This is a genomic window from Pseudomonas citrullilanati (genome assembly GCF_030580855.1).
GTDB classification, from domain to species: Bacteria; Pseudomonadota; Gammaproteobacteria; order Pseudomonadales; family Pseudomonadaceae; genus Aquipseudomonas; species Aquipseudomonas citrulli.
This window is the reverse complement of sequence record NZ_JAUQOP010000003.1, coordinates 1-226982: the sequence shown is the minus strand read 5'-3', so window position 1 is coordinate 226982 and position 226982 is coordinate 1. Positions and strand designations below refer to the sequence as shown.

General features: G+C 64.1%; 201 protein-coding genes and 3 pseudogenes (1 of these 204 running past the window's edge). 91 read left to right on the top strand and 113 right to left on the bottom strand.

Translation table 11 applies throughout. The features are described 5' to 3' along the window. From Q6A48_RS04045 to Q6A48_RS04025, 5 genes are all read right to left on the bottom strand, one after another. Positions 1–1844, bottom strand: the 5' portion of a protein-coding gene (locus Q6A48_RS04045) for an ATP-binding protein (protein ID WP_304552185.1). Its footprint begins 322 nt before the window's first position; the window shows 1844 of its 2166 coding nt (coding positions 1–1844); its start codon is at positions 1842–1844; its stop codon lies off the left edge, out of view. 146 nt (positions 1845–1990) lie between these two features. Next, positions 1991–2944: an alpha/beta fold hydrolase gene (locus Q6A48_RS04040; protein WP_304552184.1), complete on the bottom strand. Its 954-nt coding sequence runs from the start codon at positions 2942–2944 to the stop codon at positions 1991–1993. Positions 2945–3128: 184 nt separating this feature from the next. Further along, positions 3129–3929 (bottom strand): DUF6630 family protein, encoded by an 801-nt coding sequence (locus Q6A48_RS04035; RefSeq protein ID WP_304552183.1) that lies wholly within the window; start codon positions 3927–3929, stop codon positions 3129–3131. A 64-nt stretch (positions 3930–3993) separates the two neighbouring features. Continuing rightward, entirely contained in the window at positions 3994–4155 is a 162-nt protein-coding gene (locus Q6A48_RS04030) for a DUF2986 domain-containing protein (protein ID WP_304552182.1), read from the bottom strand. 57 nt (positions 4156–4212) lie between these two features. Further along, complete coding sequence (locus Q6A48_RS04025) at positions 4213–5034, bottom strand: AraC family transcriptional regulator (RefSeq protein ID WP_304552180.1); 822 nt, start codon at positions 5032–5034, stop codon at positions 4213–4215. A 96-nt stretch (positions 5035–5130) separates the two neighbouring features. Here Q6A48_RS04025 and Q6A48_RS04020 point away from each other — a divergent pair, with 96 nt between their 5' ends. The 5 genes and pseudogenes from Q6A48_RS04020 to Q6A48_RS04000 all read left to right on the top strand — a co-directional run bounded on the left by Q6A48_RS04020 (position 5131) and on the right by Q6A48_RS04000 (position 8908). After that, a complete protein-coding gene (locus Q6A48_RS04020) occupies positions 5131–6342 on the top strand; it encodes an MFS transporter (protein ID WP_304552179.1) in 1212 nt (403 codons plus the stop codon). 145 nt (positions 6343–6487) lie between these two features. Further along, positions 6488–7270, top strand: a complete 783-nt coding sequence (locus Q6A48_RS04015; protein WP_304552177.1) for a DUF4253 domain-containing protein — start codon at positions 6488–6490, stop codon at positions 7268–7270. Between the two features lie 8 nt (positions 7271–7278). After that, positions 7279–7716 (top strand): DUF6678 family protein, encoded by a 438-nt coding sequence (locus Q6A48_RS04010; RefSeq protein ID WP_304552175.1) that lies wholly within the window; start codon positions 7279–7281, stop codon positions 7714–7716. A gap of 98 nt (positions 7717–7814) precedes the next feature. After that, a pseudogene (locus tag Q6A48_RS04005) lies at positions 7815–8275 on the top strand (NUDIX hydrolase). Between the two features lie 63 nt (positions 8276–8338). Further along, positions 8339–8908 carry a nucleotidyltransferase family protein gene (locus tag Q6A48_RS04000; RefSeq protein WP_304552173.1) on the top strand — a complete coding sequence of 190 codons (570 nt, stop codon included), beginning with the start codon at positions 8339–8341 and terminating at the stop codon, positions 8906–8908. Between the two features lie 27 nt (positions 8909–8935). Here the strand turns inward: Q6A48_RS04000 and Q6A48_RS03995 are convergent, their stop codons facing one another. From Q6A48_RS03995 to Q6A48_RS03985, 3 genes are all read right to left on the bottom strand, one after another. Then, positions 8936–9244 (bottom strand): AzlD family protein, encoded by a 309-nt coding sequence (locus tag Q6A48_RS03995; protein WP_304552172.1) that lies wholly within the window; start codon positions 9242–9244, stop codon positions 8936–8938. Continuing rightward, a complete protein-coding gene (locus tag Q6A48_RS03990; protein WP_304552171.1) occupies positions 9241–9951 on the bottom strand; it encodes an AzlC family ABC transporter permease in 711 nt (236 codons plus the stop codon). The genes Q6A48_RS03995 and Q6A48_RS03990 overlap by 4 nt, the downstream gene beginning before the upstream one ends. Before the next feature lie 196 nt (positions 9952–10147). After that, entirely contained in the window at positions 10148–10639 is a 492-nt protein-coding gene (locus Q6A48_RS03985; protein WP_304552170.1) for a DUF1543 domain-containing protein, read from the bottom strand. Between the two features lie 108 nt (positions 10640–10747). On the opposite strand from Q6A48_RS03985, the gene Q6A48_RS03980 reads away from it, so the two are divergent. From Q6A48_RS03980 to Q6A48_RS03970, 3 genes are read left to right on the top strand one after another with little or no spacing between them, the layout of a single operon-like run. Further along, positions 10748–11287, top strand: coding sequence for a chalcone isomerase family protein (locus Q6A48_RS03980; protein WP_304552169.1), 540 nt, complete (start codon positions 10748–10750; stop codon positions 11285–11287). 2 nt (positions 11288–11289) lie between these two features. Further along, positions 11290–11826, top strand: a complete 537-nt coding sequence (locus tag Q6A48_RS03975; RefSeq protein ID WP_304552333.1) for a DUF3833 domain-containing protein — start codon at positions 11290–11292, stop codon at positions 11824–11826. Then, positions 11823–12128: a DUF6482 family protein gene (locus tag Q6A48_RS03970; protein WP_304552168.1), complete on the top strand. Its 306-nt coding sequence runs from the start codon at positions 11823–11825 to the stop codon at positions 12126–12128. Before Q6A48_RS03975 ends, Q6A48_RS03970 begins: the two co-directional genes overlap by 4 nt. Before the next feature lie 3 nt (positions 12129–12131). On the opposite strand, the gene Q6A48_RS03965 is transcribed toward Q6A48_RS03970, so the two are convergent. From Q6A48_RS03965 to Q6A48_RS03935, 7 genes are all read right to left on the bottom strand, one after another. After that, positions 12132–12620, bottom strand: coding sequence for a DUF2878 domain-containing protein (locus Q6A48_RS03965; protein WP_304552167.1), 489 nt, complete (start codon positions 12618–12620; stop codon positions 12132–12134). Next, complete coding sequence (locus Q6A48_RS03960) at positions 12620–13882, bottom strand: SAM-dependent methyltransferase (RefSeq protein ID WP_304552166.1); 1263 nt, start codon at positions 13880–13882, stop codon at positions 12620–12622. Before Q6A48_RS03960 ends, Q6A48_RS03965 begins: the two co-directional genes overlap by 1 nt. Beyond that, positions 13857–14666 carry a DUF1365 domain-containing protein gene (locus tag Q6A48_RS03955; RefSeq protein WP_304552165.1) on the bottom strand — a complete coding sequence of 270 codons (810 nt, stop codon included), beginning with the start codon at positions 14664–14666 and terminating at the stop codon, positions 13857–13859. Before Q6A48_RS03955 ends, Q6A48_RS03960 begins: the two co-directional genes overlap by 26 nt. Further along, positions 14663–15910, bottom strand: coding sequence for an NAD(P)/FAD-dependent oxidoreductase (locus Q6A48_RS03950; protein WP_304552163.1), 1248 nt, complete (start codon positions 15908–15910; stop codon positions 14663–14665). Before Q6A48_RS03950 ends, Q6A48_RS03955 begins: the two co-directional genes overlap by 4 nt. 3 nt (positions 15911–15913) lie before the next feature. Beyond that, entirely contained in the window at positions 15914–16666 is a 753-nt protein-coding gene (locus tag Q6A48_RS03945) for an SDR family NAD(P)-dependent oxidoreductase (RefSeq protein WP_304552161.1), read from the bottom strand. Continuing rightward, positions 16663–17085 carry a nuclear transport factor 2 family protein gene (locus Q6A48_RS03940; protein ID WP_304552160.1) on the bottom strand — a complete coding sequence of 141 codons (423 nt, stop codon included), beginning with the start codon at positions 17083–17085 and terminating at the stop codon, positions 16663–16665. The genes Q6A48_RS03945 and Q6A48_RS03940 overlap by 4 nt, the downstream gene beginning before the upstream one ends. A 103-nt stretch (positions 17086–17188) precedes the next feature. Further along, positions 17189–17635 (bottom strand): PAS domain-containing protein, encoded by a 447-nt coding sequence (locus Q6A48_RS03935; RefSeq protein ID WP_304552158.1) that lies wholly within the window; start codon positions 17633–17635, stop codon positions 17189–17191. Positions 17636–17782: 147 nt separating this feature from the next. On the opposite strand from Q6A48_RS03935, the gene Q6A48_RS03930 reads away from it, so the two are divergent. Next, on the top strand, positions 17783–18670 hold the full coding sequence (locus Q6A48_RS03930) for a MerR family transcriptional regulator (RefSeq protein WP_304552157.1): 888 nt from the start codon (positions 17783–17785) through the stop codon (positions 18668–18670). Between the two features lie 126 nt (positions 18671–18796). Continuing rightward, the gene (locus Q6A48_RS03925; RefSeq protein ID WP_304552156.1) at positions 18797–19432 is read left to right on the top strand and encodes a hypothetical protein; all 636 of its coding nucleotides are present in this window, start codon (positions 18797–18799) and stop codon (positions 19430–19432) included. Positions 19433–19480: 48 nt separating this feature from the next. Here Q6A48_RS03925 and Q6A48_RS03920 read toward each other — a convergent pair whose 3' ends face one another. Next, the gene (locus Q6A48_RS03920) at positions 19481–20026 is read right to left on the bottom strand and encodes a hypothetical protein (protein WP_304552154.1); all 546 of its coding nucleotides are present in this window, start codon (positions 20024–20026) and stop codon (positions 19481–19483) included. 334 nt (positions 20027–20360) lie between these two features. Here Q6A48_RS03920 and Q6A48_RS03910 point away from each other — a divergent pair, with 334 nt between their 5' ends. From Q6A48_RS03910 to Q6A48_RS03900, 3 genes are all read left to right on the top strand, one after another. Then, the gene (locus tag Q6A48_RS03910) at positions 20361–20822 is read left to right on the top strand and encodes a MerR family transcriptional regulator (RefSeq protein ID WP_304552152.1); all 462 of its coding nucleotides are present in this window, start codon (positions 20361–20363) and stop codon (positions 20820–20822) included. A gap of 75 nt (positions 20823–20897) precedes the next feature. After that, positions 20898–22145: an NADH:flavin oxidoreductase/NADH oxidase family protein gene (locus Q6A48_RS03905; RefSeq protein ID WP_304552150.1), complete on the top strand. Its 1248-nt coding sequence runs from the start codon at positions 20898–20900 to the stop codon at positions 22143–22145. Between the two features lie 757 nt (positions 22146–22902). Next, positions 22903–23613 carry a phytanoyl-CoA dioxygenase family protein gene (locus tag Q6A48_RS03900; protein WP_304552148.1) on the top strand — a complete coding sequence of 237 codons (711 nt, stop codon included), beginning with the start codon at positions 22903–22905 and terminating at the stop codon, positions 23611–23613. Here the strand turns inward: Q6A48_RS03900 and Q6A48_RS03895 are convergent. The 5 genes from Q6A48_RS03895 to Q6A48_RS03875 all read right to left on the bottom strand — a co-directional run bounded on the left by Q6A48_RS03895 (position 23603) and on the right by Q6A48_RS03875 (position 29024). Further along, positions 23603–24142, bottom strand: a complete 540-nt coding sequence (locus Q6A48_RS03895) for a hypothetical protein (protein ID WP_304552147.1) — start codon at positions 24140–24142, stop codon at positions 23603–23605. The genes Q6A48_RS03900 and Q6A48_RS03895 overlap by 11 nt on opposite strands. Before the next feature lie 73 nt (positions 24143–24215). Then, the gene (locus tag Q6A48_RS03890) at positions 24216–24854 is read right to left on the bottom strand and encodes a response regulator transcription factor (protein ID WP_304552145.1); all 639 of its coding nucleotides are present in this window, start codon (positions 24852–24854) and stop codon (positions 24216–24218) included. Then, on the bottom strand, positions 24841–25899 hold the full coding sequence (locus Q6A48_RS03885; protein WP_304552143.1) for a sensor histidine kinase: 1059 nt from the start codon (positions 25897–25899) through the stop codon (positions 24841–24843). The genes Q6A48_RS03890 and Q6A48_RS03885 overlap by 14 nt, the downstream gene beginning before the upstream one ends. A gap of 70 nt (positions 25900–25969) precedes the next feature. Beyond that, positions 25970–27274, bottom strand: a complete 1305-nt coding sequence (locus Q6A48_RS03880) for an ABC transporter ATP-binding protein (RefSeq protein WP_304552141.1) — start codon at positions 27272–27274, stop codon at positions 25970–25972. A gap of 10 nt (positions 27275–27284) precedes the next feature. Next, entirely contained in the window at positions 27285–29024 is a 1740-nt protein-coding gene (locus Q6A48_RS03875) for an ABC transporter permease (protein WP_304552139.1), read from the bottom strand. Positions 29025–29183: 159 nt separating this feature from the next. Here Q6A48_RS03875 and Q6A48_RS03870 point away from each other — a divergent pair, with 159 nt between their 5' ends. Next, positions 29184–29381: a hypothetical protein gene (locus tag Q6A48_RS03870; RefSeq protein ID WP_304552137.1), complete on the top strand. Its 198-nt coding sequence runs from the start codon at positions 29184–29186 to the stop codon at positions 29379–29381. Between the two features lie 79 nt (positions 29382–29460). Here the strand turns inward: Q6A48_RS03870 and Q6A48_RS03865 are convergent, their stop codons facing one another. The 10 genes and pseudogenes from Q6A48_RS03865 to Q6A48_RS03820 all read right to left on the bottom strand — a co-directional run. Further along, positions 29461–29733 (bottom strand): hypothetical protein, encoded by a 273-nt coding sequence (locus Q6A48_RS03865; RefSeq protein WP_304552136.1) that lies wholly within the window; start codon positions 29731–29733, stop codon positions 29461–29463. 570 nt (positions 29734–30303) lie between these two features. Next, the gene (locus tag Q6A48_RS03860; RefSeq protein ID WP_304552134.1) at positions 30304–31377 is read right to left on the bottom strand and encodes a protein-glutamate methylesterase/protein-glutamine glutaminase; all 1074 of its coding nucleotides are present in this window, start codon (positions 31375–31377) and stop codon (positions 30304–30306) included. Between the two features lie 2 nt (positions 31378–31379). Further along, positions 31380–31874 (bottom strand): chemoreceptor glutamine deamidase CheD, encoded by a 495-nt coding sequence (gene cheD, locus Q6A48_RS03855; RefSeq protein ID WP_369811653.1) that lies wholly within the window; start codon positions 31872–31874, stop codon positions 31380–31382. Between the two features lie 5 nt (positions 31875–31879). Next, complete coding sequence (locus Q6A48_RS03850; protein WP_304552132.1) at positions 31880–32716, bottom strand: CheR family methyltransferase; 837 nt, start codon at positions 32714–32716, stop codon at positions 31880–31882. After that, on the bottom strand, positions 32713–33249 hold the full coding sequence (locus Q6A48_RS03845; protein WP_304552130.1) for a chemotaxis protein CheW: 537 nt from the start codon (positions 33247–33249) through the stop codon (positions 32713–32715). Before Q6A48_RS03845 ends, Q6A48_RS03850 begins: the two co-directional genes overlap by 4 nt. 39 nt (positions 33250–33288) lie before the next feature. Next, positions 33289–34947, bottom strand: a complete 1659-nt coding sequence (locus tag Q6A48_RS03840) for a methyl-accepting chemotaxis protein (RefSeq protein ID WP_304552128.1) — start codon at positions 34945–34947, stop codon at positions 33289–33291. 33 nt (positions 34948–34980) lie between these two features. Next, positions 34981–37083 carry a chemotaxis protein CheA gene (locus Q6A48_RS03835; RefSeq protein ID WP_304552126.1) on the bottom strand — a complete coding sequence of 701 codons (2103 nt, stop codon included), beginning with the start codon at positions 37081–37083 and terminating at the stop codon, positions 34981–34983. A gap of 34 nt (positions 37084–37117) precedes the next feature. Next, complete coding sequence (locus tag Q6A48_RS03830; RefSeq protein ID WP_304552124.1) at positions 37118–37402, bottom strand: STAS domain-containing protein; 285 nt, start codon at positions 37400–37402, stop codon at positions 37118–37120. Positions 37403–37417: 15 nt separating this feature from the next. Then, complete coding sequence (locus Q6A48_RS03825) at positions 37418–37786, bottom strand: response regulator (RefSeq protein WP_003203044.1); 369 nt, start codon at positions 37784–37786, stop codon at positions 37418–37420. Positions 37787–37797: 11 nt separating this feature from the next. Continuing rightward, positions 37798–38742 (bottom strand): annotated as a pseudogene (locus Q6A48_RS03820) (methyl-accepting chemotaxis protein); the annotation flags it as partial. Positions 38743–39297: 555 nt separating this feature from the next. Here Q6A48_RS03820 and Q6A48_RS03815 point away from each other — a divergent pair. Together Q6A48_RS03815 and Q6A48_RS03810 are read left to right on the top strand one after the other, a co-directional pair. Further along, a complete protein-coding gene (locus tag Q6A48_RS03815; RefSeq protein WP_304552099.1) occupies positions 39298–40644 on the top strand; it encodes an MATE family efflux transporter in 1347 nt (448 codons plus the stop codon). 64 nt (positions 40645–40708) lie between these two features. Then, entirely contained in the window at positions 40709–41374 is a 666-nt protein-coding gene (locus Q6A48_RS03810; RefSeq protein WP_304552097.1) for an HAD-IA family hydrolase, read from the top strand. A 22-nt stretch (positions 41375–41396) separates the two neighbouring features. Here the strand turns inward: Q6A48_RS03810 and Q6A48_RS03805 are convergent, their stop codons facing one another. Then, a complete protein-coding gene (locus Q6A48_RS03805) occupies positions 41397–42287 on the bottom strand; it encodes a LysR family transcriptional regulator (RefSeq protein ID WP_304552095.1) in 891 nt (296 codons plus the stop codon). Between the two features lie 166 nt (positions 42288–42453). On the opposite strand from Q6A48_RS03805, the gene Q6A48_RS03800 reads away from it, so the two are divergent. From Q6A48_RS03800 to Q6A48_RS03790, 3 genes are all read left to right on the top strand, one after another. Next, positions 42454–43536 (top strand): 4-oxalomesaconate tautomerase, encoded by a 1083-nt coding sequence (locus Q6A48_RS03800; protein WP_304552094.1) that lies wholly within the window; start codon positions 42454–42456, stop codon positions 43534–43536. Positions 43537–43580: 44 nt separating this feature from the next. Next, positions 43581–44906, top strand: a complete 1326-nt coding sequence (gene dctA / locus Q6A48_RS03795) for a C4-dicarboxylate transporter DctA (RefSeq protein WP_304552092.1) — start codon at positions 43581–43583, stop codon at positions 44904–44906. 142 nt (positions 44907–45048) lie between these two features. Beyond that, the gene (locus Q6A48_RS03790) at positions 45049–46353 is read left to right on the top strand and encodes a CitMHS family transporter (RefSeq protein ID WP_304552090.1); all 1305 of its coding nucleotides are present in this window, start codon (positions 45049–45051) and stop codon (positions 46351–46353) included. Between the two features lie 70 nt (positions 46354–46423). On the opposite strand, the gene Q6A48_RS03785 is transcribed toward Q6A48_RS03790, so the two are convergent. Beyond that, a complete protein-coding gene (locus Q6A48_RS03785) occupies positions 46424–47035 on the bottom strand; it encodes a TetR/AcrR family transcriptional regulator (RefSeq protein WP_304552089.1) in 612 nt (203 codons plus the stop codon). A 110-nt stretch (positions 47036–47145) separates the two neighbouring features. On the opposite strand from Q6A48_RS03785, the gene Q6A48_RS03780 reads away from it, so the two are divergent. Both Q6A48_RS03780 and Q6A48_RS03775 read left to right on the top strand, forming a co-directional pair. Continuing rightward, positions 47146–48147, top strand: a complete 1002-nt coding sequence (locus Q6A48_RS03780; protein WP_304552088.1) for an NAD(P)-dependent oxidoreductase — start codon at positions 47146–47148, stop codon at positions 48145–48147. 170 nt (positions 48148–48317) lie between these two features. Continuing rightward, positions 48318–49232, top strand: coding sequence for a hypothetical protein (locus Q6A48_RS03775; protein WP_304552087.1), 915 nt, complete (start codon positions 48318–48320; stop codon positions 49230–49232). Between the two features lie 37 nt (positions 49233–49269). Here Q6A48_RS03775 and Q6A48_RS03770 read toward each other — a convergent pair whose 3' ends face one another. The 6 genes from Q6A48_RS03770 to Q6A48_RS03745 all read right to left on the bottom strand — a co-directional run bounded on the left by Q6A48_RS03770 (position 49270) and on the right by Q6A48_RS03745 (position 55589). Then, entirely contained in the window at positions 49270–49941 is a 672-nt protein-coding gene (locus Q6A48_RS03770) for an HD domain-containing protein (protein WP_304552086.1), read from the bottom strand. Further along, a complete protein-coding gene (locus tag Q6A48_RS03765) occupies positions 49938–50300 on the bottom strand; it encodes a response regulator (protein WP_304552085.1) in 363 nt (120 codons plus the stop codon). The genes Q6A48_RS03770 and Q6A48_RS03765 overlap by 4 nt, the downstream gene beginning before the upstream one ends. A gap of 86 nt (positions 50301–50386) precedes the next feature. Then, on the bottom strand, positions 50387–51775 hold the full coding sequence (locus Q6A48_RS03760) for an ATPase domain-containing protein (protein ID WP_304552084.1): 1389 nt from the start codon (positions 51773–51775) through the stop codon (positions 50387–50389). Positions 51776–52046: 271 nt separating this feature from the next. After that, positions 52047–52631 (bottom strand): anthranilate synthase component II, encoded by a 585-nt coding sequence (locus tag Q6A48_RS03755; RefSeq protein WP_304552083.1) that lies wholly within the window; start codon positions 52629–52631, stop codon positions 52047–52049. After that, positions 52628–54109 carry an anthranilate synthase component I family protein gene (locus tag Q6A48_RS03750; RefSeq protein ID WP_369811657.1) on the bottom strand — a complete coding sequence of 494 codons (1482 nt, stop codon included), beginning with the start codon at positions 54107–54109 and terminating at the stop codon, positions 52628–52630. The genes Q6A48_RS03755 and Q6A48_RS03750 overlap by 4 nt, the downstream gene beginning before the upstream one ends. Positions 54110–54704: 595 nt before the next feature. Then, positions 54705–55589 carry a LysR substrate-binding domain-containing protein gene (locus tag Q6A48_RS03745; RefSeq protein ID WP_304552082.1) on the bottom strand — a complete coding sequence of 295 codons (885 nt, stop codon included), beginning with the start codon at positions 55587–55589 and terminating at the stop codon, positions 54705–54707. Positions 55590–55734: 145 nt separating this feature from the next. Here Q6A48_RS03745 and ydiJ point away from each other — a divergent pair, with 145 nt between their 5' ends. Continuing rightward, positions 55735–58776 (top strand): D-2-hydroxyglutarate dehydrogenase YdiJ, encoded by a 3042-nt coding sequence (gene ydiJ / locus Q6A48_RS03740; protein WP_304552081.1) that lies wholly within the window; start codon positions 55735–55737, stop codon positions 58774–58776. A gap of 121 nt (positions 58777–58897) precedes the next feature. Here ydiJ and Q6A48_RS03735 read toward each other — a convergent pair whose 3' ends face one another. The 8 genes from Q6A48_RS03735 to argH all read right to left on the bottom strand — a co-directional run bounded on the left by Q6A48_RS03735 (position 58898) and on the right by argH (position 67486). Next, positions 58898–60076 carry an MFS transporter gene (locus Q6A48_RS03735; protein WP_304552330.1) on the bottom strand — a complete coding sequence of 393 codons (1179 nt, stop codon included), beginning with the start codon at positions 60074–60076 and terminating at the stop codon, positions 58898–58900. Positions 60077–60140: 64 nt separating this feature from the next. Continuing rightward, complete coding sequence (locus Q6A48_RS03730; protein WP_304552328.1) at positions 60141–61478, bottom strand: MmgE/PrpD family protein; 1338 nt, start codon at positions 61476–61478, stop codon at positions 60141–60143. A gap of 29 nt (positions 61479–61507) precedes the next feature. Beyond that, positions 61508–62395 (bottom strand): polysaccharide deacetylase family protein, encoded by an 888-nt coding sequence (locus Q6A48_RS03725; RefSeq protein WP_304552080.1) that lies wholly within the window; start codon positions 62393–62395, stop codon positions 61508–61510. Further along, positions 62388–63236 carry a polysaccharide deacetylase family protein gene (locus Q6A48_RS03720; protein ID WP_304552079.1) on the bottom strand — a complete coding sequence of 283 codons (849 nt, stop codon included), beginning with the start codon at positions 63234–63236 and terminating at the stop codon, positions 62388–62390. The genes Q6A48_RS03725 and Q6A48_RS03720 overlap by 8 nt, the downstream gene beginning before the upstream one ends. Positions 63237–63466: 230 nt before the next feature. Next, positions 63467–64291, bottom strand: a complete 825-nt coding sequence (locus Q6A48_RS03715; RefSeq protein WP_304552078.1) for an ABC transporter substrate-binding protein — start codon at positions 64289–64291, stop codon at positions 63467–63469. 38 nt (positions 64292–64329) lie between these two features. Continuing rightward, positions 64330–65094: an amino acid ABC transporter ATP-binding protein gene (locus Q6A48_RS03710; protein WP_042729207.1), complete on the bottom strand. Its 765-nt coding sequence runs from the start codon at positions 65092–65094 to the stop codon at positions 64330–64332. Between the two features lie 10 nt (positions 65095–65104). Beyond that, entirely contained in the window at positions 65105–65983 is an 879-nt protein-coding gene (locus tag Q6A48_RS03705) for an amino acid ABC transporter permease (RefSeq protein ID WP_304552073.1), read from the bottom strand. Between the two features lie 75 nt (positions 65984–66058). After that, positions 66059–67486 (bottom strand): argininosuccinate lyase, encoded by a 1428-nt coding sequence (argH, locus tag Q6A48_RS03700; RefSeq protein WP_304552072.1) that lies wholly within the window; start codon positions 67484–67486, stop codon positions 66059–66061. Positions 67487–67799: 313 nt separating this feature from the next. Here argH and Q6A48_RS03695 point away from each other — a divergent pair, with 313 nt between their 5' ends. From Q6A48_RS03695 to treA, 5 genes are all read left to right on the top strand, one after another. Continuing rightward, entirely contained in the window at positions 67800–68771 is a 972-nt protein-coding gene (locus tag Q6A48_RS03695; protein WP_304552070.1) for a LysR family transcriptional regulator, read from the top strand. A 196-nt stretch (positions 68772–68967) separates the two neighbouring features. Then, positions 68968–70713 (top strand): OPT family oligopeptide transporter, encoded by a 1746-nt coding sequence (locus Q6A48_RS03690; RefSeq protein WP_304552068.1) that lies wholly within the window; start codon positions 68968–68970, stop codon positions 70711–70713. 170 nt (positions 70714–70883) lie between these two features. Continuing rightward, positions 70884–72194: an MFS transporter gene (locus Q6A48_RS03685; protein ID WP_369811652.1), complete on the top strand. Its 1311-nt coding sequence runs from the start codon at positions 70884–70886 to the stop codon at positions 72192–72194. 53 nt (positions 72195–72247) lie between these two features. Continuing rightward, the gene (locus Q6A48_RS03680; RefSeq protein ID WP_304552066.1) at positions 72248–72940 is read left to right on the top strand and encodes a type 1 glutamine amidotransferase domain-containing protein; all 693 of its coding nucleotides are present in this window, start codon (positions 72248–72250) and stop codon (positions 72938–72940) included. A gap of 90 nt (positions 72941–73030) precedes the next feature. Continuing rightward, positions 73031–74674, top strand: coding sequence for an alpha,alpha-trehalase TreA (treA, locus tag Q6A48_RS03675; RefSeq protein WP_304552065.1), 1644 nt, complete (start codon positions 73031–73033; stop codon positions 74672–74674). Between the two features lie 66 nt (positions 74675–74740). Here the strand turns inward: treA and Q6A48_RS03670 are convergent, their stop codons facing one another. Beyond that, positions 74741–75961: a zinc-dependent alcohol dehydrogenase gene (locus tag Q6A48_RS03670; protein ID WP_304552064.1), complete on the bottom strand. Its 1221-nt coding sequence runs from the start codon at positions 75959–75961 to the stop codon at positions 74741–74743. Between the two features lie 976 nt (positions 75962–76937). After that, entirely contained in the window at positions 76938–77846 is a 909-nt protein-coding gene (locus tag Q6A48_RS03665) for an MBL fold metallo-hydrolase (protein ID WP_304552325.1), read from the bottom strand. 402 nt (positions 77847–78248) lie between these two features. Between Q6A48_RS03665 and Q6A48_RS03660 the strand changes: the two genes are divergently transcribed. Then, a complete protein-coding gene (locus Q6A48_RS03660) occupies positions 78249–80210 on the top strand; it encodes a methyl-accepting chemotaxis protein (protein ID WP_304552063.1) in 1962 nt (653 codons plus the stop codon). Between the two features lie 229 nt (positions 80211–80439). Further along, complete coding sequence (locus Q6A48_RS03655; protein ID WP_304552062.1) at positions 80440–81531, top strand: hypothetical protein; 1092 nt, start codon at positions 80440–80442, stop codon at positions 81529–81531. Between the two features lie 12 nt (positions 81532–81543). Here the strand turns inward: Q6A48_RS03655 and yghU are convergent, their stop codons facing one another. From yghU to Q6A48_RS03630, 5 genes are all read right to left on the bottom strand, one after another. Next, entirely contained in the window at positions 81544–82383 is an 840-nt protein-coding gene (gene yghU / locus Q6A48_RS03650) for a glutathione-dependent disulfide-bond oxidoreductase (RefSeq protein ID WP_304552061.1), read from the bottom strand. Between the two features lie 52 nt (positions 82384–82435). Beyond that, positions 82436–83167, bottom strand: coding sequence for a substrate-binding periplasmic protein (locus Q6A48_RS03645; protein WP_304552060.1), 732 nt, complete (start codon positions 83165–83167; stop codon positions 82436–82438). Positions 83168–83190: 23 nt separating this feature from the next. Then, positions 83191–84534 carry a GGDEF domain-containing protein gene (locus tag Q6A48_RS03640; RefSeq protein ID WP_304552323.1) on the bottom strand — a complete coding sequence of 448 codons (1344 nt, stop codon included), beginning with the start codon at positions 84532–84534 and terminating at the stop codon, positions 83191–83193. Position 84535: 1 nt separating this feature from the next. Further along, positions 84536–85291, bottom strand: coding sequence for a substrate-binding periplasmic protein (locus Q6A48_RS03635; RefSeq protein WP_304552058.1), 756 nt, complete (start codon positions 85289–85291; stop codon positions 84536–84538). 199 nt (positions 85292–85490) lie between these two features. Next, positions 85491–86486, bottom strand: coding sequence for an aldo/keto reductase (locus Q6A48_RS03630; RefSeq protein WP_304552056.1), 996 nt, complete (start codon positions 86484–86486; stop codon positions 85491–85493). Between the two features lie 113 nt (positions 86487–86599). Here Q6A48_RS03630 and Q6A48_RS03625 point away from each other — a divergent pair, with 113 nt between their 5' ends. Then, the gene (locus Q6A48_RS03625) at positions 86600–87526 is read left to right on the top strand and encodes a LysR family transcriptional regulator (protein WP_304552054.1); all 927 of its coding nucleotides are present in this window, start codon (positions 86600–86602) and stop codon (positions 87524–87526) included. 33 nt (positions 87527–87559) lie between these two features. Here Q6A48_RS03625 and Q6A48_RS03620 read toward each other — a convergent pair whose 3' ends face one another. The 12 genes from Q6A48_RS03620 to Q6A48_RS03565 all read right to left on the bottom strand — a co-directional run bounded on the left by Q6A48_RS03620 (position 87560) and on the right by Q6A48_RS03565 (position 102708). Then, a complete protein-coding gene (locus tag Q6A48_RS03620; RefSeq protein WP_304552052.1) occupies positions 87560–88315 on the bottom strand; it encodes an ABC transporter ATP-binding protein in 756 nt (251 codons plus the stop codon). After that, positions 88309–89370: a FecCD family ABC transporter permease gene (locus tag Q6A48_RS03615; RefSeq protein WP_304552050.1), complete on the bottom strand. Its 1062-nt coding sequence runs from the start codon at positions 89368–89370 to the stop codon at positions 88309–88311. Before Q6A48_RS03615 ends, Q6A48_RS03620 begins: the two co-directional genes overlap by 7 nt. Beyond that, positions 89367–90554, bottom strand: a complete 1188-nt coding sequence (locus tag Q6A48_RS03610; RefSeq protein WP_304552049.1) for an ABC transporter substrate-binding protein — start codon at positions 90552–90554, stop codon at positions 89367–89369. Before Q6A48_RS03610 ends, Q6A48_RS03615 begins: the two co-directional genes overlap by 4 nt. Before the next feature lie 64 nt (positions 90555–90618). Then, positions 90619–93033 (bottom strand): TonB-dependent receptor, encoded by a 2415-nt coding sequence (locus tag Q6A48_RS03605; protein ID WP_304552048.1) that lies wholly within the window; start codon positions 93031–93033, stop codon positions 90619–90621. 111 nt (positions 93034–93144) lie between these two features. After that, positions 93145–94122: a FecR domain-containing protein gene (locus Q6A48_RS03600; protein ID WP_304552047.1), complete on the bottom strand. Its 978-nt coding sequence runs from the start codon at positions 94120–94122 to the stop codon at positions 93145–93147. Continuing rightward, a complete protein-coding gene (locus Q6A48_RS03595) occupies positions 94116–94637 on the bottom strand; it encodes a sigma-70 family RNA polymerase sigma factor (RefSeq protein WP_304552045.1) in 522 nt (173 codons plus the stop codon). The genes Q6A48_RS03600 and Q6A48_RS03595 overlap by 7 nt, the downstream gene beginning before the upstream one ends. Before the next feature lie 89 nt (positions 94638–94726). Beyond that, complete coding sequence (locus tag Q6A48_RS03590) at positions 94727–95911, bottom strand: aminotransferase class V-fold PLP-dependent enzyme (RefSeq protein ID WP_304552043.1); 1185 nt, start codon at positions 95909–95911, stop codon at positions 94727–94729. A 15-nt stretch (positions 95912–95926) separates the two neighbouring features. After that, positions 95927–97171, bottom strand: a complete 1245-nt coding sequence (locus Q6A48_RS03585; RefSeq protein WP_304552041.1) for an MFS transporter — start codon at positions 97169–97171, stop codon at positions 95927–95929. A 15-nt stretch (positions 97172–97186) separates the two neighbouring features. Next, positions 97187–99085: an IucA/IucC family protein gene (locus Q6A48_RS03580; protein WP_304552040.1), complete on the bottom strand. Its 1899-nt coding sequence runs from the start codon at positions 99083–99085 to the stop codon at positions 97187–97189. Next, on the bottom strand, positions 99082–100227 hold the full coding sequence (locus Q6A48_RS03575; RefSeq protein WP_304552039.1) for an NAD/NADP-dependent octopine/nopaline dehydrogenase family protein: 1146 nt from the start codon (positions 100225–100227) through the stop codon (positions 99082–99084). The genes Q6A48_RS03580 and Q6A48_RS03575 overlap by 4 nt, the downstream gene beginning before the upstream one ends. A gap of 27 nt (positions 100228–100254) precedes the next feature. Further along, a complete protein-coding gene (locus Q6A48_RS03570) occupies positions 100255–101298 on the bottom strand; it encodes a PLP-dependent cysteine synthase family protein (protein ID WP_304552037.1) in 1044 nt (347 codons plus the stop codon). 15 nt (positions 101299–101313) lie between these two features. After that, on the bottom strand, positions 101314–102708 hold the full coding sequence (locus tag Q6A48_RS03565; protein ID WP_304552036.1) for a Y4yA family PLP-dependent enzyme: 1395 nt from the start codon (positions 102706–102708) through the stop codon (positions 101314–101316). Between the two features lie 612 nt (positions 102709–103320). Between Q6A48_RS03565 and Q6A48_RS03560 the strand changes: the two genes are divergently transcribed. The 4 genes from Q6A48_RS03560 (at position 103321) to Q6A48_RS03545 (ending at position 107435) form a co-directional block, all read left to right on the top strand. Further along, positions 103321–104211 (top strand): HpcH/HpaI aldolase/citrate lyase family protein, encoded by an 891-nt coding sequence (locus Q6A48_RS03560; protein WP_304552035.1) that lies wholly within the window; start codon positions 103321–103323, stop codon positions 104209–104211. Between the two features lie 26 nt (positions 104212–104237). Beyond that, positions 104238–104639, top strand: a complete 402-nt coding sequence (locus tag Q6A48_RS03555) for a ParB N-terminal domain-containing protein (protein WP_304552033.1) — start codon at positions 104238–104240, stop codon at positions 104637–104639. Between the two features lie 121 nt (positions 104640–104760). After that, a complete protein-coding gene (locus tag Q6A48_RS03550; protein WP_304552031.1) occupies positions 104761–106983 on the top strand; it encodes a TonB-dependent receptor in 2223 nt (740 codons plus the stop codon). Between the two features lie 68 nt (positions 106984–107051). Then, entirely contained in the window at positions 107052–107435 is a 384-nt protein-coding gene (locus Q6A48_RS03545) for a fe2+ zn2+ uptake regulation protein (RefSeq protein WP_304552030.1), read from the top strand. Positions 107436–107504: 69 nt separating this feature from the next. On the opposite strand, the gene Q6A48_RS03540 is transcribed toward Q6A48_RS03545, so the two are convergent. The 3 genes from Q6A48_RS03540 to ppk2 form a co-directional block, all read right to left on the bottom strand. Next, a complete protein-coding gene (locus tag Q6A48_RS03540; RefSeq protein WP_304552028.1) occupies positions 107505–108248 on the bottom strand; it encodes an SDR family NAD(P)-dependent oxidoreductase in 744 nt (247 codons plus the stop codon). Between the two features lie 204 nt (positions 108249–108452). Then, positions 108453–110072, bottom strand: a complete 1620-nt coding sequence (locus Q6A48_RS03535) for an inorganic phosphate transporter (RefSeq protein ID WP_304552026.1) — start codon at positions 110070–110072, stop codon at positions 108453–108455. Positions 110073–110139: 67 nt separating this feature from the next. Next, entirely contained in the window at positions 110140–111057 is a 918-nt protein-coding gene (ppk2, locus tag Q6A48_RS03530; protein ID WP_304552024.1) for a polyphosphate kinase 2, read from the bottom strand. A gap of 254 nt (positions 111058–111311) precedes the next feature. Here ppk2 and Q6A48_RS03525 point away from each other — a divergent pair, with 254 nt between their 5' ends. The 4 genes from Q6A48_RS03525 to Q6A48_RS03510 all read left to right on the top strand — a co-directional run bounded on the left by Q6A48_RS03525 (position 111312) and on the right by Q6A48_RS03510 (position 115494). Beyond that, the gene (locus Q6A48_RS03525; protein ID WP_304552023.1) at positions 111312–112247 is read left to right on the top strand and encodes a Ppx/GppA phosphatase family protein; all 936 of its coding nucleotides are present in this window, start codon (positions 111312–111314) and stop codon (positions 112245–112247) included. Positions 112248–112498: 251 nt separating this feature from the next. Next, positions 112499–113596 carry a carboxynorspermidine decarboxylase gene (locus Q6A48_RS03520; RefSeq protein WP_304552321.1) on the top strand — a complete coding sequence of 366 codons (1098 nt, stop codon included), beginning with the start codon at positions 112499–112501 and terminating at the stop codon, positions 113594–113596. A 25-nt stretch (positions 113597–113621) separates the two neighbouring features. After that, positions 113622–114866 (top strand): saccharopine dehydrogenase family protein, encoded by a 1245-nt coding sequence (locus Q6A48_RS03515; protein WP_304552320.1) that lies wholly within the window; start codon positions 113622–113624, stop codon positions 114864–114866. A gap of 118 nt (positions 114867–114984) precedes the next feature. Beyond that, a complete protein-coding gene (locus Q6A48_RS03510) occupies positions 114985–115494 on the top strand; it encodes a GNAT family N-acetyltransferase (RefSeq protein WP_304552318.1) in 510 nt (169 codons plus the stop codon). 57 nt (positions 115495–115551) lie between these two features. Here Q6A48_RS03510 and Q6A48_RS03505 read toward each other — a convergent pair whose 3' ends face one another. The 9 genes from Q6A48_RS03505 to Q6A48_RS03465 all read right to left on the bottom strand — a co-directional run bounded on the left by Q6A48_RS03505 (position 115552) and on the right by Q6A48_RS03465 (position 128509). Continuing rightward, on the bottom strand, positions 115552–117189 hold the full coding sequence (locus Q6A48_RS03505; protein WP_304552022.1) for a diguanylate cyclase domain-containing protein: 1638 nt from the start codon (positions 117187–117189) through the stop codon (positions 115552–115554). A 332-nt stretch (positions 117190–117521) separates the two neighbouring features. Continuing rightward, on the bottom strand, positions 117522–118220 hold the full coding sequence (locus Q6A48_RS03500) for an outer membrane protein (protein ID WP_304552021.1): 699 nt from the start codon (positions 118218–118220) through the stop codon (positions 117522–117524). A 73-nt stretch (positions 118221–118293) separates the two neighbouring features. After that, entirely contained in the window at positions 118294–118818 is a 525-nt protein-coding gene (locus tag Q6A48_RS03495) for an SRPBCC family protein (RefSeq protein WP_304552019.1), read from the bottom strand. 8 nt (positions 118819–118826) lie between these two features. Further along, positions 118827–122246 carry a polyketide synthase family protein gene (locus Q6A48_RS03490; protein WP_304552017.1) on the bottom strand — a complete coding sequence of 1140 codons (3420 nt, stop codon included), beginning with the start codon at positions 122244–122246 and terminating at the stop codon, positions 118827–118829. Positions 122247–122323: 77 nt separating this feature from the next. Beyond that, the gene (locus tag Q6A48_RS03485; protein ID WP_304552015.1) at positions 122324–123406 is read right to left on the bottom strand and encodes an acyl carrier protein; all 1083 of its coding nucleotides are present in this window, start codon (positions 123404–123406) and stop codon (positions 122324–122326) included. A gap of 120 nt (positions 123407–123526) precedes the next feature. Beyond that, on the bottom strand, positions 123527–125290 hold the full coding sequence (locus Q6A48_RS03480; RefSeq protein WP_304552014.1) for an FAD-dependent monooxygenase: 1764 nt from the start codon (positions 125288–125290) through the stop codon (positions 123527–123529). Positions 125291–125293: 3 nt separating this feature from the next. After that, the gene (locus Q6A48_RS03475; RefSeq protein WP_304552013.1) at positions 125294–125905 is read right to left on the bottom strand and encodes an HAD-IB family hydrolase; all 612 of its coding nucleotides are present in this window, start codon (positions 125903–125905) and stop codon (positions 125294–125296) included. Next, entirely contained in the window at positions 125895–127415 is a 1521-nt protein-coding gene (locus Q6A48_RS03470; protein WP_304552011.1) for a class I adenylate-forming enzyme family protein, read from the bottom strand. Before Q6A48_RS03470 ends, Q6A48_RS03475 begins: the two co-directional genes overlap by 11 nt. A gap of 80 nt (positions 127416–127495) precedes the next feature. Then, entirely contained in the window at positions 127496–128509 is a 1014-nt protein-coding gene (locus Q6A48_RS03465) for an SDR family oxidoreductase (RefSeq protein ID WP_304552010.1), read from the bottom strand. Between the two features lie 492 nt (positions 128510–129001). Here Q6A48_RS03465 and Q6A48_RS03460 point away from each other — a divergent pair, with 492 nt between their 5' ends. Beyond that, positions 129002–129598, top strand: a complete 597-nt coding sequence (locus Q6A48_RS03460; protein WP_304552009.1) for a TetR/AcrR family transcriptional regulator — start codon at positions 129002–129004, stop codon at positions 129596–129598. 102 nt (positions 129599–129700) lie between these two features. Here Q6A48_RS03460 and Q6A48_RS03455 read toward each other — a convergent pair whose 3' ends face one another. After that, positions 129701–130516, bottom strand: a complete 816-nt coding sequence (locus Q6A48_RS03455; RefSeq protein ID WP_304552007.1) for a helix-turn-helix transcriptional regulator — start codon at positions 130514–130516, stop codon at positions 129701–129703. A gap of 94 nt (positions 130517–130610) precedes the next feature. Between Q6A48_RS03455 and Q6A48_RS03450 the strand changes: the two genes are divergently transcribed. The 6 genes and pseudogenes from Q6A48_RS03450 (at position 130611) to Q6A48_RS03425 (ending at position 138055) form a co-directional block, all read left to right on the top strand. After that, positions 130611–131579, top strand: coding sequence for a threonine dehydratase (locus Q6A48_RS03450; RefSeq protein WP_304552006.1), 969 nt, complete (start codon positions 130611–130613; stop codon positions 131577–131579). A gap of 320 nt (positions 131580–131899) precedes the next feature. Further along, the gene (locus Q6A48_RS03445) at positions 131900–133222 is read left to right on the top strand and encodes an APC family permease (protein WP_304552004.1); all 1323 of its coding nucleotides are present in this window, start codon (positions 131900–131902) and stop codon (positions 133220–133222) included. A gap of 127 nt (positions 133223–133349) precedes the next feature. After that, on the top strand, positions 133350–134135 hold the full coding sequence (locus Q6A48_RS03440) for an EAL domain-containing protein (RefSeq protein WP_304552003.1): 786 nt from the start codon (positions 133350–133352) through the stop codon (positions 134133–134135). Positions 134136–134401: 266 nt separating this feature from the next. Then, positions 134402–135169 (top strand): annotated as a pseudogene (locus tag Q6A48_RS25950) (PAS domain-containing protein); the annotation flags it as partial. After that, the gene (locus Q6A48_RS25945; RefSeq protein WP_369811656.1) at positions 135161–135757 is read left to right on the top strand and encodes a methyl-accepting chemotaxis protein; all 597 of its coding nucleotides are present in this window, start codon (positions 135161–135163) and stop codon (positions 135755–135757) included. The pseudogene Q6A48_RS25950 and the gene Q6A48_RS25945, both read left to right, overlap by 9 nt. Positions 135758–136000: 243 nt before the next feature. Continuing rightward, positions 136001–138055 (top strand): 2Fe-2S iron-sulfur cluster-binding protein, encoded by a 2055-nt coding sequence (locus Q6A48_RS03425; RefSeq protein ID WP_304551999.1) that lies wholly within the window; start codon positions 136001–136003, stop codon positions 138053–138055. Positions 138056–138059: 4 nt separating this feature from the next. On the opposite strand, the gene Q6A48_RS03420 is transcribed toward Q6A48_RS03425, so the two are convergent. Further along, a complete protein-coding gene (locus Q6A48_RS03420) occupies positions 138060–138965 on the bottom strand; it encodes an AraC family transcriptional regulator (protein WP_304551997.1) in 906 nt (301 codons plus the stop codon). A gap of 110 nt (positions 138966–139075) precedes the next feature. Between Q6A48_RS03420 and Q6A48_RS03415 the strand changes: the two genes are divergently transcribed. From Q6A48_RS03415 to Q6A48_RS03405, 3 genes are all read left to right on the top strand, one after another. Continuing rightward, a complete protein-coding gene (locus Q6A48_RS03415) occupies positions 139076–139423 on the top strand; it encodes a carboxymuconolactone decarboxylase family protein (protein ID WP_304551995.1) in 348 nt (115 codons plus the stop codon). Between the two features lie 117 nt (positions 139424–139540). Then, positions 139541–140080, top strand: coding sequence for a DUF488 domain-containing protein (locus Q6A48_RS03410; RefSeq protein WP_304551993.1), 540 nt, complete (start codon positions 139541–139543; stop codon positions 140078–140080). Positions 140081–140170: 90 nt separating this feature from the next. Then, positions 140171–140671, top strand: a complete 501-nt coding sequence (locus tag Q6A48_RS03405; RefSeq protein WP_304551991.1) for a GNAT family N-acetyltransferase — start codon at positions 140171–140173, stop codon at positions 140669–140671. A 66-nt stretch (positions 140672–140737) separates the two neighbouring features. Here Q6A48_RS03405 and Q6A48_RS03400 read toward each other — a convergent pair whose 3' ends face one another. Continuing rightward, positions 140738–141673, bottom strand: coding sequence for a DMT family transporter (locus Q6A48_RS03400; protein WP_304551989.1), 936 nt, complete (start codon positions 141671–141673; stop codon positions 140738–140740). A 74-nt stretch (positions 141674–141747) separates the two neighbouring features. Here Q6A48_RS03400 and Q6A48_RS03395 point away from each other — a divergent pair, with 74 nt between their 5' ends. Beyond that, positions 141748–142602 (top strand): LysR substrate-binding domain-containing protein, encoded by an 855-nt coding sequence (locus Q6A48_RS03395; protein WP_304551988.1) that lies wholly within the window; start codon positions 141748–141750, stop codon positions 142600–142602. Between the two features lie 218 nt (positions 142603–142820). Here Q6A48_RS03395 and Q6A48_RS03390 read toward each other — a convergent pair whose 3' ends face one another. Together Q6A48_RS03390 and Q6A48_RS03385 are read right to left on the bottom strand one after the other, a co-directional pair. Then, complete coding sequence (locus tag Q6A48_RS03390) at positions 142821–144158, bottom strand: OprD family porin (protein ID WP_304551986.1); 1338 nt, start codon at positions 144156–144158, stop codon at positions 142821–142823. Positions 144159–144376: 218 nt separating this feature from the next. Next, positions 144377–146089 carry an amidase gene (locus tag Q6A48_RS03385; protein WP_304551984.1) on the bottom strand — a complete coding sequence of 571 codons (1713 nt, stop codon included), beginning with the start codon at positions 146087–146089 and terminating at the stop codon, positions 144377–144379. A 267-nt stretch (positions 146090–146356) separates the two neighbouring features. On the opposite strand from Q6A48_RS03385, the gene Q6A48_RS03380 reads away from it, so the two are divergent. From Q6A48_RS03380 to Q6A48_RS03360, 5 genes are all read left to right on the top strand, one after another. Continuing rightward, the gene (locus tag Q6A48_RS03380; RefSeq protein WP_304551983.1) at positions 146357–147088 is read left to right on the top strand and encodes a GntR family transcriptional regulator; all 732 of its coding nucleotides are present in this window, start codon (positions 146357–146359) and stop codon (positions 147086–147088) included. A 129-nt stretch (positions 147089–147217) separates the two neighbouring features. After that, the gene (locus Q6A48_RS03375) at positions 147218–148504 is read left to right on the top strand and encodes an MFS transporter (protein WP_304551981.1); all 1287 of its coding nucleotides are present in this window, start codon (positions 147218–147220) and stop codon (positions 148502–148504) included. Beyond that, positions 148497–149324 carry an amidohydrolase family protein gene (locus Q6A48_RS03370; protein WP_304551980.1) on the top strand — a complete coding sequence of 276 codons (828 nt, stop codon included), beginning with the start codon at positions 148497–148499 and terminating at the stop codon, positions 149322–149324. The genes Q6A48_RS03375 and Q6A48_RS03370 overlap by 8 nt, the downstream gene beginning before the upstream one ends. Before the next feature lie 108 nt (positions 149325–149432). Further along, a complete protein-coding gene (locus Q6A48_RS03365) occupies positions 149433–151616 on the top strand; it encodes a PAS domain-containing sensor histidine kinase (protein ID WP_304551979.1) in 2184 nt (727 codons plus the stop codon). Continuing rightward, positions 151613–151975, top strand: a complete 363-nt coding sequence (locus tag Q6A48_RS03360) for a response regulator (RefSeq protein ID WP_304551978.1) — start codon at positions 151613–151615, stop codon at positions 151973–151975. The genes Q6A48_RS03365 and Q6A48_RS03360 overlap by 4 nt, the downstream gene beginning before the upstream one ends. Positions 151976–152027: 52 nt before the next feature. Here the strand turns inward: Q6A48_RS03360 and Q6A48_RS03355 are convergent, their stop codons facing one another. Then, positions 152028–152729: a cyclase family protein gene (locus Q6A48_RS03355; RefSeq protein ID WP_304551976.1), complete on the bottom strand. Its 702-nt coding sequence runs from the start codon at positions 152727–152729 to the stop codon at positions 152028–152030. Positions 152730–152869: 140 nt separating this feature from the next. Here Q6A48_RS03355 and Q6A48_RS03350 point away from each other — a divergent pair, with 140 nt between their 5' ends. From Q6A48_RS03350 to Q6A48_RS03315, 8 genes are all read left to right on the top strand, one after another. Then, a complete protein-coding gene (locus tag Q6A48_RS03350; RefSeq protein ID WP_304551974.1) occupies positions 152870–153703 on the top strand; it encodes a gamma-glutamyl-gamma-aminobutyrate hydrolase family protein in 834 nt (277 codons plus the stop codon). A gap of 353 nt (positions 153704–154056) precedes the next feature. After that, positions 154057–154539, top strand: coding sequence for a formate dehydrogenase subunit gamma (locus tag Q6A48_RS03345; protein ID WP_304551973.1), 483 nt, complete (start codon positions 154057–154059; stop codon positions 154537–154539). Further along, positions 154533–156092, top strand: a complete 1560-nt coding sequence (locus Q6A48_RS03340) for a formate dehydrogenase beta subunit (protein ID WP_304551971.1) — start codon at positions 154533–154535, stop codon at positions 156090–156092. The genes Q6A48_RS03345 and Q6A48_RS03340 overlap by 7 nt, the downstream gene beginning before the upstream one ends. Then, positions 156089–158965 carry a formate dehydrogenase subunit alpha gene (gene fdhF / locus Q6A48_RS03335; RefSeq protein ID WP_304551969.1) on the top strand — a complete coding sequence of 959 codons (2877 nt, stop codon included), beginning with the start codon at positions 156089–156091 and terminating at the stop codon, positions 158963–158965. The genes Q6A48_RS03340 and fdhF overlap by 4 nt, the downstream gene beginning before the upstream one ends. Continuing rightward, the gene (locus Q6A48_RS03330) at positions 158962–159186 is read left to right on the top strand and encodes a formate dehydrogenase subunit delta (RefSeq protein WP_304551967.1); all 225 of its coding nucleotides are present in this window, start codon (positions 158962–158964) and stop codon (positions 159184–159186) included. Before fdhF ends, Q6A48_RS03330 begins: the two co-directional genes overlap by 4 nt. Positions 159187–159877: 691 nt before the next feature. Further along, positions 159878–161767, top strand: coding sequence for a sensor histidine kinase (locus Q6A48_RS03325; RefSeq protein ID WP_304551966.1), 1890 nt, complete (start codon positions 159878–159880; stop codon positions 161765–161767). Between the two features lie 192 nt (positions 161768–161959). Next, positions 161960–163198 carry a porin gene (locus Q6A48_RS03320; protein WP_304551965.1) on the top strand — a complete coding sequence of 413 codons (1239 nt, stop codon included), beginning with the start codon at positions 161960–161962 and terminating at the stop codon, positions 163196–163198. An 8-nt stretch (positions 163199–163206) separates the two neighbouring features. Then, entirely contained in the window at positions 163207–163638 is a 432-nt protein-coding gene (locus Q6A48_RS03315) for a type 2 periplasmic-binding domain-containing protein (RefSeq protein WP_304551963.1), read from the top strand. 3 nt (positions 163639–163641) lie between these two features. On the opposite strand, the gene Q6A48_RS03310 is transcribed toward Q6A48_RS03315, so the two are convergent. The 5 genes from Q6A48_RS03310 to xylA form a co-directional block, all read right to left on the bottom strand. Further along, positions 163642–166002, bottom strand: a complete 2361-nt coding sequence (locus tag Q6A48_RS03310; RefSeq protein ID WP_304551961.1) for a putative bifunctional diguanylate cyclase/phosphodiesterase — start codon at positions 166000–166002, stop codon at positions 163642–163644. 192 nt (positions 166003–166194) lie between these two features. After that, complete coding sequence (locus Q6A48_RS03305; protein ID WP_304551960.1) at positions 166195–167331, bottom strand: sugar ABC transporter permease; 1137 nt, start codon at positions 167329–167331, stop codon at positions 166195–166197. After that, positions 167332–168876 (bottom strand): D-xylose ABC transporter ATP-binding protein, encoded by a 1545-nt coding sequence (gene xylG / locus Q6A48_RS03300; RefSeq protein ID WP_304551959.1) that lies wholly within the window; start codon positions 168874–168876, stop codon positions 167332–167334. Positions 168877–169031: 155 nt separating this feature from the next. Further along, on the bottom strand, positions 169032–170033 hold the full coding sequence (gene xylF, locus Q6A48_RS03295) for a D-xylose ABC transporter substrate-binding protein (protein WP_304551958.1): 1002 nt from the start codon (positions 170031–170033) through the stop codon (positions 169032–169034). Between the two features lie 180 nt (positions 170034–170213). After that, positions 170214–171530, bottom strand: a complete 1317-nt coding sequence (gene xylA / locus Q6A48_RS03290) for a xylose isomerase (RefSeq protein WP_304551957.1) — start codon at positions 171528–171530, stop codon at positions 170214–170216. 152 nt (positions 171531–171682) lie between these two features. On the opposite strand from xylA, the gene Q6A48_RS03285 reads away from it, so the two are divergent. Both Q6A48_RS03285 and Q6A48_RS03280 read left to right on the top strand, forming a co-directional pair. Then, the gene (locus tag Q6A48_RS03285) at positions 171683–172864 is read left to right on the top strand and encodes a XylR family transcriptional regulator (RefSeq protein WP_304551956.1); all 1182 of its coding nucleotides are present in this window, start codon (positions 171683–171685) and stop codon (positions 172862–172864) included. A gap of 346 nt (positions 172865–173210) precedes the next feature. Then, positions 173211–174545 (top strand): epoxide hydrolase family protein, encoded by a 1335-nt coding sequence (locus tag Q6A48_RS03280; protein WP_304551955.1) that lies wholly within the window; start codon positions 173211–173213, stop codon positions 174543–174545. 43 nt (positions 174546–174588) lie between these two features. Here Q6A48_RS03280 and Q6A48_RS03275 read toward each other — a convergent pair whose 3' ends face one another. Further along, positions 174589–175743, bottom strand: a complete 1155-nt coding sequence (locus Q6A48_RS03275) for an epoxide hydrolase family protein (RefSeq protein ID WP_304551953.1) — start codon at positions 175741–175743, stop codon at positions 174589–174591. Between the two features lie 183 nt (positions 175744–175926). Here Q6A48_RS03275 and Q6A48_RS03270 point away from each other — a divergent pair, with 183 nt between their 5' ends. Further along, positions 175927–176835, top strand: coding sequence for a hypothetical protein (locus Q6A48_RS03270; protein WP_304551951.1), 909 nt, complete (start codon positions 175927–175929; stop codon positions 176833–176835). A 16-nt stretch (positions 176836–176851) separates the two neighbouring features. Here Q6A48_RS03270 and Q6A48_RS03265 read toward each other — a convergent pair whose 3' ends face one another. Further along, positions 176852–177088 (bottom strand): hypothetical protein, encoded by a 237-nt coding sequence (locus Q6A48_RS03265; protein WP_304551950.1) that lies wholly within the window; start codon positions 177086–177088, stop codon positions 176852–176854. Between the two features lie 180 nt (positions 177089–177268). Between Q6A48_RS03265 and Q6A48_RS03260 the strand changes: the two genes are divergently transcribed. The 3 genes from Q6A48_RS03260 (at position 177269) to Q6A48_RS03250 (ending at position 179608) form a co-directional block, all read left to right on the top strand. Beyond that, complete coding sequence (locus tag Q6A48_RS03260; protein ID WP_304551948.1) at positions 177269–177610, top strand: YajG family lipoprotein; 342 nt, start codon at positions 177269–177271, stop codon at positions 177608–177610. A gap of 188 nt (positions 177611–177798) precedes the next feature. Further along, positions 177799–178587 carry a DeoR/GlpR family DNA-binding transcription regulator gene (locus Q6A48_RS03255; RefSeq protein ID WP_304551946.1) on the top strand — a complete coding sequence of 263 codons (789 nt, stop codon included), beginning with the start codon at positions 177799–177801 and terminating at the stop codon, positions 178585–178587. 94 nt (positions 178588–178681) lie between these two features. Further along, positions 178682–179608, top strand: a complete 927-nt coding sequence (locus Q6A48_RS03250; RefSeq protein WP_304551945.1) for a Gfo/Idh/MocA family protein — start codon at positions 178682–178684, stop codon at positions 179606–179608. Between the two features lie 453 nt (positions 179609–180061). Here Q6A48_RS03250 and Q6A48_RS03245 read toward each other — a convergent pair whose 3' ends face one another. Continuing rightward, the gene (locus Q6A48_RS03245; RefSeq protein ID WP_304552317.1) at positions 180062–180403 is read right to left on the bottom strand and encodes a hypothetical protein; all 342 of its coding nucleotides are present in this window, start codon (positions 180401–180403) and stop codon (positions 180062–180064) included. A gap of 130 nt (positions 180404–180533) precedes the next feature. On the opposite strand from Q6A48_RS03245, the gene Q6A48_RS03240 reads away from it, so the two are divergent. Further along, positions 180534–181661 (top strand): saccharopine dehydrogenase family protein, encoded by a 1128-nt coding sequence (locus Q6A48_RS03240; protein WP_304551944.1) that lies wholly within the window; start codon positions 180534–180536, stop codon positions 181659–181661. Positions 181662–181664: 3 nt separating this feature from the next. After that, a complete protein-coding gene (locus Q6A48_RS03235) occupies positions 181665–182156 on the top strand; it encodes a DUF2269 family protein (protein WP_304551943.1) in 492 nt (163 codons plus the stop codon). Between the two features lie 203 nt (positions 182157–182359). Here the strand turns inward: Q6A48_RS03235 and Q6A48_RS03230 are convergent, their stop codons facing one another. Continuing rightward, positions 182360–183604 (bottom strand): acyl-CoA dehydrogenase family protein, encoded by a 1245-nt coding sequence (locus Q6A48_RS03230; RefSeq protein ID WP_304551942.1) that lies wholly within the window; start codon positions 183602–183604, stop codon positions 182360–182362. Positions 183605–184012: 408 nt separating this feature from the next. Here Q6A48_RS03230 and msuE point away from each other — a divergent pair, with 408 nt between their 5' ends. Genes msuE through Q6A48_RS03215 form a run of 3 tightly spaced genes read left to right on the top strand, consistent with a single transcriptional unit; the run spans position 184013 to position 185983 of the window. Then, on the top strand, positions 184013–184576 hold the full coding sequence (gene msuE / locus Q6A48_RS03225; protein WP_304551940.1) for an FMN reductase: 564 nt from the start codon (positions 184013–184015) through the stop codon (positions 184574–184576). Between the two features lie 37 nt (positions 184577–184613). Continuing rightward, positions 184614–185711 carry a dimethylsulfone monooxygenase SfnG gene (sfnG, locus tag Q6A48_RS03220; protein WP_304551938.1) on the top strand — a complete coding sequence of 366 codons (1098 nt, stop codon included), beginning with the start codon at positions 184614–184616 and terminating at the stop codon, positions 185709–185711. Between the two features lie 14 nt (positions 185712–185725). Further along, the gene (locus tag Q6A48_RS03215) at positions 185726–185983 is read left to right on the top strand and encodes a hypothetical protein (RefSeq protein ID WP_304552336.1); all 258 of its coding nucleotides are present in this window, start codon (positions 185726–185728) and stop codon (positions 185981–185983) included. Here the strand turns inward: Q6A48_RS03215 and Q6A48_RS03210 are convergent. Next, positions 185975–187078, bottom strand: a complete 1104-nt coding sequence (locus tag Q6A48_RS03210; RefSeq protein ID WP_304551937.1) for a sigma-54 interaction domain-containing protein — start codon at positions 187076–187078, stop codon at positions 185975–185977. The genes Q6A48_RS03215 and Q6A48_RS03210 overlap by 9 nt on opposite strands. 352 nt (positions 187079–187430) lie before the next feature. On the opposite strand from Q6A48_RS03210, the gene gabP reads away from it, so the two are divergent. The 4 genes from gabP (at position 187431) to Q6A48_RS03190 (ending at position 193577) form a co-directional block, all read left to right on the top strand. Further along, positions 187431–188831 (top strand): GABA permease, encoded by a 1401-nt coding sequence (gene gabP / locus Q6A48_RS03205; protein ID WP_304551935.1) that lies wholly within the window; start codon positions 187431–187433, stop codon positions 188829–188831. A gap of 309 nt (positions 188832–189140) precedes the next feature. After that, positions 189141–190862, top strand: a complete 1722-nt coding sequence (locus Q6A48_RS03200; RefSeq protein WP_304551934.1) for a type I secretion system permease/ATPase — start codon at positions 189141–189143, stop codon at positions 190860–190862. After that, entirely contained in the window at positions 190855–192225 is a 1371-nt protein-coding gene (locus Q6A48_RS03195) for an HlyD family type I secretion periplasmic adaptor subunit (protein WP_304551932.1), read from the top strand. Before Q6A48_RS03200 ends, Q6A48_RS03195 begins: the two co-directional genes overlap by 8 nt. Positions 192226–192227: 2 nt before the next feature. After that, a complete protein-coding gene (locus tag Q6A48_RS03190) occupies positions 192228–193577 on the top strand; it encodes a TolC family outer membrane protein (protein ID WP_304551930.1) in 1350 nt (449 codons plus the stop codon). Positions 193578–193778: 201 nt separating this feature from the next. On the opposite strand, the gene Q6A48_RS03185 is transcribed toward Q6A48_RS03190, so the two are convergent. Together Q6A48_RS03185 and Q6A48_RS03180 are read right to left on the bottom strand one after the other, a co-directional pair. Then, on the bottom strand, positions 193779–194450 hold the full coding sequence (locus Q6A48_RS03185) for a GntR family transcriptional regulator (RefSeq protein ID WP_304551928.1): 672 nt from the start codon (positions 194448–194450) through the stop codon (positions 193779–193781). After that, the gene (locus Q6A48_RS03180; protein WP_304551926.1) at positions 194447–195673 is read right to left on the bottom strand and encodes an MFS transporter; all 1227 of its coding nucleotides are present in this window, start codon (positions 195671–195673) and stop codon (positions 194447–194449) included. Before Q6A48_RS03180 ends, Q6A48_RS03185 begins: the two co-directional genes overlap by 4 nt. A 142-nt stretch (positions 195674–195815) precedes the next feature. Between Q6A48_RS03180 and Q6A48_RS03175 the strand changes: the two genes are divergently transcribed. Continuing rightward, on the top strand, positions 195816–197204 hold the full coding sequence (locus Q6A48_RS03175) for an aminotransferase-like domain-containing protein (protein ID WP_304551924.1): 1389 nt from the start codon (positions 195816–195818) through the stop codon (positions 197202–197204). Between the two features lie 127 nt (positions 197205–197331). Then, positions 197332–199464, top strand: a complete 2133-nt coding sequence (locus Q6A48_RS03170) for a TonB-dependent siderophore receptor (RefSeq protein ID WP_304551923.1) — start codon at positions 197332–197334, stop codon at positions 199462–199464. A 52-nt stretch (positions 199465–199516) separates the two neighbouring features. Here the strand turns inward: Q6A48_RS03170 and Q6A48_RS03165 are convergent, their stop codons facing one another. Together Q6A48_RS03165 and Q6A48_RS03160 are read right to left on the bottom strand one after the other, a co-directional pair. Further along, positions 199517–200251, bottom strand: coding sequence for an SDR family NAD(P)-dependent oxidoreductase (locus Q6A48_RS03165; RefSeq protein ID WP_304551922.1), 735 nt, complete (start codon positions 200249–200251; stop codon positions 199517–199519). An 818-nt stretch (positions 200252–201069) separates the two neighbouring features. Further along, positions 201070–201276 (bottom strand): tautomerase family protein, encoded by a 207-nt coding sequence (locus tag Q6A48_RS03160; RefSeq protein ID WP_304551921.1) that lies wholly within the window; start codon positions 201274–201276, stop codon positions 201070–201072. Positions 201277–201401: 125 nt separating this feature from the next. On the opposite strand from Q6A48_RS03160, the gene Q6A48_RS03155 reads away from it, so the two are divergent. Then, complete coding sequence (locus tag Q6A48_RS03155; protein WP_304551919.1) at positions 201402–202325, top strand: LysR family transcriptional regulator; 924 nt, start codon at positions 201402–201404, stop codon at positions 202323–202325. A 117-nt stretch (positions 202326–202442) separates the two neighbouring features. Here Q6A48_RS03155 and Q6A48_RS03150 read toward each other — a convergent pair whose 3' ends face one another. Then, positions 202443–202877 carry a nuclear transport factor 2 family protein gene (locus Q6A48_RS03150; RefSeq protein ID WP_304551917.1) on the bottom strand — a complete coding sequence of 145 codons (435 nt, stop codon included), beginning with the start codon at positions 202875–202877 and terminating at the stop codon, positions 202443–202445. A 161-nt stretch (positions 202878–203038) separates the two neighbouring features. After that, positions 203039–203935 carry a LysR family transcriptional regulator gene (locus tag Q6A48_RS03145; RefSeq protein ID WP_304551915.1) on the bottom strand — a complete coding sequence of 299 codons (897 nt, stop codon included), beginning with the start codon at positions 203933–203935 and terminating at the stop codon, positions 203039–203041. 197 nt (positions 203936–204132) lie between these two features. Between Q6A48_RS03145 and Q6A48_RS03140 the strand changes: the two genes are divergently transcribed. The 3 genes from Q6A48_RS03140 (at position 204133) to Q6A48_RS03130 (ending at position 208249) form a co-directional block, all read left to right on the top strand. Then, on the top strand, positions 204133–205440 hold the full coding sequence (locus Q6A48_RS03140; RefSeq protein WP_304552316.1) for an MFS transporter: 1308 nt from the start codon (positions 204133–204135) through the stop codon (positions 205438–205440). Continuing rightward, positions 205437–206711, top strand: a complete 1275-nt coding sequence (locus tag Q6A48_RS03135) for a glucarate dehydratase family protein (RefSeq protein ID WP_304551914.1) — start codon at positions 205437–205439, stop codon at positions 206709–206711. The genes Q6A48_RS03140 and Q6A48_RS03135 overlap by 4 nt, the downstream gene beginning before the upstream one ends. A 353-nt stretch (positions 206712–207064) precedes the next feature. Beyond that, on the top strand, positions 207065–208249 hold the full coding sequence (locus Q6A48_RS03130) for a porin (RefSeq protein WP_304551912.1): 1185 nt from the start codon (positions 207065–207067) through the stop codon (positions 208247–208249). 156 nt (positions 208250–208405) lie between these two features. Here Q6A48_RS03130 and Q6A48_RS03125 read toward each other — a convergent pair whose 3' ends face one another. The 11 genes from Q6A48_RS03125 to nirS all read right to left on the bottom strand — a co-directional run bounded on the left by Q6A48_RS03125 (position 208406) and on the right by nirS (position 217640). Continuing rightward, the gene (locus tag Q6A48_RS03125; RefSeq protein ID WP_304551911.1) at positions 208406–209902 is read right to left on the bottom strand and encodes a nitrite reductase; all 1497 of its coding nucleotides are present in this window, start codon (positions 209900–209902) and stop codon (positions 208406–208408) included. Then, positions 209899–210741: a uroporphyrinogen-III C-methyltransferase gene (gene cobA / locus Q6A48_RS03120; RefSeq protein ID WP_304551909.1), complete on the bottom strand. Its 843-nt coding sequence runs from the start codon at positions 210739–210741 to the stop codon at positions 209899–209901. The genes Q6A48_RS03125 and cobA overlap by 4 nt, the downstream gene beginning before the upstream one ends. Positions 210742–210778: 37 nt before the next feature. After that, positions 210779–211960 carry a heme d1 biosynthesis radical SAM protein NirJ gene (nirJ, locus tag Q6A48_RS03115; RefSeq protein WP_304551908.1) on the bottom strand — a complete coding sequence of 394 codons (1182 nt, stop codon included), beginning with the start codon at positions 211958–211960 and terminating at the stop codon, positions 210779–210781. Between the two features lie 11 nt (positions 211961–211971). Beyond that, entirely contained in the window at positions 211972–212553 is a 582-nt protein-coding gene (gene ahbB, locus Q6A48_RS03110) for a siroheme decarboxylase subunit beta (protein WP_304551907.1), read from the bottom strand. Continuing rightward, positions 212528–212971, bottom strand: coding sequence for an Lrp/AsnC family transcriptional regulator (locus Q6A48_RS03105; RefSeq protein WP_304551906.1), 444 nt, complete (start codon positions 212969–212971; stop codon positions 212528–212530). Before Q6A48_RS03105 ends, ahbB (Q6A48_RS03110) begins: the two co-directional genes overlap by 26 nt. Next, positions 212964–213476 carry a siroheme decarboxylase subunit beta gene (ahbB, locus tag Q6A48_RS03100; RefSeq protein ID WP_304551904.1) on the bottom strand — a complete coding sequence of 171 codons (513 nt, stop codon included), beginning with the start codon at positions 213474–213476 and terminating at the stop codon, positions 212964–212966. The genes Q6A48_RS03105 and ahbB (Q6A48_RS03100) overlap by 8 nt, the downstream gene beginning before the upstream one ends. Then, positions 213457–213930: an Lrp/AsnC family transcriptional regulator gene (locus Q6A48_RS03095; protein ID WP_304551901.1), complete on the bottom strand. Its 474-nt coding sequence runs from the start codon at positions 213928–213930 to the stop codon at positions 213457–213459. Before Q6A48_RS03095 ends, ahbB (Q6A48_RS03100) begins: the two co-directional genes overlap by 20 nt. A gap of 2 nt (positions 213931–213932) precedes the next feature. Continuing rightward, a complete protein-coding gene (locus Q6A48_RS03090; protein ID WP_304551899.1) occupies positions 213933–215111 on the bottom strand; it encodes a cytochrome D1 domain-containing protein in 1179 nt (392 codons plus the stop codon). Continuing rightward, a complete protein-coding gene (locus Q6A48_RS03085) occupies positions 215108–215437 on the bottom strand; it encodes a c-type cytochrome (RefSeq protein WP_304551897.1) in 330 nt (109 codons plus the stop codon). Before Q6A48_RS03085 ends, Q6A48_RS03090 begins: the two co-directional genes overlap by 4 nt. Before the next feature lie 187 nt (positions 215438–215624). Next, positions 215625–215936 carry a c-type cytochrome gene (locus Q6A48_RS03080; protein ID WP_304551896.1) on the bottom strand — a complete coding sequence of 104 codons (312 nt, stop codon included), beginning with the start codon at positions 215934–215936 and terminating at the stop codon, positions 215625–215627. Between the two features lie 24 nt (positions 215937–215960). Next, a complete protein-coding gene (gene nirS, locus Q6A48_RS03075) occupies positions 215961–217640 on the bottom strand; it encodes a nitrite reductase (RefSeq protein ID WP_501991672.1) in 1680 nt (559 codons plus the stop codon). A 269-nt stretch (positions 217641–217909) separates the two neighbouring features. Between nirS and Q6A48_RS03070 the strand changes: the two genes are divergently transcribed. From Q6A48_RS03070 to Q6A48_RS03045, 6 genes are all read left to right on the top strand, one after another. Beyond that, positions 217910–218644: a CbbQ/NirQ/NorQ/GpvN family protein gene (locus tag Q6A48_RS03070; protein WP_369811655.1), complete on the top strand. Its 735-nt coding sequence runs from the start codon at positions 217910–217912 to the stop codon at positions 218642–218644. Next, complete coding sequence (locus Q6A48_RS03065) at positions 218628–219212, top strand: cytochrome c oxidase subunit 3 family protein (RefSeq protein WP_304551892.1); 585 nt, start codon at positions 218628–218630, stop codon at positions 219210–219212. Before Q6A48_RS03070 ends, Q6A48_RS03065 begins: the two co-directional genes overlap by 17 nt. A 12-nt stretch (positions 219213–219224) precedes the next feature. After that, complete coding sequence (locus Q6A48_RS03060; RefSeq protein ID WP_304551890.1) at positions 219225–219482, top strand: cytochrome C oxidase subunit IV family protein; 258 nt, start codon at positions 219225–219227, stop codon at positions 219480–219482. Positions 219483–219737: 255 nt separating this feature from the next. Then, positions 219738–220178 (top strand): c-type cytochrome, encoded by a 441-nt coding sequence (locus tag Q6A48_RS03055; protein ID WP_304551889.1) that lies wholly within the window; start codon positions 219738–219740, stop codon positions 220176–220178. Positions 220179–220181: 3 nt separating this feature from the next. After that, positions 220182–221609, top strand: coding sequence for a cbb3-type cytochrome c oxidase subunit I (locus Q6A48_RS03050; protein ID WP_304551887.1), 1428 nt, complete (start codon positions 220182–220184; stop codon positions 221607–221609). A gap of 177 nt (positions 221610–221786) precedes the next feature. Next, entirely contained in the window at positions 221787–223625 is a 1839-nt protein-coding gene (locus Q6A48_RS03045; RefSeq protein WP_304551886.1) for a nitric oxide reductase activation protein NorD, read from the top strand. A 59-nt stretch (positions 223626–223684) separates the two neighbouring features. Here the strand turns inward: Q6A48_RS03045 and Q6A48_RS03040 are convergent, their stop codons facing one another. Next, the gene (locus Q6A48_RS03040; RefSeq protein WP_304551885.1) at positions 223685–223885 is read right to left on the bottom strand and encodes a protein DnrP; all 201 of its coding nucleotides are present in this window, start codon (positions 223883–223885) and stop codon (positions 223685–223687) included. After that, positions 223882–224565: a Crp/Fnr family transcriptional regulator gene (locus Q6A48_RS03035; RefSeq protein ID WP_304551883.1), complete on the bottom strand. Its 684-nt coding sequence runs from the start codon at positions 224563–224565 to the stop codon at positions 223882–223884. Before Q6A48_RS03035 ends, Q6A48_RS03040 begins: the two co-directional genes overlap by 4 nt. A gap of 591 nt (positions 224566–225156) precedes the next feature. Between Q6A48_RS03035 and Q6A48_RS03030 the strand changes: the two genes are divergently transcribed. Together Q6A48_RS03030 and Q6A48_RS03025 are read left to right on the top strand one after the other, a co-directional pair. Then, on the top strand, positions 225157–226347 hold the full coding sequence (locus Q6A48_RS03030; RefSeq protein ID WP_304551881.1) for an NnrS family protein: 1191 nt from the start codon (positions 225157–225159) through the stop codon (positions 226345–226347). 25 nt (positions 226348–226372) lie between these two features. Next, complete coding sequence (locus Q6A48_RS03025; protein ID WP_304552314.1) at positions 226373–226810, top strand: hypothetical protein; 438 nt, start codon at positions 226373–226375, stop codon at positions 226808–226810. The last annotated feature ends 172 nt before the right edge of the window (positions 226811–226982 follow it).

The following is a 226982-nucleotide window of genomic DNA, read 5'->3' as shown; positions in this document are numbered from 1 at the left end:
ATTTGCCGGATCGCCGCTTCATCATCCACCAGCAAAATGGTTTCGTTGCCGCCGGGCTGGACCTGCGCGGCGCTGTCCTGCCGCACGCTTTTCGCTCGCTGGGAGGCCCGGCGCGCCATCGGGAAGTACATCGTCACCGTCGTGCCTTCACCGACCGTGCTCTGGATCCTGACCTGCCCTCCGGATTGCCGGGCGAACCCGTAGATCATCGACAGGCCCAACCCGGATCCTTCACCCAGGCGCTTCGTCGTGAAGAAGGGGTCGAACACCCGGGACATGATGTCCGCGCTGATGCCCGTGCCCGAGTCCGAGACGGCTATCGCCACGTAAGGACCCGGCGGCAACAGCTTGGCGTCGTCGCTGTGTTCGTCGATCACGCAGCGGTGCACATCGAGCTTGAGCAGGCCGCCGTCGGGCATCGCGTCGCGGGCGTTGATCGCCAGGTTGAGCAGGGCGTTTTCCAGTTCATTCGGGTCGCACTTGATCGGGTCGTTGTTGCGGAACGAACACTCGACAACGATGTTGGGCCCTACGGAGCGGCGGATCATTTCTTCCAGGCCGGCCACCACCTTGCGCGGTTCGAGGACTTCCGGCTGCAGCGATTGCTGCCGGGAAAACGCCAGCAGGCGCTGGGTGAGGGCGGCGGCCCGTGTCGCCGAGGTCAGGGCCACGGCGTTGTAGCGCGACAGTTCGTCGTAGGCCTGGCTGTCGATGCGCCGCTGCATCAGTTCCAGGCTCCCGGTGATGCCCGCCAGCAGGTTGTTGAAGTCGTGGGCAATGCCGCCCGTCAACTGGCCGACCGCTTCCATTTTCTGGCTCTGCCGCAGCTTCGACTCGGCCAGGGCGCGTTCCTGTTGTTCGGCTTCCAGTTGCCCGGTGCGCTGGGCGATGCGTTCTTCGAGCTGGTCGTTCCATTCCCGCAAGGCGGCTTCCAACTGGACCCGTTCGTTGATGTCTTCGAAGGTGCCATACCATTGTTCGCAGTGGCCGCCAGCGTCGAGGCTGCACAGCGCCCGGACCCTGAACCAGCGGTATTCGCCGGTGTGCCTGCGCACGCGAACCTGCGCATCGAAGGGGTGCAGGCTCGTCAAGGATTGTTGCCACAAGCGGGCGATGGTGATCTTGTCGTCGGGGTGCGCGGCGTTCAGCCATTGGCGCCCCAGGGTCTGCTCCGGTGTGCGGGCGGTGAAGTCGTACCAGCGCGAATCCAGCGACAACAGCGCGCCATCGCTGGCGGCCGTCCAGGGCCAGAGCGGGTTGAGTTCGGCCGCGATCCGGTAATGCCTTTCACTGTCACGCAGCTTGGCTTCGGTCTGGCGCATGGCCTGCAAGGTCACGGAGCGCTTCAAGGCCGCCCCGATCAAGTTGGCGTAGCCGCGCAGGAAATCGATGTCGCTCTGGGTGAATTGCCGGGGGTGGCGGCTGTCGACCTCGAAAATCCCGAACGGTCGCGTCTCGCTGGCGCCGTGGACCAGCACGTTGACGAATGCCTGGACGCCGTTCTGTACCTGGAAGTCGTGATAGCGAAAGCGGGTTTCCGTGGCCCTGTCCGTGGAGATCACCGCGCTGCCGGTGTCCAGGGAGTGGCGCTCCGGGGTGTTGTCCAGCGCTTGCACCCGGACCTTGCCCACCACGCCAGGCGCCCAGCCGACGCCGTTGCGCACGGTCAGCGTGAGGTCGTCCTCTTCCAGCAGCATGAATTTCGCCAGGTGGGTTTCCAGTGCGTCGCCCACCAGGCGACAGGCCTCGTCGAGGATGTGTTCAAGGTCGTCCGAAACCAGCGCCAGCTCTCCGAGTTCGGCAAGCACCTTGCGTTGACGCAGTAACGTGTCTTCCATTGCCATTGAGGTCACCCCTGATACGTCTTCAATATCCGAGGGCCGGGCGCTGGCTAGGTTCACACGAATCGATGACCGTGCTTGTCGGGGCGCGGATGGCGTTGGCGGGCATGCCAAGGCCCCTGCGCAGAAGGGCCTTGGCATCGATAGGATTATTCCTGGAGAAACTTCAACAGGTCCTGGTTGAGGCGATCCTTGTGGGTCTCGGTCAAGCCATGGGGAGCACCGGCGTAGACGATCAGTCGTGCGCCCTTGATCAGCGCTGCCGAGGCCTTGCCCGCGGCATCGATGGGTACGATCTGGTCGTCGTCACCGTGGATTACCAGGGTCGGCACGTCGAACTTCTTCAGGTCGGCGCGGAAGTCGGTGGCCGAGAAGGCCGCGATCGACTCATAGGTGTTCTTGCTGCCACCTTGCATGCCCTGGGCCCAGAAGGACTGGATCAGGCCCTGGGACGGCTTGGCGCCCTTGCGGTTGTAGCCATAGAACGGCCCCGAGGCGATGTCCAGGTACAGCTGCGAGCGGTTTTCCAGGGACGCCTTGCGCAAGCCGTCGAACACCTCGATGGGCAGGCCGCCAGGGTTGGTGTCGGTCTTGAGCATCAGCGGCGGCACCGAGGACACCAGCACGGCTTTCTTCACCCGGCCGGTACCGTGGCGACCGATGTAGCGCGCCACTTCACCGCCGCCGGTGGAGAAACCGACCAGGGTCACGTCCTTCAGGTCCAGCGCTTCGATCACGGCCGCCAGGTCATCGGCGTAGTGGTCCATGTCGTTGCCTTCCCAGGGCTGGCTCGAGCGACCGTGGCCGCGCCGGTCGTGGGCGACCACGCGATAGCCCTTGGAGGCGAGGAACATCATCTGCGCTTCCCAGCTGTCCGAATCCAGCGGCCAGCCGTGGCTGAAGGTCACGACCTGGCCGTCCCGCGGGCCCCAGTCCTTGTAGTACAGCTGCACGCCATCGCGGGTGGTGATGTAGCTGGCGGACTGGATCACACTGCCCACGGCGGACACATGGCCGGTGGCCTGGGTGGGCGTGGCGGCTTCTGCGCCGAGGGCGGCGAGGGCCAATGTCGCGATGGCCATGGTGCGGTTCAGTGTGTTCATCGTCTCTCTCTCCTTAGGGGTCGTCGTGACCGGTTGCGACCGCTGTCGATCGCTTGGTGCGCAGATTAGAGAGAGACGCCGATATCGAGAACGGTGCGGATATCGATAGCAACTATAGGTTTGAACGATAGCTGGGCTGCGCTTCGGTCAGCGGGAGCGATGGGCACTCGCCCGTGACCGCCGCTCAATATTTATGGACGATGCCCAGCCGGCCCATGATCTCCAGCGCGTTGACCAGGCCCAAGCCGTTCAGGGGCAGGCAGGCAAAGCACTGGTACTCATCGAAATGCGTGCCGATGGCCAGCAGCTTCAAATCGTGGGCTTCCAGCCGCTGGTTGAAGTACTGGAGCAGCGCTCGCTCCCAATCGCTGGCGCGGTTGACGGCGTCGATGGCTGGGCGATCAGGCGTCGGGATTTCAATGCCCAGTTGCTGCAGCGGGGCCAGGGCATTGACGGCGGCCACTCCGCCGGACGCCCATTCCTTCCATTCGAATTCGGCCAGCTGATGGGTGTCGGTCAACGCCGACGCCAGCTGGTTCCAGGCCCAATCCCATTGCGTCGTCGGAGCGCCAATGCCCTGTATCAGCGCTTGTGCCTGGTCTGGGTCGAACAGGCAGTCGAACAGGTCGGCCAGCGTATCGGCCAGATCGACCTGCGACGCTTGCCCGTCGGGGTCCAGGTCCCGGCGCAGGCGTTGCCACAAGCCGTCCAACTCATCCCAGTCGTCCTCATCCATCGCATCATCGATCACCTGGGCCTTGTGGCCACGATGGTAGTTGTCCAGCCGCGTCTTGCGCACGCGCACCACACCCCCGGCGAGGTCGACGGCGTAGCTGCTGTGGTCCAGGTAGTTGGTCTGGAACACGATGCGATCGGGAAACAGGTCATGGACGATGCTTTCTTCCACATCAAAATACGCCGCCCCCTCGGGCTTGCCATGGGCGGCGATGATGCGTTGCAGCGTCAGGGAATCGATTGGATTCATGTGGGCGTGATCGTCGGGAAGGGAGGGGGTGCCAAAGGTAAAGGGGGCGGTGCATCAGCTTGCATCACGCTTCGGCCGGCGCCTGCGCCGCTTGCTCGGCCTCGGCCGCCAGCTTCAGGCGATCGGCCTTGCTGATGTACTTGGGTTTGTTCTGCGGTGCCAGTTTGGCGCTGGCCTTCTTGGCGTGGGCCTGCAGCAACTGCTTTATTTTCTTGCGACGGTTCATGGCTTGTACTCGGTGTGTAAGCGCCGGGATGATATCAGCCCGCGCGCGGCGCGCCGCTCATTTGAAGAACTTGCTCGGCGTCTTGCCAAATTGCTTGCGGAACATGTTGGTGAACGCACTCGGGCTTTCATAGCCCAGGGCCAGGGCAACGTCGATGATTTTCTCGCCCATTGCCATGCGTTCGACGGCCTGTAACAGACGCACCTGTTGTCGCCATTGGCCGAAGGTAATCCCGGTTTCCTTGCGGAATAGCCGCTGGATGGTTTTCTCGTCGAGGTCGAGGCGGGCGCTCCAGTCCGCCAGCGTCGAACCATCGGCGGGGTCGCCTTGCAGCGTCACGCAAATCTGCTTGATACGCCGGTCCGCCGGTTGCGGCAGGTGCAGCGGCAGGGTGGGCAGCAGGGCGAGTTCATCGAGGATCAGCTGCATCACCCGGGCCGCCCGGGTGTTCGGGGCATAGGGCAGTTGCAGCTGGACGGCGACCTTGATCAACTCACTCAGGAGCGCGGAGATACTCACCGCCTTCGTATCGCTCGGAAGGTCTGCGGCGGCATCGGGCCGGACGAACAGGCTGCGCATTTTCACGTGCCCGACGCAGCGCACCGAGTGCACCTGCCCGCAGGGCATCCACAGTCCCCGATTCGACGGGACCGTCCATTGGCTGGAGGCCGTGTGCACGACCATCACGCCTTCGACGGCGTAGATCAGTTGGTGCTTTTCATGGGAATGGGGGGCGATCCACCAATCGGCGGGGTAGTCGGTCGCCCGGCCGATCATCGTCCAGGCACCTTCATCGATCTCGAGCAGGGCTTCGTTCAACGGTTTGATCATGATGTCCTTTTTGCGACGGTGGGTGCCCTTGTCCAGTGAGACAGACATTTACCTGGATTCTAGGATGATGCCGCGCCTGTCAGATAGTGCCTACAACTTCTGCCCAGGTTTTTTTTGCTGACCTACCGCCTGGAAGCTTTTTTCATGTCCACCACCGCCACAGCCTCGACCACGGCCTCCGTCGTCAACCAAACGAGCCCGCTTGTGATGCGGGTCATCGGTGCCTGCGCCCTCGCGCACCTGATCAATGACCTGATCCAGGCCGTCCTGCCTTCCATCTATCCGATGCTGAAGGCCAACTACGGCCTGACTTTCACCCAGGTGGGTCTGATCACCTTGACCTTCCAGCTGACCGCCTCGCTGCTGCAACCGTGGGTGGGCTACCACACCGACCGTCATCCCAAGCCGTGGCTGTTGCCTGCCGGGATGGTCTGCACCCTGGTCGGCATCCTGATGCTGGCGTTCGTCGGCAGTTTCGGCGCCATCCTCCTGGCCTCCGCGCTGGTGGGCATCGGCTCCTCGACCTTCCACCCTGAAACCTCCCGCGTGGCACGGCTCGCTTCAGGCGGTCGCTATGGCCTGGCGCAGTCGACGTTCCAGGTCGGCGGCAACGCCGGCAGCGCTTTCGGCCCGTTGCTCGCCGCCGCCATCGTGATCCCTTATGGCCAGGGCCATGTGGCCTGGTTCGGCCTGTTCGCGGCCTTCGCCATCCTCGTGCAGTACGGCCTGAGTCGCTGGTACCGCAACCACCTCAACCTGTTCAAGCTCAAGCAGGGCGGCAAGGCGACCCACGGCCTGTCCAAGCGGCGCGTGACCGCTGCCCTGGTGGTCCTGGCGCTGCTGGTGTTCTCCAAGTATTTCTACATGGCCAGTTTCACCAGCTACTTCACCTTCTACCTGATCGAGAAATTCCAACTGTCGGTGACCAGCTCCCAGTTGTACCTGTTCCTGTTCCTGGGATCGGTGGCGGCCGGCACGTTCTTCGGTGGTCCCATCGGCGACAAGATCGGCCGCAAGAAGGTCATCTGGTTCTCGATCCTGGGCGTGGCGCCGTTCACCCTGGCATTGCCCTATGTGGACCTGTTCTGGACCGGCGTGCTCAGCATGATCATCGGTTTCGTCCTGGCCTCGGCGTTCTCCGCCATCGTGGTCTTTGCCCAGGAACTGGTGCCGGGCAATGTCGGCATGATCGCCGGCGTGTTCTTCGGCCTGATGTTCGGCTTCGGCGGGATCGGCGCGGCGCTGCTGGGCTACCTCGCCGACATCCACGGCATCGAGTACGTCTACACCCTGTGCTCCTACTTGCCGTTGCTGGGGATATTGACGGTCCTGCTGCCGTCGACCAAGGGCGTCTGAATCGATTGGACGGGGCCGTGCTTCGGCCCCGCACGCTTACCTGTGGTGCAGGCGTGGGTGCTGATCCAGGTGCAATCGGACAAACCCCTGCGGTACTGTTGCACGCCAGGACTGGATCGGTTCGACAGCAGCAGGTAATCATTCGATGGACATCCAATTTCGCGGTCACGCGATGCCCCATAACCCCGCCGCAGGCACCTGTGACGAATACAGCGTCAGCGCTGTTGCCAGCCTGGACGACCTGCGCGGCGCCTATCGGCACATCGCGTCCCGCCACCCCGGTTGCAAGCCACTGTTCTCCCTGGACGACCTGCACCAGGCCCGCTACACCTGCGGGCATGCGCGGGACAACCTGGGGCTGGACGTCCCGTCCGAACAGGACATCGCCGGGCTGCCGCCCGAGTGCTTCGAGAACGGCGAATACCTGGGGTACCCCACGACCAAGGCCGAATTCGCCTTCTGCTATCGCAACTTCATGAACCTGGTCGCGGCCACTTCATTTCAGGACGCGTGTGCCCACGGCCTGACCCTCGACGAACCCGCCTTGCAAGCGTGGGAGGCGTATCAGCACGACCCGGTTTCACTGCTCGACCAGCCTCTCTCGGCGCTGGTGGTCCCGGTTGAACAGAGCTACCAGGCGCTGGCCGCTTTTCCCAACGGCTACTTCACCTGCGACCTGGACCCCGCGCAAAACTTCGCGGTGGCCCGTCACTTCGCCCTGGCCCATGGTTATGAGCTGATCGGGGTAGGGGCCTCCTATCTCGGCTATCTGCGCGCGGAACCCCCCACTGCGGAACAGGCCCGGGCGGTGGCGGCGGATTTCTGCGCGCTGTACAACACCCGCGAAGAGGACCGGGAAAAGGTGGTTGCCAGGGTCCTGGCGGCTATGGGTGGGTGCACGCATCTCTGGTTGCGGTACGTGGAGTAATGGCAGGCATGAATGAACTACCCACAGCCGGCGTTGGCAACGATGAGGCGATGCGAAAGAAGGTCAACATCGCCGTGGCGGCGAGGAATCTGGCCAGTGCGGCGAACAACACCAAGTGGGACGAACTGATCGACTATTTCCGTGAGCGCGAGGGCTGGTGCCCGTCCTGGCGGTACAAGTCAGTCTCCGGCTATGTCTCGGGCTGGGATGTGGAGTGGTTCTACCATTTGCCGTTTCCATTCGCCTGTGTCGAATGGTTCGACATTGGCTTGATGGAAGAGGGCCCGTTCAGGGGGCGGCTGCTTGCCCGGACAACCATTGACCACACCGACGAGATCTCGGGAGTGGCTGCACGGATTGGATTCGAGTTCGAAGTGCGAGGCGACGTGTTGAGGATCTGGGGGTATTTGCCAAAATCCTACGAGGACTTTCCTCCAACCGGATAAGTGCGATCCTGCGGGCTTTGTTCACGAGCCGCGGGCCGTTAAACCTCAATTGTTTTTGAGGACTTGCCATATTCCATGTTCAAGGAAATACACATCAAATGCGCGAACGACGGTCAGCACGATTGCTGGTTATAAGCCCTCCCGGCAGGTCCTGCTTTTCAACTTTCGCCATAGCGGTGATGCTCTAGCCGGGCAGAGCTATTGGGCAACGCCTGGCGGAGGCCTTGAGGATGGCGAAACATTTCAAGTCGCCGCGATACGTGAGCTGCGCGAAGAGACCGGTATTTCAGTCAACTCAGTTGCGGGACCGATAGCGGACAGGCGATTTCCAATGCTCCTGCCCGGTGGTGAGACGGTGCTATCCGTTGAGCAATATTTTGTTGTGCATACTGCTGTCCAGACTCTTTCCCGGTCCGAGTGTACATTACAGGAGGTCCGGGTCATGGCCGACCATCGTTGGTGGTCCGAACAAGAGCTCAGGACAACTGAAGAGATTGTATGGCCAGAGACGTTAGTTGAGATGCTCGTGAACACAGGTGTCTTCAGCCCCACTGCCTGACCGGCATTCTGCCCATGGCGTAGTGTGTGACCCAGGACTGGCTCGACTTCAAGAGGGATGGCAATGACGCTGACGGACGAAGGGTTGCTCAAGATAGCGATGGCGAACCCGATAAACGCTGAAATCACTGCCCGTTTGCCTGCACTCTGTTTGCCTCAGTGTTTCCTCACAGCAGGCTGCCTCTTCCAATCTGTCTGGAATCATCGGATGCGGCTCGCGCCCGAATGGGGCGTAAAGGATTACGACGTCTTCTACTTTGACGAGAACCTGTCCTGGGAGGCCGAGAATGACGTGATCACCTCGGCGCAGCACCTCTTCGGCGACCTGGCGGTCAACATCGAAATCAAGAACCAGGCGCGTGTTCACCTTTGGTATCACCAGCGGTTTGGCCGGTCTTATCCTCAACTTCAGTCGGCAAGAGATGGTATTGATCGTTATCTGGTTGCGGGTACGTGTATTGGGTTGGAGGTTGCCACGGGTGAGGTCTATGCCCCGTACGGCTTGGCCGATGTAGAGGAGGGTGTCCTGCGTATCAACCCGGGGAATCCTCAGCCGGACCTGTTCGTTCAAAAGGCCAGGAGTTATCAAGCTCGCTGGCCTTGGCTCCGTATCGTAGAGCCGGGTATTGCCTGACGCCTCCAATCAGGGGACAGGACAAACCTAGAACTGCCTGAACAACGCGGCCATCAGGATCCCGGCGGCAATCGCTGGAAGGGGTTTGCGCAGGACCAGCATCACGATGGCGGTCGTCAGCAAGGCCAGCCGCGCGCCGTTGTCGCCGGTGACCGCCAGCGGCGTGAGCACGGCCACCAGGACCGAGCCGGACATGGCATTGATGAACTGCTGCACCCGGTGGCTGATGGGCACGAAGGACATCACGAACACGCCGCCCCAACGCGTGGCGAGGGTCACCACGGCCATGATCAGGATGATGAGGAACGTGCCGTAGCCTGATGTCTCGATGCTCATGCTTTTTTCTCCGTCCACACGGCGCCCAGGACGCCACCGGCCAGGGCCCCGGTGACCACGTGGGCGTTTTCAGGCAGGTATTTGTAGGCCAACAGCGACGCGATGGCTGCCACGCTCCAGATGACCAGTATGCGCAGGTTCTTCTGGCCTCCCAGCACCATCGCGAGCAGGAAACAGCCCATGACCATGTCCAGGCCCAGGCTGACGGGATCCTGGATGACGCCACCGAACTTCAACCCCAGCCAACTGCCGAGCGCCCAAGCCGACCACAGTGCCAGGCCGCCGCCAAACAGCAGGCCCAGGCCTGGCTTGCCGTTATTGAATGCCTGCATCGACATCGCCCAGTTGGCGTCGGAGACCACCATCATCACGCCGTAGCGCCGGGCCAGTGGCAGCTCCCGTAGCCAGGGATACAGCGTGGCCCCCATCAACAGGTGCCGGGCATTGATCGCGAATACCGTCACGACCAGGGGCACTATCGGAACGTGCGGCCCCCACAGGTCAAGCACGGCAAATTGCGCGGCACCGGCGAATACCAGGGTGCTCATCAGCAGGGTTGACGCTGCGTCCAGGCCGGTTTGCGCGGCGGCAAGGCCGAAGGCAACGGCAAAGACGATCACGAACAGGGAGATCGGCAGGAGCTGCTTGAACCCCCTCCATATCAGTTTCCTCTCCAGGCTCACGGAGCCCGCATCGACACTCAACACACCTTCACCTCACGCCTGCCTCAAGTTGGGTCCGTTACCGGGGCGCCATTGTGGAAGCAATCGGTGGCTTCGCAAAAGCGAATAAGTATCATGGGTCCCATTCGAGTTTCGAATGGCTGCGCTGAGACGCGGGAATCATCTCTTGCGCGTCCAGGGTGGGCGAGGCGTCAGTGCGGGTGATCGGGGACCTTGCCCCTCAGATCAGGATGTAATCACTGCAAGGGCGAATGCCCTTGTGGGCACCTGGGACAAGGTGGACGTAGTGGCCGTTGACCCAATCGACCGGCAAGCAGTCATCCACCTCGAGCACCGCGTCGGTGTGCGGCTTGAGCCAGTCCATCGGCAGGCGTCGCTTGCCCAACTGCTTGGCCTGGGCCTTATCCCGGGCCACCACCAGCAGATAGCGGTGCGCCTCGCCAAACACCTCACGTTCGTAGCCGCCCAGGTTGATGAAAAACAGCCTGGGCTCGCCCGGCCCCGGGGCCATGTGGCTGAGTTCGACCCGGTAGGCATCGATGCCATCGACTTCCAGCCAGGAGTCGATGTGCAAACCCTTGGGGCTGCCAAACCAGGCCTCGCGCAATTGCGGGTACGCCTGATCCAGGGAGTCCGCCTGGACGAACACCACGTCGTGCACCTCGATGTTGGCGCGGGGATGACGACCACCGAGCATGACTACGTACAGCATGGAAACTCCTGTCTAAAGGGATTCAGCGGATAAATCCATACATGGTTTGAATTTATCTGTACAAGAATCTAATGTTGTACAGGTATTTTCTCATTCTACAGGTTCTTCATGGCGCATTCCGTTCGCTGGGCCTGCCTCTGCCTGATGTTGGCGACGCTGTCGTCAGTCGCCGCGGACTGGCGTACGGCGCTGCCCCTTGCGCAACGGCTGGGCGAGGGTGATTTCACCTGGTTCGGCCTGCGCCTGTATACCGCCAGGCTCTGGACCGCCGACTCGCGACTGGACTGGAACCAGCCTTTTGCGCTGGAACTGCTTTACCACCGGTCGATGTCCCGGGAGACACTGGTGCAGGCCAGTGTCGAGGAGATGCGGCGACTGGGCTCCGACGGCGTGACGTCCGCATCGCTCGCGGCCTGGACCCAGGCAATGGAGGCCGCATTCGTCGATGTACGCCCCGGCATGCGCATCACTGGCCTGTATCTGCCGGGCAAGGGCTGCCGTTTCTATGTGGATGGCCAGCCCACGCGTGAAATCTTCGACCCGCTGTTCGCCCGGGCGTTCTTCGCCATCTGGCTGGACCCGCGGGCCCGCGACCTGCAATTGCGCCAGCGCTTGCTCGGCCTGGGCGAAAACGACAGAGGGACATGACCATGTACAAAGCGCTTCTACTGGCGGCCTGCCTGTTGCTCGGCAGCTGTGGCAATGTCGGTGTCGAGCACTACGCCGGGGAACAGCCGCCTCTGGACCTGGCGGCGTTTTTCTCGCGACCGGTGCAGGCCTGGGGGATGTTCCAGAAGCGTTCCGGGGAAGTGGTCAAGCGCTTCCATGTGCGCATCGACAGTCGCCGGGAAGGTGAGCGATTGATCCTCGATGAACAATTCCTCTACAGCGACGGCACGCGCCAGCAGCGCACCTGGACGCTGGTGCCGGACGGCCCTGGCCGCTGGCGCGGAACCGCGGGGGACGTGATCGGCGAGGCCCGGGGCGAGGTGGCCGGCAATGCGCTGCGCTGGCGTTATCGTCTGGACCTGCCAGCCGACGGACGGCACTGGGAGGTTGACCTGGACGACTGGATGTACCTGATGGATGACGACACCCTGATCAACCGCTCGAGCATGAGCAAGCTGGGGGTGGAGATCGGCCAGATCACCTTGTTCTTCCGCCGCCTGCCGGAGGGTGCGCAATGAATCTGAATGAGCTCACCGAGCGAGTCGCGGCCGGCGACATCCAGGCGCTGGAACTGCTGTCATTGGAGGGCGGCTTCTACCTCCTGCGCGCCATGACCGGCAGCGGTCCGGTCACCCTCAGCGATGCGCGGGGGCAGCCCGTGCGATTGCGCTCCTCCACCGAGCTGCGCCAGTTGCTGGTCGACCTGCCACCGGTGCCGTGCACGCTGGTGCAGCATGTGGTGCACGATGAGATGTGCGGGCAGCGTGACGGCCCCATCGCGCCCTTACGGCTGCCATTGACGCTGACCCGCCAGTGGTAGCGCTCAGCGCCATGCCGCGAGGCGCATGAGCAGGGGAAAAGCCAACGCCCAGACCGGGGTCAACAACAGGCCCGTTTCCAACCCGCCCAGCGGCAGCTCCACCCCGGCCACCCTGGCGCCGCCCAGATACGCCAATGGACCACCCAACGCGCCCAGCAGTGCCCCGCGCCAGCAGGGCCGGCCGGCCCAGGCCAGGCTGTGGCGCAAGCCGCTGGCCAATACCAGCCACAACAAGGCCAGCCACAGGGGCAGGGGCCAGGTGTCGAAACGGAACACCCCCCATAGTCCCAGCGCACTGTCCAGCACGCAGCCCACCAGCCCGACGCGCAGCACGGCCTTCACTTCGGCAGTGACGTCCGGGCACAGGCGCAGGTGCACGGCCAGGCCGATGGGCACCAGCAGCAACAGCCAGGGACGTTGGGTCCCCAGCACGCAAATCCACCAGCCGGCCTGGAGCCACAGCGCATTGGCGAGCAGCCAGCGCCTGGGCATCAAGCCTGCCCGGGCAACGCCGCCCGCCGGGCCCGGGGCGCGGCCCAGAGCAATTGCGCCACACTGATGGCGCGCTCTTCGAAGCCGCCCTGGCAATAACACAGGTAGAACTCCCACAGGCGCTGGAACGTGTCGTCGTAGCCCAGCGTCGTCAGTTCGGTGCGCGCCTGGCGCAGGTTGTCGTGCCAGTGCTCCAGGGTGCGGGCGTAGTCCAGACCGAAGTCCTCCAGGTGCACCAGGTTGAGTTCGGTGTGACGGCTGGCGGTGTCCAGCATCACGCTCAGCGAGGGCAGGGCGCCGCCGGGGAAAATGTAGCGCTGGATGAAGTCCACCGAGCGCCGTGCCTGGGCATAGCGCTGGTCGCGGATGGTGATCGCCTGCAACAGCAGGAGGCCGTCGGGCTTGAGCAGTGCCGCGCACTGGCGGAAGTACGTTGGCAGGTAACGGTGGCCGACCGCCTCGATCATTTCGATGGAGACGAGTTTATCGAAGGTGCCCTTGAGGTCTCGGTAGTCTTCGCGCAGGACTGTCACCCGCTGCTCCAGCCCCAAGGCCTTTACACGTTGCAGGGTATGGGCGTATTGCGCTTCGGAAAGCGTCGTGGTGGTCACGCGGCAGCCGTGCCGTGTGGCCGCGTGGATCGCCAGGCTGCCCCAGCCGCAACCGATTTCCAGCAGGTGATCGCCAGGGTGCAGTTCCAGCGCCTGGCAGATGCGTTCCAGCTTGTGCAACTGGGCCTGTTCCAAGGTCTGCCCGGGGTGCTCGAACCGCGCGGCGGAATACATCATGGTCGGGTCCAGCAACCGCTCGAACAAGGCATTGCCGAGGTCGTAGTGGGCCAGGATGTTGCGTCGCGAGCCGCGCCGGCTGTTGCGGTTCAGTCGATGCAGCAGCCGCAGGGCCGGTTGGCCCAGGCGCGCCAGGCCACCTTCAAGGGCATCCAGCACGTCGAGGTTGGCGACGAACAGGCGGGTCACCCGCGCCAGGTCCGGGCTGCGCCAGAAACCGTGGATATAGGCCTCGCCCGCGCCGATCGAACCATTGCCGGCGATCATGCTCCAGGTGGCGTCATCGAGGATCTCCACCTCGGCCTGCAACGGGCTGGCGGGATCGCCGAAACTCCATTGCCGCCCGTGGCTGAGCAGCCGTAGATGACCGTGGCGCAGCTTGCCCAGTTGAGCGAGCACGGCGCTGCGCGCCAGCCCGCCGAGCCAAGGTGCCAGGCCTGCGGACTTGCTAACGCTCAGGGTGGAATTGGACATGATCGGGGTTCTCGCAAGGTTGGCCGAGCGCCAGGTCGTCCGGGCGGCTCGTGTGGTCATGGACAGGGGTGCGCTTGAACAACAGGCGCAGGGCTTGCCAGTAAATGGCCGAGACGGTACGCAGGCTCATCCACGGGAATGCCAGCAGGTATCGATGCAACGCTTTTCGATCCAGCGGTTGGCGGCGCAATGCGAGGTCGGCCTCGAAAACCTTGTGGGCGCCTTGCCAGTTCTCCATGTGGATGCGCACCTGCTTCTCGTCCAGGGCGAATCGCAGGCGATAGTCCATGTCCATGGGCATGAACGGCGACACGTGAAAGGCTTGGGCCGCGGTGAACGGTTTCGCCAGGTCGCCGTGGACCGGCAACACGTAATGAAAGCGTTCGCGCCAGGGCGTGTTGCGCACCTCCAGCAGGATCGCCGCCAGATGCCCGTCATGGTCATGGCAGAAATAGAAGCTCACCGGGTTGAACGACAGGCCCCAGCAACGCAGTTGCGTGAGCAGGTGGACCGGGCCTCCGGGCGTCTGCCCGGTGGCCTGCCCGACCAGCGAGCGGGCGGCCTGGGCCAGTGACTCACCCTGGCGGGTCCGAGCAGGCAGGTAGTCGGTTTCGCGCCAGCTCAGCGGTGCCAGGCGCCAGCGCCCCAGCCAGCGCGACAGGCCCAGCAGCCAGGCTTGCTCGTCCAGGTCCAGGTAGAACAGGCCGATCCGATAGCGGAACCCATGGCGTCGTGGCGACAGGCGACGGTGGCTGATCCAGCCCGGGCACAAGCTGCTGTTCACAATGCCTCTCCGAAATGCTCGGCGACCTTCAGCGCACTGACCACGCCGTCCTCGTGGAAACCGTTGCCCCAGTAGGCACCGCAGTAGTAGCTGAACTGCCGGCCCTGCAATTGCGCCTGGCCCGCCTGCGCGGCGGATGCGGCCAGGCTGTACTGCGGATGGGCGTACTGGAAGCGGGCGATGATTCTCGCCGGGTCCACCAGCGCCGTCTGGTTGAGGCTTACGCAAAAAGTGTCCGACGCCTGGAGACCTTGCAGGATATTCATGTTGTAGGTCACGGCGGCCGGGGCCTGGTCGCCGCCGCCCAGGCGATAGTTCCAACTGGCCCAGGCTTTCCTCCGGCGTGGCAACAGGCGGCTGTCGGTGTGCAGCACGACGTCGTTGTCGGCATAGCGGATGGCGCCCAGCACGGCGCGCTCCTGCACGCTGGGCGTTTCCAGCAGGGCCAGGGCCTGGTCGCTGTGGCAGGCGAACACCACGCTGTCGAACCGTTCGGGGCCGGCGGCCGTGGTCAAGGTGACGCCGCCTTCGTCGCGGCCGACCCGGCGCACCTTGCAGTTGAGGCGGATGCGTTCGGCGAACGGCCGGCACAGTGGCGCGATATAACTGCGCGAACCGCCTTCGATGACCCGCCATTGCGGACGCTGGTTCACCGACAGCAAGCCATGGTTGCGACAGAAACCGACGAAGAATTGCAGGGGAAAGTCGAGCATGTCGGCGCGCGACATCGACCAGATCGCCGACCCCATGGGCACGATGTAGTGGTCGATGAAGCGCTGGCCATAACCCTGGGCCCCGAGGTAGGCGCCCAGGGTGGTGTCGGCATCAATACGCCGGTGATCCAGATCGGCAAGCGCCTGGCGATTGAAGCGCAGGATATCGCGCAGCATTCCCCAGAACCCCGGCGATACCAGGTTGCGGCGCTGGGCGAACAGCGTGTTCAGGTCGTGGCCATTGTATTCCAGGCCGGTGAGCGGGTCGTGCACCGAGAAACTCATCTCGGTCGGCCGGGAGGCAACCTTGAGCTGATCGAGCAAGCGTATGAAGTTCGGATAGGTCCAGTCGTTGAAGACGATAAAGCCCGTGTCGATCGCGTGGCGTTGGCCGTGCCAATCCACATCGACGGTATGGGTGTGGCCGCCGATCCACTCGGCGGCCTCGAACACCGTCACTTCATGCTTGCGTGACAGCAGGTGCGCGCAGGTCAGGCCCGCGATGCCGCTGCCGATGATTGCTATGCGCATCGATCAATCCTGTTCATGACGGGCCAGGCGCTGGCCCAGTAGCAGGCGCAGGCGCGCGGGCATTGCCCCGAGCAGGCGCAACGCCAGGGTGAAAAAACCGGGGAAGTTGATTTCCAGGGGACGCCGGGGCAGGCGCTTGGCGATATGCCGGGCGGCCCGTTGCGCCGACCACAGTTGTGGCATGGGGAAGTCGTTGCGCCGGGTCAACGGCGTGTCGACAAAGCCTGGGCTGACCAGGGTGACGTCGATACCCTCGCGTGCCAGGTCGATACGCTGCGACTCCACCAGGTAGCGCACGGCTGCCTTGGACGCGCCATACGCACCGGCGCGGGGCAGCGCCAGCCAGGTCACCGAACTGCCCATCACCACCAGGTGGGGATGCTGGCCGGCGCGCAGCAAGGGCAGGGCGGCCGCCAGGCAATGGCTGACCCCCATGAGGTTGGTGCGGATCACCCGTTCCACCACGGCAGGGTCGAAATGGCCCGGCTCCAGGTACTCGCAGGTGCCGGCATTGAGGATCGCCAGGTCCAGCGCGCCCCAGGCTTGCTGGATCCGAGCCGCGATCGCGGCGATTTGCGCCGGGTCGTCGAGATCGCCGATGGCCAGCAATGCCTGCCCGGGAAAACGTTCCACCAGCGGCGCCAGGCTATCGGCGTGTCGACCGCCCAAGGCCACCTGGTGGCCTTGCTCCAGCAGGCGTTGTGCGAGCGCGGCACCGATACCGCTGCTGGCGCCGGTCAGCCAGCAACGGCTCATGCCAGCCTGCCCTTGAGCCAGCGAATGGCACCGCCCATGACCGGAATGTGTTCATACAGCAGGGCGCCGGCGTCGAAATAATCCTGGTGAAAATGGACCCGCTCGCGCCACTGCAAGTGGCTGCAGCCTTGCAGGGTGATCGGTTGGCCGCTGGCCAGGCGCGGGTGCCGGAACCGCAAGGTCCAGCGCAGGTAGCCTTCCCCGGGCCGTACCTCGTCGGCGCCGGCGAAGGCATAGTGAATGTCGTGGCTGTGGGCATACAGCTCGGTGAAATAGGCCCGGAGGTCCGTCAGGCCCCGGATCTGATGCAGGGGATCGCGGAAGATGACGTCTTCGTTGTACAGCTTTTCCAGTGGCCCAAGGTTGTCCCGAGTAAGGCTGGCGAAGCCTTCGGCGAATTGCTGTAGGTAGGCTGACATGCGGCGCTCCAGGCAATCCTGTACAAAAATCGAATGTTGTACAGGTATAGCGGAAGCGTACGGTTAAATCTGTACAAGTCAATCCTCTTGTACAGTTTTTTGTTCAGCGATTGACCTCGGCGAGTTGCCGGCGCAGCTCCGCGACTTCGGCCTCCAGCTCGTGTACCTGTTCCTCGGCGGTGATCTGCGCGGTGACGTCCCGCTGGATGCCGATGTAGTACGTCAACTGGTCGGCCTCGTTGTGCACGGGCGTGATGGACAATTCGTTCCAGAACAGGCTGCCGTCCTTGCGGTAATTGCGCAGGACCTGGCGGCACGGCTGGCCCTGGCTGATGGCCTCGCGGATGGCGGCGATGCCCGGCTGGTCATGGTCCTGGCGCTGGAGAAAGCGGCAGTCCTGGTAGAGGATGTCCTGCGCGCTGTAGCCGGTGAGGCGCTCGAAGGCGGGGTTGGTGTAGATGAGGATGCTGTCGTCGCCCTCCTGCTCGGCGACGACGATGCCGTCGTTGGAGTGCTCGACCATCAATTGCAGGAGTTTTGCGTCGATCATTTGGCCCACCCACGGAAATTATGCAGCGGTCTGCGTAGCGCACCTGTGCGAAGCGTCGGCGCGGTTTGCCACATGATGACCTACGGATGCTCGCCGCAGAAAGACTGTATGGGTTTAGAATGTGCCACCTTTCGGATAAACCCGCGTATGACTGAAGCCACTCCACCCGATTTGCTGCCCATGCGCGACGTGGTCAGCCTGACCGGCATCAATCCGGTGACACTGCGTGCCTGGGAGCGGCGCCATGGGCTGATCCGCCCGCAGCGCACCGACGGTGGTCATCGGTTGTACACGGCCGGGGATGTGCAGCGCATACGCGACATCCTGCGCTGGACGGCCGGTGGCCTGCCCATCAGCAAGGTCGGCGAAATGCTCGAAGGCCAGCGCGAGGTGAGCCCGCCGCAAGCCAGTGAGCTGGATGACTGGCGTGCCGCTGTCGTGCAGGCCACGAGGGCCTTCGATGTCCAGGCCCTGGAAGACCTCGAGCGCCAGTTGTTCGCGCTTTTGCCCAAGGCCATCGTGCTGCGCAACGTGCTGATGCCGGTCTGGCATGACCTCGCCTCGGGCAGTGCGCCGGGTGAGTGCAGCCAGTGGCTGTTCCTCGATACCTTCCTGCGCGGCCGCCTGCTGCTGCGCCTGCAGATGGACCAGGTGGATGCGCCGCGCGTGTTGCTGGCTGGCACCGAAGGGCATGCCGAATTGCAGTTGCTGGGCGCCGCGGTGCTGTTGGGCGGCCCGCAGCAACGCATCGACGTGCTCGGCTGTGGGCAGCCATTGGAAGAGCTTCCCCTGGTGTGCGCGGCCATCCAGCCGGCAGCGCTGGTGATTGCGCTGGCGGCGCCGGTGAACCCCATCCTGGCCAAGCGACTGCGTACGTTGCAGATGGACATTGCCTGCCCGCTGGCCCTCACGGGAGCGGGCCTGGCCGGTTCGCAAGCCGCTGTGCAGGGCATTCCGTTGTGCCTGCTGAACGAGCAGGACGCCGATGTCGAGGGCGTGCTCAACGCCTTGATCAGGGGCTCACTGGACCTGTGATCCGCCTGTTCGCGGCGCAGCCTTTGGCTGATTCGGTGATGGCCTTTTGATTTCAGTTGGATCCCGCTAGAATCCGCATCCCCCTCTCCGTGAGCGGCCTACAGATAACTACGCAAGGAAGTTGATATGCAATTTGGAAAAGCCCTGGGCCTCTTCCTGGCCTTGAGCCTCAGTGGCTGCGCCAGCTTCACCAAAGACGAAGTCGCCCCGGTGAACCTGCCTTCGATGGCCAGTTACTCGAACAAGCCGAACGTCTACGTCGACTTCGATTTCTATCAGGGCGAACCCGACAGCACCAAGGCCACCGAAGTGCCGCAAGCGCGGGACATGCTCAAGCCCGAGCTGAAGCGAACCTTCGATGAGTCGGGGCTCTTTGGCCGCGTGGTCTTCGACGAATTCCAGAAACAACCCGGCGACTACAGCCTGCGCTTGAAGGTCTACAACCACGCCCCGGGCGGCGGGCAGTTGGTCATGGCGTTCATCAGTGGCTTCACGTTCACGATCATTCCGGCGCTGGCCACCGACCAGTACACCATGAGCCTGGAAACCGTGGACGACCGTGGCCAGCCACTGGGCAAGGCCAGCAACCACGATGCGATCAACACCTGGATGGGCATCTGGTTCCTGCCGCTGGCGGGCAATACCCCCAAGGCCGCCGTCACCGACACGTTCAACCGCCAGGTCAATGCGCTGTTGAAGAACTGGGTCGACAATAACCGCATGAGGTATTCCGCTGTCGACACCCGCATGCCACGGGGCTGACCGACGGGAAAAAGAAAAAGAGCCGCGATTGCGGCTCTTTTTTTGTGCCTATTTCAACGCTTGCGTGAACTGCGGGTCACTGTACAAGCGCTTGAGCAGGTCCTGCACCATCGGGTTGTAGTTGTTCGCGGCCGCCGGGATGGCGACCGGGCCGAAGAAACTGCTGTCCCATTCCCGCTGCACGTCCTTGGTGGCCTCGTAGAGAACCTGGTCGCCCTTACGCAACGTGAAGCGTGCCGACAGCTCGCCATGACCGCTGCCCACGCCCGCAGTGAGCTGGTTCTTGACCAACTGGACCTGCAACTGGCGGTCGGCGCGTGGGTCGAGCAGGCCCGCCTGGCGCAGCTCATCGTTGATCGCGGCCTGGATGTGCAGTGGAACGCTGCCCGCTGGAGACGAGATCGGGTTCATGCGCACCATCAGCGACCCCTGGCCGGAATCGGCATTCACCTGGGCTTCACGCAGGGGCTGCATCGGCTCATTTTGCTTGAGCTGCTGGACGTTCTGGAAATTCGGTTCATAGCGGGTCATGGTCACACCGCAGCCTTGAAGCAGCAGGGCGCAGAGCGGTAGAGCCAGATAGAGCTTCTTCACAGCAAATCCTTATGTGCTTTTCGAAAGAAGCGTGATTATCGACAGATGGCGTTACGCCATCAAGGATAGAATGGCCGCCGCCACGTACACCAGGCCCTTCACGTTCGGGTTACCGTACGCCGCCTCGCTGGTCACCGAACCCCATAGGAGTGGCCGACCAATACCACCGGCGTCTTGATGTTCTTGACGATACCCGCCACCGCCTGTGCATCACTGCTGAAGCCGCGCAATGACCGGATAACCGTCTTTTCCCGCTCGCTGCACCGAAACCTGGCCGCCGGGTGGCTTCGGGTTTAAAGTCCACTTCAAGGTCATGGGGATATCTGGAGTAGGTATGAGGATCGGCGAACTGGCGAAAATCACCGGCTTGGCGGCTTCACGCATTCGTTTCTACGAGGCGAGTGGCCTGATCAAGTCGGTCGAGCGCCGGGCCAACGGTTACCGGGACTATGCACCGGAGACCGAATGGCTCCTGCAAATCATCACGGGCGCACAAGCGGCGGGTTTTTCATTGGAGCAGATCCGCCAATTGATGCCGATGGATGCGCAAGGTTGGCAGGAGGAGGCGTTGCTCAGCGGGCTCCGGCAGAAAGTCGAGGAAATCGAAGTCCTGCAGCAGCGGCTGGCCCAGAACAAGGCGCAACTGCTGTTGGTCATCAAGGGCATCGAGGGCAAGCCCGAGGGCCTGGCTTGTGCCGACAATGCGCAACTGTTGCTGCATCGTTTGCGGGAGGAGGGGGCCGCTGCCCATCGCGATGCGGTGCCGTCCAAGGGGAAAAACGGTCGTCGGGTTTGATCTGGAAAAAAAACCGTTGACCTTAAAGTTGACTTCAATCTTAGGGTGGTGACCTCCCAAGCCGAGGACTGCCCCATGACTGTGTTCGACCCCCTGATCCTGCCCAACGGTTCGACCATCAAGAACCGAATTGCCAAAGCCGCCATGGAAGAGAACATGGCAGACGCCGACCAGGCGCCGTCCGAGGCGTTGATGCGCCTGTACCAGGCATGGGCCGATGGCGGCGCCGGACTGATCATCACCGGTAACGTGATGGTCGACGGCCGTGCCATGACCGGCCCGGGGGGCGTGGTGCTACAGGACGACCAGCAACTGGACAAGTTCAAGCGCTGGGCGAGTATCAGCCGATCCGGCGGTGCGCAGGTCTGGTTGCAGATCAACCATCCAGGGCGCCAGATGCAGGCCAACCTCGGGCAAAAAGCCTGGGCGCCGTCAGCGGTGCCGCTGGAACTGGGCTCCCTGTCCAGGCTTTTCGCCACGCCTCACGTCATGACGGCAGCGGTGATCGAAGATGTCATCCAGCGCTTTGCCCGCAGCGCACGCCTTGGCGAGCAGGCCGGATTCACCGGCGTGGAAATCCATGCTGCCCACGGCTATTTGTTGAGCCAGTTCCTTTCGCCGCTGACCAACCAAAGGACGGACGAATGGGGCGGCTCCCTGGACAACCGGGCGCGCCTGTTGCTGGAAATCGTCAAGGCCGTCAGGGCGGTGGTTTCCGCGGATTTCGCGGTGGCGGTCAAGCTCAATTCCGCGGATTTCCAGCGGGGAGGGTTTTCGGCCGATGAGGCCAGGCAAGTGGTCGAGCGGCTCAACGATTTGGGGGTGGACCTGGTGGAATTGTCTGGCGGCAGTTACGAGGCCCCCGCGATGCAGGGGCAGGCGCGCGACGGCCGTACCCTGGCGCGCGAGGCGTATTTCGTCGAGTTTGCCCGTGACATCCAGACCGTCGCCAGGATGCCGGTGATGGTCACCGGCGGTGTGCGCCGACGTCCCGTGGCCGAAAGCGTCGTGGCCAGTGGAGTGGACATGGTGGGCATCGGGACGGCGCTGGCCATCGATCCTTACCTGCCGCGTGATTGGCTCCAGGGTAAGGACACTGCTCCTCAGTTGCCGCCAATCACCTGGAAGAACAAGACCATCGCTTCCCTGGCCAACATGGCGGTCGTCAAGTTCCAGCTAGGCAAGCTCAGTCGCGATAAAAAAACCGACCCGACGGTGTCGCCGTTGCGCGCACTGATCGAGCAGCAGCTCGCGACAGTCTGGCGTACCCGGCAGTACCGGCGTTGGGTGGAGAAGCGACAGCCTGTGGTTCCAGCCAGTTGAACCACACACCTGTGGGAGCGAGCCTGCTCGCGATGGCGTCGGATCAGTGGATGCAGGTGACTGGCACACTGCAATCGCGAGCAGGCTCGCTCCCACAATTGATCTACGGTGGACGCAGGTTTTGTGTTTGCCGCAGCATTCCTTGTGGGATGCGAGCCTGCTCGCGCTGACGTCGGGTCAGTTGGATGGAGGTGACTGACACACTGCAATCGCGAGCAGGCTCGCTCCCACAATTGATCTACGGTGGACGCGGGCTTTGTGTTTGCCGCAGCATCCCCTGTGGGAGCGAGCTTGCTCGCGATGACGTCGAGTCAGTTGGATGCAGATGACTGACACACTGCAATCGCGAGCAGGCTCGCTCCCACAATTGATCTTCGGTGGACGCGGGTTTGTGTTTGCCGCAGCATCCCTTGTGGGAGCGAGCTTGCTCGCGATGGCGTCGGGTCAGTTGGATGGAGGTGACTGGCACACTGCAATCGCGAGCAGGCTCGCTCCCACAATTGATCTTCGGTGGACGCGGGCTTTGTGTTTGCCGCAGCATCCCCTGTGGGAGCGAGCTTGCTCGCGATGACGTCGGGTCAGTTGGATGGAGGTGACTGGCACACTGCAATCGCGAGCAGGCTCGCTCCCACAATTGATCTTCGGTGGACGCGGGTTTGTGTTTGCCGCAGCATCCCCTGTGGGAGCGAGCCTGCTCGCGATGGCGTCGTCTTGTACTAGCCTGGGAAGTGTTGGACACAGGGAATTCGAAGTCACCATGACGGACCACGAACAGCTTCACCGCGATGGCTATGTCCTGCTGCGCCGGGCGATCCCGGCCGAATGGCTGGCGCACCTGCGCGCCGTGTTCGATGACGGGGTCAGGCCGTCGGATCAATGGGCGACGCCCCGAAGCTGGGATTGGCGTCATTCGCTGCTGGAGGGCGATGCGCGCATCCAGGCGGTGTGCCGCTTGCCGTCGTTGCTGGCGGCCGCGGGCGAGGTGATCGGCGAGCGCTTCTTCCTCGCGCAGGTAGAAGGCCGTGAGCCTTTGGCGGGCGGCGGTCACCAGCAGTTGCACCGCGACTTGTCGGCCCGGCGTCCCGGCGACACCGCCATCGCTCTGGCGTTTTTCGACGACTATGGCCCCGAGAACGGTGCGACACGTCTCGTGCCCGGTAGCCATCGTCCCGGGCCGCATGCACCGGCTTTCGATTTCACCGACGAGTCGCGTTCCGTGCAATTGTCGGGGAGCGCCGGGGACATCCTGGTGTTCGACGCCGAGCTGGTCCACGCCGCCAGCCTCAACGTGAACGGTGCGCGTCGTCGGTCCATCCTGATCGGGTACTTCTCCGAGCAGCTCTACGCGTCGCACCGGGAGACGGCCGCGCTGCGCAACATCCGCATGGACACCGGCGAGCGGTTCGAGCCTTGCGGGGTTGCGTTGGCCTCACAGAGGCCGGGCACACTCACTCCGATCATTTCTTGACCGGATAATCCTTGCCCCACAGTCGCACGGTGGTCATCGCTTCGTTCAAGCCTTCGAACACGAACTTCTGCCGCACGGCCGTTTTCGGCGGGACGGTGACTTCGTCCGGGTTGTCCAGGCCGGTGAGCTTGTTGGCGTAGCCGGCCTGGTCGATGGCCAGCAACGCGCCGGTCTGGCCGAGGTTGATCAGCCGCAGTTGGGTGTCGGTGCTGTTCTTGAAGCCGAGGGTGATGGTGTAGTTCTCGTCGGCGGCGTCCACCTTCAGCACCTCCACCTGGACGCGGTCCTTCATTTGCTCGCCATTGGAAACGATCGCGGCGCCGTCGGTGCCCTGGACCGATTCACGACCGTCGAGCACGCCTTCGCTGACGCCGCCCAACAAATTCTTTCCCGCCGTGATGAACGTCGAGACGGCGGACTTGGTGGAGTCCTTGATGACGCTGTCCGCCGGCTCGCCTTCGGCCAGGCACAGCGCGCTGAACAGGAGGCTGGAAACGAAGAGGGTGGCGCGCGACGGCAGAAAAGTCATACCTGGGTCCTTGAAGGTGGTCTGCAACGGCCCGTGGGCAGGGCGAAAGGCATGATAGCCGCGACAGGCGCGGCTAGCGATCCGCCTCCTTGAGTTTTTCCGACATTTTGACCAGGGTTGCCAACGAATCCGCATTCATCTTGCGCATCAGGGCGCCGCGCCGCACTTTCACCGTCACTTCGCTCACCCCCAGCCGGGCGGCCACTTGTTTGTTCAGCAACCCCGACACCACCAGCGCCATCACCTCGCGCTCGCCGTCGGTCAGGCTGCCATGCCGGCGCTTCAATTCGTCCAGGCTCGCCGCTGCCTGGCGTCGCTGCCAATCACGGTCCAGGCCCAGGCTGATGGCGTCGAGCAGGTCCTGCTCGCGAAAGGGCTTGGTCAGGAACTCCAGCGCCCCGGCCTTCATGGCTTTGACCGACATCGGGATGTCGCCGTGGGCGGTGATGAAGATCACCGGGACGAGGAGGCCTAGGCGGGCCATGTCCTGCTGGAAATCCAACCCGCTCAAGCCCGGCATGCGCACGTCGAGGACCAGGCAGGCCGGCACGTCCGGCAAGCTGGCCTGCATGAACTCGCGAGCCGAGCCGAAGGCCTGGCTGGGCAGGCCCACCGAGGCCAGCAGGTCTTGCAGCGAGGCACGTACCGAGCTGTCGTCGTCGACGATGTAGACCATCGACTCGGCGGGGTCGTGGGCGTCAATGCGGCTCATCGGGCTCCCGTGTCACGGCTGGCAGGGTGAAGTGAAAGGTCGCGCCGGATTGCGGGTTGCTGGTGACCCAGATCCGTCCGTCATGGGCCTCGATGATGGAACGACTGATGGCCAGGCCCATGCCCATGCCGTCCGGCTTGCTGCTGTAGAACGCGTCGAACACCCGTTCGTGGTCGTTGCCGCTGAGGCCCTTGCCCTGGTCGGACACGGAAAAATGCAGTTGACCCGCTTCCAGCGCGGCACGGACATCGACGGTCCGGCGTGCGTCGTCATCGACCTGGCGCAAGGCGTCGACGGCGTTCATCGCCAGGTTCAGCAGCACTTGCTGGATTTGCACCTCGTCCACCAGCATCGGCGGCAGTCCTTCCTGGATGTGCACGCGCAAGTCGATGTTCTGTTCGTTCAACTCGCCGGCCAACAGCCGCAGCGCCGCATTGACCGTATCAGCCACGTTCAACCACTGTTTGGTCGGTGCCTGGTGGCGGGCCATGCCGCGCAGCCGGGCGATGATGTCGCTGGCCCGATGGGTGTCGGCGAGAATGCGCTCCACGGCTTGTCGGGCCTTGGGCAGGTTGGGCGGGTCGTTGGTCATCCAGCGCAGGCACGCGCTGCTGCTGGTGGCGACAGCGGCCAGAGGCTGGTTCACTTCGTGGGCGATGGAGGCGGCCAGTTCGCCGAGCATGTTGACGCGGGCAATGTGCGCCAGGTGCGCCCGGGTTCGGTGCACGGTGCCGATGGCGGCCGACAGGCGCAGTGCCAGGTAGGTCGTGCCGGCGATGGCCGTCAGGCTGATCAGCACGTTGATCAGGCCGGCCTCCGAATCGCCGAAGCGGGTCAACCGGTAACTGAGGATCGTCAGCACCATGCAGGCGACCGACACGCCTGCCACCGCGCGCGCCGGTAGAAGCCTAACGGCGATCAGCACCACCCCGATCTGGAAGACCCCCACCGCGATTTCCAGGTCGGTGACGGTGTCGATCGCGGCGATGCCGAGCGCCAGGCCCAGCAACAGCAGCAAGCGAAGCGTCAGCTGGGTTCTTCTCATGGGGTGTTCATCCTGCGGTGGTGTCGGCTGCCAAGGCTTCAGTGACGCAGTGTATACCGCCCGAATCGCTTCAGCAGGGATTGTCCAGGCTGAACTGGTCGGCCACTTCATCGTAGGCGAACAGCTCCGCGTAGCGACCCCATTGGGTGACGCAGTCCAGGGTGCGGGCGGCGTCGTGCGCGGGCATGAAATCCTCCAACTCGTCGCGAAAGCGCCTGGCCGGCGCGGTGCGGGTCGGCCGGTCATCCAGCACCCGGCGCACGTGCCCCGCCAGCGGGACATACCGGAGCAGGTGCTGGGCGAACAACTGCTTGCGCTCGTCGACGGTCGAGTCCGCGTAGCGTTGCCCGGCCGGCCGCAGCGTGATGTGGCCGTCGTGCAGGTCGGCGAAGCGCATCAATTGCAACACCTCGGCCACCGGGAAAAGATCGCTGGCGCTGTAGCGCAGCGCCACGGCCAGTTCACGCAGGTCCGCCTGGCCGTCATAAGGATGATCCTGGACCGCCTCGATCAATCCGGCCAGCGCATTGGTGGAGATCGACGGCAGGACCATGCCCACGCCGCTGCCGGCGAACGGCTCGCGGCCCGCGGCACCCGTCTGTCCGCCCCCGGCCATCTGCACGTAGATGTGTTCGACCAGGGCCTGGAAGGCTGGGTCGCTGCGGTTGCGCGGCTGGGCGAGGTCCACGTCGATGTGGGTCATGACCCGCCCCGGGTTGGAGGAAAAGATCAGGATCCGATCACACATCAGCACGGCTTCCTCGATGTTGTGGGTGACCATCAGGATGGATTTGATCGGCATGCGCCTTTCCCGCCACAGGTCCAGCAGGTCGGTGCGCAGGGTTTCGGCCGTCAGCACGTCGAGGGCGGAAAACGGCTCGTCCATCAGCAGCACATCCGGGGCCACCACCAACGCCCGCGCGAGGCCGACGCGCTGGCGCATGCCGCCTGACAGCTCTTTCGGGAAAGCGCTTTCGAAGCCGTCGAGGCCGATCAGGTCGATGGCCGCCAAGGCCCGGCGGCGGCGCTCAGGGGCTGCGACGTGCAAGGCTTCCAGGCCGATCTCGACGTTCTGCAGCACTGTCAGCCAGGGAAACAGGGCGAAGCTCTGGAACACCATGCGCACCGAGCTTCCATGGCCCTGTGCGTTCGCCGGGAAATCCACCACGCCCGCAGTGGGCGCGATCAAGCCGGCGATGGCCCGCAGCAAGGTCGACTTGCCGGACCCCGAACGCCCCAGCAGGCCGACGATTTCCCCTTCGTCCAGGCGCAGGCAGACATCCTCCAGCACCGGGCGCTCGGCATTGCCGGCCGTGCCATAGACGTGCCCCAGTTGCCGCACATCGACGAGACAACGTTTGTCGATCACTTCCATCAGAGTGCCCTCAATCAATTCGAAGCCGGCGTTCGGCGTAGTCGTACAAGGGGCGCCACAGCAGGCGGTTGAAACCCACCACGAACATCGCCATGACCGACACCCCCAGGGCCACGCGCTGGAAATCGCCCGCCGTGGTGGCGTGGGCGATGAAGGCACCGAGGCCCGAGGCGTAGAGATGCGTATCGCCCCAGGACACCGCCTCGGCGACGATGCTGGCGTTCCAGGAACCGCCTGCCGCCGTCAGCGCACCGGTGACGTAATACGGGAATACCCCCGGCAGGGCGACTCGGCGCCACCACTGCCAACCGCGCACATGGAAGCTGCGCGCCGCTTCCCGCAGGTCGGTCGGCAAGGCGCTGGCGCCGGCGATCACGTTGAACAGGATGTACCACTGGGTGCCCAGGACCATCAGCGGCGACAGCCAGACATCAGGGTTGAGCTTCAGGGCAACGATGGCGATCACCGCGAGCGGGAACAGCACGTTGGCCGGAAATGCCGCCAGTAATTGCGCGATGGGTTGCAAGCGCTGGGCCCAGCGCGGGTTCAAGCCGATCCAGACGCCGATGGGCACCCAGACCGCGCTGGCCAGCAGGATGAGCACGACGACACGCACCAGGGTCACCAGGCCCAGGCCGAAGGTCGCGATCACCTCGTCCAGGCCCAAGGTGCTGCCGATGAACTGCCACAGCTGAACCGCCCCGACCCCGCAGGCGATCGCTACCAGGGCCTTCCAGGCCAGGTCGGCCAGGCGGTCGAAGCGGGGGCCGGTCTTGAAGCGGACGCGCGCCAGTCGCCCGAGCCGGGCCAGTGGCAACAGGGCCATCAAGTCTTCCAGCACACGCAACGCCCACGGCACCAGCCGGGTCGAACGCAGCAGGTCGTAGACCCTGGAACGCGGGCGTTTCCGGGAGGCGGTCTGTTCGAACCGGAACCGGTCCGCCCAGGCGACGATGGGGCGAAAGAACAACAGGTCATAGAGGATGATCACCACGACCATGGCCAACACGGCCCAGGCGATGGCGGCGGTGTTCTTGCGCTCGATCGCCAGCGCCAGCCAGGAACCGATACCCGGCAGGCTGACGGTGGTGCCACCGACGGTGATGGCTTCGGACGCGACCACGAAGAACCAGCCGCCGGACATGGACATCATCATGTTCCACACCAGGCCCGGCGTCGCGAAGGGCAATTCGAGCCGGACAAAGCGTTGCCACGGGGACAGCGCGAACTGCCGGCTGACTTCCTGGAGGTCGTGAGGCACGGTGCGCAGCGACTGATAGAAACTGAACGTCATGTTCCAGACCTGGCTGGTGAAGAGGGCGAAGATCGCCGCGCATTCCACGCCCGTCTCCTTGCCCGGAAACAGGCCCATGAAGAACACCACGGTAAACGTCAGGAAACCCAGGACCGGCACCGACTGCAGGATATCCAGCGCGGGCAGGATCACCAGGGCGGCCTTGCGGCTCTTGGCGGCCAGGGTGGCGACGACCAGGGAAAAGACCAGCGACGCGAAGAGGGCGATGAACATGCGCAGGGTGGTGCGCAGGGCGTAGGCCGGCAGGTGGGCCAGGTCGAGGGACAACGGTGACGAAACCAGGGTGCCGAGGGGCTGGTTCATCTGTTCGACGCCATAGGCCATGAACGCCGCCAGCAGGGCGATCAGGCTGAGCAAGGCCAGGTCGGCCCACCAGGAGACGGCCTCGTTATCGTTCAGCGAGGGCAGTGCGGGTGCACGGAGTGAAGAGCGCATCGAGCACCTCGGTCGTGGTGTCGGTATTGAGGTGCGCTGAGGTTAAGACCTGCCCGCGGCAATGACCATCGGGATTAAGGGCGGCAAACTATACCTTGGTATATCCGGGGCGACGGCCGATGTTCTGATCCGCTGTTTTTGCCGGCAGGTGGCCCTGTCATGCCGCAGCGCACCCACGCCACAATACGGCGCGGCGCGCGGGCCGATGAACGCCCTGGTCAATGCGGGCGCTCACCGGTTGGCCTCGCGTACGCACTTCTTTCTGGAGGACTCATGGCGAAGATGGCGATTTTCTTGGGTGGTTTCCTGGCCCTGACCTTGTTGATTGGTGTGCTGGCGACGATTTCGCCGGTGTAGCCGGTGCAAACGATGGGGTGGGTTACAGATCCCATTTACCCAATAGGCAAAACGGGCGCTCTAAGCGCCCGTAGTTCCATCAGCTTTCCATCTGCGCCTGAAGTCGTCGGCCAATGACCTCCAGAAGATCGCACCCATCGCGCAACGGAATCACCAAAAGCTGTGCGAAGTCTGAAAGCACCACGGCATCGCTGCTGATCTCGGAGCGAAACGCGATGTTTTCCAGTACTTGGGTCACCACGCGGATCCGGTAATCAGCGGTTGCGTGCAGGACGTCAAGCGGGGCTTGGGTATCAATGAGGAGGGACGCGGGAGTGCAGTCGATGCCGGTGATGGGGACGTATTTTTCCATGTTGAAACTCCGATCCAGTAGGGTTTAACCACTCAATCGTCGCCAAACAATTGGGTGGCAGCTGTACGCAGGTTGGCGAACCGGGATCGGAACCGGCAGACCCGAAAGTCTCCCGCGCACAACTGCCATAACGGGCAGCCGTGCAAGTGTGCCAAAGCCTTCGTAAAAAACGCAGTACTTTTGCACTTGATCCCAGGTCGCCAAACCTGATCGCCATCTTGGGCGACGGGAATGACTATAAATTTGGACGGCCAAGGCCGAAAAGGTTAGGGATTCCGAGGGTTTCGTAGGAATCGTGAGTGTTCTACGTGGAAACGTGCTGACACTCTCAGTGTTATGTAGGAACAGTCGGAATCACGCGGGCTTCAGCAGATTTTTCTTCGCTGAGGACCGTACCCATGCAAGCAGGCCCAACGCGATCGCGAGCAGGCTCGCTCCCACAGGGGAAGGGGGGTGGGCCTGGATTTTACTCACGTCCGAGCGTCTCTCGTGGTCACCTAAAAGCGCAATGAGCCCGGTCCTACCGGGGGCGACACGCTGTTGTGTCGCACAGGAGGGCTGGTCGTCCCTCTACCGGTGCAGGATCACCTGGGGGATGTCCTGTAGGCTGATGATTCGCTGGGCGGCGTTGAGCTTGATGGCTTCCTTGGGCATGCCGAAGACCACGCAGCTGGCTTCGTCCTGGGCCACGGTGCTGCTGCCGGCGTCGAGCATTTCCTTGAGGCCGCGGGCGCCGTCGTCGCCCATGCCGGTCATGATCACGCCGGTGGCGTTGCGGCCAGCGAACTTGGCCACGGAGCGGAACAGCACATCCACCGAAGGCCGGTGGCGATTGACCAGCGGGCCGTCCACCACCTGCACGTGATAGAACGCGCCGCTGCGGGTCACCATCATGTGTTTGCCGCCGGGGGCGATCAACGCCAGGCCCGGGTGGATACGGTCGTTGTTGCGGGCTTCGCGGACTTCGATCTGGCACAGGCTGTCGAGCCGGGCGGCGAACGAGGCGGTGAATTTTTCCGGCATGTGCTGGACGATGACGATGCCCGGGCACACGCGGGGCAGGGCGGTGAGCACCGCTTCCAGGGCCTGGGTGCCGCCGGTGGAGGTGCCGAGGGCGACGATGCGCTCGGTGGTCTGCGCCATGGCGTGGCCGTTGCCCGCCGGGAGCATGGCGTCGGCCGTGAGCTTGGTGGCGGGTGCCAGCGCGACCGGGGCCGGGCGCTTGCCGAGGTTGCGCACGTTGACCTGGGCGGCGGCGCGGATCGCTGCCACCAGTTCGGGCGCCGATTCGAGCAGGAAATTCTTCAGGCCGGTGGTGGGCTTGGTGATGATTTCCACCGCGCCGGCGGCCATCGCCTGCAAGGTGGTTTCCGCACCCCTGGGGGTCAGGGACGAGCAGATCACCACGGGCGTGGGACGTTCGCTCATGATCTTCTTCAGGAAGGTGATGCCGTCCATGCGCGGCATTTCCACGTCCATCACGATCACATCGGGCCATTCCCGGGCCAGCTTGTCCATGGCGAAAATCGGGTCGGACGCAGCGCCCATCACATGGATATCCGGGGTGTCGCTGAGGATCGCCAGCAACACCTGGCGGACCACCGCGGAGTCATCCACCAGTAATACGTTGATCTTCTTTGACATGGTCAATGCCGGGTCCTTATCGGTTGGTGCCTGACCCACACGTCGCCGTTGCACAGGTCGAAGATGATGCTTCGGTAGCCGGTGCTGCCCATGTCCTGGGCGATCAGGTCGAGGTGGTAGAGGGCGGTCATTTCCAGCGCGGCGTTGATGTTCAGCCGCGCCACGTCACCGTAGGGCACATGGCGTTGCAGCTCGGGAAACATCTCGCCGCCGCCGAACAGCTTGAGTTGGTAGTCTTCGGGGTGGGTCCCGTGGGCCCGGGCCTGGCGGATGAACAGCTCGATGGCCTCGTCGGCGTACAAGCCGTTGAGTGCCGTGGAGCAGCGCGTGCGGCTGGGCAGCATGAAATGGCACATGCCGCCGATCTTGCGCTCTGGGTGCCACAGCGTGATCGCCACGCAGGAACCGAGGATCGTGCGCAGCCGGGTCGGGCAGGTGGCGAAGCGAAACTCACCCGGCGCCAGGTACACCTCTTCCACGTCCCTGAACTTCAGCATGGCACTCATGGTTTGCGATAGATCGAAGGGGCCACCAGTTTCAGGGCATCGGACACGCCGTTGAGGCTTTCCGAATGGCTGACGATGAAGTAGCCGCCGGGCTTGAGCCGGGGGATCAGGCGGGCGACGACCTTGCTCTTGGTGGGCTGGTCGAAATAGATCATGACGTTGCGCAGGAAGATCACGTCGAACTCCCCCAGGTCCGGCAACGTCTCGTTGAGGTTGACCTGGATGAAGTGGACCCGGCTGCGCAGCGCCCGGTCGATGAGAAACGTGCCTTGCTGGCTGCCGGTGCCCTTGAGGCAGTACTTCACCAGCAGCGGATGGGGCAGGGTGCGTGCCCTTTCCATCGGGTAATGCCCGGAACGGGCCTTGGCCAGCACCTGGCTGCTGATGTCCGAGCCAATCACTTCCCAGGGCGTGGTCCCGAGGCCTTCGGCCAGGGTCATCGCCAGGCTGTAGGGTTCTTCTCCCGATGAACTGGCGGCGCTCCACAGGCGGAAGGTCTTGCCCGGCGTGGCATTGGGCAGCACCTGCTGGCGCAGGAAGTCGAAATGCTTGGGCTCGCGGAAAAAGTACGTTTCGTTGGTGGTGAGCAGGTCCAGCGCCACCTGCAATTCATCGGTGCGCTGGCCGTTCATGATCAGCTTGAAATAATCGCCGTAGCTGTCCAGCCCATAGTGCTTGAGGCGCTTGAACAGGCGTCCGGCCACCAGGGCTTTCTTGGCCTCGGACAGGTTGATGCCGGCGGCCTGGTACAGCCAGGATTGAAACTGGCTGAACTCCCGGTCGCTGAGGGCCACTGAATTCACGGTGCGTTCCTTGCAACTGTCGACGTTCACGGTGCCTCGACTTCCAGCGCGCTGGGGCTGGCTTCGGCGAGTTGCGACATTTCATCGATGGAGAGCACGCGGCCTACCTCCAGCACGATGACGAACTTGCCATCGACCTTGGCCATGCCGCTGATGAAATCGGCGCGGATCTTCGCCCCGAAGCTCGGCGGCGGCTCGATCTGCGAGGCCGGGATTTCCAGTACGGCCGACACCGTGTCCACCAGCAGGCCGATGTCCTGGGCGTGACCGTCCTCGGTGCTGGCTTCGATGATCACCACGCACGAGCGCCGGGTGATCGCCGAGTTCTGCCGGCCGAACCGCGCCGACAGGTCCACCACGGGCACGACCGCGCCACGCAGGTTGATCACCCCGCGCACGAAGGCCGGCATCATCGGCACCACCGTCAGGTTGCCGTATTCGATGATTTCCTTGATGCACAGGATGCCGATGGCAAACATCTCCGTGCCGAGCATGAATGTCAGGTACTGCGCTTCTTCCTCAACCGCGATGGCGGCCTGACGTGTCGTAGCGATGGCGCCCATGCCTGTATCTCCTTTATGCGGGCCTGTGGAAACCGACCGTCAGAACCGGGTGAATTCGGATTCGTCCGGAGCGCTCGCCATGCTGTAGGCAAAGGCCTTGGGCAGGGCGGGTACGGCGGCGCGTGCCGGTTTACGGCTGGACGGGCCCGGGGTGTTGTCGACTTTCAGCGGTTGGCTGGCCGACTTGGGTGGCGTGTCCAGGGTGAAGAAGCTCATGGCCTGTTGCAGTTGCTCGGCCTGGCTGCTCATTTCCTCGGCGGTGGCGGCCAGCTCCTCGCTGCTGGAAGCGTTCTGCTGGGTCACCTGGTTGAGCTGGGTCATGGCGGTGTTGATCTGCGCCACGCCGGCAGCCTGCTCCTCGGAGGCGGCGCTGATTTCCTGTACCAGGTCCGAGGTCTTGTTGATGGACGGGACCATCTCGTTGAGCAAGTGCCCGGCGGTCTCGGCCATGTCGACGCTGCTGGAGGACAGCTCGCCGATTTCCTGGGCCGCCACCTGGCTGCGCTCGGCCAGCTTGCGCACCTCGGCGGCGACGACGGCGAAGCCCTTGCCGTGTTCCCCGGCACGGGCCGCTTCGATGGCGGCGTTGAGTGCCAGCAGGTTGGTCTGGTAGGCGATGTCGTCGATGATGCTGATGCGCTGGGCGATTTTCTTCATCGCCACCACGGTCTGCTGCACCGAATCGCCACCTTCGGTGGCTTCCTTGGCGGCCTTGCTGGCCATGCCGTCGGTGACCTTGGCGTTCTCGGTGTTCTGGTTGATGCTGGCGCTCATCTGTTCGATGGAGGCGCTGGTTTCCTCGACGCTGGCCGCCTGTTCGCTGGTGGCCTGGCTCATGGATTGCGCGGTGGCGCTGACTTCTTCGGAGGCGCTGGCCAGGTTGTCCGCGGCGTTGCGCACTTCACCGATGATATGGGCGAGCTTGCCGACCATATTCTGCATGGCGTTGAGCACCATGCCGGTTTCGTCCTTGGAGCCGGCTTCGATTTTCGCGTTCAGGTTGCCTTCGGCCAGTTGCTCGGCGACCGATGCGGCCTGTTTCAGCGGGCGGGAAATGATCCGCGAGATGAACAGTGCCAGGCCCAGGCCCACCAGCAGGGCCGCCGCCAGCACGGCAATGATCGACAGGCGCGATTGTTCGAACAATTGGGCGCCACGCTTGCTGGCGGCCGCGGCCCCGGCATCGTTGAGCTCTACCAGTTTCTGCAGGTCGGCGGTCACCAGGTCGAACTGCCGCTTGGATTCACCCTTGAGCAGCGCATGGGCCTGGTCGGTCAGGCCCTGCCGGGACAGCGCAAGCAGGTCCTTGCTGGTCACCAGGTACGCGGCCCAGTCATTGCTGACGGCTTCGAACAGCTGGCGGTCCTCGGCGTTGGAGAGCAATTCTTTGTAAGTCGCCAGGCGCGTTTCGACGGCTTTCCTGGCTTCTTGGGCTTCCTGTTCGAGCTGCGCGCGCTCCTGGTCGGAGTCGGCAGCGATGTGGCGATTTTCTTTCAGGCGATAGCTGGCCGCGAAGAAGCGCATGCCCGAGGCGGCACGCATGGACGGCATCCAGTTTTCGCGGATTTCGACGGTGGTGCCGTTCACCTCGCCCAACTGCATGATCGAGAACACGCCCATGGCAGCGGTCAGGGCCAGCACGACCAGAAATGACGTGATCAGTTTGGTGGCGATTCTAAGATCGTAGAACCATTTCATTGGGGAATACCTCTCCATGGAATTGCTAAAGCGTCAGCGAGCAGTGGCTTGTTGGAATTGAGTTGTGTAGCGGTTTTCTAACTGGGTGATCTGGGTCAGCAGCGCCGGGATGTCGAGAATCAGCGCCACGGCGCCGCTGCCGAGGATGGTCGAGCCGCTGATGCCGCGCAGGGCGCCGAACAACTTGCCCAGGGGCTTGATGACGGTCTGGAACTCGCCCAGCAGGTCATCCACCACCAGCCCGGCCTTGAGTTCGGCGTAGCGCACCACCACCACGTTCTGCCGGCGCGCGGCCGGGCCTTCGTGGTTGAAATGGTCGCGCAGGTAGACCAGCGGCAGGACCTCGCCGCGCAGGTCGAGGTAACCCTGTTCGCGACTGGCGATGCCGTCGTCCTCGCTCAGTTCGACGCACTCCTGGACCATGTCCAGGGGGATGACGTAGGTGGACTGGTCGATGCCCACCAGGAAGCCATTGATGATCGCCAGGGTCAGCGGCAGGCGGATGCGCACCACGGTGCCCTGGCCCGGCTGGCTGTCCAGGTCGACGGTGCCGCGCAGCAGGGTGATGTTGCGCTTGACCACGTCCATGCCCACGCCCCGTCCGGACAGGCTGGTCACGGCCTGGGCGGTGGAGAAGCCCGGTTCGAAGATCAGGTTGTAGATCTCCTGGTCGGTGGGGTTGGCGCCGGGCGCCACCAGGCCGCGCTCCTGGGCTTTTTCCAGGATGCGGTCGCGGTTCAGGCCGGCGCCATCGTCGGCGATTTCCAGCACGATGTTGCCCGAGTCGTGGTAGGCGTTGAGGTGCAAGTGGCCCTTGGCCGGCTTGCCGGCCGCCAGCCGCGCCTCGGCGGTTTCGATGCCGTGGTCCATGGCGTTGCGCAACAAGTGCATGAGCGGGTCGCCGATCTTTTCCACCACGGTCTTGTCCAGCTCGGTTTCCGCGCCATTGATGATCAGGTCGATGTCCTTGCCCAATTCCTGGCTGACGTCGCGCACCACCCGGCGGAAGCGGTTGAAGGTTTCGCCGATGGGGATCATGCGCAGGCGCAGGGCGCCGTCGAGGATTTCTTCCACCAGGGCGGACACGCTGGAGGTGGACTCCTGCAACGGCGCGTTATGGCAGGTGCGCGCCAGCAGGCTCGCGCCAGCGCTGGCGATGACCAGTTCGCCCACCAGGTTGATCAGCTCGTCCAGCTTGTCGGCGTTGACCCTGACGTAGCTGCCGTCCTTGGCCTTGTTGTCGGTCGTCGCCGGCTGTCTGTCGACGGCGACCCGGGACGACGTGCGTGGGGTCTTGCGCTGGTCCGGCAGCAACTCGCCGGTGGCGACCAACGCGGTGTTTTCCTCGGGCTGCTCAGGCTGGGTGGTGACCAGGCCGGTGTTCGACGCGGGCGCGGCATCCTCGTCCTCGGCGGCGTCGATTTCGATGACGCAGTCTTCGCGGACGAAATCGAAGACTTCGTTGATCGCCTGGTGGCTGGCCGCCGAGCGGAACGTGATGTCGAAGCCCAGGTAGCAGGATTCGGCGTCCCAGGCCTCGATGGCGGGCAGTGCGTCCGTCAGGGTGGTGAGGTCGACGATTTCACCGAGGGTTTGCAGGTAGCGCAGGAACGACAGCGGGTCCATGCCATTGCGGAACACCTCCAGGCCGAAACGCAGGGAAATGTGCCAGAGGCGCGTTTCGGCGGGTGCGTCCGCTGCGATCTGGCTGGCTGCGGCCGGTGCCTCGGTGGAAGGGGGCGCCTGGTATTCCTGCAGGACCTGGCACAGTTCCATCTCCCGCTTCAACGCCGGCGGCGTCAGCGTCCCGCCCTGGTTGGCCACCACGTTGATCAGTTCCAGCATGTGATCGCTGGACTTGAGCAACACGGCGATCAGGCCGGTGTCCACCTCGACGCTGCCATTGCGCAGGCGATCGAGTACGTCCTCGACGATGTGGGTGAAGCTGACGATCGGTTCCAGGCCGAACAGCCCGGCCGAGCCCTTGATGGTGTGGGCCGCACGGAAGATCGCGCCGATGGCGTCATCGTCGCCGGGGTTGGTTTCCAGTTGCAGCAACGACTCTTCCATCGCCTGCAACTGTTCCCGTGCCTCGACGATGAAGGTCTGTTGTGCCTGATCGAGATTGATGCTCACGCTCATTTCCTTTGTCGTGTCGGGTCGCGAGGCCCTAGGCCGGCAGGTTGCACAGCTCGAGTGTTTCGGTGACGGCCTTGCTGCGGCCGGTCAGGGTCAGCTGGGTGCCGGCCTTGGGCGCCTCGCGCAATGCCATCAGCAGCAATTGCAGGCCGGCGCCGTCCATTTCAGTGACCTGCGACAGGTCCACCTCCATGCGCGGCGTAGCCCCCAAGTGGGGCAGCCACTGCGCGGACAGGTCGGCGGCGGTGTAGATCGTCAGTTCGCCGTCGATCTGCACCTGCGCGGTGTCATCGACGGTCTCGTACAACAAGGGCATTGCAGCCTCCAGCCATCAAGGCAGAATCAGTTTGGACACCGCCGCCAGCATCTGCGCCGGCTGGAACGGCTTGACCACCCAGGCCTTGGCACCGGCCGCCTGGCCTTCCTGTTTCTTCGATTCCTGGGATTCGGTGGTCAGCATGATGATCGGCGTGAACTTGTAGCTCGCCAGCTTCTTGACCTCCTTGACGAAGGTGATGCCGTCCATGTTCGGCATGTTCACGTCACTGATGATCAAGTGGACTTTCTGCCCGTTCAGCTTGCCCAGCGCATCCTTGCCATCGCTGGCCTCGATCACGTCGTAGCCGGCACTTTTCAACGCGATGCCGACGACCTGCCGAACGCTCGCGGAGTCGTCGACAACCAATACACTTTTAGCCATGAACGGCTCTCCTAGAAGAAGGTTATTTCCTGTGAAGCTTGTTGCACGCTCGAGTCGCCGTGGTGGTTGCGGCGCTGCTCGTCGGTGGCATAAGTGGTTTCCATGCGCGCCAGCCATTGGCGGGCGTCGATGCCGACAGCCTGGTCGGGAGACTGGCTGGCCTGCTGCAGGTGCACGTGCAGGTCTTCGATGTTGTCGCGCACGTGGCTGAGGATCTGGCTGACCCGATCCTGGAATTGCAGGCTGACCAGCACTTCGGTGAGTTCGTCGCGAATCCCGAAGCTTTCCTGTTGCAGCAGCTTGGCCGAGTCGGCCAGGCGCCCGGTCACGCTCTTGAAACGCTCCAGCACGCGCTGGATGCTTTCCTCGGAGGCACTGACCGAGTGGCTGTCCTGGTCCGCGCCGCTGGAAGCGGCCTGGACCAGTTGGGTAATGGCGGTGTTGATGATGTCGACCTTGGCCGACATTTGCTGGCCGGTCTCGCTGGACTTGCTCGACAGGCTGCGCACGGCGTCGGCCACCACCGCAAAACCACGCCCGGCTTCACCGGCACGGGCGGCTTCGATGGCGGCGTTGAGGGCCAGCAGGTTGGTCTGTGCGGCGATGGCCGCGACGTCGGCGGCCATGGTCCGCAGTTCGCCGGTGTAGGCGGTCAGGTTGCGCACCTGGGCCAGGGTTTCATCGCGGCTGGTCTGGGCCGTCCTCAAGATATCGATGAGCTGGACCAGTTCGCTTTCGCTCTGGGCGAGCACTTGCACGGCACCGCCGCTACCACTGCCGCCCAGCTCGCCAGCGGCCAGTTGCGAGGCTTGCACGGTGTCTTCCAGGCGCGAGGAAATGCCAGTGAAGCGGCTGGTCAGCGAGACAATCGCGGTTTCGGTCTGCTGCCGGGAGCTTTCCACCTGCTTGGCCCAGATCGGCATGGCGCCGAGCACGACCTCGTTGAGTTGCGCGCTGGCGTCATGGCTCAGTTGTTCGCTGGCGTGCCGCTCATGCTGGGCAATGGCAGCGGCGAATGCACGGTCGAACTGGCGGCGCTGCACCCGTGCACCCCACACGCCCGCTGCGACACCCAAGGCCAGGAGCACCGCGCTCAACGCAGTGTTCTGGCCGCTCGGGCCGTTGAGCGACAGCACGCCGATGCCGGCGACGACGGCAACGAGCACGGGGTTCCAGAGGAGGCGGGGTTGTGTGGAAGAAAAGGAATGACCGTGTGAATACGACGTCATGGTTCGGTCCTTGAACAGTGTTGCGAACAGGTTAATTGCGAATAACTGGTTATCTGCGACCCCTGGTCAGACTTGAAGACCAGTCGTCAGATTCCGATCGCTGTAGGCAATGACCTACGCAGTGCATGGCACTGTGCTATCTCAGCCTAGACGCTATGGAGGAAATGTCGAGGCGGGCCGACGAAACTCGGGTCGCTCCACGACCCAGCGCGGATAAATCCCCTCGCCACAGGGACCGATTGCGCTAAATTACCGACACCCGAACCTGCCATCAGAGTCCCCATGCCGACCCCGCCTCTCTGGAAAACCTACCTGCTGTTCCTGGCCCCCATGGTCCTGTCCAACTTCCTGCAATCGATGTCCGGCACGTTCAACAGCATCTACATCGGCCAGATGCTCGGCACCCAGTCCTTGGCGGCGGTGTCGGGAATGTTCCCCGTGGTGTTTTTCTTCATCGCGCTGGTGATCGGCCTGGGCGCGGGGGCAGGGGTACTGATCGGGCAGGCCTATGGCGCCGGCGAAACCGCGACGGTCAAGGCGGTGGCCGGTTCGACGCTGTTGCTGGGGGCGATCATCGGATTGGCGGCGGCGGTGCTCGGCAGCGTGTTCGCGCGCCAGGCGCTGCAAGGCCTGGGGACACCGGCCGATGTGCTGGACGATGCTGTTGCGTATGCCCGGGTGATGGCGTGGGTCTTGCCGATGCTGCTGGTGTTCGTGCTGTTCACCCAGTTGCTGCGCGGCGTGAGCGATACGCTGTCGCCGCTGCTGGCGTTGCTGGTGTCCACCAGTATCGGGTTGCTGCTGACGCCGGCGTTGATCCGCGGTTGGCTGGGCTTGCCGCAGATGGGTATCCGCAGTGCGGCGCTGGCGGGGCTGGTGGGCACGGCGTCGGCCATGCTCATGCTGGCCTGGCGCCTGAACCGCCGCAAACATGCCCTGGCGCCGGACCGCGCGTTGTTCGCGGCGATGCGCCTGGACCGCGAGATCCTCGGCAAGGTACTGGGCATCGGCCTACCCACCGGGTTGCAGATGGTGGTGATCTCGGTGTCGGAACTGGTGATCCTGGCGCTGGTCAATCGCCACGGGTCCCAGGCCACGGCGGCCTATGGCGCGGTGACGCAGATCGTCAACTACGTGCAATTCCCCGCGCTGTCGATTGCCATCACCGCGACGATCCTCGGCGCCCAGGCCATCGGTGCCGGACGCCTGGAACGGCTCGGGCCGATCCTGCGCACGGGGTTGTTGGTCAACGTCTGGCTCACCGGCGGGCTGGTGGTGCTGGGCTACCTGCTGTCCCACTGGCTGCTGGGGCTGTTCATCACCGATCCGGCGGCGCGGGTCCAGGCCGAACACCTGTTGCACATCATGCTCTGGAGCCTGCTGGTGTTCGGTTTCCAGGCGGTGGTCGGCGGTATCATGCGCGCCAGCGGCACGGTGTTGGTGCCGGTGGCGATCTCGATTTTCTGCATCGTCGGCGTCGAAGTGCCGGTGGCCTATCTGCTGGACGCGCACTTCGGGCTGCAAGGTGTGTGGATGGCGTTCCCGGTGGCTTACCTGAGCATGCTGGTGCTGCAGACGGTGTACTACAAGCGAGTCTGGCAACATCAGCGGATCGAGCGGTTGGTGTAGGTCAAGCGTCACGCCTGCCCACCGCAGAGTTCCTCTTTTGCAGTTCGATAACCCAAGGATCCCAATGCCTGCACAACATTCATCCACGGCCTACCGTGCCTTCCTGTTCGACATGGACGGCACGCTGCTCAACTCCATCGCCGCCGCCGAGCGCATCTGGACCCGCTGGGCCCAGCGCCACGGCGTGGACGTGGCGACGTTCCTGCCGACGATCCATGGCGTGCGTGCCATCGATACCATCGCTCGCCAGCGCTTGCCGGGGGTTGATGCCGCGGCCGAGGCCGAACGGATCACCCGGGAGGAAATCGAGGACGTCGACGGCGTGGTGCCGGTGCCCGGTGCGCTGGCGTTCCTGGAAAGCCTGCCGCCAGCGCAATGGGCAATCGTCACCTCGGCCCCCATGGCATTGGCCTTGCGCCGCATGGAAGCAGCCGGGATACCGCGTCCGGCGGTGATGGTCACCGCCGAAGACGTGAGCGACGGCAAGCCCGACCCCACGTGCTATCGGTTGGCCGCGCAACGGCTACAGGTGGCGCCGCAGGCGTGCCTGGTGTTCGAAGACGCCGACGCGGGCATCCGTGCCGGCGAGGCGGCAGGGGCGGACGTGATGGTGGTGACGGCGACCCATGCGCACCCACTGGACACGGTCCACCGCCAGATCCGGGATTATCGTGGGCTGGTCGTCCGCCGGGATGACCAGGGATCGCTGCGGCTGGACCCCGTCCAATAACCGGCGCACCGCAGGAAGGACGTCATCGCTCCCACTGCTCAAGCAGGATCGAGACGAATTTTTCCGCCGCCGGGGACAACGATGCTCCGCGCCGATACACCAGCCCCAACGAACGGTTCACCACGGGCTCGATCAGCGGCACGCTGACCAGCGTAGGGTGATCCTCGGCCGGCATCGCCAGGCTCGGCATGGCCGAGACCCCGAGTCCGGCTTCCACCAGGCCCAGCGACGTCGACAGGTGCTGGACCTCATAGAACCATTGCGGGCGCCAGCTCAGGCCCGACAGCGCGTGGTCCAGCAGCATCCGGTTGCCGCTCAGGCGACCGACGCCGATCAGGCGGTAACGGCTCAGTTCCGACCAGGTCACCGCGCTGCGTTTGGCCAACTCATGGTCGCGTCGACACGCCAGGACAAACGGCTCATTGACCAACGGGACGAACTCGATGTCGGGGTGCTGGCCGCTCATCATGTTGATGCCGAAGTCGGCTTCGCCCCGCAGGACCGCCTCCAATCCTTCGTTGGCGCTGAGGTCCAGCAGGCGAATGCGGATCTGTGGGTAGCGCTCGTTGTACAGGCGGATGACCGAGGGCAGGAAGTAGAAGGCCGCCGTCGGGATGCAGGCGAGGGTGACCCGGCCACTCTGCCGCTCGGCGAGCTCGCGGATATTGAGGATCGAGTCGTCGAAGTCATCCAGCAGGCGCCGGGCCTTGGGCAGGAAGTCCCGGCCGACGCTGGTCAGGCTCACCCGGCGGGTGGTGCGATCGAGCAGGGCGGTTCCCAATCCTTCCTCGAGCTTTTTCATCCGCCGGCTCAAGGCAGGCTGGGACAGGTGCAACGCGTCCGCCGCCTCATGGAAGCTCCCCAGTTCAGCGATTTTCACGAAAGAACGAATATCGTTAAGCTCGTATTGCATCTTTTTATCCCATTTCAACAATGGCCCATGCCTGGATCACTGCGCGGTTTTTCATGCGCAGAGTGAAATAATAGCGCCGATATTTGCATTGGAAACAATTTTCAAAGGCTGCGACTCTTGCGATCAAGACATCAATTGCTCCGATTGATCAACAAGAGTCAGTGTTATGCAACGAATTCCTTGTGTGCTGATGCGCGGTGGTACTTCCAAGGGGCCGGTGTTCCTCGCCTGGGACCTGCCGGTGGCGATCGAAGAGCGAGACGAACTGCTGCTCAACCTGATGGGCTCTGGCCATGAGCTGGAGATCGACGGTATCGGCGGTGGCAGCCCGCAGACCAGCAAGGTCGCGATCGTCAGCCCCTCGCTCCACCCGGACGCCGATGTCGATTACCTGTTCGTGCAGGTGATGGTGTCCCAGCGGCGGGTCGACACAGCGCCCAACTGCGGCAACATGCTGTGTGCCGTCGGCCCGTTCGCCGTCGAGCAGGGCTTGGTAAAAGCCTCCTCGGACCTGACCCAGGTGCGCATTCGCAACCTCAACACCGGCACGTTCGTGAACGCGCAAGTGCAGACCCCCGGCGGCAAAGTCAGCTATGAAGGCGATACCTCCATCGACGGCGTTCCCGGCACCGCTGCACCTGTGCAACTGACGTTCCTCGATGCGGCGGGCAGCAAGACCGGCAAGCTTTTCCCGACCGGAAACAAACAGGATGTGTTCGACGGCATCCCCGTGACCTGCATCGACATGGCCATGCCGATGATGATCGTCGAAGCGGGCCGGGTGGGTAAGCGCGGCGACGAAAGCCCGGCGGAGCTGGATGCCGACAAGGAGTTCCTGCGCCGCCTGGAGTCCCTGCGCTTGCAAGCGGGGCTGGCGATGGGCCTGGGGGATGTCAGCGACAAAGTCATTCCCAAGCCGGTGCTGGTATCGCCGGCCAAAGCGGGCGGGACCTTTCAGGTACGCTATTTCATGCCCCACAATTGCCACCGGGCGCTGGCGATCACGGGCTCCATTGGCCTGGCGACGGCGTGCCTCACCGAGGGTAGCGTGGTTGCGCAATTGCTCGGCGGGGCCCATGAGCCGCGCTTGGAGCACGTGCGCATCGAACACCCCAGTGGCGGTATCGACGTTGTACTGTCCTACACCGGCACCGACGGTGAGACGATTCGTGCCTCGGTCGTGCGCACGTCACGCCGGCTGTTTTCCGGTTATGTCTATGCCGCGGCTCCCCAGCGACTCGTCGGATAGCTTGCCCGGTCGTTGCCGTTTCCTGCATCAGCACAATTCTAAAAATGGGTGATGCCATGAAAGTTGTAAAAACGCTCTACTTCAAGATCCTCATCGCCGTGCTGTTGGGCGTGCTGGTCGGACATTTCTGGTCGCAGCAAGCGATCGCCCTGAAGCCGCTGGGCGATGCCTTCATCAAGTTGATCAAGATGATGATCGCACCGGTGGTGTTCTGCACGATCGTCACCGGGATCGCGGGCATGAGCGATAAGCGCTCCCTGGGACGCCTGTTGAGCAAGACCCTGCTGTTGTTCCTGGGCCTGACCGTGATCAGCCTGGTCATCGGCCTGGTCTCGGTCTACCTGTTCAAGCCCGGTATGGGCATGAACATCGACCCCAGCCAGCTGAGCACCAAGGGCTTGTCGCAGTACACCGATTCCGCCGCGAAGCTGAGCGTCGTCGAGTTCTTCATGCACATCATCCCCGATACGTTCATCGGTGCCTTCAGCAAGGGTGAAGTGCTGCCGGTGCTGTTCATCGCGGTGTTGTCGGGTTTCGCCCTGTCGGCCATCGGCGAGCGCGGCAAGCCGGTACTGGATGTACTGGAATCCGCCTCGCACATGGTGTTCAAGATTTTCGCCTACCTGATGCGCTTCGCTCCGATCGGCGCCTTCGGCGCGTTGGCGTTCACCGTCGGCCAATACGGCATCACCTCGTTGGGAGCGCTGGCCAAGCTGATCATGACGCTGTACATCGCCTGCGCCTTCTTCGTCATCGTGGTGCTGGGCGGCCTCTGCCGGGCCAATGGCTTCAGTCTCTGGAAGCTGTTGCGTTACTTGCGCGAGGAGTTTCTGGTGGTGCTCGGGACCTCTTCCACCGAGCCGGTGATGCCGCGGATGCTGGAAAAACTGCAGGCGCTGGGTTGCAAGAAAGGCGTGGTGGGCCTGGTGCTGCCAACCGGGTATTCGTTCAATCTCGATGGCACGGCGATCTACCTGTCCCTGGCGGCGGTGTTCATTGCGCAGGCCTGCAACATCGACCTCACGCTCGGGCAGACCGTGACGATGCTGGCGATCATGCTGTTGTCTTCCAAGGGCGCGGCCGGCGTCACCGGTTCCGGCTTCGTCGCCTTGGCGTCGACCCTGACGGTGATCCATGACATCCCCCTGGCCGGCCTGGCCCTGTTGATCGGCATCGATCGTTTCATGTCGGAGGCGCGGGCCTTGACCAGCCTGGCGAGTAACGCCGTTGCGACAGTGGTCATCGCCATTTCCGAGGACGCCTGCGATCGCGACCAGTTGGCGCGCATGCTGGACGGCAAGCCGGCGCCCGCGGCCGCACAGGCCCAGGCTGAAGCCTGGGAGCCGCCGAAAATCACCAAGCCCGTCTAGCCGGTTGCCCCGGTCCCGACAGTACTTTTCCCCATCCCTCATTGAAGCCCCGCCAGGCGCCGTTCATCGTGCTGCCCGGCGGGCCAGGGGCCGTGCGCCTTGGCGTCGGCCACGCGACTCATAAGAACAAGAGAACAGACCTATGCTCGCATTGCTTGGCTTGGCCATGGTGGTCGTCTTCACCGTTTTGATCATGACCAAACGGCTGTCGCCGATTGTCGCCCTGACCGTGGTGCCTATTGTGTTCGCTGTCCTGGGTGGGTTTGGCGGCACCACCGGCAAGATGATGCTCGACGGCCTGAAAATGGTCGCTCCGTCGGCGGCGTTGCTGCTGTTCGCGATCCTGTTCTTCGGCTTGATGATCGACGCCGGCTTGTTCGACCCGCTGATCCGCAAGATTCTCAAGCGGGTCAACGGCGACCCGATGAAAATTGCCATCGGCACCGCGCTGCTTTCGCTGATGGTGGCGCTGGACGGCGACGGCACCACCACCTACATGATCACCTGCGCAGCCATGCTCCCGTTGTACAAGCGCATCGGGATGAACCCGATGATCCTGGCGACCATTGCCATGCTGTCGTTGAGCATCATGAGCGGCATGACGCCCTGGGGCGGGCCCGCCACTCGTGCGATTGCGGCGCTGGGGCTCGATGCCGGCGATTACTTCGTGCCTTTGCTGCCCACCATGATGGGCGGGGCGATGTGGGTGGTCTTCACCGCGTTCCTGCTGGGGCGCGCCGAACGCAAGCGCATCGGCAACATCCAGTTGGAGAGTGGCGGCGGCAACTGCTACATCAAGGCGATTCTGGAAGACACCCCGTACAAGCGTCCGAAGCTGGCCTACGTCAACCTGCTGCTGGTCATCGCCGTGATGGTCGCCCTGGTGATGGGGGTCATGCACTCCGCGATCCTGTTCCTGATCGGGTTCGTGCTGGCGTTGATGATCAACTACCCGCAACTGGACATTCAGAAGGAACGCATCCTCGCCCATTCGGGCAACGCCATGACCGTGGTGCTGCTGGTCTTCGCCGCGGGCATCTTCGCCGGCATTTTCTCCGGCACCAAGATGGTCGACGCCCTCGCGCAAACCCTGGTCGACTGGATTCCACCGTCCTGGGGGCACCTGTTCCCGCTGGTGGTGGCAATCACCAGCATGCCGCTGACGTTCGTGCTGTCCAACGATGCCTATTACTTCGGCGTGGTGCCGATCCTGGCCAATGCGGCGGCGGCCTATGGCATCGAGCCGGTTGAGATCGCCCGGGCGTCGATCCTCGGCCAGCCGGTGCACCTGATGAGCCCGCTGGTGGCCTCGACCCTGTTGCTGGTGGGCATGGTGGATCGCGACATCGGCGACTTCCAGAAAGCCACCGTCAAGTGGGCCGTGTCGACGTCGCTGGTCATTACCGCGCTGGCCCTGCTGACCGGGGCGATCAGTCTCTTCACCTGACGTATCCTTTTGGGTCTACTTGCGCTACGACATTGCACGGGTGACCGGGTAGCGGGCCGCGCTGCCAGTTTCACCCGGCTTCGCGCAACGCACCGCGGATAAGCGCCGCGAACGCTTGGGTCGCCTCATCCTTGTCATACCGTCCTCGCACCAGTGCACCCGCCAACGCTTCGCCCGCGCCAACCAAACCGGTGCAGCGGCGTTCCAGTTCAACCGCCGACAACGCGGCGTGAGGCTGGAGCACGCTAGTGAACATCTGCACGCAGTTATCCAGCAGCTCCTGGAACACCGCGGCCTTTTCGTCGCTGCCGGCCAGCGCCGCGCCTACCGCATAGAATTCGTCGGTGTTGTCGGCCGCGCATTGGATGTAGGCACTGGCCAGTAGCTGGGCGGTCTCTTCCAGCGTCCGGGCGGTCCCGGCCATGGCGTCGCGAAAGGCGCTGACCCGTTCGGTGTCGATCCATCTGTACAGCTCGATCAACAGCAGCGAGCGGGTGGCGAAATGATCGTAGACCACCGGTTTGGATACACCTGCGCGCACTGCCAGGTGCCCCAGGGTCAGGCGATCGGCACCTTCCTCGCGCACGATCAGCAAGGCGGTGTCCAGCAGCTGTTGCCATCGTTCGGCCTTCGAAAGCCGGCGGTTGGAAGACGTGGCCGGGGACTCGCTTTCTGTTTGCACTTCGTCGCTCCAAGTTAAAAAACCTACCAATAGTAGGTGGCTGGGTGTAGGGTTGGTATTGCTTCCTACCAACGGTAGGTTAACCACACAGGCTACTCGGAGAACATACCATGTCTATCGATCCCATTCTGTTCATGGGCGGCTCGGGCGCCATCGGCCATCATTCCGCACAAGCATTGCGCGCGCTTTACCCCGGCGTACCGTTGCTGATCGGCGGACGCGACCTGGACAAGGCCCAGCGGGCGGCGGAGCAGATCGGCGGGGCGCAGGGCGTGCTGATCGACGCCGCTGCGCAGGACCTGGGGCTTGGCGATCGCCCAGTCAGCGCCGTCGTGGTGTTCTACATGGATCACGCCCTTGCGGGGCTGCGTTTCGCTCAGATGCGCGGTGTGCCGCACCTGAGCATTTCGTCCGGCATCTTCGAGATCGCGCCGGAAATCGCCACCTACATGCACCGGCCCGATGCCGCCGCCATTGTCCTCGGCTACGAGTGGATGGCCGGCGCGACGACCGTGGCGACGCTGGATGTTGCCCAAGCGTTCAGCCGTGTGCATGCGATCAAGATCAGTGCGTTGGTCGATGAACAGGACACCGGCGGCCCGACGGTCGCGGCCGACTTCGAACACCTCAACAAAATGCTGCCAGCCGCGCTGACCCGACGCGAGGGCGTGTACCTTTGGCGCGAGGACGAAGCGGCCACGGCGCGCTTTCACGCAGTGGACGGCAGGGAGATCGAAGCCAAGGGCTTTTCGTCCATCGACGTCGTCGGGCTGGCCGCCGCCACGGGGGCGCCCGATGTCCAGTTCAACATCGCCATCGGCACGAGCTCGACCCGACTCCGGGGCGGTCCCATGTCGACCGAGATCATCATTGAACTGGCGGGCGAGGATCGCCAGGGCAACGCGCTACGTACCCGCCACGCACTCGTGCACCCGGCGGGGACCGCACCGCTGACCGGCCTCAGCGTCGCCTCGCTCCTCGAGCGCCTGCTCGGCCTCGACGGGCAACCACCCACCGCGCCCGGCCTCTATTTCCCTTATCAATTGCTGGACGCCGCGACGTATCGGCAACGCCTGGAGAAGGAGGGCGCAACGTTGCGGCTGATGGCGTGATGTCAATCTGATTCTGGAGGGACGCGAGTAAGTGATTGGGAGGTGGGCCGTGCGGGTAGGAGGTAACCCATGGCCGCTCGTTGCATGGTGGCTTTCTGCCTACTACGCTCACCTCGAAGGGATTCGGCTGTTCCCTGGATCATTCCGAACAGATTTGAGGAAGAGCCCCCATGAAGCGTCCGACGTGTGTCTCCCTGGCTTTTATAATGCTCGCGATTGTCGCTGGCTGTGCCCCCTACAAGAATTCCCGCACCCTTGAGGCAGAAGACAGGCTTTTACTCTACACAGAAATGACCAAGGGGACTGGCGCCGAAAAGGTCAAGACCGACGTCATGTGCCCCGAGCCGAGTCCGGATGCACTCAAGACGCTGGCCGCGTCCATGAGTGTCGAAAAGCAGGATGTGGCAGCGTTGGCGGCTGCTTATTCCGAGGGTGGGGCAAACATTGGCCTACGTACGCATTCGATACAGCTGCTGCGCGATCAGCTTTTTTCCATCTGCCAGGCCTATGCCAATGGCGCGCTGTCCAAGCCGGCCTATCAGATGTTGCTGACCCGCAACCAGAGAAATACGGTAGCGCTGATGGCGGTCGAGCAACTGACAGGCGTTCTTCGAACCCCGAGCGTGACATTGTCGGGTGCCAGTTCGGTAGGGCCCAACAACGATCTGATCAAAGCGGTCGAGAAACTGAAAGAGGGCGCTGAAAAGGATTTCAATGCGTTGTCGGCTGAAGACAAGAAGAAAGCCGAGGAGGCCTATAAAGCCAAGATCGCGGCCTATGACAAACAGATAAAGGACGCCAAGGACCAGATCGTGGCAGCGGCCGTTTCAACGGAGTCGAAGCCCGGCTCCAATGGCGGGATAGATTCCGCTTCGGTAGGCGCTGTCGTGACCGCCGTTCAACACATTACCGATCAGGTCAACGATGTGAATGACCTGTTCTACATCTGCCTGGAAGTGATCCAGACAGCACCGGCGAACGGCGCGCAGATTCCTGCGGCATTGAAGGACACCTGTGACCAGGTGTTCCAGCAAGCGAAGGACAGAGGCGTAAAAGGCGGCGCGGGGGTTGGAGCCAACTCTTGAGCATCGATGCAAGGAAAGCCCCCGTAGCGCGGGCTTCTCAGCCAAGACAGCCAATGGCCCGGGCCAGATTGGTCCGGGCCTGCTGCTCGAACGCGTCGAAGTACGCCGCGGTCGCATAGAGGCGCTCGCGTGCCAGGAAGCCTTCCAGGATCTGGCGCCGCTTGCGGCGGTACAGGAACCACGGCACGTGCCGGTATTCGCGTCGCACTTGTTGGTCGTATTCCTCGAAGCGTTCGGGCGACGCGCCAAGGATGGCCAGGTCAGTGTCCACCAGCACCGCTTCATCGACCGTCGCCGGGGCGCCGTCGTGTCGCGTGACCATGACCAGGTCATGCAGCCGGCGTCGCGTTGCATCGTCCAGGCCGCTCTCGCGTGCCACGGCGTCCAGCCATTGCGCGCTGCGCAGTTCGTTGTCGTGGCGACGGGGGGCGTAGATCGCGTCGTGGAACCACAGTGCGAGGTCGATCTCGGCGGCGGATTGGCAGGGGGCGTCGGTGGATCGGCGTATCCGCAGGCATTCTTCCAGATGTTGGTCCGTGTGGTAGGCGCGGTGCGGTTCGCCGTAGTGCTCAATGAGCGCCTGGTGCGTGTCTCGCGGCGGGCATTGCACCCCGAGCGCCGCCCAGACGCAGGCCCAGGCGGAAAAAGCCAGGTGTTCAGGCAGCTCCCGTTCAGCGTGTAGGGGGGTATCGGGCGGTAATGGCTTCAATCCAGCGGCACCAGGGATTTAACGGTGGAGATGATGCTGTCGATATCGAAGGGCTTGGCGACGACACGGGCGAACAGGTCGGCCCGCTCCAGCCCGAGATGAGCCTGTGCACCGCTCATCAGGATGATCGGTATGGCCTGGAACGGTTCCTTGCGTTTTACGGACTCGGCAAACTCGATCCCGGTCATGCCCGGCATCATGAAGTCCGTGATGATCAAGTCTGGCCGTTCTCTCTCCAGAATCTCCAGCGCCTTGACCGCACTGCCCGCCGTAATCGCGGCGAACCCCTCGTCTTCGAGGGCAAAACTGAGGATGTCGGCGATCAAGTACTCATCATCGATAATCAGGATCGTCTTCATTTTCCGCTCATGCTCCAAGACAGCCTTCTTCGGAACCTGGAGCGAAATACAAGCGTTGATCGCCAGCTCGTTGCCACTCGCATTATTCAGACCTTTCTGACGACGATACCGGCATTGCCCATCACCACCTCGAGAAGCGAGAGGTCATAGGGATTGTCCCTGATCTTGAGAATCGACAGTTGCCGTTGAAGTTCAGATCCGCTGCGCCCGAACTGGATGAGTAGCAGGTTATCCATCACGCTGGACAGCTCTGGCACGGCCAGGACGAACTGATCACTGAACATGCGCTGGATTTCCCAGGACGCGATGACCGTCACGCCGCGGGAACGCAGCTCGCCTAGCACGGTGGTCAATACCTCGAGTACGCGTGTCTGGTCGGCGGCGACCCTGCCCATGGCCACCAGGCTGTCGATGAATACGCGCTTGATGCGCTTCTGCTCGACCATGGCGAGCAATTGGTACGCCACGCGGTCAATCAGGCCTGTCGAGGCGGAGTTCCAGGCCAGGTGCAACGCCCCGGCTTCTTCCATCCCGGCAAAGTCGTGGCCGAGGGCCTTCGCCTTCATGCGCATGCGTTGCGGAGATTCGTGGAAGCCAAAATACAGGCCCGGTTCCTCAGCGGTGGAGCCAGCCAGGAATTGCGCACCGACGGAGGTCTTTCCGGCACCGGACGGGCCCATGATCAGCGTGACCGAGGACGTCTTCAGCCCACCGCCGATCTGGGGATCCAGGGATGGGATACCGCAGCTGATCATCTCCATGTGATCGCTGTCCTTGAGCGGAGGATGGGTCAGGACACTTTCGATCCGCGGGTAGATGGTGATGCCTTTCTCGGTGATCTCGAACTCATGGGGGCCGGTGATCGCGCCGCTGCCACGGGTCTTGCGCAGTTTTATCCGGCGCACGGATTTGCAGGCGATGGTTTCCTCGCCCATCTCGATGACGCCATCGACCATGGTGTGTTCGGGGCTGCCATCGTCCAGCTGGGAGCTGGTCAGGAACAGTACGGTGCAGCCGGCAAATGCCGCGTGGCCCTGCAGCTCGGAGATGAACTGCTTGGTGTCCAGCGGCGTTTCCGCTTTCGAACGGGCATTGAGCAAGCCATCGAGGATCAGCAGGCTGGATTTCTGCCGGCTGATTTCCCGGCGCAACAGCTTGACCACTTCATCCAGCCCGTCGTTCTCCAGCGTATCGAACGCGCTGACGAACTGGATGTTCTGATTGACCTCTTCCTTGTTGTAGAAGCTCAGCGTGGAAAGAAACTGGAAGAGCCGGTCATGGGGTTCGGCCAGCAACGTGGCGAAAAGCACGCGGCCGCCATGGCCGATGTGGTGGAAACCGATCTGGTTTGCCAGGATGGTCTTTCCCGAACCCGGCCGCCCTTGGATGATGTAGGACGAGCCAGCGATGAGGCCTCCCTTCAACAGCGTATCGAGGCCGTCAATCCCGCTCTCAAGGCGTTTAAGCTGTTTCAACTCTGGTCCCTCTGCACTGATCTTCATCGCGATTCATGGAGTGCTGCTCACGCACAGCGTGTCTCGCATGCAAAGGTTGTAGTGTAAACCCTGGCATGTGGTTTTACGGCTCAATGTTTATCGATATGCATGGAGACTGCCTTGGTGGCACAGAGTTCGGAAAACGGGCAGCGTTTCAAGGGTTTGCGCTTGCATAAACGAGTCGCTCTTTCTGGCGGGAATGAAACAGCAGCAGCATGAAAGGGAAGGGGCGCGGGCCCCTTCTGGTGGATCACTGGCGCACGTAGCATTTGATGAAGCTGCGGAACAGGTCGAGGCCGTTTTCGGTCAGGATGCTCTCCGGGTGAAACTGCACCCCTTCCACCGGCAGGTGACGGTGACGAACACCCATGACATAGCCATCGTCCGTGGACCTTGAAGCGACTTCCAGGCAGTCGGGCAATTGCTCGTCGCCGACCATCAACGAATGATAACGAGTGGCTTGTATGGCACGTGCACCGGTATGGCCATAGACGCCCTTTCCGTCGTTCTCGATCTGGCTCACCTTGCCGTGCATCACGTGCGGCGCGCGGCAGACGTGGGCACCGAAGGCCAGGCCGATGGCCTGGTGACCGAGGCAGACGCCCAGTAGCGGCAGGCGTCCCTTGAAGTGATGGATCACCTCGATGTAGCCGACATCGGCCGGATGCCCGGGACCGGGGCCCAGCACGCAGAAGTCCGGCGCGAACGCCTCGATGCGCTGGAGAAGGTCCGGTACGTCGTGACGCTCGACGCGGGTTTCCAGCCCCAGTTGCTCCAAGTACTGGCTGATGATGAAGACGAAGCTGTCATAGGCGTCGATGAGGAATACTTTCACAGTCCGATCTCCTTGCCGGTCACCGCCCGGTACACAGACCCCATCTTGTACAACGTTTCCTTCCACTCCATTTCGGGGACCGAGTCGGCGACCACACCGGCGGAGGCCCGCAGGTGGTAGGTGCCCTCGTCGAAGACCGTCGAACGAATGCACAACGCGGTGTTGACGCTGCCGTCGAAACCCACCAGGCCCAGGGCCCCGGCGTAGATGCCCCGGCGGTTGCTTTCCATGCCTTCGATCAACTCCATCGCCCTGACCTTGGGGGCGCCGGACATGGTGCCGGCGGGGAACGAGGCCTTGATCACGTCGTAGGCGTCGAGCCCCGGGAGCAACAGGCCACGGACGTTCGAGACCATGTGATAGAGGTGCGAATACTCTTCCACCAGCATGAACTCATCGACCTCCAGCGAGCCGGCCTGGCAGACGCGGCCGATGTCGTTGCGGCACAGGTCGATGAGCATCAGGTGCTCGGCACGCTCCTTCTCCGAACGCGTCAACTCCAGGACCAGTTCGGTCGGGTCGACGCCAGGTTTCTTGCCGACGGTGCCGGCAATCGGCCGCATCTCGATCAGGTCGTCCTTGATCCGCACGAACAGCTCGGGGCTGGCGCCGATCAGGTCGATACCACCCACGTGGGCCAGGTACATGTAGGGCGATGGGTTGCGTAGCCTCAGGTGCTGGTACACGTCCAGCGGCTTGACCTGCGAACGAATCCGGATCTCGTGGCCGAGCTGGATCTGATAGACGTCGCCGGCGCGGATGTGCTCCATCGCCACTTCGACGCGTTGGCGAAATTGCTCCGGGGACACCGTGCGGGCTTCCTCGAAGGTCTCCGGGTAGGCTGGCAGGTCCGGTGTTCCAGCCGGCGCGTTGGCGGCCAGGAAGGGATAGTCTTCCACGGTGCGGGTCGCCCACAGGGGGTGGTTGTTGATCAGGGTTTCGACGATGCCGTTGCTGTGCAGGTACACCAGCGTCTGGTAGACCGACAGGGCGATGAGCGGGTAGTCGTAGGTCTGTTCGGCCAGGTCGGGGAGCCGCTCGATCAGGCGAACGCAGTCGTAGGAAAAATAGCCGAAGAACGCCAGGCTGGAAGGCGCATTGGCCGCCGGCAGGAAGGCTGCCTGGATGGCTCGGAGCAGGTTCCATGCAGCCTCGCTGTCGGGCAGGTGGATCTTGTGCTCGCGATCGATCTGTACGCCATCCTCTTGCAGGTGGGTGTACAGGTGCTCGCAAAGCGCGGGACAACCGCGCAGCTGCGCCTGGCCCTCGTCGATACACACCTCGAACAGCGGCTCGAGCCCGATGATCGTCGCCCGGCGATCACGGCTCGGACCGGAGAGCGATTCAAGAATGAAGACAGACTCACGACCCAACTGGGTCGCTGCACTTGCATATATACCCAGTGCGTCCATGGCACGACGTTCTTCACGACGAAGAACATTGACGTCAATTAATGTTTTATTCACGGTTAATACCATTTTCAAGGTGCAGCGATTCAGGCACTGCATTTAGCGAGCGCCACGGAAATATAAAGTGGATAAACACTTTAAATAGAAATTGACGGATTTCCTGAACGTGTTTGGCGAACGCTATTTATGCCGCGCACAATACCGGGCCGGCAACGGATTGCGGCCGGGCGACGTGCAGGGCACAAGGCGCGAACGCCTTCGAGTTCATGGATGAAGAATCAGGATGTTGCTGGCGGGCAGCAGACAGGCGCTGGTCTTCGCTGGATTAGCGACGCCAGATATTGCTTTTGAAGATGGCCAGGATGGCCCGGGAACAACTGTCGGGGCAGCTGTGGGAGGAACTGATAGCAGAAAGGTGATAGTACATTCTAGACATCCCAGTCTTGGCTAGGCACTGCGGGAAATAAACGGCAGTGCGGCGAAACTATCAGTGCCCCTTGAAGGTGTCAACCGCAAACAGAACGGCTATTGATCTTTTATTCAATACTTGAATCGACAAGTGCAAACATAATCGCGGTGCATGATGTAAGAGTGCATCCATGACTGACCGGGCCACTTCTTTCTCAGCGCTGCGCCGGCGACATGGCGCCAGGGCAGTGGCCCTTCAGACCTGCTCCAGCAGCCAGCCACGGAACGCCCGCAACGACGGCAGCATTTCGTTGCGGGGCGGGTAGGTCAGGTAATAGCTGCGGCGGCTGGCGACCGGCAGGTCAAGGCTGATCAATTCGGCGTTGGCCAATTCCTCGGCCACCAGGATCCGCGGCACCAGGCCGATGCCGATGTCCGCCTTCACCGCCTGGATCAGGTGAGAGGTGAGCTCGAAGCTGGGGCCCAGGCGCATCATGCGGTGGGGCAGGTTGTAATGGCTGAACCAGTCGCCCCAGACGGTGGGGTTGTTCGCCACGTTGAGCAGCATCTGTTCGCTGATGCGCTGGGGCGTCCACGTCTCATGGGCCTTGGCCGCCTGCGCGGAAATGACCACGGTGAGTTCTTCGGCGTGCAGGCGATGGCTGATCAGGCCGGGCATGTCGGCCTGGCCGACGACGATGGCGGCGTCGATGTCGCTGGTGTCGAAGTCGATCGCATCGATCCGCGAGTTGATGTGCACCAGGATGCCCGGATGGGTCTTGTAGAACGCATGTAGCCGTGGCAGCAGCCATTTCGAGCCGAACGTCGGCAATGTCGCCAGGCGCAAGGTGCCGCTGCCGGATTGGTACGCCATCGCCTGCAACGTCGCGCTGCGAATGCGCCCGAGCGCCTCGCTCATTTCCCGCTGGTACAGGCGCCCGACGTCGGTCAGCCGAACCTGCCGGCCTTCGCGCCGAAACAGGGCCAGCCCCAGTTGCTCTTCCAGGGCCTGGACCTGGCGGCTGACGGCGCTTTGGGTCAGCGACAGCTCCACGGCGGCGCGGGTATAGCTTTCGTGCCGGGCCGCGGCTTCAAAGGCCAGCAACAGCGACATGGACGGTGTGAGGTGACGGTAATTCATTCAGAAAAGTCATCGATAGCGGCACGATTATCCGTTTGTCTGGCCGCGTAGCCTGAGGGAACATGCTGAAATGCTGGTCCGAGCCTGACCTATTCATGCGCCGGCGACAAGTATTACGTGATTAGCTCCCCCAAGAGGCCGTTAAATGATCGCCCAACTGCCGTCCGTTGCTCCTGCGGCCCGCTATCCGGAATTTCTCGAGGCCCTGCGCGCCAGCGGCTTTCGCGGCCATCTGAGCGCCGACTACGCCACCCGCACCGTGCTGGCGACCGACAACTCGATCTACCAGCGCCTGCCGCAAGCCGCGGTCTTCCCCCTGGACGCCGACGATGTCGCGCGCATCGCCCGCCTGATGGCCGAGCCGCGCTTTCACCAGATCAGGCTGACGCCCCGGGGCGGAGGCACCGGGACCAACGGCCAGTCGCTCACCGACGGCATCGTGGTCGACCTGTCGCGGCACATGAATACCATCCTCGAAATCAACGTGGCCGAACGCTGGGTGCGGGTGCAGGCGGGCGTGGTCAAGGACCAGCTCAACGCCGCGCTCAAGCCCCACGGGTTGTTCTTTGCCCCGGAGCTGTCCACGTCCAACCGCGCCACCGTGGGCGGCATGATCAACACCGACGCCAGCGGCCAGGGCAGTTGCACCTACGGCAAGACCCGCGATCACGTGCTGGAACTGCACAGCGTGCTGCTCGGTGGTGAGCGCCTGCACAGCCAGCCGCTGTCCGACGCCGACCTGGCGCTGGCCTGCGAGGCGCCCGGGCGTATCGGCGAGGTGTACCGCACCGCACGGCAGATCCACGACACCCAGGCCGACCTGATCGAGTCGGTGTTCCCCAAGCTCAACCGCTGCCTGACCGGCTACGACCTGGCCCACCTGCGTGACGAACAGGGGCGCTTCAACCTCAACAGCGTGCTCTGCGGTGCCGAAGGTTCGCTGGGCTTCGTGGTCGAGGCCAAGCTCAACGTGCTGCCGATTCCCCACTACTCGGTGCTGGTGAACGTGCGCTACGGCAGCTTCATGGATGCCCTGCGGGACGCCAACGCGCTGCTGGCCCATGAGCCGCTGTCGATCGAGACGGTGGATTCCCGGGTGCTGATGCTGGCGATGAAGGACATCGTCTGGCACAGCGTTGCCGAATACTTCCCGGCGGATCCCGAGCGACCGACCCTGGGCATCAACCTGGTGGAATTCAGCGGCGATGATGCCGCGCAGGTGAACGCCCGCGTCGCGGCCTTCGTGGCCCACCTGCAAGACGACAAGACCATCGAGCGCCTGGGCCACACCCTGGCCGAAGGCGCCGGGGCGGTGAACCGCGTCTACGCCATGCGCAAGCGCTCGGTGGGTTTGCTGGGCAACGTCGAGGGCGAGGTTCGTCCGCAGCCGTTCGTCGAGGACACGGCGGTGCCGCCGGAGCGCCTGGCCGACTACATCGCCGAGTTCCGCGCGCTGCTGGACAGCCACGGCTTGAGCTACGGCATGTTCGGCCACGTCGATGCCGGCGTGTTGCACGTGCGTCCGGCCCTGGACATGAAGGACCCGGCCCAGGCCGCGCTGGTCAAGCCGATTTCCGACGCCGTGGCCGAGCTCACCCAGCGCTACGGTGGCTTGCTCTGGGGCGAGCATGGCAAGGGCCTGCGCTCGGAATATGTGCCGGCGTTCTTTGGCGAACTGTACCCGGCGCTGCAATCGCTCAAGGGTGCGTTCGACCCCTACAACCAGTTCAACCCCGGCAAGATCTGCACGCCACCGCAAGCCAGCGAAGGCTTGCTCAAGGTCAACGAAGTGACCTTGCGCGGTGAGCTGGATCGGCAGATCGACGAGCGCGTCTGGCAAAGCTACGGCACCGCCATGCACTGCAATGGCAACGGCGCCTGCTACAACTTCGACCCCGACGACGCCATGTGCCCCTCGTGGAAGGCCACCCGCGAGCGCCAGCATTCTCCCAAGGGCCGGGCATCGCTGATGCGCGAGTGGCTGCGCCTGCAGGGAGCGGCCAATGTCGACGTGCTGGAAGCGGCGCGCGACGGTGCATCCTGGCTCAAAGGCTTGCCGACGCGGTTGCGCAACAACCGCGCACGGTCCCAGGGCGCGGCGGACTTCTCCCACGAGGTCTACGACGCCATGGCCGGCTGCCTGGCCTGCAAATCCTGCGCGGGGCAGTGCCCGGTCAAGGTCAACGTGCCGGAATTCCGCTCGCGTTTCCTGCAGCTCTACCATGGCCGCTATCAACGGCCGCTGCGGGACTACCTCATCGGCTCGCTGGAATTCACCGTGCCCTACATGGCCTACGCGCCGGGCCTGTACAACGCGGTGATGGGCTCCAAGTGGCTGAGCCGGCTGCTCGCGCGCCAGGTCGGCATGGTCGACAGCCCGCTGATCAGCCGCTACAACCTCCAGGCCACCTTGAATCGATGCCGGGTCGCCGTCGCCAGCGTGCCCGCGCTGCGCGAGCTGACCCCCGCGCAACGCGAGCGCAGCGTGGTGCTGGTGCAGGACGCCTTCACCCGTTACTTCGAGACACCGTTGCTCGGCGCTTTCATCGAGTTGGCCCATCGCCTGGGCTACCGGGTTTTCCTGGCGCCCTACAGTGCCAACGGCAAACCGTTGCACGTGCAGGGTTTCCTCGGTGCCTTCAACCAGGCGGCGATCCGCAATGCCACCCAGCTCAAGGCCCTGGCCGACTGCGCGGTGCCCTTGGTGGGCCTCGACCCGGCCATGACCCTGGTCTATCGCCAGGAATATCAGAAGGTGCCGGGGCTCGACGGGTGCCCGAACGTCCTGCTGCCCCAGGAATGGCTGGTGGATGCCGTGGCGCAGGAGGCGGCACCCGTGGCGCGGACGTTCCGCCTGCTGGCGCACTGCACCGAAAAGACCAACGTGCCCGCCAGCACGGCCCAATGGCAAACCGTGTTCGCCAAGCTGGGGCTCAAGCTGGTGACCGAGGCCACCGGCTGCTGCGGCATGTCCGGCACCTACGGGCATGAGGTCCGCAACCAGGACAGCTCGCGGACCATTTTCGAGCAGTCATGGGCCGACAAGCTGGACAAGGAAGGCGAAGCCCTGGCGACGGGTTATTCCTGCCGCAGCCAGGTGAAGCGCCTGGCGGACAAGCAACTGCGTCACCCGTTGGAGGTGGTGCTGGAGCAGGTGTTGCTGGGGCAGGCGCGCAAGGTCGGCTGAGCCGTGGGCCTGCAAGTTCGCGAGCAGGCTCGCTCCCACATTTTCCCGAGTGCCACCGATCCAGCGCACGCCTAAGGTTCCGTGTGGGAGCGAGCCTGCTCGCGAAAAGGGCGAGCCGTTCCTACTGGCTCATGATCGCCACCCGTCGACCGGCCAGGTAGCACAGCGATCCCCCCATCGCCGTCAAGGCGCACAGGGCGTAGAACATGGTGGGCGCCGGGGTGTGCATCAGCAGGAAACCGCAGATCACCGGGCTCAGGGCGCCGCCCAGGGCCGCGAGGTTCTGCGCGCCGTAGTAGCTGCCCCGCAGGGGTTCCGGGGCCAGGGTGTCGACGAACAGAAATTCCGCCGGGTAGATGATCATTTCGCCGAGGGTGAAGATGAACATCGCCACGCACCAGCTCACCCAGCCATCGGCCAGGCTGAAGCCGATCAAGCCGAGGATGAACAGGCTGGTGCCGCCGGCGATCCAGTAACGCAGCTGCTCGCGCTTGAGAAACCGGCCGACCTGGTATTGCAGTAGGATCACGCTGATGGCGTTGCAGGCGAGCAGGGCGGCCATGGTTTCCAGGGCGCGCTTGGCGTCCTGGGTCACCAGCAGGTATTGCGACAGGTACAGGGTGAATCGCCCGTGGACCACGGTGTTGAACAGGCAGCCGCAGGTGAACATGATCAAGGTGCGGTCGTTCTTCAGGGTCGTCAGGGTCTTCAGGAAACTCTGGGGCTGGCCGATGGCGGGCACCTGCACGGCGTCCTTGGCGATGCCACTCATCAGGAAAATACTGAGGAAGGCAATGCCGCCCGCGATCAGGAATGGCGCGCTCGGATACACCCCGGCGATCACCACGCCGAGCATCGGCCCGGTGGCGTAGCCAATGTTGGTCAGGGTGTAGCGCAAAGAGAACGCCTTGGCCCGCTGGCCCACGGGCAGGTGCTCGCTGAGGATCGCCTTCGAGCCGATCAGGAACAGCGCCGAGGCGGTTTCGGTGACGACCAGGGTGGCGGTGGTCAGGTAGAGGTTGTTGGCGAAGGTCAGCAGGACGAAGCCGATGGCGCTGGAGAGCATGGCGAGGATCAACAGCCGGCGTTTTTCCAACCGGTCGATGATGTAGCCGCCGTACAGCGCCAGCAAAGTGGCAATGAACACCGCGATGCCCAGCAGCAGGCCGACGTCCTGTTGATCGAGGCCGAGTTTGTTGCTCAGGAACAATGTGAGCAACGGGCTGGTGATGGCGCGGCTGACGACGATGGTCAGCGAGCAGATCATCAACCGGCGAATGACGAGGGAGTAAGTGGCCACGGTGAGGCAAATGTCCTTATTCAGGTTTCGATGATGTTCGAGGGCATCCATGTCGTTCGCCAGGTCATGCCAGGCACCGTTCCAGCGCCGCCACCGATTCCAGCGTCTCCAACCTTTGCACCTGCGCCAGCAGCGCCTGCGCTTGGCGTGGCGCTATCGTCCGTGCGGCCAGGCTTAAGAACTTCTCCTCCAGGGCCTCATCGCTCAGCGGGTTGCCGGGCGCGCCCAACGGGACGTCGACGCACAGGCTCGCCTGTCGGCCGTCCAGGGTCCGCACCGTCACGACCGGCTCGCCATCCTCGGACAGCAGCGGGTCCACGTCCAGCCGTATCCGCGACAGCCACCGGGCGATGCGCGGATCGCTGCGCCGGGCATCGTCGTAGGCGTCCAGCCGACAATGGCCCAGCACCAGTCGCGCGGCGAGGGCGTAGCGCAAGCTCATCTGTGCCGCTGCCAGGCTGGCGACCCCTTGGCCGCCACACATGTCCTGGAGCAACCCGCACAGGGAGACCTGGACGTCCTCGACCTGCTCGGCGCCAATCTGCAAGTGCGTCAGCAGCAGGCCCAGCGCATCGATTGCCGAATGCGTGCCACGGCAAGCGGCGTAAGGCTTGATCGAGCAGCGGGCGAGTTTCCAGACCTGGCCGAGGTCTTGATCCAGCGCCTCGGGCACGGCGGTTTCGGCAGCCAGGGTCTTGAGAAAACCGCCCCAGACGTCGTCGAACAACTGGCTTGGCCCGCTGATGCCTCGCTGGGCGAACCGCGCGGCCAGCAGGCCACCTTCGGCCGCACGACCGCTGTGGAGCTTCTTGCTCTGGGAACCGTCATGGATGAACGCCCAGAGCCCGCCGCTGAAACTGCCGGCGATACCCAGGGCCGACAGGGTTTGCGCGGCATCCAGGCCCAGGATCCGTGCGCTGGCGGCCGCGGCGCCAAACACCCCGCAGGTGGCCGTGGAATGCCAGCCAGCGCCGTTGTGCGCCGAGTAACCGCCACAGGCTTCCAGCACGCGCCGGCCGATGTCGTAGCCGATGATGACGGCAGCGATGAATGCTTGCCCGTTCACCGCGCGTCCGGCCATCGACACCGCCGCCATCGCCGCCGGTAGCACGACGGCGCCGGAATGATCGCAGCCTCCGGTGTCATCCAGTTCCAGGGCATGGGCGGCAATGCCGTTGAGCAGCGCCGCTTGAGCGGTGCCGACGCGCCAATCGGTGCCCCACACTTGCGTGTGGCCGGTGTCGCCGGCGAACACCGACCGGGCCTGGCGCGCCACCTCGCTGCCGGCGCCGGCGAGGCTCGCACCGAAGGTGTCGAGGATGTGCCGCTTGGCCTGTGCCACCAGGGCCGGCGGCAGGTCCTCGAAACGGGTCTCGACGCAGAACCGAGCCAGGCGCTCCATGGCCGTGCCGTGGGCGGGATGGACGGCGCTCATACCCCGTAGTCCCGGTAATGGCGTTCGTACACTGCCGCCGGGTGATCCTGCGGCAACGGCACCCGGGAATCGGCCCACCATCGGGCGACTTCGCCCGCCGTGGCGATCCAGGCGTCCGGATGCTGCTGGATGCCTTCCAGCAACTCGCGCAACACGCCGATGCGACCCGGCGTGGCGATGACTTCCGGGTGCAGGCGCAGTACGTAGCAGAGTCCGAACCGATGGAAACCGGCAAAGTCCATCTGCAGGTTGCCCAAGGTGTGGCTGTAGGCGGCAATCCGCGATTGCGCCGGCGGCACCGCGGGGCTGAGGTTGAAGGCGAAATACGGTTCGTCTTCCAACTCGTAGTGCAGCGGCAGCTCGATCACCTCCGGTGCCGTGGGGTGCGCGAAGGGCAGGTCATCGCCGCGCCACGACGAAGACCAGCGGATGCCCAGGGCGCGCAACGCTTCGCTGAAGCCTGGCGCGCCATTGCCCGCCGGGATCCGGAACCCCACCGGGCGCTGGCCGGTCAGCGCGGCGAGGGCGTCGCAGCCGTTGCCGATGTCGGCGCTTTGCTCGGCCAGGGAAAGTCTGTCGTAGTCCTGATGGCGATAGCCGGCGCAGGCGATTTCATGGCCGCCGGCCTGGATCGCCTGGACATGCCCGGGGTTCTGCTCGGCGACAATCCCGGGAATGCACCAGGTGCTGGCGATCCCCAATTCCGCCAGCAGACCGAGCAGCCGCTCCACGCCGCGCTGGCTGCCGTAGCGCCAGACCGACAGGGTCTTGTCCCGCCCGGCGACTTCGGGCGCCTGGGTGAGGATGCCGTGGATGTCGTTGTAGTCGACGGTCACGACCACTGCGCAGCGGTAGCCATCGGGCCAGACACTGGAATCAACCATGGTGATGCTCCTTGAGCCACCACCGGGCGACGTCGCGGCAGGTGGCGAACCACACGTCGTCACGCTGGCGCATGTGTTCGAAGAGTTTTTCCAGCAAGAGGATGCGTCCCGGCTTGCCGATGATCTTGGGGTGGAACAGGGTGGTCAGGCACAAGCCTTCGGCCATGGCGCCGTCGTATTCGCGGCACCAGTTGTCCAGGGTCAGCGCGTAGCTGGCGGTGCGGTCCAGCCCGGAAGGAAAGTTTGGCGCGCGGGTGTAGGCGAGGGAGGCATAGTCGTCCATTTCCCAGCGGCCGGGGATCTCCACCAGCGGCGTGTCGAAACCCGGGACGTTGACCAGGTAGGGCCGGTCATCGCCGCGCATGCTGCTGGAGTAGCGGACTCCAGCCTCCACCAACATGGCCGGGGTCTCGGCGCGCCAGTCGCCGGAGGGGGTGCGAAAGCCTTCGGCGCGGATGTTCAGGTGCTGGTGGAACACCTCGCGGGAGCGCTGCATCACGTCCTTTTGCTGGTCCAGCGTCAGGGCGTAGAAGGATTCGTGTTGGTAGCCGTGGTACGCCACCTCGTGCCCGCGCTCGACAATCGCCTGGCACTGCCTGGGCCAATTCTCCACGACCCAGGCCGGGACGAAGAACGTCGTCGGGATCCGGAACGCGTCGAGCAGGTCAAGCAGGCGCGGCAGCGCGCGGAACGGGCCGTAGCCACCGAAACCGAAATACTCGGGCTTGCGCCAGATCGAGCCGTCGAGCATGGCGTCGCCGGTCGGGCCGTCGAGGTCGAAGGCCAGGGCCAGGCAGGCCTTGTAGGGCGTAGGCCAGGTGGGTCGGGATGAGGCAGGCATCGTTGCGCTCCAACCGTTGATGAGTCACCCCCGCAGGGTCCGTTGTGGAGCGAGTCTGCTCACGAAGGCGTTGGATCAGCCTGCCCCTGTCGACTGGGCAGCCGTCTTCGCGAGCAGGCTCGCGCCCACCCCGGGCCTTGGGTGGGGGCAGGGTTTTGCAGGCGCTTCAGAACCGGTGGGAGCGAGCCCGCTCGCGAAAGCGGCGGGCCGACTGCCACGGGGCGTCGCGTCTATTTGCCGGCGTTGATGGTCACCGTCTTGATGGCGCCGATCTCCAGGTCCCATTTCTTCAGGATGGCTTGGTAGCTGCCGTCGTCGATCATGCTTTGCAAGGCGTCCTTCACCGCTTCGCTCAGCCCGGGTTTCTTCTTGCTCAGGCCCATGCCGGAGAACTGGACGGAGATCGGCTGGCCGACGGTCTTGTACATGTCTTTTTCCTGGGTCTTCAGGTAGGACAAGGTTTCGCTGCCTTGCATCGCGGCGTCGATACGGCTCTGGCGCAATTGCGCGCGGGCGTCCGCCGAGCCTTCGGTGCCGATGACCACGATGGCCGGCTTGCCGGCGGCCTCGCAGTGGGCCTTGCTGAACTCGGCGATTTCCGCCGGGAAGGTCGTGCGACGGCTGGTGCCGACTTTCTTGCTGCACAGGTCGGTGATCTCGTTGGTGTCCTTGTTTTTCTGCAAGGTGTAGAACTGCGGGCCGCTGGTGAAGTAGTCGACGAAGGTCACGCTGGCCTGGCGCTCGGCGGTGTCGGTCATGCCGGACAACACCATGTCCACGCGGTCGGTGGTCAGCGCATTGATCATCTGTTCGAAGCCGGTTTCCTGCCACTTGATCTTCACCCCCAGGCGTTCGGCCAGGGCATTGCCCAGGTCGTAGTCCAGGCCCGTCAGGGTATTGGTGGCCGGGTCCTTGAAATCCATCGGCGGGTAGTTGGGCATGATCGCGACAACGAGCTCGCCCTTGTCCTTGATGCTGGCGGGCAATGGCGCGGCGAAGCCGGCGCTGGAAGCCATCAGGCCGGCGAGTACTGCTGGAATAACGAAGTTCTTCATGGTCGTTCTCTTATGAGTGTTGTGGCGCCAACCGGCGCTTAGGTTCGAACGGCAGAAATGAAGCTTTGGGTGCGTGGGTTTTGCGGACTTATTAGTATTTCTTCGGGGCTTCCAGCCTCCACGATCTGCCCGCCGTCCATGAACACCATGCGGTTGGACACTTCGCGAGCGAAGCCCAGTTCATGGGTGACGACGATCATGGTCATGCCGGTCTGCGCCAGGTTGCGCATCACCGACAGCACCTCACCGACCAGTTCCGGGTCGAGTGCCGAAGTGGGTTCATCGAACAGCATCAGCTTGGGGCGCATGGCCAGGGCGCGGGCGATCGCCACCCGTTGCTGCTGGCCGCCCGACAGTTCGATCGGGTAGCTGTTGCGCTTGTCGGCCAGGCCGACGCGGGCCAGCAACTCCAGGGCCTCTTCGTGGGCTTCCTTGGGCGAGCGCTTGAGCACCTGGCAGGGGCCTTCGGTGATGTTCTGCAGCACGGTCATGTGCGGGAACAGGTTGAACCGCTGGAACACCATGCCCGTGGCCAGGCGCTGGCGGGCAATCTGCGTTTCGTTGAGTTCGTGCAGCTTGTTGCCGACCACGCGGTAACCCACCAGCTCGCCGTCGACCCAGAGGCCGCCCTTGTCGATCTTTTCCAGTTGGTTGACGCAGCGCAGCAAGGTGCTCTTGCCCGAGCCGGACGGGCCGATGATGCACAGCACCTCACCTTGCTCGACTTCGATATTGATGTCCTTGAGCGCGTGGTACTGGTCGTAGTATTTGTTCAGGCTCACGGCCTTGACGATGCTTCTCATGGCGGATTCCTCAGGAACGCTTGCCGGCGCCGCGAGCGAAACGACGCTCCAGGCGGCTCTGGCCGAAGGACAGGACGGTGACCGCGACCAGGTACCAGATACCGGCGACGATCAGCAGCTCCATGACCCGGGCGTTGGCGTAGTAGATGTTCTGGGCGTTGTAGAGCAGTTCCGAGTATTGGATGACACTGGCCAGCGAGGTCATCTTCACCATGCCGATGAACTCGTTGCCCACGGGCGGAATGATGATCCGCATGGCCTGCGGCAGGATGATCCGGCGCAGTGCCTGCAAGCGTGGCATGCCGATCGACTTGGCGGCTTCGTACTGGCCGGTGTCCACCGACAGCAGGCCGGCGCGCACCACTTCGGCGGTGTAGGCGCCCTGGTTGATGCTCAAGCCGAGCAGGGCGGCCACGAATGGCGTCATCAGGCTCACGGTGTCCAGCTCGAAGAGCCCGGGGATGCCGACAGTGGGGAAAATCAGCGCCAGGTTGAACCACAGCAGCAGTTGCAGGATCAACGGCGTGCCGCGGAACAGCCAGGTGTAGGTCAGTGCCACGTAGCGCAGGATCGGGTTGGCCGACATGCGCATGATGGCGGTGATCACCCCGAACACGATGCCCAGCGCCATGGCCAGCACCGCCATGACGATGGTGTTGAACAAGCCCCACAGGATCGCTTGCGAGGTAATGAACTGGCCGATGTAGGACCATTCGATCTTGCCTTCGGCGAAGGCGCGCACCAGGCCCAGCAAGGCGATGACGATCACGGAGGCGAAGAAGATGCGACCGTAGTAACGCCGGGGGACGTGCTGGTACTGGGTGATGTCGAACTGGTTTTCCGCCAGTTTGCGCTCCGCCTGGAGTCGCTCTGCCTGTGTCTGGCTCATGTTGGTTCTCCAAATGCTGGTGTTTCAGGTCAAGCACAATCCTGGCAGGAGCGAGCCAGCCCGCTCCTGCTTCGGTCAGAGGCGGAAACCCTGGTAGTTTTCGGTCCACGCCTGCTGCGCGGCGAGGGCGGTCTTCAGCCGGCCGATCTGCTCGCGCACCTGTTGCGGCGCGGTACCGCCCCAGCCGCTGCGGGCGGCAATCGCCGCTTCCAGCGTCAGGCTGTCGCGCACCTGGGGTGTCAGGCGCGGGTCGATCTCCGCCAGTAACGCCGGAGAGGCTTCCCACAGCTCGATGTCGTGTTCCTCACAGGCCTTGACCAATGCGCCGGTGATTTCGTGGGCTTCCTTGAACGGCACGCCGCGCACGGCCAGCCAGTCGGCCACTTCCGTGGCGAGGGTGAAGCCCAGCGGCGCCTGGCGCCGGAGTTCTTCGACATTCACGTGCATGGTGGCGACCATGCCGGCCATGGCGGGCAACACCAGCAACAGGGTGTCGACGCTGTCGAGTACGCCGTGCTTGTCTTCGCTCAAGTCGCGGTTGTAGGACAGGGGCAGGGACTTGAGGGTCGACAGCAGGCCGGTCAAGTTGCCGATCAGGCGACCGGCCTTGCCACGCGCCAGTTCGGCAATGTCCGGGTTCTTCTTCTGCGGCATGATCGAGCTGCCGGTGGCGTAGGCATCATCCAGCGTGACCCAGCGAAATTGCCGCGACGACCAGAGGCAAAATTCTTCGGCCAGGCGGGAAATGTTGATTCCGAGCATGCTGGCGATAAACAGGAATTCGGCCACGTGGTCACGGCTGGCGACGGCGTCGATGGAGTTTTCGCACACGCCGCTGTAGCCCATTTCCTTGGCCGATTGCTGGGGCATGCGGGCGATGGCGGAGCCGGCCATCGCCGCCGCGCCGAGGGGCGACAGCGAGGTGCGTGCGTCCCAGTCCACCAGGCGCTGGACGTCACGCAGCATCGATTGGGCATGGGCCAGCAGGTGGTGGGCGAAGACGATCGGTTGCGCCTGCTGCAGGTGGGTGAAGCCCGGGCAGATACTCTCCACGTGCTGTTGGGCCTGCTCCACCAGCGCCTGCTGCAACCCCAGCACCTGCACCGCCAGGGTGCGGACGTGGTCACGCAGGAACAGGCGCAGGTCATTGGCGGTCTGGTCGTTGCGCGAACGACCGGCTCGCAACTTGCCGCCCAGGGCACCGAGGCGCTCGGTCAGCAGGCGCTCGATGAAGGTGTGCACGTCTTCGTCATCCAGGGTCGGGGCAATGCTGCCGGCGCGAAAGTCGGCGCCGATCTGGTCGAGGGCGGCGAGCAGGGTCCGGGTTTCTTCTTCACTCAGCAAACCGGCCCGTTGCAGCTCCCGGGCATGGGCCTTGGACCCCGCGAGGTCGTAGGGGGTGAGGCGAAAATAGCGCTCGGGGCAACGAGAGAGCGCCGCCAGGGCTTCGGATGGGCCGCTCTTGAAACGGGCACCCCAGAGACGGTCAGTGGTTTGGGACATTGTTGTTTTCCTCGTCGGTAAAGCGAACTTGATAGGGCTGCCTCGCCGGCGCATGGCCTGGACGATAGAAATCGACCCGGCGGAGCTCGGCTTAATCGTTATTCAAGGGCAGGGGACAAGCGCAGTTGCGAAGTGGAGAGCGCTGATCGAAGTGTCAGCTTTTAATGGCGCAGATTCAGCGAGTTGGCACTCGGGTGCGGAATTTATTAGCGGTTGCCAAGCCAGGTTTTCTGTGTTCATTATTTATTAGCCAGCGTTATTTTTGTTGTTGGGCACAGCGTGTTGAAAACGGCGACAGAGGTAAATAAGCATTATGGAAACCCCACTTTCCAATTCCGGAAACCCGCCGCCAAGACCGCCGCACAGGGCGCCGTTGGCGCTCAGCGGCCTGGACTTCAAACTGCTCAAGGTGTTCAAGGCGGTGGTCGAGGCCGGGGGCTTCAGTGCCGCCCAGAACGAGCTGAACGTGGGCCTGGCCGCCATCAGCAAACAGATTTCGGACCTTGAGATTCGGATCGGCATGCGCTTGTGCACCCGCGGTCGCGAGGGTTTTCACCTGACCGAAGAAGGGCGCCTGGTGTATCAGGCGTCGATTGATCTATTTGCCTCGGTGGATAACTTTCGAGATCGGCTTAGTTCGGCCCAGAATGAACTTATTGGCGATCTTGGCGTGGGGGTTATTGATAATACGATTACCGATGAACAGTCGCCGTTAGTTGCAGCCATTAGAAGGATGAGTGAGGAGTCGCCGAAAGTAAGGTTTCAACTTCAGGCCGCTCAGTTGGATGAAGTGGAACGCGGTGTCGTCGAGGGGCGACTGGTGGCGGGAATCGTGCCGGTCTACCAGAAACGCGAAGAGTTCGATTATTACCCGCTCTACGAGGAACGCTCACAGCTTTACTGCGCGATCGGACATCCGTTGTTCGATGTGCCGCAAGCGCAACTTGACCTCCCGGCGCTCAAGGAACACCCGTGCATCAACCACCGCTATGCGATTCATCGCGACAAACCGAGCTTCACCCACTACGACAGTCTCTCGCCCTCGGCGACCCAGGTGGAAGCCGTGGCGCTATTGATCAAGACGGGTCGGTTCGTGGGTTACCTGCCCCAGCATTACGCGGCGAACCTGGTCGCCCAGGGACAATTTCGAGCGTTGCGCCCGGACCTGATCAACTTTGTCACACCCTTCAATCTGATCCTGCGGCATAACACGGTGCGCAGTCCGTTGGTCAAGGCTTTCGCCCAGGCATTGGGCGTGGATTTGAAGGCGCCCCTGTCCGCTTAGTTCGTTGTTCGATGGCCTGGATTACGCATCGCTGATAATCCGGCAGCGGTGTTGTTGTTACTGTTCTTGAACCACTGCGCTTTCCCTGTGGGAGCGAGCGTGGCGGCGGCATATGAACCTTCCGCGCAGGCAGCGCTCACTTGTTTAGTCGTCGCGTCGAGTGTTCGCGCTGTCTCACTGCCGATAAGGAATTCGCATGCCCTGCACCTCGCCACCGAATCCCCTGGACAGCCCTGTGCAACGCGAGCTCAGCCTGCGGGCGGTCACCACCGGGATCGTGCTCGGGATCCTGTTGACGCCTTCCAATGTGTACGCCGGGTTGAAGATCGGCTGGTCGTTCAACATGTCGATCATCGCCTTGCTGATCGGCTACGGCGTCTGGCAAGGCCTGGCCCGGCGCGCCGGTGGCGGGGAGCCGTGGACGCTGCATGAAAGCAACATCAACCAGACCGTGGCGTCTGCCGCGGCCTCGATCATTTCCGGTGGGTTGGTGGCCCCCATTCCGGCCTACACCTTGCTGACCGGGCAGCAATTGGACGCCCTGCCGATGGTGGCCTGGGTCTTCTCGGTGAGCTTCCTGGGGATCTGGATTGCCTGGTACCTGCGGCCGTCGTTGCTCAACGACAAGGCGCTGAAGTTCCCCGAGGGGGTGGCGACCCTGGAAACCCTGCTGCACATCTACAACCACGGCCAGGAAGCGGCGACGCGCTTGAAGGTGCTGCTTGGCGCCGCGCTGGTGTCCGGCCTGGCGAAGTGGGTGGACACCTTCGTCTGGGCCATTGCGCGCTGGGCGCCGACAAGCCAGCTGGAGCGCCTGACGTTCACCGCCGACCCTTCGCTGCTGTTGCTGGGCTTTGGCGGGATCATCGGTATCCGCGTCGGCCTGAGCCTGTTGCTGGGTGCCTTGCTGGCCTGGGGCGGGTTGGCGCCGTGGCTGCTCGGGCAGGGCCTGGTGCAGTTGGCCCCGGGCAGCAGCAGCCCACAGTTCGCGGCGCTGGTGGAGTGGTTGTTGTGGCCGGGCGTGAGCCTGATGGTCTGTTCGACGCTGGCGTCCCTGGCGATTCGCCTGTGGTCGTTGCACGCGTCCACCCGGGCCGGCGGCGGGGCCATCTGGCGTGTGCCCAAGGGAGGGCCCGCCGCCGGTTTCGCCCTGGCGATTGCCTTGGTGGTGAGCCTGCAAGCGCTGTTGTTCGGCATCAACCTGTGGATGGCCTTGCTGACCATTCCCCTGGCCATCTGCCTGGCCGCCGTGGCTGCCCGGGTGGTGGGCGCCACGGGCATCCCGCCCATCGGCGCCATCGGGCAGCTGTCACAGCTGAGCTTCGGTATCGTCGCCCCGGGCCAGGTGCCGATCAACCTGATGAGCGCCAATACCGCCGGCGGCTCCGCCGGGCAGTGCACCGACCTGATGAACGATTTCAAGGTGGGCCGGGCGATTGGCGCGACGCCGCGCAAGCAACTGATCGCCCAGACGCTGGGGATTTTCGTCGGCAGCATCGTTGGGGTATTGGCCTACCTGGCGTTGATCCCGGACCCGCAAGCCATGCTGCTCACCGAAGAATGGCCGGCCCCGGCGGTCGCCACCTGGAAAGCCGTGGCGCAAACCTTGACCCATGGCCTGGATTCCTTGTCGCCGAGCATCCGCTGGGCGATCTTCCTCGGCGGGCTGGCCGGCGCGCTGCTGGGCGTGCTCGACAGCCTGTTGCCTGAGCGCCAGGCCCGGCGGCTGCCCAGCACGGCGGCCCTGGGCCTGGCCTTTGTCCTGCCGGCATCGGTGTCGCTGATGATGGCGTTCGGTGCCGTGCTCACCTGGCTGGTGAGTTGCCGCTGGCCGAGCCTCACGGAGCGGTTCGCCATCACCGCGGCGGCGGGGTTGATCGCTGGCGAAAGTATCACCGGGGTCGGGGCGTCGCTGTGGGCGATGGTGGGGAACGGGGGATAGGTTGGCATCGATGTTGGCTGGGCCGCCGTCATCGCGAGCAGGCTCGCGCCCACATGGGTTTCGATGAAGGGGCCCACCCGCTCTTTTCGGAGCGAGCCTGTTCGCGATGACGTGCTAGATTCGACCGTGAACCTGCGGCCTGTAAGCGATAGCGAGCATCCCCCAGCAGCATGGACGTCAATCACCTTCGGGCCAATGCCCTTGCCGAGGCCTACGTGGATCGAAACCTGGATCGTCGCAACAACCTGTCCCTGGATAGCCTGAATTTCTTCCTCGCCGATGTCCGCGACGGGTTGGGGCCTTACCTGGCGATCTACCTGTTGGCCGTGCATCAATGGCAACCTTCCAGCATTGGCCTGGTGATGACCGTGGCGGCCATCGCCGGGCTCGTCACCCAGGGGCCCGCCGGTGCCTTGATCGACCGGGTTCGCAGCAAGCGCGCGGTGGTGGCCGCCGCTGCCCTGCTGGTGACGCTGGGGTGCCTGGTGCTGCCGTTCACGTCGTCGTTTGGGCTGGTGGCGTTGACCCAGGCGCTCAGCGCCGTGGCGGCGTCGGTGTTCGCCCCGGCCATCGCGGCCATCTCCCTGGGCATCACCGGGGCGAAGGCCTTTACCCGGCGCACCGGGCGCAACGAAACCTTCAATCACGCCGGCAACGCCTGTGCCGCGCTGTTGGCCGGAGGGTTCGCCTGGCTGTTCGGTCCCATCGCGGTGTTCTACCTGATGGCGGCGATGGCAGTGGCCAGCATCCTCGCGGTCAGTTGCGTGTCCGCCGAGGCCATCGACCATGAGGTGGCACGGGGCCTGGAGACCGGCCAGGCGGTCACGGACGAGACGCCCTCGGCGTTGCGTATCCTGCTGGACAACCGCACCTTGCTGCTGTTCGCCGTGTGCTGCGCGCTGTTCCACCTGGCCAATGCGGCGATGCTCCCGCTGGTCAGCCAGAAGCTCGCCCAGGCCAACGCCCACCTGGCCACGCCGCTGACGTCGGCCTGCATTGTCGCGGCGCAACTGGTCATGGTGCCCATGGCCTGGCTGGTGGGCGTCAAGGCCGATGCCTGGGGGCGCAAGCCATTGCTGCTGGCCGGTTTCCTGATCCTGCCGATTCGTGGCGTGCTGTATGTGCTGTCGGACGATCCCTACTGGCTGGTGGCGGTGCAACTGCTCGATGGCATCGGCGCCGGGCTGTTCGGCGCGCTGTTCCCGCTGGTGGTCAAGGATCTGACCCAGGGGACCGGGCGGTTCAACGTCAGCCTTGGCGTGCTGTCGACCGTTTTCGGCCTTGGCGCCGCGCTGAGCAACAGCCTGGCCGGTTTCGTGGTGCAAGGGGCGGGCTACAGCGCGGCGTTCCTGACGCTCGCCGCCATTGCGGCGCTGGCTTTCGGCTTATTGTTGACCCTGCCGGAGACCAGCCCGTGGCGCCGACACGTACCGTCGAATACCAGCACGACCGGTGAACGTCTGGCCCGGCGTGGCCTCTGAACCTAAGGCAGGGCGATCGTGTCCTGCCTTTCATTCCTGGAGGAGCGGTGCAGATGAACATTCTAATGGTCCTTACATCTCACGATCAGTTGGGCGACACCGGCAAGAAAACCGGTTTTTGGCTGGAGGAGTTCGCCGCGCCCTACTATGTGTTCGTCGACGCCGGGGCGAGCGTTACGCTGGCCTCTCCCCAGGGCGGGCAGCCGCCGCTGGACCCCAAGAGCAATGAAGAAGACGCCCAGACCGACGCCACCCGGCGCTTTCGCACGGACACCGAGGCCCAGGCCGCGTTGGCCAACACCGTGCTGCTGGGCGAAGTGGACCCTTATGACTTCGACGCCGTGTTCTATCCCGGCGGCCATGGACCGCTCTGGGACCTGGCCGAGGACCGGGATTCGAAGATCCTGATCGAGGCGATGTATGCCGCGAACAAGCCCGTCGCTGCCGTTTGCCATGCGCCCGGGGTGTTCAAGGACGTTGTCGCCCCCGACGGCCAACCGCTGGTCAAGGGCAAGAAGGTCACCGGGTTCACCAACTCCGAAGAAGAGGCGGTGGGGCTCACCCAGGTGGTGCCGTTCCTGGTGGAGGACATGCTCAAGGCCAAGGGCGGCGATTATTCCAAGGCGGCGGACTGGGCCAGCTACGTGGTCGAGGACGGGCACCTGATCACGGGTCAGAATCCGGCGTCCTCAGAGGCCGTCGCCGAGGCCTTGCTCAAGCGGTTGGAGCAGGAACAGAGCGCCTGAAGCTGGTCGGGGCCAGGGTCATTTTAATGAACCCGGGCCCGTCTATCGGGTCATTCCTGTGTCAGGAACGACACCACGATGGAGCTGCCTATGCGACCTATGGATTTCACCAGCCTGTCTTTCGCCGCGTTGTTGTGCGCGGCCTGTTCAAGTCAACCGCCCGCGACATGGAGCTATCAAGACGCCAAGGACCGCACCCCCGTTGCCCCCGACCAAGCGTACCCGGAGTTGTTCGAAGCGGTGCAGCGCCAGGGACTCTTCACCGACCAGAAGCACTTCGTCGATGCGCTGCCCAAGCGTGATCCTGGGCAGATCCGCGCCGATTATCTGGCCCGGCAGGACGAAGACGGTTTCGACCTGAAGGCGTTCGTCCAGGACAACTTCATCGAATCCGGCGAAGCGCAAAGCCCGCCGCCGAAGCCCGGCGCCCCCATCGACGCGCACATCAATGCGCTCTGGCCGGTGTTGAGCCGCACATACCGCGAGGTGCCGCAGTACAGCAGCCTGTTGCCGTTGCCGCAGCCCTACGTCGTGCCGGGCGGGCGTTTTCGCGAGATGTATTACTGGGACTCGTATTTCACCATGCTGGGCCTGGAGCAAAGCGGCGAGAAGGCCCGGGTCCGGCAGATGACCGACAACTTCGCCTACATGATCGACACCTACGGTCATGTCCCCAACGGCAATCGCACCTATTACCTGAGCCGCTCGCAGCCGCCGTTCTTCGCCTACATGGTGGAATTGCAGGCCCGCCTCGAAGGGGACCAGGCCTACGGCCGCTATCTGCCCCAGCTGCAACGCGAATACGCCTACTGGATGGAAGGCGCGCCGACGCTCAAGCCCGGCGGCGCCACCCGGCACGTCGTCAAGCTGGTCGATGGCAGCGTGCTCAATCGCTACTGGGACGCCAGTGCGACGCCGCGCCAGGAGTCCTGGTTGCAAGACATCAAGACCGCCGCCCAGGCGCCGGACAGGACGCGGCAGGAGGTCTGGCGTGATTTGCGCGCCGGTGCCGAGAGCGGCTGGGACTTCAGCTCGCGCTGGCTGGGCGATGGCAAGCGCCTGGAGACCATACGCACCACCGCCATCGTACCGGTGGACTTGAACAGCCTGATGTATCACCTGGAGCGCACCATCGCCAAGGGCTGCGAAACCGTTGGCAACGCGCCGTGCGTCCAGGCCTACGGCCAGCGCGCCGACCAGCGCCAGCGCGCCATCGAGCGCCACTTGTGGAAGGCCGATGGCGGTTATTACGTCGATTACGACTGGCAGCTCGGTCGACAACGCCCGGACCTGACGGCTGCGGCGCTGTTCCCGTTGTACACCGGCCTGGCCTCCCAGGAGCATGCCCGGCGCACCGCCGACGCGGTGCGTGGCGGCCTGCTGCGACCTGGCGGCATCGCCACGACCCAGGTCAGCAACGGCCAACAATGGGACGAACCGAACGGCTGGGCGCCCTTGCAATGGGTGGCGGTGGAGGGGCTGGACCGCTACCGGCAAGGCGATCTCGCAGCGCAGATCGGCCAGCGGTTTCTCCAGCAGGTCCAGCAGCTGTACCGCAAGGAGGACAAGCTGGTGGAGAAATATGACGTATCCGGACAGGGGCAGGGCGGTGGCGGCGGTGAGTACGCGCTGCAGGACGGCTTCGGCTGGACCAACGGGGTGACGTTGAAGTTACTGGACAAGTATGGGGCGAAGGCGGCCAAGGCCCGAGAGGGCGAATCACAGGCTGAATGAGCCACCCGCCTTCAACCCGATCACGGGCAGGAATTATCCTGTCCTGCCCGTGATCGAGACAGGACACTAGCCCAGCGCCAGCGCCGGGCCGTCACCTTCCGGCAGCGCGATCCCCGCGTCGCCCGGGGTCAGGATGACCTTGCGGCAATCCTCCTGTTTCTTGTCGAAGATCTTGTAGCCCTCGGCGGCCTGTTCCAGGGACATCCGGTGGCTGATGATGACCTCGGGCGCCAGGCGGCCGGTCTCGATGTGTTCGAGCAACTCGGGCAGGTAACGCTGGACGTGGGTCTGGCCCATCTTGAAGGTCAGCCCCTTGTCGAACGCATCGCCAAACAGGAAACCGTGGATGAAGCCGGAATACACCCCCGGCACACTCACCACGCCACCGCGGCGGACGGCGGCAATGCATTGGCGCAGGGCCTTGCCGCTGCTGCCTTCGAGCTTCAGCGTGGCGAGCACGGTTTCGGTGGTGCTGCCCTTGGCTTCGAAGCCCACCGCGTCCACCACGCCATCGACCCCGCGCATGCCCTTGGTCTGGCGGATGATCGTGTCGGCGGGGTCATCGTCTTCATCGAAGTTGATGGGGATCACCCCGTAGGTGCGCTGTGCATAGGCCAGCCGATAAGGGTGGTGATCGACCATGAAGATCTGCTCGGCGCCCAACATCCTCGCGCACGCCGCACTCAACAGCCCGACCGGCCCGGCGCCATAGATCGCGATGCTGGAGCCGTTGCCGATGCCCGTGTTGGTGACGGCTTGGAATGCGGTGGGCAAGATGTCCGAAAGGAACAGGACTTTTTCGTCGGAGAGCGTGCCCGGCACCTTGAAAGGCCCGGTATTGGCCTTCGGCACCCGCACGTATTCGGCCTGGCCGCCGGGTACGCCGCCATACAAATGGCTGAAACCGAACAGCGCCGCCCCTGGTGGAATGGACTTCTTGTTCAGGATCGCGCCACGCCCGGTGTTGGTGGTCTCGCAGGCGGCGAACAGGTCCATCTGGCAGAAGAAACAGCTGCCGCAGGCGATCACGAACGGGATCACCACGCGGTCGCCGGGCTGCACGGCCGTGACGGCGGATCCTGCCTCCTCGACGATGCCCATGAACTCGTGGCCGAAGATATCGCCGTGTTCGACCGTGGGGATCTTGCCGCGATAGAGGTGCAGGTCCGAACCACAGATGGCCGTCGCCGTGACCCGCAAAATGATGTCGTCGCTGTCCACCAGGACCGGATCCGGGACCGTGTCGACCTTGACGCTGTGCGCGCCGTGGTAAGTGAGTGCTCTCATGACGTCCTGCCTCGCTGATAACGTGATGGTAAAGGGCAGAGGCGTGAAGCCGGATGGAAGTTCAGAGGGATCTCGCGGGCGCAGGACTGACGGTCGTTCCGGGCGGGGGCGCGGGCCTCTTCGCGAGCAAGCTCGCTCCCACAGTGGATCTCGGTTGTCCACTAAGCTGCGGCCAAACACAAATCCCTGTGGGAGCGGGCTTGCCCGCGAAGACGCCGGCACAGGCGACATCGATGCAAGCTGACCCACCGCCATCGCGAGCAAGCCCGCTCCCACAGTGGATCTCGGGTGTCCACCAAACCCCGGCACAGCACAAATCCCCTGTGGGAGCGGGCCTGCCCGCGAAGGCTTAGGCACAGGCAACATGGCTGCAAGCTGACCCACCGCCATCGCGAGCAAGCCCGCTCCCACACTGGATCTCGGGTGTCCACTAAGCTGCGGCCCAACACAACCCCCGTGGGAGCGGGCCTGCCCGCGAAGGCTTAGGCACAGGCAACATCGCTGCAAACTGACCCACCGCTTTCGCGAGCAGGCTCGCTCCCACAGTGGATCTCGGGTGTCCACCAAACCCCAGCCCAGCACAAATCCCCTGTGGGAGCGGGCTTGCCCGCGAAGACGCCGGCACAGGCAACATCGCTGCAAACTGACCCACCGCTTTCGCGAGCAGGCTCGCTCCCACACTGGATCGCGGGTCTCCATCAAGCTGCGGCCCAACACAAATCCCTGTGGGAGCGGGCCTGCCCGCGAAGGCTTAGGCACAGGCAACATCGCTGCAAGCTGATCCACCGCCATCGCGAGCAAGCCCGCTCCCACACTGGATCTCGGTTGCTCACAAACCTGCGGTCCAGCACAAATCCCCTGTGGGAGCGGGCTTGCCCGCGAAGACGCCGGCACAGGCGACATCGCTGCACGCTGAACCACCGCTTTCGCGAGCAAGCCCGCTCCACAGGCGCCGTTTGAGCAGGCCGGCTGGCGATCAGTAGTCCCAGAAGGCCGCTACCCAGCGAAAGGCATCGCCATCGACCGCCACCCGTCCCACGGAAGGGAACGGCAGGTGGGTGGCGACCAGCAGCTCACCGGACGCCGCGGCTTCTTGCATGAGGCGTACGCGCACACGCACCGCTTCCTCGGGGTCATGCTCGAAGCCGTTGTGCCAGTCGGGATGGTCGAAGGCGACCGGGAACAGCGCATCACCGGCGAATGTCAGGCGTTCATTGCCCGAGCTCACCTGCACCACGCTGTGCCCCGGCGTATGGCCGCCGGTCAGCTTGACGACCACCCCCGGCGCCACCTGGTGTTGCTGGTCGAAGGTGCGCAGCTTGCCGTGGAACTGCTCCATGAACTGCTTGGCGGTTTCCCGCAGGACGTCCGGTACCGGCGACGGCATGGACGTGCGGGAGAAATCCGGCGCCGCCCAGAACTCGACTTCCGTGGCCGCGACGTGGATGCGTACGTCCGGACGCAGGCGGTGCTTCACCTCGTCCACCAGCAGCCCGCCAATGTGGTCCATGTGCATGTGGGTAATCACCACGTCCGTCACCGAGCCCAGGTCGATACCGGCGGCCGCCAGGCGCTTGGGAAACTGCCCGGCGCGGGGAAAGCCGGGAAATTGCCCGCCCAGCCCGGCATCCACCAATATCGTCTGCTCGCCGCTGCGCACCACCAGCACATTCAGGGCCCAGTCGAACGCGTCCGGCCCGAGGAACATCTCCTTGAACCAGGCCGCGCGGGCGGCCGGGTCGGCATTGGTGGACATCGTCGTGGTGGGCAACGGCAATACCCCGTCGCTGACCACCAGCACATCGATCTCACCGATCCGCAATGCATAGCGCGATGGCACCAGCTCTTCGTGCCAGTGAGCGGGGCTGTCTGTGGGGGCGTTCATTTGCAGCGATGTTGCAGTGGATTGGGCCGGGTGTTGCTGATGCGTCGTCATGATTGCTTCTCCGATGAATTGCCTGGGACATCGAGTCTGCATGCAGCGCCACCGTGTCCGGTATCAGACACGGGTAGGGTTCGGGTATGCCTTGGTGTGAGTGTTCCCAACACAAGGTATGTCGGTGCCCCAACACTCATTGCGCAACTAAGTGACGAGTTGTTGACCTGGATCAAGACAAGTTCAAATTCGGCACTGGGCGCCGGAATAAGCGCCGTATGGCAGGATATTTGAGGTGATGGCAAAGTGATATTGAGTTAATATCGACCCAGGATCAGCGTGTATAAAAAAACCTCTCTACAACAATGTCGCGCGCCAACTAATCGAGTATGGAACGAGGCTTGAACGAATATGCTCAGGAATGCACCGCTACGTCTGAAACTTCTGTTGATTCTTTTATTACCCTTATTAGGTTTCCTGACGCTGGCCGGTATCTTTGTCGGCGATAACTACAGGACCCTGCGGGACATGGACGCGACGGTGACCGCCAGCGCCACCGCCCAGAAACTCAGCCAGCTCATCACTACCCTCCAGCGCGAGCGGGGCGCCAGCGGGGTCTTCCTTGGCAGCGGCGGCAAATCCATGGGCGACCGGTTGGCCCGGATGCGCCAGGAGGCGGACACTGCGGTCGTCCTGGTTGGTGAACTGCCCGTGTCGGAAAACGGCCAACTTGCCCAGGTCAGGCGCGTATTGGAAACGTTGTCCACGCTTCGCGCACAAGTTGATAAGTTGGGTATAAGCAGTACTGAATCGGGCGTGCGTTACACCGACATCATTCAAACTTTGATCGGTTATACCCACTCTCTGGAAGCGACGATCAATAACGCGACCATTGTTCATGCGCTCGGTGCGCTCAATCAATTTATCGAGATGAAAGAGCGGGCCGGGCGAGAGCGCGTCGTGCTCGGCCTGGTGTTCGCCCAAGACCGTTTCGATGAAGAACTCCTAGCCCGGTTCAGCCGCAACTTGGGTGAGTTTACCGCCTATTCGGACGCTTTTCGTCGCAAGGCCCAACCTGCCTTGCTCCAGCAGTTCGACGACCAGATGCACAAGCCTGCGGCGCTCGACGTGGCGCGGTTGCAGCGCCTGGCTTTCGAAGTGCCACTGGGCCAGCCCCTGGGCATCAAGCCGCAAGCCTGGTTCGAGACCTCGACCCAGCGGATCGACCTCATGGGCCAGGTGGAAGACGCCCTCGGCCAGGGCGTCAGCCGTTTGGCCATGGATGAGCGTGACGGCGCCCGTCGCGCCCTGTGGCTGACCATCGGCGCGGTCATCGTGGCGTTGCTGGCGGTGGCGGTGCTGTCGTACCTGATCATCCGCATGATCGACCTGGCGGTGCGCGATGTGAACCAGGTCCTCAATGATCTGGCCGGGCGTGATCTTACAGCCAGGGCCATTCATGAAGGCCAGGACGAATTCGGCCAGATCTCGCGCAACCTCAACCGCATGGCCCGGGAAATCAGCGGGGTGGTGCAGGAAATCGGCAACGCCACGGTGCAGGTGGCGACGGCGGCGCAAGAGTCTTCCACGGTGACGGTCCAGACCAGCGAGAGTGTCGAGCAACAACGCCAGGGCACCGAACTGGTCGCCACCGCGATCAACCAGATGAGCGCGACGGTGCGCGAGGTGGCGCAAAGCACCAACGATGCGGCGCAGATGTCGCAACAGGTCAATCTCAGCACGGCCCAGGGCCGCGTCGAGATCGAAAGCACCATCGGGCTGATCCGCCAGTTGTCCGGCCAGGCCGAAGAGACCGCGACGATCATCGGGCACCTCAAGGAAGAAAGCGATGCCATTTCCTCGGTGCTGGATGTGATTCGCGGTATCGCCGAGCAGACCAACCTGTTGGCCCTCAACGCGGCGATCGAGGCGGCGCGGGCGGGCGATCATGGTCGCGGTTTCGCGGTGGTCGCGTCCGAAGTGCGGACCCTGGCGCAAAAGACCCAGGAGTCCACCGGCAGCATCCAGCAGATGATCAGCAACTTGCAGGCTGGCTCGGACCGGGCGGCGCTGTCCATGCAACAGACATTGGGCAAGGCCCAGGACGGCGCCAGCAAGGTCGAGCGGGCGGGCGCGTTGCTGGTGGAAATCGCCGAGGGCGTGGCGACCATCAGCGACCGCAACATCCAGATCGCCTCGGCCGCGGAAGAACAGAGCGCAGTCTCCGAAGACATCAATCGCAATGTCAACGAGATCAATAACCTTGTGATCCAGGTCAGCGCCGGTGCCGAGCAGACCGCGATCACCAGCCAGGAGCTGGCGCGCCTGGCGGAGTATCAGCAGCAACTGGTGAGTCGCTTCAAGGTCGCCTAGTGGCCTGTGCGGCTGCGGGTCGAACTTCGAGTCGCCGCCGCAGGCTCGACCGATCCCCTGCGGATCGACCGGCATGACTACCCTGGAAAATCACCATTCCCCCGCCTGGACGACCCGGCGGCAGCCGCTATGCTTCGGCGATGGCCTCTGGCCATTTACCTGATGACTTCATCGATTTCATCGCGACGGGCCAGGCGTTTGCTGGTCATCGCCTTTGCAGAGACTGTCCATGAATAAACATAAAACCGTGGTGGGAGTCGCCTGGGGCGTTTTGTTGAGCTGCATCGGCCAGGCCGGGGCGTTCCAGCTCTCACCGAACGGCACGGAGGCCGAGCGCGAGATGGCCAGGAAGTACGGGGTGGCCTATAAGGCGGCGGTCCCGTTGATGAGTTTCGCGTTGCACAGCTTCGGTGACTCCGCCCATGAGGCCCTGACACAGAAGATCTATGGGTGCGACGGGGATTGGCCGTACTGCAACAACCCCGATCTCGAGGATGCCGGCGCGTACATCATTGCCGGTGTCCGCTGGAACGATGACCCGGTGTTCATGCCCAGTGCCGAAGACGCCAAGACCAAAGGCTGCGATGGACGCTATTCGGTGGGTTTCATTACCCAGACCCGCTGCTGGGTGAACCTGTTCGAGGCCGCGGAAGCCAAGAGCGCGGTGGACCCGATGGCGTTCATGGGCACGGGCAACTACATCGCTCGCTCGCATTTCGGTGACCTGCAGTTCCTGCATGCCATGGCCTCCCAGGAGGGCGACCCGGCGGAGAAAACCAAGCGGCAGATCATGATGTGGGCCGAGTTCGCCTGGGGTGTCGCGGATGGCACCTATCCCATCAATACCTATTTGAAAGATATCCGGATCGACGGTTGGGACCAGCATTTCAATAACGGGCAGACCGTACAGGACCTGTTTGCCGTCGGCCGACCCTGGCTGCGTGCGAACGTGGACCAGGTCGCGATGGGTAGCCTGCTTCACCTCGTCGAGGACAGTTTTGCCGGTGGCCACGTACAGCGTCGGGAAGAAATCCTCGGCGACAAGTGCATGGGCGGTACCCAGGCGGTCCTGGCGCGGATCGAGGCGTTTCATTCCTACGCCAGGCAGGACCACGCCAAGCACAAGGCCGCAGACGCCAGCTCCGTGGCCCGGCTCATGCTGATGAGCCATGAGCCTGACGTGGTGGACGCCGGCAAGAAACTGCGAGGGTTCATCGCCGACGGCAAGAAATGGGCGGACGTCAGGCCCTATCTGGAAGAGTGTGTGTTTGCCCTGGCGAACCAGACCGGTCCGGCATCGGCAGGGGACTCGTACAAATAGCCCGCCGCGCCTTCAGTCCAGATCCCCGGCCTGGTGCCGCTCCGGCACCTGGCTGGCTTCATCGCCCCAGGTCCGGTTGACACGCTGGCCACGGATGACCGCGGGGCGGTTGGCGATGTCTTCGGCCCAGCGTTGCACGTGGGTGTAGCGCTGGGCGTCGAGGAACTCGGCGGCCGAATAGACGTTGTTGCGCACCAGTTGGCCGTACCAGGGCCAGACCGCGATGTCGGCGATGGTGTAGTGCTTGCCGGCCAGGTAAGGGCTTTCACCCAGGCGGCGGTCGAGCACGTCGAGTTGGCGCTTGGCTTCCATGGTGAAGCGATTGATCGGGTACTCGAGTTTTTCCGGCGCATAGGCGTAGAAGTGGCCGAAGCCGCCACCCAGGTAGGGGGCCGCGCCCATCTGCCAGAACAGCCAGTTCAGCGTCTCGGTGCGGCCGGCCGGGTCGGTGGGCAGGAAGGCGCCGAATTTTTCCGCCAGGTACAGCAGGATCGAACCGGATTCGAACACGCGGATCGGCGGCTCCACGCTGCGGTCGAGCAACGCCGGGATCTTCGAGTTGGGGTTGATCTCGACGAACCCGCTGGAGAACTGGTCGCCCTCGCCAATGCGGATCAGCCAGGCGTCGTACTCGGCTCCCGCGTGCCCAAGCGCTAGCAGTTCCTCGAGCAAGATGGTGACCTTGACGCCATTGGGCGTGGCCAGGGAGTAAAGCTGCAGCGGCTGCTTGCCCGTCGGCAGGGTCTTTTCGTGGGTCGGCCCGGCGACAGGGCGGTTGATGCTGGCGAACTGGCCCCCGGACGGTGCTTCATGAGTCCAGACTCTCGGCGGAACATAGGACGCTTTGCTCATAGGGACGAACCTCCTGGGTGATTGGCACGCCGGGCGTGCCGGTCCCGAGAGCTTACCGCTTTTCGCCCATGATTCGCGCCACCTCGCCCGACGACTTGAGTTGCTCGAAGGCACGCTGGGCCTTGGCGACGATATCGTCCGGGGTGCTCAGGCTGAAGGCCAGGTAGACCCGGTGGGGTTGTTCGTCGAGGGTGTAGACCTCTTCCAGGGTGTTGAAGTCGATCCTGGCGCCCTGGCTCATCAGGCGCGCGGTGTTCTCTGGCATCGGCAACAACTGGATCTGATGATTCAGCAGTTTCTGGAAGTTGTCGTGATTGTCCGCCGACACCACCAGCCGGGTAAAACCGCGTTGTTGCAGGTAGATCTGCTTGGCGTCGTTGCGCACCACCCCGATGCTGTACTGCTTGGCCTCGTCGAGCGCCTTGACGACGATGCTGTCGTCCCCGCGCAGTTTGTAGAGCTTGCTCGGCACCCGCAGGATCTCGCCGACCCATTTGAACGACTGCTCGCGGGCCGGCGTGCGGTCCAGGGGGAAAATCAGCACATTGGGTTCGTGCAGGGCTTTTTCGTAGGCCCGGGCCCACGGGTAGAGCAGTACGCTGTAGTCGCCGAGCGCCGCGCCCTTGAGGGTTTCTTCGGCGATCTGCGTGCCGGGCCCGGCCACCTTGTCTTCGCGCAGGTAGGCGTACAGCGAGTCTTCGGTCACGACTTCGATGGCCGCCTGGCTTTTCAAGCCGAAGAGGGCGAGAAACAGGCATGAGCAGAGCGTCAGGCGGTTAGGCATACAGACCTCGTTGGCCGCGTGGTTTAAACAGCGACGCAATCGCGTCCCTGGTGTTTGGCTCGGTACAGCGCTTGGTCGGCGCGTTGTAGCAACTGGTCGAAATGGTCCATGGTGTCCGGGTCCAGTTCGGCGATGCCGATGCTCAGGGTGACGAAGCGCGACACGCTGGAGCCGCTGTGGGGCAGTTCGCGCTCGGCCAGGGCAGCGCGCAGCCGTTGGGCGGCTTCGCTGGCCTGCCTGGCGTCGACGTTGGGCAGCACCACGACGAACTCTTCGCCGCCCAGGCGCGCGGTCAGCTCGCCCGAGCGCCCGAAGACGCTGCGCAGGGTTTCGGCGATCTGCTTCAAGCACTGGTCGCCTTGCATGTGCCCGTAGGTGTCGTTGTAGATCTTGAAGAAGTCGACGTCGCACATCAGCACGGCCAGCGGCGTCTTGTGGCGGACGGCGCGACGGAATTCGATGTTCTTGAGTTCGTCGAAATAGCGTCGGTTGGCCAGGCCCGTCAGGGCGTCGTGACGCGACAGGGCTTCGAGCGCCTGGTTGGCCGCCTTGAGCTCTGCCGTGCGCGCCTCGACCAGCTGGGCCAACTGGTCACGGCTGGCGGCGATGGCCAGTTCATCGGAACGCTGGCGCTCCAGGTGGGCGTGGAGATTGTCCTGGAGCTCGTTCACCTGGGATTCGAGCAGGCTCAGCTCGTCCTGGCGGTGCGCCGCCCGCTGCAACCGCAGGTGGCGCTTGAGGGTCTGCGGCGCGACTTCCCCCAGGTGGCGGGCGATATGCACCACGTGCACGGTCACCAGGCGGTTGAACATGGTCATGACCAATCCGGCCAGCAGCAGCGACTGGATGACCTGGGTGATGACGATACTGCGGGCCTCGTCCCAGAGACGTTGCCAAAGCAGGCGGTTGTCGCCTTCGATGGTCAACTCGCCGACCTTTTCGTGCGCCCCGGCGTAGGGCTGGGCGACGAGCTGGCGATGCAGCACCGGCGCGGCGCCGGAGGGCTCGACGGCGTATCGATTGAGGTCGATGACTTCCGGCGGCTGGCCCGGGCGCACGATGTTCAGGACCACCCGTCCCACCGGTGCGGCGCTGGCGACGCTGGTGATCTGCTGGTCGAGGGATTCACGGTCCATTTCCCAGATGGCGTGGGCCAGGGTGTTCTGGAACACCTGGTCGATCAGGACCAGCTCCGAATTCATCTCCGCCAGGTTGTTTTCCCAGGCCAGCCAGGTGCGCCAGGTGACCATCGCCAGGGTAAAGACCAGGCTGAACAACAGGGTCGCGAGCACCAGGCGTCGCCCCAGGGAACTGAATGCCCCGGTACGCGGTTGCGCGGTGGACGCGGCCTTGAAGTTGCCGGTCATGTCATAACCATTTGCGAGCGATGGCATCGTATACACCGTTGCGACGAATCTTTTCCAGGCCGGCGCGGAACTTCTCGACCGTCTCGACCGGTGTCTGGCGGCTGAACGCCATGCTGAGGCCGTCCGCACTGGACAGCTCGGGCAGCGCCAGCGAGCGGATCAGCACCTTGTCCGGGTCCTCGCCGTTCTGGCGGGTCAGGTACAGGGCATTGAGTTCATTGGAAATCCACAGCTCCACGTGGTCGACCTTGAGCTTGCGGTAGTTGTGTTCGTACTTGGTGCTCGACTGCAATTCCTCGCCGATGCGAAAACCCTGGGAGACCAGGTACTGCTCGCCGACATCCTGGTTGACCGTGGCGATCTGGTGACCATGGGCGTCGGCCAGCGAGTCGAGCTTTACCGGACGGTCGGCCAGCGAGTAGATGTACCACTGGGTCGGGGCAATCGCGCCGACCCACTGGAACAGGTGTTCGCGCGCAGGCGTGCGGACGATGGAGTAGATCAGCACATTGCGTTCATTGAGCGCCAGTTCATAGGCGCGGGCCCAGGGCATGGGATGGATCGGCGCGTCCATGCCGACCTCCTTGAGGACCGCCTGGACCACCTCGGTGCTCATGCCCGTCATCCGACCATTTTCGGTCATGTTGTAGGGCGGCAGTTCCTCGGTGACGATGCGCAGCGGGGCCTCGGCCGCGCCAGCGTTCGCAGCCAAGGCCATCAGGACTCCACACAGCAGGCGGTCAAGCGCAGAAAGCATCGATCATTACCCTATATAACCCGCAAAGCCTGGTCAGGCCTGCAATGCCGTTCACTTCAGCGCATCACTGGCCCCGTGGCAAGGGCGTGATCGACTTCTTGCAAACGACATGCGACCAGGCCCGGGTGTTATCACCCATCGCTCATAGGGTTATCGGCGGAGTTGGCAGCGGCTTGAGCCTGGCGGCGGGGCTGCCCGGTCAACCGTCGAGCAACGCCATGGTGTGGGCCGCATAGCGGTCGCCCGCCACCGCGCCTTCGGCGGCGAAAATTCCGTCCAGTTGCGCCAGCTCGCCAGCGCTCAAGGCCACGGCAGTTGCCGCCACGTTGCTGTCCAGGTACTTGCGCTGCTTGGTCCCGGGAATCGGGATCACCTGCTCGCCCTGGGCCAGGACCCAGGCCAGGGCCAGTTGCGCGGCACTGATGCCTTTATCCGCGGCCAATGCCTTGACGCGCTCCACCAAGGCCAGGTTGTGGTTGAAATTGTCCGCCTGGAAGCGTGGATTGCTGCGGCGATAGTCATCGGCGGCGAAGTCCTGGGCCGACTTCAGGGCGCCGGTCAAGAAGCCCCGGCCCAGCGGGCTGTAGGCGACGAAGGCGATGCCCAGGCGCTGGCAAATCTGGAGCACGCCATTGCGCTCCGGCTCCCGAGACCACAGCGAATATTCGCTCTGTACGGCCGCCAGCGGGTGCACGGCGTGGGCGCGCTGGATGGTCTCGGCGCTGGCCTCGGACAGGCCGATGTGACGGACCTTGCCGGCCTTGACCAGCTCGGCCATGGCGCCGACGGATTCCTCGACCGGCACCTGCGGGTCGATGCGATGTTGGTAGTAAAGGTCCAGGTAATCCGTTTGCAGGCGCTGGAGGCTGCCGTCGATGGCTTGGCGGATGTAGTCGGGACGGCCGTTGACGCCACGGGCATGGGGATCGCTGCTGCGCACCAGGCCGAACTTGCTGGCCAGGTAGATGCCGTCGCGCTTGCCTCGCAGCACGCGCCCGAGCAGCGCTTCGTTGGTGTGCGGCCCATACATGTCGGCCGTGTCGAACAGGGTCACGCCCAGTTCGACGGCGCGGTGAAGGGTGGCGATGGCCTCCTGTTCATCCACGCCCGTGGTGTAGAAATCGGACATGCCCATGCAGCCGAGGCCGATGGCGGAGACGTAAGGGCCGTGGTGGCCGAGTTGGCGGGTTTTCATGATGAAGGTTCCTGGGGGTTGAATGAGGGGTTCAGTGTCCAGTAAACGATCATGTGGATAAATCCGTGATTATTGGTTTAACTGTTCGTGATTTCTAAACAGTGAGGCCAGTAATGGACCGACTTCAGGCCATGCAAGTGTTCCGGCGCATCGTCGAACTGGGCGGGTTCGGCAAGGCGGCCGACGACCTCAAGCTGCCCCGGGCCACCGTCAGCTTGTTGATCCAGCAGTTGGAAGCGCACCTCGGTGTGCAATTGCTGCATCGCACGACCCGGCAGGTGCGCGCGACGCTCGACGGCGAGGCCTACTACCAGCGCTGCGGCCAGTTGCTGGACGACCTCGACGACCTGGAGAGCTCGTTGTCGGTACAGCGCAGCCAGCCGCGCGGCCTGTTGCGCGTGGACATGCCCATCGCCTTTGGCTGCGCCTGGATCGTGCCGCGGTTGCCGGCGTTCTACCGGCGCTACCCGCAGTTGCAACTGGACATCGGTTTCCATGACTGGCAAGTCCATCTGCAACGCGAGGGCGTGGATTGTGCGATCCGTGCGGGCAAGATCGTCGACCAGGGCCTGGTGGCGCGGCCCATCGTGCGCCTGCCACAACTGACCTGTGCCAGCCCCGGCTACCTGGCCCGTGCAGGCGTGCCCCAGGCGCCGGATGACCTGGCGAACCACCAGGCTATCCGGTTCGCCTCCGGTCATGGACGCTTCTTCCCGTTCGAGTTCGAAGTGGCGGGGCAGGTGCACGAGATGCAGTTGCCCGGTGAGCTGACCGTCAACAACGCGGATGCCTACGTCGCGGCGTGCGAGGCCGGGTTCGGCCTGATCCAGGTGCCGCGCTACCACGTCCAGCGGCAGTTGGCCGAGGGAACGCTGGTCCAGGTGTTGGGCGAACACCCGGTGCCGCTGTGGCCGATCTCTGCGGTGTACCCGCCCCATCGGCAATTGTCGCCGCGGGTGCGGGTGTTCATCGATTGGGTGGTCGAGCTGTTGCAGGGTGTCGCCGACGAGCAGGGGGCGCTGATGGAGAGGATCCAGTGAAAGTGGCCCGGGACGAGCGCCCCGGGCCCGGCATCAAACGATGTCGTCGATGAGGATATGGTGCTCGCCGCGGCTGCACGGCTCGATCCGCGCCTGCACCTTGTAGACCTGGCGCAGCATCGACTCGGTGATCACCTCGTGGCTCGGGCCGCTGCCCTGGGTGGTGCCGTCGGCGATGACCAGCACCTGGTCGGCAAAGCGCAGCGCCTGGCCGAGGTCGTGGATGGCGATGAACACGATGACCTCGCGCTGGCGGGCCAGGTCGCGCATGAACTTCAGCACCTGGACTTGCCGGTGCATGTCCAGGGCACTGGTGGGTTCATCCATCAACAGGATTTCCGGCTCGCGCACCAGGGTCTGGGCAATCGACACCAATTGCTGCTGCCCACCGCTGAGCTCGCCGAGGTTGCGAAAGGACAATTCGGTGATGCCCAGCGCCGCGAGGATGTCGTCTACCAGGCGCAGCTCATCGTCGTGGACGACCCAGCCGGGCGTCAGTTGCTTGCGCGCCAGCAGCACCGATTCGTACACCGTCAGGCGGGCGCTGGCATTCAGGCCCTGGGGCATGTAGCTGATGCCCTGCGGGCCTTTTTTCGAGTCCTGCAGCAGCACCTGGCCGGGGCCCTCGATCAAGCCGGCCATCCGCTTGAACAAGGTGGATTTGCCCGCCGCGTTCGGCCCGACCACCGCCACCACCTGGCCGCCGACGAAGGTTGCAGTGGTCACCCCTTCGATGATGGTGCGCTGGCCGTAGCGGGCGCCGAGGTTGTCCAGCTGGATCTTCACCATGTGTTTTTCTTCCCGCCCAGGATCAGAGATATGAAGAACGGCACGCCGATCAGCGAGGTGACCACGCCGATGGGAAAGATCGCGCCGGGAATCAGGGTCTTGCTGACCACCGAACTGGCGGACAGGATCAACGCGCCGGTGAGCAAGGACGCCGGCAGGAAGAACCGCTGGTCCTCGCCGATCAGCATCCGCGCGATGTGCGGTCCCACCAGGCCGATGAAGCCGATGGTGCCGACGAAGGCCACGGGAAACGAGGCGAGCAGGCTGACCATGATCAGCGTCTGAAAGCGCAGGCTGCGCACATTGATGCCGAAGCTCGCGGCCTTGTCATCGCCCAGGCGCAGGGCGGTCAGGGCCCAGGCACGCTTGGCGAAGATCGGCAGGGTGATGAGGATCACCAGGCAGATGACCCCCAGCTTGGGCCAGGTGGCCTTGGTCAGGCTGCCCATCGTCCAGAACACCACGGCAGCCACCGCCTGCTCGGTGGCGAAAAACTGCACCAGCGCCAGCAGGGCATTGAAGGTGAAGACCAGGGCGATGCCCAGCAGCACGATGGTTTCGGCGGTGACCCCGCGCCGCATGCTCATGAAGTGGATCAGCAGGGCCGAGAGCATCGCCATGATGAAGGCGTTCAGCGGCACCATGTACTGCGCCGCCAGGGGAAACAGCGCGACGCCAAACGCCAGCCCCAAGGCTGCGCCAAACCCGGCGGCAGCGGAGATGCCCAGGGTGAACGGGCTGGCGAGGGGGTTGTTGAGGATCGTCTGCATCTGCGCGCCGGCCAGGGACAATGCCGCGCCCACCGCCACGGCCATCAAGGCCACTGGCAGGCGAATGTCCCACATGACCACCCGCACCTGCGCGGGCGCCTGGGCGGGCGACAGCAGGGCGCCGAGCACTTCTTCGAGGCTATAGCGTGCCGGCCCGAGGGCCAGGTCCAGCAGGACGCTGCCCATCAGCAACACCACCAGCGCGCCGAGGATCAGGCGCTTGCGCAGCACCAGGCGCCGGTAGGTTTGCCGTTGCACCACCAGGGGTTCGTTCATCGAGTTCATGGCTGGGCCCTCGGCTTGTCCAGGCTGACGAAGTAACCCGGCTCGTAGGGCACCGGCAGGAACCGCTCATGCAGTTCGCGGAAGGCGGCATCCGGGTCCAGGTCGGCAAACAGCTGCGGATGGAACCACTTCGCCAGTTGCTGGATCGCCACGAACTGGTACGGGCTGTTGTAGAACTGGTGCCAGATGGCGTGGAACGCTTGGCTGTCCTGGGCCTTGATGCCCGCGTACGCCGGGCGTTGGGTGTACCACGCCAGTTTGCGCCGGGCCTCGGCCATGTCCGCGCCAGGGCCGACGCCGACCCAGTGGCCGCCCGGGGCGAAGGCTTCCCAGTTGGCGCTGGTGACCACCACCTGGTCGGGGTTGGCGACGATCACCTGCTCGGCGTTCAACTGGCCGAAGGTGGTGGGGATGATGCCCTTGGCAATGTTGTTGCCACCGGCCATCTCGACGAACAGGCCGAAGTTCTCGTTGCCGAAGCTCAGGCAGCAGTCATCGGTGTAGCCGCCGATGCGCTCGATGAAGACGTTGGGACGGGCAGGGCGGCGGGCCTCGATGACATCCGTCACGCGCCGGATCTGCTGGTTGCGAAAATCGATGAAGGCCTCGGCGCGTGCCTGCTTGCCGAACAGCTGGCCGAACAGGCGCATGGTGGGCTCGGTGTTCTGCATCGGGTTATTGCGAAAATCGACGTAGACCACGGGGATGCCCAGCGCATCGAGCTTCTCGATGTAGCGGGCGTCTTCGGTGGCGTGCTGGGCTTCGACGTTGAGGATGATCACGTCCGGGTGCTGGGAAATGGCCTGTTCGATGTCGAAGGTGCCATCCTCGAAGCCGCCGAAGGTGGGGATCCGGGCGATCGCGGGAAACTGGCGCAGGTAGGCGCCGTAGGTGTCCGGGTCGGACTGGATCAGGTCCTTGCGCCAGCCCACGATGCGTTCGAGGGGGTTCTCGGTGTCCAGTGCCGCGACCAGGTACAACTGGCGGCCTTCGCCCAGGATCACCCGCCTGACCGGCAGGTGGACCTTGACCTTGCGCCCTAGCAGGTCGGTCACGGTGCCCAGTGCGGGATCCGGCTCGGCGGCCAGCGCCTGGCGCGGTGCCAGTGAGTACAACGACAGGCCCAACAGCCCGGTGAACAGTAACGCGGCGAGCGTTCGGGTACGGCGAAAAACGGTAACCATGGTGTACGCCTTTGCAGGAGCCAGGCCGGACAACGACAGATGTCGTCGCCGCGGACCGGAAGTTTCAGAAATCAACGGTGGCAGACAACAGCAGGGTGCGTGGCGCCCCCTGGGAAAACGCGCCATAGGACGCGACCCCCGACCAGTACTCGCGGTCGAACACGTTCTGCACGGTGGCCCGCAGGGTGGTCGGGCGTTGCGCAATGCGCGTGGTGTAGCGGGCACCGACATCGAAACGGGTCCAGGCATCCAGCGCCTGGGTGTTGGCCTGGTCGACGTATTGGCGACTGGTGTAGATCGCGCCGCCGGTCAGCGTCAGGCCTTCGAGGCCCGGGGTGTCCCACTCCGCCCAGAGGTTGGCCTGGACGCGCGGAACGCCCACCGGCCTGTTGCCACGGTTGGCGGCGACGCGGCTTCGGGTCAGTTGGCCATCCAGCACGGTGGTACCGGCCAACAGCCGCGTGCCCCGGGCGATCTCGCCCGCCAGGTTCAGCTCGATGCCGCGATTGCGTTGTTCGCCCTGGACCGAGAACACCCCGGCGGCGAGTTCACCGCTGGGCTTCTTGATCTGGAACAGCGCCAGCGTGGCCATGAAGCTGTCGTAGTCGAGCTTGATCCCGACTTCCTGCTGCCGGGAAACGTAGGGCGAAAAGACCTCGCCGGCGTTCGCGGCGGCGGACGGTGCGATGTCGCCCTTGCTCAAGCCTTCGACGTAGTTGTAGTAGAGCGCGACATGCTCCCAGGGCTTGGCGACGACGCCGAACAGCGGCGTGTTTCGGGCCTGGTCATAGGCGCCGGTCACCGCCCCCGTGGCGTTGTAGTTGTGCGACTCGATGGTCTGTCGACGCAGGCCGGCGGTCAGTTGCAGGCGCCCGTCGAGTACCGACAGGGTGTCGGCGAGCGCGACGCCCGACAGTTCGCTTGCGGAGATCTTCGGCGTGCTCGGCTCGGCGATCGACGGCTTGGGCCGGTCGATGGGGTGGTAGATGTTCGACAGCAGCGGCGCACCGGAATTGATGCCCCGGGACAGTTCATCGCGGTAACGGCTCGCCTGCAGGACGGTGCTGTGGCTGACCGGCCCGGTGTCGAAGCCCAGCCGCACGCCGCCGTCGACGGTGTAGCGCTGGACTTCGAATTGGTAATAGCCCGGGACCGATGAGGTATCGCCGGCGGCATTGATGATGGTCGGGGTCTGGTCGGACAGGCGTTCCACCGTCGACTGGCCGCCACCGGCGTGGGCGAACACTGTCAGCGCCTCGCTGAGGTCGTACTCGCCGCCCCATAGCGCGGATTTGTCCCGGGTCCTGGATCGCCCCCAATCCTGGCTGACGCTGGTACGCCCGTTGGCGGCCGACGGTACCTGCACGCCGGGCGCGATCAGGAAGGGCCGCGAGGCGGCGTCGAGTTGCTCGCGCTGGTCGATCAGGTCCAGCGTGGTCCGCAGGCGTTCACCCTGGTAGTCCAGCGAGAGGGCGCCGATTCCCAGTTCCCGGGATTGATGGTCGATGGCGGTGTCCCCTTGCTGGAGGCTGCTGTTGAGCCGGATTCCGAACCGGCGTTCCTCGCCGAACCGGCGGCTGATGTCGAGGTGGCCGCCGAGTTGCGAATTCATTGCGTAGCGGCTGGTGAAGCGGGTCAGGTCTTCATCGAGCGGCCGCTTGGGCACCACATTGATCACCCCACCGACCGCGCTGTTGGGCGACATGCCGTAGAGCAGGGCGCCCGGGCCCTTGACCAGCTCGATCCGTTCGGCGTAGTCGGCGAACACCCGGTAGTTGGATGCGACGCCGTAGACCCCGTCGAAGGCCAGTTCACCGAGGTTGCCTTCCCCCACCGGGAAGCCGCGGATGAAGAACGAGTCGACGATCCCGCCTGCCTGCCCTGTGGAACGCACCGACGAATCCCGTTCGAGCACATCGCCCACGGTGACCGCTTGCTGGTCCCTGGCCAGGGTCGAGGTGTAGCTGCTGATGCTGAAGGGCGCGTCCATTGCATCCCGGTTGCCCAGCAGGCCAAGGCGTGCGCCGCGAGCGAGCTGGCCGCCGGGGTAGGTCGGCGGCAGGTTGTCGGCGGGTTTGCCGACGCCGTCGACGTTGATGGGCGGCAATGCCACCTGGCGCAGCACCAGGGTGTAGCTGCCATCGTCGCGTTCGACCATGTCCACGCCACTGTCGGCCAGCAAGCGGCTGAGGGCTTGCCGGGTCGAATACGTGCCGGACAGACCGGGGCTGAGCAAGCCTTCGGTGATTGCCGGCTGGAACGACAGGGCCACCCCGGCCTGCGCGGCAAAACTCGACAATGCCGGGCCGAGCGGGCCCGGGGCGATCTCGTAGGTGCGAGCCGTGACCGTATCCAGCCGGGCCGGCGGGGCCGCCACGGCGAACGATCCGCTGTCCGCGACCAGGACCAGGCCGAGCAGCACACTGCGAAAGACGGGCTTGGTCAGACGATCCGGACGCCGGGGCCGCGCAACGAGCATGGATGGATGACCCTATGGACGAAAAAAATGGTTATTCCCTTCTTTGCCAGTCGAGGCGAAAAAAAGTATCACCCGCGCGATGATTTTTTTTGCCGGCATATTTTTTCCGGCTCAGGCGGGGGAAAGGGACACCCAGTAGTCGCCCAGGTGGCCGCTGACCAGAATCGGGTAGGTCTGCGCCAGCATGTTCAACGTGCGTTGCGTGTCACTGACGGGGTAGGCGCCGGAAATGCGCAGCCCGGCGATGGCCGGGTCGCACCGCAGCAGGCCCCGGCGATAGCGCGCCAGCTCGTCGACAAAGTCCGCCAGGCGCATCTTGTCGACCACCAGCATGCCTTGGGTCCAGGCGCTGGCGTTGCGATCGGTCGGCGCCAGCGGGCCAAAGTCGCGGGTGGAAAAATCGGTGCGCTGCCCGGCCGCGACAATGAGCGGCGCCTGCTGGCCGCCTTCTGCCAACTCCACCCGCACGGCGCCGTCGAGTACCGCCAGTTGGGTGCGTGCCTGCACCTGCCGGACGGTGAACTGCGTGCCCAGGGCCTGCATCCGGCCCTGGCCCGTGCTGACCAGGAATGGGCGGGCCAGGGCGGAGGCGTCCGGGGCAGTCTGCACCAGAATTTCCCCTTCGCGCAGCGCGACCAGCCGCTGCTGCGTATCGAACAGGATGTCGACGGCCGTGTCGGTATTGAGGGTGATCCGCGAGCCGTCCGCCAGGCTCAACTCGCGGCGCTGGCCGATGGCGGTTCGGTAGTCGGCCGACCATGGCTGTTGTTGCGCGAGTTTCCAGCTGCCCCAGCCGGTGGGCACCGCCGCCAGCAACAGCGCCAGCTTGCCGAGCGCCCGGCGGCGGTCGGGATGGCTGGGGCGGTCCAGCGTCGACATCGCCAAGGTCGCGGGCAGTCCGCCGAGCTTGCTTTGCAGCAGTTGCGCGCGGGCCCAGGCCCGATCCCGCTCGGGGCTGCTGACCTTCCAGCATTCCCATTCGGCGCGCTCGGTGTCGCTGAAGCCGCCTTCACTCAAGCGCATCAGCCACTCGGCGGCCTCCTCGAGGACCTTGGGGTCCAGGGGTGGCTCATGGCGGCGGGTCAGCATTCATTGACCAGCATCAGGCACTGGACGAAAGCCTGTTTCATGTAGCGCTTGACGGTGATGAGCGAGACGTTCAGTTGTTCGGCGATGTCGTCGTACTTCAGGCCGCCGATCTGCGACAGCAGGAATGCCCGTCGAACCGGCGGGGCGAGGCTGTCGAGCATGGCGTCGATTTCGTGCAGGGTTTCCAGCACCATCCAGCGCACCTCGGGCGAGGGGACTTCCTGGGCGGGCAAGTGCGCGAGGGCTTCCAGGTAGGCGCGTTCCAGGGCCTTGCGCTGGTACCAGTTGATCAGGATGCCCTTGGCCACGCAGCTCAAGTAGGCCCGGGGCTGTTCGATAGTGGTGACCTGGGAGGCGAGGATGCGGGTAAAGGTGTCCTGGGCCAGGTCCGCTGCATCCATGGCGTTGCCGAGCTTTTTCTTCAGCGTGGCGTACAGCCAGCCGTGGTGGCCGGCGTACAGCGCCTCGATCACGTGCAGATGGTTGTCGTTGTTCGCGGACAGGGATTGGCTCATGGCTGCGGGTTTTTTTTGCAATTGAGAAGTATTCCCAATCCTAAAGGACAATCCTCCCGCGACGCAAGCTCGATTCCGTCTGCTGCGCTTCAACCACCGGGCAGCCGGTGCAGGGCCTGCACCAGGGCTTCGATCTCAGCGTGGGTGTTGTAGGCATGGAGTGAGGCGCGGCTGATTTCCGGCAGGTCGCGTTGCTGCATGTCCAGCAGCGTCGAGCCGACCCGGGACGTGCTGACGTTGATGGGCCTGGCCTGGCCCGCCAGCCACTGCTGGAGCTGGGTCGCGCTGGTCGTGCGGTGGGTGAAGGTGACGATGCCCGACCTGAGCGCTCCCCGGTCCTGGACGGTCACCCCGAGAACCGCCGCCAGCTGTTCCCGCAAGTGGCTGGCCAGGCCCTGGATGCGCAGCCACATCGGCTCGATCCCCTGGGTGAGGGCGTACGCCACGGCAGCGCCGAGGCCCAGCTTCGCCGCCACATTGCATTCCCAGTTCTCGAAACGCCTGGCATCGTCACGAATGGCGAAGGTCTGGGCCGTCAGCAATGACGCGGCGTGGAGGTCGAGGAAGGCCGGCTCAAGGGTCTGGCACAGCGACTGCTCGACGTAGAGAAAGCCCATGCCCCTGGGCCCGCGCAGGTATTTGCGGCTGGTGGCGGCGAGCATGTGGCAGCCGATTTTCTGCACGTCGAGGGGCATCTGCCCGACGCCCTGGCAGGCGTCCAGCAGGAACAGCTTGCCAGCCGCCCGCGTCAAGGCGCCGATCTGCTCGATGGGTTGGACCGGACCGCCGTTGGTGGCGATCACCGGCAGCGACACCAGCGCGACGCGTTCATCGTCCAGCAGGGTCTTCAGCGCCGCCAGGCAGACTTGGCCGTGCTCATCGTTGGGGATGATCCGCAGTTCGATCCCGCGCTGTCGCTGCAATTGCAGGTAGGGAATGTAGTTGCCGGCATACTCGGTGGTGGACGTCAGCACCACGTCGCCCGGCCGCAACGGCAGGGAGTAGAAGGCCATGTCCCAGGCGCGGGTAGCGTTCTCGATCACCGCGATCTCTGCGGGCTGGGCGTTGATCAGGCGGCCGATGGCGGTGTAGACGTCCTCCAGGGCCTGGGCCTGCTGCCCGGCGGCCTCATAGCCACCGAAGCGGGCCTCGCGGTGCAGATGGTCGGTGACGGCCTCGATCACCGGTCGCGGCATCAGCGCGGCACCGGCGTTGTTGAAGTGGATCACGTGTCCGACCCCGGGGGTGTCGGCGCGCAGTCGTTCAATGTCCAAGACGAAACTCCTCGATCATTCCCCGGGCGGTGCCGGGCTGGCTTGCAGGGTGGTGGGCCAGTAGCGCAACGCGACGACCGGGATGAGTGCCAGCCCATACGCCAGGCAGACGAACAGGTAGGTGTACTGCAAGCCATAGACCTGGCTGAGCAGGCCCCCCGCCGAAATCCCCGCGATCGACGCGAACTGCGCGGTGCCCTGGGCGATCCCGAGCACATGGCCTTGCTGGCTGCTGTCGGCGGTTTTCGAAATCAGCGCCATCAGCACCGGCGTGGTGGCGCCGAGCAGTACCCCCCAGATGAAATAGGCCACGACGAACACCAGGGCGTTGCGCGTGGCGCCCGCCACGGCGGTCAGCGCGATGCAGCCCAGTACCACGTAGGTGATGCGCTGCAAGGTGTCCTGCTGGGACCTGTGCTCGAAGTAGCGCGACCACGCCGTGGCCGACAGGATGAAGCCCAGGGCCAACAGCCCGTAGCACAAGCCGACCACGGAATTGCTGACGTCGAAGACCGTGCTCACGTACAGGGAGAAGGACGTCTGCGGCAGCATCCGCGCCAACAACAGGATGCCCATCACACACAGCAACGACAGCAGTGGCGAGCCCTGCCAGGGGCTGGCGCCGCGTTCCGTCGCGGCGGTGGCGGTGTGCACGGGGGCCTTCTTCACCGGGGGCACGTCCGGCAGGGTCACGGCGGCCACCACCGTGCAGAGGGCGCATAGCACCGCCGCGATCATGTTGATCCAGAAAAAGGTCGCATGGTCGAGGATCAGGCCGCCGACCACCGCGCCGAGCAACGAACCCACGTTGGTCGATATCTGCAGGATCGCGAACAGCCGCGCCCGGCGCGAGGGCGCTTCGATGCTGACACCGTAGGCTTGCGCCGGGGCGATGTACCCGGCGAAGGCGCCTTGCAGGAAGCGCAAGACCAGGATCACCCAGATGTCCCCGGACAGTGCCAGCCCCAGTTGGGTCAGGGACAATCCGGCCAGGGCACGGATCATCATCAACTTGTGGCCGTAGCGGTCGCCGATCCGGCCCCAGAAAGCACTGGTGAGGATGATGCCCAGCATCGGCCCGACATACACGGCGATGCTGGCGAAGCTGAAAACCGACTCCGAGGACGTCAGCCCACGCAGGTGGACGGGCCAGAACGGCCCGCTCATTTCCATCGCCCCCATGGAGACGAGCTGGATCGTGAACAGAAGATAAACCAGGATCCTGACGTTCAAACCCTGGGGGGTACCTGCGTGGGACATGACTCAGCCTCGGTGTTAGGCGCTGGCAAGCGGGTTGGTCAGCGTGTGTTGCAAGCGATAGTTGGAATACTGCAGCAAATGCATGCGCAGCAGCGAACGCGTCGGCCACGGCGCCTGGAGGAAGGCCTGGCGCTCCACTTCCCACAATGGCGCCGCGACACGGTCGCGCACGGCCTCGAAGGCGCCTTCGGTTTCCTCCCGCAGCACGGTCCACAGCCGGGTATCGTCCAGCGCATATTCGGTGCTCAGCCACAGGGCGATTTCGTGCAGGTGGGTCAGGAACGCCGCGTCCAGCACGAACATGCGAACCGGCTCGACATCGTCGACGAACACCGTCGGCAAGATGCCTGGCTGAACATGCGGCTGCAAGGTATAGCCACGTTCCTCCAGCCAGGGCGCATAGGTCCGGCCGTCGCCAAAATCGCGGATCAGCAGGCTACGCGCTTTGCCATCGGGAGAAAACAGCACCATGGTGTTTTGCTGGTGGGCTTCGAGGCCGATGCCGTACATCAGGTAGATCGCCACCACCGGCTGCGTGACCACCCTGGCGTACTGGCGGAACCAGTCTTCCACCTGGCGGGCGCTGGCGCGCAGGCCGTCGCGCTCGATCAGGTCGGTGAACAGCGGGCGACCACTGCCCGGCAGGCGGGTGAACAACGAGGCGACGGTGATCGGCAGGCAGTCGTCGTCGCGCTGGAACGCTTGTTTGCTGGCGCGAAAGACCACCGACAGGTGTCGCCCCGGAGCGTCATCCTGGGTGATCGCGTTGCGGTAGCGCACGCCGATTTCTTCCGGAAAGATTTCCAGGCGCTGGCCAAAGCCATTTTCGGCGGCGAGGATTTGCGTGATCACCGTGCTGATGCGCGGGCCCATGTGGATCGACTTGGCCTGCAGGCTACGCAGCTCACTGGTCATCCACACTGCGATGGGCAGCTTGATCAGCGGCGCTGCTTGCTGCTGCACCGGCATCATGGTCCGGTAGGACATGGTGGGCAGGGTCAGGATGTCCGGCCCTTCGGTGATCAGGATGCCTTCTTCGATTTCCTTGGCGAAGTGCTCCAGGACATAAGCCTGCAGGTGCCAGGCGTGGATCGGCAGTGGCAACCATTGCTGCTCGTCCAGGCCCTTGTCGTTGAGCGCGGTTTTCCATTGCGCCCAGTGCGTAGGGAAGTTCGCCGCGAACCAGGCCAGGTAATCGGTGACGTGGGGCATGCTCTCGCTCCTGGCCATGTCGGCGCGCAACGCGGCGATGCGCAGGGGCACCTGGGCATTGAACTCGGGCGACAGCTGTTCGACCTCGGCATCGCTGAGGCCCGGACGGGATTTCCACGTGGGGTAATACGGGTGGCCTTCCAGGGAGCCCCATTGATCCAGCAGGATCGCCGCGTCCTGGGTGCTGGCGTGCTGGCGCAGGTAATCGGTCAGGCTGCTGAGGCCCTGGCTGTGGGTCGCCTCGGCCAGTCGAGCGTTCCATTGCTGGCGATGCCGGCGGGCATGGGCATCGTTCATCAGGCTGTTCTCCATGTCCGCCTTGAGTCCGGCCACGCCTTCGTCGGTAGGGGCGAAGTCGAAGCTGTCCCGCAGCACGTCCAACAGGTCCTGGTGCGTGTCGACCACCTGGCGCAGGCCCTCGGCGGTGACCAGCACTACGTCGCCTTCATTGATCAGGGTGTCGGCCGGGGCCAGGCTGATACGGGAGAAAAACAGATGATCCCGGGCGTTCTTGAGAGGGTAGGTGGCCTGGGTGCCGTCGGCGGAAAAAACCAGGGCGCGGCGATCCAGGATGTTCTCCGCAAACAGGCAACGCACCAGGCGGCGCATGGCGTTTTTGCGTGAGTAGGCGATCAGTGTCTTGAAGTCATCCATATCGGCTGTCTGCTCGTCGATGAATAAGGAAGGGGAGGTCGGGTTCATGCCGCGTGCGGCCAGTGACGGGGGAAGTAGTCCAGCGCCGAGTCGCGCAGGCCCTGCATGTAGGCCACGCTCCACTGCAGGACTTCCTCGATGTAGGGCACCTTCAGGTCGAAGCGCCTGGCCATTTCCACCAGCAGCACCAGGCCGTAGGCGACGTCTTCGTTGAAGGCCCGGCTCTGGCGCTCGATCACGTAGCCGGCGCGGTTATCGGCCGGCACCATCGGCGCGAGGATGTCGTTGTAGGCCTGGTTGGTGCGCAGGATCGACAACATGCTGCTGCGGTCGCGAATCTGCTCGCCATAGGCCTCGACGATTTCCTGTTTCAAGGACTTGACCGAAGACAGGTCGACCCCCAGGCGTTCGCTGATGACGGCGCAGAGCCGTTGGCTTTCCTCGTCCATGCGCTCCAGGAAATACGCCCCCAGTTCCGGGCACTCCGTCCACCAGCACAAGGGCTGCGGGAAAATCTTGCGGTGCCATTGCCCGTAGGGCCCGATCAACCCGTAGATCACCGAACTGTGCATGATCGGGTTGCCGGGCGTCAGGGTGATTTCCAGGTAATTGTCGAGCAGCGTCACGCACGGGCCGTAGAGCCTGCCGAGCAACTCCCCGAGCTGCTGGCGCGAAGCCTGCGTCTCGCGGGCGTGGGTCGCGACATACAACTGGCGCTTGCCACCGCCCATGCGGATCGAGCGCCCGGGCTTGAGATCGAACGCCGTGTGCGGGACATCCTTCATGCCCCAGATCACCAGGTTGGGCCGTTGCGCCAGGGTGGCTTCGGCCAGCCAGTCGAACCCGCAGAACCCCGGGATGGCGCCGATATACACCGGTTTATCGGTGCTCAGGTGTGCGGCGATGCTGCGCAGGTTTTGCGGGCGCGCATGGGCCGGCACCGTGATGATGACAATGTCGGCGTCCTCGACGGCCGTCTTGGCGTCCGTGGTCACGCGGTCCGGATGCGCGCTCAGCGTCGAGCCGTCCGGCATCAGCGCCTGGATCGGCACCCGACGGGCGTGGTGCTCGACGACCTGCGGGTTGCCGGTGAGCAGCGAGACCTGGACATCGGGCAGTTGTTTGAACAGGACAGCATTCAGATGGCCGGTCCTGCCCCCGCCACAGATAGCGACTTTCAGTAAGTTCATTGAGAGGCGTTCCTGGGTGGGTTGAGATTACGCGACGCTCAGTTGCAACGGTGCCGTGGTGGACTCCAGCCATTGGGTCTTGCCCAGCCAGGTGTCCAGCTGTGCGGCGACGCCCGGGTCGAGCAAGCCACGCTCCTGCAGCCATTGTTCGTTGAAGACGGTGTGCAGGTATTTTTCGCCGCCATCGGCAATCGGGACCACGACGTTGCCGGTGAGCACGCCGGCGTGGATCAGCTCCAGGGCCTTGAAGATCGCCCCGCCGGTGGAGCCGCCCACCAGCAGGGCCAGGTTGCGCGCGATGTAGCGGGCGGTTTCGAAGGCCTGGGTGTCGGTGACCTGCACGCCCAGGTCGATGCAGCTGTAGTCGAGCACCAGGCCGACGGTATCGCCGGCCGGGGTGCCGGTGCCGGACTGGTAGTACGGGTAGCCGGGATGGCCGAACACGATGGAGCCGGCGGGCTCGACGCCGACGGTCACCGTCTCGGGGTCATGCACTTTCAGGCCGCGGGCGATGCCGGTCATCGAGCCACCCGTGCCGACGCAGCCGACATACGCGCCAATCGCGCCGTTCGCCTGGGCGATGGTTTCACGCACGAAGTCACTGTAGCCACCGGCGTTGGCGGCGTTGTCCGACTGGTTCATGAACACGGCGCCGGGGATCTGCGACGCGAGTTCGGCCGCCATTCGCTGGCGCTCGACCACGGCGACCTCGTCTTCGCGGTAGTTGCCGGCGACAAATCGAACGTCGGCCCCCAGGGCTTTCATGACCGCGATCTTGTCCTGTGCCGCGTGATGATCGACCACGGCGATGAATTGCAGGCCGAACTCCACGGCCGCCATGGCCAGGCCGATGCCGGTGTTGCCGGAAGACGACTCGACGACCACGCCGCCGGGCTTCAAGCGGCCCGACTTGAGGGCCGCCAGCACCATGTTCCTCGCCATGCGGTCTTTAATGCTGCCACCGGGGTTGTTCTTTTCAATCTTCAACAACAACCGCGCGTTGGTCCCCGGCACTTCAATGCCCAGCATGGGGGTATTGCCAATCAGTTCCGAAACTTTGCCAAGTATCATAAGTAAGTCTCCCTATTAGCAGTCAGGTGAAAATGAGTAGTGACCTTCCGTGCAACAAGTAGCGGTCATGCGTCGGGGCAACGGGTGGCGATGGAATTCATTTTCCAGTAGATCCATCTGGTAGCCGGCGGTATTGGCATAAATCAACAAGTCCCCGGCCTGGGGTGAAGTTTCGAAGTTGATCAGCCGATACGTAATGACGTCATCGTCCAGGCAACTATGTCCGGCAATATAGGCTTGAGTCGGCGTACGCGTCGGCGCCGTCGTACTGATCAGGATCGGGTCCACCAGGTATTCGGATGAAAACCATGTTTCGCAGGCGCTGAAACTACTGCCTTCGACAAACAGGACGGTGTGGTCATTGGCCAGTTTTTTACTGCGGGTGACCCGGAACACCGAAATGGCCGCTTGGTCGACCAAACTTCGGCCAGGCTCCAGGGCCAGGGTGATATTGCGCGATTGCAAGTAATGGGCAATCGATTCGCCGGGTAAACAATCGGATTCCAGGAACAATGCCAACCATTGGCTGGCATTCAGGGGGCTGCCGTAAGGGTAAAAAGACTTCGGCACCGCCTGGTTGTAATAATGACTGGGGTTATTGTCGTTACGCAGAAAACTGTCGTAGGCCTGTGGGTCGACATAACGGATAGGCAGGCCTCCACCTATGTCGATCAGGGTCGAGGCGAGGCCCATTTCCTGGGCGGCGTCGACATACGCCAGCACTTCGCGAAACGCCTGGGCGCGGGTTTCATACCCGTAGCCCCCGAGGTGGAAATGAAAACCCTCGAAGTGAAAATGCTGTCGTTCCTGGGTGAGCTGTTGCAAACAATCCAGCAAGTCGGCGGGGCCCATTCCGAAACGGCTCGTCGGGCAACCTTGTGGCCGGTAGCGCAGCAGAACACGGGCTTTGCAAGGATCTTCCCGGGCGTGGAGCAGCGCGGCCAGGTGGCCGAATTCCTCCCGTGAATCCACACAGATCAGCGCCCCTTCATTCACCAGGGCTTGATGAAATGCTGTCGTTTTCGCCGGTCCCGTCGCACAGGCGCGTTGGCCTGGAATGCCGGCCCGCAACGCGGCGTGCAACTCATGGAGGCTCGACACATCGACACCGATGCCCATTTCCGCCGCCGCCGACAGCAGGCATTGGGACTTGTTGGCCTTGGCGCCATAGAACAGCGTGTGGGGAACGTTGTATTGCTTCAGCACGGCTTGAAGGGCCGCCGTGTTGAGCTTGAGCGCATGGGGCCATACCAGGTTCAGCGGCGATCCATAGTGTTCGAGCAACGCTGTTAGTTTGTCGGGCTCCTGTTGAATGAAGCGCGCGACCAGGGGATCGATCAACGGCGCCAGCTGGGTCGGTTTATACACTTCGATAGGGTCATTCTGTGTCGGCGTCATTGCATTAGGCATAGTGATTCCCTGGCGTTTAAATACAACACCCTTCAAGTTTCGATAACTTTGTTTATCGACGTATATGAACCAGCCGTTTTTTCAGGCGCGAATGATTCACGCCCGTGGTGGTGCGCGCCAGGCGAAACCCGGCATCCATAGTGTTATGCCGGGGTTAATAAATACTTCACAAAGACATCGCATCAGAAACCCGCTCCTGAAGTTTTATCTGGACACAAAGAGGCCGTTATCGAGTGTGCGGCTTATCCTCGATTGGGGTCATCGGCTGACATTTAAATGACATCACTGAAATGCACTTTTTTTGAGGGTGCGAAAACTTCCTTTGATGTGTGAGAAATATCTTTGGTGGCGAGAACCATATTGCTAACGCAAACGATTATCAAGTAAGGTTTTCAAAAATTTTGAATATTTACTCGTTGGCTGAACGTAAGCAGGCGTTTGCTCGTTCGTGTTCGCAGGCGTCCGTCCGTACTCGGAAGAACGTCTTAATACCTTGATCAACAAGGAATTAACCCATGTTGCAAAAGGCCGGTGCAGGACCGCGACCGGCCCGCTTGAAGGCGATGAAATTTTTCCTTGACCCCCCGACAGTCGCACACCCAGGAGAGCTTTATGACCACCCAACGTCCCGGCACCACCGCCACGCTTCCCATCAGCTACCTGTTCGTCCCGGGAAACCGTCCCGAACGCTTCGCCAAGGCCGTCGCGGCGGCCCCGGATGCAATCATCCTCGACCTCGAGGACGCGGTTCATCCCGACAGCAAGGCCGCTGCCCGTGCCTCGATCTGGGCCTGGCAGGAGAGTGCGCCCAACGTGACCTGCCAACGCTACATCCGCCTGAACAGTGTCGGCAGCGCCTTCTTCGGCCAGGATCTGCGATGGCTCGAAGACATGCGCCATCCGCAACGCTGCACGGGCATCTTCCTGCCCAAGGCGGAGGATTGCGAGGCGTTGTCCGAGGTGGTCGCGCGCTTGCTGGCGTGGCGGCCCGGGCTCAAGGTCGTCGCCATCATCGAGACCGCCAAGGGCTTGCACCAGGTCGAGTCCATCGCCGGTATTGCCGGGCTTTCGCGGCTGGCGTTCGGTTCGCTGGACTTTTCCCTCGACATCAACTGCAGCCAGGTGCCCGAGGCGTTTCTCTTCGCCCGCAATCGCATCGTGCTGGCGTCGCGAACGGCGGGATTGCCAGCGCCGGTCGACGGCGTCACCCCGGCGATCAGCGACCTTGCGGCGGTCAAGCACGAGGCGCACTACGCCCGGTCCCTGGGCTTTGGCGCCAAGCTTTGCATCCATCCCGATCAGTTGCGCACGGTCCAGCAGGCATTCCTGCCCGACGCCCGCCAATTGGCATGGGCGGATCGAGTGATGCAGGCCGTGGCCAGTGGCAGCCATGCGGTGCAGGTGGACGGCGAGATGGTGGACCTGCCGCTCATCGAACATGCGCAACGGCTGCTGGACGTGGCCAGCCTCTACGGGGAACCCGCCAACGCAGATGCCTGCTGAGCCGCCCATCGATCAGGAGAAACCCCATGGAACACGGTTATCAGGTTTCGCTCCGGCCGTTGTGCGAGGTGCTGCAATCCGAGCACGTCGACCCGGCCAACGTGGAGTCGGTCCGGCAGTCGATCATCCGGGCCGGCCACTGGCTGGAGCCGATCATCGTCGAGCGCTCCCGCGGCATCGTCATGGACGGCAATCACCGGCTCAACGCGGCGCTGCAACTGGGGTTGAAGCGGGTGCCGTGCATCCAGCTCGACTACGCGGACCCTCGGGTGTGCGTGCGGCACTGGCAAACCGGCCAGGCGTTCGAGGTGGCGCGGATCTTCACCACCATCGCCCGGGGCGAGCTGTTTCCGTACAAGACCACGCGGCATGCGTTTGACCCGGCGTTGCCGGTCATCGCCATCCCGCTGGAGCGCCTGTACGGATGAGCTACGTGCCCGGGCAGCCAGGGCGCGAAAAAAATAATGCTCGTCGGGTGATACTTTTGCGCGGGTCGACTGGCAATAGGAGTGATTACCATTTTCTCTTGCTGAAAAGGATCCTTACGTCATGTCTGTTGCACGTCGACCTTGCGGTGAATCCGCGCTCTCACTGGCGATTCGTTCCGCCACGCTGGGCTTCGTTCTGGTGGCAGGGAGCGCCAACAGCTGGGCCGCGACCGCCACGCCGCCGGTGGGGGCCGACGCGACCACCGGTGCTCCGGCACCCGTCGATACCCAGGGCCTGACCCTCGATGAGATCAACATCACCGGCACCCATGACGGCCCGAACGCGCTGCCACCGGCGCTCGCCGGCGGGCAGGTGGCCCGCGGGGCACGCCTGGGCATGATGGGCAACAAGGACGTGATGGACACGCCGTTCAACGTGACCAGCTACACCGACAAGACGCTGGCCGACCTGCAGACCGTGACCGTGGCCGACGCCTTGCAGAGGGATCCTTCCGTGCGTTCGACAGGGCAGACCGGCGGCATCGTCGATTCGTTCTTCATCCGCGGTTTTCCGATCGGCGAGGGCAACATCGGCGAGCTGGCCTATGACGGTGTCTATGGCGTGGCCCCCAATTACCGGGTGTTCACCGATTACGCCGAACGGGTCGAAGTGCTCAAGGGCCCTGGCGCCCTGATGTACGGGATGTCGCCCAACAGTGGCATCGGCGGGGTGATCAATATCGTGCCCAAGCGCCCGCTGGACGAAGACCTGACGCGCCTGACCACCACCTACGAATCGGATTCACAACTGGGCGGCCACCTTGACCTGAGTCGCCGCTTCGGCTCCGAAAACCAGTTTGGCGTGCGCTTCAATGGCAGCCTGCGAGGCGGCGATACCGCCGTCGATGATCAGGAACGCGAGCTGAACATCGGCGCGATCGCCCTCGATTACCGGGGCGAACGGTTGCGCCTGAACCTCGATTTCATCAGCCAGAAAGAAAGCTTCGAAGGCGCCTCGCGGCCCTTTACCATTGCGCCGGGCGTGGAGATTCCCTCCGCCCCCAACGGCCGGACCAACCTGTCGCAGAAGTGGGGTTGGTCGGACACCCGGGAACAGTCGGCTCTGCTCGGCGGCGAGTATGACCTGAGCGACGCGTTGACGGTGTTCGCCCACGCCGGTGGCGGCCGGTCGGATGTCGACCGGATGTCCGACCAGGTGCCCAGGATCCTCAACAGCGCCGGTGATACCAGCAACGTGCCGGGGCACTATAAATTCAATGTGGATCGCTCGACGGCCGACGTCGGCTTGCGCGGGATGTTCGCCACGGGCCCGATCAGCCACACGACCACGCTGATGGCGACCACCTACCAGGACGAATTGTCCCGGGGGATCACCAACGGTACCGCGATCGTCTCGAACATCTACCATCCCGTGGATGCCCCCAAGCAGTACCTGCGTTCGCCCAAGGTCCAACGGGTATCCGAATCGCAGTTGTCGGGCGTCGCCTTGACCGACACGCTGTCGATGCTCGACGACCGGTTCCAGCTGTCCCTGGGGCTGCGTCGGCAAAATGTGGAGTCGCGCAACTACAGCAACGGTGCGGTCAGTTCCCGTTATGACGACAGCGCGACGAACCCGATGGTCGGCGTGGTGGTCAAGCCCTGGGACGACGTGTCGTTCTACTACAACTATGTCGAGGGCTTGAGCAAAGGCGATACCGCGCCGATCGGCGCCCTCAACAGCGGCATGACGTTCGCACCCTACGAGTCCAAGCAGCACGAGCTCGGCGTCAAGTATGAGCACGGCACCTTCATGACCACCCTGGCGTTGTTCCAGATCGAGAAGCCGGGCGGTGAACTGGGGGCCGACGGCGTGTTCTCGGTGCAGGCCGAGCAGCGCAACCGCGGTGTCGAGCTGAGCATGTTCGGCGAAGTCGCCCCCGGTACCCGCCTGATGGGCGGCGTGACGCTGCTCGACGGTGAGTTGACGGAGTCGGCCACCGCCGCCAACCGTGGCAACAAACCGGTGGGCGTGCCGGACGTACAAGCCAATCTCTGGGCCGAATGGGACACCCCGTGGGTGCAGGGTTTCACCCTCACGGGCGGGGCGATCTATACCGACAAGCAATACGTCAACCAGGCCAATACCCAGGCCCTGGATGCCTGGACGCGCTTCGATGCCGGGGCTCGCTACACCACCCGGATCGAAGGTCGGCCGACGACGTTCCGGGCCACGGTGCAGAACGTCTTCGATCGCGAGTACTGGTCGGGCGTCGCCTCGTATGGCGCGTTCTCCGCCGGATCCCCGCGCACGTTGCAGCTGTCGGCCACGGTCGATTTCTGAGGCACAGGGAAGGGTGGTCGCCGTATCGGGCCACCCCGTTCGAACCCCTTCTGAAAAGGACTCTTCATATGCAAGGCAACCCAGGCACGACGCCCTCCAGTGCGCGTCCTCCATTGCGCCCGGCCGCGGACCCGCTGGCCCACGATCCTGATCGGTGTGCCAACGAACCGATTCGCGACCTGCTGCGTTTCTATGGGCTGCGTACCAGCCTGATCCGTTTCAAGGTGATCAACGCACTGCTCGGCGCCGCCCTGGACGGCCGTTCAATGGGCGCGCGTGGCGTGCATGCCAAGCTGGCGAAGTCGTCTGCCGACCTGTCGTTCGTCAGCGTGCGGGAAGTGCTCAAGCGACTTTCCGAGGAGGGCGTCATTGTGTTCCAGGCGGACAAGACCTATTGCTTCACCGCCGAGGCCTGGACGATGCTCGAACAACACCCCGACCACGGACGCTGACCGCGCCGGAACCAAGGCGCCCGGTAACGGCGTGGCTGCGCGGTCCTGGCGAACCGCGCAGCTGGACGATCAGCGCAAGGTGTAGCCGTTGTCCACGACCCAGTCCTGGCCGTACACGCCGCGGGCGCCTTGGCTCAACTGGAAAAGGATGACCTGTGCCACGGTGTCCGGCTCAAGGAACTGGCCCGTCAACAACCGCTGGTTGACCGTGTCGGCGACCGAGCCCAGGGCGTGTTCATCGAGGCCCAGCGTGCCCCAGATCGGCGTGGCGGTAGGGCCCGGCGAAACCATGTTGAGGCGCACGCCGTGGGGTGCCAGTTCAACCGCCAGGGTGCGCATCTGCGCGCGCAAGGCGGCCTTGGAGGCGATGTACGCGGCCAACCCGGGGAACGTCACCTGTTCCAGGAACGTACCGATAAAGACCACCGATGCCTGGGAGGCAAGGTGTTCGCGCAAGTGACCCAGGGTGCTGAGCGCGCCCGCGCCATTGACCGCCCATTGACGGTCGAAGGCTGCCAGGTCCAGGCCATCGGCCAGTTCTGCGATCCCGGCGTTGGGCACCAGGCAATCCACCGGGCCGAGGGTGCTGGCCCGTTGTGCCAGCCTGGCCTGGTCGGCAACCTGCGTGACATCACCGGGCAACCAGGACAACCGGTCGCCGAATCGCTCGGCCAGCTCGCCAAGGCCACCGAGTTGTCGCGACATCGCGACCACTGTCGAACCGCATTCCAGCAAGCGCCGGGTGACGGTCAGGCCGATGCCGGAACTGGCACCGGTGACCACGCTGAGGTTGGGCTTGAATTCATTGTGCATGGGGCTTTCTTCCTAGGTTCGCCAAAAGCGGCGAGTGACCTGATCAGGAATCGTGCCAGTTGATAAGTCGAGATAAATCAGTCAGTTAAGTTCGGGTGAGTCGATTTGACTCGCCGTAGGCAGGGTCAAAAAAACCTTGGATCTGGTCGTTATGACTCGGCTCCGCGACCAGGGCCCCTCCGTGGGACCTGGCCGCGCAAGGCCTCAGAACAACCGGGTGAACAACCAGTACAGGCTGCCGGACAACAGGATGGCGGCGGGCAGCGTCAGGACCCAGGCCATCACCAGGTTGCGGATCGTGCGCATCTGCAAGCCGGAACCGTTGGCGACCATGGTCCCGGCCACGCCAGAGGACAGCACGTGGGTGGTGGACACCGGCAGGCCGAACATGTCGGCGGCGCCGATGGTCAGCATCGCGACGGTCTCGGCCGAGGCGCCTTGGGCGTAGGTCAGGTGACTCTTGCCGATTTTTTCCCCCACGGTGACCACGATCCGCTTCCAGCCGACCATGGTGCCGAGGCCCAGGGCGATGGCCACGGCGATCTTCACCCACAGCGGGATGAAGCGCGTGGCGTTGTCGATCTGCTGCTTGAACAGTTGCAGCTTGGCGCTGGTGTCGGCGTCGAAGTGGCCGACTTTGTTCTTGTCCATCAGGCGAATGGTTTCGCTGGTCAGGTACATGTCGTTACGTACGTTGCCCACGGCCTCGGCCGGCACCCTGGCCAGCGAACCGTAGCCCTTGACCTCGGCGCCGATGCTGCCGGTGAGGGCGGCCAGGGCCGGTATCAATTGCGGGGTCGCTTCCTTGCTGCCGACGTAGGTGGTCAGGACCGCGCGCGGATCCGCCGGGGCCGGTAGCGGCGACTGCTTGACCAGGGCTTGTTGCGTGACCTCGGCCACGGCGGCGAATTGCAACGCCTGGTCGGCGGGCATGGTGCGGTTCAGGGCGTAGGCCATGGGCAGGGTGCCGACCAGGATCAACATGATCAGGCCCATGCCTTTCTGGCCGTCGTTGGAACCGTGGGCGAAGGACACGCCGGTGCAGGTCAGGATCAACATGCCGCGAATCCACCACGGTGGCGGCGTGTTGCCCTCGGGGGCCTTGTACAGCGCGCGGTTCTTGACGAAAGCCCGCAGCGCCAACAGCAGCAGCGCGGCGCAGCCGAAGCCCACCAATGGCGACAGCAGTAACGCGTAGCCGATCTTGGTGGCCTGGGCCCAGTCGACGCCACTGGTGCCGTCGCGGCCATGCATCAGTGCGTTGGCAACGCCTACGCCGATGATCGAACCAATCAGCGTATGGGACGAGGAGGCTGGCAGGCCCAGCCACCAGGTGCCGAGGTTCCACAGGATGGCGGCGATCAGCAGGGCGAAGATCATGGCGAAACCGGCGGAGGACCCCACCTGCAGGATCAGTTCCACCGGCAGCAACGCAATGATGCCGAAGGCCACCGCGCCGCTGGACAGCAACACCCCGAGGAAGTTGAAGAACCCCGACCAGGCCACCGCGACGTTCGGTGCCATGGAGTTGGTGTAGATCACCGTGGCGACGGCGTTGGCGGTGTCGTGGAAACCATTGACGAACTCGAAGCCCAGGGCAATCAGCAAGGCCACGCCCAGCAGCAGGAAGGGTGTCCAGGTGGTGACCACGGTGCCCAGCTCATGCATGTCGTGCATCAGGCTGTAGGCGGTGAACAGCAGTCCGCTGCCCAGCACCGCGAAAAACACCACCAGGGTGAACACGCTCGGCTTGCGGTTGAGTTGCGGTCTTGAGCTGTGGGCGATTGAACTCGGTGAGTCCATGGCCAGGGTCGGGTTCGTCATGATGAAATCCGCTTCTAATTAAGGGGTCGGGAGGGCGCTCGGTATCGGCTGCCTGGTCAGGTCCGGGTCAATAGACCTGCGGCACGATGAGCTCCGGTGGCGTCGGATTGCGGGTGTAGTCCTCCTGTCGCACCCGTTGCGGCAATTCGATTGCCGGCAACTCCACCTCTTCGTAGGGCATCTGCCCCAGCAGGTGATGGATGCAGTTGAGCCGCGCCTTTTTCTTGTCGTCGGCTTGCACCACCCACCATGGGGCCTCGGCGATGTGGGTGCGTTCGAGCATGATTTCCTTGGCCTTGGTATAGGCTTCCCAGCGCCGGCGGGACTCCAGGTCCATGGGGCTGAGCTTCCATTGCTTGAGCGGGTCGTGGATGCGACTGAGAAAGCGCAGGTGCTGCTCCTGGTCAGAGATCGAGAACCAGTACTTGATCAATTGGATGCCCGAGCGGGCGAGCATCCGCTCGAACTCCGGCACGGTGCGGAAGAATTCCTCGTACTGGTCGGCGGTGCAGAAGCCCATGACCTGCTCGACCCCGGCGCGGTTGTACCAACTGCGGTCGAACAGCACGATTTCACCCGCCGCCGGCAGGTGGGACACGTAGCGCTGGAAGTACCATTGCGTGCGTTCACGGTCGTTGGGCGCGGGGAGGGCGGCGACCCGGCAAACCCGCGGGTTGAGGCGCTGGGTGATGCGCTTGATCACGCCACCCTTGCCGGCGGCGTCGCGCCCTTCGAACAGGATCACCACCTTGTGCCCGGTCTTGACCACCCAACTCTGCAGCTTCACCAGTTCACCCTGCAGGCGGAACAGCTCGCTGAAGTAATGCCGGCGACTGTCCTTTTCGCTGCCCGGCGGGGTGTGGTCGTCGAAGAATGCATTGAGGTCATGCCCGTCTTCGGATAACTCCAGTTCCAACTCTTCATCAGTGTGATCGAGCAGCTCGCGGTGGATGCGCTGGATCAGGACGTCCTGGGTAGAAAGCATGGCGGGAACTCGCGTCGTGGAGAGGCCAGGCCGACGCTAGTCGCAATTTGTTACATGTGCGTGACGGTCATCTGCGCTTCACGCGGCTGACTGAGCTAAACCGTTTTACCGAGGTTCTATACCTGCACGATCGGCGAGCGATCGAAACAAACGTGTCGCTGTCATCCCGGTGTCATCGACCTGTGGCAGGCTGATTCGCAAACCCGCACCGGGTGATGCATCCGGTGGCAGATGAATGTGCAAGGAACACCGCTATGAAAGGCGACGCCCCTCTGTTTGCGGCCATTGACCTGGGGTCCAACGCATTCAGGTTGATGATTGGCCAGACGGTCAAGCGCAACCGGCGCGTGGTGATCCAGGAAGTCAAGACCCTGCGCGAACCCGTCCGCCTGGCCGAGGGCCTGCAGGCCGGGGCGCTGGATGAATTGGCGCTGGACCGGGGCTGGCAGGCGCTGGCGCGGTTCGGCAAGAAGCTGCGGGGTTTCGAAGCGGGCCGGGTGCGGGCGGTGGCGACCAGCGCCGTGCGCGAGGCGGCCAACGCGCAACTGTTCCTCGACAGTGCGCAGCGGCACCTGGGCTTTCGGATCGACGTGCTCTCCGGCCATGAAGAAGCGCGGCTGGTGTATGCCGGGGTGGCCCATACGGTGCCGGGCGTCGAGCACACGCGACTGGTCGTGGACATCGGCGGCGGCTCATCGGAATTGATCCTGGGGCACGGCGACCAACCCCTGTTGACCGAGAGCCTGGCCATCGGCAGCGGCACCTTTGGCGCGCGCTATTTCCGTAACGGTTGCATCACGGCCCCGGCGTTGCTGGAGGCCGAGCGCATGGCCAGCCTGGTCTTTGAACAAGTCGCGCTGGGCTTTCGTGCCCAGGGCTGGCAACTGGCAATCGGTTCGTCCGGCACGGCACGGATGCTGGCCAAGGTGCTCAAGGCCAATGGCCTGAACGACCAGGGCCAAAGCGGCATCACCTACAGCGGGTTGTTGCGCCTGTCGCTACGCTTGCTGGAAGTGCGCCATGTCGACCAACTGCGCCTGGCCGGTTTGCCCGCCCATCGCCTCGGCAGCCTGCCCGGTGGCCTGGCGATCATGCTGGCGGCGTTCAAGGCCTTCGGGATCACCCAGATGATCGCTTCCGAGCCGGGTTTGCGCTTTGGCGTGCTGCATGACCTGATCCACAAGCGCTGATCCGGCACTCTCCCACCCGTCGTCCTGTATCGGCAGCCGCTCTGCCAGGGCGTTCACGCGGCGTCGAGCCTCATTGTTGTTCCAGGGTGTCTCCCATTGCTTTCTATCAAACCGCAAGTGCGCCCGGACGTTGCCATCGGCGGCCGGGGTCAGGGTGATTGCGCGAACGGGGCTTTTCGCTCTTTCGATATGCAGTCAGTGAAGGCACAATGCGCATCCTTTTTTGGCTCGCCTTGCCGGAGGCCGCGAAAATGATCAAGACGCCGTACTACCTCATCGACAAAACCAAGCTGCTGGCGAATATGCAGAAGATCGCCTATGTGCGCGAGCAGTCCGGGGCCAAGGCCTTGCTGGCGCTCAAGTGTTTCGCCACCTGGTCGGTGTTCGACCTGATGCAGCAGTACATGGACGGCACCACATCGTCGTCGCTCTACGAGCTCAAGCTCGGCCGCCAGAAGTTCGCCGGCGAGACCCACGCCTACAGCGTGGCCTGGGCCGACGACGAGATCGAAGAGATGCTCGCCCATTGCGACAAGATCATCTTTAACTCCATCGGCCAGTTGCAGCGCTACACCGAAGCCTCGGCCGGCAAGGTCCGTGGCCTGCGGGTCAATCCGCAAGTGAGCAGCTCGGACTATCTTTTGGCCGACCCGGCGCGCCCGTTCAGCCGCCTGGGCGAATGGGACCCGGAAAAGATCGAGCAGGTCATCGGGCAGATTTCCGGCTTCATGTTCCACAACAACTGCGAGAACGGCGATTTCGGTCTATTCGACCAGATGCTCGGCACTATCGAGGAACGCTTCGGTCATCTGCTGCATAAGGTCGAGTGGGTCAGCCTCGGCGGCGGCATCCATTTCACCGGCGAGGGCTATGCCCTTGACGCTTTCTGCGCACGGCTCAAGGCCTTCTCGCAGAAATACGGCGTGCAGGTCTACCTGGAGCCGGGCGAAGCGGCGATCACCCAGAGTGCCTCCCTGGAGGTCACCGTGCTCGACACGCTCTACAACGGCAAGCACCTGGCCGTGGTGGACAGCTCCATCGAAGCGCACATGCTCGACCTGCTGATCTATCGCCTGAACGCCAAGCTGGCACCGAGCGAGGGCGAACACACCTACATGGTGTGCGGCAAATCCTGCCTGGCCGGGGACATCTTCGGCGAGTATCAATTCGATCGTCCGCTGTCCATCGGCGATCGGCTGTCGTTCATCGACGCAGCGGGCTACACCATGGTCAAGAAGAACTGGTTCAACGGCCTGAAAATGCCGTCCATCGTAGTGAAACAACTCGACGGTAGTGTCGAGCTGGTTCGCGAATTCGTTTACGACGACTACCTGTCCAGCCTCTCTTGAGCGGACAGAAGGAGACTTGAAGAAATTGAAGAAGAACGTACTTATCATTGGTGCAGGAGGTGTCGCCAAGGTGGTGGCCCACAAGTGCGCGCAGCACAACGACGAACTCGGTCGTATTGCTATCGCGTCGCGCAACATCTCCAAATGCCAGGCCATCATCGACAGCGTCAAGGCCAAGGGTAGCCTCAAGCAACCCGCCGACATCAAGGCCTTTGCACTGAACGCCCTGGACGTCGAAGCGACCAAGGCGCTGATCCGCGAAACCGAGTCGCAGATCGTGATCAATGTCGGCTCCGCTTTCCTCAACATGTCGGTGCTGCGTGCCTGCATCGATACCGGCGTGGCCTACCTGGACACCGCCATCCACGAAGAACCGGGCAAGGTCTGCGAGACGCCGCCCTGGTACGGCAACTACGAGTGGAAGCACCTGCAGGAGTGCCAGGAGAAGAACATCACCGCCATTCTCGGCGTCGGCTTCGACCCGGGTGTGGTCAACGCCTATGCGGCCCTGGCGCAGCAACAGTATTTCGACCGCATTGATTCGATCGACATCCTCGACGTCAATGCCGGCTCCCATGGCAAGTATTTCGCCACCAATTTCGATCCGGAAATCAATTTCCGTGAATTCACCGGGCAGGTGTGGAGCTGGCAGGACAGCCAGTGGACCAGCAACACCATGTTCGAAGTCAAGCGCACCGACGACCTGCCGGTCGTGGGCTCGCAGAACCTGTACCTGACCGGCCACGACGAAGTGCACTCGCTGTCGAAGAACCTCGACGTGCCCAACGTGCGTTTCTGGATGAGCTTCGGCGAGCACTACATCAATGTGTTCACGGTGCTCCGGAACCTGGGCCTGCTCTCCGAGCAACCGGTCAAGACCGCCGAAGGCCTGGAAGTGGTGCCGCTCAAAGTGGTCAAGGCGGTATTGCCTGACCCGAGCTCGCTGGCGCCTGGCTACACCGGCAAGACCTGCATCGGTGACCTGGTCAAGGGCACCAAGGACGGCCAGCCGCGGGAAGTGTTCATCTACAACGTCGCCGACCACGAAGAAGCCTTCGCGGAAACCGACAGCCAGGGCATTTCCTACACCGCCGGCGTGCCTCCCGTGGCCGCCGCGTTGCTGGTCGCCCGTGGCCAGTGGGACGTGCAGCGCATGGTCAACGTCGAGGAACTGCCGGCCGAGGCCTTCCTAGAAGCCCTGGACGTGATGGGCTTGCCGACGCGCATCAAGGACGAGCAGGGCGATCGCCCCTGGAACCAGAAGGCCTGACCCTGCGCGGCCAGCCTTGAAAAAATGCTCCGTATCGAAAGGTACGGAGCATTTTTTGTTCATGGCCTCGCCAGATGAACCCTCACCGCCTGCACCCACCACCCCGGAGGAACAATCAGTGAAACCCTTCAGGATTCGCCAGCTGGAAATGACCGACGCCCAGGCGCTGCTGGCCTTCGAAGTCGATAACCGCGCATGGTTCGAAGCCCATATCGACGCCCGCGACCCTGCCTTTTATTCATGGGCGGGCGTCAACGAACACATTCAACGTTATCTGGCCGATTTTGCCGCAGGCACCTGGCAGCCGTTCGTGATCGAGGATTCCAGCGGGCGCATCGTCGGCCGGGCGAATCTCAAGAACATCCATTCACCGCTTGATACCGCAGAGGTGGGTTACCGGATCGGCCAACAGGCCTGCGGGCAGGGGCTGGCAACATCGGCGCTGAAGCACCTGATCCAGGAGGCCCGGCAACGTTGGAAGCTGACCCAGTTGGTGGCGTATGTCTATGAGAGCAACGTCGGCTCGAGGAAAGTCCTTGAGCGATGTGGGTTTTTGCCTGAAGCGTTAGCGATCGGCGAAACGGCGGCAGGCGAACACCGCTTTGTTCTCTCCATGGTCAACCGTTGAACGTCGCTGTTATTTTCTGAGAAGGCGGCCTACAGGCAGAGAGACCGGCCCAATGATTCAACCGTGGGCCGAAACCCGCCCTTCATGAAACTTCGCCTGGGACTTACCCGCGCGCTTGGCCCGATAAAGGGCTTCGTCGGCCTGGGCCAGGGCTTCGCTGAACGCGCCGCCAGTCCACAGGGAGCCGCCAATGCTGCAGCCAACCTGGACCGTTTCCCCGGCCAGCGGCACCGGTTCGGCCAGTTTCGCGACGATGCGCTGGGCGGCGCCCTGGACGTTGGCCAGGGTCTCTCCCGTGCGCAGGCGCAGCAGCAACACGAACTCATCGCCGCCATGGCGAACGGCGATGTCGCCCTCGCGTACAGCAGCCAGGAGCCGAACGCCGACTTCCCGGAGCAGTGCATCGCCCACGGCATGGCCGAAGCGGTCGTTGACCGGCTTGAAGCCGTCGAGGTCCAGGCACAGGACGCCGAAATCAGGTCGTTCGCTGCTTTCGCTGGTCACCGCCTCGACGTATTTGTCCAGCGCCGCACGGTTGGGCAGGCCGGTGACCGTATCGCGGTAGGCCATGCCCTCGGCCACGGCCAGTTGGCTTCCTTTGCGGGTCAGGCTGTCGACGAGGTGGCGGATCGCGATGCTCAGCGTCGCGACCTCGCGGCTGCCCTTGAGCAACGGGATGCGTACGTCAGCGCCTTGGGACAGGCGCGCGGCGGCGTCGGCGATCTGGTTCACGGGCCCGGTGATGATGCCCGCCACAAACCAGCCGACCAATGCGAACACCACGGAAAGCACAATGCCCCAGGTCAGGATTTCGTCACGCAACTGATGCGCTTCGGCGAAGGCTGCCTCGGCCGGTTGCCGGGTAATCACCGTCCAGCCCAGGCCGCGGTAGTCGTCAACGCCGCTGCTCTGGGCGAAACCGTCCAGGTACAGGTTGCCGTCCTGCCAGCGCGCCACCGAACCGCTTTGTCCGTGCCCGTCGTCGAGCTTGACGCCCAGGGGCTTGCCGATCATGTCCTTCGGCCCCAGCAGTACGGTGCCGTCCTTGCTGACCACCAGAAACTCCAGGCCCGGCAAGCGCTTCTGCAAAGGCTCGAACAGTGATCGGCCCACCTCGGCGGCCCACTCCCAGGACAGATGGGTCGCCAGCACCCCCATGAAACGGCCGGCGTCGTCACGGATCGGCAGGCTGATATCGACGAATTTCATTGCCTCGCCGGAGGGGTTGGGCAACAGCTTGGCCAGCATGACCGCGTCGTGCACGTCGCCGATGAAGGTCTTTTCCTGGCCCTGGATAAACACCGGGCGTGCCGAGATGTCCACGCCTTCCAGCAATTTGTCGGTGGAGGCGACCACCGTGCCGTGCGCGTCGGTCAGGCCGATCCACGAATAGCTGGGGAACTGGTCGCTGAGGTGGTTGAGCAGCGCCCGGGCCTCGCCGGTGTTCGCCGGGTCGCGCAAGGCTCGCAGTTGGCTGAGCACCACGAGCGACTTGGACCGGCTGTTCATGTCGCGATCCAGGCGATCGATCATCGAGTAGGCGTATTCGCTCAACTGCAGCCCGTTGTGCTCCTTGAGCCTGGAGATGGAGGACTCGCCAATGGCGGCGCCGAACAGGCAACTGAGGACCAGCACGACCGCGGCGACCGCAACGGCGAAGCGCGCCCGCAGGCTATTGAAAGGAAGGAAATGCATCGTATGCCGCCATGGATTGGATCGCAAAAAGCCTGTGTCCCTGGCGTCTTATTTTTGCGTATCGTCGCAGAATTCTTCGCGCCCGGGTACTGGCGGGTCGTTTATCGACCTTCCAGGGCCGCCACCAAACCTGCACACGGCTCGTGTCCGATTGTTCGTGGGCGATGCATTCCGGCTGCGGGAATTGCGGTATCCCAGAAAAAGGTGGGAGCGAGCCTGCTCGCGAAGGCAATCGGTCAGTCACAGAGCTGGCAACTGAACCACCGCCATCGCGAGCAGGCTCGCTCCCACAAGGGGATTGGAACAAAAGGGTTGGAATATCCGTTCTCGGTCTACAACCAGTAGCGCAGGCCCAGCATCAACGACTGGGCCTTGTACTCGGTCTTCACATCGCCCTGGGGCAGGTTCTGGATGTCGCCGAAGTGCGCTTCACGGGTCTTGAAGTAGCGGTAGTCCAGCGACATGGACCAATGCTCGGCGAGTTCGAAACCGACCCCGGCGCCCAGTTGGTAGGCCGGCACCGTGTCGCGGTGGCTGTTGCCGAACTGCACGCCGCCGGCCTCCAGGCCGCTGATGGTCAGCACCGCATAGCCCAGGCCGCCCCCGACGTAAGGCGTGAACCGGCTCAAGGGGGCTGGCAGGTTCGAGACGTCGTACCAGAGGTTGGCCATCAGGCTGCTGGCTTCCTCTTTCCCTTCGCCGTCGATGCTGCCGCCGCCTTCGTAGACCCGGTGGTTGAACTGGGTCAGGGTGTTCTTGCGGTAGCTCGCTTCCAGTTCAGGCCTGAGCCCGATCGGAAAGCCCCAGCCCACCGCCAGGCCGGTGGCGTAGCCGGAGTGCAGCGGTTGGTTGTATTGCATCTCGACGAAGTCGAGGTCGTTCTGGTTGAGGTCCTGGTCGGCGACCCAGTTCAGGCCACCCATGGCACTGACATAAGGGCCGAGTGTGTCAGCGAAACTGGTCGCGGGGGCGATGACACCCAGGCCGATGATGCCCATGAAGAAAGAGTGAGTGGTTTGCTTTAGGTTCATGCTCGATCCGAAGTGTTCTGTTATTGAAAGTCGATGAAGCGTGCCCGGGAGCCGGCGTACGGCCCCGGAGCACTCATACAAGGTGCAGGTGCGCTGCGGTTTTCTCGGCCCCCGGGCTGCGGGAGGCGTTGGCCCGCTGTTCGGCCAGGGCGCAGAGATTGTCCAGTGCCGTGGTCATCGCCGCCGTCAAGGCCTTGCGCAGCAAGCCACGGTAGAGAAAGCTCAATGGGCCGGAGATCCTCGCGCTATGGACGACGTGGGTTTGCTCGTCGCAGAGCCTGCGCATCCGGTGATCGAACTCCAGGTCGATCCACAGCAGCCGTGCCGTGTTGCGGTAGCTCTCGTGCAGGTTCACGGCTTCCAGTTTCAGGGGCATGTTCAAGCCGTTCTTGAGCACGCATTTGCCGCGTGTTCCCGCCTGGAACGGACCGTCGAGTTCGCAGTGGCGAACGTCGGTGTCCCACAGCGGCGCTTCGGAAAACTCGCTCCAGATCTTCCAGATCTCGGCAGGCGGCGATTTGACTACGATTTGCACATTTACATCGTTCACGGCTTCACCTTGGTCCAGGGGCTCGATGGGGTTGGCAGAGACGCTCATTCAGCGTCTCAGGCAGCGGGAGCGGACTGGCTCAGCACCTGGGCGGTGATGCTGGCCTGGCCGATTTTTTCGCCACGGTTGAACAGGTCGATATAGATCCGGTTGGTCTTGAATGACCGCAATTGCGCGTCGAATCCGGCCTGGGGCGCCAGCGAGAGTGGGCTGTTGCGGGGGATCGGCCGGTCCAGGGTGAAGCTCAAGGCCAACAGGTTCATGGGCGTCTTGAGCGGGATGTGCAGGTGGCTGTGGGCAATCTGCATGTAGCACTGGCGGGCCACTTCGAGGAAATACACCATCGAATGGTGGTCCGGATCGCCTTCGTGGAAGAAGTGCCGGTCCGGCAGTTCCACCGTGTCCACGCTCAAGCCCTGGGCGACACCGCTCATCTCGCTGACGATGACGTTTTCTTCCCGAGCCTTGTGCAGCAGCGCCTTGTCGCGGCAGGGCACGGCGCTGAACGCCACGGGCGGCGACGTCTCGAACGCCGAGCTGTAGGCCATGTCGAGCACGCAGGTGCACATCGACTGGCCGCCCTGGGTGACGTTGGCGGTGAATGCCTGCGGGTCCTGCCCCTGTTCCAGGTGCAGCTGGATCGCGCCTTCTTTCTGCACGTACTGCTGGAACTTGATGCTCAGGTGCTTGACGTAGGCGGCCCGCCCACCGGAGGGCGGTATGGCGAGTTCGAGCAATTGCAGCACGCCTTCGATCAACAGGATGCCGGGCACGTGGTCCAGTGGGTGATCGAAGAAGTAGGGATGCGCTTCATCGACCACGAGCCGCGCCTGCAGGGATTGCGGGCGGCGCTGGACCTCGGCGATCACGGTGTTTTCCTCGCGCCGCTGTCGAAGGGCCGGACGCTGGTTTCCGGCGCCCCGGTGCAGGGCGAAGAGGCTTTCCATGGCGCGCACCCTGACGCGTAGCCCGGTCAGCAGCGTGCTGGTGAGCATGTCGCTGAGTTGCAACACGTCGACGCCGTCGTGTTGCGGCTCGCGCACCGGGTTGAGCGGTCGTACCGGCGGGACGAGGGGCTGCAGTGCCTGGGACGCCGAATGGGCAAACCGCAGCATGAACGGGAGCTTGATGGGCGCGGTGGTGGCGTCCGCCGCCGGGCGCCATTCGCGCAGCTTTTCGGTGAACAGCCACATCACCGTCCTGCCGGCGTCGCGTACCTCGATCACGCTGTGGGTCGCCTGGCGCAACAGCACCGCCAGCAGGGTCTCGATGCCCGTGGCTTCCGCCAGGAAACCGGTCATGTCCCGGAGCGAGCCCGGTGCCGGGGCCGGGTCGGGCTGCAGCTCGCAGACCTCGATGTGCGCATATTGATCGGGCGCCTTGCCGGCCAGGCGGCACGCTTCGTCCAGCGAACCGGCGGCATGGGCCAGCACGGCCGCGCGAATCACCAGCAAGGGTTTGTCGCTGGCCCCTGCCTGATGGCGACGCAGGGCAAGTACACCCAGCCCTTCACCTTGCAAGGCCGGGGAGCGTTGGGCCCGTTCGACCTCGATTTCACCACTGATGAAACGCCCGGCGCCGAGCAGCAACGTGCTGATGCCGTCGTTGAACCATTGCGGGGAGGCCAGCAGGGTCTGCCAGAACAGGCCCGGGGTGCCGACCAGGGTCTGGTGGAAACCGCGCAAGTCAAAGATCTGCGCCGGGTACCCGGAGAGCATGTTCGGCAGCATGGTTGCCACGTCCGTCACCTCGACGCCCGGTGGTGTACCTTCGGCCCGGTCGTAGAAGTGATGGGCGCTGCTGTAGGCGTTGCTGAAACGCTCACCGCCCATGTTGCAGCACATGACCATCGCGGTGGTGGGCGAGCCGGCCACGCCCGGCAAGCGGCGCAGCAGGTGGTTGACGCGATCGGTGATCAGCAGCTTGAACGGATCGACGTGGGCCAGCGGCTTGGGGCCCATGCCATAACCCTCGATATCGATGAGCTGGTCCTGGGCGAGGAACTTGCCGTGCAGCAACGGTTGCTCGGGCGTCACGGTGTAGTCCACGAAACGCCCGTAGGGGAACAGCACCGAAGGGGCCGCCGGCTGGTCGAGCTGCTGCTCGAAGGCGTGCAATGAGCCGTGGCTGCCCAGTGCGGCCTCGGCTTCGACAATCGCCAGGTCCAGCATCAACACGCCGGGGGTGGCCCGAGGCGCGGCGGGGGCGGCGCCGGGCCGGTATTCATCCACCACCAGGTGGGCGTTGGCCCCGCCGAAGCCGAAACTGGAAATGCCGATGCGCAGCGCCGACGAACGTGCCGCGAGCGGTTGTAGCTGCCCGGTGGCGAGCCGCAGGCAGGTCGCGTCGACCTTGGTGCTGGGACGGTAGCCCGGCTGGGGTGGAATGCCCTTGTGGCGCAGGATCATCAAGGCCTTGGCCAGCGACGCACCGCCGGCGGCCGCCAGGGGGTGGCCAATGACCGACTTGATCGAGCCAATGGTGATTTTGCGGCCGTCAGGGCGATGGCTGGCGAAGAAACTGTCCAGCGACGCCAGCTCTGTCGCATCACCCAGCGGCGTGCCGGTGCCGTGGGTCTCGATGTAGTCCACGTCGCTCGGGTCGAGCGCGGCGTAGGCCCGCTGGTAAGCGGTTATCTGGGCCTGTTTGCCGGGGGCGAACACCGAGCCTTCGGCGCCGTCGGCGGACATCCCCAATGCCCGCAGGACTCCCAGGGGTTGGCGCTGGGCAAGCAAGGCCTGGGCGACAGGCTCCACCAGGAAGGCCACTGCGCACTCGCCGGGCACGATGCCGTCGGCGTCCTGGCCGAAGGCTTCCATCTGTGCCCGGGCGGAGAACGCGGTCAGTTGGGAAAAGCCGAGGAACAGGGCCGGCGGCAACACGGTGTTGAGCGCCATGACGATGGCGTGATCGGCCTGCCCACTGTTGACCAGCGCCTGGGCCATGTCGATGGCGTAGGGGAACGAACTGCAGGCCGTGTCCACCGACAGCGCCGGGCCACCGAGGCCTAGCGTGGCGGCGAGGGCGGCGACCTGTTCGCCCGGTGTGTAGCCCTGGTCCGCAGCGGCCTTTGCGGCGAGCCCGGTGACGAAAAAGCTCTCGTCGCTCCAGGAGGTCGCCACCACCAGTGCCGTGCGCGCCCGGGCCAGTGCCGGACCTTGCCCGGCCAGTTGGCCGAGCAGCGTCTGGAGGACTCTCTGGCCGATGGCGACCTGGCGTCCTTCGTGCCGCGAAGGGGTGGCGGCGTCATCGGCCAGGCAAAAGGCGCTGTCCAGGTAGACGCGATTGCGTTCGCCCGGTTTCGCCGAATAGATCGCTGCCTTGTCCACTTCCCAGCGTGCCGGCATCGATTCGATAGGCGCTTTCTGCCCCTGGGACAGCAGGTGCCAGAGGGCGTCGGTGGACGACGCCCCCGGGAACTCACCCGCCATCGCGCTGAAGCAGAAATCGCCTGCGGTTGTCACTGCGCCACTCATACCCTGTCTCCTGATCGCCAAATGCTGGGTGACAGACTCGATCACCCGGATTCCATTCCTGTATTGCGCAGTGCGTTTCAGCCCAGCCTTGCCAGCAGCGACAAAGCGTCCTGGGGCGTGCGCCGGGACATCAGCGCTTCACCGGCAAACTCGCTGGACGCGCAGTGTTGGGCCATGGATTGGCAGAGTGCCTCGCGGCTGAAGCCGTTGAGGCCGAGCTGGGCGAAGGGCGTCTGGACGTCGATCGTTTGCGTGGTGTCCGCGACCAGCGGCGACAGCGAGTCGAGCAGCAGGTGATGTTCCGGCGCCGGGGTGTCTGGCGTGGCCAGCGCAGGGGCGGGCTCGGGCGCTGCTTCAGGCGCGGCGCTGGCCAGGGCGGCCTCGATCAGGGCAATGGTCGCCTGCGGGTACTTGGCGTTGGCCAATTCGGAACTCCGGGCCTTGAGCTGCGGCCACACGGCGACCGCCGATTCGAGGAAGTCCAGCTGCACCAGCGAGTCGAGCCCCAGGCCTTCGTAGCTTTGGCTCAGGTCGATCTGCTCGACGGTGAAACCGGTGATGGTCGCCAGTTGTTCCAGTACCCAGGCCTGCACATCCACTGCGGGCGCCTGCGGATCGGCTTCAAGCCGGGCCAGCAGCGCGGTCGGGGTGGGCGCATCGAACAGTTGCGAGGTTTGCGCTTTCTTTTCCGGGAAGTGCTGGGCGAGGGATTCGAAAATGTCCACCAGCCCCAGGGAGTCGATGCCCAGGCTCTCGAAACTCTGGTCGAAGTCGATCTGCTCCTGTTTGAAGCCGGTGGCCGAGCTGATCTCGGCACGCAGCCATTGGGCATAGTCGAGCACTGGGGGGGCTTCGACGACGGGGGCGGCGGCCAGGATCGGCGCGCTGGAGTGGACCGTTTCGAGCACCGGGACCGCCTTGTTGACAGGGGCTTCGAGGCCTTGGGCATAGACCCCTTCGATGACTTGCTTGTGCGCGCTGAAGTAATGCGCAGTGACAGACTCGGCCTGCTCCAGCAGGCGCATCAGGATCGATTCCTTGGCGATATTGGATTCGCACAGTGAGTCGATGATCTTTTCGGACAGGGAAAAATAACTGTGGGCTATTTTTCCGTTGGACACGATGAATTCCTGCACAACATCGTTGAGTTGCAAGCGCATGAGGTTCTCCTAACCAAAGTCGGTAGACGTTTCCATCAATAAGAAAAATCGAAAGTCATGGCCCGGGACCGGGCCTTGGGTGAATCCACCCATCAAGCGGGCAGTCGTCGACAGGGCGACTTAAAGTTGGAGTTCTACTGTGTCAACCTCGGACGGTATTGTTCTTATGGCACCCTTGAGCAAGCCGGACCTCAGGTTCAGGTACGTCACCAGCGACATGGCGTCGGCACCCTGGAAGGCGATGTAGCCGTCGGGACGTACCAGCATCAGCGTGCCCTCCATGGCGTGGTAGCGCTTGTGCAGTCGCCAGTCGGGGTCGAGCAACGTCGAATGCCAGGACGGCAATCCGTCGCTGCTCAGGGCGTCGACCACGCAATAGGCCTTGATGCCCGGGTAGTCCTTCTCCACGGTCCGGGCCAGGGAGTAATGGCCCGGCAACAGCGGCGAAAACTGATCGGCCCCGGTGAACACCAGCAACGTGAAGGTGCCGTGGAACAGGTCGATCAAGCGTTTTGGCGGCAGCCCTTGCCGTTGCCACAGCTCGACATCCGGCGCCAGTTGACCCGCGCGCGGCGCCGCGGTCGGGAACTCGGCCTTCTTGCCTTTGCGCCGCCAGTCCTTGCGCTGTTTCTTGGTCAGCGATTCCTGGATGTAGTCGCTTTTGCCGTAGTGGTATTGGTGACCGGAAATCATCGACGGCAGTTTGCGCTGGACCTTCTTGCGGTTGCTGAGCAGTGGTAGGACGTTGTCCCGCAGCCAGACCAGGGCGCGCTGCCGGACGGTGATCAGGCCGGTCAGGCGGTGGGCCGTGTTCTCGACTTCGAGGGCGACGGGGTAGCGCTCGTCGTTGTAGCTGTCGAGCAGGGAAGGATCGGCCAGGCCCTGGTCGACGTAGGCCATCTTCCACGCCAGGTTGTAGGCCTCGGAAACCCCCAGGTTCATCCATTGCCCGCCGATCGGGCTGCCAATGTGCGCGGAGTCGCCCACCAGGAACACCGAGCCCTGCTGCATGGACTGCACACGGCGATGCTGGAACGAGGCGATGGTGGTCGACGAGATGTTGGACAGTGTCATCTTCTGCCCGCGTCCTTCACACAACCGCTGGAAGTTTTCCAGGCTCAGGGACGGACGCTCGCCTTCCGGCGGCAGGTTGTAGGGCATCTCGATGAACAGGCGATAACGGGACTCGGCGCTGATCGGCGCGACGGCCACGTAGCCGTCCTGGGCACCGAGGAAGAAAGCGCCTTCGTCCTTGCTGCCGGACCATTGGATGTCGGCGTCGGCCAGCATGAAGAAGCGGTCGTAGGACGAACCTTCGAAGGTCATGTCGAGGCGCTTCCTGATGTTGCTGCGCGCGCCATCGCACGCGGCCACCCAGCGGGTGGTCAACGTTTCGTCGCTGCCATCGGCATGGCGCAGGGTCATGCGCACGGCGTCGGGCTGGTTTTCCAGGTCCACCAGCTCGGTGTTCCACTCCACCTGCGTGCCCAGTTCGTTGAGCCGTTCAAGCAGGAGTTTCTCGGTCTGCGGTTGCGGCAGGCTCAGGAGCAGCGGGTACGTCGCGTCGAGGTAGGAGAAGTTGTAGTTCAGCACCCGCCGGGCGTTCGATTGCACGGAAAACTGGTTGATGGTGAAGCCGGCGCTGACGGCCTGGTCGGCAATGCCCAGGTCGCGGAAGATTTCCAGGGTGCGCGAATGGATGGCCATCGCCTTGGTCGCCGTCGAAGGGCCGGCGTTCTTTTCGATGATGCGCAAAGAAACGCCCCACTTTTTCAGCAGGATGGCCAGGGACAGGCCAATCGGCCCGGCGCCTACGATCATGACGGTGGGGGCGCTGCCAGGGCGCTTGAAATACGTGGGGGGCAACGTGCTCAGAGTGTTCATCGGTCAGTACCAGTTTCTGTAGAAAGGAGAGTGGGCAATGCCGAGCAGGGCATCGTCACCTGATGAGTCGCCGTAGGCATAAATGTAGAAGTCATCGAGGTTGCTCAAGCAGCCCTTGAGCCGTGTGACTTTCTCTCTCTCAACGCAATTGGTCCCGCTGATCCCGCCTGTCAGTTTGTTCTTCGCCGTGGCCAGGCGAGTGCCGCAGACGTAGTCGAAACCCACCGCCTGGCCCCAGGGGATCAGGTAGTTCTCGGGCGAGTTGCTGACCAGCGCGGTGACGTGGCCCATGGACTGGTGCCATTGCAACCGGCGCAGGGCCTCGGGCCGGAGCCAGAGGGGCAGCAGTTCGGTGATGAAGTACTTGGCGTGCTCGCGCTCGTCCTCCACGGACAGGCCGCCCAGGTAGCAGGCAATGAACGCCAGCCGGGCTTGCATCAGCGGGGTGATGCCGACGATCACGCTGAGCATTTTCGGCAGCAGCGGGATGATCCTGAGCCAGAACGCGCGGGTGCCGGCGATGTGGCGCATGTAGCGCCAGAACGTGTGCCGGTCGGTCAGGGTGCCGTCGAAGTCGAAGACGGCCAGTACCGGTTGGGTGTTGTCAGCTTGCATGTGCCACTTCCTTGAGTGCGATGATTTCGACGGTCCTGGGCAGCTTGAAGCCCGACAGGTAGCGCGAAAGCAGGGTGGCGATCGCGTTCTGGGTCAATTCGGCGCTGCCTTCCACGCACAGATGCAAGACGTTCACGTCCTTGTTGTCCGGGACGATGTAGGCTTTGGCGCGCGTGACGCCAGGGTGTTTCAGGGCGATGGATTCGATTTCCGCCAGGTCGACCATCTGCGCCTTGATCTTCGAGATCCGCAGGCGTTGGCAGTAGAAAAACACGTGGCCGTCTTCGTCCTGCCAGACCAGGTCGCCGGTATGAAACCAGCCATCGCGGAAGAACCGGGCATTGGCGTCTTCGGCATCGAGGTAGCCGTCGATCACCATCGAGCCGCGGATCAGCAACTCGCCGATGCGGCCGGGGACAACTTCGCGTCCCTCGGCGTCGACGACCCGCAGTTCCACGCCACTGATCGCGCGTCCCATGGCGCCGCGATGGACCTCGCCAATCGAGCTCTGGACGATCACCGGCATGCTTTCGGTCAACCCGTAGCCTTGCAGCACCGCCTTGCAGCCGAGCAACTTGCCCAGCTTCTCGGCTTCGTCGGCCGGCAGGTGGCTGCCACCCGAATAGATCATCAGCTTCGAGTGCATCGGCAGCAGCGCGCCTTTGCGCTTGGCCAGGCGCGTGTTGAAGTAGCGGATGACGTCGGGCACCAGGCAGGCGAAAGTGACCTGGTGTTCGGACAGCACTTCTGCCAGGTCGCGATTGAGCAGCGTGTTGGTCATCAGCAAGGTGGCGCCGATGCTCAACGGGAACACCATCATCACCGACAACCCGAAAATGGCATAGAGCGGCAACGTCACCAGGTGGACCGAGCCGACGCCTTGCAAGTGGAACTGCTCGTGCAGCCCGTCGCTCGATTGCGTCAGGTCGAGATAGCGGTGGGCGACCGCCAGGGGCTTGCCCAGGCCCCGGTAGGTAAACTGCACCGAGACCACCGGATTGCCCTCGGGCAAGACCAGGGGCTCGGCCTCGTGGGGCACCTGTGCGACGGCCGTTGCATGGACCGGCAGCGCCGCCGATGGCTCGCCGCCAATGTCCAGGACCAAGGTGTGGCGAATGCCAGAGGTTGGGTGGAACAGCTCGCTGTGCTGCTGCGACAGTGCACCCGTCGTGACCACCAGCGTCGGCGCGGCCAGGCCGATGACGTTGGCCATCTCGAACGGCGTCAGCTTGTGGTTGAGGATCACCGGCACCGCTCCGCGGCCGATGATCGCCAGGTAATAAGCGATGAACTCCACACTGTTGGGTAGCACCATCGCGACTTTATCGCCAGGGGCTACCGCCAATGCTTTAAGTACGCCATTACCGGCTTGTGCCATGTTTCGCAATTGACGGTAAGTTACGGACTGTTCTTCCGCGTCCAGGTAGTGGATGGCTAACTGATCAGGAAAAGATTCCGAAAAACCGACAAAGCGATGCAGAAAACCTTCTTTATTGGAAAGGCTTTTCATATACCAACCTCTTTCAATCCTTGGATGTATGGCGTGTCTGAACCGTGTTACAGAGGCAGGCTATAGTTAAATTATTTCAATCAAGCATCTAGGTAGTTATTGTTTCGATACCAATTCAGCGTATCGGTCAGGGTTTCACTGACAGGGCGGAACTTGCAGTCCAGCTCCCTTGAACTCTTCTGGTGGCTGAAGTGTGTGCGGCCTTGTTCCTGTTCCATGAGTTTGACCGTGGAGGTGCTGATCAATACCGGCTTTTTAGTCAGGCGGTAATAACCTTCGTAGACAATGGCGATGATTCGCAACATGAGCAAAGGCACTTTGCGTTCTGGTGCCTTGATACCACTGACACTGGCAAGTGCCTGGAAGATACTCTTCATGTCCATGTGATTGCCGGCGGCCAGGTAACGTTCGCCGGACCTGCCCCGGGTGATGGCGGCGATCTGGTGCTCGGCCACGTCACGGGCGTCGACCACGGAAAAACTTCCAGGAAGAACGCCGGGGAGTTTTTGTCCTACAAAATCCAGCAGGAACTGTCCTGATGAGGTAGGACCAATATCACCGGGGCCAAACATCCAGCCCGGCAAGACCATGGCGATGAACATGTCCGGGTGTTGCACCAGGAACTCCTGGACCTTCTGTTCGGACAATATCTTGCTCAAGTAGTAATCGTCGGCTTCCTGCTCACTGCGAGACATGGTTTCGTCGATCACTTGGTCGCGGTTGCCCTTGAGCACCGCGATGGAAGAGGTATGCACGGCGCGTCGGATGCCGGCGGCATAGGCGGCTTGCAACAGGCGCTCGGTGCCGGTCACGTTGGTGTCGTACAGCTTCTGCCAATGTTTTCCGCCTTTGTAGCTGTCGCGAAAATAGGCCGCGGTATGGAACAGGGCGTCGCAACCCTGCAAGGCGTGACTGAAGGCGTCGACATCGAGCATGTCGCCTTCGACCAGTTCGACGGGCAGGTCGCCAAACTGCTTGCGCGCTTTTTCAATGGAGCGAACCAGCGCCTTGACCTTGATTTTGCGCGCCAGCAGCGCATGGACGACATTGTTCCCGAGCAGGCCAGTAGCGCCTGTGACGAAGGCATATTCCATTAAAATCCAGCTCCTTTGGGGTGACCTGTCGTCGCATTCGAATCGCTACAGCGGATCCAGTGCGCCGACCAGGCGTTGGGCTTCACCAACGGCGCAAGTAAAAACCATTCGGTATCTGAAAATCAAGCGGTATTTATGTGAAGCTTTTGTGGTCGACCGAAAAAGGGGCTCCCGGGGCCGGGAAGCACGGGCCCAGGCGAGGGCTGATGTCGGCGGCCGCCAGACGGTTACCGGTCTATCTTTATCCTCTGTCGCGGTGGGAGAACGCTGTTCCCATGGCGCTGTAAGTCGCTGTCGAGACTCATCTTGCATTCGCTTTCCAGCGCCCCCGGTACATGGCGATTACATGGCACCTGCTTAAAAGTTTAGATGCGGATGATTAATACGGGCGTGTATAAGATATGATGGCCGCCACGGGTTTTTTGCCGGCAGGAGCCAATGCTTGCATTCAGTTACAAATAGATATTTTTGTTGGCTAAAGGAGCCGAGGGCGTGATCAAGAAGAGACTAGGTCGAGAGGAAAGCCAGCAAGTAACCAGAGACAGATTATTCGATACGGCCATTGATCTGATGATCAAGAAAGGTTTTCACGCGGCCAGCGTGAACACGATTTCCGAGGAAGCTGGTTATTCGAAAGGGGCATTTTTTTCCAACTTTTCAAGTAAGGCCGACCTGCTGTTGCAACTGGCGCAGCGGTTCAAGCGGGTGGAAATCGACCGGCTGGGTTCGACCCTGGCGGCGGGCTATACATCCGAGCAGTTGACGCAGGGCCTGAATGCCTACATCGATACACTGAAAGATAATGCCAATTGCGCGATCCTCGACGTCGAGTTGCAGTTGATCGCGTTGCGCGATAGCGATTTTTCACCGCTCTACAATGAGCTTCATGAAGAAAACAGCGTGGCCCTGGGCAAGCTGATCACCATCATCTTCAATCACGCCGGCAAGAAGCCGCCGATGGAAAATGCCACGCTTGCAAAGACTTTCACGGCGCTGTCGGAAGGTTTGATTCTGCAAGGGCATAAAGATCCGGCGGCGGAAATAAAACTGGTGTTGAACTCGCTGATTCAAACAGCAGAGCCGTTGTAGGCGCTCACTTGCCAATTAGTTTACGGATCATCCGGATCAGTTTTTTACCAGGGTGCTCGACACTTTGTTCCGCCCGACAACTTGCGCCCCCGTGCGGCCTCGTCAACCGCGGGACTGCCCGCGTAGCTGTGCCGGGCTGACACCCAGGCGCTGCTTGAACAGCGTCGTCATGTGCGCCTGGGAATTGAAGCCGCAGGCGAGGGCGATCTCGCTCAATCCGGCGAACGTGTCGCTCATCAAGGCCCGAGCCTTGGCCAGGCGCCGGTCGATCAGGTAGCTGTGGGGGCTTTTACCCGTCGCCTGCTTGAATGCCCGGATGAAATACCCCTCGGACAAGCCCAGCAGCGCGGCCATCGTCGACACGCCGAGCGGGCCGCCGAGACCGGCCTCGATGAACTCGTCCAGCAGGCGCAGGCGCCGGCCGGTGATCGAGCCGGGAGGCGGTGTCGAGCAACGTTCGCTGCCGATTGCCCGTTCAGCCAATCCAAGCGCCCAGGCTTCCCAGTCGTCCTGCGCCGATGCCTGTAACAGCGCACTGCGCATGCGCTGCGCGAGGGCGATGGCCGGCGGGTCGATACGATTGTTGAAGGGGCGCTCGCCCTCCAGTGCCAGGCCGTCCGTGCGCAGCAGGCGCAGGTATTCACCGCCCTGGGGCGATTCGGAGAATACGTCACACCCGACCGGGACGAAGGCCAGGCCGTTGGGCAGGGCGTCGAACGGATGCACCCGGTCACTGCCGATGGCGTGCAGGCCGCGCTGGCTGTCGAAGGCGAAGCCGATCGAAGCCTGGGTCGCGACATAACGGGTCGCATAGGCGCAGCCCGGCAACAATTCGATCGCCCAGGGTCCGGCCTCGATACGCCGGATCGGTTCGGGCAAGGGCGACGGCACGCGGTTGCTACGGTTCATGAGCGACATAGTAGTGAAGAAGGTGGCTGAAAGTCAGGTCAGTTTTCTGGAAGCCCGACGGGAGCGCCGGCACTAGACTGGGCCAAAACCTGGAGGCAAGCCCATGCACAGACTGACGCTGGACGCTATCGAACAAGCGGCGCGCAACGTATACCAGACCATGCCCGCCACGGCTCAATACGCTTGGCCCCTGCTGGCCGAACGGCTGGGTTGCACGGTGTGGGTCAAGCACGAGAACCACACGCCCACCGGCGCCTTCAAGGTCCGTGGCGGCCTGACGTTCATGCATTGGCTCAAGCGCGAGCACCCCGAGGTGAAGGGCGTGGTCACGGCGACCCGGGGCAATCACGGGCAGAGCCTGGCGTTGGCGGCAAGGGCGCTGGGCTTGCAAGCGTTGATCGTCGTGCCGCAGGGCAACTCGCTTGAGAAGAACCAGGCCATGCGCGGCTTCGGTGGCGAGGTGGTGGAGTTCGGTCGCGATTTCGATGAAGCCCGGGAAGAGGCTGCGCGTCTGGCGCAACGCCATGGGCTGTTCCTGGTGCCGCCGTTTCACGCCGAGCTGGTCAGGGGCGTGGCGACCTATGGATGGGAGTTGTTCAAGGCGGTGCCGGAGCTGGACACCGTCTATGTGCCGATTGGTTGCGGCTCGGGCATCTGCGCGGTCATCGCCGCCCGTGATGCCTTGGGCCTGGACACCGAGGTGGTCGGGGTGGTGTCCACCGAGGCTGCGGCGGCGAAGTTGTCGTTCGAGGCCGGGACCCTGTGCGAAACCCCATCGGCGAATACCTTCGCCGACGGCCTGGCCGTGCGCAAACCCATTCCCGAGGCCTTCGCCGTCTACGGGACCTCGGCGACGCGGATCGTAGCGGTCGACGACAACGAAATCGCCGAGGCCATGCGGGTCTACTACACCGACACCCACAACCTCGCCGAAGGCGCCGGCGCCGCGGCGTTGGCGGCGCTGATGCAGGAGCGTGAAGCCATGAAGGGGAAACGGGTGGGAGTGATCCTGTCAGGCGGTAACGTCGACCGGCCGGTGTACGCGAAGGTCCTGGGTAACCAGGACGCTTGACCAGCCGACCGCAAGGTTCGTATTCGCCCAACTATCCTGTGGGAGCGAGCTTGCTCGCGATAGTGGTGGTGCAGTCAACATCGGCATTGGCTGGGCTGCCGCCATCGCGAGCGAGCTCGCTCCCACAGGGGATCTCCAGTGGTCGCAGTCAGCAGGTCCACCCTACAACCCCGGTGGGAGCGAGCTTGCTCCCCACAGGGGATCCACAGTGGTCGCCAATAGCTGGCGGATACCGGCTGCTCCCTGGAACATTTCTGAACTTTCACCTGGTCAACATTTCCATTGCTTGAAGACGCCGTTAACCCTCGCCAGAGCAGAACATGAATGTGACCCACAAGCCATCCAGAACCCCATTACGACGCGCCGTGACCGGGCCGCTGTTGTTTCTTTTCATCCTGGGCGATGTGCTGGGCGCCGGTGTCTATGCGCTGGCCGGGACCATCGCCGGGCAGGTAGGGGGTGCGATCTGGGTGCCGTTGCTGGTGGCGTTGTTCTTTGCCATGCTCACCGCCGGCTCGTATGCCGAATTGGTCACCAAGTACCCGCAGGCCGGCGCGGCGTCGGTGTTTGCCGAGAAGGCGTTTCGCTCACCGCTGCTATCCTTCCTGGTCGGCTTCTGCATGCTGGCTGCGGCGGTGACCAGTGCGGCCGGCCTTTCGCTGGCATTCGCGGGCGATTACCTCGCGACCTTCGTCCACGTTTCGCCCCACATCGCCGCGCTGGTCTTCCTGGTGGTCATCGCGTTGTTGAATGCCCGCGGGATCAAGGAGTCCCTGGGGGCGAACCTGGTCATGACCCTCATCGAGCTATCGGGCCTGGTGCTGGTCATCGTTGCCGCCGCGTGGTTTTTCCGTACGGGCGACGCGCATTTGGAAAGCGCGCTGCAGTTCAAGCCGGGCGTCAGCCCCTGGCTGGCGGTGCTGGGCGCGGCCTTGCTGGCGTTCTATTCCTTCGTCGGGTTTGAGACGTCGGCCAATCTCGCCGAGGAAATACGCGACGTGCGCAGGGTCTATCCACGCGCCCTGTTCGCGGCGCTGCTCACCGCCGGCGTGGTCTACATGGCCGTGGGCGTCGCCGCTTCGTCGGTGCTGTCCATGGACGAACTGGTCGCCACCTCGGCGCCCTTGCTCGAAGTCGTGCGCGCCTCCGGGTTGAGTCTTTCGCCGCGTGTCTTCGCCTTCATCGCCCTGGTCGCCGTGGCCAACGGCGCGCTGCTGACCATGATCATGGCCAGCCGCCTGGCCTATGGGATGGCCTGCCAGGGTTTGCTGCCGGGGCCCTTGGCGCAAGTCCTGCCGAAACGGCGGACGCCCTGGGTCGCCATCGTCGCCACGACCCTCGTTTCCATCGCATTGACCCTCACGGGCTCCCTCGCCACCCTCGCCGAGACCGTCGTCCTGCTGTTGCTGTTCGTGTTCCTCAGCACCAACCTGGCGGTGCTGGTGCTACGCCGCGATACAGTGGCAGAGGCGCATTTCCGAGTGCCCACCTGGGTGCCCGTCATGGCGATCGCCTCGTGCCTGGTATTGCTCAGCCAGCAAAGCCTGGACACTTGGCTGCGTGGCGGTGTCCTGGTCGGCGTGGGAGGCCTGCTGTATTTCTGTACGCGAATGGCGATGCCCGTCGCGGTAAAACCTGGCTAGGCAGTCGGCCGGTAACCGTGCCGGTGATCGGCGGCCCTCCAGAAAGGCCGACCTTTGCCGATTCAGGGAGCGATGACTAGTCTTTGCACGTGCAGGGACGTACCGTCACCGCAACGGAATCTTGATCATGACCGACCGCTCCCCCCGACAACCTTTCAGGTCCCTCGGCTGTGCCGAATGCCGCGACCATCACGCGCTCGGTTTCGATTTCACCATGGCGTTCCAGCCAATCTTCAATGTCCGCACCGGCGCTGCGTTCGCCTATGAGGCCTTGGTCAGGGGCCTCAACGGTGAGTCGGCGAGCGACATCCTGGGACGGGTGAACGACGGCAATCGCTACCGGTTCGACCAGGCATGCCGCGTGAAGGCGATCGAGGAGGCCGCCAGGCTGGGCATCCTGGATATCGAGCAGTGCCTGCTGAGCATCAATTTCCTGCCCAACGCGGTCTACCGGGCCGAGACCTGCATACGGGCCACCCTGGAAGCGGCGCGCCAGGTTCATTTCCCGCCGGAGCGCTTGATGTTCGAAGTCACCGAGGGCGAGAGGGTCGATGACCCTGACCACCTCAAGTCCATTTTCACCGAGTACGAGCGCCAGGGGTTCACCACCGCGATCGACGATTTCGGGTCCGGCTACTCGGGCCTGAACCTGTTGGCCATGTTCCAGCCGCAGGTGCTGAAGATCGATATGGCCTTGACCCGCGGCATCGACCAGGATCCGGTGAAACAGGCCATTGTCGAGGGAATTCTCCTGGTGGCGAAGCGCTTGGGGATCCTGGTCATCGCCGAAGGGGTCGAGACCCCGGGGGAGAGTGCCGCGTTGCTGGGCCTGGGCATCGAACTGATGCAGGGCTACCTGTACGCACGGCCGGCAATAGGGCACCTGCCGACCTATCGTTTCGACGTGTCGTAGCCTGGAGCTATGCCGCCTCGGCGGCCATGGCCGCCTGGACGCACGGGCGCGCTTGGATTCGCTCCATGAACGCTGCCAGCGCTGGCCAGTCCGTGATTTCGATAGCGAATCGCGGCAGCCATTTGAGCAGGGTGAACAGATAGAATGACGCCGCCAGCGCTTTTCTGGCGTCAAAACATAATTGTGTCGCGGCATATAAAGCCCCGGATCCGGGAGTCGATAGCCTTTTGAGGTCCGCTCAATTCCGGGTCCAGAGAGGGTATGCCATGTTTAACACAGCACTGAAAAGTGAACTGTCGGCCAGGACGGCCGAACTGGCAACATACAAGGGATTAGTTGGCGCGCTTGAACGGTCGATGGCGGTCATCGAGTTCAGCCCCGATGGCAAGGTCCTTCGTGCGAACGAGAACTTCCTGAAGACGATGGGCTATCGTGCGGACCAGGTGGCGGGCCTCGCGCACCGGGATTTCTGTAGCCCTGCGCTGGCCGGCAGTGCCGAGTATCGCGAGTTCTGGAACCAGTTGCGGGCCGGGCAGTTTGTTTCCGGTACGTTCCAGCGCCGCGGCGGGCAAGGCCAGACCCTCTGGCTGGAAGCCAGCTACAGCCCGGTCCTCGACGAGCAGGGCCGGGTCGTCAAAGTGGTGAAGTATGCCCTCGATGTCACGGCCAAAGTCGTGAGCGAGGCGGAAACCCGTGCGCGCCTGGCGGCGCTCGACCGTGCCATGGCGGTGATCGAGTTCGACCTGGGCGGCAATATCCTGACCGCCAACGACAACTTCCTCCACGTCATGAATTACTCCCTGGCCGAGCTGAAGGGCAAGCATCACCGGATGTTCTGCGAGCCGGACCTGGTCAGCAGCGCCGAATACAGCGATTTCTGGCGACGTCTCAATGCGGGTGAATTCTTCAGCGGCCAGTTCAAGCGCCTGGGCAAGCATGGCAAGGTCGTCTGGGTGGAAGCGAGCTACAACCCGGTCTACGACGCCGAGGGCAAATTGAGCAAGATCGTCAAGTTCGCCAGCGACATCAGCGAGCGGGTCGAGAAGTTCGAAGAGGACTCGCGCGGCGCGTCCCGCGCCTACCACATTTCCGCCGAGACCGAGCGCGTCGCGGAGCAGGGTGCCCAGGTCATTCATCAAACCGCCAAGGAAATGCGCCAGATCGCCGACAACATCGGCACCTCCGCGCGTTTGGTTGGCCAGCTGGGGGCACGTTCGGAAGAAATCACGGCAATCGTCAACACCATCCGCGGCATTGCCGACCAGACCAACCTGCTGGCCCTGAACGCGGCCATCGAGGCCGCGCGGGCCGGCGACCAGGGCAGGGGCTTCGCGGTGGTGGCCGACGAAGTCCGGCAACTGGCCGGGCGCACCAGCCGCTCGACCTCGGAGATCGCCGAGATGATCGGCAAGATACTCTCCGAAACCCGTGATGCCGTGACCAGCATGAACGAGACCCATGAGGGTGCCCTGCGCGGCGTCACGCTGGCGGACCAGGCCGGTTCGGTCATCGTGCAGATCCGTGCCGGTACCACCGATGCGCTGGAGGCGGTGAGCATGTTCGCCTCCAAGCTCGACGAGTCCGAGGTCATTCCCAAGACGGCCATCGGCTGGGTGGGGTGAGCCTTGCAGGCGTAGCGGATAGCCCATCCGGGCTATTTCGCCAGCGTCGCGGCCAGGACAGCGTCCACTGAAGCACCCTTGCACTTTATGAAAGAGTGGATTGCAGCGTGTGCGTATTCCTGCGCAGTCGCTTTGGGAAGAAGATGGCTCTACCGACAGCACACCTGGGCGACAGGTGTGGCGGAGTATCCCTAACCGAGGCGCAATGGCGCGGCTTCAAGCCGCGGGCGCGAGGAGCAGATGATGGACGAAGCCACGACAGCACAATCCTCGCCCTGGCACGAAGGAGAGCTGGCCCTGCAGCGCACGGTTGGCGCGGTGGACATGATGGCCGGCGTCGGCCAGCGCCAGCTGGCGCGGACCTGGATGCCGGACCAGCATCGCGAGTTCTATGCCCAACTGCCATTCGTGGTGCTGGGGGCGGTGGACCGGCAAGGCGATGTCTGGGCGACCCTGCGTGCGGGGCAACCCGGCTTCATGCATTCTCCCGATCCCCAGACCCTGCACATCAACCTCCCGGCGCAGCCAGACGATCCGGCCCAGGAGGGCATGGGCGAAGGGGACGCCATCGGCATGCTGGGCATCGAATTGCACACCCGGCGGCGCAACCGCATGAACGGCATCGTGCGTCGCCAGCTTGACCAGGGCCTCGAGATCTCGGTGCGCCAGGCCTATGGCAACTGCCCTCGCTACATCAATCTGCGCCAGTACGAGTTTGTAAACGAGCAGCCTGGCGCCCCGCGCCCACTGAGCGTGGCGGATCCCCTGGTACGGCACCTGGTGACAAGCGCCGACTCGTTCTACATCGCCTCCTACGTGGTGCGCGACGGCGAGCGACAGGTCGATGCGTCCCACCGTGGCGGCAAGCCGGGGTTCGTGCGCATGGATGAGGACGGGACGCTTACCGTTCCTGATTTTTCCGGCAACCTGTTCTTCAACACCTTGGGCAACATCCTGCTCAACCCCCGGGCCGGGCTGGTGTTCGTCGATGTGCAGACCGGCGACCTGCTACAGATGAGCGGTACGGCGCAGGTGGTGCTGGACGATCCCGAGATCGCCGCGTTCCAGGGGGCCGAGCGTTTGTTGCGCTTCACGCCCCAGCGCATCGTCCATCGGCCGGGGGCACTGCCCTTGCGCTGGAGGGACAAGGCCGAGGGTGAGTCGCCCAACTCGCGGATGACCGGCAGTTGGGCCCATGCCGCCGAGCGTTTGCAGGCCGAAGTCATGCGCACCCAGTGGCGTTCACTGCAAGTCACGCGGGTGGTGGATGAGAGCCCGGCCATTCGTTCGTTCTACCTGCAAGCGAGCGATGGCGTCGGCCTGCCGCGGTTCGAAGCCGGGCAGCATCTGCCGCTGCGGGTCGCGTTGCCAGGCCAGAAGGCGCCGTCGATTCGCACCTACAGCGTGTCCAGTGCGCCGTCGGATGATTTCCTGCGCATCAGCGTCAAGCGTGACGGTTCGGTATCGTCCCACCTGCATGACCAGGTCCAGCCGCTGCACGCGATCGAGGCGCGCGCCCCCCAGGGCCATTTCACCGTGCAACCTACCGAGCGGCGCCCCTTGGTGTTGCTGGCGGCGGGCGTTGGCATCACGCCGCTGTTGTCGATGTTGCGCGAAGTGGTGTACCAAGGGCTGCGCATCAATCGCCTGCGCCCGGTCTGGCTGGTGCAAAGCGCACGGACGGTGGCCGAACTGGCGTTTCGCGATGAAATCGATGAGCTGGTGGCGCGCGCCGGCGACAAGGTGCAGGTGTTGCGCATGGTCAGCCAGCCGCCCGTGGATGCGCCTGCGGGCAATGCCTACGACCTGGCGGGCCGGATCGACATCGAGCTGCTGAAGCAATGGCTGCCGTTGAATGACTACGACTACTACCTGTGCGGGCCGGGCAGCTTCACCCAGGCACTGTACGATGGCCTGCGCGGCCTGCGCATTCCTGACGATCGCATCCATGCCGAAACCTTCGGCCCGTCCACCCTGGTGCGGGATGTCGAGGTCAGCGTCCCGGCGGCGCAGCAAGTGCCGGCGGCGACCGAACCGGTGAAGATCCTGTTCTCCAGCTCCGCCAAGGAAGGGCGCTGGGAGCCGGGCAGCGGTACCTTGCTCGAACTGGCCGAGGCCCGTGGCCTGGAACCGGAGTTCAGTTGTCGTGGCGGTTCCTGCGGCACCTGCAAGACCCGCTTGAGCCAGGGCCAGGTGCACTACCTGACGCAGCCGGCCGAGCCGGTCGGCGAGGGGGAAGTGCTGATCTGTTGCGCGGTGCCGGCCCAAGGCAGCGAGACGTTGGTGCTGGAGATCTGAACCGCTAGAAGCCACGTCGCACTTTTCCAGGGGCTTCACCGTGAAGCTCCTTGAATTTCTTGCTGAAGGCGGCCTGGGATTGGTAGCCGACCTGCAGGGCGATGTCACTCAACCCCAAGTGCGAATGGTGCAGCAGATTGAAGGCCTGCTCCATGCGCACTTGCGTCAGCAGCACCCAGGGCGAGACGCCGGCGACTTTGACGAACGCCCGCATGAAGTTCGCCCGGGACATGTTCGCGATCCCTGCCAGGCTTTCGATGGTCCATGGGTGCGCAAGGTCATCCAGCATCGCCTGCCAGGCCCGCCCCAGGCGCTTGTCGCCCAGCAAGGCCAACGAACCGCTGTCCTGCCCCTGGCTGGCCAGGTGCGCACGCAGGATCAGGGTGAACAGCGCCTGGGACAACGCATCGAGCAAAAAGCCCGCGCCGACCTGGTTGCCGTCCGCTTCCCCGCGCATGACATCGACCAGCGCCGGTAGCGGCCCGTTGGCCGGCAGCGCACCGCTGGGAATCACCAGGTAGTCGGGCAAGGCGGCGAACAAGAGCGAGGCACGGTTGAAGTAAAAGCCGCCACAGAGCATGTCCAGCTCCACGCTCGCGCCACCGATGCGATGGATCGGCAAGGTGCCGCCCAGTACCTGCGTCGGCATCACGGGCGCCACCGTTTTCCCGGGGCTGTGCATGACATGCCGGGCGCCCCGCGGCAGCAGCAGGATGTCGCCGGCGCGCATGGGCAGGCGCTGCCCATCGGGAAACTCCACCCGGCATTCGCCGGCCAGCACGATGTGGTAGGGCGCCTTGCCCAACGCTTCCTGCTCGTGATCCAGGGCCCAGTCGCCTTCGAACTGGCAACGCAGGTCCAGGCTGCCGCGCACATTGGCCAGGCTGATGAGTTTATCGATGGCGTGCATTTGAGATTTTCGCGAAAAACGCTGAGAGCATTGGACAAACCCGACCGGCGCGAGCATGGAAAACTGAGGGCGTTGAAACAGTACACCCAACCCACTCAGGAGTTAATGCCATGTTCCATAACTGGTCCGAATTATTGCCCACCATCCAGAAGGCCTTCGGCGCGCTGGGCAGGAACAACCCCAAGATGGTCAAGGCTTACATGGCCTTGGGAGAGGCCGCCAGCGAAAACAATGTACTCGATGCCAGGACGCGCGAACTGATCGCCATCGCGGTCGCGGTCACCACCCGCTGCGACGGCTGTATCGCCTCGCACACGGACGCGGCGATCAAGGCCGGGGCGAGTCGCGAAGAGGTCAGCGCGGCGCTGGCCACCGCGATCTCGCTGAACGCTGGCGCCGCGTATATCTATTCCCTGCGCACGCTGGAAGCCTACGACACGCTCAAAGCCCCGGCGTGAACCCAAGCCTGCAACGTATCGTGGCGAGAGAGCTGGCTCCCTCGCCACGATGATCAGAACCTTTGCCGGGGCAACTGACCTAATGCGGATACCAGGATCAGCGTTGGGTCTTCATTCATGGAACATTCGAGTATCTACACGATCGGCCATTCCACCCGGACCTTCGACGCGTTCGTGGACATCGTCAAAGGCTTTGGCATCCAGGTCGTGGTGGACATCAGGACAGTTCCGCGCTCGCGCACCAACCCGCAATACAACCTCGATACCTTTCCCCAACGGCTGGCCGACGTGGGCCTGGGGCATGAACGGGTCGAGCCGTTGGGTGGCCTGAGGAAAAAGTCCAGGACCGTACCGGATGAAGTCAATGGGTTCTGGGACAACCGCAGCTTCCACAACTACGCCGATTACGCGCTTTCGGATGAATTCGAGCGCGGGTTGGAACGCCTCCTGCAACTGAGCGAACGGCAACGCTGCGTGATCATGTGCGCCGAAGCGGTCTGGTGGCGCTGCCACCGGCGGATCGTCGCGGATTACCTGCTGCTGTGCGGTGTCGAAGTCATCCATATCCTGGACAAGGACAAGGCCAACGAAGCCGTGTTGAATCCTGCGGCGCAGGTGTGCGGGTTGAAGTTGCATTACCCGGACGTTGGCGCCTGAACCACGGTACAAACTGAAACCTTTGATTTGTACTAGTCTCTGGATACAAGCGGTAGAAAGTTGTCATTTAGTTACCAGAGAGATAAGCAGATGACGAACCATGAAACCGTTATAAGACGCGCCAATGAGGCCGACCTGGACGAAATCCTGGCACTTCAGGCGGCAAACCAGATGGAACGGGGCGGCTCGCTTTCTGCAAGTCTGCCAAGATCCCGAGTGGCGGCGATGATGGAGCAGATGCCGCTTATCGTTGCCTGCCGCGGTGGACGCGTTACCGGTTTCATGATGACGACCACCCGCGCGATGAATGCTGATCTTCCTATCGTCCAGGCTATGTTCGCTGTTTATCCTGGAACGCCTGACACCTATGTCTATGGCCCGGTTTGCGTCAGTGAAGAGGAGCGCGGCAAGGGCCTTGCCCAGCGAATGTTTGCGGCTCTTCGGCACCTTGAACCAGGACGCGAAGGGGTTCTTTTCATACGTAAAGATAACGAACCATCGCTCCGGGCACACTTGAAGATGGGGATGAAAGAGGCTGCTTCTTTTGCGTTCAATGGGTTTGACTACGCTGTTTATTCGTACACCGGGTAGGCAGGGTGTGCTGGCTGCATCCGGAAGAACGCTCCGCGCCAGCCTCTTTTGATCTCCAAACGGCCCCTACTTCTCGGCCTGCCGTTCTTCCGCACGCACCACCAGCCAGATGCCGAGGGCGGACACCGCCATGCCCGCGCCCATTTGTACTGAGAGCGGTTCGTCGAACATGGCCCAGGCCCACAGCAGGGTGATGGGCGGGCTGAGGTACAGGACGCTGGCAACCCGGGTGGCGGTGGCGCGGCGCAGGCACAGCCAGTACAGCCCATAACCGCCGAGGGTGGACAGTCCGGCGGTCCACAGTACGCTCAGGGCGAACCCGGCGCTGGGGATCGGCGCGAGACTGCCCTGGGCGCCCGCAAGAATGGCGAACGCCACGCCCGAAACGCCACACTGCAGCCACAGGTTGGGCAGCAGTCCCATTGATTCCGACGCCGGGAGGTGCTTCTGCCAGAGGGTGGCGACGGCCAGCGACAACATCCCCAGCAACGGCAGGCCGTAGGCCCACAGCGGCGCGTTGCCCCACGCCAGCGCGCCATGGGTGACCACGGACACCCCAAGCAGGCCAACGACCAGGCCTGCCCAGACGCGCCATGCCAGCCGTTGTCCCAGCACGGCGGCCGCCAGCAGGGCCATGCCGATGGGCAGCAGGTCGGCCACCAGCGCGGCCAGGCCCGCCGGCACGCCCAGGGCGATGCCTTGGGTGATACCGGCCAGATAGCCGGCCATGGCCAGCAGGCCGATGCCGGCATTCTTCAACAGCACGGCCGCGGAGGCCCGGCGCAGTTGCCTGGCCACGAACGGAAACAGCAGCAGCGTGACCACGACGCAGCGCCAGAACACCACCAGCAAGGCCGGTGCATAGTCGATGGAAAACCGCGCGCCGATGAATCCGGAACTCCAAGTCAGCAGCAAGGCCGCCTCCAGCAGGGGCAGCGGAATGGCCCGGTGCCAGTCGGGACGCGAGAGGGAGGGGCAGGTCATCGATTTTGGCAAGTTCATGGCCACAGGCTACGAAACCCGCGTAATCTAATAAATCAAAATAGACTGCATCAGTCGTTCACAAAGGTTGAACCATGACAGCCGTACTCGATATCGACCTGGTCCGCACGTTTCACGCGGTGGCGCGGATCGGCAAGTTCAATGCCGCGGCGCAGTCGCTGCACAAGAGCCCGGCGGCGGTGAGCGTGCACATCCAGCGCCTGGAAGCGGTGGCCGGTGGGCGCTTGTTCAACCGTGACAACCAGGCCGTTTCCCTGACCGCGCTGGGCAAGCGGCTGCTGGTGACCACGACGGAACTGCTGCGCACCCATGACCGTGTGCTGGCCGACCTCCAGGGCACGCGCCTGGCGGGACGCATTACCTTGGGGGTGCCGGACGAGTATGCCGACCATGTCATCCGCGACATCCTCCCGACCTTCGCCGCGGCCTGGCCCAATGTGGTGCTGGAACTCAAGACCGCACCCAGTTATGCGCTGCGCGACCTGGTGCAGCGCGGCAAGCTCCAGGCCGCGGTCGTGACCCAGCCGAAGGGCGAGCCCTTGGCAGGGGCGAAGGTGCTGGTATCCACCACGCCCGTCTGGGTGGGGCCGGCCCACATGGCGGTCGCCTCCATGGAGCCGTTGCCGCTGGCCGTGCATGCGGCGCAATGCCCTTATCGCCAGGCGATGGTGGAATCCCTCAGGCAAAGCGGTCGCAAGACGCGCATCGTCCTGGAAAGCCCTTCCAACCAGGCAGTCAAGGCGTGCGTGGAAGCGGGCCTGGCCATCAGCCTGATCGACCGCGCCCGGGTGACGGACGCCATGCGGATCCTGGAGGGTTTGCCGCTCATCGCCGACCATGAGGTGGTCTTCCTGCGGTCCCAGGCGTCGCCCGCCGATGAAGCCGAGGACCTGCTTGCCCAGGCCATGCAGCAGTATTTCCGACTCTAGCGTGGAGGGCGGCTGCGCCACCCGGCGGGAGCAAGCGCCCTCGCCACGGAACGTGGGTGTGACGATCACGGGAGCGAGCCTGCTCGCGAAAGCGGTCTGGCTGAGCCGGTGATGTTGAATGTACTGCCGTCATCGCGAGCAGGCTCGCTCCCACAGGGGGTTGTGGTGGGTCTGGGGTCTGATCTCACCCTGGATCAAACGGTGGGAGCCCACCCGGTTCACAACGGACCCAGCTTCAGTGGGTACTGGATGACGACGTACAACCGGTCGATGTCGTCCCCGGCCTGGGCGCTGTTGGCGCGATGGGTGACGTGAGACAGTTGCAGGGACAGGTCCTTCGCCGGGCCAGATTGCACGGTGTAGTGCAGGTCCAGGTCGCGCTCCCAGTGGCGCCCGCCATCGCCTTGCTGCGGACGGTAGGTGCCGCTGTCGGCATCGAACGGGTTGTAGGCGCCGCCTTGGGGGGCGTGGCTGCCGTCTATCCCGCGTCCCGTGACATAGCGGGCCATGAAGGCCAGGCCGGGAATGCCCAGGGCACCCAGGTCGAGGTCATACCGCGCTTGCCAAGAGCGCTCGCCGGGGCCGTTGAAATCGGCGTATTTAATTGAGTTGGCCAGGTAGATCGAATCGCCGCCAACGAAATCGAAGGGCGTGTCGCCATTGATTTTCTGATAGGCCAGGGTGAACGCCTGGGCGTCGAGTCGATATTTGCCGGAAAGGCTGTAGGCGGTGGTGTCGATTTCACCGGCGGCGGCCTGGCCTTCGTCGCGGGTGTGGTACAGGTTGCCGTCGAGGAACAGGGCCCCCAGGGTGGTATGCAGGTTGGCGTAGTACTGGCGCCAGGTGTCGCTCAGTTCGGAGGCGTACAGGGCCCCGCCCAGGGGGCGCCCGGCGAGCAGGTCGGCGCCGATGAAATCGATGGCGCCGTGGCGGGTGTTGGCCCCATAGCCGGAAAAGTCGCCCCTGGCGGTGGAGGCGTCCTGGTTCTTGAAGGCGCTGAAGTGGCCCGCTTGCAGGTCGATACCATCGAGTTCGTGGCTGGTGAGCAGCATGCCCGTGGCGTATTCCGGTTGCAGGCGTTTGTCTGCGGTGTCGAATACCGGGGTCTCCACGGTCATTTCGCCCACGGCCAGGGTCGTGCGCGAGGTTCTGAACTTCAGCGCGCCGCCCGCGCTGGAATACTGGCCCTCGCTGCGGCCGTCATCGTCCAGCGGCAACAGTCCCGTGCCGGAATGACCCTTGCCGCCGTCCAGCTTCAGGCCGACGAAACCGTGGGCGTCGAGGCCCAGGCCGACCGTGCCGGCGGTGAAGCCGGATTCGAAAGACGTGATGAAGCCCTGGGCCCATTCCTGCTTGTAGCTTTTGCCTGAGCCATTGGGGGAGCGATAGTCGTTGTTGAGGTAGAAGTTGCGACTGAGCACTTCCAGTTTGGCGCCATCGAGAAAGCCCGCCGGTTCTTCGGGCCCTGCCGCCATGGCCGGTGCAGCCCCGCCGGCCATCCAGGCGAGGAACCAGGCCGGCCTGAGCAAGGTGAGTTTTTTTGATGCAAGCAACATGGGATATCCCGCGTGAAAAGAAGACCGGGCCCCAGCCAACGGCTTTCGATGGGAAAGCGAGGCCGGACCGCTGCGGGCATTCTTCGTGGCGGGGCGTGGGAGGGCGAGTTAAACGTTGTTAATTGGCGTGGAGCGATTGAGCTTGCGGGCTATGCCGCGCATCTTCGCGAGCAGGCTCGCTCCCACAGGTTCTTGTGGTGTGGGAGCGATGGTCCGGCTCAGGCGATGGTCGACAGCGGCGGCGTGCGCGGCGGAATCAGGCGCTTGGACTCGATCGATTCGAATGCCGAAGCCAGTTGCAGCAGTTTCGAATCGTCATAGGCGCGGCCGGCGAATGTCAGCCCGACCGGCATGCCGATGTCCGCCATGACGCCCATCGGCACGGTGACGGTGGGCACGCCCAGGTGGCGTATGGCGAGGTTGCCGTTGGCGACCCAGACACCGTTGCTCCAGGCGATATCGGCGGAGGCCGGATTGATATCCGCATCCGCCGGCCCGACGTCGGCGACAGTCGGGAAGATCACCGCGTCCAGGCCCAGCCGGTCCATCCATTCCTCTAGGTCGATCCGACGGGTTGCCTCGAGGCCGCGCAGGCCGTCGGGCAGGGTCGGGATCTGGTCCCAGGGGGTGATGCCGCGCTCGGCCATCTTCACGTATTCATCCATGCCGGCGGCCAGGTCATCCTCGCGATTGGGCAGGGTGCCGGGGTCGTGGGGGAAAATCTTCGGCCCGTCGACGTCGGCCAGGCGATTGAGTTTCGGATCGCCGTTGGCCCGCAGGAAATCATCGAATGCCCAGGCCGACAGGTCCCACAGTTCATGATGCAGGAATTCCCTGGACACCAGGCCCCGGGTAAACACGGTCGGTGCGCCGGGGCGATCGCCCTCGCAGTTGGACACCAGGGGGAAATCCACCTCGATCACTTCGCCGCCATGGGCCTGGATCGCCTTGCGCGCCGCTTCCCAGAGGTCGATCACCGAGGCGCGGGTGTGGATGCGCTGGCCCGTCGGCCCGCCAATGCCCGGCGCATCCGCCGTGCCCGCGTCGGGATCGGCATTGATGTACATGCGGGGCACGCCGAACCGTTTGCCGGCCAGCGCACCCGGTGGGCTGGCCAGGCTCGGGTACGAAGCGGGACGAACCGCGTCGACACTGGGAATCGGTACCCAGGGTTGCAGGCGCCACAGGTCGCCCCGGGTATCGGGGTCGTTCGCCACGACCACGTCGAGTACTTCCAGCAGATCGGCCATGGTCCGGGCGAAGGGCACCACCACGTCCATGGTCGGCGTCAGCGGCCAGTTGCCGCGCACCGAGATCACGCCGCGCGATGGCGTGTAGGCGCACAGGCCGTTGTTCGAGGCCGGGCCGCGTCCGCTGGACCAGGTTTCCTCCGCCAGGCCGAACGCCGCGAAGCTGGCCGCGGTGGCCGTCCCGGCGCCGTTCGAGGAGCCCGAGGCGAATGGCGCGGTCAGGTAGTCGCCGTTGTAGGGGCTTTCCGCCCGGCCGTACACCCCGCGCTGCATCCCGCCGTTCGCCATGGGCGGCATGTTGGTCTTGCCCAGGCAGATGGCGCCGGCGGCCCGCAGCCGCTCGATGGTGAACGCATCGCGGTAGGCAACCAGGTCCTTGAAGGCCGGGCTGCCGGACGCCGCCGTGAGCCCCTTGACCAGGTAGCTGTCCTTGGCCGTGTAGGGAATGCCATCGAGGGGGCCGAGGGTCCGGCCGCTGGCTCGACGGGCGTCGGAGGCCTGCGCTTCCTGCAGCGCATCCGGGTTGCGCACCACCACCGCGTTGAGGGCCGTGGGGGTGTCAGGGCCGTCATAGGCGTCGATCCTGGCGAGGTAGGCCTGGACCAACTCGACCGCCGTGGTCTGACCGGACTCCAGCGCGGCGCGCAGTTGGGCGATGGAGACTTCGGTGATTTCGATCATGGGGTCACCCCTGCAACTGACCGGCTCAGGCCAGTCGCTTCAATTGGGAATCGGGCCACTTCAGTCTCCTCAAGATGGATATTTATCGGTTTTCGCGCACTGTACTACGTGGCGTTCGGCGGGTCTATTGAGCCTTGATACTGAAGCACCGATGCGCCCGCCGTTCGTCAGTGCTACGCGGTAGCCTGGCTTGACAGCCGAGTGCACACGGGAAATACTCGCCGGCATATTCATATAGATGACTAGATAACAAGGTGAATAAGGTCAATGAACCCCCTGTCCAGTGATGTGCGCCTGCCGCTCTATCAACGCCTGCGCGACCAATTGGCCGAGCAGATCGCCAACAACCGCTGGCGTCCGGGGGAGGCGATTCCCACGGAGGCCGCGCTCTCGGCGGAGTACCAGCTGTCCACCGGCACCGTGCGCAAGGCCATCGACGCCTTGGTCAGCGAAGGCATCCTGGAACGCCAGCAGGGGCGCGGCACGTTCATTCGTCGGCCACAGTTTCAGTCATCATTGTTTCGTTTTTTCCGTTTCCAGACGGCTTCGGGCGAGCGCCAGGTTCCCGAGAGCCGGATCTTGTCCATCGAACCGGTGGCCGCACCCTCAGCGGTGGCCCAGGCACTGGGGCTGCCTGCCGACGCCCCGGTGATTCGCATTGTCCGTTTGCGTCTGCTCGATATCGAACCGGTGCTCGCCGAAGAAATCTGGTTGCCGCGCAGTCGCTTCCAGGCGTTGCTGGAAATCGACCTGAGCCAGAAAGGCCCATTGCTGTACCCCATCTACGAAGAAACCTGCGGCCAGGTGGTCGCCTACGCCCAGGAAACCCTCACCGCTGAGTCGGTGAACGACGTGCACGCGCGCTTGCTGCAAGTGCCGGTCAACAGCCCGGTGGTGGTGATCGAGCGCCTGGCGCGTGACTACGCCGGTACGCCCTTGGAATGGCGACGCTCACGCGGGCATGCCGAGCATTTCCGCTACAGCGTGGAGATTCGCTGACCCATGACGGGTTGATGCAGCTGCCGGCGGCGAAGTCTCGGCGCTGGTTCCGTTTTGTTTGCCATGACTGGCCCTGCAGCGGCGCGGTTCGCTCTCGGCTGCCTTTGATTCCCCCATAAGGATAAGAAAATGTTCAGTTGGTATCGCCAAGTCACCGCGCGGGAGCGCAAAACGTTCTGGGCCTGTTTCGGCGGCTGGTCGCTCGACGCGCTGGAAGTGCAGATGTTCGGCCTGGCGATCCCGGCGCTGATCGCCGCGTTTGCCTTGTCCAAGGGCGACGCGGGATTGATCAGCGGCGTGACCCTGGTCACCTCGGCCCTGGGCGGCTGGGTCGGCGGGACGCTGTCGGACCGCTACGGTCGGGTGCGGACCCTGCAATGGATGATCCTGTGGTTCTCGTTCTTCACCTTCCTGTCGGCCTTCGTCACCGGCTTCCACCAGCTGCTGGTCGTCAAGGCGCTGCAAGGTTTCGGCATCGGTGGTGAATGGGCCGCCGGTGCGGTCCTGATGGCCGAGACCATCAACCCCCAGTATCGCGGCAAGGTCATGGGCACGGTGCAAAGTGCCTGGGCGGTGGGTTGGGGCCTGGCCGTCGGGGTGTTCACGCTGATCTACTCGTTCGTGCCCCAGGACATGGCCTGGCGAGTGATGTTCATCGTCGGCCTGCTGCCGTCGTTCCTGATCATCTGGGTCCGGCGCAACGTCGAAGAACCCGACAGTTTCCAGCGCCTGCAAAAGGAAAAGGCCATCCCGCAGAGCTTCTTCAAGTCCCTGGGCGGCATCTTCCGGCCTGAACTGATCCGGGTGACGTTGTTCGGCGGCCTGCTGGGCCTGGGTGCCCATGGCGGCTACCACGCGGTGATGACCTGGCTGCCCACCTTCCTCAAGACCGAGCGCAACCTGTCGGTGCTCAACTCCGGCGGCTACCTGGCGGTGATCATCCTTGCCTTCTGGTGCGGTTGCGTGGTCAGCGGCCTGCTGATCGATCGCATCGGCCGGCGCAAGAACATCGTGCTGTTCGCGTTGTGCTGCGTGGTGACCGTGCAGTGCTATGTGTTCCTGCCGCTGACCAATACCCAGATGCTGTTCCTGGGCTTCCCGCTGGGCTTCTTCGCGGCCGGCATCCCGGCGAGCCTCGGGGCGCTGTTCAACGAGCTGTACCCGGCGGATGTGCGCGGCGCCGGCGTCGGCTTCTGCTACAACTTCGGTCGCGTGCTGTCGGCGGTGTTCCCGTTCCTCGTCGGGCACATGAGCGATTCGATGTCCCTGGGCTCGGCCATCGGCATCGACGCCGGCATCGCCTATGGCGTGGCGGTGATCGCGGCGTTGTGCCTGCCGGAAACCCGTGGCCGCAGCCTGCAAGCGTCGACGCCATCGGAACACACTGCCGCCCCCAACGAGAGCGCCCATGCCTGATACCTGCTCGCCGATCACCGGCATCGACTCCCACGCACATGTGTTCAGCCGCGAGCTGGAGCTGGTCTGCGCGCGGCGCTACACCCCCGGCTACGATGCGACGCTGGCGCAGTACCTCGACCACTTGCAAGCCCATGGCCTGAGTCACGGCGTTTTGGTGCAGCCGAGTTTTCTCGGCACCGACAACCGTTACCTGTTGAGCGCTTTGCGCCAGGCGCCGCAGCGATTGCGCGGGGTGGTGGTGCTGGCACAGGGTGTCCGCCGGGCCGAGCTGGAAAGCATGGCCCGCTCGGGCGTGGTCGGCGTTCGCTTGAACCTGATGGGCCAGGCCCTGCCGGATTTTCGCGACGCCGCCTGGAAGGGGTTCTTCGCACACATCGCCGAGCTGGACTGGCATGTCGAGTTGCATCGCCATGTCGAAGACCTGCCGGGATTGATTCGCCAACTGCTGCCCCTTGGCATCCGCCTGGTGATCGATCATTTCGGCCGCCCGGATGCGCGCCTGGGCCTCGCTCAGCCAGGCTTCGCCGAACTGATGGCGCTGGGAACGAGCGGGCAGGTGTGGATGAAGGTGTCCGGCATTTATCGACTGGCCGGAACCGATCGCCAGAACCTTGAATTCGCCCAGGCGGCGTTGGCCCTTCTCGAGCAGCGGTTCAGCGCGCAGCGGCTGGTGTGGGGCAGTGATTGGCCGCACACCCAGCATGAACAGACCGTGGGTTTCGACACGGTGATCGGCCAGTTGCAGGTCCTGGCGTGCACGGCGGCGCTGCGCCACGCCCTGCTGGTACAGGCCCCCAAGGCGCTGTTCAAATTTTGAAGCGCGCTGGCTTATCTGAACTCGTACGACGAATCAGGATCTAGACTCTACGGAAAATGCCGCACCGGCCTGCGAGCGCCTTGCAGCCGGACGGATCGAGGATGATCAATGTTGAACGTCGAAGAACTTGCCAGGGGCACCCCGGCACCGAGCGAGTACGAAAGCCTACTATCGATCGGGGCTAACGCACTCGAAGCCATTCCCGGTGCGGTGTACCTCTGCGACAAGGACGGCTGGCTCGTCAGGTACAACAGCGAGGCCGCCGGGCTGTGGGGGCGCGCGCCGGCGCTCGGCGAGGGTGGGGACCGGTTCTGCGGTTCCCATCGTCTGTTCCAGGTCGATGGCGCGCCGCTGGCGTTCGACCAATGTCCGGTGGCCGCGGTGCTCAACGCAGGCGCGGCGGCACGCAACCAGGAAGTCCTTATCCAGCGCCCGGATGGCTCGCGTTTCGTCGCCTTGATGAACGTCCGCCCCCTCAGGGATCGCCGCGGTGTCATCCAAGGGGCCATCAATTGCTTCCAGGACGTCACGGCGCAGCATGCCATGGCCGAGGAACTGCGGCGCAAGAGCGCCGACCTCGAGGACTTTTTCGAAAACAGTGCCGTAGGCCTGCACATCGTCAGCGGCGAGGGCATCATCCTGCGTGCCAACAAGGCTGAACTGGCGCTGTTGGGGTACTCGGCCGACGAATACATCGGCCGGCCCATCAGCGAGTTCCATGTCGACGAGCCGGTGATCGGCGACATCCTCGACAAGCTCGGCAGCGGCGCTTGCCTGGAGAGTTACCCGGCACGCCTGAGGGCCAAGGACGGTTCGATCAAGCATGTCACCATCACCTCGAACGGGCGCTTCGAAGACGGAAAGCTCTTCAATACCCGCTGTTTCACCATCGACGTGACCTGCGTGCATACCGCCGAGGCGGCGCGCCAGGAGAGCGACGACCGCCTGGCGGCGACGTACGAGGCCGCTACCATCGGCATTGCCGAAGCCGATGCCAACGGTCGCCTGCTTCGCGTCAACGATGCCTTCTGCACCATGCTGGGCCGCTCTCGCGAAGAACTTCTGGCGATGACGTTCCTGGACTATACCCACCCCGATTGCGTCGCTGAAGACGCCACCCTGTACGCGCGCCAAGTGGCCGGGGAACTGGACACCTACGTGCAGCGCAAGCGCGCGCTCAAGCCGGATGGTGAAATCGTCTACCTGGACGTGCACAGTTCGTCGGTGCGCAACGCCAATGGCGAGTTCCGCTATGGCGTGCGGGTGCTGCAGGACGTGACGGTCGCGCGACGCATGGAAAACCAGGTCCGCGAAAGCGAACGGCACATGCGCAATCTTCTCGAAGCCATGCCCGCCGCGGTCTACACCACTGACGCACAAGGGCGCATCACGTTCTACAATCGCGAGGCTGTCGAACTGTCGGGCCGCACGCCGCAGTTGGGCGACCTGTGGTGCGTGACCTGGAAACTGTTCAACACCGACGGCAGCGCGCTTGCCCACGACCAGTGCCCGATGGCCGTTGCGCTCAAGGAAAATCGCGCCATTCGCGGTGTCGAGGCCATCGCCGAGCGGCCGGACGGTACCCGCGTTCCGTTCATCCCTTACCCAACGCCCCTGCACGACGCCGATGGCAACCTGGTCGGGGCGATCAACATGCTGGTGGACATCACCGAGCGCAAGCAGGCCGAGAACCGCCAGAAAACCTTGATCGATGAACTCAATCATCGGGTCAAGAACACCCTGGCCACGGTGCAGTCCCTGGCCGCCCAGACCGCGCGCAACGCCGACGATGCCCAGGATGGCTACCGGCGGTTCGAAGCCAGGCTCCTGGCCTTGTCCCGTGCCCACGACCTGCTGACGAAGCGGCATTGGGGCGACACGCCCTTCGATTCCCTGGCCCGTGAAGTGCTGATGCCGGTGCTCGGGCACGAGCCCCAGCGCGTCGAGGTGGCGGGGCCCTCCATCCTTGTCGGTACCCGGGTGGCGCTCAACCTCACGATGACTCTCAACGAACTGGCGATCAACACGCTCAAATACGGCGCGATGTCGGCGGAGACGGGGACGCTGTCGGTGACCTGGGACCTGCAACACCAGGTCGATGGCACCCTGCTGACCCTGGACTGGCGTGAGCAGGGCGGCCCCCCGGTGTCCCCGCCAGAGCGGCAAGGGTTGGGCTTGCGCTTGATGAAGCGCTGCATCGAGCGCGACCTGGGCGGCCAGTTCACGCTTACGTTCGCCCCCGAAGGCGTCCGCTGCCGCTTCTCGTTCCTGGTCGGAGCAACCGGCGCATGACCCCATTCCCCGGAATCCGGGTGCTTGTCGTCGAGGACGAGGGGGCGATTGCCATGCTGATCGAGGAAATGCTGGAGGACCTCGGTTGTACCGTGGTGGCCTCCGTCGGCCGACTCGCCACGGCACTTGAGACGGCCCGTTCGGTGGAGGTCGACCTGGCCATCCTGGACGTCAACCTGGCCGGCGAGCGCGTGTTCCCGGTGGCCGAGAGACTGCGCGCGCGCAAAATCCCCTTCCTGTTCAGCACCGGATACGGCGCCAGCGGCGTGTCACCGGAGTTCGCTGGGTTCCCGGTGTTGCACAAGCCGTTTTCGGCGGCGGAGTTGCAGGCCAAGGTGGAGTTGGCGTTGCGGGGCTGATACCCGGTGCGCGTCTCGGGCTGGGCGCTGTGCGAAAAGCCTTGAGATTCGTTCAGGAAACAAACGCCAACACACTGGCCGGCGAGCCCGAGCCCGCCTCCAGGCGCAACACGCCAATCACCAGCGTAGAGCCGGTCGGCGGTAGCTGGTCGAGATGGGCAAGGCATTCGAGGATGATGCCGCCGCGCTGCAACACCCCTCGATTGCTGGCGAACGTGGTGTCCTGGCCCGGGTCCACGCCATGGGTGTCGATGCCGATCCCGGCGATGTCGCGTTGCTCCAGCAGGAACCGGCTGGCGGCGGCGCCGACGCCCGGAAAGTGCAGGCCGTGGGCATCGACCTGGATGAAACGTTGCGGATCCGTCCAGCGCGACTGCCAACCGGTATGGAACAGCACCACGCAGCCTTGGGGGATACGGCCGTGGGCCTGTTCCCAGTGCTCGAGGTCCTGGACGCCGATGACGTAGTCGGCGTCCTCCCGTACCCGGCTCGCCAGGTCCACCATCACGGCCGGTCGCACCAGCGACTCCGGGGCGTAGCCGTCGATGCCCATGGCATCGGCATCGAAGCTGTTTGGCGCATTCATGTGGGTGGCGCTGTGTTCGCCCATGCTGAAGCTGCGCAGGTAATAGCCTTGCGTTGGCAACGAGGCCTCGGTCTTGAATACCACCGGTGGGTCATCGGGCCATAACGCGATACCGGGGTGGATCGGATGGCTGAGATTGACGATGCGGTTGAAGTGAAGGCTGGGCATGGGTGACCTGTCTGGCCGCTCTGGGCAATGGCGTTAGCGTTCCAGCAGCGTTCCACCTGCTGGCTGGCGCCCCTTATCCTGAATGAACGACCGGCCTCATGTCGCCCTCCAATCTGTAAATTCGACACGGACGTACGCCTATGCCTTTCGATCGCGCGAACTTTGACGAACAACACGGTGGGCAGGCCCTGGCCCAGTCTGGCGATGCCAGTAAAACGCCGTTGCCCAGGATTGGAATCATTGCCTGTTCGTGGCAGATCGGTCCCCACGCCGTGCAGATCAGTAACGACAAATACGCGCAGGCGGTGGCCAGCGCGGCCAAGGGGCTGCCGCTGATTGTGCCGGTGTTTCCCCAATGGCTGGGCCTGGCCGAGATCATCGAAGGCCTGGACGGCCTGCTGTTCACCGGTTCTCCCTCCAATATCGAGCCGCATCACTATGGTGGTCCGCCCAGCCCACCCAGGACGCCGCACGATCCCGCCCGCGACCACCTGGCGCTGCCGCTCTGGCGTGCGGCCGTCGAGGCGGGGGTTCCGGTGCTGGGCATCTGTCGCGGTTTCCAGGAAATGAACGTGGCGTTCGGTGGCAGTCTTCACCAATGCCTCGACGGTCCCGGCGCCGAGCACGAGCCTCCCAGCAACGAACCCGTCGAGGACCAGTACGCTCGTACCCACGCCATGACGGTGCAGCCGGGCGGAGTGCTGTCCCGCCTGGGGTTGTCCGGTGCGATCGAGGTCAACTCCGTTCACGGCCAGGGCATCGACCGGGTCGGGCCAGGCTTGCGCATCGAGGCCGTGGCCGAGGATGGGCTGGTGGAAGGGCTATCGGTGGAAGGCAGCAAGACCTTCGCCTTGGGCGTGCAATGGCATCCGGAGTGGCAGGTGACCTCGAATCCGGACTACCTCGCCATTTTCCGGGCATTTGGCGAGGCCTGCCGAGCGCGCGCGATGCGTTCGATGTCGGCAAGGTCGTAGCGGGCATATTGGCCCCGGGGTTGCGTGCCCGCGCTGACTCGTCGGCTATGGGCTCAACCCTTCGCCCACGGTCGCCTACACTTATAGGGCTTCGTGATTTCCCGCTGCCACGGGACGGCTGCCCAGGCCCAGTCGCTTTCAGAACACGTTGAGTCGCCTGTGGGCTACCGCCCGGCAGCGGGAGTGGCAAGCTGTGATGATGCCCCGGACCGAGTGCGCCCAAGACACTTGGCCGGTGAGCGAGAATGGCGACCGGATGAGCCACGCTACCGTGACGTGGGCCGGACGCCGCAGCCAAGACTCCGGACGGCGGCCGCCAGGCGGCGGTGTCGTTCGAGATGCCGAGGTATTTTATGCCTGATGAGACGCTTCACCTGCCCTTGATCCAGAGTGTGTTGGCGCTTGAAAAGGACACCCCCGGTGCCTTGTTGCCGATCCTGCACGCCATCCAGGAAGGCTGCGGGTATGTGCCCGACGCCGCCGTCCCTGAAATCGCCCATGCCCTCAACCTCAGCCAGGCAGAAGTGCGTGGGGTGATCAGCTTCTACCACGACTTCCGTACCACGCCGCCGGCGCGCCATACCTTGCGCCTGTGCCGCGCCGAGTCCTGCCAGAGCATGGGCGCCGAAGGCCTGGCCGCGCAGTTGCGCGAGCACCTGGGGCTGGACGACCACGGCACCAGCGCCGATGGCAGCATCAGCCTGCGGCCGGTCTATTGCCTGGGTGCCTGCGTCTGTTCGCCGACCCTGGAGCTGGACGGTGAGCTGCACGCACGCTTGACCCCGGAGCGCCTGCGCCAATTGGTCAATGCTTGCCTGGAGGACGGCGCATGCTGACGCTCTGCATCCCGCGTGATTCGGTGGCCCGTGCGGTGGGCGCCGACAAGGTGGCGGTGGCGCTGGCGGCGGAGGCCGAGCGTCGGCAACTGCCGTTGGAGGTGCGTCGTACCAGTTCCCGTGGGCTCTATTGGCTGGAACCGCTGGTGGAGCTCGACAGTGCCGGCGTGCGGCTGGGCTTCGGCCCGGTCACGCCACAGGATGTCCCGGGCCTGCTGGATGCGCTGGCCGGCGACCCCGGCAGCCACCCGTTGGCCTTGGGGCCGGTGGAGGACATTCCCTATCTCAAGAGCCAGCAGCGCTTGCTGTTTGCCCGTGCCGGCATTACCCAGCCCTTGTCCCTGGACGATTACCGCGCCAAGGGCGGTTTCCTCGGGCTGGCCCGGGCCGCGCAGATGGACGGCCTGGACGTGGTCGCCAGTGTCCTCGATTCCGGCCTGCGCGGGCGGGGCGGGGCGGCGTTCCCGGCGGGCATCAAGTGGCGTACCGTGCGCGACGCCGTCGGGCCGCAGAAATACGTGGTGTGCAACGCCGACGAAGGCGACTCCGGGACGTTCGCCGACCGCATGCTGATGGAGGGCGATCCGTTCCTGCTGATCGAGGGCATGATCATTGCCGGGATCAGCGTCGGCGCCACCCGGGGCTACATCTATGTGCGCTCGGAATACCCGGATGCCGTCAGCACCCTGAACGATGCCCTGCGCATCGCTCGCGCCGCCGGTTACCTGGGCGCGGACGCAGGCGGCAGCGGTCGCGCCTTCGAGTTGGAGGTACGGGTGGGGGCGGGGGCCTACATCTGCGGCGAAGAAACCTCGCTGCTGCAATCGCTGGAAGGCAAGCGCGGTGAAGTGCGGGCGAAGCCGCCACTGCCTGCGCTGCAAGGCCTGTTTGGCCTGCCGACCCTGGTCCACAACGTGGTGACCCTGGCCTCGATCCCGGTGATCCTGGAGAAGGGCGCGCAGTTCTATCGCGACTTCGGCATGGGCCGTTCCCTGGGCACCATGCCGTTCCAACTGGCCGGCAACGTCCGCCAGGGCGGGCTGGTCGAGCGTGCATTCGGCCTGACCCTGCGGGAACTGGTCGAAGGCTACGGTGGCGGGACGGCCAGCGGTCGACCGTTGAAGGCGGCCCAGGTGGGTGGCCCGCTGGGGGCCTGGGTACCACCGTCGCAGTTCGACACGCCGCTGGATTACGAAGCGTTCGCCGCCATGGGCGCGATGCTCGGCCACGGCGGCGTGGTGGTGGCCGACGACAGCCTCGACATGGCCCACATGGCCCGGTTCGCCCTGCAATTCTGCGCCGAGGAATCCTGTGGCAAATGCACGCCCTGCCGGATCGGCTCCACCCGCGGGGTGGAGGTGGTCGATCGCCTGCTCGCCAGCACCGATGCGGCGGCGCGCCAGGAACAGGTGCTGTTGCTGCACGACCTTTGCGACACCCTGCAATACGGCTCGCTCTGCGCCCTCGGCGGGATGACGTCCTACCCTGTCGTCAGCGCCCTCAAGCATTTCCCCGCCGACTTCGGTCTGGCGACCACGGAGGCCGACCAATGATCAACATCTTCGACCCCAGCAGCGATATCGACCTGGGCACCCCGGCGCGCGAAAGCGAGGTGCAGGTCAGCCTGACCATCGACGGTCGCGAAATCACCGTGGCTTCCGGCACATCGGTGATGCGCGCGGCGGCCTTGCTCGGCACCACCATTCCCAAGCTCTGTGCCACCGACAGCCTGCAAGCCTTCGGCTCCTGCCGCATGTGCCTGGTAGAGATCGAAGGCATGCGCGGTTATCCGGCGTCCTGCACCACGCCGGTGACCGAAGGCATGGTGGTCAACACCCAGACGTCCAGGCTCGCCAAGCTGCGTCGCAACGTCATGGAGCTGTACATCTCCGATCACCCGCTTGACTGCCTGACGTGCCCGGCCAACGGTAACTGCGAGTTGCAGACAGTCGCGGGGCAGGTCGGCCTGCGGGAGGTGCGCTACGGCTACGAGGGCGCCAACCACCTGGCCGAGGCGAAGGATGTCTCCAACCCCTATTTCGACTACGACCCGAGCAAGTGCATCGTGTGCAGTCGCTGCGTGCGGGCCTGCGAAGAGATCCAGGGCACCTTCGCCCTGACGATCAGCGGGCGCGGTTTCGACTCCCGGGTCGAAGCGGCCGGCGGCGAGAATTTCCTCGACTCCGAATGCGTGTCCTGCGGCGCCTGCGTCCAGGCCTGCCCGACGGCCACCCTGATCGACAAGAGCGTGGTGGAAGTCGGCCAGCCGGAGCGCAGCGTCATCACCACGTGCGCCTACTGCGGCGTGGGGTGTTCCTTCCGCGCCGAGATGAAGGGCGAGCAACTGGTGCGCATGGTCCCGGACAAGAACGGCCAGGCCAACCACGGCCATTCCTGCGTCAAGGGCCGCTTCGCCTGGGGCTACGCGACGCACCCGGACCGCATCACCAAGCCGATGATCCGCAAGCACATCAATGATCCGTGGCAGGAAGTCAGCTGGGACGAGGCCGTGACCTATGCCGCCAGCGAGTTGCGCCGCATCCAGCTCAAGTACGGGCGCGACTCCATCGGCGGCATCACCTCCAGCCGTTGCACCAACGAAGAAACCTACTTGGTGCAGAAGCTGGTGCGCACGGCGTTCGGCAACAACAACGTCGACACTTGTGCCCGCGTCTGCCATTCGCCCACCGGCTATGGCCTCAAGCAAACCCTGGGGGAATCGGCCGGTACGCAGAATTTCGATTCGGTGATGAAAGCCGACGTCATCCTGGTGATGGGCGCCAACCCTACCGACGCCCACCCGGTCTTCGGTTCCCAGCTCAAGCGGCGCCTGCGCCAGGGCGCCCGGCTGATCGTCATCGACCCGCGGCGCATCGACCTGGTGGATTCGCCCCACGCCCGTGCCGAATTGCACCTGCAATTGCGTCCGGGCACCAACGTGGCCATGCTCAACGCGCTGGCCCATGTGATCGTCACCGAAGGACTGGTCGACCAGCCCTTCGTCGAGCAGCGCTGCGAAGCGGCCGATTTCGCCCGCTGGCGCGATTTCGTCAGCCAGCCGGAGAACTCGCCCGAAGTGCTGTCAGCGGTCTGCGGCGTGCCCGCCGAGCAGATCCGCGCCGCCGCACGGCTCTACGCCACCGGTGGCAACGCCGCCATCTACTACGGCCTCGGCGTGACCGAGCACAGCCAGGGCAGCACCTCGGTGATGGGCATCGCCAACCTGGCGATGGCCACCGGCAACATCGGCCGCGAGGGTGTCGGGGTGAACCCGCTGCGTGGCCAGAACAACGTCCAGGGCTCCTGCGACATGGGCTCGTTCCCCCACGAGCTGCCGGGCTACCGGCACATTTCCAACGAAACCGTGCGCGCCCAGTTCGAACAGGCGTGGAACGTTACCCTGCAACCCGACCCGGGCTTGCGTATCCCGAACATGTTCGAGGCGGCGCTGGACGGCACCTTCAAGGCGCTGTACTGCCAGGGCGAGGACATCGCCCAGAGCGACCCCAACACCCAGCACGTGACAGCCGCGTTGTCCGCCTTGGAATGCGTGATCGTCCAGGACATCTTCCTCAACGAAACGGCCAAGTTCGCCCACGTGTTCTTGCCGGGCAGCTCGTTCCTCGAGAAGGACGGCACCTTCACCAACGCCGAGCGGCGGATCTCCCGGGTGCGCAAGGTCATGGAGCCGCTGGCCGGCAAGGCGGACTGGGAAGCCACCATTGCCTTGGCCAACGCGTTGGGCTACCGGATGGACTACAGCCATCCGTCGCAGATCATGGATGAAATCGCCCGTCTGACGCCGACCTTCACCCGCGTCAGCTACGCCGAGCTGGATCGCCACGGCAGCCTGCAATGGCCGTGCAACGACGCCGCGCCCGACGGGACGCCGACCATGCACATCGAGCAGTTCGTGCGCGGCAAGGGCCGGTTCATGCTCACCGGGTATGTGCCCACCGAGGAAAAGGTCAACAACCGCTACCCGTTGCTGCTGACCACCGGGCGCATCCTCAGCCAGTACAACGTCGGTGCGCAGACACGGCGAACCGACAACGTCGCCTGGCACGAGGAGGACCGCCTGGAGATCCACCCGACCGACGCCGAGAACCGTGGCATCGTCGATGGCGATTGGGTCGGCATCGGCAGCCGCGCCGGGCAGACCGTGCTGCGGGCGAAGGTGACCGAGCGCGTGGCGCCGGGAGTGGTCTACACCACCTTCCACTTCCCGGAATCGGGTGCCAACGTGATCACCACCGACAACTCCGACTGGGCCACCAACTGCCCGGAATACAAGGTCACGGCGGTCGAGATCGTACGGGTCAGCCAGCCTTCGGAATGGCAGAAACGCTACCAGGCGTTCAGCGATGAACAAGGCCGCCTGCTGAGGGAACGCCGCCATGCCGAAAAAGCCGAGGTGCGCCGATGAGTGCTGAAAGCCTGATCAAGATGGCCAACCAGATCGCCCAGTACTTCTCCAGCGAGCCGGACCACGCCCTGGCGGTCAATGGCGTGCGCCAGCATATGCGCAGTTTCTGGACGCCGTTGATGCGTCGGGAACTGGCGGACTGGCAGGAAAAACATCCGGAGGCAGTGCTGCATCCGCTGGTACTGGAAGCGCTGACGGAGACCGCGCAAGCCACGCCATAGCCGTTGGCACCTTGGCGACCGCACGCAGCCCCGGTCGGGACCCTCGTCGATGACGGCGGGGTGCCGACCGGGGCTGCGTGCGTTTCAGTTTACAGCTCATTGACGCTGATGCACGGATCCCAGGTGTCGTTCGGGCCGACCTACCCCTGTGGGAGCGAGCCCTGCTCGCGAAAGCGGTGTGCCCAGCTTGCAGGGATATTGCCAGTGCCGGCGCCTTTGCGAGCAGGCTCGCTCCCACCGGGATTTCAGTCGGGCAGTGGGGTGTGGCCGCCCCTGGCACATTGTGGGAGCGAGCCCTGCTCGCGAAAGCGGTGTGTCAGCTTGCAGGGATATTGCCAGTGCCGGCGCCTTCGCGAGCAGGCTCGCTCCCACCGGGATTTCAGTCGGGCAGTGGGGTTGTGGTCGCACCAGGCACATTGTGGGAGCGAGCTTGCTCGCGATAGCGGTCTGGCTGAGTCGATGATGTTGAATGTGCCGGCGTTATCGCGGGCAAGCCCGCTCCCACAATTGATCTCAGTGATTTCAAGTCCAGAGCCCGCCCCCAATCCCCTGTGGGAGCGAGCCTGTGGTTCGTCGATCCAGGGTTGAACCGCCGGGCGCTCGCACCTGTTTTGTGATCTATAGTTTTTGCAGTCAATCGTTTTGCCCGAACGCCGCAAGGAACACCCCGGTACAACGCAGGGAGCGCATGATGTCGTTTCAACGGCCAGATGGACTGAGGTTGGCCTCCGGTATCGCCAGGTCCGCGGACACGGTTTCCCACGCCCTGAACCGCGTGTTTCGGCGCGGGCTCGGCCATGTCAAGGAAGCCTATGTGCTTTTCCCGCTGCTGGCGGTTTTCCTGTTGTTGGCCATCTGGCTGACGACGCTGTACCTCATCAGCAGCGAACTGGCCCGGGCGCGGCATAACGCGGCGGCGGTCAGCCTGGAAACCAGCGCGACCTATGAAGCCCAGATGCTGCGCGCGGTCCACGAAATCGACCAGACCCTCAAGCTGGTCAAGTACACCTACGAGGCGGAAGGCCAGCGCAACCCGCTGCCCAGGCTGAAGGAGCGGGCGTTGTTGCCGCCTTCGCTGTTGTTCGACGTGAGCGTGATCGATGCCAATGCCGGGCTGGTGGCCAGCACCCGGGCCAACGAGACGGAAGGGGGCGACGATGCGCAAGACCTGCGCACGTTGCGGCACAACGATGCGCTGTTGATCAGCCGCCCCTGGCAGAACCCGCTCAACGGCGAATGGCGCTTGCGTTTCAGTCGTCGTCTCAACGCCACCGATGGCGGGTTTGCCGGGGTCGCCAGGGTCGAGGTCGACGCGACCTATTTCGTCAGCAGCTACGATGCGTCGAAACTCGGCGAGCAGGGCGTCTTCGGGTTGCTCGGCACCGATGGCGTGTTCCGGGTGCGGCGCACCGGGGAGACCGTGCAAGCCGGTGACACGGTGGATTACGCGGCGCTGGTGCCGGACACCGAGGACACCCAGGCGCTGTTGCTGACCAACGACTGGGACGGCGTGCGCCGCTACACCAGCGCCCGCCAGCTCTACGACTTGCCGCTGGCGGTGATCGTCGGGCTGTCCGAGGAAGAGCAACTGGCGGCCGTCACCCAGCAAGCCCATACCTATGTGTGGCGGGCCGCCGCCGGAAGCCTGATGTTGATGTGCCTGGTGGCGTTGTTGAGCCGCATGAGCTGGCAACTGGCACAGAGTCGCCTGCGCACCGCCGAAGCCCAGACCCAGTTGGTCGCCGTCGCCCGCCAGGCCGGCATGGCCGAGATCGCCACCAACGTGCTGCACAACGTGGGCAATGTCCTCAACAGCGTGAACGTCTCCGCCGAAGTGCTGACGCAAAAGCTGCGCGGCAGCAAGGCCCAGGGCCTGGGCAAGGCGATGCAACTGATGAACCAGCACACCGACGACCTGGGCCATTTCATCTCCCAGGACGAAAAGGGCAAGTTGCTGCCCGGCTACCTGAACCAGGTGGTGGAAGCCTTGGCGGTCGAGCAGAAAAGCATGGCCGAAGAGCTGGAGCAATTGACCAAGAGCATCGACCACATCAAGGAGGTCGTGGCGGCCCAGCAATCGTATTCAGGCGCCTCCAGACTGTGCGAGACCGTGCAGGTCCAGCCATTGATCGAGGATGCGTTGCGCATGAACGCCGGCGTCCTCACGGCCCGGCGGGTCACGGTGCAGAAGGCGTTCTCCGGCTTGCCCGCGGTGGCGCTGGACAAGCATCGGGTGCTGATGATCCTGGTCAACCTGATCAAGAACGCCGCCAACGCGATGGTCGACATGGCCGATCGCACCCCGGTGATTACCCTGCAAGGCGAATTGACCGGGGAACAGGTCCTGGTCATCCGGGTCATCGATAACGGCGAGGGGATCGCCGAAGACAACTTGACGCGCATCTTTGCCCACGGCTTTACCACGCGCAAGGATGGCCACGGCTTCGGCCTGCACAGTTGCGTGCTGGCCGCGATGGAGATGGGCGGGGCATTGAAGGTCCAGAGTGCCGGGCCAGGGCAGGGCGCCACCTTCATCCTGGAACTGCCGACCCAGCCTGCGGCCCCGGCCAGCCGGGCGTGAGCCGGGCAAGTGGTGGTTTGTCGACTACAATTTCGTTCGTGGCATCACCGAATGCCTACTGACCCAACGTTACAAGGATTAGAACGCATGGTGGCAGTCCTTCCAGGCAATTGCGCAGTCGATACGGTTTCACGTTCCAGGGGGCCAGAGCGGCTGGATGACAGTGTCCTCGCGACACGGTCGCGCTGATCCATGATCGCGCCTCGACTCAACCCCCTGGCGTTGGCCGTGATAGCGCTGTATGCCTGCGGCGCGGACGCCGCCGACCAGGGCCCGACCTTTTCCGTGAGCAGTTTCGGCACGGTGGGGATGGTTCATTCCAACGAGAAAAACGCCGACTACACCTCCAGTATCTACAAGCCCAATGGCACCGGGCATACCCGGGACTGGAGCGCCGATGTCGACAGCCTGATCGGCGCCCAGGTGACGGCCCGTTTCAACCCGCAGCTCTCGGCGGTGGTGCAGGTCATTTCCGAGCAGCGCTACGACAACAGCTACCGGCCTTCCCTGGAGTGGGCGAACTTCAAGTACCAGGTCACGCCGGACTTCAGCCTGCGCATCGGCCGCACGGTGCAGCCGGCCTTCCTGTTTTCCGACACTCGCAAGGTCGGCTATACGCTGCCCTGGGTGCGGCCGCCAGGGGAGGTCTACAGCATGATTCCGGTGACCAGCACCGATGGGATGGACCTCAGTTACCGGCTGCACATCGGGGACGTCGCCAACACGGTGCAGGGCAACGTGGGCCAGAGCACGGTGAAGATGCCCCATGGCACCGGTGAAACCCGCGCGCGGGGGTCGTGGGGCGTTTCCAACCTGACCGAATACGGCGCCTTGACCACCCGTCTCACCTTCCAGCAGACGCACCTGACCTATGAGCCGTTCAACCCCCTGTTCGACGATTTCCGGCAATTTGGCGAACAGGGCAACGACATTGCCGATCGCTACGACACCAAGGGCAAGCACTTCAATTTCGTTGGCGTAGGCGCCATCTACGACCCGGGCGACTGGTTCGTCATGGGGGAATGGGGGCATTTCAAGAGCCACGCGGTGTTTGGCGAAATGAGCGCCTGGTACATCAGCGGCGGCTACAGGATCAACGCCTTCACGCCCTATGTCACTTATGCCCGTTCCAGGACCGTGAGCGAAACGTCCACCGAGGGCCTGGACACCTCGAGCCTGCCGCCGGAGCTGGCAGGGCCGGCGGGTGAACTCAACGGCGCGCTCAACGGCATCCTTGGCTCGGGCAGCCGCCAACGGACCCTGTCCCTGGGCGTGCGCTGGGATTTCTCGAAAAACATGGACGCCAAGCTGCAGTACGACCACACGCGCCTTGGCAACAAAGCAACCGGGCCATTGACCAACTTCCAGCCGGACTTCGAGCCCGGCGGCTCGTTCAGCCTGCTCAGCATCGCCATGGACTTCGTTTTCTGATGGGGCCGATGAAGCGTTTTCTCATGCACAGCGGGTGTGCGCTGGTGCTGTCCGCCGGCAGCACGCTCGCGCTGGCCGACGTGGTGGTGGTCGTCGCCAGCGCCAGCCCGGTGAAGACGCTGGCGAGCACCCAGGTGGCGAATATCTTCCTGGGCAAGACCAATCGTTTTCCCGATGGCGGTTCGGCGACGCCGGTCGACCTGCCGGAAGGTTCGCCGATCCGCGATGAGTTCTATACCCGCTTCACCGGCAAGTCCGCCGCCCAGCTCAAGGCGCACTGGTCGAAAATCATCTTCACCGGCCGGGGCCAGCCGCCGGAAGCCCTCGCCAGCAGCGCGGAGGTGAAGAAGTACCTGGCCGATCATCCCGATAGCATCGGCTACATCGATGCCCGTGAAGTGGACGACAGCGTGCGGGTGGTGCCCTCGGATTCGCCGTGAAGGCTATGGCCGGGGCGTCTGCGCGTGCAGCAAGGCCTGGAACTCTGCGGCGGGCACCGGCTTGTTGAAATAGAACCCCTGGAATTCGTCGCAGGCGTTGTCCCGCAGGAAGTCGGCTTGTTCCTTGGTCTCCACGCCCTGGGCGACCACCGTCAGGCTGAGGCTGCGGCCCATGGTGATGATGGCCTCGGTCAGGGCGCGATCCTCTGACACCCGGGCCACGTCCCGGATGAACGAGCGATCGATCTTGATGGAGTCGAGCGGGAATTGCTGCAGGGCCGACAGGGACGAGTAGCCGATGCCGAAATCGTCGATGGCGATGCGGATGCCCAGCTTCTTCAACCCGGTCAGGACCTGGAGGGCGCTCTTGACGTCCTGCATGAGCAAGCTCTCGGCGATTTCCAGTTCCAGCAGGCTGGCGTCCATGCCCGTGTCGGCCAGGACCGTGGCAAGGTCGGTCAACAAGTGCTCGTCGAAGAACTGCCGGGCCGTCAGGTTCACCGCGACGCACAGCCGCGCCAACCCTTGCTGTTGCCAGGCGACGTTTTGCAGGCAGGCCGTACGGAGCACCCATTGGCCGATGGGCACGATCAAGCCTGTTTCTTCGGCCACCGGGATGAACTGCATGGGGGCCACCAGGCCCAGGTCGGGGTGTTCCCAGCGCAACAGCGCTTCCATGCCGGTGATCTGGCCGCTGCGGATGTCGCGCTTGGCCTGGTAGTGAAGCCGGAACTCGTCCCGTTCCAACGCGTGGCGCAAACCCAGCTCCAGGGTCTGCCGCTCCAGGGACTCCGCGTTCAATCGCTCGGAGTAGAACTGGAAGGTGTTCTTGCCCTGTTGCTTGGCCTGGTACATGGCGATGTCGGCGTTCTTCTTCAGGGTCTGCTCGTCCAGGCCATCGCGGGAATACAGGCTGATGCCGATGCTGGCGGTCACGCGAAACTCTTGTCCCTGCAGGTTGAAGGGCCTGGCGATCGCGCCGAGGATTTTCTGGGCGGTGGCCGCCACGTACTTTTCTTCCGACCACTGCGGCAGCAGGATCACGAACTCATCGCCACCCAGGCGGGCGACGATGTCGCTCTCGCGCAGGCACGCCTTGAGGCGGTTGGCGACTTCTTGCAGCAGTTGGTCGCCGGCATCGTGGCCGAGGGTGTCGTTGATCAGCTTGAAACGGTCGAGGTCGAGGAACAGCACGGCCATCTGTCGTTGGTAACGGCTGGCTTCATGGATGTTCTGGGTCAACAGTTTGCTGAACAGGCTGCGGTTCGGCAGCGCGGTGAGCCCGTCGTGGTAGGCCAGGTATTCGACGCGTTCGGCGTAGGCGACCTTGGCTTCGGCGGCCTGCAGGCGGCTCTGCGCCAGCTGCCAGCTCATCCGGCTCAGCAGGCCCACCAGGCAGACCAGCAGCAGGCTGCCACCGGCGGCGCGGCGCAAATAGACATGGGCCTGGCGGGTCACGGCGCCCAGTTGTTCCTCTTCGGACAGCCCGACGATGACCGCCAGGGGGAAGTCGTACAGCTGGCGGGCACTGGTGTAGCGGCGCACGCCGTCCCAACGGTTGGTCAGCAGCAGCGGCTGGGTGTCCTCGGTGTCGGGCACCAGCGCCGCGTAGTCGACCGCATCGCCGGCCTGCACGGCGTCGCCGGTGCGCCGGACCCGGAACACGCCATCGGTGCCCAGCAGCCCCAGCACGCCCTGGGCGCCGAGTTTCGACGGGTCGTAGCTGCTGGCGAAATAGGCCGCGTCCACCTCGACCCTGGCCAGGCCCGAGAGCGTGCCTTGCGGCCCGTCGAGGCGCCGGCTGAAGCGCAATCGCCACTCGCCAGTGAGCGGGTCTTTCCACGGCAGGCTGACCAGCAGCGTGTCGTTGTGCCGCAGCGTGCGCAGTTCTTCAGGATCGTTGCCAGAGCGGGTGTCGTTGGCGCGGGTGCTGGCGACCAGCCGGGCGTTGGCGTCCACCACGCTGACGTCGAACAACAACGGCGGCGGCAACAGCGCTCGCTCCTTGAGTCCGGCGAGCGGGTTGTGTTCGCCTTCCGCCTCGTAGGCGTACTTGACGAGCTTGAGGGTCTGGTCGATCTCACGCACCGCGCGCAGCATCTGCGCTTCATAGGTGGCGCTGATCTCCAGGCTCAGCGCCGCGGCATTGCGCTGGGCGCGGGTGTGTTCGACGCGGATGAGGTAGAAGGTGGCGGACCAGAGCGCGATCAACAGGAGCAGCGCCAGCAGCGGGAGCAGGATGTAGGCTTCCCGGAGGTGGCCGAGGCCCTGTCGAAACAACTGGCGAGCGGGGCGGGGCGCGGCATCGCCGGAGGTGGCGACGCCAGGAGCCTGCCTCAGCCCACTCGTCCGTTGGATCGACATGATGTGCTCCGTGCGTCGTACCGGCATTCCAGGTTAGCGAACACCCGCCAGGAGGACGGATGGTGCAAGCGCCCGATTGCGTCCATGCGAACAGGTTTATCAAAACGGGTTCGCAGGAAACTATAGACCAAAAAATGCCGTTGGCCGGTACGCCGCAACGTCGATGGCGACCGGATCATCGCCGTCGCGAATTCAACGCCGCCCCGTTCGCGTACTCACATCCACCCACACCGCCAGCACCAAAATGCTGCCCTTGACGATCATCTGCCAGTAGCTGTCGACGTCGAGCATCGACATGCCGTTGTCCAGGCTGGTGATGACCAGCGCACCAAGAAGGGCGCCGTAGACGGTGCCGGAACCGCCGCGCATGGAGGTGCCGCCGATGAAGCAGGCGGCGATGGCGTCGAGTTCGCCCATGTTGCCGGCCGAGGGCGAGCCTGCGGCCAGGCGTGCGGTGTTGACCATGCCGGCCAGGGCGCACATCACGCCCATGATGCCGAAGATCCACAGCTTCACCGCTTGCACGTTGATGCCCGACAGCCGCGTGGCTTCCATGTTGCTGCCCACCGAGTACACCCGCCGGCCGAACACGGTCTGGCTGGTGACGTAGCTGAACACGCCGAGCAGCGCCAGCAGGAGCAGCACCGGGACCGGGATGCCGTCGTAGCTGTTGAGGGTATAGACGAACCCGGCCAGCACTGCGCCGATCAGCACCACGCGCAATACGTCACGCACCAGGGCGTGGGCCGCCAGGCCATGGAGGGCGCGGTTGCGCCGTTGTTTCCAGGTCAGGAACAGGGTCAGGACGAACAGCAACACCCCCAGCCCGGTCCCCACGGTGTGCGGCAAGTAACCCTGGCCGACGTAGACCAGCTCCGGCGACACCGGGGCGATGGTGGTGCCGCCGGTGACCCCCAGCAGGATCCCGCGAAACGCGAGCATGCCGCCCAGGCCGACGATGAACGAGGGGATGCGCAGGTAGGCGGTCATGTAGCCGTTGCCCAGGCCGATCACCAGGCCGCACAAGGCGACCAGGCTCAGGTTCGCCAGCAGCGGGATGTGATAGACCACGTCGAGGATCGCCGCCAGCCCGCCCAGCAGCCCCAGCAGTGAGCCCACCGACAGGTCGATCTCGCCACTGATGATCACCAGCACCATGCCGCAGGCCAGGATCCCGGTGATGGACATCTGCCGCAGCAGGTTGGAGAGGTTGCGCGGGGTCACGAACCCGCCCTCCGTCTGCCAACTGAAGAATAGCCAGATGATCGCCACGGCGATCATCAGGGCGAGCATCTTGTAGCGGGAGAAGAGTTGTTTGACCTGATTCATCTACGCGGACTTCCGATCATTATTGTTATGGCTGAGCGCGGCGGCGAGCACTTGTTCCTGGGTCAGTTGCTGGTTGATGAAATCGCCGCGCAACTGGCCTTCGCCGATCACCAGGACGCGGTCGGACACCCCCAGCACCTCGGCCAGTTCCGACGACACCATGATGATCGACACGCCGTCGGCCGCCAGCGCGCCCATCAGCTTGTAGATCTCGTACTTGGCGCCGACGTCCACGCCGCGGGTGGGTTCATCCAGAATCAACACCCGGGGCTGGGCCAGGAGCATCTTTGCCAGCACGGCTTTTTGCTGGTTGCCGCCCGACAGGCTGGTGATCGGCAGGAACGGGCTCGCGGTCTTGAGGTGCATGCGCGCGATTTCCTTGTCGATGCTGCCCAGTTCGGCCTCGGCGTCGATGCGGGTCATCTTCGAGTAGTTTTCCAGCACCGCCAGGGTGATGTTCTGGCCCACGCCCAGGTCCGGGATGATGCCTTGGCGCTTGCGGTCTTCGGGGACCATGCACAGGCCGGCGCGGATCGCCTTGAGCGGGGTGCGCGTGTCGATCGGCTGGCCGTCGAGCCAGACTTCGCCTTCATGGCGGCCGGGGTAGGCGCCGAACAGCGCTGACACCAGCTCGGTGCGCCCGGCGCCGACCAGGCCGGCGATGCCGAGGATTTCCCCCCGCTTGAGCACGAAGGAGATGTCGTCGACCCGTTTGCGCCTGGGGTTGTCGATGTCGTAGCAGGTGATGTGGCGCGCCTCGAAAATCACCTCGCCCACTGCATGGGGTTCGGTGGGGTAGAGGTTGCTCATTTCCCGTCCGACCATCTGGGTGATGATCTTCGGGATGTCCATGTCGGCCATGGCGGTCGTGGCGATGTGCTTGCCGTCGCGGATCACCGAGATGGTGTCGCACACGGCGGCCACTTCGTCGAGCTTGTGGGAGATATAGACGCAGGCGACGCCCTTGGCCTTGAGGTCGCGGATGATGTCCAGCAGCACCTCGATTTCCGAGCGGGTCAGGGCCGAGGAGGGTTCGTCGAGGATCAGCAGGCGCGCCTGCTTGTTCAGCGCCTTGGCGATTTCCACCAGTTGCTGGTAGCCGCCGCCATATTGGGACACGGGCAGCGAGACGTTCATGTCCGGCACCTTGAGCTCGCGCATCAGGGCTTCGGCGCGGTGGATCATGGCCGGGTAGTTCATGCGCCCGCCGGGCAATGTCAGCTCGTGGCCCATGAAGATGTTCTCGGCCACCGACAGGTCGGGGACCAGGGTCAGCTCCTGGTGGATGATGACGATCCCGGCCGCTTCGGTGTCGCTGATGGACTGGGCCTTGAGCGGCTGGCCGTCCCAGAGGATTTCACCCTCCCAGGTGCCATGGGGATAGACCGCCGACAGGACCTTCATCAGCGTGGATTTGCCCGCGCCGTTCTCGCCGCACAGGCCGACGCATTCACCGGCACGGACCTTGATATCGATGCCGTTCAGGGCCTTCACACCGCCAAAGGTCTTGACGATGCCGTTCATTTGCAGCAGGTAGTCGGACATGGCAAGGACTCATGAAAAATGGGCTCCAGGCAAACCGCGCAACCTGTGGGAGCGAGCTTGCTCGCGATAGCGGTGGTTCAGCTTGCATCGATAGTGGATGGGCTGCCGTCATCGCGAGCAAGCTCGCTCCCACAGGGAGGTGGCTTGGTGTCAGGTCACTGCCCGGCGATCTGCGCCTTGGTGTAGAAACCGTCCTTTTCCAGCAGGTCGATGTTGTCCTTGGTCAGCGGCGTCGGGGTGAGCAGGATGGTGTCGACTTTCTTGCTGCCGTTGTCGTACTGCGAGCTGTAGGTGGGTTTCTCGTTGCGCGCCAATTGCACCGAGAGCTTGGCGGCTTCGCTGGCGATCAGCTTGAGCGGCTTGTAGACGGTCATGGTCTGGGTGCCGTCGATCACCCGCTTGACCGCCGCCAGGTCGGCGTCCTGGCCCGAGATCGGTACCTTGCCGGCCATTTTCTGGGCCGCCAGGGCCTGGATCGCGCCGCCCGCGGTGGCGTCGTTGGACGCGACGATGGCGTCGATCTTGTTGCTGTTGCGGGTCAGGGCGTTCTCCACGATGCTCAGGGCTTCGGTGGGGTTCCATTCCTTCACCCACTGTTGGCCGACGATCTTGATATCGCCCTTGTCGATGGCCGGTTGCAGCACTTTCATCTGGCCTTCGCGCAGGACCTTGGCATTGTTGTCGGTCGGTGCGCCGCCGAGCAGGAAGTAATTGCCCTTGGGCGCCGCCTGCAGCACGCCGCTGGCCTGCATTTCGCCGACCTTTTCGTTATCGAAGGAAATGTAGGCGTCGATGTCGGCGTTGAGGATCAGCCGGTCATAGGACACCACCTTGATCCCGGCCTTCTTGGCTTCGGCGACGGCGTTGGTCAGCACGGTGGCGTTGAACGGCACGATGACGATCACGTCGACGCCCCGGGAGATGAGGTTCTCGATCTGCGAAATCTGTTTCTGTTCGTTGGCGTCGGCCGACTGGACGAAGACCTTGGCCTCGAGTTTTTCCGCCGCCGCGACGAAGTAGTCGCGGTCCCGTGACCAGCGTTCCAGGCGCAGGTCGTCGATGGAGAAACCGATCTTCGGGTGCGCCGCGTCGGCCATGACCGGGAGGGAGAGCAGGGCGAGGGCGCCGGCGAGCAACGTGCGTTTGAAGGTTTTCATGGTAGTGCGTCCTTTTATTGTTGTTTGAAAGACACGTCCTGACGATGAGCGTGATGCCGGTAAGACTGTAGAGCGTCGCGCGGCGTCGTGGGCGGAGATTTGTCGCGCAAATGTCACAGCCTTGTGGCGGACCTTTGGCTGCTGCGCAGCCCGCGCAAACCGGCGCCCTCACCACCGTTGTCAGGGATAGATGAACCGGTTGACGACGTTTTCCAGCATCTCCTGCCGGCCGCTGACCGCCTGCGGGTCCAGGCCGTTGGCGAAGGCATGCTCGGCCAGGGCCGCGAGGCTGTATTCGCCCGCCAGCACGGCCTGGCCGAATGGCTGTTGCCAGCCGGCGTAGCGTTGGTCCTTGAACTGTTGCAACTGGTCGTCCTGGACCATGGCGGCGGCGCGCTCCAGGGCCAGCGCTAGCACGTCCATGGCCGCGACATGGCCGTGGAACAGGTCGATATCGTCCACGCTCTGGCGTCGGACCTTGGAGTCGAAGTTGAACCCGCCATGGGTGAAGCCACCGGCCTTGAGGATCTCATAGGTGGCCAGGGTCATTTCCTCGACGCTGTTGGGGAACTGGTCGGTGTCCCAGCCGTTCTGCGGGTCGCCCCGGTTGGCATCGATGCTGCCGAAGATCCCCAGGGATGTCGCGGTGGCGATCTCGTGGTGGAAGCTGTGCCCGGCCAGGGTCGCGTGGTTGGCCTCGATGTTGACCTTGATCTCGCGCTCCAGGCCGAACTGCTGCAGGAAGCCGAACACTGTGGCGGTGTCATAGTCGTATTGGTGCTTGGTCGGCTCCTGGGGCTTGGGTTCGATCAGCAGGTCGCCCTTGAAGCCGATCCTGTGCTTGTGCTCGACCACCATGCGCATGAAGCGGCCGAGTTGCTCGCGCTCGCGCTTGAGGTCGGTGTTGAGCAGGGTTTCGTAGCCTTCACGGCCGCCCCACAGCACATAGTTGGCGCCCTTGAGTCGCAGGGTCGCGTTCATCGCGCTGAACACCTGGGCGGCGGCGCAGGCGAAGACTTCCGGGTCCGGGTTGCTCGCCGCGCCGGCGGCAAAGCGGGGGTTGCTGAAGCAGTTGGCGGTGCCCCACAGCAGCTTGATCCCGGTCTGTTCCTGGTGCCGTTCCAGGTGATCGACCATCTGCGCGAAATGGTTGCGGTAGTCGCGCAGCGACTGGCCTTCCGGCGCGACATCGGTGTCGTGGAAGCAGTAGTAGTCGATGCCCAGCTTGCTGAAGAACTCGAAGGCGGCTTCGGCCTTGCCGATGGCCAGTTCCATCGGGTCGCCGGCGCGCTGCCAGGGGCGCTTGAAGGTACCGGCACCGAACACGTCGGACCCCGGCCAGACGAAGGAATGCCAGTAGCAGACCGCCATGCGCAGGTGTTCGCGCATGGGTTTGCCGAGGATGACCTTGTCGGCGTCGTAATGGCGGAAGGCAAGGGGTGCGCCACTGGCGGTGCCCTCGTAGCGAATCTTGTCGACACCGGGGAAGTACGGCATGTGCAATGTCCTTTTTATTCTTGGCGGTGTCTCGATACTAGCGCCGCTCCCGGGCCTGCTGATTATGAAAATCACCAACGGCCCGTTCGATTTTGTATTGAGCTTGGGCCTTGGCCGGCCTAGTCTGTGTCCATCGGCCAAGGGTAAAAACAATGAAAACCGTCCCGCCCGTTCACCGCATCGCCCTGTTGTTCAACGGCAGCAAGATCTACGACCGCGGCATCATCAGCGGCATCGGCAATTACCTGAGCAGCACCCGTGCCTCCTGGGACCTGTTCCTCGAAGAGGACTTCCTCTGTCGCCTGAAAGGCATCGAGCGCTGGCAGGGCGACGGCATCATCGCCGACTTCGACGACCCGTTGATCGGCGAGGCGCTGGCCGGGATCAAGCTGCCCGTGGTGGCGGTGGGCGGTTCCTACCAGGATGCGCGGGCCTATCCGAAGGGCATTCCCTATGTCGCCACCGATAACGATGCGTTGATGGCGTTGGCCTATGGGCACTTGATCGAGGCGGGGCTGACGCGCTTTGCCTGTTTCAGCCTGCCCGAGTCGCAGGCCAATCGCTGGGCCCAGGAGCGGGAAAAAGCCTTCCGCCGGCTGGTGCAGCGCGATGGCTTGCCCGTCGAGATCTATCGCGGCATGGGCACCAGCGCGCCGCTCTGGGACAGTGCCGTCGAACAGCAGATCGCCTGGCTGCAAAGCCTGCCCAAACCCATCGGCATCATCGCCGTCAGCGACGCGCGCGCCCGGCAACTGCTGCAAGCCTGCCTGACCGCCGGGATCGCCGTCCCCGAACAGGTCGCGTTGATCGGCATCGACAACGACCCGCTGACCCGCAGCCTGACCCGGGTGCCATTGAGCTCGGTGATCCAGGGCACCGAAACCATGGGCCGGACCGCCGCGCGCCTGCTTCACCAGATGCTCCACGGCATGCCGTCCAGCGGCACGCAGATCCTGGTCCCGCCGGATGCGATCAACGTGCAGGTCTCCAGCCTGCACCAGCCGCTGGGCAATCCCTACGTCATGCAGGCGCTGCTGTTCATTCGCCAATACGCCTGCCAGGGCATCAAGACCGCCCAGGTGGCGGCTTATGTCGGCGTGTCGCGCTCATCCCTGGAATCACATTTTCGCAAGGTGCGCGGTTGCAGCGTTCATGACGAGATCCTGCGCTTCAAGCTCGCCGCGGCCGCCAGCGGCCTGGAAAACACCGATTCGCCGATTGCCGACATTGCCCAGAATTGCGGCTTCAAGTCGGCGCAGTACCTGCACACCGTGTTCCGGCGTGAATTCGGCTGTACGCCCCGGGAGTATCAGCAGGCTCAAGCGGCGGTGTGAGCGTCCTGCCGCCATCGCGAGCAGGCTCGCTCCCACCGGATCCACCACGCCCATCCCTGTGGGAGCGAGCCTGCTCGCGAAGGCCGCCCACTGCCCGCCGAGATACAAACCTCCCCTTTACCGATGTATCCCCGTGTATCCAGCCCCCACGCCGATACGAACTGTTGCGTTGCCGCCCGTTGGTGACACATCCGGGATACCCGCCAAGCCTTAAATGACCTGCGTCGAGACGGCAGGTGCCGTCTCATCGGCATCAGGCCCACCGCACCCGGCTGGAACCCCCCGCGGGACATCGCGCCGGTTTGCTCGGGCGTGCTTGAGCCGACCACTTGAAAGGAGATTCATCATGCTTGCCCCCTTCATTTTCAACTGGCAGCGCTACCGGGTGACGGCCGGCGCCCTCAGTGCGCTCGGCCTTGCCTTGCTCGCCGCCAGCGCCGACGCGACAGCCGCACAGGGCCCCGGCGCCAACACCGAGCAGGCCGGGTCGGAGGCCGTCCGCCCTTACCGTATCCATGTCGATGAAGCCAAGTTGACCGAGCTGCGCCAACGCATTGCCGCCACGCGCTGGCCGGACAAGGAAACCGTCACCGACACCACCCAGGGCGTGCAACTGGCCCAGGTGCAGGCACTGGTCAAGTACTGGGGCGACGGCTACGACTGGCGCAAGGCCGAGGCCAGGCTCAACGCGTTGCCGGAGTTCGTCACCACCATCGATGGCGTCGACATCCAGTTCATCCACGTGCGCTCGCGCCATCCCAATGCGATGCCGCTGATCCTCACCCATGGCTGGCCAGGTTCGCAGTTCGAGTTCCTCAAGGCCATCGGCCCGCTGACCGATCCGACCGCCTATGGCGGTCGCGCCGAAGATGCCTTCGATGTGGTGATACCGTCGATTCCCGGCCATGGCTTTTCCGGCAAGCCGACCGAACTGGGCTGGGGGCCGGATCGGGTGGCGAAGGCCTGGGATGTGCTGATGAAGCGGTTGGGCTACAGCCACTACGTGTCCCAGGGGGGCGATCACGGCTCGGTGATTTCCGACGCACTGGGGCGCCTGGCGCCGCCCGGATTGCTGGGGATCCACCTGAACATGCCGGCCACCGTGCCACCGGAGTTGGTCAAGCCGATCAACAGCGGCGATCCGGCCCCGGCCGGGCTGAGCGAACCGGAACGCACCGCCTACCGCTCACTGAGCACGTTCTTCGGTCGCAATGCCGCCTACGGCGCGATGATGGTGACCCGGCCGCAGACCATCGGCTACCTGCTGGCCGACTCACCCACCGGGACGGCGGCCTGGATGTACGAGAAGTTCGCGGCCTGGACCGACAGTGCCGGTCAGCCTGAAAGGGTGCTCAGCCGCGATGAAATGCTCGACGACATCAGCTTGTATTGGTTGACCGACAGCGGCGCCTCGTCTTCGCGGTTCTACTGGGAGAACAACAACAATAACTTCAGCGCCGCCGCGCAGAAGACCACGGACATCAAGGTCCCGGTGGCGATCACCGTGTTCCCGCAGGAGATCTACCGCGCACCGAAGACCTGGGCCCAGCGTGCCTATCCATCGCTGTCCTACTTCAACGAGGTCGCCAAGGGCGGTCATTTCGCTGCCTGGGAACAGCCTCGGTTGTTCAGCGAGGAGTTGCGCGAAGCGTTCCGGCCGCTGCGCACATCGACGCAGTAACCCCGGGCGGTGCGCCAGTGATGGTTCCCGCGAGGCGCAACGATCACTGGCGCAACGTTCGAAAGAACGCCCTGATGTCCTGTGCCAGCAACTGCGGTTGTTCCAGGGCGGCAAAGTGACCGCCCCGGGGCATCGCGCTCCAGTGGGTCACGTTGTAGCCACGCTGCACCCAGCTTCGTGGCGGCATGGGCAGTTCCTTGGGAAACACCGCGACCCCGACCGGGGGCGTGACCCGTTCACCGCTGTTGAACAGCAGCGGGCGCTGGCTGCCCTCCACATACGGGCGAAACGACGAGCCGATACAGTTTGTCAGCCAGTAAAGCGTCGCATTGGTCAGCAGCCATTCACGCTCGATGGCGGGACGGTGGTCGGCGCCGGTGTCGCACCACGCCAGGACCTTTTCGCCCATCCACGCCAGCAGCCCGGCCGGTGAATCATTCAGGCCCACCGCCAGGCTCTGCGGCTTGGTGCGTTGGATGTGCGCATAGGCGCCTTCGGCCTCGCCAAATTGTGCGGCGCGTTGCAGGAAAAGGCTTTCCTCTTCCGTCTGGGGCGCAGCGGTTTCGTCCAGGGGAGGGCGATAGGATCCGGGGATGTAGTTGAGGTGAATGCCGGTGACCTGATCAGGAAAGCGCAGGCCCAGCCAGGTCGATACGCCGGCGCCCAAGTCCCCGCCTTGCGCACCGAAGCGCTCATGGCCCAATCCATTCATGAGTGTTCGCCATAGTCCGGCGACCTCATAAGGCCCTTTGCCCGCTTGTTGGAACGGCGCGGAAAAGGTGTAGCCAGGCAACGAGGGCACCACGACGTGGAACGCATCGGCCGGATCGCCGCCGTGGCTGGCCGGGTCCGCCAACAGGGCGATGATGCGCTGCATCTCGATGAACGATCCGGGCCAGCCATGGGTAAGGACCAGCGGCATGGGATCCGGTCCGACACCCCGCTGATAGATGAAATGGACCCGTTGGCCCTCGATCTCGGCGACGAACTGCGGCAGGCGGTTGAGCTCCGCTTCCCGGGCGCGCCAATCGAACGCGGTCGACCAATGCTCGATCAGGCCGCGAAGCACGTCCATGTCCATGCCTTCGCGCCAACCTTGATCGGGCAGGGGCTCGGCCAGGCGGGTGTTGCGCAATCGATACCGCAGGTCGTCGAGGGCGCTGTCGGGGAAATCGATGGAGAACGGTTCGATGTGCATGGTCGATCAGGGTGTCCCTGTAGGGCGGATGGGCAGTCCGTTGGGCTGGGCCATAGGGATACTACGCGTTACCGCCTGGCCTGGGGAGAAGTCAGGGCTGGGCTGTCAGCGGGTCCTTATCCCCGTCGCGAAGTTTGACCTGTAAGCTGGCGGCCGACGATGCCCGAGAGCGTGACCCGATCCATGACGGATAACCCTTACACCCTGTACAAGCGCTTCCAGACCCCTGACCCGGGGCTTGGACCACGGGAGCAGGCGCCGATGCTCCCCCAGGAACAGGCGCGGGCGCGTGAGCAGGCGAGCGTGCATCGCTTCAGCTGGTTCGAGGTGTTGACGGCCCCGCTGTGCCTTGGCCCAGTGATGGCGGGGGCGGCGTTGTTGCTCGGCCTGTGGCTCTGTCAGTCGCTGCTGGCCCCCGGGCTGGACATCGACCGGGCTATCGACCAGTGGTCTGGTCGGCTCGCGTTTGCCGCAGGGCTTTTCACGGCGGCCTGGGCACTGCGCAACTTCTGGCGTGACAGCCGCGATCCCACCCGGCGCTACTGGCAGTCCATGCCGGATCGAGGGATGGTCGAGCTCGAGCGGCACACCCTGGTCTGCGCTATCAGCCTGTGGTCCAACGACTACGACCCGGACTGCAATACGCTGATGCAATGGACCGACGGCAAGCTCGAATGTGTGCAGGACAGCGGTGTCGTGCAATGGGTCGTGGCCCGGACCGAAGCCGGTCACTGGCTAGTGCTCAAGGAGCAGTACCCCGGTCACTTCAGCTATGGCAAGGTCGGGGCAAAGCCGGCGCCCGACCGACAGATGCAGCCGTGCCAGCAGGTGGCGCTCGCCTTTGCCCCGGGCACCCAGCTGTGCCTGGGTCGACGCTTCAGTGGCGCGCCGATCCCGTTGCTGGACACGGCGTACTGGCTGGCTGCCGATGAGCTCAAGCGCCTGGCCGAGGCCGCGCATCACTGGCAGTTCTTCGCGCCGAGCCGCTACGCGGTGATCGACGACGAGGATGCTGGCTGGGTGCAGCGATTACTGACGAAGGCGCAGGCCAGCGGCACCACGCCGCAGTCTTCGACCCCAGGCGAAAACTGAGGGCGGGTGGCGGGCGCTACAGCCAGGTGTTCACCACTCGCCGGTCCAGTTCCTCCCAGTCCGCCATGCCCAGCACCCGTGTGGTGTTCAACCCGCGCAAATAACCACGCAACTGGTGGGCGGTGGCACGCACCAACTCCGGGTCGGCCGGATCTTTGTCCAGCAGTATCGTCTCGTACTGGACCAGGTAGTCGCTCACCCGGTCCCGGAAATCTGGCAGCACAGCGTCGCGGATCAGGTCAAACGTTCTCATGGACGGCCCTCATCGGTCTTTTCTCCCGTGTCGTTCGGTGCTTAGGGGGCGGCGCAGCGCGCAACTATTGTTAGAAGTAATAGTGACCATCACGAAACGCAAGTTCTGCTTTACCGACAATCCTTGGAAAATCAGCGCCATCGAACACGCCGTCCACTTTTTATTTCCAGGATTACCCCGATGCGCCGTTTATTTCTCCTGTCCATGGCGTTTGCCGCGTCCTTGCTCGCCGGGTGCGCCACCGCCCCGAACGACCCGACCCTGACCTTGCAGACCAGCAAGACACCGGCCCAATACGCCGAGTGCGTCGTGCCGAAATTGCAGGGCAGCTCGTTGAACCCGACGGTCTCCCAGACCCAGCGCAGCTACCGGATCGTGGTGCCGAGCAAGGTGTCGGCGGACAACGTGCTGGAAGCCTACAAGGCCGGCAATGGCGGCAAGGTCTTCATCTACGAGCGCCACCTGCTGGCCTCGAACCTGCTGCCGTCGAGTTTCGAACGCGCCGCCCAGGATTGCATCTGACTCATCGAATCGCTTCACCGTGCTCCTTTGGTTGGCCGCAACCAACCAATTCCCTTTGCCCCGCACCGTATCCGGTCGCGGGGCTTTTTTTTTTGGCTATTTCCAGGACGGGTTTGACGCCTGGCGCGGCAACCGGCATATTTTGCTCGTTTGTGATTATTGTTGCTCGTTTATGCAGGTTTATTGCCATGACATTCACCCATGAAACGTTTCCCGGCGAGCGCCAGCAATTGATCAGCGAGCGCCTGGCCCGCTACGGCCGGGTGATCGCGGCTGACCTGGCGAATGAATTCAATGTTTCCGAACACTCCATACGCCGTGACTTGGGTGCATTGGCGGCAGCGGGGGTGTGCAAGCGTGTCTATGGCGGTGCCATCGTGTTGCCCGCCGCCGAAAGGCCGATGGACGTGCGTGTGCGCCAGGATCCGGCGCGCAAGGGCAGCCTCGGCCAGGCCGCGGCTTCGTTGCTGCGCGCGGGCCAACACGTGTTCATCGACGCCGGCTCCACCAACCTGGCCATCGCCTGCGCCATCGACCCAGGGTTGCGACTGACCGTCGCGACCAATTCGCCGCTGATTGCGGTGGAGTTGATGAAGCTGCCTTGTGCCGAGGTCATCCTGCTGGGCGGGCGGGTGAACCCGGTGGCCGGCGGCGTGATCGGGGTGACGGCGGTGCAGCAGTTGCGCCAGTTCAGCTTCGACCTGTGCTTTCTCGGCGCCTGCGCCATTGACCCGGACAACGGTGTCACGGCGTTCGGCCTGGATGACGCTGAGTTCAAGCGTGCGGTGGCGGCGGCGAGCGGCCAGTTGGTGACCGCCGTCACCAATGAAAAACTCTCCAGCGTCGCCCATTACCAGGTGGCCTCCTGCGAGGAGGTGACTGCCCTGGTGGTGGAGCACGACGCGCCGCGTGAGCGGCTGGACCCGTTCTTCGGCCGGGTTTCCAACGTGGTGACGGCGACCGGTGCCCAGCGCTGAGTTTTACCGAAGCACTGGTGGCCCCATTGTCCATCGCGGTAATTAGGGCTAGTTTGCTGCCCCGGCATAAGTACAAAAAAATCAGGAGTCAGTGATGCAACCGATTCGTCTCGGTCTGGTGGGCTACGGCAAGATTGCCCAGGATCAACATGTTCCCGCTATCCTCGCCAACCCCGCATTCCAGTTGGTGTCCGTCGCCACGCAAGGGCAGCCTTGCGCCGGGGTCGAGAACTTCCGGTCCCTGGGCGAACTGCTCGCCAGCGGCCCGCAGGTCGATGCGATCGCTTTCTGCACGCCGCCCCAGGGGCGCTTCGCCCTGGTGCAAGAGGCCCTCGCAGCGGGCAAGCATGTCCTGGTGGAAAAACCCCCCTGCGCCACCCTGGGTGAAGCCATGGCGCTGGTGCAGCAGACCCGTGAACAGGGCGTCAGCGGCCTGTTCGCCTGGCACTCGCGTTACGCCCCCGGCATCGAGGCCGCTCGCCAATGGCTGGCCACCCGTACCCTGCAAAGCGTGCAGATCGACTGGAAGGAAGACGTGCGCAAGTGGCACCCCGGCCAGGCGTGGATCTGGCAACCCGGCGGCCTGGGGGTCTTCGACCCGGGCATCAATGCCTTGTCCATTGCGACCCATCTGTTGCCATTGCCGTTGTTCGTGGCATCCGCCGAGTTGCGCGTGCCGGACAACTGCCAGTCACCGATTGCCGCCAGCCTGAAGATGGCCGACGCGCGCCACCTCGATATTCGTGCGGAGTTCGATTTCGACCATGGCCATGACGAACTCTGGGGCATCGAGATTCGCTGCGCCGAGGGCGTCCTGCGCCTGGACAATGGCGGTGCGCTGCTGAGCATCGACGGCGTGCGCCAGGCCGTATCCGAAGAGGGCGAGTACGCGGCGGTGTACCGGCATTTCCAGCAGTTGATCGCAGACAAGGCCAGCGACATGGACCTGCAACCGCTGCGGCTGGTCGCGGACAGCTTTTTTGTCGGCAGTCGGAGGTTGGTGGCGCCGTTCTACGATTGACCACCGAACCCCCATCCCCCTGTGGGAGCGAGCCTGCTCGCGATAGCGGTGGGTCAGCTTGCATGGATGTCGCCTGTGCCGACGCCTTCGCGGGCAGGCCCGCTCCCACCGTGGTTCTGGGGTAATTTTGGGAATTGCGTCTGCCACCGAATTGCCTTGTGGGAGCGAGCTTGCTCGCGAAAGCGGTGGGTCAGTGGCGATGATGTTGGCTGGCCGGACGCCTTCGCGGGTAAGCCCGCTCCCACAGGGGGGCTGAGGTGATTTTGGGAATTGCGTCCGCCCACCCACTGCCCTTGTGGGAGCGAGCCTGCTCGCGAAAGCGGTGGGTCAGTGGCGATGAAGTTGGCTGACCGGACGCCTTCGCGGGCAAGCCCGCTCCCACAGGGGGGCTGGGGTGGTTTTGGGAATTGCGTCCGCCACCCAATGGCCCTGCGGCAGCCAGCGGTTTTTGGGTTAACGGCCTGCCTGTGGGTAGTGCTTGATTCTACAGGCATGGGAGTTGCCATCCCCCTTGCAGATCCCATCCAGGTAGCGGTAGTCGATGCGCATCGACTGTCCCTTTGCAGGCCATTGCCGGCGGGGCAATGTGGCTTGGTAGTCGGTGGTTTCAGGTATGAACCTGATCGTCGATCCTGGCGGCGGGCACTCCACCGTGGCCGACGCCGGGCTGGCCTTGGTGACTCGCGCTTGCAACTGCGGATAGGGATTTTTCAGCACCTCGACGATGTGCAGTTCCAGGCGGCAGATCTGCCAGGTGCCGGCTTGCGCCGAGGTGTACGGAATCGAGAGCGTCATCAGCGCCAGGGCGCAGGCTGCGGCCCGTTTGTTCAGGCTCATCGATCCGCCTCCGGACGTGTGAAATCACCAATACCTGGAAAAACGTGGGATATCATGGCGGCTACCACTGTGGCTGTAGGGAAGGAAAATGACACTCAGGGTGATGGTAATCGGTGGTTATGGAAACTTCGGCAGTATCGTTTGCAGGCATCTGGTCGTAGCGCCAGGCATCGACGTGGTGATCTCCGGGCGTGACCCGCACAAGTTACTGCGCAAGGCCGATGAGTTGAAAGCCCTATCGGGCAAGGCCTGCGAGCACTGGTGCGGCGATGCCATGGCGGCCGGGTTCAGCAGCGTCCTGGACGAGCGGGACATCCACCTGGTCATCCACACCGGCGGCCCTTTCCAGGGCCAATCCTATGGGATCGCGCAGAGTTGCATCAAGGCGGGCGTCCACTACTGCGACCTCTCGGACTGCCGGACCTTCGTCAACGGCATCGGCGTGCTCGATGCGCAGGCCAGGCAAGCCGGCGTCGCGATCCTCAGTGGCTGCAGTTCGGTGCCCTCGCTGTCGGCCGCCCTGATCGACGAGCATCGGTATCGCTTCAAGCGCATCGACTCGATCGAACACGGCATTTCCTCGTCGGCCAAGATGCCAGGCCTGTCGACCATCGAGGGTGTCCTCGCCTATGCGGGCAAGCCCATCAAGCAACTGCGTGACGGCCAGGTCCATGAGGTGCCGGGGTGGCAGGACCTCACGCTGCGCCGGATGCAGCCGTTGGGCACACGGCTCCTGTCGAACGTCGACGTGCCGGACATGGACATCTTCGCCCAGCGCTACGGCGCCCGGACCCTGCGTTTCAAGGCCGGCGCCGGGCTGAAGCTGGGCGGTGTCGCCAACGGCCTGCTGGCCCAGGCGATGAAGCTGGGCTGGGTGCGCGACCATCGTCCCTGGGCCGCGAGGCTGCATCGCTGGGGCACCTGGTTCGAACGCTTCGGCGATGGCAAGAGCGCGATGTACATCGATGTCCAGGGGCTCGGAGTCGACGGGCAACCGTTGTCCATGACCGTGCAACTGACCGCACTGAACGACAAGGGGCCGCAAATCCCCAGTTGCGCCGCCGTCGCCCTGGCCACCAAGATCGCCGGCGGCTATGTGCCCGAGCCGGGTGCCCGGCCGTGTGTCGGCGAGATCACGGTGGACGAATACATGGCCGCCATCAACGACCCGGTCAACTTGTCCATCTCCGTGCAACTGACCGAGGGGCCGCGCTGAGCCATGCTCTACCTGGGCCTGAAATACATCCACGTCATCGCCGCCATTTTCCTGTTCGGCTTTGGCATGGGTTCCTACCTTTACCTGATCGCCGCCAGCCGCACGGCCAATCCCCAAGTCATTGCCCATGTGGCCCGGACCGTGGTGCGGTACGACGCCTGGATCACCACGCCGGCCGGCTTCATCCAGATCGCCACGGGGTACTGGCTGGCGAGGCTCGCGGGACTTTCCCTGGCCACCGGTTGGGTGCTGGCGTCGCTGGTCATCTTCCTGTGCGTGGGGGCGCTCTGGCTGCCGGTGCTGGTGCTGCAGAAGCGCTTGCAGCGAATGGCGTCGAGCGCGGCGGACCGTGGGGAAGGGCTGGAAGGTGCCTATCGGCGGGTGTACCGGCAATGGTTCTGGATGGGCGTCCTGGGGTTTTGCGGGATGTTCGTGATCGTGTTGATGATGGTCACGAAGATGACGCCGGGGGAGTGGGCGGGATGGCTGCGGTAGATCCGGCTGGACTTCTGTCGACCCGGTCAGCGCTATCGCGAGCAGGCTCGCTCCCACCGGGCTTTCGGGTGAACTCGAATCTCCCGGCTTGTCCGGAACACGGTGGGAGCGAGCCTGCTCGCGATAGCGCCAGGTCAGCCAGCATCGATGTCCGCTGATACACCGCCATCGCGAGCCTGCTCGCCCCCACAGGGGATTTTCTTTCAGCCTTGCTTGGACCCTGCGCCAATCTGCCAGACATACGGCGGCTCGGTCCCGTTGATTTCCCAGTCTCCGATGATGCGTTCCTTGTAGATCAGCGGGTTGTGCGAAGCGGCGGTGCGGGCGTTGCGCCAGTGGCGGTCGAGGGCCTTGGTGGTGCTGGTGGCCGAAGCACCGAGGGCGTTGAACAGGTCGCTGGTGGCGCGCAGCACCAGGTTGGCGATGACCACCTGGGCCTGGGCCGATTCAAGTTCGGCGGCGATGTTGGCGGTGTGCTCGGTCTCGGCGTTCTGGCTGAAACGGCTCTCGTAGGCCCGCTGTGCGGCGCTCGCCGCGCGCAGGGCAGTGGCTTCGGCGGCGTAGACCTGGGCCGATGCCTTGCCGATCACTTGTTGCACCTGGACGTCCTGGCTCACTGCGCTGGCGTTGCCGGTGCTGAAGATCCGCGTGCGGGCGCGTACGTTTTTGGTGAAGTCGCGGACGGCGGCGCGTCCGGCACCGGCCTGCACGGCCAGCAGGACCAATTGGTAGAACGCGGTCTGGTACTTGAAGCGGGTGGAGAAGTCGATGAGGTGCTCATCCTCGACCCAGGCCTGCTCGAACACCGTGGTGCCACTGCCGGTGGTGCGCTGGCCGAAGCCGTCCCAGTCATCGCTCAGCTTGACGCCCGGTTGGTGGACGTGGACGGCGGCGATCACATCAGCGCCGTTGTCGTCGCGCCGGGCGTACACGTCGATCCAGTCGGCGAAAATGCTGCCGGTGCTGTAGTACTTGGTGCCGTTGACCTGCCAACGATCGCCCTGGCGGGACACCCGGGTGCCGACCTCGCCGATCTTTACCGCGCCGATTTCAGTCCAGGCGTTGCCCACCAGATCGCCGTCGACGAAGCGCTTGAACCAGGTGTCCTGGGGCTGGCTCGCATGGGCGTTGAGACGGTCCTCGACAAAGGCGAAGTGTCCGCGCAAGGCCTGGGGCAGGTTGGAGTCGGCTTCGGCCAGTTCGATCAGCAGCTGCAACAGCTGTGGCAGCGAAGCCCCGGCGCCGCCGTATTCGACCGGTACGCGCACCGCGCCGAAGCCGGCCTGCTTCAACCATTTCACCTGGTCGAACGGCAGGCTGCGGGTTTGCTCACGTTCCAGCGCGCCGGCCTGGATGCGCGCGAAGATCGGCCGGAATCGCTCGGCCAGGGCTTCATAGTCGGTGCCGATGGAGAGGGTGGGCGGCAGGTGTCGTTGCTGTGCAGTCATGGCGGTGTTCCTGATGATGGCGAGTAGGCGGATGCCGGCCTGCGTGGCGAGAGCGGAGGCCGCCTCACTGACAGGTCGTCGGTGCCGATGCCCGTTGCACAGTCCATGCCCGCCGGCCGACCTCCCGTAAATGCGCGGCCCCCGCGATGGCGACGAGCGAGCGGGCTGTCCTGCCGCAGGCAATCTGTTGCGCCACTGTGCGTGGAGCAACACCCCGCGCCCAGGCTCGCCCCGCAGCGGGTGTTCGCCGGGCAACAGCGGATCAACAGCTTGTCTGCCGGGCGACAGCGCAGTGATTCACTAAAATGTGATAACTAGCTGAATATAAAGGGAATTTCAGAATGGCACGGTTGCTGCTCCAGTCCTTGGGCAGACGCTGAAGGGGCGTCTACCGGCAAGGAACAACGAATGAGCAAGCGATTCAACGTAGTGGCGGTGTCCGGCAGCGTGCAGCAACCTTCGCGCACCCTGGCATTGCTCAAGGCGCTGGTGGAACGACTGGGGCAACAGTTGCCGATCGAGGTGCGCCTGATCGAGTTGGCCAAGGTCGGTCCGCAGTTCGCCGGGGTGCTGCAACGCGAGGCCTTGCCTGCCGCCGTGCAGGCCGACTTGCAGGCCATCGAGAGCGCCGATCTGCTGATCGCCGCCACACCCGTCTACCGGGCTTCCTACACCGGGTTGTTCAAGCACCTGTTCGATTTCGTGCACCACGAAGCCTTGAAGGACGTGCCGGTGTTGCTGGCCGCCACGGGCGGCTCGGAGCGCCATGCCTTGGTCATCGATCACCAGTTGCGACCGCTGTTCGGATTCTTCCAGGCCTTGACCCTGCCGGTAGGGGTCTATGCCACCGAAACGGACTTCAGCCATTACCGGATTTCCAGCGCGCAGGTGCTCGAACGCATCGAGCGTGCTGCCGAGGCGGCGTCCCTCAGCCTCGCCGTGAACCTGCGACGCAACGCCAGCGCCGCCTGACAACCGCTTTCTTCCTATGAGCCGTGGAGTACATGCAATGAGCCAGGACACAATCAAATTCGCCTACTGGGTGCCCAACGTCAGCGGTGGGCTGGTGGTCAGCAAGATCGAACAACGCACCGATTGGGGCATCGACTACAACCGCAAGCTGGCCCAGATCGCTGAAGAGGCGGGCTTCGACTACGCGCTGTCCCAGGTCCGCTTTACCGCTGGCTACGGCGCCGAGTACCAGCACGAGTCCGTGGCGTTCAGCCATGCCCTGCTGGCGGCCACCTCCCGCCTGAAAGTCATCGCGGCGGTGTTGCCGGGGCCGTGGACGCCTTCGGTGCTGGCCAAGCAGATCGCGACCATCGACCACCTGACCGGCGGCCGCGTGGCGATCAACGTGGTGTCGGGCTGGTTCAAGGGGGAGTTCACGGCCATCGGCGAGCCGTGGCTGGAGCATGACGAGCGCTACCGCCGTTCCGAGGAATTCATCACCGCCCTCAAGGGCATCTGGACCACCGACAACTTCACCTTTCGCGGCGATTTCTACCGCTTCCACGACTACACCCTCAAGCCGAAACCGTTGCAACAGCATCCGGAAATCTTCCAGGGCGGCAGCTCCCGCGCGGCGCGAGACATGGCGGCGCGGGTGTCCGACTGGTACTTCACCAATGGCAACACCGTGGAAGGCGTCAAGGCCCAGATCGATGACCTGCGGGCGAAAGCCGCCGCCAACCACCACAAGGTCAAGGTCGGGGTGAATGCCTTCGTCATTGCCCGTGACACCGAGGAGGAGGCGCGGGCAGTCCTTGCGCAAATCATCGAGCAGGCCGACCCGGAGGCGGTGCATGCCTTTGGCGACGCGGCGAAGCAGGCCGGCAAGTCGAGCCCCGAAGGCGAGGGCAACTGGGCCAAGTCCAGTTTCGAGGACCTGGTGCAGTACAACGATGGCTTCAAGACCAACCTGATCGGCACGCCACAGCAGATCGCCGAACGCATCGTCGCGCTCAAGGCCGTGGGGGTCGACCTGGTGCTCGCCGGCTTCCTGCACTTCCAGGAAGAAGTCGAGTATTTCGGTCGAAAGGTCCTGCCGCTGGTGCGTGAGCTGGAGCAGCGCAAGGCCGCGACCCGAACAGCGGCGGTGGCGTAGGCACGGAGGCGAACATGGGGAGGCTCACCGATACGCGGGACGATCCGCCGTCCAGCCTGCACCAGTGGTTGCAGTGGCAGGCGCGGCAGCATGGCACGGACGTCGCCCTGCGTCATGCGCACTACGGCTATGTGCTGGAAAGCGGCCGCGTGGTCAGCGAAGGCAGCGCCCTGCAACTGGCGGCCCGCGGCGATCTCCAGGATTTCTACCTGGGGACGAAGGCCGGTGGAGTGGGGCGCCAGGGCGTGGCTGCCGGTGCGGTTTCAGGTTGACAGGTTGATCACCTGGCCATCTCGGGTGTCGAGGGGTGAGCGGCGCTTGTTGACCACCAGTTCGCCGATCCTGATCAGCAGGCTGCGCGTGACGTTGCGGCTCAGGCCCAGCAACTGGGCGGTGTGGACCTGGTTGCAGTTGGCGTACCGATAGGCGACGCGCAGCAGTTCGGCCTCGACCTTTTCGTGCAGGTTGCCCTGTTCCTGTTCGAGCAGTTTTTCCAGGGCCTTTTGCAGCAGCGTGTCGGGGTCTTGCGCAAGGCTCGCCTGGGCGGCGTCCTGGCGGTCGATGCGCAGGTTCGACAGGTGCAGGTCGTGCACGCCGATCACCCGGTGACGGCAGATCAGCAGGGTGTGATGGATGACGTTTTCCAGCTCGCGGATATTGCCCGGCCAGGAATAGTCCAGCAGCTTGCGCTGTGCCTGGGCGTCCAGGGTCACCTCACTGAGACCGAGTTTGCGGCTGTAATCGGCGATGAAGTGGCGGATCAGCGGCAGGATATCGCCGGGCCGTTCGCGCAGCGGCTTGAGCACCAGGGTGACAACGTTCAGGCGATAGTAGAGGTCCTCGCGGAAGTGCCCGGCGTTGATGGCTTTTTCCAGCTGCACGTTGGTGGCGGCGAGGACCCGTACATTGATCCTGATGCTCTTGCGCGAGCCCAGGCGCACCACCTCACGCTCTTGCAGCACGCGCAGCAACTTGACCTGGATGGGCAGCGGCAGGTCGCCGATTTCATCGAGGAACAGCGTGCCGCCATCGGCTTCCTCGAACCAGCCGGCCTTGGCCGCCAGCGCCCCGGTGAAGGCGCCTTTCTCGTGCCCGAACAATTCGGCTTCCACCAGGCTTTCGGAAAAGGCCCCGCAGTTGACCGCAATGAACGGCTTGTCCCGGCGGGCGCTGAGGTTGTGCACGTGGCGGGCCACCAATTCCTTGCCGGTGCCGGTCTGGCCAATGATCAACACGCTGGCGTCGCTGGGGGCAACCTGTTCCAAATGAGCCAGCAAGGCGCGGGAGCTGGGGTCTTCGAAGACCTGGGCGGTGGCGCGGATCGACGTGGCCAGGTTGGGGGAGGGAGGAAGCGTGAGGAGTTGCATGGCGATGGCACCCATTGCTGAGATTGAGGTCGGGTGAGGACCAACACTCCTTGATGGCAGCACCCCGCGAGCCATTCGGCTTAAGATTTAATCTAAATGATCTAAGAAATAGTTAATAAATAACTTTTAGTTATTTGCTTAAGGCGTTGGCAAGGCCTGCCCGATGGCGAAATCAGGCACTGGGGCGGCGTGCTCAGGTAATTTTCCCCGTCGGCAGGGCAGGTAACGTGACGCGTCATTCCATCGCCGTTAACCGATGAACCAGGGAGGACCCGTACAAACCCGCTCCAAAAGGACAGTCACCGCGCTGATCCCTGCATACGCCTCAATGCCGATAAAAGAGAACAAGAAAATGACCAGCCCCAGCTTCAAGGATTCGAACGGCCATCTGGCACAGGGCTTCAAGCCTCGTCACGTCACCATGCTGTCCATCGCCGGGATCATCGGCGCGGGCCTGTTCGTCGGCTCGGGGCACGCCATCGCCGCCGCCGGCCCGGCCGTCTTGCTGGCGTACCTGTTTTCCGGCCTGTTGGTCGTGCTTGTCATGCGGATGCTGGGTGAAATGGCGGTGGCCAACCCGGACACCGGGTCCTTTTCCACCTACGCCGACCAGGCCATCGGCCGCTGGGCGGGCTTCACCATTGGCTGGCTCTACTGGTGGTTCTGGGTGCTGGTGATCCCGATCGAGGCCTTGGCCGCCGGCCATGTCCTGAACCAATGGTTTCCGGCCGTCGACGCCTGGGTGTTCGCCTCGGCGTCCATTGTGCTGTTGGCCGTGACCAACCTGTTCAGCGTGGCCAAGTACGGGGAGTTCGAGTTCTGGTTCGCGATGGCCAAGGTGGTGGCGATCATCGGCTTCATTTCCCTGGGCGCTGCCGTGTTGATGGGCTGGATCCCCGAGCGGCAAGCCAGCGGCCTGAGCCGCTTGATGGAAGAGCACGGCGGGTTCGCACCCAACGGCCTGTCGGCAGTGGTCGGCGCGTTCATCACCATCATGTTCAGCTTCATCGGCACGGAAGCGGTGACCATCGCGGCGGCCGAGTCCAACGATCCGGCCCAGAACATCGCCAAGGCGACCCGTTCGGTGATCTGGCGAATCGGGGTGTTCTACCTGTTGTCGATCTTCGTGGTGATTTCAGTGGTGCCCTGGAACGATCCGCTCCTGGCGTCCGTGGGGTCCTACCAGCGTGCCCTGGAGCTGATGAACATTCCCCACGCCAAACTGCTGGTGGACGCAGTGGTGCTGATCGCCGTCGCCAGCTGCATGAACTCCTCGATCTACATCGCCTCGCGCATGCTGTACTCCCTGGGGCGCCGCGGGGATGCACCGAAGGCGCTGAAGGCGACCTCCGCAGCGGGTGTCCCGAGGTCGGCGGTGATCGCCAGCACTGTGCTGGGGGCCGGGGTGACGTTATTCAGCTACTTCATGCCGGCGGGGTTGTTTCAGTTCCTGCTCGCCAGTTCCGGGGCCATCGCGTTGCTGGTGTACCTGGTGATCGCCATTTCCCAGCTGCGCATGCGCAGGATGCTGCGCCGGCAGAACGTCGAGCTGGCCTTTCGGATGTGGTTGTTCCCGTGGCTGACCTGGCTGGTGATCGTGTTCATCTCGGCGGCGCTGGCGGTGATGATGGTGACGCCCGAGCACCGCAGCGAGGTGAGCACCACCCTGGGCCTGGCGCTGGTTATTTCCCTCATCGGCCTGGTATCATCGCGCCAGCAGACGCACCCCCAACGAGCCGCTTCCCTGGGATAGTCGGGCGGCATCGCTACCTGTTGGCGCCATGTTGCTGGCGCCAACAAAGCCACGCCCCAGGCCTGTCCGGGGCCCAAGAGCCGCGTCTCCCCACGCGGCGCTTCCGCTTGTCACCCACCGTAAAAACCTGGCTGGTCGAACCGGCACTAACCGGTGGCGGCGTGGTCAGTTATTGGCGCCTGTAGCGACGAGGATCGTCACTGATAGCGGTAAATCAGGCTACCTAAGTGTTTTCTCCAATGCCTTCGGGCAGAAAGCGCGCGATGGATTGCGTCTTGGACCGACTCTTTCTTTTGCGGGCGACATTCTATGGGTTTACTTCTCGATCCGCGTCATGACATTGATGCCGCTTTATTGAGCTATCGCCGGGTGTTCTGGTCACTGGCGCTGTTCAGTGGCGTGATCAACCTGCTGGTGCTGGTGCCGTCGCTGTACATGATGCAGGTGTACGACCGGGTGCTCACCAGTCGCAACGAAACCACGCTGTTCATGCTCACCTTGATCGCCCTGGGCCTGTTCATGTTCAGTGCACTGATCGAGTGGGTGCGCGGCGAGGTGATGATCCGCATGAGCGCCGGGCTCGACGAAGCCCTCGGCGAGCGGATTTTCGACGCAGCGTTCGCCCGCAGCCTGCGCGAGCACAACGCCAACCCGGCCCAGGTGCTCACCGACCTCGCCACGCTGCGGCAGTTGATCACCGGCCAGGGCTTGATCGCGCTGCTCGATGCGCCATGGTTGCCGATCTTCCTGTTGGTGGCGTTCATCTTTCATCCCTGGTTCGGCGTGTTGACCCTGGTCCTGGCCCTGGTGCTGGTGGGCCTGGCGCTGTGGGGCGAACTGGCCACGCGCACGCGCCTGGGGGAGGCCAATCGCTTGGCCGTGCAGTCGGCGGTCTACGTCAACAGTACTTTGCACAACGCCGAGGTCATCCAGGCCCTGGGCATGCTCGGGCCGCTGCGCCAACGCTGGAGCCTGTTGCAGCAGCGCATCATTGCCGCCCAGGCCCACGCCAGCGATCGCGGCGCGCGCATCACCTCGGCGACACGGTTCGTGCGCATTTCCGGCCAGTCGCTGTCACTGGGGCTGGGCGCGCTGCTGGTGCTGGAAGGGCAGCTGTCGGCGGGCATGATGATCGCCATGTCACTGTTATTGGGACGCGCCCTGGCACCGGTGGAAATCGCCATCGGTTCGTGGAAGCAGTTCAACGCCGGGCGCCAGAGTTACCAGCGCTTGAGCCAACTGTTGGCCCAGCACCCCCGCGAGCGCCTGCGCATGCCGTTGCCGCCTCCCACGGGCGCGGTGCGCCTGGAACAACTGTATGTCGGCCCGCCGGGCGCCACGCAGCCGATCCTGCGGGGCATTCAATTCAGCCTGGCCAAGGGTGATGTATTGGCCGTTGTCGGCCCCAGTGCCAGCGGCAAATCGACCCTGGCCAGGGCGCTGGTAGGCGTCTGGCCGGCCCTGGGCGGCTCGGTGCGCCTGGACGACGCCGAGATCAGCCAGTGGACCCACGACGCCTTGGGCCCCCACCTTGGCTACCTGCCCCAGGACATCGAACTGTTCGACGGCAGCGTGGCCGACAACATTGCCCGCTTTGGGGAACAAGATGCAGACCAGATCATCGCCGCCGGGCGCCTGGCCGGCATCCACGAGATGATCCTGCGGTTTCCCAAGGGCTACGACACGCCGCTGGGCCCCGGTGGGCTGGGCTTGTCCGGCGGGCAGAAGCAACGTCTCGGCCTGGCGCGGGCGCTGTATGGGCGACCGTCGCTGATCGTGCTCGATGAACCCAACTCCAACCTCGATGAAGCCGGCGAGCTGGCGCTGGTGCAGGCCATCAACGCGCTCAAGGCGGCGGGTAGCACCGTGGTGCTGATCACTCATCGGCCCAACGTGCTGGCGGTGGTCGATCACATCCTGGTGCTCAAGGACGGCACGCAACAGGCATTCGGCCCACGGGACCGGGTCCTCAAGGCATTAATGCCGGGGCCGCGTCCGGCCGCGGTCAGGGAGGCGGGCAAAGATGCGTGATCTGACGCCGGGAGCGCCCACCTACAGCGAGCACGGCTTGAGTGTTCGCAACAGTTCGACATTGCCCACGGCCAGCACCGACGCCCGCGGGGCGGCGCGCTATGGCGTCGGTTTCCTGGTGTTGGCGCTGGGCGGCTTCCTGCTCTGGGCCTGCCTGGCGCCACTCGACCAGGGCGTGGTGGGCAGCGGCACCGTGGTGGTGGCGGGGGAGCGCAAGGCGGTGCAGTCGCTGGTCGGCGGGGTGGTGGAAAAACTGCTGGTCAGCGATGGCGATCGTGTCACCCAGGGCCAGTTGCTGGTCCAGCTCAACACCGTGCAGGCGCAGTCGCAGCTGGACGTGACCCTGGGCAAGTTGCTCAACGACCGCAGCATCGAGGCCCGGCTGATTGCCGAGCGCCTGGGCAATGCCGAGATCCAATGGCCGCAGGAGCTGCTGGCGCGTGCCGACGAGCCACGGGTCAAGGCGGCCATGGCGTTGCAGAGCCAGCTGTTTTTGACCCGGCGCGCCGAACTGGGCAGTCGCTTGCAAATCATCGAGCACGAAGCCGCCGCGTTGCAGCAGCAGTTGCTCGGCTACGAAGGCGTGAAGCGCAACTACGATGCGCAGATGCGCTTCCAGCAGCAGGAGCTCGAAGGGCTGCGCGACCTGGCGCGGGAGGGCTACGTGCCGCGCAACAAACTTTTCGAGGCCGAGCGCAACGCCGCGCAATTGGCCGGGCAGATCGCCTCGGGCGTCGGCGATGTGGGCCGGACGCGCCAGGCCATCAACGAAAGCCGGCTCAAGGCCTTGCAAGCGCAGCAGGAGTTTCGCCGCGACGCCGAGACCCAGCTCAGTGAAGTCTCGGCCGAAGCGGCCGGTTATGCCGATCAGATTCGCGCCTTGCAGTTCGAGGTCGACAACGGCGCGATCCGTGCGCCGGTGTCCGGGCAAGTCATGGACGTGAGCATCCACACCGTCGGCGGCGTGGCGCAGGCCGGGCAGACGCTGATGCAAGTGGTGCCGCTGGACGCGCCCATGGCGATCACGGCGCGCTTCGAGCCGTTGATGGCGAACAAGCTGCGCCCCGGGCTGCCGGTGCACGTGCATTTCACCGCGCTGCAACGGGTGGACACGCCAACAGTCACCGGGACGGTGACGACAGTTTCGGCGGATCAGTTGATCAACGAGCAGACCCACCAGCCGTACTTCTCCGCCAAGGTCGAGATTCCCGCCGAGACCGTCGTGGCGTTGCAGAACGCCGGGTTGCTGGTCCGCCCGGGCATGCTCGCCGACGTAACGGTGGTGACCGGCGAACGCACGTTGATGAACTACCTGATGAAACCTTTGCGCGAACGCTTGCTGGCGGCCTTCAAGGAGGAATGAGCATGACCGACCGTAACCGCTGCGGCGCCCGGATACTGCTGAGCCTGTGCACCAGCTGGGTGGCGATCGGCCCGGCCTGGGCGGCTGAAGGTGGGCTGAGCCTGACCGCTGCCTACGACGCCTCGCGGCTCAACGATCCGACCGTGCAATCGGCCGCCCATGCCTTCGATGCCTCCAGGCAGGAAGAAGCGATCGGCCGGGGAGGCCTCTATCCCCAGGTGTCGTTGACTTCGCGTTATGGCTACGGCGGGCGCACCGACGGCGGGGACGACAACACCTACGTCAACAGCAACGACTACCAGGCCAACAATGTCACCCTGGCAGCGCAGCAGCCGCTCTATGACAAAGGCCGCTGGGCGGCGTACCAGGAGGGCAAGGCGCGGGGGCAACTGGGCGTGCAGGTGTTCGACGTTGCCGGCCAGACGTTGTACGACCGGGTCGCCAAGGGCTATTTCGACGTGGCCCGGGCCGAAAACGAAATCAAGTTGATCGCCCAGCAGAAGGCGGCCATCAACGGCCTGGTGACCCAGAGCAAGAAACTCTATCAGGGCGGGCAGGGCGCAATCACCGACATCGATGAGGCCCAGGCGCGGCTCGACCTGGTCGATGCCCAGGAAGCCGAGGCCCAGGCGCGCCGGGTGGCGGCGTTGCGCGCGCTGTCCGGCCGGGCCAGTGTGCCGATCGATGATATCCAGCCGATGCGCGAAGAACTGGCCACCGCCAACCCGATTCCACCGGAGCAGGACTTGCCCTACTGGACGGCAATCGCCCGTGACGCCAGCCCCGAACTGGCCGCGCGGCTGGCGGCGGTCAAGGTCGCCGAAGCCCAGGCCGACAGCCAGCGCGCCGGGCATTATCCGACCTTGTCCCTGACCACCCAGCTGACCCGCCGGGAAACCCGCCAATACCAGGAACTCGACCCACGCCAGGACACCTATTACGTCGGCGTGCAACTGGATATCCCGCTGTACCGCGGCGGCGCGGTGCGCGCGTCGGTGGCGAAGGCCGAGGCGCAACTGGCCGGCGCCCAGTCCGACTACGACGTGCAGCGCCAGCAACTGGCCGAGGACATCGAGACCGATTACCTGGGCGTCGTGGCCGGGTTCGCCAAGAGCAAGGCGATGCAGCGGGCGGTGGAGTCCAACCAGCGTGCGCTGACCTCGACGGAGAAGGGCTTCCAGGGTGGCGTGCGCTCGACCGTGGACATTCTCGACGCCCAGCAACGGGTGTTCCAGGCTCGTCGAGATTTGCTCAACACCAAGCTCGACATGCTGCAGAGCTACGTGAGCCTGCACACCCACACCGGCCAGATGAACCGGGCCGTGCTGGAACAGGTGCAGAATCTGTTTTGAGTGGCAGGCGCCCCGGTTTCATGAGCGACTGGGGCTTCATGGGCGCCGCCCATCCCTTGTGGGAGCGAGCCTGCTCGCGAAAGCGGTGTGTCAGTGACGATAGGGGTGACTGACCCGGCGCCTTCGCGAGCAAGCCCGCTCCCACAGTCCTGAGGCGTGTGGGAACACAGTGTTCACAACCCCCAAGCCCGCGGCCGTGCCTCAATGGCTGGAAGGCAGGAACTCGAACAGAGTCTTGCAGACCCCGGCGATGTGTTCGTCCAGCAGTTTCACCGCCCGTTCGACATCGCCGGCACGGCAGGCGTCGAGGATTTCCCGGTGTTCGTGGTCGGCGCGTTCCTTGCCGGCCGACAGGCTCATCTGCATGCGCAGGTAACGCTCCAGTTTGTCGTGGACCGAGCGAATCAGCCCCACCAGGAACGGCCGCTGGGCCGGTTCGTAGAGGCAGGCATGCAACTGCCAGTTCAGCTCGGCCCAGCGGCCCACATCGTCCTCGCCGATGAACTCGCGGCAGATGCCTTCGGCGCGGGCGAAGGTGGCTTCGGTCATGTTGGGGATCGCCAGGCGCAGCACCTTGTCCTCCAGCAGCATGCGCACCTCGAACATCTGCGCCAGCTCCGCCTCGGAAATCCGGGTGACCATCGCCCCGCGATTGCGCTGGAACATCACCAGGCCCTCGGCCTCCAGGCGCTTGAGGGCTTCGCGCACGGGAATCTTGCTGACGTTGAATTGCCGGGCGATGTCGTCTTGGCGAATCGGCTCATCCTCGGCGAAATGCCCGGCGACGATGGCATCGCGCAGGTGGCGGGTGATGATTTCCGAAGTGCTGGGCGTATTGCCCAGGTCGGGCAGGTTGAACTTGGATAAGGTCACGGCGGCGGGTCGGCTTGGTTGAGTTGGGAATATGGTATACGACTTTTCCGAGACCGGGTGCCGGACCTGACGTCAGCCGCACAAGCCTGAGTGCGAACGATGACCCACCCGGTGGCCAGCGCGCCCAGCGTCAAGGCCAGCCCGAACAGGACCAGCGCCACATTGGCGCCGAACGCGTCGGCCACCACGCCGGTGACCACCACCGGAAGGCTGAACCCGATATAGGCGAACAGGAAGAACCCGGCGCTGCCCCGTGCCTTTTCCAGGCCGGCCATGGCCGTGATCGCCGATAACCCGCCCAGGTACAAGAACCCATAGCACGCACTGCTGGCCCCCAGCGCGCCCAACAGCACGGCGAGCAGCGAGCCGCTGCTGGCCCCCCACGCCAGCAGCGCGTAGCTCAAGGGCAGCACCAGCAAGCCGACGCCGGTGGCCCGGGCCGGTTGCAGGCGCCGGGCCCAGGGTTGGAAAAGCAGCCCGCAACTGATCACCGTGAAAGTCGAGAGGCCCGACCATTGCTGCAAGGCATGGGCGGCCAGCACCGACGGCAATATCGCGATGACCAGGCCCGAGGTGGCCCAGGCCAGCAGCATGGAAAAGCTGTAGGGCAGGCTGCCCGTGGGGAACAAGGGCAGGCGCAGCAGAGGCGCATGGCGGTTGCGGGGCGCGGGGTCCGGCAGCCGGGCGACGACGAGTATCGCCAGGGCGGCCAGGGCCAGTTGCAGCCAGAAACTGCCGGGCACCACGCTGTGCTGGACGATCAGGAAGAGGCTGGTCAATGCCGCGCCGAGGCCGAACCCCAGCGACGTGCTGGCGGTGACCCGGTTGGCTGCGGCGCGGGTGTCGCCGCCCGCCATCAGTTCACTCATGTAGGCCGTGGCGGTCGCCGAGGCCAGCCCGGTGCCCACGCCCATCATCAGCCGCGCCAGGCCCAGCGCGATCAGGTTTGGCCAGATCGAGGTGACCATCGTCGCCAGCATCGACAGGCCCAGCGCCAGCAGGATCAACGGTTTGCGTCCGACGCGATCGGCGATCCCACCGAAGGCCAGCAGCACCGGCAGCACCCCCAGCACGTAACAGGAAAAGGCCACCGCCGTGGCGCCGGCCCCGTCACCGGAAGCCCGTGCATAAGCGGTGTACAACGGTGCCTGCAGATTGACGGCCAGGGTGATCAGGCACAGGCCGAAAGCCAGGCCCCAGGTGTGTCGTGACTGTGGGTTCAAGGGTAGTCCTCGGAAAGTTGTAGCGTTCCGAGGACTATCACTGCCGGGGGCCACGGCAACAAGGAACAGCCCTGGGTGTTTTGTGTTTAACTGTTCGCCAAAAACCAGCGAACACTTCGCAGCGACATTCAAAGGCGCGCCCATGGACCTGAATATCGATCGCAACGCCGCCGAGCCCATGGTCCGGCAACTGGTGGCCCAGTTGATGGCTTGGCTGAAGCGCCAGGGCATCCGTCCCGGCGCCCGGATGCCCTCCATCCGCCAACTGGCCGAGGAGAACGGCGTGAGCCGGGCCTGCGTGATCAAGGCCTACGACCAACTGGTCGCCAGCGGGGTGTTGGAATCCCGGCATGGGTCGGGGTTTTTCGTCGCGCCACAGGTGTCCCGCGCCAAGGCGCCCGAGGCTGGCGAAGAGGAGGGCGCGTGGGCATTGTTCGAGCCTGAGTCGGCGCGGCTCAAACTCGGTTGCGGCTGGCTCCCTGACGCCTGGCGGGACGACACCGACCTGGGCCAGGCGATCCGCCAGGTGGTGCGCAGCGACAACCATGCCTTGTTCAACTACAGCACGCCGCTGGGCTCGGTTGACTTGCGCCAGCACATCCAAAAACGCCTGGACCTGATCGACATACACGTCGACCTGCCGCAGATCCTCACGACCCAGGGGGCCAGCCACGGCCTTGACCTGCTGGTGCGCACGCTGCTCAAACCCGGCGACCTGGTGCTGGTGGAAAGCCCAGGCTACTACAACCTGTTCAATCTGCTGAGGTTGCACGGGGTCCGCACCCTGGCGGTGGCGCGCGGCACCCAGGGCCCGGATATCGAGCACCTGGAGCGCTTGCTGGCCCAGCACAAACCGACCTGTTTCTTCCTCAACAGCATGTACCAGAACCCCACCGGCACCAGCCTGGCGCCCAGCGTGGCGTATCGCTTGCTGCAACTGGCGACCCTGCATGATTTCCAACTGGTCGAGGACGACATCTACGCCGACTTCCAGAACGGCGTGACGTCACGGCTGGCGACCCTGGATGGGCTGGACCGGGTGATCTACCTCGCCAGCTTCTCCAAGACCTTGTCCAGCTCGCTGCGCGTCGGGTATGTGGTGGCCAAGCCCGAGATCATCCAACGCTTGGCCGAGGTCAAGATGGTCACCGGCATCGGTTGCTCGCTGCTGGCCGAGAACGTCGTGGCGGCATTGCTCGCCAACGGTGCCTATCGCAAGTTGATCCAGCGCCTGCGCCAGCGGCTGAACAAGCAGATGGCGAGCACGCTGCGCCAACTCGACCAGGCGCATTGGGAGGTCTTCGCCGAACCCACCGGTGGCGTGTTCGTGTGGGCGCGGCCGCGGCACCTGGACAGCGCCCGGGTGCAGCAGATCGCTCGCCAGGCGCAGGTCCAGCTGTCCCCGGGTTCCAGTTTCATGCCGGCGGGCGAAGCGAGCGACTGGCTGCGCTTGAACGTGGCCTTTGCCCAGGACGTTCGGGCGCAGCGGTTTTTTCAACAAATCGAGAAAGCGTCCCTCGGCGCTGGTTGAGCGCAGGGATCGATGACAGGGTGCTAATGGGAATTCATATCAAACAGGAATGAGTTGCTGTATCTTTCGCGACACATTCTGGCCAGCCTCTCGGGGGCTGGCGTTTTTCCCTTAGGATTGTGCATCGATGCGTCGGATTCTCGTTTCACTGTGTGTGCTGCAGGCTTATTCCGTCTCCACCTGGGCGCAGGAGCCCAACGTCGCTCCGGCGTCCATGGAATTGCAAGCCACGGACATCGTCGGCAGCGCCGAGTATGAAAACCCCCAGGGCCCGGTCAAGGGTTACCACGCCACCCGTTCGGCGAGCGCCACCCGCACCGACACCGCGATCCATGAAACCCCGCAATCGATCTCCGTGGTGTCCCGCGAGGCCGTCGAAGACCTGGGTGCCACGCGCCTGCAGGATGCCCTCGATTACGCCGGCGGCGTAGGCCGGGCCAACAACTTCGGCGGCCAGGGCCTGACCACGTTCACCGTGCGCGGCTTCACCACGGGGGAGTTCTATCGCAATGGCTTCCCGATCAACCGTGGCTACCCGAACATGCCCGACGCCAACACCATCGAGCGCCTGGAAGTGCTGCGCGGCCCGGCGACCATGCTGTATGGCCGTGGCGACCCCGGCGGCACGTTCAACGTGGTGTCCAAGCAACCGCTGGCCGAGCGCACGGTGACCCTCGGCAGCCAGCTCAACGACCAGGGGATGCGTCGCGGCACGCTGGATGCGTCCGGTCCACTGGATGAAGACGGCACGCTGGCCTATCGCTTGAACGTGATCGGCGAGGGCGGCGACACCTTCCGCGACCACGTCGAGACCGAACGCTACGGCATCGCCCCGGTGGTGACCTGGCAGCTCAACGACACCACGCGCCTGACGTTCGAAGGCGACTTCATGCGAAACAACCATCCGCTGGACCGTGGCGTGACCCACTATCCCGGCCAGCGTGGCACGGCCTCCCGGGAGACCTTCTTCGGCGAGAAGGACGCCGGCAAGTTGCACAATGACAACACCATGCTGCAGGTGCGTTTCGAGCACATGCTCAACGACGACTGGACCCTGGCCGGCGGCACCCAGTGGCTCGACGGCACGTTGCAGGGCAATGCCATCGAAGGCAACGGCATTGCCGCCGATGGCCGCACCCTGGGACGCAACTTCAACTACCGCAAGCTGGAATGGACCGACCGCGACACGCAACTCAACCTCACCGGGCATTTCTCCACCGGTGGGTTCGAGCACACCTTGTTGACCGGCATCGAATACGAAGACTACGACTACCAGTCCATCATCCAGCGCTCCGCTGCCGGGACCTCGGCCTATCCGATCGATATCTTCGACCCGGTCTACGGCCAGCCCCGTCCGGCACTGACCCGCACCCCAACCGACGATCAGGAAAACCTCAAGACCCTGGGCCTGTTCGTCCAGGACCAGGTGGCACTGACCGAACGCTTGAAAGTGCTGGCGGGGGCGCGCTTCGAGCGCTTCGAGCATGAGTATGAGACGTTCGTGCCCAATGGCCGGAACTGGAGCAAAGACGACAGCGCCGTCACCCCACGCCTGGGCGTGATCTACGACCTGACCGACACGGTGGCGGTCTACGCCAACACGGCCCGCTCGTTCAAGCCCAACACCGGTGCCAGCCGCGGCGGACAAGGCAACGGCTTCAAGCCCGAGCAAGGCAAGTCCTATGAGGTGGGTATCAAATGGGAGGCGCTGGACCGCCAGCTGAGTGTCGATGCCGCGCTCTACCAGATCGAAAAACGCAATGTGCTCACCACCGACCCCGTGGATTCCACGTTCAGCGTGGCCGCCGGCGAAGTGCGCAGCCGTGGTTTCGACCTGAACGTGGCCGGCAACCTGACACCGCAATGGCGAATGATCGGCGGCTATGCCTACGTGGATGCCGAGGTGACCAAGGACATCAGCATCCCCACCGGGACTCGCCTGCTCAACGTGCCCAGGAACACCTTCAGCCTGTTGAACGTCTATGAATTCCAGGACGGCGGCCTCAAGGGCCTTGGGTTGGGCGCCGGTGCCCGGTACGTTGACGAGCGGGCCGGGCAGACGGCGGCCAATGCCTTCTCCATGGACAGCTACACGGTGGTGGACCTGCTGGGCTACTACAAGGTCAACGAGCGGGTGCGCTTGAACCTGGACGTGAAGAACCTGTTCGACGCCGATTATGAAGAAGGCGCGTTTGGCAACGTCTACGCCTACCCGGGGGCACCGCGCACCGTGCAGGTTGGTATCGCCTACACGCTGTGACCTTGGGGTGGTGGCTGTTCAAGGTCACTGGTGGGAGCAGGGCGGCCCCGTCCTACCACTTGCCCGTACTCATGCCCCCGTCCACCGGCAATACCGCGCCGGTGGTGAAATCGGCACCGGCCAGATACAGCACCGCCTCGGCGATTTCCGCGACCGTGCCCACGCGTCCGGCCGGGGCCAGGTTGTCGAGGAATGCGCGCTGCGCCGGGTCGTGCATCGGCGTGTCGATGATGCCGGGCGCGACGGCGTTGACCTTGATGTTATGGGGCGAGAGTTCCAGGGCCAGGGCGCGGGTCATCTGGTTGACGCCGCCCTTGATCAGCACCGGCAGTGCGGCCGGCACCTGGATATTCGGTTGCAGGGCCACCGCGGCGGAAATGTTGATGATAAAGCCCTGGCGCCGACGGATCATGTGCGCGGCCGCTGCTTGGCTGGCATAGACCAGGCCCTTGAGGTTGGTGTCCAGCAAGGCTTCCAGGTCCTGGGGGCTGTACTCGATGAACGGCTTGGGCAGGAAGAAACCGGCATTGTTCACCAGCCCGTCCACAGCGCCGAAAGCCTCGATCGCCCTGGCGATGACGCGGCTGGAAGTGGCCGGGTCGGCAATGTCACCGGCCACGCCGAGGAACCGATGGGCCTGGCTTGACTGGCCCGCGGCATCGTCCAGGCCGGACTGCGAGCGGGCATTGCCCACCACGTTATAGCCCCGATCCAGGAAGGCCTTGACCAGGCCCAGGCCGATGCCGCTGGATGCGCCGGTGACGATGACGGTTTTGCTGATGCTCATGATGTTGACTCCTGATCACATGGATGGAACCGCTGCGCCGATAAGGGCGGCGGTGGTGGTGATCAGGGTATTGATGCGGTCGGGATTGATAAATCGGTCTACTGGTACTTGAGTTGATACCTCATGTAATCAATCCCGCTCACTCCACCACTCCTGTGGGAGCGGGCCTGCCCGCGAGGGCGTCGGCACAGGCGACATCGATGTAAGCTGACCCACCGCTATCGCGAGCAAGCTCGCTCCCACAGTGGTTCCCGGTTGCTAAAAAAACTGCGGCCCACCACCAATCCCTGTGGGAGCGGGCTTGCCCGCGAAGGCTTAGGCACAGGCAACATCACTGCAAGCTGACCCACCGCTATCGCGAGCAGGCTCGCTCCCACACGGGATTTCGGTTGCTCACAAACGTGCGGCCCACCACCAATCCCCTGTGGGAGCGGGCCTGCCCGCGAAGGCGGCGGCACAGGCGACATCGAGGCAAGCTGACCCACCGCTATCGCGAGCAAGCTCGCTCCCACAGTGGTTCCCGGTTGCTAAAAAAACTGCGGCCCACCACCAATCCCCTGTGGGAGCGGGCTTGCCCGCGAAGGCGTCGGCACAGGCAACATTACTGCAAGCTGACCCACCGCTATCGCGAGCAAGCTCGCTCCCACACGGGATTTCGGTTGCTCACAAACCTGCGGCCCAGCACAAATCCCCCGTGGGAGCGGGCCTGCCCGCGAAAGCGTCGGCACAGGCAACATCGATGCAAACCGACCCACCGCCATCGCGAGCAGGCCTGTTCCCAAAATGGGATTGGCGCACAACCGCCAGCGCCAGGTCACTCACTCCTTCGGCAGACTTCGAAACGCCGTTGTCGTCATGCCCGCATACCCCCAGTTATCCGTATCGACTTCCTCGATCACGATATGGGTCAAATGAGGATCCTTGCCCAGCACACGTTGGAGCGTCTCGGTGATTTCGGCGATCACCTGGGCTTTCTGCTCGCGGGTGACGCCGTCACGGGTAATTCGCACATTGACAAAGGGCATGTCGCACTCCTGCTCATGAACACGGGCGCAGGACCATTCCCACGCCACCGGGCCACTGTATTTATACGCGCCAGCCTGATAAACAGGCAGCTGGAATCTTCAGTTGATACGCGGTGTAACGAATCATGAAGCGGCATTTCGAAGACCTGCAGTTGGGCAGCATCGAACTGTTTTGCCTGGCGGCCGAGGCGGGCAGCTTCACCGCGGCGGCGCAGGTGGCGGGGGTCACCCCGGCGGCGGTGAGCCGTTCGATCTTTCGCCTGGAAGAGCGCCTGGGCTCGCGCCTGTTCGTGCGCACCACCCGCAGCATCCGCTTGACCGAGGCCGGCAGGACCTATTTCGAACAATGCCGGCAGGCGCTGACGCAACTGGTGGAGGCGCAACAGGAAATGATGGGCGCGCAAGCGGTGCCCTCCGGCCCCCTGCGCATCAGCCTGCCCACCACCTACGGGCATCACCGGATCCTGCCGCTGCTGCCGGCGTTCCGGGCGCTGTACCCGCAAGTGAGCGTGGACGTGCACCTGAGCAATCGCAACATCGACTTCGTGGCCGAGGGCTACGACCTGGCGATCCGTGTACGGGCCCAGCCGGATTCGTCGATGATCGCCCGGTTGCTGGAGGATGCGAGGCTGGTGGTGGTCGCGTCCCCGGACTACCTGCGTCGGGCCGGCACGCCACGGACCCTCGAAGACCTGGACGCGCACGAGTGCATCCAGTTCGAACTGCCCAGCAACGGCCGACGGATCTCATGGTTGTTCCGGGTAGAGGGCCAGGAGCGGGAGGTGTTTGGCCAGGGCAACTACACCTGTTCGGATGATGTGCTGGGCGGCGTGACGCTGGCCAGGCACGGCGCCGGGTTGTTCCAGACCTATCGCTTCATCGTCGAACAGGAACTGGCGGACGGCCGCCTGGTGGAAGTGCTGCAGCCGTTCGCGGGGCGCTCACGGCCTTTTACGTTGCTCTATCCCCATGGTCGATACATGCCCCAGCGCGTGCGCGCCTTCGTCGATTTCCTGCTGCAATACCGGGACCAGTGGGGCAAGACCTGACGGTTGCGGTGGGAGCGAGCCTGCTCGCTAAGCGTGGCCTCGGCGAAAGTGCCTTGTCTGACACACCGCCTTCGCGAGCAGGCGTGCTCCCACGGGTGGGCTACCTCCCGTCGAAGATCAGAACTTGAACGCCTGCCGACCGATCAGCAGCCACTTGCCGTTCTTCTGTTTCTGCCAGATCTGGAAGTTCTCGATTTCGGTCGGCACGATGTCACTGCCCTTGATCGCCTGGGCCGAGAAATGATTGCGCACCAGGGCGGTGTCACCCGAGAGGGTGATTTTCTGGTTCTTCATTTCCAGGGTCTTGAACGCGCTCTTGCCGGTCTCGATGTCGGCGATGAAGGCCTGCTTGTCCTGGATGTTCCCGCTGGAATGCCCGTAGGTGAGGTTGTCGGCAGCCAGGGCCTGGAGCTGGGGAATGTCCTTGTGCAGCATGGCCTGGGTCAGGTGGTCGACGGCCTGGGCCACATCCTGCTCGGCCGACGCGGCGGCGGTCGTCGCATAGCCGCCGAACAGGCACAGGAAGCTGATGACCAATGTCGCTTTCTTCATGGGGTGGTTTCCTTGTTGTTGTAGGTATGAGGAGCGGTACGAGCAACGCGGGTTGTGCTCGTCGGTCATCGTACAACTACTTCGATCATCGGGAAAGCCAAAGGGCAGGGCGATGGCGAAATGAGTGAATCGTTCGCCGGGGGCCTGCTTGCCTTGCACGTTCAACCGCCGTCCCGGACCGCCCCGCGAATCCCCTCCAGCAACATGGTGAAGGCCGGGTTATCGTTGTCTTCGCGCCAGATCAGGTGCAGCTCGCTTTGCACCCCCTCGCCCAGGTCGATCTCGCGGAATACCACCTGCTTGAACACCACGCTGGTGGCGCAGCGGGGCACCAGGGCCAGGCCCATGCCGGCGTTGACCAGCGCCAGGATGGTCAGCGATGAGCCGAGCCATTGCACGTATTGCGGCGCGACCCGGGCCGAGCGAAGGGTGCCGGTGAGCAGTTCGTTGAAGGGCGGGTAGGCGGAGTGCGAGTACATCAGGAACGGTTGCGCATCGAGGTCCTGCGCGCTCACGGCCTCGGCCTGGGCCAGCGGGTGCCCGACCGGGATCGCCAGCACGAAGGGTTCGCGCACCAGGCACTCGGTGGCGTAGCCGGTTTCCAGCAGCGGCGAGCGAACGATGCCCAGGTCGATGCGCCGGGCGCGCAACGCCTCGTGCTGTTGGTAGGTGTTCATTTCCGACAGGACGATTTTCACCTGGGGCTGGTTCAGCCGCGCTTCGGCGATGACCTTGGGCAGGAATTCATACACCGCGCTGCCGACGAAGCTGATGGTGACCGAGCCGATGTCGCCCTGGGCGAAGCGCCGGGCGGCCACGGCGGCTTGCTGGGCCTGCTCCAGCAGGTTCTGGGCTTCGAGGAAAAACGCCCGGCCGGCGGCGGTCAGCGCCACGCTGCGGGTGCTGCGGGTGAACAGCTCGACCCCCAGGTGATGCTCCAGCAACTGGATCTGCCGGCTCAGCGGTGGCTGGGTCATGTTCAGGCGTTCGGCGGCTCGACGAAAGTTGAGTTCGGTCGCCACGGTGGTGAAGCAGCGCAGTTGGGCCAGTTCAAACATTGATTCAATCCGGGTATCAATCAAGTGCCAAGTTAGATTAGACGGGAACAATCCGCCGCGTCCATCATCGTGCCGTTCCCCACAAAAACAATGATCGGGAGGCACCCTTGAACAACGTAACGGACTCCACGCCTGCGAGCACCCTGGCGCTCGCGGCGGCCAAGGTCAAACGTCACGTACTGCCGCTGGTGGTGGTGATGTTCATCGTCAACTACATCGACCGGGTCAACATCGGCTTCGTGCGCAGTCACCTGGAGACTGACCTGGGCATCGGCGCCGCGGCCTACGGGCTCGGTGCCGGGCTGTTCTTCGTCGGCTACGCGCTGTTCGAAGTGCCCTCCAACATGCTGCTGCAACGCTACGGCGCACGGGCCTGGCTGACCCGCATCATGTTCACCTGGGGCGCGGCGGCGATGGCGATGGCCTTCGTGCGCGGCGAAACCAGTTTCTATGTGCTGCGCTTCATCCTCGGCGCGGCGGAGGCGGGTTTCTTTCCCGGCATCATCTACTACTTCACCCAGTGGCTGCCGGCCAACGAACGCGGCAAGGCGATGGCGATCTTCCTCAGTGGTTCGGCCATCGCCTCGGTGATTTCCGGCCCGGTGTCAGGCGCGCTGTTGCATGTCAGTGGGATGGGCCTGCACGGCTGGCAGTGGATGTTCCTGATCGAAGGCTTCGCCTCCATCGTGTTGTGCGGGGTTGTCTGGTTCTGGCTGCAGTCGCACCCCAGCCAGGCCAAATGGCTGACCGCGCAAGAGAAGACCGTGCTGATCGCCGCCATTGCCGAGGAACAACGGATCCGGGAAGCCGCGCAGGTGATCAAGCCATCGGTGTTCAAGTTGCTGGCCGATCGGCAGATCCTGCTGTTCTGCTTCATCTATTTTTCCATCGCCCTGACGATCTACGGCGCGACGTTCTGGTTGCCGAGCATGATCAAGAAAATGGGCAGCCTGGGGGATTTCCAGGTCGGCCTGCTCAACTCCATCCCGTGGATCATCTCCATCGTGGCGATGTACGGCTTCGCCGCCCTGGCCGGACGCTGGAAGTTCCAGCAGGCCTGGGTCGCGGTCACCCTGGTGATCGCCGCGTTCGGCATGTTCATGTCCACCACCGGCGGGCCGGTCTTCGCCTTCGTGGCGATCTGTTTCGCGGCGATCGGTTTCAAGGCCGCCTCGGCGCTGTTCTGGCCGATTCCCCAGGGCTACCTGGACGCTCGCATCGCAGCGGCGGTGATCGCCTTGATCAACTCCATCGGTAACCTCGGCGGCTTCGTCGCGCCAACGGCCTTCGGTTTCCTGGAGCAGACCACCGGCTCCATCGAAGGCGGCCTGTACGGCCTGGCGATCACCTCGCTGATTGCCGCCGTGGTGATTTTCTTCGCCCGCACCTCGCCAGGGCGTGGCACCCCCAATTCATTGTCCGGCCGGCCCGAACCCCTTGCCGATGCCGATCAGCCGGAACAACGCCAAGCCTTGAACCCAGGTCCATCGGGAGCCGCTGCATGAAGATCAAACGCGTCACCGTCACCCCCATCGCCTTTCGCGATCCGCCCTTGCTCAACGCCAGCGGCATCCATGAGCCGTACGCGCTGCGCTCGATCATCGAGATCGAGAGCGACAACGGTTACATCGGCCTGGGCGAGAGCTACGGCGATGCGCCGGCCCTGGCGATCCAGCTGCAGCTCCAGGAGCAGTTGATCGGCCTGGACCCGTTCAACCTCAATCGCTTGCGGGCGATTGTCCAGGCGACCGTCGCCGCGCAGCGGCCGGCCAGTGTCGCCGGGGCCGAACTGGCGCCGGGCTCCCATGCGAGCAAGGCCGTGAGCAACGCCTACTCGGCGTTCGAAGTGGCCTGCCTGGACCTCCAGGCCCATTACCTGAACGTGCCGCTGGTGGATCTTCTCGGCGGCGCGATCCGCGACGAAGTCCCGTTCAGTGCGTACCTGTTTTTCAAGTACGCCGAGCACATCGATTCGCCGTATCCGCCAGACAACTGGGGCGAGGCCTTGAATGAGCAGCAGATCGTCGCCCAGGCCCGGCGCATGATCCAGGCGTATGGCTTCAAGAGCATCAAGCTCAAGGCCGGCGCCCTGGAGCCCGAGCACGAAGTGGCCTGCATCAAGGCGTTGAAACAGGCGTTTCCCGGCTACCCGCTGCGCATCGACCCGAACGCCAACTGGTCGCTGGAGACGTCCATCCGCATGGCCGAGCTGCTCGGCGATGACCTGCAGTACTACGAGGACCCCACCCCGGGGCTGGAGGGCATGTCCGAACTGCACAAGCGCACCGGCCTGCCGCTGGCGACCAACATGGTGGTCACCGATTTCGACGAGTTCCGCCGCAGCGTGGCGCTGGACAGCGTGCAGATTGTCCTCGCGGACCACCATTACTGGGGCGGCCTGCGGGACACCCAGGCCCTGGCGAAAATGTGCAGCACCTTCGGCCTGGGCGTGTCGATGCATTCCAACTCGCACCTGGGCATCAGCCTCATGGCCATGACCCATGTGGCGGCAGCGGTGCCGAACCTGGACTACGCCTGTGACACGCACTACCCATGGCAGGAGCCGGACGAAGAAGTGATCAAGGGCGGCAAGCTGCCGATCGTCGACGGCTGCGTGAAGGTCACCCGGGCACCGGGCCTCGGGCTGGAACTGGACCGCGATCAACTGGGCAAGCTGCATGACCAGTTTCTCGGCTGCGGCATCCGCCAGCGCGATGACGTGCGGCAGATGCAGCGCTACAAGCCAGACTGGAAAACCATCAAGCCGAGGTTCTGAGGATGAGAGGCCACCTGTGGCTAGAGGGCTATCTGTGGGAGCAAGGCTCGCCCGCGATAGTCACGCCGCGGTCGAACAACTGAACCGCGTTATCGTTCATCGCGGGCAAGCCTTGCTCCCACACCCCCTGGCCACAGGTCGGTGGGACTCACCCTCCCTACATTCCCCCGGGCCGCCCTGCGGCCCACACCCAAAGTACCGCGCCCGTCGACAGCGCAGTCCTACTCCCAAACTGCCGCGCCGAACCAACCCGCCCAAAGCACCCGCCAACTGCCTCCAAGGCAGCGTATGACGGGGCCTGGCGCATTTCGATAATCGCCTCCGACATCCCGTCCCACGTCGCGGAGCGCGCCATGCACAACAATAAAAATACCCGCCACCGTTTTTTGCCTGCGGTCATCGCCAGTCTTTCGACATTCGGCCTGACGCCCTGGGCCCAGGCCGAAATCATGCTGTACGACAAAGACCAGACCACCTTTTCCACCGACGGCTACATCAACGCCTTCTACGTCAACAGTGACGTGGACCGGGCAGGGGAGCAGTACGACCGGCGCCAGGCGCGGGTCAAGATGGGCTTCTTGCCCAACTACCTGGGCTTCAACATGGGCAAGCAGGTCGATGACCTCAAGCTGGGCGCCCGTGCTTCGTTCTGGGTGACCATCAACGACAGTGAAACCAATGGCACCGACACCGCCATCGACGTGCGGCAGTTCTACGGCACCGTCGCCAACCCGGAGTGGGGCGAGGTCTTGATCGGCAAGGACTTCGGCCTGTTCGCCCGCTCCAACATCCTGCTCGACGAACTGCTGGCCGGGTATGGCCAGGTCAGCGATACGCTGGGGTTGGTGGACGGCGGTGGAGTCTCGTTCGGCAACATCGGCAGCGGCTACCCGTACCCGTTCCCGACCTCGCAGATCACCTACCGCACGCCAGTGATGGACGGGTTGCGGGTGGCGGTGGGCATCATGGACCCGGTGGACACCAACGACAACAGCGCCACCGGCAAGGCCTACCAGGAAAACCCGCGCACGGAGAGCGAAATCACCTACCAGTTCGACCTGGGCGGGGCGAAGATCTACAGCTGGCTCAACGGCAGCTACCAGACCTCGGACAACACCGATTCCAACGTCGACACGGTGACCTCCAAGGGCCTGGGCTACGGCGTGCAGGCCAAGATGGGCGGGTTCTCGCTGACCGGCTCGGGGTTCCAGGCCAAGGGCATCAACCCGTTCTTCACCAACAATGCCGGTGAAGCCACCTTGCGCAATGTCGACAGCAAGGGCTACCTGTTGCAGGGTTCGTACAAACTGGGCAAGAACCGCCTGGCGCTGTCCTACGGCAAGACCGACGACGACGGCAACGGCGTGGTGGGCAGCGGCGCCGACTATGAGACCCGCGGTATCGCGTTGTTCCACGACGTCAACGACAACCTCAAGCTCGTGGCCGAGTACAACCAGTTCGAAATCAACGGCCACGACACCAGCGCCCAGAATGAGGACACCGATACGTTCGCGGTGGGGGCGGTGCTTACCTGGTGAGGGTTGGATTCGTTGGACCCGGCGCCGTCTGTGGGAGCAAGGCTTGCCCGCGATAGCCGCGCCGCGGTTCAACGGCTAAACCGCATTATCGTTCATCGCGGGCAAGCCTTGTTCCCACAGGCTTTGCTCCAGGGGCTGCGCATCAGCCCCATTTTTTCAATGCGAAGTCCCCTCGGCGAACTCGATCTTGTTCCCCACGTTGTACTTGCCCGAAGGCTTGTTCATGGGCAGGCGCTTGATCTCCTGGAGGGTGTTGCTGTCGTAGACGATCAGCGCGCCATCGGTGGCCCAGATGCTCAACAGCAGGTAGCGTCCGTCGCGGGTAAATTCGACATGGGCGGCGGTCTTGCCGGGCATCGGGCGCAGGGTGTGGGCGATGTCCAGGGTCTGTTTGTCGATCAGGTGGATGGCGTCGTTGTCGGGGCCGAAAAACACGTCGGTCCAGGCGTAGCGCGAGTTGGCGTGGCTGCGCAGGAAGAAGCCCGGTCCCAGGGTCGGGATCTGCTTGATGACCTTCCAGCTGTCGAGGTCGATCACCGAAACCAGTCCCTTGCTGATGTTCGGCGTCGCCAGCACCCAGTGTCCATCGCGCCGCCAATAGGTGCCCGAGCCCAGGTGGGGCATGCCTGGCAGGGCGATGTCCGTGACCACCCGGCCCGTGTCGAGGTCGATGACCTGGCCGCCCTGGGCCTTGCGCGAGGTGGCGAGCAACTGCCGGTAATCCGGCGAGAAGGAAAAGTCATCCAGGTAGTCCTCGGCGTCGATGCGCCTTGGCACGAAATCCGGGTCCGGGCCGGTGGGCAGTTCCCAGACCTCCTTCACATCCTTCAAGGCAACGATGAAGCTGTTGCGTGGCGGCGCGGTGTACACCGCACTGACTCGCGAGGCCAGTCCGTCGCGGCCCACGGTGGCGATGGTCTTGACCAGCGACAGGTCCCGGGCGTCCAGGACCGCCAGGCTGCCGGGCAGGTAGTTGCCCACCAGGACCCAGCGACCGTCCTTGCTCACCGCCAGGTTGCGGGTATTGAGCCCGGCGCGCACTTCGGCGATCAGCTTGAGGTTGTGCAGGTCATACAGGCTGATCCAGCCATCCCGGGACGCCAGGTAGACGAAGCGGCCATCCGGGGAAAACTTCGGCCCGCCGTGCACGGCGAAGTGCGAAGCGAAGCGGGCGAGCACCTCGAAGCGGTCGCCATCGACCACATCGACGTGGTGGTCACCCGCTTCCACCACCACGAACAGGTTCAGCGGGTCGGCCTTGTGCTGGGGCGTGCTCGGCAGGCGGGCGAGGTCCTCCAGCACCCGGTGGCTGCGGCGGATGTCATCCTCGTTCCAGCGCGGCTCCACGGCGGGCGGACGCTGGAGGTACTGGACCAGGCCTTCGATCTGCGCGGCATCGAGCACTGCACCGAACGCCGCCATCTGGCTGGCCGGACGCCCCTGGGCAATGACCTCGCGGATCTCGTCGGGCTTGATCCGGCTCAGGCTCTGGGGCAACAGGGCCGGGCCGGCCCCGCCGATGCGGTTCTCGCCGTGGCACTGTTGGCAGTGCTGCTGGTAGTTGCGCTCGGCCAGGTCCAGGTCCGGCGTCGCGGCCGTGGCGCCCTGGGCCGCGCCGATCCATAGCCAGGCCAGCCACCACCCGCCTTTCACAGCGCCACCTTCGCGGCAGCGGGGCGGACCCGCGCCACCGGGTGAAGGTGGGCCGGATGGTGCAGCGGCTGGTGGGCGAACAAGTCCACCACCTTGCCGATCACCGTCAGGGTGGGCAGGCCATCGGCACACGTCAGCGCCAGGCCCGGCAATTGCTCGACGGTGCCGCGCAGCACTTGCTGGTCGGGGCGCGTGCCGTTGCTGATCAAGGCCGCCGGGGTCTGCGCAGGCAGGCCGGCGTCGATCAACCGCGTGGCGATGGTGCCCAGGTTTGACAAGCCCATGTAGAACACCAGGGTCTGGCTGTCATCCGCCAGGCTTTGCCAAGGCAAGTCCAGCTCACCTTCGCGTTGCAGGTGGCCGGTGATGAACCGGCAGGAGTTGACGAAGTCCCGGTGGGTCAAGGGAATGCCGGCGTAGGCCGTGCACCCGGCCGCGGCGGTGATGCCCGGCACCACCTGGCAATCGATGTTGCGGGCCAGCAGGTACTCCAGCTCCTCGGCGCCACGGCCGAAGATGAACGGGTCGCCGCCCTTGAGCCGGACCACGCGCTGGCCCTGGTCGGCCAGATCGGCCAGCAGTTCGTTGATCTGCGCCTGGGGCAGGCTGTGGCAGCCGGCGGCCTTGCCGACGTAATGCCGGGCGCAGGTCAGTGGAATCAGGCCCAGCAGTTGCGGGCTGATCAAGCGGTCATAGACCACGGCGTCGGCCTGCATCAACAGGCTCCAGGCCCGCAAGGTGAGCAGGCCCGGGTCACCGGGTCCGGCACCGACCAGGGCGACTTCACCGGGTCTGAACGGCGATTGCAGGGCAACGGGTAGAACGATGGGGGCGGGCATGGGACTTCCTTGGTTCGGGAGCGAGTTCGCCTTCGGTTCAGCGGGCGACAGGCAGCGCAAGGCTGGGAATGGCGTGCAGGCCGATTTCGTCGTCGCTGAGGTGGCAACCGGGGTCCTGGCCCCACAGGTCGCCGTCGGCCCAGGCGCGGGTGCGGGTATTGCCGTTGCAGATGGCCAGCCAGCGGCATTGCCCACAACGGCCGCCTACGGCCCGTGGATGTTCACGCAGTTTCAGCAGCAGCGCGTCGGGGCGTTCGAGCCAGAGTGTCTTGAACGGTGTCCGGCGGACATTGCCCACCGAGTGCTGCCACCAGTAGGTGTCGGGATGGACCTCGCCGGTGTTGTCGATATTGGCGATGCCGCTGCCCGATGCGTTGCCGCCCCAGGCCCTTAGCATCCGCTCCAGGGCTGTGTAGTGGTGGGGCAGCCGGCGGGCGACCCATTGCAGCAGCAGGATGGCATCGGCGTCGTTGTTGCCGCTGACGAAATCACTGTCGCGACCCTGCTCGATGTCGCTCCAGGCCCGTTCGAAGATCGAGGCCATGGCCTCGCGGCTCATTTGCTGGTGGGCGTCGAGCTTGCGGCTGCGCTTGCCCCGGCCGCTGTAGTTGAGGTGCGACAGGTAGAATTTCTGCACATCGTATTCGTTCATCATGTCCAGCAGCCGCGGCAGCTGGGCGTGGTTCTGCTGGGTGAGGGTGGTGCGCAACCCGACCCGGATCCCTTGCTGGCGACAGAGCCGGATGGCCGCCATGGAGGCGGCGAAACTGCCCTTGAGCTGGCGGAATTCATCGTGGGTCGCCTCCAGGCCATCGATGCTGATGCCGACATAGTCGAACTGCGCCGCGGCAATCTGCTCGATGTTGCTGGCGTCGATCAGCGTGCCGTTGCTGGACAGGGCGAGGAAGAACCCCTTGCCCCGCGCGTAGGCGCAGAGCTCGAACAGGTCGTCGCGCAGCAACGGTTCGCCGCCCGAGAGGATCAGTACGCGCACGCCGGCGTCATGCAGGTCGTCGATCACCTGGAGGGCCGCCGGGGTGTCCAGTTCGTCGCGAAACACGCTGTCGGCGGACGTGGCATAGCAATGCTTGCAGGTCAGGTTGCAGCGCCGCAACAGGTTCCAGATCACCACGGGTGGGCGCTCGCTGCCCGGTGGCGCGGTGCGCGGGGCCGGGCAGTGGCCGGCCAGGGCGCGCAGGTAGTGGCTGATCCTCAACATAAGGCGTTCCTTCATTGTGGGAGCAAGGCTTGCCCGCGATAAAGCTGATGCGGTCTCTCAGAAACCGATGCACCTGTTTCGCGAGCAAGCTTTGCTCCCACAGGCGCCAGGCGCAGGCCGGTTTTTTTCAGGATCCGGCTGCTCACCAGCATGTCATCGGCGGCACAGGCATCCCCCAGCAGGTAGCGCAGGTGATCGCGGTAGCTGTCGATTTCCTCGCGGCTGCGGCCATGGACCATGGCGAACAGGTTGTAGCGCCAGCCAGGCCGGCGCGGACGCCGGTAGCAATGGCTGACGAAGGGTTGCGCGCCCAGCAGCGCACCGAGGCGCGGCAGGTCGGCGTCAGCCACGTCCCAGACCGTCATGCCGTTGTGGCGATAGCCCAGGCGATAGTGATTGGGCACGGCGGCGATGCGCCGGATCGCGCCGTCGGCCTGCAGGCGCTTGAGCAGGTCGAGGGTCGACTCCACGCTCAAGCCCAGTTGCTCGGCCAGCCAGCCCCACGGGTCTTCGAGCAGCGGCAGGCCTTCCTGGGTCAGCTCCACCAGGCGCAGCGCCAGCCGCGATTCAGAGGGGGAAATACAGGCCGACATGGTAGGTCTCCTCTTTGGGCAGGTTCAGCGGCACCAGGCCGGTCAGGCGCTCGATGCGCAGCAGGCAGTCGTGGATCGCCTGTTCGCTGGGGCACGCCAGCACGAACCACATGTTCCAGCTGTGTTCGCGGCGGTAGTTGTGGGCCACCTCGGGCATGTCCGCGAGCAGTTCGGCGATGGCGTCGAAGCGGGCTTCGGGCACCGCGAGCGCCGCCAGGGTGAAGGCGCCGCCGAGACGATCGATGTCGAACATCGGGCCGAAGCGGGTGAGGACGCCGTCGTTGAGCAACTCGTGCAGGCGATCGAGCAATTGCGCAGGGCTGCTGTCGAGTTCGCCGGCCAGCACCTGCCAGGGATGGCGCACCAGCGGCAGGCCCAGTTGCAGGCGGTTGATCAGGCGCCGGTCCAGGTCATCCATGGGTGCGGGCTCCCGCCGGTGGGGCGAAGCGTCCGCCGCATTGCTTGAACAGGTGCGTGCTGAACAGCAATTGGTGTGGCAGGTCGTCCAGCAGGTGTTGGGCCAGCAGCGCCTGGACCTGGGCCTCGACGCGTTCACGCTGGCGCCCGTGGATCATGCAGAACAGGTTGTACTGCCACTGGGGCAGGCGCCGGGGGCGCTGGTAGCACAAGCTGATGCCGGCGGCCTGGCCGAGGCGACGCCCGACCTCGTCGACCAGCGCATCCGGCACATCCAGCACCAGCATGGCGTTGGCGGTGAAGCCCAGGGCCCGGTGATTGACCACCAGGCCGACGCGCCGGAACAGGCCCTGTTCGTGCCACTGCTGCACATGGTCGAGGACTTGTTGCTCGCTGGCCTCGATCTGTTCGGCCAGGGCCTGGAACGGCCGTGGTGTCAGCGGCAGGCCGGTTTCCAGCGCGCGGCGCAGCGCCAGCGCCTGTTGCTCACTCAAGGGGTTTTGCATGGGTGGCCTCCAGGGCGAAGCCCAGGTCGATGCGGTAGGCGGTCAGCATGGGCAGGTCCAGCGGCGCCAGGCCGGTGTCGTGTTCCAGCTCCTGGAGGATGGTGTCCAGGTGGGCGCGGTTCGGACCGGTCAGCACGAACCAGAGGTTGTAGCGGTGCTCGCGGGCGTAGTTGTGATTGACTTCCGGGTACTGGCTGATGCGCGCCGCGACCTGGTGCAGGCGCTCGGCAGGCACCGCCAGGGCGGCGAGGGTGCTGGCCCCGGCGCGGGTGTGCTCGAACACCGGGCCGATTCGCGACAACGTGCCATCCCGTTCCAGTGAGCGCAGGCAATCGAGCACCTGGGTCTCGCTGCAGTCCAGGGCCTCGGCCATGGCCCGGTAGGGTTCGGCGCACAACGGCAGGCCATGCTGGAAACGATCGATCAGGCGCCGGGCCAATGGGCTTGCAGTCATGCTCAATACCCCGGTTTGTGCGCGCGGCTGCTGAAGAAAATGCCGCTGGGGCTCAGCGCCGGCAGCCGGCCCAGGCGTTCGAGCCGATACGGGTCCCAGACCTGCACGTCGCCGCCGTCCCGGGCCGACAGCCACAGTTGGTCGCCCCGGGCGGTGAACTCCATGTGCAGCACCGCCGGCCCTGGCCGCAGGTCCGCGACGATGGCGTGGGTCTGGGTGTCGATGACCTGGACGCGGTCGTTGTCCGGGTAGGCGAAGTTGACCCACAACTGCCGGCCGTCCGGGCGGGCGGTGACGAACACCGGCTGCCCGGCCACCGCGATGGCATCGGTCTGTCGCCAGTCGCGGGCATCCATCACCAGCACCTGGTGATGGCCGACGGCGGGCACGAAGGCTTGCTGGTCGGCGATGGCCCAGCCTTCCAGATGAGGCATCTTGTACACCGGCAGCCGGGCCTGGCCGCGCCCGTAGTGCCCGAGCACACGCTTGACGCCGAGCTCCGGATGCCAGAGGTCGAGTTGGGCCATGCCGTCTTCGCCGAACAGCCCGGCCATGTAGTAGCGCCCGTCCGGGGAGATCAGCGCGTCGTAGGGTTGCTGGCCGATGGCCGTGAAGCGCTGGATGCGCGGGCTGAGGCCTTGGCTGAAGTCGGCGGTCCAGATCTCGCCAGTGTCGAACAGGCTGAACACGAAACGCTGTCCCGGGGCATCCACCAAGCCGACTACCCGCGAGCGCTTCTGGCCATCAGGCAAGGGGGTGGCGGGGATGTCGGCGACCTGTTCCAGGGTTCGCGCATCGAACACCTTGACGCCGCCGGGCTCATAGTTGGAGACGGCGATCAGCTTGCCGTCCTGGCTGATCGCGCCGCCGATGCTGTTGCCGCCCTGGACAATGCGTTTGTCGATGCGCGCGGTCAGCAGATCGATCTTGCTCAAGCCACCGTCGCGGCCGAATACGTAGGCATAGCGCTGGTCGCGGGAGAACACCACCGAGGCGTGGGACAGGTCGCCCAGGCCTTCGACGCGGGCGAGGGCGGTGCGGGTGTCGCTTTCGATGATTTGCAGGCTGCCCGTGGCGCGTTCCACCACCACGCCCAGGTCGCCGGTCCCGCGAAGCGGTGCCTGGGCGCAGGCGCAGAGCAACAGGGCGAGGGCGGACGAGGACAGCAGGGCACGGATCATGAGGCGGGTTTTCCTTGAAGAAGCCGGTCCACCAGCCAGCGGATGTCGTCGGGTCCGAGCAGGGCTGCCCAGCCAGGCATGGCACTGCCGGGGCGGCCCAGGGTGACGGTGGCGATGAGGCTGTCGCGGGACTTTCCGGCCAGCGCGGCATGGGTCAGCGGTGGACCGAGGCCGCCGGTCAGGTACAGGCCATGGCAGGCGCCACAGTCCTGGTCCAGCAGGTGTTGCAGTTGGGCCTGGCGCTGGCTGTCGGGAGCGGCCAGCACGCAGGAGGAGAAAACAAGGAGGAGGGTGGTTATCAAGATTGCAGCGTTGTGTCGTTCCATGACGTCCTCCGAATCGAGAAATAAAGTGAGTACCCCTGTGGCGAGGGGATTTATCCCCGCTGGGCCGCAAAGCGGCCCCAAAGAAGCCGAATGCAGTTTTGCCTGACACACGTCGGTGGCAGGTTTTAGGGCCGCTTCGCAGCCCAGCGGGGATAAATCCCCTCGCCACAGGGGTGTTTCCTCCGGGTTACTTAAGGGTCAACACCCACGCCGCGAGGATCTTGGCTTCTTCTTCGGTCACGGGGTTGGCCGGCATCGGCATGGGGCCCCAGTTGCCTTGCGTACCTTCCTTGATGTGCTTGGCCAGCACGTCCTGCGCGCCGGGGACGCTGGCGTTCTTCGCCGCGACGTCCTTGAGGGCCGGGCCCACTACCTTGGTGTCGATGGAGTGGCAGGCCGCGCAGGGCTTGCTCTTGAACAGCGTCGGGCCGTCTTCGGCCAGGGCCGGTTGCAGGCTGGCGGCGGCCGTCAGGGCCAGTGCGATCAGAATAGGCTTCATGGTTTTTCCTCTTATTGATGGAGCTCAATAGATGTCGTGTTGGGTGTTGTAGACGTTGAATTTGCCGGTGGGCGTGATCAGTCGCTTGTCCTTGATCACGTTCTTGACCTTGAGGGTCTTGTCGTCGATCACCACCAGGGCCGACTCGTCGTCCTGGCCGCTCCAGACCGAGAACCAGACCTCGTCGCCGGCCTTGTTGTATTCCGGCTGCACCACCCGCAGGGCGCCTTTCTGGATGCCGGCGTACTCGGCGATCGGCAGCACGGTGTAGCCGGCGTCGAGCTTGTCGATGTTGAACACGGCGACCGACTGGCTGAGCTTGGCGTCCGGGCTCAAGGTGGTGTCGACATACAGGTGCCGGGACGCGGGGTGAGTCTTGATGAACAGCGAACCGCCACCCTGGCCTTGCAGCGAGCCGACCTGTTTCCAGGCGTATTGCGGGTGGTTGACCGGGTCGGTGCCGATCAGCGAGACGCCGGCATCGCCCAGGTGACTGGTGGCCCACACCGGACCGTAGAGCGGATGGTTGAAGTTGGCGCCGCGTCCCGGGTGCGGGGTCTTGCCGACGTCCACCAGGGCGGTGAGCTTGCGCTCCTTGGAGTCGATCACCGCGACTTTGTTGGAATTGTTGGCGGCCGTCATGAAGTAGCGATGGCTGCTGTCCCAACCGCCGTCATGGAGGAACGGCGCGGCGTCGATGCTGGTGATGGTGAGGTTCTTGATGTCCTGGTAATTGACCAGCATCACCTTGCCGGTTTCCTTGACGTTGACGATGAACTCGGGCCATTCGTGGGAGGCGATGATGGCTGCGACGCGCGGTTCGGGGTGGTACTGCTGGGTGTCGACGGTCATGCCCCGGGTGGAGACGATCTGCTTGGGCTCCAGGGTCTCGCCGTCCATGATGGTGAACTGCGGCGGCCAATAGGAACCGGCGATGGTGTACTTGTCTTCATAGCCCTTGAACTTGGAGGTTTCCACCGAGCGCGCCTCGATGCCCACCTTGATTTCGGCGACCTTGGTCGGCTCTTTCGGCCACAGGTCGATCATGTCGATCTTGGCGTCGCGGCCGATCACCAGCAGGTAGCGCCCCGACGCCGAGATGCGTGAGATGTGCACCGCGTAGCCAGTGTCGATCAGCTTGACGATCTTCTTGCTGTCGCCGTCGACCAGGGCGATCTTGCCGTCGTCGCGCAGGGTCACCGAGAACAGGTTCTGCAGGTTGAGGGTGTTGAGTTGGCGGGTCGGCCGGTCTTCGGGCTTGACCAGCACCTTCCAGGTCTTGAGGGTTTCGGCCATGCCCCATTCCGGTGGCGTCGGCGGGGTGTGCTGGATGAACTTGGCCATCGTCGTGATCTGGTCTTTGGTCAGCGCGTTGGACGTGCCCCAGTTGGGCATGCCGGCGGCCGAGCCGTAGGTGATCAGCGCCTCCAGGTAGGCTTGGCCACGGGCCTGGGTGATGTCCGGTGTCAGGGGCTTGCCGGTGGCGCCCTTGCGCAGCACGCCGTGGCAGCCGGCGCAGCGCTGGAAGTAGATTTCCTTGGACGAGTCGAAGTCGGCCTGGCTCATCTCCGGCGCGCCTTCGGTCTTGACCATGCGCGGCTGGTCCGGCGTGGGGGCCTGGTTGGCAAAGGCGTGGGCGGCGACCAGGGTCGTACATAACGCCCCGACCTTCAGGACCCACGATTTTTTGTCGCTGATCAGCATTCCATTTCTCCTCAGGCATGACCCGCGTGATGTGCCGCAACGGGCGTTCGGCGCGCAGGTTCTGGGTGCCTTGCAAGGCTATGCCCAGGCCAGTGGTTGGTCGCTTGACGGCGATCAAGTTTGCCGGTCGCGGTCCTTGCCAGGTTGTCGCAGGGGCCCTTAGCGTGATGGCTAATCGAGTTGCCTGATCAGGTCCCGTCATGAACGCAATCCACTCCCTGCAACAGCCGGACGAACCCTTCTACCAGCCCCAGGACAACGAGCAGGCGATGTTCGAACAGGCCTGGCAGCACCGCATGCCCGTGCTGATCAAGGGCCCCACCGGTTGCGGCAAGACCCGCTTCGTCCAGCACATGGCCCATCGCTTGAAACTGCCGCTGTACACCGTGGCCTGCCACGACGACCTGAGCGCCGCCGACCTGGTCGGCCGCCACCTGATCGGCGCCCAGGGCACCTGGTGGCAGGACGGCCCCTTGACCCGTGCCGTGCGCGAGGGGGGCATCTGTTACCTGGACGAGGTGGTCGAGGCGCGGCAGGACACAGCGGTGGTGTTGCACCCGTTGGCCGATGACCGTCGCCAGCTGTACCTGGAGCGCACCGGCGAAGTGCTCCAGGCGCCGCTGTCGTTCATGCTGGTGGTGTCGTACAACCCTGGTTACCAGAACCTGCTCAAAGGCATGAAGCCCAGCACCCGCCAGCGTTTCGTGGCGATGCGCTTCGGCTATCCGACGGTCGCCGACGAGGAACGCATCGTCGCCCGCGAGGCCGGCGTCGAGTTGCCCCTGGCCGCCCAGGTGGTGCGGTTGGGGCAGGCGCTGCGCCGGCTCGACCAGCATGACCTGGAAGAGGTGGCCTCCACGCGGTTGCTGATTTTCGCCGCGCGCATGATCGGTGCCGGGATGGACCCGCGCCAGGCGTGCCTGGCCTGCCTGGCCGAACCCCTGAGCGACGATGCGCAGACGGTTGCCGCGCTGATGGACGTGGTCGATGTCCACTTCGGCTGAAACCCGTGGCACGCCCCGGCGCCTGCCGGGGGACCTGGCGATGTGGTTTTTCATCCTCGCCGAATTGTCGGTGTTCGCGCTGCTGATCCTCGCGTTCACCGTTGCCCAGGCGCTGTATCCGCAGGCGTTCAGCGACGGCCGCCAGTTGCTGGACCGCTCCACGGGCCTGGCGATGACCCTCAGCCTGCTCACCGCCGGGCTGTTCGCCGCGCTGGCCCAGGAGCAGGTCAGGCAAGACCGGCCGCGCCGAGGTGCGCTGTTGTTGTGTGTGGCGTTGTTGTTCGCCTGTGGCTATGTGGGGATCAAGCTCACGGAATACGCCCATCTGTTGGCCAGTGGCCTGGGGATGGAGCACGACACCTTCTTCACGTTGTACTGGATCCTCACCGCGTTCCATTTCCTCCATGTGCTGTTGGGCATGGTGATCCTCGCCTGGCTGGCCGGGGGGTGCCGGCGACGGCGTTATGGGGCGCAGCGCAACAGTGGGCTGGAATCCGGTGTGCTGTATTGGCACATGGTCGATCTGGTCTGGGTGCTGCTGTTCCCGGTTGTCTACATCCTTGATTGAACGGAGGTGCTCATGTCGGCTTCCCGTGTCTTGATCGCCTGCTGGATGCTGCTGGCCGTGTTGAGCACCGGCACCGTTGCCCTGGGCCAGGCCGCCGCCACCGGGCTGGTGCCCATTGCCATCCTGGTGGTCGCGGTGACCAAGGCCTGGCTGATCGCCGATGGCTTCATGGAGCTGCGCCATGCGCCGCGGTTGTGGCGGCGGTTGGTGCTGAGCTGGGCGGCGCTGTTGGCGGTTGTGATCGGGATCGTCGCCATCCGCACCTCCTGAACCTGCGGACGCAATATTGTGGCGAGGGGATTTATCCCCGTTGGGGCGCAAAGCGGCCCCGACATCCTGTCTGACACACCGCAGTAGCCGATACAAACTGGGGCGGCTTCGCAGCCTAGCGGTGCGGTGCGACGTTTCGCTAAATCCTGTCGCCACAAAAACCCAGCAAAACCATCGGAGATTCTTGATCGCCATCAAGCGGTTTCGAAGGGCTCGCTTCCTAGAATGAACACGCCAAGCAATGAGGAAGTGACCATGTCAGATACCTTCACCAAAGGCATGGCCAGGAATATTTATTTCGGGGGAAGCATCTTCTTCTTCCTGATATTCCTGGCCCTGACCTACCACACGGAACAGACCTTTCCAGAACGCAGCAACCAGGGGCAATTGACCGAATCGGTGATTCGCGGCAAGGGCGTCTGGGAGCGCAACAACTGCATCGGCTGCCACACCCTGCTGGGCGAGGGCGCGTACTTCGCGCCGGAGCTGGGCAATGTGGTCAACCGGCGCGGAGGCGAGGAGGCGTTCAAGCCGTTCCTGCACGCGTGGATGAAAATGCAGCCGCTGGGCGTGCCCGGTCGCCGGGCCATGCCGCAATTCAACTTGAGCGAACAGGAGGTCGACGACATTGCCGAGTTCCTCAAGTGGAGTTCGAAAATCAACACCAATGGCTGGCCGCCAAACAAGGAGGGCTGAGAGATGAGCATGGCTAATCCGCATCTGAAATTCGCCTCGCAGGCCGTTGCCAAACCTTATTTCGTGTTTGCCCTGATGCTGTTCCTGGGGCAGGTCCTGTTCGGTTTGATCATGGGCGTGCAGTACGTGGTCGGCGACTTCCTGTTCCCGCTGATCCCCTTCAACGTGGCCCGCATGGTCCACACCAACCTGCTGATCGTCTGGCTGCTGTTCGGCTTCATGGGCGCGGCGTACTACCTGATACCGGAAGAGGCGGACCGCGAGCTGCACAGCCCGAAACTGGCGCTGGTGCTGTTCTGGGTGTTTGCCGCCGCCGGGGTGATGACGATCCTGGGCTACCTGTCGGTGCCGTATGCGACCCTGGCGAAAATCACCGGCAACGACCTGTTGCCCACCATGGGCCGTGAGTTCCTCGAACAGCCCACCATCACCAAGATGGGCATCGTGGTGGTCTGCCTGGGGTTCCTCTACAACATCGGCATGACCCTGCTCAAGGGGCGCAAGACCACCGTGAGCATGGTCATGATGACCGGCCTGATCGGCCTCGCGGTGTTCTTCCTGTTTTCCTTCTACAACCCGGAAAACCTCGCCCGCGACAAGTACTACTGGTGGTGGGTGGTGCATCTCTGGGTCGAAGGCGTCTGGGAATTGATCATGGGTTCGATGCTCGCCTTCGTGTTGATCAAGATCACCGGCGTGGACCGGGAAGTGGTGGAGAAGTGGCTCTACGTGATCATCGCCATGGCGTTGATCACCGGGATCATCGGCACCGGCCACCACTTCTTCTGGATCGGCGCACCCGAGGTCTGGTTGTGGGTCGGCTCGATCTTCTCCGCGATGGAACCGCTGCCGTTCCTGGCGATGGTGATCTTCGCCTTCAGCATGGTACGCAACCGTCGTCGCCATCACCCGAACCGCGCGGCCACGTTGTGGGCCAAGGGCACCACGGTCACCGCGTTCTTCGGCGCCGGCGTCTGGGGCTTCCTGCACACCCTGGCACCGGTCAACTACTACACCCACGGTTCGCAATTGACCGCGGCCCACGGACACCTGGCCTTCTACGGTGCCTACGCGATGATCGTGATGACCTTGATCAGCTATGCCATGCCACGCTTGCGCGGCCTGGGGGAAGCTGCCGACGAACGTTCGCAGAAGCTGGAAATCTGGGGCTTCTGGCTGATGACCCTGGCGATGGTGATGATCACCTTGTTCCTGACTGCCGCGGGTGTCGTGCAAGTGTGGTTGCAGCGTTGGATGGCCGATGGCAGTGCCTTGCCGTTCATGGCCACGGTGGATCATCTGAAGCCGCTGTTCTGGGCGCGACTGGTCAGCGGCGTCGGGTTCCTGGCCGGGCTGATCTGCTACCTGTTCAGCTTTCGTCAACGCGGCCGTGCGGCCTTGCGGGCGCCGGCGGCGGTGGTGCCTTCGTGAGTCATCACAGCGACTGAGCCGGACTCATTTTGTGACGAGAGGATCTATGTGGGAGCAAGGCTTGCCCGCGATGGGGGCTATGCGGTCTATTGGAGCTCAAGGCGCCTGTTTCGCGAGCAAGCTTTGCTCCCACATGAGTCCCTCGCCACGATGGTTCGGGTTAGGAGGAGAATAACCATGGCCTTCACCCTCGAACTGGAAGAATGGGTCGGCAGCGTCTGGCACCGGTTCATCACCCGCCGCGCCAGTGCCGACTTTCCCGAGGCCCGGGTGGAGCTGATTCCCCGGCAACGCGCCCTGCACGTGCTGCTTCGCGCCACGGGCGGGGCTCGTCACCTGGGGGTGCAAGCCGTCAGCGACCGTGACCTGCTGCTGCGGCGCACCCTGCTGCAGCAGATCGCCGGCACCTGCAAACAGGTGCCTTTGGCCTGGTGCGACGGTGACAACCTGCGCCTGCCGGCGAGCCTGGCGACCTTTCCCGAGGCCGCGCTCAATGAAGACCTGTACCGCTGGCTCGCGCTGTTGGCGGCCCAGGCGGGACCGATGAAGCATTGGGGGCGGGACAACCAGCGTTGGACCCAGGCCGTGTTGCGCCGCTACCCGGCCATGGCCGTGCGTTACCGGCGGCTGGTGGAGGCGCACCTGTCCCTGCGTCCCGACCCCGCCACGCTCGACAGCGCCGAGGCCGCCCTGGAGCGCGCCTTGTGCCAGGCGTTGCGCGAGCCCGGCAGTGTCGAGCACTTTCCCCGCAGTGAACGGGCGGCCTGGCCGCTGCCGTTGTGGCTGTATCCGGCCCAGTCGCTGGCCAATCCCCAGGCCGCCGACCTTGAAGAATCCGAGCAGTACCTGGCGACACCGCCCGGAGAGCAGCAGGGCGGTCGCAAGCGTGCCGAGCGGATCGACGACAGCACCCGCGATGGAGGGCTGCTGGTCGTTCGCCTGGAAAACCTGTTCAGTTGGACCGAGCACGTGGATCTGGATCGCTGGGCGGATGACAGCGAAGATCCGGATGCCGCCCGCGTCGCCGAAGACCTCGACCAATTGACCCTGTCGCGCACCCGCTTGCGCAAGGGCGGCGGCTTGAAACTGCACCTGGACTTGCCGCCCGCCGAAGTGGATGACATCCCCCTTGGCGACGGCATCCTGTTGCCGGAATGGGACTACCGCAAGCAACACCTGCAAGCGGATTTCGTCCGTGTGCAGACCTTCGTGCCGCGCGATTGCCAGGCCCAGCCGCTGCCGGCTCGCCTGCGTCCTTCGGCCCTGCGCCTGCGCCGCCAGTTCGAACACCTGCGCAACGACCGACAATGGTTACGCCAGCAAACCCAAGGCGCGGAACTGGACCTGCAAGCCTGGCTGGATTTCCATGTCGAGCGCCAGCATGGCCCATGCAGCGAGCGCGGCCTGTTCATGGAGCAACGCCAGACCCGCCGCGACCTGGCCTGCCTGCTGCTGGCCGATCTGTCGATGTCCACCGACGCCCACCTCAACGACGAGCACCGGGTGATCGAGGTGATCCGCGACAGCCTGTTGCTGTTCGGGGAGACCCTCGCGGTGCTTGGGGACGACTTTGCCTTGTACGGGTTTTCCTCGCTACGCCGCCAGCAAGTGCGCCTGCATGAGCTCAAGGCGTTCAACCAGCGTTACGACGACCAGACCCGTGGCCGGATCCTGGCGCTCAAGCCCGGTTACTACACGCGCATGGGCGCGGCGATCCGCCAGGCCACCCAACGGTTGGCGGGCTGCAAGCGGCGGCGCAGGTTGCTTTTGCTGCTCAGCGACGGCAAGCCCAATGACCTGGACCTCTACGAAGGGCGCTACGGTGTGGAAGACACCCGCCAGGCCGTGCTGGAGGCACGGCGCCAAGGGCTGACGCCGTTCTGCATCACCATTGATCGCGAAGCGGGGGATTACCTGCCGTACATGTTCGGCGCCAACGGCTACACCTTGATCCGCCAGCCCGAGCAATTGCCCCTGCGCCTGCCACAGTTGTATCGGCAATTGACCCAGGATTAGTGGCCTGTGTGGCTGATTCGTAGACCCAAATTCGAGTGCCCGAATCAACCGTACAGGCACTAGACGATGTCGCGGGGCAGCCAGAAGAACATGACAGTGCAGAACACCGTCAGGCCGATGCAGAACCAGGTGAAGCGTCGCAGCCGCCGCTCGCTGGCCAAGGCGGCCTCGGCCGGCAGGGGCATGCCGCACTGGCGGCACTCGGTTTCATCCGCGGCATGGGCCTGTTGGCAATACAGGCAGGTGGGCCGGGTGCTCATTCGAACTGCTCCAGGCGCAGGCGATCGAGAATGGCGATCTGGCGACCGTCCTGGGTGATGATCTTTTCGTCGATCAGGCGCCGGATGATCCGCGAGAAGGTTTCCGGCTGGATCGACAGGTGCCCGGCAATCAGTTGCTTGGCCATGGGCAGTTCGAACTGGCTGTCGACGGCCTGCAGGCGCACCAGTTGCGTCAGCAGGTAGCGCACCACGCGGTGGGTGGCGTTTTTCAGCGACAGGGTTTCAATCTCGTTGACCCGCTGGTGCAGGCGCACGCAAAGCTTGGCCAGCAGGGCGAACGTCAGTCGGCCATTGCTTTGCAGCAGGCGCATGTAGGTGGCGTTGGACAAACGGTACAACTGGGTCGGCCCGACGGCTTCGGCAGAGGCGACGTAGTTGGGGGTGTCCATCAGCATCATGGCTTCAGCGAAGGTCTGGCGCTCGCCGATCACCTCGAAGACCTTCTCCTGGCCGTCCGGGGTCAGCCGATAGATCTTCACCGCGCCGGAAATCACGAAGTAGAACGCCTGGGCCGGCTCGCCCTGGCGGAACAGCGGGTCGCCCTTGTCGATGTTCAACAGTTGGCTGGAACTCATCAACTCGTCGAGCTGCTCTTCGTTCAGCGGCTCGAACAGGTGGTGGCTGCGCAGAATCTGGTGATGGACACGGTGGAGCACCATGGTGTGGATCCTTGTGATGGCAATAAATGATCGGCTTCAGACCAGGCTCAGGGACAGGCCGCTGGCAAGCGCCAGGACGCAGGCGAGCAGGACGAACCAGGTGATGGGCAGGGCGACGTGTTTCATGGGCGATTCCCGGCAATTGGCTATGCCGTCCCTGAGCAAGAGCCGGGCCATGCTGGCAGGCCTTATTTTTTGAGGACTCGAAACTGAAAGGGTAGAAATGACCCTGGCGCGACAGGGTATAAATAACCATCTCAGGGTCATAACTACCTTATTCAGTTGCAGTCCATGTGGGAGCGAGCTTGCTCGCGATACCGGCGGATCAGAAAACTCAATACTGACTGATTCAACGCCATCGCGAGCAAGCTCGCTCCCACAGGGGACTGGGGACATCTTCCACAGGGTTGAGGGCATCTTTGCGAGCGGCGCTAGCCGGTTCGGCAAGCCCCTTGCAAGTACCTGTCCGAGGCGGGAGGTTACCGATGCGCAGCTTGATCTGAGACAAGTCCAGCCGCTGTCGATAACCGATCATTCGAACCCTGGTTGGTTGTACCTCGCTGAGGGTTCAGCGAGGCAAAGGAGTGGTGTATGCAAGTGCTTGACCGTCGCAAGGCCATGGCCATCCCGCCGCTATGGCGCCTGGCGTTCCGGCCGTTTTTCCTGGCCGGGTGTGTGCTGGCGCTACTGGCGGTGCCGCTGTGGCTGGCCGCCTTCAGCGGGCGCGTGGCGGCCTGGCAACCGGCCGGTGGCTGGCTGGCCTGGCACCGTCATGAACTGCTGTTCGGCTTCGGCCTGGCGATCATCGCCGGGTTCCTGCTGACGGCGGTACAGACCTGGACGGGCACCCCGGGGCTCAGCGGCAAGCGCCTGGCGGTGCTGGCGTCGATCTGGCTGGGGGCGCGACTGGCCTGGCTGGCCGATGCCCCCTGGCCGGTGCTCGCGCTGTTGGAGCTGGGCTTTGCCCTGGCCGTCGCAGCGTGGATGGGCATTACCTTGTGGCGTGCGCGGCAAAAGCGCAACTACCCGATCGTGCTGGTGTTACTGCTGCTGGCCGCGGCCGATGGTTTGTCCATGTACGGCCTGGCCCAGCACAACGAAGGACTGCAACGGCAGAGCGTGCTCACCGGCCTGTGGTTGGTGGCGGCCATGATGGGCCTGATCGGCGGACGGGTGATTCCGTTCTTCACCCAGCGTGGCCTGGGTCGGGTAGAGGGTGTCGCGCCCTGGCCCTGGCTCGATCGCCTGTTGCTGGGCGGGTCGGCGCTGGTGGCGTTGCTGTACGCCTTCGGCCCGGCGCTGGCGGCCAATGGCGGGGTCGGCCTGGTGTTCGGTGGGTTGGCGGTGGGCCACGGGATCCGGCTGGTGCGTTGGCACGACCGGGGCCTGTGGCGCGTGCCGCTGTTGTGGTCGTTGCACTTGGCCTACGCCTGGTTGGCGCTGGCCTGCCTGGGCATGGCGCTGTGGCACTTCGGTGCGCCGGTGAGCCCGAGCCTGGCCGTGCACAGCCTGACCGTCGGCGCCATGGCCGGGTTGATCCTGGCGATGATCGCCCGAGTCAGCCTGGGCCATACCGGGCGCCCCCTGGAACCGCCGAAGGGGATGACCCTGGCGTTCGTGCTGCTGAACCTGGCGTGCCTGAGTCGGGTGTTGCTGGTGCTGCTATTGCCCGTCGCCGCGCTGTGGCTGGCCGGGTTGTGCTGGGCCCTGGCCTTCGGGCTCTATGCCTGGCGCTACGGTCCGATGCTGTTGCAGGCGCGGGTGGACGGGCACCCGGGATGAGACCATCGAGCGGAGCACAACGATGATGTATGGGGTCTTGCTGGTCACGCACCTGCTGGCGGCCATCGCTTTCATTGGCACGCTGTTTTTCGAGGTCTTCATCTGGCATGGCGCCCGCCGGCCCTTGGCCCAAGGCGTCAAGGACGCTGCCGGCCAAGCCATCGCCCAGCGCTCGCGGCATGTGTTGCACGGCGTCGTGCTGGTGCTGTACGGCGCCGGCATGGCGCTGGCCTGGCAGCATCGCGGCGCGTTGAGCCAACCGTTGAGCAACAGCTTCGGCCTGCTGCTAAGCCTGAAGATCCTGCTGGCGTTGAGCATCGTCGGTCACTATGTGTGGCTGGCGTACTGGCTCAAGCGCGGTCGCCTGACACCCAGCCGCGCTTGTTGGTTGCGCCGCAGTATCCTGGGGCACATGGTGCTGATCGTGGTGTTGGCCAAGGCGATGTTCTATTGGCAGTTTTGAGCCGTAGGGTGAAAGCGTCTGATTCAAGGGTTTGCCATAGGCTGAACACCATCAATCCCCTGTGGGAGCGAGCTTGCTCGCGATAGCGGAGGATCAGCCAACTCAATACTGACTGATCCGACGCCAACCCGAGCAATCTACCTCCCCCACGGGGCCTGGAGTGTTTGATATT

What these genes read in the sequence shown, in the direction of transcription:
- Q6A48_RS03585 (WP_304552041.1), bottom strand. Translation starts at nt 97,171, where the DNA reads ATGTCCCACGCAGGTACCCCCCAGGGTTTGAACGTCAGGATCCTGGTT.
- Q6A48_RS03105 (WP_304551906.1), bottom strand. Translation starts at nt 212,971, where the DNA reads ATGGATGACCTGGACCGGCGCCTGATCAACCGCCTGCAACTGGGCCTG.
- Q6A48_RS03350 (WP_304551974.1), top strand. Translation starts at nt 152,870, where the DNA reads ATGCCTTTCGATCGCGCGAACTTTGACGAACAACACGGTGGGCAGGCC.
- Q6A48_RS03980 (WP_304552169.1), top strand. Translation starts at nt 10,748, where the DNA reads ATGGCGCATTCCGTTCGCTGGGCCTGCCTCTGCCTGATGTTGGCGACG.
- Q6A48_RS03190 (WP_304551930.1), top strand. Translation starts at nt 192,228, where the DNA reads ATGACCGACCGTAACCGCTGCGGCGCCCGGATACTGCTGAGCCTGTGC.
- Q6A48_RS03490 (WP_304552017.1), bottom strand. Translation starts at nt 122,246, where the DNA reads ATGAGTGGCGCAGTGACAACCGCAGGCGATTTCTGCTTCAGCGCGATG.
- Q6A48_RS03310 (WP_304551961.1), bottom strand. Translation starts at nt 166,002, where the DNA reads ATGTCGATCCAACGGACGAGTGGGCTGAGGCAGGCTCCTGGCGTCGCC.
- Q6A48_RS03895 (WP_304552147.1), bottom strand. Translation starts at nt 24,142, where the DNA reads ATGACTTTTCTGCCGTCGCGCGCCACCCTCTTCGTTTCCAGCCTCCTG.
- Q6A48_RS03320 (WP_304551965.1), top strand. Translation starts at nt 161,960, where the DNA reads ATGATCGCGCCTCGACTCAACCCCCTGGCGTTGGCCGTGATAGCGCTG.
- Q6A48_RS03550 (WP_304552031.1), top strand. Translation starts at nt 104,761, where the DNA reads ATGTCTGTTGCACGTCGACCTTGCGGTGAATCCGCGCTCTCACTGGCG.
- Q6A48_RS03525 (WP_304552023.1), top strand. Translation starts at nt 111,312, where the DNA reads ATGAAAGGCGACGCCCCTCTGTTTGCGGCCATTGACCTGGGGTCCAAC.
- Q6A48_RS03465 (WP_304552010.1), bottom strand. Translation starts at nt 128,509, where the DNA reads ATGGAATATGCCTTCGTCACAGGCGCTACTGGCCTGCTCGGGAACAAT.
- cobA (WP_304551909.1), bottom strand. Translation starts at nt 210,741, where the DNA reads ATGCCCGCCCCCATCGTTCTACCCGTTGCCCTGCAATCGCCGTTCAGA.
- Q6A48_RS04000 (WP_304552173.1), top strand. Translation starts at nt 8,339, where the DNA reads ATGACGCTGACGGACGAAGGGTTGCTCAAGATAGCGATGGCGAACCCG.
- Q6A48_RS03030 (WP_304551881.1), top strand. Translation starts at nt 225,157, where the DNA reads ATGCAAGTGCTTGACCGTCGCAAGGCCATGGCCATCCCGCCGCTATGG.
- Q6A48_RS03095 (WP_304551901.1), bottom strand. Translation starts at nt 213,930, where the DNA reads ATGACTGCAAGCCCATTGGCCCGGCGCCTGATCGATCGTTTCCAGCAT.
- Q6A48_RS03260 (WP_304551948.1), top strand. Translation starts at nt 177,269, where the DNA reads ATGCGCCGTTTATTTCTCCTGTCCATGGCGTTTGCCGCGTCCTTGCTC.
- Q6A48_RS04020 (WP_304552179.1), top strand. Translation starts at nt 5,131, where the DNA reads ATGTCCACCACCGCCACAGCCTCGACCACGGCCTCCGTCGTCAACCAA.
- Q6A48_RS03410 (WP_304551993.1), top strand. Translation starts at nt 139,541, where the DNA reads ATGGAACATTCGAGTATCTACACGATCGGCCATTCCACCCGGACCTTC.
- Q6A48_RS03830 (WP_304552124.1), bottom strand. Translation starts at nt 37,402, where the DNA reads ATGCCCTTGTTGTACGAGACCGTCGATGACACCGCGCAGGTGCAGATC.
- cheD (WP_369811653.1), bottom strand. Translation starts at nt 31,874, where the DNA reads ATGCTGAAGTTCAGGGACGTGGAAGAGGTGTACCTGGCGCCGGGTGAG.
- Q6A48_RS03165 (WP_304551922.1), bottom strand. Translation starts at nt 200,251, where the DNA reads ATGAGCATCAGCAAAACCGTCATCGTCACCGGCGCATCCAGCGGCATC.
- sfnG (WP_304551938.1), top strand. Translation starts at nt 184,614, where the DNA reads ATGAGCCAGGACACAATCAAATTCGCCTACTGGGTGCCCAACGTCAGC.
- ahbB (WP_304551904.1), bottom strand. Translation starts at nt 213,476, where the DNA reads ATGCAAAACCCCTTGAGTGAGCAACAGGCGCTGGCGCTGCGCCGCGCG.
- Q6A48_RS03050 (WP_304551887.1), top strand. Translation starts at nt 220,182, where the DNA reads ATGAGCATGGCTAATCCGCATCTGAAATTCGCCTCGCAGGCCGTTGCC.
- Q6A48_RS03800 (WP_304552094.1), top strand. Translation starts at nt 42,454, where the DNA reads ATGCAACGAATTCCTTGTGTGCTGATGCGCGGTGGTACTTCCAAGGGG.
- Q6A48_RS03275 (WP_304551953.1), bottom strand. Translation starts at nt 175,743, where the DNA reads ATGCACATCGAACCGTTCTCCATCGATTTCCCCGACAGCGCCCTCGAC.
- Q6A48_RS03540 (WP_304552028.1), bottom strand. Translation starts at nt 108,248, where the DNA reads ATGCACAATGAATTCAAGCCCAACCTCAGCGTGGTCACCGGTGCCAGT.
- Q6A48_RS03330 (WP_304551967.1), top strand. Translation starts at nt 158,962, where the DNA reads ATGAGTGCTGAAAGCCTGATCAAGATGGCCAACCAGATCGCCCAGTAC.
- Q6A48_RS03940 (WP_304552160.1), bottom strand. Translation starts at nt 17,085, where the DNA reads ATGTCAGCCTACCTACAGCAATTCGCCGAAGGCTTCGCCAGCCTTACT.
- Q6A48_RS03600 (WP_304552047.1), bottom strand. Translation starts at nt 94,122, where the DNA reads ATGCTGACCCGCCGCCATGAGCCACCCCTGGACCCCAAGGTCCTCGAG.
- Q6A48_RS03645 (WP_304552060.1), bottom strand. Translation starts at nt 83,167, where the DNA reads ATGCCTAACCGCCTGACGCTCTGCTCATGCCTGTTTCTCGCCCTCTTC.
- Q6A48_RS03240 (WP_304551944.1), top strand. Translation starts at nt 180,534, where the DNA reads ATGACACTCAGGGTGATGGTAATCGGTGGTTATGGAAACTTCGGCAGT.
- xylF (WP_304551958.1), bottom strand. Translation starts at nt 170,033, where the DNA reads ATGAAAACCTTCAAACGCACGTTGCTCGCCGGCGCCCTCGCCCTGCTC.
- Q6A48_RS03265 (WP_304551950.1), bottom strand. Translation starts at nt 177,088, where the DNA reads ATGAGAACGTTTGACCTGATCCGCGACGCTGTGCTGCCAGATTTCCGG.
- Q6A48_RS03230 (WP_304551942.1), bottom strand. Translation starts at nt 183,604, where the DNA reads ATGACTGCACAGCAACGACACCTGCCGCCCACCCTCTCCATCGGCACC.
- Q6A48_RS03790 (WP_304552090.1), top strand. Translation starts at nt 45,049, where the DNA reads ATGCTCGCATTGCTTGGCTTGGCCATGGTGGTCGTCTTCACCGTTTTG.
- Q6A48_RS03345 (WP_304551973.1), top strand. Translation starts at nt 154,057, where the DNA reads ATGCCTGATGAGACGCTTCACCTGCCCTTGATCCAGAGTGTGTTGGCG.
- xylG (WP_304551959.1), bottom strand. Translation starts at nt 168,876, where the DNA reads ATGTCCGACTACCTGCTGCAAATGAACGGCATCGTCAAGACCTTTGGC.
- Q6A48_RS04025 (WP_304552180.1), bottom strand. Translation starts at nt 5,034, where the DNA reads ATGTCTGTCTCACTGGACAAGGGCACCCACCGTCGCAAAAAGGACATC.
- ydiJ (WP_304552081.1), top strand. Translation starts at nt 55,735, where the DNA reads ATGATCGCCCAACTGCCGTCCGTTGCTCCTGCGGCCCGCTATCCGGAA.
- Q6A48_RS03195 (WP_304551932.1), top strand. Translation starts at nt 190,855, where the DNA reads ATGCGTGATCTGACGCCGGGAGCGCCCACCTACAGCGAGCACGGCTTG.
- Q6A48_RS03775 (WP_304552087.1), top strand. Translation starts at nt 48,318, where the DNA reads ATGAAGCGTCCGACGTGTGTCTCCCTGGCTTTTATAATGCTCGCGATT.
- Q6A48_RS03605 (WP_304552048.1), bottom strand. Translation starts at nt 93,033, where the DNA reads ATGCTCGTTGCGCGGCCCCGGCGTCCGGATCGTCTGACCAAGCCCGTC.
- Q6A48_RS03390 (WP_304551986.1), bottom strand. Translation starts at nt 144,158, where the DNA reads ATGTTGCTTGCATCAAAAAAACTCACCTTGCTCAGGCCGGCCTGGTTC.
- Q6A48_RS03505 (WP_304552022.1), bottom strand. Translation starts at nt 117,189, where the DNA reads ATGCATTTCCTTCCTTTCAATAGCCTGCGGGCGCGCTTCGCCGTTGCG.
- Q6A48_RS03870 (WP_304552137.1), top strand. Translation starts at nt 29,184, where the DNA reads ATGCCGCAGCGCACCCACGCCACAATACGGCGCGGCGCGCGGGCCGAT.
- Q6A48_RS03535 (WP_304552026.1), bottom strand. Translation starts at nt 110,072, where the DNA reads ATGACGAACCCGACCCTGGCCATGGACTCACCGAGTTCAATCGCCCAC.
- Q6A48_RS03385 (WP_304551984.1), bottom strand. Translation starts at nt 146,089, where the DNA reads ATGATCGAAATCACCGAAGTCTCCATCGCCCAACTGCGCGCCGCGCTG.
- Q6A48_RS03250 (WP_304551945.1), top strand. Translation starts at nt 178,682, where the DNA reads ATGCAACCGATTCGTCTCGGTCTGGTGGGCTACGGCAAGATTGCCCAG.
- Q6A48_RS03695 (WP_304552070.1), top strand. Translation starts at nt 67,800, where the DNA reads ATGGAAACCCCACTTTCCAATTCCGGAAACCCGCCGCCAAGACCGCCG.
- Q6A48_RS03380 (WP_304551983.1), top strand. Translation starts at nt 146,357, where the DNA reads ATGAACCCCCTGTCCAGTGATGTGCGCCTGCCGCTCTATCAACGCCTG.
- Q6A48_RS03150 (WP_304551917.1), bottom strand. Translation starts at nt 202,877, where the DNA reads ATGAAGAAAGCGACATTGGTCATCAGCTTCCTGTGCCTGTTCGGCGGC.
- Q6A48_RS03130 (WP_304551912.1), top strand. Translation starts at nt 207,065, where the DNA reads ATGCACAACAATAAAAATACCCGCCACCGTTTTTTGCCTGCGGTCATC.
- Q6A48_RS03595 (WP_304552045.1), bottom strand. Translation starts at nt 94,637, where the DNA reads ATGAGCCAATCCCTGTCCGCGAACAACGACAACCATCTGCACGTGATC.
- Q6A48_RS03085 (WP_304551897.1), bottom strand. Translation starts at nt 215,437, where the DNA reads ATGGAACGACACAACGCTGCAATCTTGATAACCACCCTCCTCCTTGTT.
- Q6A48_RS03415 (WP_304551995.1), top strand. Translation starts at nt 139,076, where the DNA reads ATGTTCCATAACTGGTCCGAATTATTGCCCACCATCCAGAAGGCCTTC.
- Q6A48_RS03370 (WP_304551980.1), top strand. Translation starts at nt 148,497, where the DNA reads ATGCCTGATACCTGCTCGCCGATCACCGGCATCGACTCCCACGCACAT.
- Q6A48_RS03880 (WP_304552141.1), bottom strand. Translation starts at nt 27,274, where the DNA reads ATGGAAGTGATCGACAAACGTTGTCTCGTCGATGTGCGGCAACTGGGG.
- Q6A48_RS03170 (WP_304551923.1), top strand. Translation starts at nt 197,332, where the DNA reads ATGCGTCGGATTCTCGTTTCACTGTGTGTGCTGCAGGCTTATTCCGTC.
- Q6A48_RS03520 (WP_304552321.1), top strand. Translation starts at nt 112,499, where the DNA reads ATGATCAAGACGCCGTACTACCTCATCGACAAAACCAAGCTGCTGGCG.
- Q6A48_RS03485 (WP_304552015.1), bottom strand. Translation starts at nt 123,406, where the DNA reads ATGCGCTTGCAACTCAACGATGTTGTGCAGGAATTCATCGTGTCCAAC.
- Q6A48_RS03985 (WP_304552170.1), bottom strand. Translation starts at nt 10,639, where the DNA reads ATGCTGTACGTAGTCATGCTCGGTGGTCGTCATCCCCGCGCCAACATC.
- Q6A48_RS03950 (WP_304552163.1), bottom strand. Translation starts at nt 15,910, where the DNA reads ATGCGCATAGCAATCATCGGCAGCGGCATCGCGGGCCTGACCTGCGCG.
- Q6A48_RS03720 (WP_304552079.1), bottom strand. Translation starts at nt 63,236, where the DNA reads ATGCCTGCCTCATCCCGACCCACCTGGCCTACGCCCTACAAGGCCTGC.
- Q6A48_RS03710 (WP_042729207.1), bottom strand. Translation starts at nt 65,094, where the DNA reads ATGAGAAGCATCGTCAAGGCCGTGAGCCTGAACAAATACTACGACCAG.
- Q6A48_RS03690 (WP_304552068.1), top strand. Translation starts at nt 68,968, where the DNA reads ATGCCCTGCACCTCGCCACCGAATCCCCTGGACAGCCCTGTGCAACGC.
- ppk2 (WP_304552024.1), bottom strand. Translation starts at nt 111,057, where the DNA reads ATGCTTTCTACCCAGGACGTCCTGATCCAGCGCATCCACCGCGAGCTG.
- Q6A48_RS03975 (WP_304552333.1), top strand. Translation starts at nt 11,290, where the DNA reads ATGTACAAAGCGCTTCTACTGGCGGCCTGCCTGTTGCTCGGCAGCTGT.
- Q6A48_RS03845 (WP_304552130.1), bottom strand. Translation starts at nt 33,249, where the DNA reads ATGGGCGCCATCGCTACGACACGTCAGGCCGCCATCGCGGTTGAGGAA.
- Q6A48_RS03305 (WP_304551960.1), bottom strand. Translation starts at nt 167,331, where the DNA reads ATGAATCAGGTCAAACAACTCTTCTCCCGCTACAAGATGCTCGCCCTG.
- Q6A48_RS03630 (WP_304552056.1), bottom strand. Translation starts at nt 86,486, where the DNA reads ATGAAAACCCGCCAACTCGGCCACCACGGCCCTTACGTCTCCGCCATC.
- Q6A48_RS03365 (WP_304551979.1), top strand. Translation starts at nt 149,433, where the DNA reads ATGTTGAACGTCGAAGAACTTGCCAGGGGCACCCCGGCACCGAGCGAG.
- Q6A48_RS03285 (WP_304551956.1), top strand. Translation starts at nt 171,683, where the DNA reads ATGAAAACCGTCCCGCCCGTTCACCGCATCGCCCTGTTGTTCAACGGC.
- Q6A48_RS03545 (WP_304552030.1), top strand. Translation starts at nt 107,052, where the DNA reads ATGCAAGGCAACCCAGGCACGACGCCCTCCAGTGCGCGTCCTCCATTG.
- Q6A48_RS03315 (WP_304551963.1), top strand. Translation starts at nt 163,207, where the DNA reads ATGAAGCGTTTTCTCATGCACAGCGGGTGTGCGCTGGTGCTGTCCGCC.
- Q6A48_RS03810 (WP_304552097.1), top strand. Translation starts at nt 40,709, where the DNA reads ATGCCTGCACAACATTCATCCACGGCCTACCGTGCCTTCCTGTTCGAC.
- Q6A48_RS03420 (WP_304551997.1), bottom strand. Translation starts at nt 138,965, where the DNA reads ATGCACGCCATCGATAAACTCATCAGCCTGGCCAATGTGCGCGGCAGC.
- gabP (WP_304551935.1), top strand. Translation starts at nt 187,431, where the DNA reads ATGACCAGCCCCAGCTTCAAGGATTCGAACGGCCATCTGGCACAGGGC.
- Q6A48_RS03270 (WP_304551951.1), top strand. Translation starts at nt 175,927, where the DNA reads ATGACGGATAACCCTTACACCCTGTACAAGCGCTTCCAGACCCCTGAC.
- xylA (WP_304551957.1), bottom strand. Translation starts at nt 171,530, where the DNA reads ATGCCGTACTTCCCCGGTGTCGACAAGATTCGCTACGAGGGCACCGCC.
- Q6A48_RS03730 (WP_304552328.1), bottom strand. Translation starts at nt 61,478, where the DNA reads ATGGAGCGCCTGGCTCGGTTCTGCGTCGAGACCCGTTTCGAGGACCTG.
- Q6A48_RS03445 (WP_304552004.1), top strand. Translation starts at nt 131,900, where the DNA reads ATGAATGTGACCCACAAGCCATCCAGAACCCCATTACGACGCGCCGTG.
- Q6A48_RS04010 (WP_304552175.1), top strand. Translation starts at nt 7,279, where the DNA reads ATGAATGAACTACCCACAGCCGGCGTTGGCAACGATGAGGCGATGCGA.
- Q6A48_RS03660 (WP_304552063.1), top strand. Translation starts at nt 78,249, where the DNA reads ATGCTCAGGAATGCACCGCTACGTCTGAAACTTCTGTTGATTCTTTTA.
- Q6A48_RS03715 (WP_304552078.1), bottom strand. Translation starts at nt 64,291, where the DNA reads ATGAAGAACTTCGTTATTCCAGCAGTACTCGCCGGCCTGATGGCTTCC.
- yghU (WP_304552061.1), bottom strand. Translation starts at nt 82,383, where the DNA reads ATGAGCAAAGCGTCCTATGTTCCGCCGAGAGTCTGGACTCATGAAGCA.
- Q6A48_RS03155 (WP_304551919.1), top strand. Translation starts at nt 201,402, where the DNA reads ATGAAGCGGCATTTCGAAGACCTGCAGTTGGGCAGCATCGAACTGTTT.
- Q6A48_RS03565 (WP_304552036.1), bottom strand. Translation starts at nt 102,708, where the DNA reads ATGCCTAATGCAATGACGCCGACACAGAATGACCCTATCGAAGTGTAT.
- Q6A48_RS03860 (WP_304552134.1), bottom strand. Translation starts at nt 31,377, where the DNA reads ATGTCAAAGAAGATCAACGTATTACTGGTGGATGACTCCGCGGTGGTC.
- Q6A48_RS03440 (WP_304552003.1), top strand. Translation starts at nt 133,350, where the DNA reads ATGACCGACCGCTCCCCCCGACAACCTTTCAGGTCCCTCGGCTGTGCC.
- Q6A48_RS03910 (WP_304552152.1), top strand. Translation starts at nt 20,361, where the DNA reads ATGAGGATCGGCGAACTGGCGAAAATCACCGGCTTGGCGGCTTCACGC.
- Q6A48_RS03045 (WP_304551886.1), top strand. Translation starts at nt 221,787, where the DNA reads ATGGCCTTCACCCTCGAACTGGAAGAATGGGTCGGCAGCGTCTGGCAC.
- Q6A48_RS03255 (WP_304551946.1), top strand. Translation starts at nt 177,799, where the DNA reads ATGACATTCACCCATGAAACGTTTCCCGGCGAGCGCCAGCAATTGATC.
- fdhF (WP_304551969.1), top strand. Translation starts at nt 156,089, where the DNA reads ATGATCAACATCTTCGACCCCAGCAGCGATATCGACCTGGGCACCCCG.
- Q6A48_RS03210 (WP_304551937.1), bottom strand. Translation starts at nt 187,078, where the DNA reads ATGCAACTCCTCACGCTTCCTCCCTCCCCCAACCTGGCCACGTCGATC.
- Q6A48_RS03930 (WP_304552157.1), top strand. Translation starts at nt 17,783, where the DNA reads ATGACTGAAGCCACTCCACCCGATTTGCTGCCCATGCGCGACGTGGTC.
- Q6A48_RS03340 (WP_304551971.1), top strand. Translation starts at nt 154,533, where the DNA reads ATGCTGACGCTCTGCATCCCGCGTGATTCGGTGGCCCGTGCGGTGGGC.
- nirS (WP_501991672.1), bottom strand. Translation starts at nt 217,640, where the DNA reads ATGCTGATCAGCGACAAAAAATCGTGGGTCCTGAAGGTCGGGGCGTTA.
- Q6A48_RS03670 (WP_304552064.1), bottom strand. Translation starts at nt 75,961, where the DNA reads ATGAGAGCACTCACTTACCACGGCGCGCACAGCGTCAAGGTCGACACG.
- Q6A48_RS04030 (WP_304552182.1), bottom strand. Translation starts at nt 4,155, where the DNA reads ATGAACCGTCGCAAGAAAATAAAGCAGTTGCTGCAGGCCCACGCCAAG.
- Q6A48_RS03680 (WP_304552066.1), top strand. Translation starts at nt 72,248, where the DNA reads ATGAACATTCTAATGGTCCTTACATCTCACGATCAGTTGGGCGACACC.
- Q6A48_RS03725 (WP_304552080.1), bottom strand. Translation starts at nt 62,395, where the DNA reads ATGGTTGATTCCAGTGTCTGGCCCGATGGCTACCGCTGCGCAGTGGTC.
- Q6A48_RS03965 (WP_304552167.1), bottom strand. Translation starts at nt 12,620, where the DNA reads ATGCCCAGGCGCTGGCTGCTCGCCAATGCGCTGTGGCTCCAGGCCGGC.
- Q6A48_RS03280 (WP_304551955.1), top strand. Translation starts at nt 173,211, where the DNA reads ATGCTTGCCCCCTTCATTTTCAACTGGCAGCGCTACCGGGTGACGGCC.
- Q6A48_RS03080 (WP_304551896.1), bottom strand. Translation starts at nt 215,936, where the DNA reads ATGAAGCCTATTCTGATCGCACTGGCCCTGACGGCCGCCGCCAGCCTG.
- Q6A48_RS03035 (WP_304551883.1), bottom strand. Translation starts at nt 224,565, where the DNA reads ATGGTGCTCCACCGTGTCCATCACCAGATTCTGCGCAGCCACCACCTG.
- Q6A48_RS03925 (WP_304552156.1), top strand. Translation starts at nt 18,797, where the DNA reads ATGCAATTTGGAAAAGCCCTGGGCCTCTTCCTGGCCTTGAGCCTCAGT.
- Q6A48_RS03425 (WP_304551999.1), top strand. Translation starts at nt 136,001, where the DNA reads ATGGACGAAGCCACGACAGCACAATCCTCGCCCTGGCACGAAGGAGAG.
- Q6A48_RS03610 (WP_304552049.1), bottom strand. Translation starts at nt 90,554, where the DNA reads ATGGTTACCGTTTTTCGCCGTACCCGAACGCTCGCCGCGTTACTGTTC.
- Q6A48_RS03400 (WP_304551989.1), bottom strand. Translation starts at nt 141,673, where the DNA reads ATGAACTTGCCAAAATCGATGACCTGCCCCTCCCTCTCGCGTCCCGAC.
- Q6A48_RS03960 (WP_304552166.1), bottom strand. Translation starts at nt 13,882, where the DNA reads ATGTCCAATTCCACCCTGAGCGTTAGCAAGTCCGCAGGCCTGGCACCT.
- Q6A48_RS03395 (WP_304551988.1), top strand. Translation starts at nt 141,748, where the DNA reads ATGACAGCCGTACTCGATATCGACCTGGTCCGCACGTTTCACGCGGTG.
- Q6A48_RS03455 (WP_304552007.1), bottom strand. Translation starts at nt 130,516, where the DNA reads ATGTCGCTCATGAACCGTAGCAACCGCGTGCCGTCGCCCTTGCCCGAA.
- Q6A48_RS03025 (WP_304552314.1), top strand. Translation starts at nt 226,373, where the DNA reads ATGTATGGGGTCTTGCTGGTCACGCACCTGCTGGCGGCCATCGCTTTC.
- Q6A48_RS03805 (WP_304552095.1), bottom strand. Translation starts at nt 42,287, where the DNA reads ATGCAATACGAGCTTAACGATATTCGTTCTTTCGTGAAAATCGCTGAA.
- Q6A48_RS03705 (WP_304552073.1), bottom strand. Translation starts at nt 65,983, where the DNA reads ATGAGCCAGACACAGGCAGAGCGACTCCAGGCGGAGCGCAAACTGGCG.
- Q6A48_RS03560 (WP_304552035.1), top strand. Translation starts at nt 103,321, where the DNA reads ATGACCACCCAACGTCCCGGCACCACCGCCACGCTTCCCATCAGCTAC.
- Q6A48_RS03875 (WP_304552139.1), bottom strand. Translation starts at nt 29,024, where the DNA reads ATGCGCTCTTCACTCCGTGCACCCGCACTGCCCTCGCTGAACGATAAC.
- Q6A48_RS03090 (WP_304551899.1), bottom strand. Translation starts at nt 215,111, where the DNA reads ATGATCCGTGCCCTGCTGTCCTCGTCCGCCCTCGCCCTGTTGCTCTGC.
- Q6A48_RS04015 (WP_304552177.1), top strand. Translation starts at nt 6,488, where the DNA reads ATGGACATCCAATTTCGCGGTCACGCGATGCCCCATAACCCCGCCGCA.
- Q6A48_RS03215 (WP_304552336.1), top strand. Translation starts at nt 185,726, where the DNA reads ATGGGGAGGCTCACCGATACGCGGGACGATCCGCCGTCCAGCCTGCAC.
- Q6A48_RS03640 (WP_304552323.1), bottom strand. Translation starts at nt 84,534, where the DNA reads ATGACCGGCAACTTCAAGGCCGCGTCCACCGCGCAACCGCGTACCGGG.
- Q6A48_RS03360 (WP_304551978.1), top strand. Translation starts at nt 151,613, where the DNA reads ATGACCCCATTCCCCGGAATCCGGGTGCTTGTCGTCGAGGACGAGGGG.
- dctA (WP_304552092.1), top strand. Translation starts at nt 43,581, where the DNA reads ATGGGTGATGCCATGAAAGTTGTAAAAACGCTCTACTTCAAGATCCTC.
- Q6A48_RS03620 (WP_304552052.1), bottom strand. Translation starts at nt 88,315, where the DNA reads ATGGTGAAGATCCAGCTGGACAACCTCGGCGCCCGCTACGGCCAGCGC.
- nirJ (WP_304551908.1), bottom strand. Translation starts at nt 211,960, where the DNA reads ATGTTGAGGATCAGCCACTACCTGCGCGCCCTGGCCGGCCACTGCCCG.
- Q6A48_RS03140 (WP_304552316.1), top strand. Translation starts at nt 204,133, where the DNA reads ATGTTCATCGTCAACTACATCGACCGGGTCAACATCGGCTTCGTGCGC.
- Q6A48_RS04035 (WP_304552183.1), bottom strand. Translation starts at nt 3,929, where the DNA reads ATGAATCCAATCGATTCCCTGACGCTGCAACGCATCATCGCCGCCCAT.
- Q6A48_RS03865 (WP_304552136.1), bottom strand. Translation starts at nt 29,733, where the DNA reads ATGGAAAAATACGTCCCCATCACCGGCATCGACTGCACTCCCGCGTCC.
- Q6A48_RS03635 (WP_304552058.1), bottom strand. Translation starts at nt 85,291, where the DNA reads ATGCTTTCTGCGCTTGACCGCCTGCTGTGTGGAGTCCTGATGGCCTTG.
- Q6A48_RS03615 (WP_304552050.1), bottom strand. Translation starts at nt 89,370, where the DNA reads ATGAACTCGATGAACGAACCCCTGGTGGTGCAACGGCAAACCTACCGG.
- Q6A48_RS03495 (WP_304552019.1), bottom strand. Translation starts at nt 118,818, where the DNA reads ATGAGCGTCTCTGCCAACCCCATCGAGCCCCTGGACCAAGGTGAAGCC.
- Q6A48_RS03055 (WP_304551889.1), top strand. Translation starts at nt 219,738, where the DNA reads ATGTCAGATACCTTCACCAAAGGCATGGCCAGGAATATTTATTTCGGG.
- ahbB (WP_304551907.1), bottom strand. Translation starts at nt 212,553, where the DNA reads ATGTCGGCCTGTATTTCCCCCTCTGAATCGCGGCTGGCGCTGCGCCTG.
- Q6A48_RS03935 (WP_304552158.1), bottom strand. Translation starts at nt 17,635, where the DNA reads ATGATCGACGCAAAACTCCTGCAATTGATGGTCGAGCACTCCAACGAC.
- Q6A48_RS04040 (WP_304552184.1), bottom strand. Translation starts at nt 2,944, where the DNA reads ATGAACACACTGAACCGCACCATGGCCATCGCGACATTGGCCCTCGCC.
- Q6A48_RS03995 (WP_304552172.1), bottom strand. Translation starts at nt 9,244, where the DNA reads ATGAGCATCGAGACATCAGGCTACGGCACGTTCCTCATCATCCTGATC.
- Q6A48_RS03470 (WP_304552011.1), bottom strand. Translation starts at nt 127,415, where the DNA reads ATGAAAAGCCTTTCCAATAAAGAAGGTTTTCTGCATCGCTTTGTCGGT.
- Q6A48_RS03500 (WP_304552021.1), bottom strand. Translation starts at nt 118,220, where the DNA reads ATGAACCTAAAGCAAACCACTCACTCTTTCTTCATGGGCATCATCGGC.
- Q6A48_RS03235 (WP_304551943.1), top strand. Translation starts at nt 181,665, where the DNA reads ATGCTCTACCTGGGCCTGAAATACATCCACGTCATCGCCGCCATTTTC.
- Q6A48_RS03475 (WP_304552013.1), bottom strand. Translation starts at nt 125,905, where the DNA reads ATGCAAGCTGACAACACCCAACCGGTACTGGCCGTCTTCGACTTCGAC.
- Q6A48_RS03570 (WP_304552037.1), bottom strand. Translation starts at nt 101,298, where the DNA reads ATGATACTTGGCAAAGTTTCGGAACTGATTGGCAATACCCCCATGCTG.
- Q6A48_RS03060 (WP_304551890.1), top strand. Translation starts at nt 219,225, where the DNA reads ATGTCGGCTTCCCGTGTCTTGATCGCCTGCTGGATGCTGCTGGCCGTG.
- Q6A48_RS03815 (WP_304552099.1), top strand. Translation starts at nt 39,298, where the DNA reads ATGCCGACCCCGCCTCTCTGGAAAACCTACCTGCTGTTCCTGGCCCCC.
- Q6A48_RS03780 (WP_304552088.1), top strand. Translation starts at nt 47,146, where the DNA reads ATGTCTATCGATCCCATTCTGTTCATGGGCGGCTCGGGCGCCATCGGC.
- Q6A48_RS03750 (WP_369811657.1), bottom strand. Translation starts at nt 54,109, where the DNA reads ATGGTATTAACCGTGAATAAAACATTAATTGACGTCAATGTTCTTCGT.
- Q6A48_RS03745 (WP_304552082.1), bottom strand. Translation starts at nt 55,589, where the DNA reads ATGAATTACCGTCACCTCACACCGTCCATGTCGCTGTTGCTGGCCTTT.
- Q6A48_RS03655 (WP_304552062.1), top strand. Translation starts at nt 80,440, where the DNA reads ATGAATAAACATAAAACCGTGGTGGGAGTCGCCTGGGGCGTTTTGTTG.
- Q6A48_RS03070 (WP_369811655.1), top strand. Translation starts at nt 217,910, where the DNA reads ATGTTCGAACAGGCCTGGCAGCACCGCATGCCCGTGCTGATCAAGGGC.
- Q6A48_RS03200 (WP_304551934.1), top strand. Translation starts at nt 189,141, where the DNA reads ATGGGTTTACTTCTCGATCCGCGTCATGACATTGATGCCGCTTTATTG.
- argH (WP_304552072.1), bottom strand. Translation starts at nt 67,486, where the DNA reads ATGTCCCAAACCACTGACCGTCTCTGGGGTGCCCGTTTCAAGAGCGGC.
- Q6A48_RS03480 (WP_304552014.1), bottom strand. Translation starts at nt 125,290, where the DNA reads ATGAACACTCTGAGCACGTTGCCCCCCACGTATTTCAAGCGCCCTGGC.
- Q6A48_RS03685 (WP_369811652.1), top strand. Translation starts at nt 70,884, where the DNA reads ATGGACGTCAATCACCTTCGGGCCAATGCCCTTGCCGAGGCCTACGTG.
- Q6A48_RS03945 (WP_304552161.1), bottom strand. Translation starts at nt 16,666, where the DNA reads ATGAGCCGTTGCTGGCTGACCGGCGCCAGCAGCGGTATCGGTGCCGCG.
- Q6A48_RS03970 (WP_304552168.1), top strand. Translation starts at nt 11,823, where the DNA reads ATGAATCTGAATGAGCTCACCGAGCGAGTCGCGGCCGGCGACATCCAG.
- Q6A48_RS03580 (WP_304552040.1), bottom strand. Translation starts at nt 99,085, where the DNA reads ATGAACCCGACCTCCCCTTCCTTATTCATCGACGAGCAGACAGCCGAT.
- Q6A48_RS03665 (WP_304552325.1), bottom strand. Translation starts at nt 77,846, where the DNA reads ATGAACGCCCCCACAGACAGCCCCGCTCACTGGCACGAAGAGCTGGTG.
- Q6A48_RS03575 (WP_304552039.1), bottom strand. Translation starts at nt 100,227, where the DNA reads ATGAACTTACTGAAAGTCGCTATCTGTGGCGGGGGCAGGACCGGCCAT.
- Q6A48_RS03175 (WP_304551924.1), top strand. Translation starts at nt 195,816, where the DNA reads ATGGACCTGAATATCGATCGCAACGCCGCCGAGCCCATGGTCCGGCAA.
- Q6A48_RS03065 (WP_304551892.1), top strand. Translation starts at nt 218,628, where the DNA reads ATGTCCACTTCGGCTGAAACCCGTGGCACGCCCCGGCGCCTGCCGGGG.
- Q6A48_RS03405 (WP_304551991.1), top strand. Translation starts at nt 140,171, where the DNA reads ATGACGAACCATGAAACCGTTATAAGACGCGCCAATGAGGCCGACCTG.
- Q6A48_RS03890 (WP_304552145.1), bottom strand. Translation starts at nt 24,854, where the DNA reads ATGAGCCGCATTGACGCCCACGACCCCGCCGAGTCGATGGTCTACATC.
- Q6A48_RS03825 (WP_003203044.1), bottom strand. Translation starts at nt 37,786, where the DNA reads ATGGCTAAAAGTGTATTGGTTGTCGACGACTCCGCGAGCGTTCGGCAG.
- Q6A48_RS03900 (WP_304552148.1), top strand. Translation starts at nt 22,903, where the DNA reads ATGACGGACCACGAACAGCTTCACCGCGATGGCTATGTCCTGCTGCGC.
- Q6A48_RS03555 (WP_304552033.1), top strand. Translation starts at nt 104,238, where the DNA reads ATGGAACACGGTTATCAGGTTTCGCTCCGGCCGTTGTGCGAGGTGCTG.
- Q6A48_RS03450 (WP_304552006.1), top strand. Translation starts at nt 130,611, where the DNA reads ATGCACAGACTGACGCTGGACGCTATCGAACAAGCGGCGCGCAACGTA.
- Q6A48_RS03885 (WP_304552143.1), bottom strand. Translation starts at nt 25,899, where the DNA reads ATGAGAAGAACCCAGCTGACGCTTCGCTTGCTGCTGTTGCTGGGCCTG.
- Q6A48_RS03325 (WP_304551966.1), top strand. Translation starts at nt 159,878, where the DNA reads ATGTCGTTTCAACGGCCAGATGGACTGAGGTTGGCCTCCGGTATCGCC.
- treA (WP_304552065.1), top strand. Translation starts at nt 73,031, where the DNA reads ATGCGACCTATGGATTTCACCAGCCTGTCTTTCGCCGCGTTGTTGTGC.
- Q6A48_RS03355 (WP_304551976.1), bottom strand. Translation starts at nt 152,729, where the DNA reads ATGCCCAGCCTTCACTTCAACCGCATCGTCAATCTCAGCCATCCGATC.
- Q6A48_RS03625 (WP_304552054.1), top strand. Translation starts at nt 86,600, where the DNA reads ATGGACCGACTTCAGGCCATGCAAGTGTTCCGGCGCATCGTCGAACTG.
- Q6A48_RS03905 (WP_304552150.1), top strand. Translation starts at nt 20,898, where the DNA reads ATGACTGTGTTCGACCCCCTGATCCTGCCCAACGGTTCGACCATCAAG.
- msuE (WP_304551940.1), top strand. Translation starts at nt 184,013, where the DNA reads ATGAGCAAGCGATTCAACGTAGTGGCGGTGTCCGGCAGCGTGCAGCAA.
- Q6A48_RS03245 (WP_304552317.1), bottom strand. Translation starts at nt 180,403, where the DNA reads ATGACGCTCTCGATTCCGTACACCTCGGCGCAAGCCGGCACCTGGCAG.
- Q6A48_RS03160 (WP_304551921.1), bottom strand. Translation starts at nt 201,276, where the DNA reads ATGCCCTTTGTCAATGTGCGAATTACCCGTGACGGCGTCACCCGCGAG.
- Q6A48_RS03145 (WP_304551915.1), bottom strand. Translation starts at nt 203,935, where the DNA reads ATGTTTGAACTGGCCCAACTGCGCTGCTTCACCACCGTGGCGACCGAA.
- Q6A48_RS03040 (WP_304551885.1), bottom strand. Translation starts at nt 223,885, where the DNA reads ATGAGCACCCGGCCCACCTGCCTGTATTGCCAACAGGCCCATGCCGCG.
- Q6A48_RS03375 (WP_304551981.1), top strand. Translation starts at nt 147,218, where the DNA reads ATGTTCAGTTGGTATCGCCAAGTCACCGCGCGGGAGCGCAAAACGTTC.
- Q6A48_RS03840 (WP_304552128.1), bottom strand. Translation starts at nt 34,947, where the DNA reads ATGAAATGGTTCTACGATCTTAGAATCGCCACCAAACTGATCACGTCA.
- Q6A48_RS03765 (WP_304552085.1), bottom strand. Translation starts at nt 50,300, where the DNA reads ATGAAGACGATCCTGATTATCGATGATGAGTACTTGATCGCCGACATC.
- Q6A48_RS03135 (WP_304551914.1), top strand. Translation starts at nt 205,437, where the DNA reads ATGAAGATCAAACGCGTCACCGTCACCCCCATCGCCTTTCGCGATCCG.